The 230,686-nt window shown below is 37.6% G+C and carries 227 protein-coding genes, 3 tRNA genes, 2 riboswitches and 6 other annotated features (1 of these 238 cut by a window edge); of the genes, 41 read left to right on the plus strand and 189 right to left on the minus strand.

Annotation, left to right across the window (positions count from 1 at the left end):
- Positions 1-21 precede the first annotated feature (21 nt).
- From QUF99_RS22330 to QUF99_RS22345, 4 genes are all read right to left on the minus strand, one after another.
- Positions 22-303 carry a DUF3966 domain-containing protein gene (locus QUF99_RS22330; protein ID WP_289372986.1) on the minus strand — a complete coding sequence of 94 codons (282 nt, stop codon included), beginning with the start codon at positions 301-303 and terminating at the stop codon, positions 22-24.
- 79 nt (positions 304-382) lie between these two features.
- Positions 383-1,441 (minus strand): undecaprenyldiphospho-muramoylpentapeptide beta-N-acetylglucosaminyltransferase, encoded by a 1,059-nt coding sequence (locus QUF99_RS22335; protein ID WP_289372987.1) that lies wholly within the window; start codon positions 1,439-1,441, stop codon positions 383-385.
- 18 nt (positions 1,442-1,459) lie between these two features.
- Positions 1,460-4,858: a methionine synthase gene (gene metH, locus QUF99_RS22340; RefSeq protein WP_289372989.1), complete on the minus strand. Its 3,399-nt coding sequence runs from the start codon at positions 4,856-4,858 to the stop codon at positions 1,460-1,462.
- A complete protein-coding gene (locus QUF99_RS22345; protein ID WP_289372990.1) occupies positions 4,855-6,690 on the minus strand; it encodes a bifunctional homocysteine S-methyltransferase/methylenetetrahydrofolate reductase in 1,836 nt (611 codons plus the stop codon). The genes metH and QUF99_RS22345 overlap by 4 nt, the downstream gene beginning before the upstream one ends.
- A 69-nt stretch (positions 6,691-6,759) precedes the next feature.
- A riboswitch (SAM riboswitch) is annotated at positions 6,760-6,871 on the minus strand.
- A gap of 203 nt (positions 6,872-7,074) precedes the next feature.
- A riboswitch (SAM riboswitch) is annotated at positions 7,075-7,187 on the plus strand.
- Positions 7,188-7,367: 180 nt separating this feature from the next.
- Here QUF99_RS22345 and QUF99_RS22350 point away from each other — a divergent pair.
- The gene (locus tag QUF99_RS22350) at positions 7,368-8,480 is read left to right on the plus strand and encodes a methionine biosynthesis PLP-dependent protein (protein WP_289372992.1); all 1,113 of its coding nucleotides are present in this window, start codon (positions 7,368-7,370) and stop codon (positions 8,478-8,480) included.
- Positions 8,477-9,640: a cystathionine beta-lyase gene (metC, locus tag QUF99_RS22355; protein ID WP_289372994.1), complete on the plus strand. Its 1,164-nt coding sequence runs from the start codon at positions 8,477-8,479 to the stop codon at positions 9,638-9,640. The genes QUF99_RS22350 and metC overlap by 4 nt, the downstream gene beginning before the upstream one ends.
- A 72-nt stretch (positions 9,641-9,712) precedes the next feature.
- Here metC and QUF99_RS22360 read toward each other — a convergent pair whose 3' ends face one another.
- A complete protein-coding gene (locus tag QUF99_RS22360; protein ID WP_289372996.1) occupies positions 9,713-10,558 on the minus strand; it encodes an MBL fold metallo-hydrolase in 846 nt (281 codons plus the stop codon).
- 346 nt (positions 10,559-10,904) lie between these two features.
- Here QUF99_RS22360 and QUF99_RS22365 point away from each other — a divergent pair, with 346 nt between their 5' ends.
- The gene (locus QUF99_RS22365; RefSeq protein WP_286121940.1) at positions 10,905-11,195 is read left to right on the plus strand and encodes an ArsR/SmtB family transcription factor; all 291 of its coding nucleotides are present in this window, start codon (positions 10,905-10,907) and stop codon (positions 11,193-11,195) included.
- Between the two features lie 152 nt (positions 11,196-11,347).
- Here QUF99_RS22365 and QUF99_RS22370 read toward each other — a convergent pair whose 3' ends face one another.
- Complete coding sequence (locus QUF99_RS22370) at positions 11,348-12,457, minus strand: class I SAM-dependent methyltransferase (protein WP_289372998.1); 1,110 nt, start codon at positions 12,455-12,457, stop codon at positions 11,348-11,350.
- 13 nt (positions 12,458-12,470) lie between these two features.
- On the minus strand, positions 12,471-13,100 hold the full coding sequence (locus tag QUF99_RS22375; protein ID WP_289372999.1) for an MBL fold metallo-hydrolase: 630 nt from the start codon (positions 13,098-13,100) through the stop codon (positions 12,471-12,473).
- 168 nt (positions 13,101-13,268) lie between these two features.
- Between QUF99_RS22375 and QUF99_RS22380 the strand changes: the two genes are divergently transcribed.
- Complete coding sequence (locus QUF99_RS22380; protein WP_286121943.1) at positions 13,269-13,442, plus strand: DUF2759 domain-containing protein; 174 nt, start codon at positions 13,269-13,271, stop codon at positions 13,440-13,442.
- Positions 13,443-13,667: 225 nt separating this feature from the next.
- Here the strand turns inward: QUF99_RS22380 and QUF99_RS22385 are convergent, their stop codons facing one another.
- The 14 genes from QUF99_RS22385 to QUF99_RS22450 form a co-directional block, all read right to left on the minus strand.
- Positions 13,668-14,645: an ROK family glucokinase gene (locus tag QUF99_RS22385; protein WP_289373000.1), complete on the minus strand. Its 978-nt coding sequence runs from the start codon at positions 14,643-14,645 to the stop codon at positions 13,668-13,670.
- A 19-nt stretch (positions 14,646-14,664) separates the two neighbouring features.
- Complete coding sequence (locus QUF99_RS22390) at positions 14,665-14,865, minus strand: YqgQ family protein (RefSeq protein WP_289373001.1); 201 nt, start codon at positions 14,863-14,865, stop codon at positions 14,665-14,667.
- Positions 14,866-14,975: 110 nt separating this feature from the next.
- Complete coding sequence (locus QUF99_RS22395) at positions 14,976-15,545, minus strand: 5-formyltetrahydrofolate cyclo-ligase (protein ID WP_289373002.1); 570 nt, start codon at positions 15,543-15,545, stop codon at positions 14,976-14,978.
- Positions 15,546-15,747: 202 nt separating this feature from the next.
- Positions 15,748-15,897 carry a 50S ribosomal protein L33 gene (gene rpmG / locus QUF99_RS22400; protein WP_001265618.1) on the minus strand — a complete coding sequence of 50 codons (150 nt, stop codon included), beginning with the start codon at positions 15,895-15,897 and terminating at the stop codon, positions 15,748-15,750.
- Positions 15,898-15,967: 70 nt separating this feature from the next.
- On the minus strand, positions 15,968-18,322 hold the full coding sequence (locus QUF99_RS22405) for a sugar phosphate nucleotidyltransferase (protein ID WP_289373006.1): 2,355 nt from the start codon (positions 18,320-18,322) through the stop codon (positions 15,968-15,970).
- A 425-nt stretch (positions 18,323-18,747) separates the two neighbouring features.
- Positions 18,748-19,404 (minus strand): phosphate signaling complex protein PhoU, encoded by a 657-nt coding sequence (phoU, locus tag QUF99_RS22410; protein WP_289373008.1) that lies wholly within the window; start codon positions 19,402-19,404, stop codon positions 18,748-18,750.
- An 87-nt stretch (positions 19,405-19,491) separates the two neighbouring features.
- Positions 19,492-20,307, minus strand: a complete 816-nt coding sequence (pstB, locus tag QUF99_RS22415) for a phosphate ABC transporter ATP-binding protein (RefSeq protein WP_289373009.1) — start codon at positions 20,305-20,307, stop codon at positions 19,492-19,494.
- Between the two features lie 29 nt (positions 20,308-20,336).
- A complete protein-coding gene (gene pstA / locus QUF99_RS22420) occupies positions 20,337-21,203 on the minus strand; it encodes a phosphate ABC transporter permease PstA (protein WP_289373010.1) in 867 nt (288 codons plus the stop codon).
- Between the two features lies 1 nt (position 21,204).
- Positions 21,205-22,155 carry a phosphate ABC transporter permease subunit PstC gene (gene pstC / locus QUF99_RS22425; RefSeq protein ID WP_289373011.1) on the minus strand — a complete coding sequence of 317 codons (951 nt, stop codon included), beginning with the start codon at positions 22,153-22,155 and terminating at the stop codon, positions 21,205-21,207.
- A 27-nt stretch (positions 22,156-22,182) separates the two neighbouring features.
- Positions 22,183-23,100 carry a PstS family phosphate ABC transporter substrate-binding protein gene (locus QUF99_RS22430; protein WP_289373013.1) on the minus strand — a complete coding sequence of 306 codons (918 nt, stop codon included), beginning with the start codon at positions 23,098-23,100 and terminating at the stop codon, positions 22,183-22,185.
- Between the two features lie 339 nt (positions 23,101-23,439).
- A complete protein-coding gene (locus QUF99_RS22435) occupies positions 23,440-25,569 on the minus strand; it encodes a peptidoglycan D,D-transpeptidase FtsI family protein (protein WP_289373014.1) in 2,130 nt (709 codons plus the stop codon).
- 109 nt (positions 25,570-25,678) lie between these two features.
- Positions 25,679-26,956: an MFS transporter gene (locus QUF99_RS22440; protein ID WP_289373016.1), complete on the minus strand. Its 1,278-nt coding sequence runs from the start codon at positions 26,954-26,956 to the stop codon at positions 25,679-25,681.
- Between the two features lie 135 nt (positions 26,957-27,091).
- On the minus strand, positions 27,092-27,703 hold the full coding sequence (gene sodA / locus QUF99_RS22445) for a superoxide dismutase [Mn] (protein WP_289373017.1): 612 nt from the start codon (positions 27,701-27,703) through the stop codon (positions 27,092-27,094).
- Between the two features lie 227 nt (positions 27,704-27,930).
- A tRNA-Ile gene (locus QUF99_RS22450) sits at positions 27,931-28,004 on the minus strand.
- Between the two features lie 570 nt (positions 28,005-28,574).
- Between QUF99_RS22450 and QUF99_RS22455 the strand changes: the two genes are divergently transcribed.
- The 3 genes from QUF99_RS22455 to ispG all read left to right on the plus strand — a co-directional run bounded on the left by QUF99_RS22455 (position 28,575) and on the right by ispG (position 31,005).
- Positions 28,575-29,342, plus strand: coding sequence for a DUF1189 domain-containing protein (locus QUF99_RS22455; RefSeq protein ID WP_289373018.1), 768 nt, complete (start codon positions 28,575-28,577; stop codon positions 29,340-29,342).
- A 64-nt stretch (positions 29,343-29,406) separates the two neighbouring features.
- On the plus strand, positions 29,407-29,742 hold the full coding sequence (locus tag QUF99_RS22460; RefSeq protein ID WP_289373019.1) for a hypothetical protein: 336 nt from the start codon (positions 29,407-29,409) through the stop codon (positions 29,740-29,742).
- 165 nt (positions 29,743-29,907) lie between these two features.
- Entirely contained in the window at positions 29,908-31,005 is a 1,098-nt protein-coding gene (gene ispG / locus QUF99_RS22465) for a flavodoxin-dependent (E)-4-hydroxy-3-methylbut-2-enyl-diphosphate synthase (RefSeq protein WP_289374743.1), read from the plus strand.
- 35 nt (positions 31,006-31,040) lie between these two features.
- On the opposite strand, the gene QUF99_RS22470 is transcribed toward ispG, so the two are convergent.
- The 4 genes from QUF99_RS22470 to QUF99_RS22485 form a co-directional block, all read right to left on the minus strand.
- Complete coding sequence (locus QUF99_RS22470) at positions 31,041-31,454, minus strand: Fur family transcriptional regulator (protein ID WP_289373021.1); 414 nt, start codon at positions 31,452-31,454, stop codon at positions 31,041-31,043.
- Positions 31,455-31,467: 13 nt separating this feature from the next.
- On the minus strand, positions 31,468-32,301 hold the full coding sequence (locus QUF99_RS22475; protein ID WP_199666667.1) for a metal ABC transporter permease: 834 nt from the start codon (positions 32,299-32,301) through the stop codon (positions 31,468-31,470).
- Entirely contained in the window at positions 32,301-33,071 is a 771-nt protein-coding gene (locus QUF99_RS22480) for a metal ABC transporter ATP-binding protein (RefSeq protein WP_289373023.1), read from the minus strand. Before QUF99_RS22480 ends, QUF99_RS22475 begins: the two co-directional genes overlap by 1 nt.
- Before the next feature lie 333 nt (positions 33,072-33,404).
- The gene (locus tag QUF99_RS22485) at positions 33,405-34,283 is read right to left on the minus strand and encodes a YitT family protein (RefSeq protein ID WP_289373024.1); all 879 of its coding nucleotides are present in this window, start codon (positions 34,281-34,283) and stop codon (positions 33,405-33,407) included.
- Between the two features lie 150 nt (positions 34,284-34,433).
- On the opposite strand from QUF99_RS22485, the gene QUF99_RS22490 reads away from it, so the two are divergent.
- A complete protein-coding gene (locus QUF99_RS22490) occupies positions 34,434-34,688 on the plus strand; it encodes a DUF2624 domain-containing protein (RefSeq protein WP_289373025.1) in 255 nt (84 codons plus the stop codon).
- Between the two features lie 22 nt (positions 34,689-34,710).
- On the opposite strand, the gene QUF99_RS22495 is transcribed toward QUF99_RS22490, so the two are convergent.
- Both QUF99_RS22495 and QUF99_RS22500 read right to left on the minus strand, forming a co-directional pair.
- Complete coding sequence (locus tag QUF99_RS22495; protein ID WP_289373026.1) at positions 34,711-35,604, minus strand: deoxyribonuclease IV; 894 nt, start codon at positions 35,602-35,604, stop codon at positions 34,711-34,713.
- A gap of 188 nt (positions 35,605-35,792) precedes the next feature.
- On the minus strand, positions 35,793-37,103 hold the full coding sequence (locus tag QUF99_RS22500) for a DEAD/DEAH box helicase (protein WP_289373027.1): 1,311 nt from the start codon (positions 37,101-37,103) through the stop codon (positions 35,793-35,795).
- A gap of 181 nt (positions 37,104-37,284) precedes the next feature.
- Between QUF99_RS22500 and vrrA the strand changes: the two genes are divergently transcribed.
- Both vrrA and QUF99_RS22510 read left to right on the plus strand, forming a co-directional pair.
- The gene (vrrA, locus tag QUF99_RS22505) at positions 37,285-37,914 is read left to right on the plus strand and encodes a VrrA/YqfQ family protein (RefSeq protein ID WP_289373028.1); all 630 of its coding nucleotides are present in this window, start codon (positions 37,285-37,287) and stop codon (positions 37,912-37,914) included.
- A 92-nt stretch (positions 37,915-38,006) separates the two neighbouring features.
- A complete protein-coding gene (locus tag QUF99_RS22510) occupies positions 38,007-38,954 on the plus strand; it encodes a 4-hydroxy-3-methylbut-2-enyl diphosphate reductase (protein WP_289373029.1) in 948 nt (315 codons plus the stop codon).
- 35 nt (positions 38,955-38,989) lie between these two features.
- Here QUF99_RS22510 and QUF99_RS22515 read toward each other — a convergent pair whose 3' ends face one another.
- From QUF99_RS22515 to gpr, 34 genes are all read right to left on the minus strand, one after another.
- Positions 38,990-40,111, minus strand: coding sequence for a Nif3-like dinuclear metal center hexameric protein (locus QUF99_RS22515; RefSeq protein ID WP_289373031.1), 1,122 nt, complete (start codon positions 40,109-40,111; stop codon positions 38,990-38,992).
- On the minus strand, positions 40,108-40,815 hold the full coding sequence (locus QUF99_RS22520) for a tRNA (adenine(22)-N(1))-methyltransferase (protein ID WP_289373032.1): 708 nt from the start codon (positions 40,813-40,815) through the stop codon (positions 40,108-40,110). The genes QUF99_RS22515 and QUF99_RS22520 overlap by 4 nt, the downstream gene beginning before the upstream one ends.
- Positions 40,816-41,144: 329 nt before the next feature.
- A complete protein-coding gene (gene cccA / locus QUF99_RS22525) occupies positions 41,145-41,504 on the minus strand; it encodes a cytochrome c550 (protein ID WP_289373034.1) in 360 nt (119 codons plus the stop codon).
- Positions 41,505-41,889: 385 nt separating this feature from the next.
- Complete coding sequence (rpoD, locus tag QUF99_RS22530; protein ID WP_286121970.1) at positions 41,890-43,011, minus strand: RNA polymerase sigma factor RpoD; 1,122 nt, start codon at positions 43,009-43,011, stop codon at positions 41,890-41,892.
- A gap of 59 nt (positions 43,012-43,070) precedes the next feature.
- Entirely contained in the window at positions 43,071-44,867 is a 1,797-nt protein-coding gene (gene dnaG / locus QUF99_RS22535; RefSeq protein WP_289373035.1) for a DNA primase, read from the minus strand.
- Positions 44,868-44,905: 38 nt separating this feature from the next.
- Positions 44,906-45,220, minus strand: coding sequence for a DUF188 domain-containing protein (locus QUF99_RS22540; RefSeq protein ID WP_353958429.1), 315 nt, complete (start codon positions 45,218-45,220; stop codon positions 44,906-44,908).
- A complete protein-coding gene (locus tag QUF99_RS22545) occupies positions 45,221-45,364 on the minus strand; it encodes a hypothetical protein (RefSeq protein WP_289373036.1) in 144 nt (47 codons plus the stop codon).
- 255 nt (positions 45,365-45,619) lie between these two features.
- The gene (locus tag QUF99_RS22550) at positions 45,620-46,432 is read right to left on the minus strand and encodes a pyruvate, water dikinase regulatory protein (protein ID WP_289373037.1); all 813 of its coding nucleotides are present in this window, start codon (positions 46,430-46,432) and stop codon (positions 45,620-45,622) included.
- A 29-nt stretch (positions 46,433-46,461) separates the two neighbouring features.
- On the minus strand, positions 46,462-47,094 hold the full coding sequence (ccpN, locus tag QUF99_RS22555) for a transcriptional regulator CcpN (protein WP_286121974.1): 633 nt from the start codon (positions 47,092-47,094) through the stop codon (positions 46,462-46,464).
- A 107-nt stretch (positions 47,095-47,201) separates the two neighbouring features.
- On the minus strand, positions 47,202-47,948 hold the full coding sequence (recO, locus tag QUF99_RS22560) for a DNA repair protein RecO (protein WP_289373039.1): 747 nt from the start codon (positions 47,946-47,948) through the stop codon (positions 47,202-47,204).
- 33 nt (positions 47,949-47,981) lie between these two features.
- Positions 47,982-48,125 (minus strand): YqzL family protein, encoded by a 144-nt coding sequence (locus QUF99_RS22565; RefSeq protein WP_000883923.1) that lies wholly within the window; start codon positions 48,123-48,125, stop codon positions 47,982-47,984.
- Between the two features lie 212 nt (positions 48,126-48,337).
- The gene (gene era / locus QUF99_RS22570; protein ID WP_289373042.1) at positions 48,338-49,243 is read right to left on the minus strand and encodes a GTPase Era; all 906 of its coding nucleotides are present in this window, start codon (positions 49,241-49,243) and stop codon (positions 48,338-48,340) included.
- Positions 49,236-49,739, minus strand: a complete 504-nt coding sequence (locus QUF99_RS22575) for a cytidine deaminase (protein WP_289373043.1) — start codon at positions 49,737-49,739, stop codon at positions 49,236-49,238. Before QUF99_RS22575 ends, era begins: the two co-directional genes overlap by 8 nt.
- Positions 49,740-50,093 carry a diacylglycerol kinase family protein gene (locus QUF99_RS22580; protein ID WP_289373045.1) on the minus strand — a complete coding sequence of 118 codons (354 nt, stop codon included), beginning with the start codon at positions 50,091-50,093 and terminating at the stop codon, positions 49,740-49,742. It lies immediately after the preceding gene.
- Complete coding sequence (gene ybeY, locus QUF99_RS22585) at positions 50,090-50,560, minus strand: rRNA maturation RNase YbeY (protein ID WP_289373046.1); 471 nt, start codon at positions 50,558-50,560, stop codon at positions 50,090-50,092. Before ybeY ends, QUF99_RS22580 begins: the two co-directional genes overlap by 4 nt.
- On the minus strand, positions 50,557-52,701 hold the full coding sequence (locus QUF99_RS22590) for an HD family phosphohydrolase (protein WP_289373048.1): 2,145 nt from the start codon (positions 52,699-52,701) through the stop codon (positions 50,557-50,559). Before QUF99_RS22590 ends, ybeY begins: the two co-directional genes overlap by 4 nt.
- Before the next feature lie 254 nt (positions 52,702-52,955).
- Positions 52,956-53,915, minus strand: a complete 960-nt coding sequence (locus QUF99_RS22595; protein WP_289373050.1) for a PhoH family protein — start codon at positions 53,913-53,915, stop codon at positions 52,956-52,958.
- Between the two features lie 3 nt (positions 53,916-53,918).
- On the minus strand, positions 53,919-55,118 hold the full coding sequence (yqfD, locus tag QUF99_RS22600) for a sporulation protein YqfD (protein ID WP_289373051.1): 1,200 nt from the start codon (positions 55,116-55,118) through the stop codon (positions 53,919-53,921).
- Between the two features lie 439 nt (positions 55,119-55,557).
- A complete protein-coding gene (yqfC, locus tag QUF99_RS22605) occupies positions 55,558-55,851 on the minus strand; it encodes a sporulation protein YqfC (RefSeq protein WP_289373052.1) in 294 nt (97 codons plus the stop codon).
- A gap of 107 nt (positions 55,852-55,958) precedes the next feature.
- Entirely contained in the window at positions 55,959-56,402 is a 444-nt protein-coding gene (locus tag QUF99_RS22610) for a GatB/YqeY domain-containing protein (protein ID WP_289373053.1), read from the minus strand.
- Between the two features lie 15 nt (positions 56,403-56,417).
- Positions 56,418-56,591 (minus strand): 30S ribosomal protein S21, encoded by a 174-nt coding sequence (rpsU, locus tag QUF99_RS22615; protein ID WP_000048061.1) that lies wholly within the window; start codon positions 56,589-56,591, stop codon positions 56,418-56,420.
- 533 nt (positions 56,592-57,124) lie between these two features.
- Positions 57,125-57,790: a deoxyribose-phosphate aldolase gene (deoC, locus tag QUF99_RS22620; RefSeq protein ID WP_289373054.1), complete on the minus strand. Its 666-nt coding sequence runs from the start codon at positions 57,788-57,790 to the stop codon at positions 57,125-57,127.
- Between the two features lie 160 nt (positions 57,791-57,950).
- Complete coding sequence (gene mtaB / locus QUF99_RS22625; RefSeq protein WP_289373055.1) at positions 57,951-59,303, minus strand: tRNA (N(6)-L-threonylcarbamoyladenosine(37)-C(2))-methylthiotransferase MtaB; 1,353 nt, start codon at positions 59,301-59,303, stop codon at positions 57,951-57,953.
- Between the two features lie 6 nt (positions 59,304-59,309).
- Positions 59,310-60,059: a 16S rRNA (uracil(1498)-N(3))-methyltransferase gene (locus QUF99_RS22630; protein ID WP_289373056.1), complete on the minus strand. Its 750-nt coding sequence runs from the start codon at positions 60,057-60,059 to the stop codon at positions 59,310-59,312.
- A 147-nt stretch (positions 60,060-60,206) separates the two neighbouring features.
- Complete coding sequence (prmA, locus tag QUF99_RS22635) at positions 60,207-61,145, minus strand: 50S ribosomal protein L11 methyltransferase (protein ID WP_289373057.1); 939 nt, start codon at positions 61,143-61,145, stop codon at positions 60,207-60,209.
- Positions 61,146-61,173: 28 nt separating this feature from the next.
- Positions 61,174-62,280: a molecular chaperone DnaJ gene (dnaJ, locus tag QUF99_RS22640; RefSeq protein WP_289373058.1), complete on the minus strand. Its 1,107-nt coding sequence runs from the start codon at positions 62,278-62,280 to the stop codon at positions 61,174-61,176.
- Between the two features lie 220 nt (positions 62,281-62,500).
- Entirely contained in the window at positions 62,501-64,336 is a 1,836-nt protein-coding gene (gene dnaK / locus QUF99_RS22645) for a chaperone protein DnaK (protein ID WP_289373059.1), read from the minus strand.
- 25 nt (positions 64,337-64,361) lie between these two features.
- A complete protein-coding gene (gene grpE / locus QUF99_RS22650) occupies positions 64,362-64,931 on the minus strand; it encodes a nucleotide exchange factor GrpE (protein WP_289373060.1) in 570 nt (189 codons plus the stop codon).
- 109 nt (positions 64,932-65,040) lie between these two features.
- Positions 65,041-66,072 carry a heat-inducible transcriptional repressor HrcA gene (hrcA, locus tag QUF99_RS22655; protein WP_289373062.1) on the minus strand — a complete coding sequence of 344 codons (1,032 nt, stop codon included), beginning with the start codon at positions 66,070-66,072 and terminating at the stop codon, positions 65,041-65,043.
- Between the two features lie 248 nt (positions 66,073-66,320).
- Positions 66,321-67,460 carry a radical SAM family heme chaperone HemW gene (gene hemW, locus QUF99_RS22660; protein WP_289373064.1) on the minus strand — a complete coding sequence of 380 codons (1,140 nt, stop codon included), beginning with the start codon at positions 67,458-67,460 and terminating at the stop codon, positions 66,321-66,323.
- A 52-nt stretch (positions 67,461-67,512) separates the two neighbouring features.
- Complete coding sequence (locus QUF99_RS22665; RefSeq protein WP_289373065.1) at positions 67,513-67,881, minus strand: winged helix-turn-helix transcriptional regulator; 369 nt, start codon at positions 67,879-67,881, stop codon at positions 67,513-67,515.
- A 66-nt stretch (positions 67,882-67,947) separates the two neighbouring features.
- Positions 67,948-69,771 carry an elongation factor 4 gene (gene lepA / locus QUF99_RS22670; protein WP_289373066.1) on the minus strand — a complete coding sequence of 608 codons (1,824 nt, stop codon included), beginning with the start codon at positions 69,769-69,771 and terminating at the stop codon, positions 67,948-67,950.
- A gap of 200 nt (positions 69,772-69,971) precedes the next feature.
- Positions 69,972-70,400 (minus strand): DUF3679 domain-containing protein, encoded by a 429-nt coding sequence (locus QUF99_RS22675; protein WP_483298615.1) that lies wholly within the window; start codon positions 70,398-70,400, stop codon positions 69,972-69,974.
- Positions 70,345-71,448 (minus strand): GPR endopeptidase, encoded by a 1,104-nt coding sequence (gpr, locus tag QUF99_RS22680; RefSeq protein ID WP_289373067.1) that lies wholly within the window; start codon positions 71,446-71,448, stop codon positions 70,345-70,347. Before gpr ends, QUF99_RS22675 begins: the two co-directional genes overlap by 56 nt.
- A gap of 181 nt (positions 71,449-71,629) precedes the next feature.
- Here gpr and rpsT point away from each other — a divergent pair, with 181 nt between their 5' ends.
- Positions 71,630-71,887 (plus strand): 30S ribosomal protein S20, encoded by a 258-nt coding sequence (gene rpsT, locus QUF99_RS22685; RefSeq protein ID WP_286121997.1) that lies wholly within the window; start codon positions 71,630-71,632, stop codon positions 71,885-71,887.
- 467 nt (positions 71,888-72,354) lie between these two features.
- On the opposite strand, the gene holA is transcribed toward rpsT, so the two are convergent.
- A complete protein-coding gene (gene holA / locus QUF99_RS22690; RefSeq protein WP_289373068.1) occupies positions 72,355-73,368 on the minus strand; it encodes a DNA polymerase III subunit delta in 1,014 nt (337 codons plus the stop codon).
- A gap of 450 nt (positions 73,369-73,818) precedes the next feature.
- Between holA and QUF99_RS22695 the strand changes: the two genes are divergently transcribed.
- Positions 73,819-73,953 (plus strand): YqzM family protein, encoded by a 135-nt coding sequence (locus QUF99_RS22695; RefSeq protein ID WP_001001652.1) that lies wholly within the window; start codon positions 73,819-73,821, stop codon positions 73,951-73,953.
- A 116-nt stretch (positions 73,954-74,069) separates the two neighbouring features.
- Here QUF99_RS22695 and QUF99_RS22700 read toward each other — a convergent pair whose 3' ends face one another.
- The 3 genes from QUF99_RS22700 to QUF99_RS22710 all read right to left on the minus strand — a co-directional run bounded on the left by QUF99_RS22700 (position 74,070) and on the right by QUF99_RS22710 (position 78,119).
- Positions 74,070-76,373, minus strand: coding sequence for a DNA internalization-related competence protein ComEC/Rec2 (locus tag QUF99_RS22700; protein WP_289373070.1), 2,304 nt, complete (start codon positions 76,371-76,373; stop codon positions 74,070-74,072).
- Positions 76,374-76,740: 367 nt separating this feature from the next.
- Complete coding sequence (locus QUF99_RS22705; RefSeq protein WP_289373072.1) at positions 76,741-77,298, minus strand: ComE operon protein 2; 558 nt, start codon at positions 77,296-77,298, stop codon at positions 76,741-76,743.
- Between the two features lie 221 nt (positions 77,299-77,519).
- Positions 77,520-78,119 (minus strand): helix-hairpin-helix domain-containing protein, encoded by a 600-nt coding sequence (locus QUF99_RS22710; protein ID WP_289373074.1) that lies wholly within the window; start codon positions 78,117-78,119, stop codon positions 77,520-77,522.
- A 79-nt stretch (positions 78,120-78,198) separates the two neighbouring features.
- Here QUF99_RS22710 and comER point away from each other — a divergent pair, with 79 nt between their 5' ends.
- Entirely contained in the window at positions 78,199-79,026 is an 828-nt protein-coding gene (comER, locus tag QUF99_RS22715) for a late competence protein ComER (RefSeq protein WP_289373076.1), read from the plus strand.
- Positions 79,027-79,198: 172 nt separating this feature from the next.
- Here comER and QUF99_RS22720 read toward each other — a convergent pair whose 3' ends face one another.
- The 8 genes from QUF99_RS22720 to QUF99_RS22755 form a co-directional block, all read right to left on the minus strand.
- Complete coding sequence (locus QUF99_RS22720) at positions 79,199-79,948, minus strand: class I SAM-dependent DNA methyltransferase (protein ID WP_289373077.1); 750 nt, start codon at positions 79,946-79,948, stop codon at positions 79,199-79,201.
- Entirely contained in the window at positions 79,945-80,301 is a 357-nt protein-coding gene (rsfS, locus tag QUF99_RS22725; protein ID WP_286122004.1) for a ribosome silencing factor, read from the minus strand. Before rsfS ends, QUF99_RS22720 begins: the two co-directional genes overlap by 4 nt.
- On the minus strand, positions 80,298-80,867 hold the full coding sequence (yqeK, locus tag QUF99_RS22730; protein WP_289373079.1) for a bis(5'-nucleosyl)-tetraphosphatase (symmetrical) YqeK: 570 nt from the start codon (positions 80,865-80,867) through the stop codon (positions 80,298-80,300). The genes rsfS and yqeK overlap by 4 nt, the downstream gene beginning before the upstream one ends.
- Positions 80,857-81,426, minus strand: coding sequence for a nicotinate-nucleotide adenylyltransferase (locus tag QUF99_RS22735; protein WP_289373080.1), 570 nt, complete (start codon positions 81,424-81,426; stop codon positions 80,857-80,859). The genes yqeK and QUF99_RS22735 overlap by 11 nt, the downstream gene beginning before the upstream one ends.
- A gap of 207 nt (positions 81,427-81,633) precedes the next feature.
- Positions 81,634-81,924, minus strand: a complete 291-nt coding sequence (gene yhbY, locus QUF99_RS22740) for a ribosome assembly RNA-binding protein YhbY (RefSeq protein WP_286122007.1) — start codon at positions 81,922-81,924, stop codon at positions 81,634-81,636.
- 4 nt (positions 81,925-81,928) lie between these two features.
- Entirely contained in the window at positions 81,929-82,762 is an 834-nt protein-coding gene (gene aroE, locus QUF99_RS22745; protein WP_289373082.1) for a shikimate dehydrogenase, read from the minus strand.
- A 14-nt stretch (positions 82,763-82,776) separates the two neighbouring features.
- Positions 82,777-83,883 carry a ribosome biogenesis GTPase YqeH gene (yqeH, locus tag QUF99_RS22750; RefSeq protein ID WP_289373084.1) on the minus strand — a complete coding sequence of 369 codons (1,107 nt, stop codon included), beginning with the start codon at positions 83,881-83,883 and terminating at the stop codon, positions 82,777-82,779.
- A gap of 3 nt (positions 83,884-83,886) precedes the next feature.
- Entirely contained in the window at positions 83,887-84,399 is a 513-nt protein-coding gene (locus tag QUF99_RS22755) for a YqeG family HAD IIIA-type phosphatase (RefSeq protein ID WP_289373086.1), read from the minus strand.
- 362 nt (positions 84,400-84,761) lie between these two features.
- Between QUF99_RS22755 and sda the strand changes: the two genes are divergently transcribed.
- Positions 84,762-84,917, plus strand: a complete 156-nt coding sequence (sda, locus tag QUF99_RS22760; protein ID WP_286122011.1) for a sporulation histidine kinase inhibitor Sda — start codon at positions 84,762-84,764, stop codon at positions 84,915-84,917.
- 186 nt (positions 84,918-85,103) lie between these two features.
- On the opposite strand, the gene QUF99_RS22765 is transcribed toward sda, so the two are convergent.
- The 4 genes from QUF99_RS22765 to rpmG (QUF99_RS22780) form a co-directional block, all read right to left on the minus strand.
- Positions 85,104-85,901: a phosphatidylserine decarboxylase gene (locus QUF99_RS22765; RefSeq protein ID WP_289373088.1), complete on the minus strand. Its 798-nt coding sequence runs from the start codon at positions 85,899-85,901 to the stop codon at positions 85,104-85,106.
- A 360-nt stretch (positions 85,902-86,261) separates the two neighbouring features.
- On the minus strand, positions 86,262-86,975 hold the full coding sequence (sigK, locus tag QUF99_RS22770) for an RNA polymerase sporulation sigma factor SigK (protein WP_289373090.1): 714 nt from the start codon (positions 86,973-86,975) through the stop codon (positions 86,262-86,264).
- Positions 86,976-87,108: 133 nt separating this feature from the next.
- On the minus strand, positions 87,109-88,596 hold the full coding sequence (locus QUF99_RS22775) for a YcdB/YcdC domain-containing protein (protein WP_289373091.1): 1,488 nt from the start codon (positions 88,594-88,596) through the stop codon (positions 87,109-87,111).
- Between the two features lie 93 nt (positions 88,597-88,689).
- Positions 88,690-88,839 (minus strand): 50S ribosomal protein L33, encoded by a 150-nt coding sequence (gene rpmG, locus QUF99_RS22780; protein WP_001265617.1) that lies wholly within the window; start codon positions 88,837-88,839, stop codon positions 88,690-88,692.
- A 393-nt stretch (positions 88,840-89,232) separates the two neighbouring features.
- On the opposite strand from rpmG (QUF99_RS22780), the gene QUF99_RS22785 reads away from it, so the two are divergent.
- Positions 89,233-89,883 (plus strand): GTP pyrophosphokinase, encoded by a 651-nt coding sequence (locus QUF99_RS22785; RefSeq protein ID WP_289373092.1) that lies wholly within the window; start codon positions 89,233-89,235, stop codon positions 89,881-89,883.
- 33 nt (positions 89,884-89,916) lie between these two features.
- Here the strand turns inward: QUF99_RS22785 and QUF99_RS22790 are convergent, their stop codons facing one another.
- Positions 89,917-90,393, minus strand: coding sequence for a Cif family virulence factor (locus tag QUF99_RS22790; RefSeq protein ID WP_289373094.1), 477 nt, complete (start codon positions 90,391-90,393; stop codon positions 89,917-89,919).
- A 55-nt stretch (positions 90,394-90,448) separates the two neighbouring features.
- Positions 90,449-91,834 carry an alkaline phosphatase gene (locus tag QUF99_RS22795; protein ID WP_289373095.1) on the minus strand — a complete coding sequence of 462 codons (1,386 nt, stop codon included), beginning with the start codon at positions 91,832-91,834 and terminating at the stop codon, positions 90,449-90,451.
- A 293-nt stretch (positions 91,835-92,127) separates the two neighbouring features.
- Between QUF99_RS22795 and QUF99_RS22800 the strand changes: the two genes are divergently transcribed.
- Both QUF99_RS22800 and QUF99_RS22805 read left to right on the plus strand, forming a co-directional pair.
- The gene (locus tag QUF99_RS22800) at positions 92,128-92,967 is read left to right on the plus strand and encodes a GNAT family N-acetyltransferase (RefSeq protein WP_289373096.1); all 840 of its coding nucleotides are present in this window, start codon (positions 92,128-92,130) and stop codon (positions 92,965-92,967) included.
- A 15-nt stretch (positions 92,968-92,982) separates the two neighbouring features.
- Positions 92,983-93,864, plus strand: coding sequence for an alpha/beta fold hydrolase (locus QUF99_RS22805; RefSeq protein WP_289373098.1), 882 nt, complete (start codon positions 92,983-92,985; stop codon positions 93,862-93,864).
- A 42-nt stretch (positions 93,865-93,906) separates the two neighbouring features.
- Here the strand turns inward: QUF99_RS22805 and QUF99_RS22810 are convergent, their stop codons facing one another.
- Together QUF99_RS22810 and QUF99_RS22815 are read right to left on the minus strand one after the other, a co-directional pair.
- The gene (locus QUF99_RS22810) at positions 93,907-94,407 is read right to left on the minus strand and encodes a DoxX family protein (RefSeq protein WP_289373101.1); all 501 of its coding nucleotides are present in this window, start codon (positions 94,405-94,407) and stop codon (positions 93,907-93,909) included.
- Positions 94,408-94,680: 273 nt separating this feature from the next.
- Positions 94,681-95,256, minus strand: a complete 576-nt coding sequence (locus QUF99_RS22815) for a histidine phosphatase family protein (protein ID WP_289373102.1) — start codon at positions 95,254-95,256, stop codon at positions 94,681-94,683.
- A gap of 269 nt (positions 95,257-95,525) precedes the next feature.
- Between QUF99_RS22815 and QUF99_RS22820 the strand changes: the two genes are divergently transcribed.
- Positions 95,526-95,648, plus strand: a complete 123-nt coding sequence (locus tag QUF99_RS22820) for a DUF4023 domain-containing protein (protein WP_289373104.1) — start codon at positions 95,526-95,528, stop codon at positions 95,646-95,648.
- Between the two features lie 114 nt (positions 95,649-95,762).
- Here the strand turns inward: QUF99_RS22820 and QUF99_RS22825 are convergent, their stop codons facing one another.
- Entirely contained in the window at positions 95,763-96,998 is a 1,236-nt protein-coding gene (locus QUF99_RS22825; RefSeq protein ID WP_289373106.1) for a TolB family protein, read from the minus strand.
- Between the two features lie 391 nt (positions 96,999-97,389).
- Positions 97,390-97,619, plus strand: a binding site (T-box leader).
- 52 nt (positions 97,620-97,671) lie between these two features.
- Positions 97,672-97,900 (plus strand) — a binding site (T-box leader).
- A gap of 161 nt (positions 97,901-98,061) precedes the next feature.
- Between QUF99_RS22825 and QUF99_RS22830 the strand changes: the two genes are divergently transcribed.
- Both QUF99_RS22830 and QUF99_RS22835 read left to right on the plus strand, forming a co-directional pair.
- Positions 98,062-99,819, plus strand: coding sequence for an aromatic amino acid hydroxylase (locus QUF99_RS22830; RefSeq protein ID WP_289373107.1), 1,758 nt, complete (start codon positions 98,062-98,064; stop codon positions 99,817-99,819).
- Positions 99,797-100,111, plus strand: a complete 315-nt coding sequence (locus tag QUF99_RS22835; RefSeq protein WP_289374747.1) for a 4a-hydroxytetrahydrobiopterin dehydratase — start codon at positions 99,797-99,799, stop codon at positions 100,109-100,111. Before QUF99_RS22830 ends, QUF99_RS22835 begins: the two co-directional genes overlap by 23 nt.
- Before the next feature lie 302 nt (positions 100,112-100,413).
- On the opposite strand, the gene QUF99_RS22840 is transcribed toward QUF99_RS22835, so the two are convergent.
- Positions 100,414-100,818 carry a DoxX family protein gene (locus QUF99_RS22840; RefSeq protein WP_289373109.1) on the minus strand — a complete coding sequence of 135 codons (405 nt, stop codon included), beginning with the start codon at positions 100,816-100,818 and terminating at the stop codon, positions 100,414-100,416.
- A gap of 157 nt (positions 100,819-100,975) precedes the next feature.
- On the opposite strand from QUF99_RS22840, the gene QUF99_RS22845 reads away from it, so the two are divergent.
- Complete coding sequence (locus QUF99_RS22845; protein ID WP_289373110.1) at positions 100,976-101,521, plus strand: helix-turn-helix domain-containing protein; 546 nt, start codon at positions 100,976-100,978, stop codon at positions 101,519-101,521.
- A 150-nt stretch (positions 101,522-101,671) separates the two neighbouring features.
- Here QUF99_RS22845 and QUF99_RS22850 read toward each other — a convergent pair whose 3' ends face one another.
- Together QUF99_RS22850 and QUF99_RS22855 are read right to left on the minus strand one after the other, a co-directional pair.
- Positions 101,672-102,049, minus strand: a complete 378-nt coding sequence (locus QUF99_RS22850) for a hotdog family protein (protein WP_289373112.1) — start codon at positions 102,047-102,049, stop codon at positions 101,672-101,674.
- 212 nt (positions 102,050-102,261) lie between these two features.
- Positions 102,262-102,720: a GNAT family N-acetyltransferase gene (locus tag QUF99_RS22855; RefSeq protein ID WP_289373113.1), complete on the minus strand. Its 459-nt coding sequence runs from the start codon at positions 102,718-102,720 to the stop codon at positions 102,262-102,264.
- 368 nt (positions 102,721-103,088) lie between these two features.
- On the opposite strand from QUF99_RS22855, the gene QUF99_RS22860 reads away from it, so the two are divergent.
- Positions 103,089-103,328, plus strand: coding sequence for a CPBP family intramembrane glutamic endopeptidase (locus QUF99_RS22860; RefSeq protein WP_289373116.1), 240 nt, complete (start codon positions 103,089-103,091; stop codon positions 103,326-103,328).
- A 170-nt stretch (positions 103,329-103,498) separates the two neighbouring features.
- On the opposite strand, the gene QUF99_RS22865 is transcribed toward QUF99_RS22860, so the two are convergent.
- The 11 genes from QUF99_RS22865 to QUF99_RS22915 form a co-directional block, all read right to left on the minus strand.
- Complete coding sequence (locus QUF99_RS22865; protein WP_289373118.1) at positions 103,499-104,005, minus strand: GNAT family N-acetyltransferase; 507 nt, start codon at positions 104,003-104,005, stop codon at positions 103,499-103,501.
- Between the two features lie 226 nt (positions 104,006-104,231).
- Positions 104,232-104,627 (minus strand): ankyrin repeat domain-containing protein, encoded by a 396-nt coding sequence (locus QUF99_RS22870; protein WP_289373120.1) that lies wholly within the window; start codon positions 104,625-104,627, stop codon positions 104,232-104,234.
- The gene (locus QUF99_RS22875) at positions 104,594-105,412 is read right to left on the minus strand and encodes an ABC transporter ATP-binding protein (RefSeq protein ID WP_289373122.1); all 819 of its coding nucleotides are present in this window, start codon (positions 105,410-105,412) and stop codon (positions 104,594-104,596) included. Before QUF99_RS22875 ends, QUF99_RS22870 begins: the two co-directional genes overlap by 34 nt.
- Positions 105,399-106,427: a FecCD family ABC transporter permease gene (locus tag QUF99_RS22880; RefSeq protein WP_289373123.1), complete on the minus strand. Its 1,029-nt coding sequence runs from the start codon at positions 106,425-106,427 to the stop codon at positions 105,399-105,401. Before QUF99_RS22880 ends, QUF99_RS22875 begins: the two co-directional genes overlap by 14 nt.
- Positions 106,428-106,432: 5 nt before the next feature.
- Complete coding sequence (locus QUF99_RS22885) at positions 106,433-107,380, minus strand: helical backbone metal receptor (RefSeq protein ID WP_289373124.1); 948 nt, start codon at positions 107,378-107,380, stop codon at positions 106,433-106,435.
- A 168-nt stretch (positions 107,381-107,548) separates the two neighbouring features.
- Positions 107,549-107,776 (minus strand): YrhC family protein, encoded by a 228-nt coding sequence (locus QUF99_RS22890; protein ID WP_289373125.1) that lies wholly within the window; start codon positions 107,774-107,776, stop codon positions 107,549-107,551.
- Positions 107,777-107,902: 126 nt separating this feature from the next.
- Positions 107,903-110,506: a bifunctional acetaldehyde-CoA/alcohol dehydrogenase gene (gene adhE, locus QUF99_RS22895; RefSeq protein ID WP_289373126.1), complete on the minus strand. Its 2,604-nt coding sequence runs from the start codon at positions 110,504-110,506 to the stop codon at positions 107,903-107,905.
- Positions 110,507-111,028: 522 nt separating this feature from the next.
- The gene (locus QUF99_RS22900) at positions 111,029-112,162 is read right to left on the minus strand and encodes a bifunctional cystathionine gamma-lyase/homocysteine desulfhydrase (protein WP_289373127.1); all 1,134 of its coding nucleotides are present in this window, start codon (positions 112,160-112,162) and stop codon (positions 111,029-111,031) included.
- Positions 112,163-112,165: 3 nt separating this feature from the next.
- On the minus strand, positions 112,166-113,089 hold the full coding sequence (locus tag QUF99_RS22905; protein WP_289373129.1) for an O-acetylserine dependent cystathionine beta-synthase: 924 nt from the start codon (positions 113,087-113,089) through the stop codon (positions 112,166-112,168).
- Positions 113,090-113,171: 82 nt separating this feature from the next.
- The gene (gene mtnN / locus QUF99_RS22910) at positions 113,172-113,867 is read right to left on the minus strand and encodes a 5'-methylthioadenosine/S-adenosylhomocysteine nucleosidase (protein WP_289373131.1); all 696 of its coding nucleotides are present in this window, start codon (positions 113,865-113,867) and stop codon (positions 113,172-113,174) included.
- A gap of 14 nt (positions 113,868-113,881) precedes the next feature.
- The gene (locus QUF99_RS22915) at positions 113,882-114,520 is read right to left on the minus strand and encodes a class I SAM-dependent methyltransferase (RefSeq protein WP_289373133.1); all 639 of its coding nucleotides are present in this window, start codon (positions 114,518-114,520) and stop codon (positions 113,882-113,884) included.
- 135 nt (positions 114,521-114,655) lie between these two features.
- On the opposite strand from QUF99_RS22915, the gene QUF99_RS22920 reads away from it, so the two are divergent.
- Positions 114,656-114,871, plus strand: a complete 216-nt coding sequence (locus QUF99_RS22920; RefSeq protein ID WP_289373135.1) for a YrzA family protein — start codon at positions 114,656-114,658, stop codon at positions 114,869-114,871.
- 31 nt (positions 114,872-114,902) lie between these two features.
- On the opposite strand, the gene QUF99_RS22925 is transcribed toward QUF99_RS22920, so the two are convergent.
- The 14 genes from QUF99_RS22925 to QUF99_RS22990 form a co-directional block, all read right to left on the minus strand.
- Positions 114,903-115,556 carry a YrrS family protein gene (locus tag QUF99_RS22925; protein WP_289373138.1) on the minus strand — a complete coding sequence of 218 codons (654 nt, stop codon included), beginning with the start codon at positions 115,554-115,556 and terminating at the stop codon, positions 114,903-114,905.
- Positions 115,557-115,785: 229 nt separating this feature from the next.
- On the minus strand, positions 115,786-117,543 hold the full coding sequence (locus QUF99_RS22930) for a peptidoglycan D,D-transpeptidase FtsI family protein (RefSeq protein ID WP_289373139.1): 1,758 nt from the start codon (positions 117,541-117,543) through the stop codon (positions 115,786-115,788).
- Positions 117,544-117,646: 103 nt separating this feature from the next.
- Positions 117,647-118,354: a hypothetical protein gene (locus QUF99_RS22935; RefSeq protein ID WP_289373140.1), complete on the minus strand. Its 708-nt coding sequence runs from the start codon at positions 118,352-118,354 to the stop codon at positions 117,647-117,649.
- 255 nt (positions 118,355-118,609) lie between these two features.
- On the minus strand, positions 118,610-119,086 hold the full coding sequence (greA, locus tag QUF99_RS22940; RefSeq protein WP_289373141.1) for a transcription elongation factor GreA: 477 nt from the start codon (positions 119,084-119,086) through the stop codon (positions 118,610-118,612).
- A gap of 436 nt (positions 119,087-119,522) precedes the next feature.
- Positions 119,523-120,161, minus strand: a complete 639-nt coding sequence (gene udk, locus QUF99_RS22945; protein WP_289373142.1) for a uridine kinase — start codon at positions 120,159-120,161, stop codon at positions 119,523-119,525.
- 17 nt (positions 120,162-120,178) lie between these two features.
- Positions 120,179-121,459: a peptidase U32 family protein gene (locus QUF99_RS22950; RefSeq protein ID WP_289373143.1), complete on the minus strand. Its 1,281-nt coding sequence runs from the start codon at positions 121,457-121,459 to the stop codon at positions 120,179-120,181.
- 18 nt (positions 121,460-121,477) lie between these two features.
- Positions 121,478-122,407, minus strand: a complete 930-nt coding sequence (locus QUF99_RS22955) for a peptidase U32 family protein (protein WP_289373144.1) — start codon at positions 122,405-122,407, stop codon at positions 121,478-121,480.
- A 6-nt stretch (positions 122,408-122,413) separates the two neighbouring features.
- A complete protein-coding gene (locus QUF99_RS22960) occupies positions 122,414-123,055 on the minus strand; it encodes an O-methyltransferase (RefSeq protein ID WP_289373145.1) in 642 nt (213 codons plus the stop codon).
- Positions 123,056-123,269: 214 nt separating this feature from the next.
- Complete coding sequence (gene mltG / locus QUF99_RS22965; RefSeq protein WP_289373147.1) at positions 123,270-124,340, minus strand: endolytic transglycosylase MltG; 1,071 nt, start codon at positions 124,338-124,340, stop codon at positions 123,270-123,272.
- Positions 124,341-124,563: 223 nt separating this feature from the next.
- A complete protein-coding gene (locus tag QUF99_RS22970; RefSeq protein WP_033672679.1) occupies positions 124,564-124,848 on the minus strand; it encodes a DUF1292 domain-containing protein in 285 nt (94 codons plus the stop codon).
- Between the two features lie 12 nt (positions 124,849-124,860).
- Positions 124,861-125,274 carry a Holliday junction resolvase RuvX gene (ruvX, locus tag QUF99_RS22975; RefSeq protein WP_286122051.1) on the minus strand — a complete coding sequence of 138 codons (414 nt, stop codon included), beginning with the start codon at positions 125,272-125,274 and terminating at the stop codon, positions 124,861-124,863.
- A gap of 3 nt (positions 125,275-125,277) precedes the next feature.
- Positions 125,278-125,544, minus strand: a complete 267-nt coding sequence (locus tag QUF99_RS22980; RefSeq protein WP_033672681.1) for an IreB family regulatory phosphoprotein — start codon at positions 125,542-125,544, stop codon at positions 125,278-125,280.
- Positions 125,545-125,620: 76 nt separating this feature from the next.
- Complete coding sequence (gene alaS / locus QUF99_RS22985) at positions 125,621-128,263, minus strand: alanine--tRNA ligase (protein WP_289373150.1); 2,643 nt, start codon at positions 128,261-128,263, stop codon at positions 125,621-125,623.
- A gap of 54 nt (positions 128,264-128,317) precedes the next feature.
- Positions 128,318-128,535: a binding site (T-box leader), on the minus strand.
- A 37-nt stretch (positions 128,536-128,572) separates the two neighbouring features.
- Positions 128,573-129,649: an AI-2E family transporter gene (locus QUF99_RS22990; protein WP_289374749.1), complete on the minus strand. Its 1,077-nt coding sequence runs from the start codon at positions 129,647-129,649 to the stop codon at positions 128,573-128,575.
- Positions 129,650-129,816: 167 nt separating this feature from the next.
- On the opposite strand from QUF99_RS22990, the gene QUF99_RS22995 reads away from it, so the two are divergent.
- Entirely contained in the window at positions 129,817-130,029 is a 213-nt protein-coding gene (locus QUF99_RS22995; protein WP_289373152.1) for a hypothetical protein, read from the plus strand.
- A 78-nt stretch (positions 130,030-130,107) separates the two neighbouring features.
- Here QUF99_RS22995 and QUF99_RS23000 read toward each other — a convergent pair whose 3' ends face one another.
- The 7 genes from QUF99_RS23000 to cymR form a co-directional block, all read right to left on the minus strand.
- Positions 130,108-130,236, minus strand: a complete 129-nt coding sequence (locus QUF99_RS23000; protein ID WP_289373154.1) for a YrzQ family protein — start codon at positions 130,234-130,236, stop codon at positions 130,108-130,110.
- An 18-nt stretch (positions 130,237-130,254) separates the two neighbouring features.
- Entirely contained in the window at positions 130,255-130,443 is a 189-nt protein-coding gene (locus QUF99_RS23005) for a hypothetical protein (protein ID WP_286122056.1), read from the minus strand.
- Between the two features lie 405 nt (positions 130,444-130,848).
- Positions 130,849-133,185: an SF1B family DNA helicase RecD2 gene (recD2, locus tag QUF99_RS23010; RefSeq protein WP_289373157.1), complete on the minus strand. Its 2,337-nt coding sequence runs from the start codon at positions 133,183-133,185 to the stop codon at positions 130,849-130,851.
- Between the two features lie 168 nt (positions 133,186-133,353).
- Positions 133,354-134,010 carry a tetratricopeptide repeat protein gene (locus QUF99_RS23015; protein ID WP_289373160.1) on the minus strand — a complete coding sequence of 219 codons (657 nt, stop codon included), beginning with the start codon at positions 134,008-134,010 and terminating at the stop codon, positions 133,354-133,356.
- Between the two features lie 271 nt (positions 134,011-134,281).
- Complete coding sequence (gene mnmA / locus QUF99_RS23020; RefSeq protein ID WP_289373162.1) at positions 134,282-135,397, minus strand: tRNA 2-thiouridine(34) synthase MnmA; 1,116 nt, start codon at positions 135,395-135,397, stop codon at positions 134,282-134,284.
- A gap of 16 nt (positions 135,398-135,413) precedes the next feature.
- A complete protein-coding gene (locus QUF99_RS23025; RefSeq protein WP_289373163.1) occupies positions 135,414-136,559 on the minus strand; it encodes a cysteine desulfurase family protein in 1,146 nt (381 codons plus the stop codon).
- A gap of 35 nt (positions 136,560-136,594) precedes the next feature.
- Positions 136,595-137,011: a cysteine metabolism transcriptional regulator CymR gene (gene cymR / locus QUF99_RS23030; protein ID WP_286122059.1), complete on the minus strand. Its 417-nt coding sequence runs from the start codon at positions 137,009-137,011 to the stop codon at positions 136,595-136,597.
- 458 nt (positions 137,012-137,469) lie between these two features.
- Here cymR and QUF99_RS23035 point away from each other — a divergent pair, with 458 nt between their 5' ends.
- The 3 genes from QUF99_RS23035 to QUF99_RS23045 all read left to right on the plus strand — a co-directional run bounded on the left by QUF99_RS23035 (position 137,470) and on the right by QUF99_RS23045 (position 139,765).
- Positions 137,470-138,756, plus strand: coding sequence for a replication-associated recombination protein A (locus tag QUF99_RS23035; RefSeq protein WP_289373164.1), 1,287 nt, complete (start codon positions 137,470-137,472; stop codon positions 138,754-138,756).
- Between the two features lie 38 nt (positions 138,757-138,794).
- Entirely contained in the window at positions 138,795-139,436 is a 642-nt protein-coding gene (locus QUF99_RS23040) for an RsfA family transcriptional regulator (protein ID WP_289373166.1), read from the plus strand.
- Between the two features lie 107 nt (positions 139,437-139,543).
- Positions 139,544-139,765, plus strand: a complete 222-nt coding sequence (locus QUF99_RS23045) for a DUF3947 family protein (RefSeq protein WP_289373168.1) — start codon at positions 139,544-139,546, stop codon at positions 139,763-139,765.
- A 34-nt stretch (positions 139,766-139,799) separates the two neighbouring features.
- On the opposite strand, the gene QUF99_RS23050 is transcribed toward QUF99_RS23045, so the two are convergent.
- Positions 139,800-139,979, minus strand: coding sequence for a hypothetical protein (locus QUF99_RS23050; RefSeq protein ID WP_289373170.1), 180 nt, complete (start codon positions 139,977-139,979; stop codon positions 139,800-139,802).
- Positions 139,980-140,125: 146 nt separating this feature from the next.
- Positions 140,126-140,893, minus strand: coding sequence for a tRNA threonylcarbamoyladenosine dehydratase (locus QUF99_RS23055; RefSeq protein WP_289373171.1), 768 nt, complete (start codon positions 140,891-140,893; stop codon positions 140,126-140,128).
- 234 nt (positions 140,894-141,127) lie between these two features.
- Here QUF99_RS23055 and QUF99_RS23060 point away from each other — a divergent pair, with 234 nt between their 5' ends.
- Entirely contained in the window at positions 141,128-142,615 is a 1,488-nt protein-coding gene (locus QUF99_RS23060; RefSeq protein ID WP_483298640.1) for a peptide MFS transporter, read from the plus strand.
- A gap of 145 nt (positions 142,616-142,760) precedes the next feature.
- On the opposite strand, the gene aspS is transcribed toward QUF99_RS23060, so the two are convergent.
- The 10 genes from aspS to QUF99_RS23110 all read right to left on the minus strand — a co-directional run bounded on the left by aspS (position 142,761) and on the right by QUF99_RS23110 (position 156,412).
- Positions 142,761-144,536 (minus strand): aspartate--tRNA ligase, encoded by a 1,776-nt coding sequence (aspS, locus tag QUF99_RS23065; protein WP_289373174.1) that lies wholly within the window; start codon positions 144,534-144,536, stop codon positions 142,761-142,763.
- A gap of 12 nt (positions 144,537-144,548) precedes the next feature.
- Positions 144,549-145,820 carry a histidine--tRNA ligase gene (gene hisS / locus QUF99_RS23070; RefSeq protein ID WP_286122066.1) on the minus strand — a complete coding sequence of 424 codons (1,272 nt, stop codon included), beginning with the start codon at positions 145,818-145,820 and terminating at the stop codon, positions 144,549-144,551.
- 68 nt (positions 145,821-145,888) lie between these two features.
- Positions 145,889-146,118 (minus strand) — a binding site (T-box leader).
- A gap of 54 nt (positions 146,119-146,172) precedes the next feature.
- Entirely contained in the window at positions 146,173-146,349 is a 177-nt protein-coding gene (locus tag QUF99_RS23075) for a hypothetical protein (RefSeq protein ID WP_289373177.1), read from the minus strand.
- A 145-nt stretch (positions 146,350-146,494) separates the two neighbouring features.
- Positions 146,495-146,935, minus strand: a complete 441-nt coding sequence (dtd, locus tag QUF99_RS23080; RefSeq protein ID WP_289373179.1) for a D-aminoacyl-tRNA deacylase — start codon at positions 146,933-146,935, stop codon at positions 146,495-146,497.
- Positions 146,936-146,952: 17 nt separating this feature from the next.
- Positions 146,953-149,139 carry a GTP diphosphokinase gene (gene relA / locus QUF99_RS23085; RefSeq protein ID WP_289373182.1) on the minus strand — a complete coding sequence of 729 codons (2,187 nt, stop codon included), beginning with the start codon at positions 149,137-149,139 and terminating at the stop codon, positions 146,953-146,955.
- A 215-nt stretch (positions 149,140-149,354) separates the two neighbouring features.
- Positions 149,355-149,867, minus strand: coding sequence for an adenine phosphoribosyltransferase (locus tag QUF99_RS23090; RefSeq protein ID WP_289373183.1), 513 nt, complete (start codon positions 149,865-149,867; stop codon positions 149,355-149,357).
- 60 nt (positions 149,868-149,927) lie between these two features.
- Positions 149,928-152,255, minus strand: a complete 2,328-nt coding sequence (gene recJ, locus QUF99_RS23095; protein WP_289373185.1) for a single-stranded-DNA-specific exonuclease RecJ — start codon at positions 152,253-152,255, stop codon at positions 149,928-149,930.
- A gap of 153 nt (positions 152,256-152,408) precedes the next feature.
- Complete coding sequence (locus QUF99_RS23100) at positions 152,409-153,302, minus strand: cation diffusion facilitator family transporter (RefSeq protein ID WP_289373187.1); 894 nt, start codon at positions 153,300-153,302, stop codon at positions 152,409-152,411.
- Positions 153,303-153,419: 117 nt separating this feature from the next.
- Positions 153,420-155,684 (minus strand): protein translocase subunit SecDF, encoded by a 2,265-nt coding sequence (gene secDF, locus QUF99_RS23105; protein ID WP_289373188.1) that lies wholly within the window; start codon positions 155,682-155,684, stop codon positions 153,420-153,422.
- 443 nt (positions 155,685-156,127) lie between these two features.
- Positions 156,128-156,412, minus strand: a complete 285-nt coding sequence (locus QUF99_RS23110) for a post-transcriptional regulator (RefSeq protein ID WP_289374750.1) — start codon at positions 156,410-156,412, stop codon at positions 156,128-156,130.
- A 291-nt stretch (positions 156,413-156,703) separates the two neighbouring features.
- On the opposite strand from QUF99_RS23110, the gene spoVB reads away from it, so the two are divergent.
- A complete protein-coding gene (spoVB, locus tag QUF99_RS23115) occupies positions 156,704-158,263 on the plus strand; it encodes a stage V sporulation protein B (RefSeq protein ID WP_289373190.1) in 1,560 nt (519 codons plus the stop codon).
- Between the two features lie 205 nt (positions 158,264-158,468).
- Here the strand turns inward: spoVB and QUF99_RS23120 are convergent, their stop codons facing one another.
- Entirely contained in the window at positions 158,469-159,125 is a 657-nt protein-coding gene (locus QUF99_RS23120) for a DUF421 domain-containing protein (RefSeq protein WP_289373192.1), read from the minus strand.
- Positions 159,126-159,240: 115 nt separating this feature from the next.
- On the opposite strand from QUF99_RS23120, the gene QUF99_RS23125 reads away from it, so the two are divergent.
- Complete coding sequence (locus QUF99_RS23125) at positions 159,241-159,624, plus strand: TIGR04086 family membrane protein (RefSeq protein WP_289373193.1); 384 nt, start codon at positions 159,241-159,243, stop codon at positions 159,622-159,624.
- A gap of 32 nt (positions 159,625-159,656) precedes the next feature.
- Here QUF99_RS23125 and yajC read toward each other — a convergent pair whose 3' ends face one another.
- The 12 genes from yajC to nadB all read right to left on the minus strand — a co-directional run bounded on the left by yajC (position 159,657) and on the right by nadB (position 172,743).
- Positions 159,657-159,917, minus strand: a complete 261-nt coding sequence (gene yajC, locus QUF99_RS23130; protein WP_289373195.1) for a preprotein translocase subunit YajC — start codon at positions 159,915-159,917, stop codon at positions 159,657-159,659.
- 27 nt (positions 159,918-159,944) lie between these two features.
- Positions 159,945-161,084: a tRNA guanosine(34) transglycosylase Tgt gene (gene tgt, locus QUF99_RS23135; RefSeq protein WP_286122076.1), complete on the minus strand. Its 1,140-nt coding sequence runs from the start codon at positions 161,082-161,084 to the stop codon at positions 159,945-159,947.
- 14 nt (positions 161,085-161,098) lie between these two features.
- Positions 161,099-162,151 (minus strand): tRNA preQ1(34) S-adenosylmethionine ribosyltransferase-isomerase QueA, encoded by a 1,053-nt coding sequence (queA, locus tag QUF99_RS23140; RefSeq protein ID WP_289373198.1) that lies wholly within the window; start codon positions 162,149-162,151, stop codon positions 161,099-161,101.
- Between the two features lie 18 nt (positions 162,152-162,169).
- Complete coding sequence (locus QUF99_RS23145) at positions 162,170-162,370, minus strand: DUF2905 domain-containing protein (RefSeq protein WP_289373200.1); 201 nt, start codon at positions 162,368-162,370, stop codon at positions 162,170-162,172.
- Entirely contained in the window at positions 162,367-163,368 is a 1,002-nt protein-coding gene (gene ruvB, locus QUF99_RS23150; RefSeq protein ID WP_289373202.1) for a Holliday junction branch migration DNA helicase RuvB, read from the minus strand. The genes QUF99_RS23145 and ruvB overlap by 4 nt, the downstream gene beginning before the upstream one ends.
- Positions 163,369-163,373: 5 nt before the next feature.
- Positions 163,374-163,991 carry a Holliday junction DNA helicase RuvA gene (gene ruvA / locus QUF99_RS23155; protein ID WP_286122080.1) on the minus strand — a complete coding sequence of 206 codons (618 nt, stop codon included), beginning with the start codon at positions 163,989-163,991 and terminating at the stop codon, positions 163,374-163,376.
- Positions 163,992-164,185: 194 nt separating this feature from the next.
- Complete coding sequence (locus QUF99_RS23160) at positions 164,186-164,716, minus strand: BofC C-terminal domain-containing protein (protein ID WP_289373204.1); 531 nt, start codon at positions 164,714-164,716, stop codon at positions 164,186-164,188.
- Positions 164,717-165,995: 1,279 nt separating this feature from the next.
- Positions 165,996-166,706 carry a YhcN/YlaJ family sporulation lipoprotein gene (locus QUF99_RS23165; RefSeq protein ID WP_289373205.1) on the minus strand — a complete coding sequence of 237 codons (711 nt, stop codon included), beginning with the start codon at positions 166,704-166,706 and terminating at the stop codon, positions 165,996-165,998.
- Positions 166,707-166,848: 142 nt separating this feature from the next.
- Positions 166,849-168,837 (minus strand): SafA/ExsA family spore coat assembly protein, encoded by a 1,989-nt coding sequence (gene safA, locus QUF99_RS23170; RefSeq protein ID WP_289373206.1) that lies wholly within the window; start codon positions 168,835-168,837, stop codon positions 166,849-166,851.
- 389 nt (positions 168,838-169,226) lie between these two features.
- The gene (gene nadA / locus QUF99_RS23175; RefSeq protein ID WP_289373208.1) at positions 169,227-170,333 is read right to left on the minus strand and encodes a quinolinate synthase NadA; all 1,107 of its coding nucleotides are present in this window, start codon (positions 170,331-170,333) and stop codon (positions 169,227-169,229) included.
- A gap of 28 nt (positions 170,334-170,361) precedes the next feature.
- Positions 170,362-171,195 (minus strand): carboxylating nicotinate-nucleotide diphosphorylase, encoded by an 834-nt coding sequence (nadC, locus tag QUF99_RS23180; RefSeq protein WP_289373209.1) that lies wholly within the window; start codon positions 171,193-171,195, stop codon positions 170,362-170,364.
- Positions 171,196-171,216: 21 nt separating this feature from the next.
- On the minus strand, positions 171,217-172,743 hold the full coding sequence (gene nadB, locus QUF99_RS23185) for an L-aspartate oxidase (protein ID WP_289373211.1): 1,527 nt from the start codon (positions 172,741-172,743) through the stop codon (positions 171,217-171,219).
- Positions 172,744-172,991: 248 nt separating this feature from the next.
- Here nadB and QUF99_RS23190 point away from each other — a divergent pair, with 248 nt between their 5' ends.
- From QUF99_RS23190 to QUF99_RS23200, 3 genes are all read left to right on the plus strand, one after another.
- The gene (locus QUF99_RS23190; RefSeq protein ID WP_289374752.1) at positions 172,992-174,134 is read left to right on the plus strand and encodes an IscS subfamily cysteine desulfurase; all 1,143 of its coding nucleotides are present in this window, start codon (positions 172,992-172,994) and stop codon (positions 174,132-174,134) included.
- Positions 174,134-174,676 carry a transcription repressor NadR gene (locus QUF99_RS23195; protein WP_289373212.1) on the plus strand — a complete coding sequence of 181 codons (543 nt, stop codon included), beginning with the start codon at positions 174,134-174,136 and terminating at the stop codon, positions 174,674-174,676. The genes QUF99_RS23190 and QUF99_RS23195 overlap by 1 nt, the downstream gene beginning before the upstream one ends.
- A 90-nt stretch (positions 174,677-174,766) precedes the next feature.
- Positions 174,767-175,432: an MOSC domain-containing protein gene (locus QUF99_RS23200; protein WP_289373213.1), complete on the plus strand. Its 666-nt coding sequence runs from the start codon at positions 174,767-174,769 to the stop codon at positions 175,430-175,432.
- A gap of 172 nt (positions 175,433-175,604) precedes the next feature.
- Here the strand turns inward: QUF99_RS23200 and pheA are convergent, their stop codons facing one another.
- The 24 genes from pheA to QUF99_RS23320 form a co-directional block, all read right to left on the minus strand.
- Entirely contained in the window at positions 175,605-176,456 is an 852-nt protein-coding gene (pheA, locus tag QUF99_RS23205) for a prephenate dehydratase (RefSeq protein ID WP_289373214.1), read from the minus strand.
- 96 nt (positions 176,457-176,552) lie between these two features.
- Positions 176,553-178,466, minus strand: a complete 1,914-nt coding sequence (locus tag QUF99_RS23210) for an ABC transporter permease (RefSeq protein ID WP_289373215.1) — start codon at positions 178,464-178,466, stop codon at positions 176,553-176,555.
- A gap of 50 nt (positions 178,467-178,516) precedes the next feature.
- On the minus strand, positions 178,517-180,430 hold the full coding sequence (locus QUF99_RS23215) for an ABC transporter permease (protein WP_289373217.1): 1,914 nt from the start codon (positions 180,428-180,430) through the stop codon (positions 178,517-178,519).
- Positions 180,405-181,181 carry an ABC transporter ATP-binding protein gene (locus QUF99_RS23220; RefSeq protein ID WP_289373218.1) on the minus strand — a complete coding sequence of 259 codons (777 nt, stop codon included), beginning with the start codon at positions 181,179-181,181 and terminating at the stop codon, positions 180,405-180,407. The genes QUF99_RS23215 and QUF99_RS23220 overlap by 26 nt, the downstream gene beginning before the upstream one ends.
- A 93-nt stretch (positions 181,182-181,274) precedes the next feature.
- The gene (locus QUF99_RS23225) at positions 181,275-182,357 is read right to left on the minus strand and encodes a HAMP domain-containing histidine kinase (RefSeq protein ID WP_289373220.1); all 1,083 of its coding nucleotides are present in this window, start codon (positions 182,355-182,357) and stop codon (positions 181,275-181,277) included.
- Positions 182,347-183,054, minus strand: a complete 708-nt coding sequence (locus QUF99_RS23230) for a response regulator transcription factor (protein WP_289373221.1) — start codon at positions 183,052-183,054, stop codon at positions 182,347-182,349. Before QUF99_RS23230 ends, QUF99_RS23225 begins: the two co-directional genes overlap by 11 nt.
- A 191-nt stretch (positions 183,055-183,245) precedes the next feature.
- Positions 183,246-184,532 carry a GTPase ObgE gene (gene obgE / locus QUF99_RS23235; protein WP_289373222.1) on the minus strand — a complete coding sequence of 429 codons (1,287 nt, stop codon included), beginning with the start codon at positions 184,530-184,532 and terminating at the stop codon, positions 183,246-183,248.
- Positions 184,532-185,080 carry a Spo0B C-terminal domain-containing protein gene (locus tag QUF99_RS23240; RefSeq protein ID WP_289373223.1) on the minus strand — a complete coding sequence of 183 codons (549 nt, stop codon included), beginning with the start codon at positions 185,078-185,080 and terminating at the stop codon, positions 184,532-184,534. The genes obgE and QUF99_RS23240 overlap by 1 nt, the downstream gene beginning before the upstream one ends.
- 64 nt (positions 185,081-185,144) lie before the next feature.
- Positions 185,145-185,435 carry a 50S ribosomal protein L27 gene (gene rpmA, locus QUF99_RS23245; protein WP_286122099.1) on the minus strand — a complete coding sequence of 97 codons (291 nt, stop codon included), beginning with the start codon at positions 185,433-185,435 and terminating at the stop codon, positions 185,145-185,147.
- Between the two features lie 3 nt (positions 185,436-185,438).
- Positions 185,439-185,783, minus strand: coding sequence for a ribosomal-processing cysteine protease Prp (locus tag QUF99_RS23250; RefSeq protein ID WP_289373224.1), 345 nt, complete (start codon positions 185,781-185,783; stop codon positions 185,439-185,441).
- 11 nt (positions 185,784-185,794) lie between these two features.
- Positions 185,795-186,103 carry a 50S ribosomal protein L21 gene (gene rplU, locus QUF99_RS23255; protein WP_003200848.1) on the minus strand — a complete coding sequence of 103 codons (309 nt, stop codon included), beginning with the start codon at positions 186,101-186,103 and terminating at the stop codon, positions 185,795-185,797.
- A gap of 14 nt (positions 186,104-186,117) precedes the next feature.
- Positions 186,118-186,195 (minus strand) — a sequence feature (ribosomal protein L21 leader region).
- A 73-nt stretch (positions 186,196-186,268) separates the two neighbouring features.
- Positions 186,269-187,660 carry an Rne/Rng family ribonuclease gene (locus tag QUF99_RS23260; RefSeq protein WP_289373225.1) on the minus strand — a complete coding sequence of 464 codons (1,392 nt, stop codon included), beginning with the start codon at positions 187,658-187,660 and terminating at the stop codon, positions 186,269-186,271.
- Positions 187,661-187,721: 61 nt separating this feature from the next.
- On the minus strand, positions 187,722-188,582 hold the full coding sequence (locus QUF99_RS23265) for a M50 family metallopeptidase (RefSeq protein WP_289373226.1): 861 nt from the start codon (positions 188,580-188,582) through the stop codon (positions 187,722-187,724).
- A complete protein-coding gene (locus tag QUF99_RS23270; protein WP_289373228.1) occupies positions 188,575-189,318 on the minus strand; it encodes a M23 family metallopeptidase in 744 nt (247 codons plus the stop codon). Before QUF99_RS23270 ends, QUF99_RS23265 begins: the two co-directional genes overlap by 8 nt.
- Before the next feature lie 346 nt (positions 189,319-189,664).
- Positions 189,665-190,462 (minus strand): septum site-determining protein MinD, encoded by a 798-nt coding sequence (minD, locus tag QUF99_RS23275; RefSeq protein ID WP_289373229.1) that lies wholly within the window; start codon positions 190,460-190,462, stop codon positions 189,665-189,667.
- A gap of 2 nt (positions 190,463-190,464) precedes the next feature.
- The gene (gene minC / locus QUF99_RS23280; protein WP_289373231.1) at positions 190,465-191,151 is read right to left on the minus strand and encodes a septum site-determining protein MinC; all 687 of its coding nucleotides are present in this window, start codon (positions 191,149-191,151) and stop codon (positions 190,465-190,467) included.
- Between the two features lie 35 nt (positions 191,152-191,186).
- Positions 191,187-191,729 (minus strand): rod shape-determining protein MreD, encoded by a 543-nt coding sequence (mreD, locus tag QUF99_RS23285; RefSeq protein WP_289373232.1) that lies wholly within the window; start codon positions 191,727-191,729, stop codon positions 191,187-191,189.
- 13 nt (positions 191,730-191,742) lie between these two features.
- Positions 191,743-192,597, minus strand: a complete 855-nt coding sequence (gene mreC / locus QUF99_RS23290) for a rod shape-determining protein MreC (protein ID WP_289373233.1) — start codon at positions 192,595-192,597, stop codon at positions 191,743-191,745.
- A gap of 41 nt (positions 192,598-192,638) precedes the next feature.
- Positions 192,639-193,655, minus strand: a complete 1,017-nt coding sequence (gene mreB / locus QUF99_RS23295) for a cell shape-determining protein MreB (RefSeq protein ID WP_286122108.1) — start codon at positions 193,653-193,655, stop codon at positions 192,639-192,641.
- A 160-nt stretch (positions 193,656-193,815) separates the two neighbouring features.
- The gene (gene radC, locus QUF99_RS23300; RefSeq protein ID WP_289373234.1) at positions 193,816-194,493 is read right to left on the minus strand and encodes a RadC family protein; all 678 of its coding nucleotides are present in this window, start codon (positions 194,491-194,493) and stop codon (positions 193,816-193,818) included.
- A 47-nt stretch (positions 194,494-194,540) separates the two neighbouring features.
- On the minus strand, positions 194,541-195,116 hold the full coding sequence (locus QUF99_RS23305) for a Maf family protein (protein ID WP_289373236.1): 576 nt from the start codon (positions 195,114-195,116) through the stop codon (positions 194,541-194,543).
- Between the two features lie 189 nt (positions 195,117-195,305).
- Positions 195,306-196,268 carry a stage II sporulation protein B gene (locus tag QUF99_RS23310; protein WP_289373237.1) on the minus strand — a complete coding sequence of 321 codons (963 nt, stop codon included), beginning with the start codon at positions 196,266-196,268 and terminating at the stop codon, positions 195,306-195,308.
- 158 nt (positions 196,269-196,426) lie between these two features.
- Positions 196,427-197,734 (minus strand): bifunctional folylpolyglutamate synthase/dihydrofolate synthase, encoded by a 1,308-nt coding sequence (locus QUF99_RS23315; protein WP_289373238.1) that lies wholly within the window; start codon positions 197,732-197,734, stop codon positions 196,427-196,429.
- Between the two features lie 116 nt (positions 197,735-197,850).
- On the minus strand, positions 197,851-200,493 hold the full coding sequence (locus QUF99_RS23320; RefSeq protein WP_289373239.1) for a valine--tRNA ligase: 2,643 nt from the start codon (positions 200,491-200,493) through the stop codon (positions 197,851-197,853).
- A 37-nt stretch (positions 200,494-200,530) separates the two neighbouring features.
- Positions 200,531-200,762 (minus strand) — a binding site (T-box leader).
- A gap of 488 nt (positions 200,763-201,250) precedes the next feature.
- Here QUF99_RS23320 and QUF99_RS23325 point away from each other — a divergent pair.
- Positions 201,251-201,445 (plus strand): hypothetical protein, encoded by a 195-nt coding sequence (locus tag QUF99_RS23325; RefSeq protein ID WP_289373240.1) that lies wholly within the window; start codon positions 201,251-201,253, stop codon positions 201,443-201,445.
- A 26-nt stretch (positions 201,446-201,471) separates the two neighbouring features.
- Here QUF99_RS23325 and ysxE read toward each other — a convergent pair whose 3' ends face one another.
- From ysxE to hemA, 8 genes are all read right to left on the minus strand, one after another.
- Positions 201,472-202,500, minus strand: coding sequence for a spore coat protein YsxE (gene ysxE, locus QUF99_RS23330; protein ID WP_289373241.1), 1,029 nt, complete (start codon positions 202,498-202,500; stop codon positions 201,472-201,474).
- 178 nt (positions 202,501-202,678) lie between these two features.
- Complete coding sequence (spoVID, locus tag QUF99_RS23335; protein ID WP_353958412.1) at positions 202,679-203,671, minus strand: stage VI sporulation protein D; 993 nt, start codon at positions 203,669-203,671, stop codon at positions 202,679-202,681.
- A gap of 109 nt (positions 203,672-203,780) precedes the next feature.
- Positions 203,781-205,070: a glutamate-1-semialdehyde 2,1-aminomutase gene (gene hemL, locus QUF99_RS23340; RefSeq protein WP_289373242.1), complete on the minus strand. Its 1,290-nt coding sequence runs from the start codon at positions 205,068-205,070 to the stop codon at positions 203,781-203,783.
- Positions 205,070-206,059 carry a porphobilinogen synthase gene (gene hemB, locus QUF99_RS23345; protein WP_289373244.1) on the minus strand — a complete coding sequence of 330 codons (990 nt, stop codon included), beginning with the start codon at positions 206,057-206,059 and terminating at the stop codon, positions 205,070-205,072. Before hemB ends, hemL begins: the two co-directional genes overlap by 1 nt.
- Positions 206,060-206,089: 30 nt before the next feature.
- Positions 206,090-206,848 (minus strand): uroporphyrinogen-III synthase, encoded by a 759-nt coding sequence (gene hemD / locus QUF99_RS23350; protein ID WP_289373245.1) that lies wholly within the window; start codon positions 206,846-206,848, stop codon positions 206,090-206,092.
- Between the two features lie 2 nt (positions 206,849-206,850).
- Positions 206,851-207,780, minus strand: coding sequence for a hydroxymethylbilane synthase (gene hemC, locus QUF99_RS23355; protein ID WP_289373246.1), 930 nt, complete (start codon positions 207,778-207,780; stop codon positions 206,851-206,853).
- A 15-nt stretch (positions 207,781-207,795) separates the two neighbouring features.
- Positions 207,796-208,629, minus strand: a complete 834-nt coding sequence (locus tag QUF99_RS23360; RefSeq protein WP_289373247.1) for a cytochrome c biogenesis protein — start codon at positions 208,627-208,629, stop codon at positions 207,796-207,798.
- Positions 208,630-208,646: 17 nt separating this feature from the next.
- Positions 208,647-209,984: a glutamyl-tRNA reductase gene (hemA, locus tag QUF99_RS23365; RefSeq protein WP_289373249.1), complete on the minus strand. Its 1,338-nt coding sequence runs from the start codon at positions 209,982-209,984 to the stop codon at positions 208,647-208,649.
- A 495-nt stretch (positions 209,985-210,479) separates the two neighbouring features.
- Between hemA and QUF99_RS23370 the strand changes: the two genes are divergently transcribed.
- A complete protein-coding gene (locus QUF99_RS23370; RefSeq protein WP_289373250.1) occupies positions 210,480-210,932 on the plus strand; it encodes a MarR family winged helix-turn-helix transcriptional regulator in 453 nt (150 codons plus the stop codon).
- Positions 210,933-210,934: 2 nt separating this feature from the next.
- Positions 210,935-211,351 (plus strand): organic hydroperoxide resistance protein, encoded by a 417-nt coding sequence (locus tag QUF99_RS23375; protein WP_289373251.1) that lies wholly within the window; start codon positions 210,935-210,937, stop codon positions 211,349-211,351.
- A gap of 187 nt (positions 211,352-211,538) precedes the next feature.
- Here QUF99_RS23375 and ysxC read toward each other — a convergent pair whose 3' ends face one another.
- From ysxC to QUF99_RS23410, 7 genes are all read right to left on the minus strand, one after another.
- A complete protein-coding gene (gene ysxC, locus QUF99_RS23380) occupies positions 211,539-212,135 on the minus strand; it encodes a ribosome biogenesis GTP-binding protein YsxC (RefSeq protein WP_289373252.1) in 597 nt (198 codons plus the stop codon).
- Positions 212,132-214,462 carry an endopeptidase La gene (gene lon, locus QUF99_RS23385; RefSeq protein ID WP_289373253.1) on the minus strand — a complete coding sequence of 777 codons (2,331 nt, stop codon included), beginning with the start codon at positions 214,460-214,462 and terminating at the stop codon, positions 212,132-212,134. Before lon ends, ysxC begins: the two co-directional genes overlap by 4 nt.
- Before the next feature lie 240 nt (positions 214,463-214,702).
- On the minus strand, positions 214,703-216,373 hold the full coding sequence (gene lonB / locus QUF99_RS23390) for an ATP-dependent protease LonB (RefSeq protein ID WP_289373255.1): 1,671 nt from the start codon (positions 216,371-216,373) through the stop codon (positions 214,703-214,705).
- A 104-nt stretch (positions 216,374-216,477) separates the two neighbouring features.
- On the minus strand, positions 216,478-217,737 hold the full coding sequence (clpX, locus tag QUF99_RS23395; RefSeq protein ID WP_289373256.1) for an ATP-dependent protease ATP-binding subunit ClpX: 1,260 nt from the start codon (positions 217,735-217,737) through the stop codon (positions 216,478-216,480).
- A gap of 263 nt (positions 217,738-218,000) precedes the next feature.
- The gene (tig, locus tag QUF99_RS23400; RefSeq protein ID WP_289373258.1) at positions 218,001-219,284 is read right to left on the minus strand and encodes a trigger factor; all 1,284 of its coding nucleotides are present in this window, start codon (positions 219,282-219,284) and stop codon (positions 218,001-218,003) included.
- Between the two features lie 337 nt (positions 219,285-219,621).
- Positions 219,622-220,626: a hypothetical protein gene (locus tag QUF99_RS23405; RefSeq protein ID WP_289373260.1), complete on the minus strand. Its 1,005-nt coding sequence runs from the start codon at positions 220,624-220,626 to the stop codon at positions 219,622-219,624.
- Positions 220,627-220,822: 196 nt separating this feature from the next.
- Positions 220,823-221,071 (minus strand): hypothetical protein, encoded by a 249-nt coding sequence (locus tag QUF99_RS23410; protein WP_289374753.1) that lies wholly within the window; start codon positions 221,069-221,071, stop codon positions 220,823-220,825.
- A gap of 483 nt (positions 221,072-221,554) precedes the next feature.
- Here QUF99_RS23410 and QUF99_RS23415 point away from each other — a divergent pair, with 483 nt between their 5' ends.
- Together QUF99_RS23415 and QUF99_RS23420 are read left to right on the plus strand one after the other, a co-directional pair.
- Positions 221,555-222,169, plus strand: a complete 615-nt coding sequence (locus QUF99_RS23415; protein WP_289373262.1) for a PH domain-containing protein — start codon at positions 221,555-221,557, stop codon at positions 222,167-222,169.
- Between the two features lie 79 nt (positions 222,170-222,248).
- The gene (locus QUF99_RS23420) at positions 222,249-222,464 is read left to right on the plus strand and encodes a hypothetical protein (protein ID WP_289373264.1); all 216 of its coding nucleotides are present in this window, start codon (positions 222,249-222,251) and stop codon (positions 222,462-222,464) included.
- A gap of 37 nt (positions 222,465-222,501) precedes the next feature.
- Here the strand turns inward: QUF99_RS23420 and QUF99_RS23425 are convergent.
- The 8 genes from QUF99_RS23425 to gerE all read right to left on the minus strand — a co-directional run bounded on the left by QUF99_RS23425 (position 222,502) and on the right by gerE (position 227,224).
- Positions 222,502-222,575, minus strand: a tRNA-Arg gene (locus tag QUF99_RS23425).
- A 1-nt stretch (position 222,576) separates the two neighbouring features.
- Positions 222,577-222,650: transfer RNA gene (locus QUF99_RS23430), tRNA-Gly, on the minus strand.
- A 112-nt stretch (positions 222,651-222,762) separates the two neighbouring features.
- Positions 222,763-223,269: a metallophosphoesterase gene (locus tag QUF99_RS23435; RefSeq protein WP_289373265.1), complete on the minus strand. Its 507-nt coding sequence runs from the start codon at positions 223,267-223,269 to the stop codon at positions 222,763-222,765.
- A gap of 13 nt (positions 223,270-223,282) precedes the next feature.
- Positions 223,283-223,894 carry an XTP/dITP diphosphatase gene (locus QUF99_RS23440; RefSeq protein ID WP_289373267.1) on the minus strand — a complete coding sequence of 204 codons (612 nt, stop codon included), beginning with the start codon at positions 223,892-223,894 and terminating at the stop codon, positions 223,283-223,285.
- A gap of 12 nt (positions 223,895-223,906) precedes the next feature.
- Positions 223,907-224,644, minus strand: coding sequence for a ribonuclease PH (gene rph / locus QUF99_RS23445; RefSeq protein WP_289373269.1), 738 nt, complete (start codon positions 224,642-224,644; stop codon positions 223,907-223,909).
- A 129-nt stretch (positions 224,645-224,773) separates the two neighbouring features.
- Complete coding sequence (locus QUF99_RS23450) at positions 224,774-225,811, minus strand: GerMN domain-containing protein (RefSeq protein ID WP_289373271.1); 1,038 nt, start codon at positions 225,809-225,811, stop codon at positions 224,774-224,776.
- A 187-nt stretch (positions 225,812-225,998) separates the two neighbouring features.
- A complete protein-coding gene (gene racE, locus QUF99_RS23455; protein WP_289374754.1) occupies positions 225,999-226,799 on the minus strand; it encodes a glutamate racemase in 801 nt (266 codons plus the stop codon).
- A 200-nt stretch (positions 226,800-226,999) separates the two neighbouring features.
- The gene (gene gerE, locus QUF99_RS23460; RefSeq protein WP_000659494.1) at positions 227,000-227,224 is read right to left on the minus strand and encodes a spore germination transcription factor GerE; all 225 of its coding nucleotides are present in this window, start codon (positions 227,222-227,224) and stop codon (positions 227,000-227,002) included.
- A gap of 625 nt (positions 227,225-227,849) precedes the next feature.
- On the opposite strand from gerE, the gene QUF99_RS23465 reads away from it, so the two are divergent.
- The 3 genes from QUF99_RS23465 to QUF99_RS23475 all read left to right on the plus strand — a co-directional run.
- Positions 227,850-229,667 (plus strand): APC family permease, encoded by a 1,818-nt coding sequence (locus QUF99_RS23465; RefSeq protein ID WP_289373275.1) that lies wholly within the window; start codon positions 227,850-227,852, stop codon positions 229,665-229,667.
- A 221-nt stretch (positions 229,668-229,888) separates the two neighbouring features.
- Positions 229,889-230,074, plus strand: coding sequence for a PspC domain-containing protein (locus QUF99_RS23470; protein ID WP_289373276.1), 186 nt, complete (start codon positions 229,889-229,891; stop codon positions 230,072-230,074).
- Positions 230,075-230,144: 70 nt separating this feature from the next.
- A protein-coding gene (locus QUF99_RS23475; protein ID WP_289368445.1) for an IS3 family transposase occupies positions 230,145-230,686 on the plus strand; the annotation gives its coding sequence in 2 pieces (ribosomal slippage) (positions 230,145-230,601 and positions 230,601-230,686; 1,350 coding nt in all); it runs 807 nt beyond the window's last position.

Here is a 230,686-nt window from a genome sequence, read left to right on the forward strand (position 1 = left end):
GAGGATGATCTTTTACCACCTTCAAAGCTTATTAGCGTTTAATTGGTGGGTAGTTGAATGATTCTCTCTTATTTTTTGTTTTTTATCACTTTCATCGGCTAACATTTCTAACTCAGCTGTTATTTCCGATTTTTCTAGATTTCGTTCTTGTGAAAATTTTCTTGCAATGTAGATAATAACACTACCAACGTACAACACAAAACATACAATAAGAGCAGTATTTTCATAGAGGCTCAGCTCCAACACAGTCACTCCTAATCCATTCGTATTTTTACGCCTAAGTAACTGGAATCCCCCTGTCAAATCTTTGTTATTGTAACATAAATTTAGTAATCCTTCGAATCTTTTGTTCTACTAAAAAAAGACATGATTTTTTTCAAAATCATGTCTCTGTAATATATTTAATGATTGTTTGCACTGCTTCTTTTCCATTATACTTTTTCATGTCTTTTTTGTAATTTTCACGATTATGGTATAACTCTTCTATATGTTTCATAAGAGATGTAACTGTTACATCTTCTTCATATAAGACTGTTGCATAGCCTTGCTTTTCAAATGACTTTGCATTCAAAATTTGATCACCTCTACTTGAAGTCTTCGATAAAGGTATTAAGACCATTGGCTTTTGCAACGTTAGAAATTCAAAAATAGCATTTGATCCCGCACGTGAGATAACAAAATCTGTTGCTGCTAATAAATCAGGTAATTCTCCATGTACATATTCAAATTGTCTATACCCTTTCATATCATGCAACTGCTGATCCAGGTTTCCTTTTCCGCACAGATGAACAATTTGATAGTTTGCAAGAAGCTTTGACAATGCCTCACGGACAGCCTCATTAATCTTCTTTGCCCCTAGACTTCCTCCCATTACTGTAATAACAGGTTTTTGAGAATGGAACCCTAGAAAACGCAAACCTTTTTCACGATTCCCTTGCAGCACTTCTTCACGCACAGGTGATCCCGTATAAATGACTTTTTCTTTTGGCAAATGCTTCCCTGCTTCTTCAAACGTAACAAAAATCTTAGAAGCAAAACGCAGTGCAATTTTATTTGCAAGCCCAGGCGTCATATCTGATTCATGCAAGAAAACAGGCACACGGTTCAACCATCCACCAATTACCACCGGGACAGAAACAAAACCACCTTTTGAAAAAATAACATCAGGTTTTAGTTTTCGAATACGTACATACGCATCCATTACGCCCTTCATAACAAGAAAAGGATCTTTTATATTTTTCAAATCAAAATAACGGCGTAGCTTACCGCTTGCTATACCATAATACGGAATCCCTTCTTGTTCTATAATCGTTTTTTCAATCCCTTGATGAGAACCAATATAAGAAATTTCCCAATCCATCTTTTGTAAATGTGGTATAAGTGCTAAGTTTGGTGTCACATGTCCTGCTGAACCACCGCCTGTAAAGACTATCTTTTTCATACGTCTCCCCCTTCTACACTATAGTACACTAAAATATCGTGCTTCGGGGTGAGCAAATACCATCGCCGTTACGGATGCTTCCGGCTCCATCATAAATCCTTCTGTTAAGGTAATTCCAATCTCTTCTGGATGAATTAAGCGAAATAATTTTTCCTGATCAGCAAGCTCTGGACAGGCAGGATATCCGAAAGAAACACGAATTCCTTGATATTTTGTACGAAATCGTTCGTCCATCGTCATTGCCGGCGAATCTGGAATTCCCCAACGATCGCGAATTAACATATGTGTTTTTTCTGCTAGTCCTTCTGCTAATTCCAAGGCTAATGATTGAATCGCATGACTGCGTAAGTAATCTCCTTTCTCTTTCCACTCTTCAGCAATGTCACGAACTCCTTGCCCAACTGTGACAGATAAAAATGCGACATAATCCATTTCATCTCCAACTGGGCGCAAGTAATCTCCTAATGTACGGTACGGTGCTTTCCCTTGTCTTGGGAAAGTAAAATGTTCCAGTACACGAGTATGATCTTCCGGGTCATAAATGATAATATTTTGTCCATCACTTTGTGCAGGAAAGAATTGATATACCGCTCTTGGACGAAGCCAAGATTGACCTTCTTGTAATAATTCATCAATTAAATTATTTAATTCGTTTGCTCGTTTATCGCCTTCTTGTAACAATTTTTTTACACTTCCTTTTAAACCAAGGTGGTGTCCAATTAACATTTGTCGGTTTAAAAATGGTGCAAGATGCGAGACCGGAATATCGCGAAGTACGACTCTTTTTGTTGAGTCTGGTACCATCACTTGCGCCGACGGCAGTTTTTCAATCACAGCTGGTATTTCGACTTTTTTCTCCACTGGTTTCACAACATGAAGGTGACGTTCTTTTTTGTCTTGTTTCATTTTTTCTCGTTCTTCTTCTTTTTGTAATCGATTCATAAGATCCAATCCCGTCATTGCATCACTTGCATATAACACGAGACCATTGTAGGAAGGAGAAATACGATTATCTGTAAACTTTCTCGTCAATGCTGCACCACCTACTACAATGGGAATATCAATATCCGCAGCCTTTAAATCTTCAGCAGTTGTTACCATCTGTTGCGCTGATTTTACCAGTAAGCCCGACAGTCCGATAATATCTGGATTCTTTTCTTTTACCTCTTGAACAATGCGATCAGAACGAACATTAATGCCTAAGTTCACAATATCATAGCCATTATTAGATAAAATAATTTCCACGAGATTTTTACCAATATCATGCACATCACCTTTGACAGTCGCTAGCAATACTGTTCCCTTTTTTGCACTGTCACTCGATTCCATATAGGGCTCTAAATATCCCACAGCTGCCTTCATGCTTTCCGCACTTTGCAATACTTCGGCAACAATCAGCTCATTGTTATTAAACAAACGACCTACTTCATCCATCCCAGTCATAAGTGGCCCATTAATAATATCGAGCGGCTTTCTCCCTTCAGTGAGAGCAAGCTGTAAGTCTTCGTGTAACTCTTGCTTTGTTCCTTCTATAATATAATTTGCTAGTCGTTCATCAAGCGTTAGTTTCTCCTGTACAACGGTTTCTTTCTTCTTCGTATTGCGGTAAAAGTTTGTAAATTCTTCTAATGTTTCTTTCGTTGTTTCAAATAATAAGGCATCTGCCATTCCCTTTTCTTTTTCTGAAATCGAAGCATATCGCTCTAATTTTTCTGTATTCACAATAGCATAATCTAACCCAGCTTTTGTCGCATGATATAAAAAGACAGAGTTTAACACTTCACGGCCCGCTGGTGGCAAACCGAACGATATATTACTTACACCTAAAATGGTTAAACACTCAGGCAATGCTTCTTTAATGAGACGAATTCCTTCAATTGTCGCTGCCGCTGAACCGATATATTCTTCATCACCCGTTCCCACTGGAAAAACGAGGGCATCGAAAATAATATCTGATGGACGTATACCATATTTCGTCGTTAACAATTCATAGCTTCGTTTTGCAATTTCCAATTTTCTTTCTGCACTTACTGCCATTCCTTCTTCATCAATTGTTCCAACTACAATAGCAGCACCGTATTTTCGAATAAGTGGTGTAACCTTCTCAAAGCGCTCTTCTCCATCTTCCAAATTAATAGAGTTAATGACACCCTTACCTTGTATGTATGTAAGTGCTTTCTCCATTACATTTTCATCTGTTGAATCTATCATAATTGGAACCTTTAATACTTTCGTTACCTTTGCCAAAAAGTTTTCCATATCTTCTATTTCATCACGATCTGGATCAGCCATACAAATATCAATAATATGAGCATTTTTCTTTACTTGTGTTCTCGCTATTTCGGCCGCTTCTTCAAATTTCCCTTCTGCAACTAATCGTTTAAACTTTCTTGATCCAATAACGTTTGTTCTTTCGCCAACGAATAATGGCCGCATGGAATCATCATATTGCATTGCTTCAAGGCCACTAATTCCATGGCCTTTTCGCACATGATTCACGCGTGGCTGTAATGTTGCAAGTGAAGTTTTGATCGCCCGTATATGATCTGGCGTTGTTCCACAACACCCGCCGACAATATTTACCCAACCTTCTTCTGCAAATAATTTCACTTTTTCGGCAAGTGATTTTGGCGATTCATGATAATGTCCATCTTCATCCGGAAGACCTGCATTTGGATAACATGAAATGTGACACTCCGATAATTCAGAAAGAGAACGAATATGCTCTCGCATAAACTCTGGACCAGTTGCACAGTTCAAACCGACAGATAGCGGCTTCATATGCTCAATTGATAAATAAAATGCCTCAATCGTTTGACCTGCTAAAGTCGTTCCCATCGGTTCAATTGTTCCCGAAATCATAAGCGGCACCGTTTGTTTTGTTTCCGTAAAGGCTTGCTGGACTCCTAAACAAGCAGCCTTCACATTTCGCATATCTTGACTCGTTTCCACAAGCAATACATCCACACCGCCTCGCAATAACCCTCGCGCTTGTCTCGTATACGCTTCGATTAGCCCATCAAATGTCACGCCGCCTGTCACACTAATCGCTTTCGTTGTTGGCCCCATTGCACCAGCGACGTATACTTCCTTACCGCTCTCTATCACCGCTTGTTTTGCTAGCAACGCTGCTATTTCATTCAATTCTTCATCTAAATGAGATAATTCATAGTCACTTAATACAATATTGGTCGCTCCAAATGTATTTGTCTCAATGATATCCGCACCGGCTTCGATGTATTCTTTATGAATTTGTAAAATGACATCCGGGCGCGTTTTCACTAAATATTCATTACATCCCTCATATTCTTCTCCTCCGAAGTCTTCCGCTACTAAATCTGCTTGCTGAATCATCGTCCCCATCGCACCATCTAAAATTAAAATTTCCTGTTGTAATCTCTCTTGTATTGGTCTCATAGATTTATTCCTTCTTTCGCTTTTTGCTTCTCTCTTACATACCCAGTAAGCTGCTCTGTAATTTCATATTTTAAAAATGGTGTAATGAGATAAATACCGTTAAAGAATTTCATAGCAGCATCGATTAACTCTTGTGAAATACGGATTCCTTCTTCAATTGCTGCCTGCGATGTTTCATGACCATCCATTCTCGTTCTGATTTCTTCTGGGAGCGTGATTCCGGGAACTTCAAAATGTAAAAAATCAGCATTCCGCTTACTTACTAGTGGCATAATCCCAATAAAAATTGGTTGTTCTAAATGTTTTGTAGCTTCATATACTTCCTCAATTAATGCTGCATCGTAAATTGGCTGTGTTAAAAAATACTCTGCTCCCGCTGCAATTTTTCTCTCCATTCGTTTTACAGCGGCTTTCAAATGTCTCACATTTGGATTAAAAGCTCCTCCAACTGAGAATCGTGTAGCGGGACCAATCGACTTCCCTAAAATAGAACGTCCATCATTCATTTCTTTAATCATTTTAGTCAATTCAATGGAAGACAAATCATATACTGAAGTCGCTCCAGGGAAATCACCAACGCGTGCTGGATCACCTGTTAAAGCTAGTACTTCTTCCATACCTAACGCAGACAATCCAAGTAAATGAGACTGCAAACCAATTACATTATGATCCCGGCATGTTAAGTGTGTCAGCACGGGGATATTATGTTTCGTTAATAATGCGCCCATGGCCATATTAGAAATGCGCGGTGATGCTAAAGAATTATCCGCTAATGTAACAGCGTCTGCCCCAGCTCTTTTTAATGCTCTTGCTCCTTCAAAAAAGCGTTGTGTATCCAATGTTTTCGGTGGATCTAATTCAACGATAACCGTCGTTTGTTTCTTCGCTTTCTCGGCAAGCGTAACATGATTACCAGCGCGTTTCGTTTGCGTATGAATCACTTGTGGCCGCTGGACAACCTGCTTTTCTGTAACGGGTATTACATTTTCAAGAGCACGTTTCATCCCCTGGATATGCGCGGGTGTTGTTCCACAACACCCTCCCAACAAACGGATACCTTGCTCAATAAACTTTGGTGTCATCTCTTCAAAATACGCTGGACTGCCTTCATATACATAACGCCCTTCTACATAGTTTGGAAGACCTGCATTTGGATAAGCTGACAAATAACCGTTTTTCGGAATCGATATCATTTTGAAAGCTTCCGTCATATGAAGTGGCCCTAATTGACAGTTTAGCCCAACAACATTTGCCCCGTGATCTAGAAGCTGAGCCAATATTTCATTTACATCATTGCCGTTTTGTGTTGTACCAGCTTCATGAAGAGCAAGCTGTGCAATAATTGGAATGTTTGTTTGTTTCCGCAACACCTTAACAGCATGCAGCAATTCAAATTCATCATAAAATGTTTCTAATAACAGTCCATCAACCTCTCCCTCAAGCAAGGCACCCGCTTGCTCAAGTAGCATAAACTCACGTTCCATATCAGTCGTTGTAACCGCTCCAATATGTTTCATTCCACCAATTGTCCCTAAAATTGCATTTCTATCTGTCACTGCCGATTTTGCAAGTTTAACCGCTTCCTTATTAATTTTGACAACCTGATTCTCCAAACCATACATGCGCAGTTTAGCTTCATTTGCACCATACGTATTTGTTTGAATGATATCCGCGCCAGCAGCCACATATTGTTTGTGAATTGATATAATACGATCTGGATCAGAAAGATTTAACTCTTCAAAACTACTTTGCAAACCATGAGAATGTAACAATGTCCCGACTGCTCCATCACCGATAACAATTCCTTTTGACAATAAATCTAGTAATTTCACCTGTCTCCCTCTTTTCTATCAATATAAAAACCCCTCTTCGCCTTGAAGAGGGGGACATCATCAATCCTCCTCTTATCATGCAAAACAAGTTGTTTTGCAGGTATTAGCACCGTTTCAAACATTCTGTTTGAAGGTTGCTGGGTTTCACAGGGCCTTTTCCCTCCACCGCTCTCAATAAGAGTTCGTCTTTATTATTTAATTATGTTACTAAAAGGAAATACGTGTACCTTTTAACAATCTTTGTTAATTTTCTCATAAATTTAGCATGAGGGAAAATAAAAGTCAATAATACTAGATAGAAAATAAAAATTATTTAAAATAAAGTTGCAATTCACATAACTTTTATTGTAAAGTTAAAAACATAATAAAATTTCATACAAAATATTCTTATCTAGAGAGGTAGAGGGACTGGCCCGTTGACACCTCAGCAACCATTAACGCGATCGTTAATAAGGTGCTAATTCCAGCAAATTGTGAAAAGATTTGACAGATAAGAAGAAGACTATATTCGCATAAAAGCCTTCTTCTTAGAAGGCTTTTTTTATTTTATCACCACTAACGGGCAGTAATATCCCAGGGCGGATAAACTGCCCGATTGGTGGGGGCTAATAATCAGTGAGGAATAAAGCAAAGCTCCCACTGATGAAAGTTTCACTTTATATAAGGAGGAATTATACATGTCAACAATCGAAACAAAACTTGCCCAAATTGGAAATCGGAGTGAAAAAACAACTGGAACAGTTAATCCACCTGTTTACTTTTCAACTGCATATCGGCATGAAGGAATTGGAAAATCCACTGGCTTTGACTATTCAAGAACAGGAAATCCAACACGTCTTCTATTAGAGCATGCCATCACTGATTTAGAACAAGGCGATCAGGGGTATGCCTGTAGTTCCGGAATGGCAGCTGTTCTTCTCGTTCTTTCACTGTTCCGTTCTGGTGATGAGCTTATCGTATCAGAAGACTTATATGGAGGCACCTATCGTCTCTTTTCTGAACATGAAGACAAGTGGAATATTCGATGTAGATACGTAGATACGCAATCTATCGCGCAGATAGAACGAGCAATCTCTTCTCAGACAAAAGCTATTTTTATAGAAACACCAACAAATCCATTAATGCAAGTAACAGACATTGCTGCTGTTGCAGCTGTCGCAAAGCGACACGGTTTACTTCTAATCGTAGATAATACGTTTTATACGCCATATATACAACAACCACTAACAGAAGGTGCTGATATTGTATTGCACAGTGCAACGAAATATTTAGGTGGTCACAATGATGTTTTAAGCGGACTCGTAATTGCGAAAGGCAAATCTTTATGTGAAGAACTTGCTCACTATCACAATGCTTCCGGTGCTGTACTCAGTCCATTTGATTCTTGGCTACTCATTCGTGGCATGAAAACATTGGCACTTCGCATGAAACAACACGAGGAAAATGCGAAAAAACTCGTTTCTTATTTGAATAGTGAAGACGGTGTAACCGATGTTTTTTATCCAGGAAGAGGAGGTATGATTTCATTTCGCCTTCGCGATGAAAAGTGGATTGATCCATTCTTACAATCTTTATCTCTTATTACATTTGCAGAAAGTCTCGGCGGAGTCGAGAGTTTAATGACATATCCCGCGACGCAAACGCATGCTGATATACCAGAAGAAGTACGAACAGCACGTGGCGTGTGTAATCGCCTCCTTCGTTTTTCCGTCGGCATTGAAAATAGCGATGATTTAATTCGAGACTTACAACAAGCAATTAAACATGTAAAAGAAGGTGTTAGAATATGAGTTATTCACTAGATACACTCTTACTTCATAACCAATATAAACATGATTCACAAACAGGTGCTGTTAACGTTCCCATCTATAATACATCGACATTTCATCAATTTGATGTAGATACGTTTGGAAAATACGATTATAGTCGATCTGGTAATCCAACACGCGCTGCACTTGAAGACATCATTGCTTTATTAGAAGGTGGATCAAAAGGATTTGCCTTTTCATCTGGAATCGCAGCGATTTCTACGGCTTTTCTACTTCTATCACAAGGAGATCATGTTCTTATTTCAGAAGATGTATACGGAGGAACTTATCGCATTGTAACTGAGGTGCTCTCTCGCTATGGTGTTTCGCATACATTCATTGACATGACAAATATAGAAGAAGTGGAACGCAAAATTCAACCAAATACAAAAGTACTTTATGTTGAAACACCATCAAATCCATTATTAAAAGTGACTGATGTCCGCGCTATTTGTGAGCTAGCAAAATCCGCTGGGGCACTTACCTTTGTTGACAATACATTTTTAACGCCACTATTCCAAAGACCGCTTGAACTCGGAGCGGATATTGTACTCCATAGTGCAACAAAATTTATTGCCGGTCATAGTGATGTTACAGCTGGATTGGCCGTTGTAAAAGATGAAGAGCTTGCAAAAAAACTTAGTTTTTTACAAAATGCATTTGGCGCTATATTAGGGCCACAAGATTGTTCTCTTGTACTTCGTGGACTCAAAACATTGCATGTTCGGCTTGAACACTCTGCAGAAAATGCCAGCAAAATCGCACATTATTTACAACAGCATCCGAAAATACAAACCGTATATTACCCTGGTTTAGTATCTCATCCAGGATACGAAACGCAGCAAGCCCAAGCAACATCTGCCGGTGCTGTTCTATCCTTTACGCTGCAGTCTGAAGATGCCTTGCGACAACTTTTATCCCAAATTAAGCTTCCTGTATTTGCTGTTAGTTTAGGAGCCGTTGAATCCATCCTCTCCTATCCTGCAAAAATGTCACATGCAGCACTATCACAAGAAGCACGTGATGAACGAGGCATTTCTAATTCATTGCTTCGCTTATCAGTCGGTCTCGAAAATGTAAATGATTTAATTGCCGATTTTGAACATGCGCTTTCTTATATAGAAGAGCCTGTAAAAGCATAAGACCATTCTAATTAAATTCATTTGAACATAAGGATAAAACGCTAAAAAGAACCTACAAGGCTCAGGTTCTTTTTAGATTTCAATCTGCATTGTATCATATGCAAAAACAATATTGAAACCTTCTTTTTGAAGATCCGCCGCTATCTCTTGTAACTCATCATGACCAAGATTATCAACTTCCTCAATATGTGTAATAATCGTTTGTTTTGCTTGTAACTGTTTTGCAACCGCTAATGTATCTTCAAAAGTCGCCTCACGTATACTTTCAATAAAAGTACGATCTTTCAGGCGTTCTTTCGTTTTCCAACTAAATTCGACCATTCCCATTGGCAACACCGCCAAATCTAAATTTCCAATCAAATGTGTTGGGGGCTCCCATCTATATAATTCATCAGGTGCAATTAACACCTTTTTATCATTTTCTTCTAATAAAAATGCATACACATATTCTTCATATAGACGAAATGGTGTTACTTTTATCTTATTCTTTACGAAAGATTGTCCATCTTGTAATACGTTCAAATCAATCCATCCCTGTTGTTGCATAAACTGTAAATGATCCCATGAACCTAAAAATTGTTTCATATCTACCGCTACTTGCTCTGGTATATAAACCGTTGTTCCCCATGTTCTATTTATTTCAAACGCCATTGTTTCCCAAATTCTTCTTCCCATCGTGTGATCTGGATGCCAATGCGAATAAATACCTGCTTCTACTTTTTCAATATGAGAACGCTCTAATTGCAGGCGTATCTCCTCTGGTGTATCAATTAATAGACGGAGGTCATGAATAAACACACTTGGACCCATTCGGCTATAAGGGACACCTTTTTCCCGCGCTTCCTTACTTACTTTACTATAGCTCCCTGGTCTTGGTATCGGTACTGCTCCGCCTGTTCCTAAAAACTCTATTTTCATGCTATCCCTTCTTCCTATCCAGATTTATATTCTATAAAATAATAACAAATCCCTTTTTCTTATTATTTAAAAAATTTTGTATATTAATTTGAAAGAACGAAAAAATCATGATAAAATCGTGATATAAGTATAGCTATATCGTCTTACTTTCAAAACATATCTTTCCTTTTATTAAAAAAACGGCTTGTTACAAAACCTACAAATTTATCTAATTTATTTACATCATGGTCTCTTTTCTTACAGTTTCTTTACTTTAGAGCATTTTTTCTGCAACAACTATTTTCTTTTCTTTAGATTTTTGGTATGTATAGTATGGTATAACAGCCACATGGAGGTGGAAAAGAACATGTTAGAAACCTTTCAAAAGGAATTAGAAGTATATGAAAGCAATGCAGAACTATTGAAAGTTCTTGCTCATCCTGTTCGCTTATGTATTGTAAAAGGATTAATTGAACGTGGTCCAAGCAACGTTTCTACAATGTACACTGGCTTAAACATGCCACAATCCACAATTTCACAACATTTAGCAAAATTAAAAAGTGCTAAAATTGTTTCAAGTGAAAGAAAAGGATTGGAAATTTACTACAAAGTAGAAAATGAAACAATCATTCAACTTGTTCGTGTATTACTAGGTTAGGGGTAACCAAACAAAAAAGGGACGTATTCTATATTTTCCATCTCATATCTTTAATATAAATATATATCATGAGAGAAAATATACAATACTATATATCCTAAAGTCGTATCAAAAAACAAGACACAGCAAATTTCTGTGTCTTGTTTTTTTTACTATACATACAAATAACGATTCAAATTTAAATGTGGTATACCTTTTTTCTGCACAACAACATCAAAGGCGTCACTCATCCCACCTTGCAAAATCATGGAACGAATCGCTCGATTTTGTTTTTGTTTCTCAGAAAAAGGATCAAGGTCTTGATGATCCACTAGCTGTTCAAATATACCCGCTGCTAGTAAAAACTCTCTTTGCTTTGTATGCCATACTGTATGAAGGCCTCGCTCTTCTCCAATTTCTTTCAATTCATCCCAGTGAATATGTGTTGTTATATCCATCTCTCCTGGATATCGAAGTGGATTATGAACAAGCCTGTGCTTATAATATCCACGTAAGCTCCCCTGTCGGTGCGCAGGATGCATCCATTCTGCATTTGTATACCCATAATCAACCGTTATGAAAAGTCCTTCTGCGAGCCATTTTGTAATCCCTTGTATATAAAATTCCATAGCAACTGGCACTTCAAAGCGCTGTCCTTCATAGAGTTCTATATGATGCCTATGTAAATAACACCGTATTGCTTCATCTTTAAGCGGTCGTAGCACTTCCGTAAGCTCACCTTCATCATTATAAGTAACGCGCACTTCATACAAGTTGCTCCCTCGCTTCTCAATAACTTCAACAGGAAACGCATCAAACAATTCATTTGAAAAAACAATACCCGCAAAAGAATCTCCTAATTCCTCATAGGATGTATATTGTGAAACATGTTGAAATGAGGAAAGTTGACGTTTTTGTAGCTTTCTATGAAAGGGACTCACTTCAATAATGGAATAACGTAAGTTCGCAAACGTTTCCGGGGATAGTGATTGCCATTCCTGTAAAACATCATAGGCAAATTTCCCTGTTCCTCCACCAATTTCACAAAAGTGAGGAGGAACTTCCCCGTTTTCTACAAGCCGAATAAAAAAACGAGCGAACGTCTTCGCAAATACAGAAGAGACATTACTACTTGTAAAAAAATCCCCTTCTCTCCCGATCTTCTCACGTTCTTTCATATAATATCCGTGCTCAGCATCATATAATGCAAGGCTCATATATGTACAATATGAAATTGAGTAATCTATCTCCCTCTTCATCGCTCCTCTTAGAACGTGCTCCATCCTTCTGTACTCCTTATTGTAAAAATGGATTATTTTCTTTTTCAAAACCAATATTTGTTTCTGGACCATGTCCACATAATACTGCGGTATCATCAGGTAATACAAATAATTTTTCTTCAATACTTCCAATTAATTCGGCAAAACTACCACCCGGTAAATCTGTACGACCAATGCTCATTTGGAATAATACATCTCCTGAAAATACGGCATTTGCCTCTTTACAATAATATGAGATACTTCCTGGAGAATGCCCTGGTGTCTCAAACATTTCAAATGTAAAAGATCCAATTGTTAACGTTCCTTCTTCATCAATCATATGGTCAGCTGGCTTTGCTGTAATACTACGATTCATCATAAAGATTTGTGAACCATTTACAGCACCATCTCCTAACCAATCCGCTTCTACTTTGTGCACATATACCGGAATTTGAAAGGCATCTCGCACTGCATCGACCGCACCGATATGATCAAAATGAGCATGTGTTAACAACACAGCTAGCGGCTTTAATTGTTCTTCTTTCAAATACGTTACAAGTTTCTCACCCTCACTACCTGGGTCGAAAATAATACATTCTTTTTGTTCATTGCTTAAAATATATGCATTTGTTTGTAATGGGCCTAATGGCATTTGTATCCACTTCATTTTTTGATCTCCTCCAGTTGTTAAACTTACTTTTATGATACAACATTTCTTTCTCTTAGGAAAAGAAACGATGTTACCTCGACAATCTTTTGTAAAACATGTACAATTAAAATGAAGAAATATTACAAAAACTCAAACGAAAGAATGAGAGAGCAGAGGGGGATATGTATGGGTCTAGTTATCATTTTTGCGTTAGTCACTCTGTTAGCTGTCTTCGCTACTCTTAGAACGTTACGTGAAAAAAATATGCTGGCGGGTGGTTTTTCTGTCGCAACCGTACTTGTTTTCGGGTGGTTTACAATCATGACTGTCCTCGGTAATGGCTACCCACCAACTCATTAATTCACTTACAGTTCTACTATCCAACATGATTTTTCGCATAAAAAAAGGAAGGGTTCTCCCTTCCTTTTCTCATTATCCCGCTATTCGCGAGCAGTAATACCCCCACCTTAAAGTTCAGCAGACAGCAAAGAAGTTAGGTAGGGGATAAACTGCCCATAAAAGCCCGATTGGTCAGGGCTAATACGGAGTAGGGGGATAAAGTCCCCTACTGAGTAAAGTTTCACTTTATTTCGCTTCATACATATGTTTCTTTACAAGCCAAGCTCCGCCAATCACACCTGCATCGTTACCAAGTGTTGCAATTGCTAACTTCGTGCTCTTCACAGCACGTGAGAATGCATATTGCTCAAAATAACGTTGAATTGGTTGCAGTAATGCATCGCCTGCTTTCGATACGCCACCACCGATTACAATCTTTTCTGGGTTTAACGTACTAGAAAGGTTAGCTACTGCTAATCCTAAATAAGAAGCTACTTTTTCAACAACTTGAGCTGCTAAAGCATCACCTTGTCCAAGTGCTTCAAAAACATCTTTAGATGTGATACGTCCCTCTTCTTTTAGCATAGAGCGAAGTACACTTGCTTCTTCTGTCTCCTTTAATTTTTGCATGGCAACACGTACGATACCTGTTGCGGAAGATACTGTTTCTAAGCATCCAGATTTGCCGCAGTTACAAGGAAATGCATTTTCTGTCATCACTGTAATATGTCCGATTTCACCAGCAGCACCGCTTATACCGTGTACAATTTCACCATTTGTAATTACACCACCGCCAACACCTGTTCCAAGTGTCATACAAACAAGGTCTTTCGCTCCTTCGCCAGCACCTTTCCACATTTCACCAAGCGCCGCAAGGTTTGCATCATTATCAACAACAACAGGTAAACCTGTTTCTACTTCTAATAAGTCTTTTAACGGATAGTTTTTCCACCCTAAGTTAACCGCTTCATAAATTGTTCCAGAAGCTACATGCACAGGACCAGGAGCACCCATACCAATACCGATTAGCTTGCTTTTTAATTCTCCTAGTTCTTCTAACTTTTTATCAATTGCCTTCGCCACATCTAATGTAATATGTTTCCCTTGCTCACTCTTATTTGTTAGGATTTCCCACTTATGTAAAATTTCACCGTATACATTAATAAATGCTAATTTAATCGTTGTCCCACCGAGATCAACGCCAGCTAACCATTTTTCTTCCATTTCGCTAACCTACCTTTATCTATTTCTTGTTCATCTCTTTTTGAATCTCTTGCTTCAATAAAAATAAGGCTGTTTGATAGTCTCTTGGCTCAATCAGCTGTGATTGATTTAATTCACGAAGCTCATCTTGCATCAATTGTAAATCTGCAATTCGATCCCCTGTATAAATGATCGTTCCAAATTTTTTTAGTAATTGCTGAATATCATAAATAGATATCATGTCATCACCCTCTATATCCACTTATTATAGAAATATAATAAGAAAACGTTCACATATTTTATTATAATCAACAAGAAAAAGCCTCGTCAATTTTTATTTGTCTATACAAGTCAAAATTGAACAATTGTTTCTTTTTCTGTAATAATTTTTTGTACGACTTGATCAAATGGTTCCATTGGAATATTTTCGACAATTTGAAATCCGAAAGCCAATGATAGCGTTTTCCCTTTATAGTTTACAAGGTAACGATCATAATAGCCCCCACCGTATCCAATACGATCTCCTCGTCTTGTATAAGCAACCCCAGGCACAAAAAGAAGATCGATCTCTTGTGCTTCCACTTCTTCTGTTATAGAAGGTATCGGTTCGCGTAAATTCATATATACGGTTTCTAACTGTTCAAAGTCTGTAATCTGATAAAAGGTCATCGTTCTTGTCTTTCGATTGCACTTTGGGACAACAACCTTTTTCCCTTCTCGCCATGCCTTTTCAATCATTTCATATGTATTCACTTCGTGTTCCATTGAAAGAGTAATCCCAATTGTTTTTGCTTCTATCCATTCTTTTTGTTCATATAAAGAAGCCACAATTTGTTCTGATAAAGTTTTGTACTGTTCTTTCGGTAAAGAATTCATTTGTTTTAATATTTGTTTACGTAATCGTATTTTCTCCTCTTTCACACGATTCTCCCCCTATAAAGTGAAACTTTTATCAGTGGAGGTTTTCTTCATTCCTCACTGAGAATTAGCCCTCACCAATCAGGCTCTTATAGACAGTTAATCCTCCACCTAATTTTTTTGGTGCCTCATCAATTTTAGGTGGGGGTATTACTGCCCGTTAGTGCAAGATAAAAAAGAAACAGTAGGAAAATATTCCTACTGCTTACTTTGTTTCACGGTGTAACGTAGACTTCTTGTCACGCTTGCAATACTTTTTAAGCTCAAGACGCTCAGTGTTGTTACGTTTATTTTTCTTTGAGATATAGTTACGATCTCCGCATTCTGTACATGCTAGAGTAATATTTACACGCATTCTTATTTCCCTCCAGTCACTAATAACTTAAATCAGACTATACCATAATACCACTTTTAAAATAAAAATTCTACACCTTTTGATATTGTCTAATTTTTTCTATAAGAGTTTTCATATTTTCCTTTGCTATTACTGGGTTTCTCGCATGAGAATATACAAGAAATTTAGGTTGTTTTGTATCAGAAACTATATACGACCACTCTTTTTCTGTATATTTGAACTGTATTCCTTCTAATATTTCTACTTCTCTTTTTTCCATATCTTGCAATAACATTCCCATTACTTTCCCTTTTTCTTTCCACGCACACACAACTTCATCACATAATAAATATAGCGGCGAAGATTGCTCTAACATAACGGATACAGTTTTCCCTTGCCTTGCAATCAATTCAAATAATTTTCCGATGCGATATAAAATATCTTGCTGCCACCTTGTCTGAGACTCATTTTTCTCATTATGCATATAAAAAAGAAGATAACACTCCCCTAGTTTTAGTGATAATGGATATACACATTCGGCTGTCTCAAGTAATAAATCCGGTACATCTATTTCTTCACAATTTGTATTCCGGTAAATTTTACCTTGATTATCATATAATTCAAATGTACTTCCTTGTTCGTAAACCATGAGGGCCATATGAGCCCTGCTAGACTTCATTAGTAATTTAATGTGGTCTTTTTGTCCATCCGCATAAATCCACGTTATCGTGCAACCAAGTTTCTGCAAGAAAGATAACAGTAACGGCTGAAACATTTCATCCCGTTTATTGACGAGTAGGTGAAACTGTTGCTTTTGTATGCTAGCAATATCTAAATAAGAAGCTACTTTTTCAACATACTTTTCTAAACAAACATGCACCACTTCATTTCGTCCTATTTCTTTATTGTATACGTAATGAAATGACTCTGACATATACAAGTGCTCGATCTCTTTTTGCTGTTTATACGATAACCTCGTTCCTTGCCTCCCATACAGCTCTATCACAATTCCTTCCTCTTGCTCTTGACGAACAAAAACTCCTCCTGAGCATCCCAATTCGCTAATCGTATATCGAAAGGCCGAGTCGTTCATTTCTTGACACTCCATCGTATCCACGCCGACACTATGAATCGCATGTAAAAATAATTTTTTATAAGCATCTGCTGCTACATCCGTTTGACTCCCAACCAGTATACGCTCACCTTTCGAAAAAAGAGAACCATATGCCATTGCTACTTTCACAACGACTTGAGGTGTAATCTCTATATTACTCCTGCCTACTACACGACTTTTTTGTAACCAACCTGATGTATTCTCACGTTCAGTAATCCCAGATGAAGCAATAATAGAATGACTATCAATGACTTTATAGGGCCATACCTTTCCATTTTGTTTTATCACTGTATTTTTTCCAATCCGGCAACGATCCGCTATAACACTTTGCTCAAATAAAGTAACGTCTTCTTCAATAACTGTACTTTCTCCAACAGTCGTTTCCAACAACTCACAGCGTTTTCCTACATACGTATGCGAAAGTACAATACTTTTTTTAAGGTGCGTGTAATCTGCTATAATACTTTGCTTACCGATGATAGAATAAGGTTCAATAATAACGCCCGCTCCAATCGTTGCTCTTTCTCCAATAAAAGCAGGTCCGTGAATTTTCGTCCCCTTTTCAATCGTTACCTCTTCGCCCATCCACACCATTGGTAGCACTTCGGTATAAGAAATCGGCACTTGCACTTTCTTCGTAAGTAAATCAAATTGTGCTTGTCGATATTGTTCAAACGTACCGATGTCTAACCAATATCCTTGTGCTACATATCCAAACATCGCTTTTTTATTTTCTAATAAAGGAAATACATGATGACTAAAATCAAAAAATTGCTCCGGTGGAATGTAAGAAAAAATTTCGGGGTTCATAATATAAATTCCAGTATTTACAACATTTGAAATCACTTCATTCCAACTTGGCTTTTCAATGTATCGTACAATTTCATGTTGCTCGTTCATAACAACTAAGCCAAATGAAAGTGGATTTGGTACTTCCTTGACAAACATTGTAACCATTCGATTACTAGATTGATGAAATTCAATTCCCTCTAATAAATCAAAATCAGTTAATGCATCTCCGCTAATGACAACAAAAGGTTCATCTAAAAACTCCTCAGCTTGTTTGATACTTCCTGCCGTACCAAGCGGTGGAGAATCTTCAAAGTAATGCAACTTTACTCCCCATTTACTACCATCACCAAAATAATGTTGAATAGCGGTACTCATATACTGAACAGTAATCGCGATTTCTTTAATACCATGACATTTCAATAATTCAATGCTATATTCCATTACCGGCTTTTCGATTAACGGTAACATTGGTTTTGGAAGATTACATGTTAATGGTCTTAGACGCCTTCCTTTTCCTCCTGCTAAAATAACCCCCTTCATATACATTCATCCTCCACTTTTATAATGTTGAACGACTTTGTATAACATATGTATGTCACTTATGAAGAAATTAACTCTTTCGTTTTATTCTGTTACACCCTCAGAAAAGTAAACGCTTTCTTTTTTCGTCCCGACTGATCATTAGCCCTCATCAATCGGACTTTTACGAGCAGTTTATTCCTCACCTAGCTTCTTTGCTTCTTGCAGAACTTTGAGGGAGGATTACTGCACGTTAATGCGGGATAAATAACATATATTTAGTTGCTGTACTCATAAAAATCCGGTTCCCTCATCTAACAATTACCTTGCTATATCACACATTATCATACATCTTATCATCATAGATAGCAGGAGACAACGAGCTTTTTTTGTCATGTTTTGACTAAAAAAAGCAGGTGATAGAGCATCACCTGCTAGTCCCCCTGTTATTCGTTTAACAGATAATGTTTCCCTTTCACCAAATAGAAAACATTTTCAGCAATATTTGTAGTATGATCTGCTACTCGTTCCATGTAACGCGCAATAAAAGATAGCTGTGTAATTTGTGTAATCGCTTCAGGATGCTGTGGAACGGAAGATATAAATTCACGAATCGCTTTCCCGTATATTTCATCAACGAAATCATCCATTTCCGCAATTTTTTTAGCGTATGTTAAATTCTCTTCTTGATACGCTTTCAATGCCAAATCTAACATATCCGTTGCAATCGTATACATCTCTTCTATACTCTGCAGGCTAACAGATACATCTTTTTCTCCAAGTCGAATGGTTGATTTTGCAATATTTACCGCATGATCTGCAATCCGCTCTATATCCGTTGCTGTTTTAATCGAAATAAAAATTCTTCGTAAATCACTTGCAACAGGTTGCTGCTTTGTAATTAACATAAGTGCAAGATCATTAATCTCCTCTTCCAAATTATCCATACGATAGTCACCATCAATTACTTCAAGTGCTTTTTCTACATCTCTTGTACGAAGCCCTTCCATCGCAATAGAAAGTGCTTCTCTTGCCAATTCACCAAGTTCAATAACCTTTTGTTGCAATGTTTGTAAGTCGTAATGAAATTGTTCCCGTACCACGTTATTTCCTCCTTTAACTGTTAAAAGTAATAAATGCCCCTTAATAATAAGAGGGGCATTTTCTCTCATGTCATAGAAAGGACAGTATTAACCGAATCGTCCTGTAATGTAATCTTCTGTTCGTTTATCTGTTGGAGTTGTAAATAATTTATTCGTATCTGTATATTCAACAACCTCACCACTTAAGAAGAAAGCTGTTTTATCAGAAATACGTGCCGCTTGTTGCATATTATGCGTTACAATTACAATACTAAAATCTTTCTTTAACTCTTGGATCAATTCTTCAACCTTTAATGTAGAAATTGGATCTAACGCTGATGTCGGTTCATCCATTAAAATTACATCTGGTTCAATCGCTAAACAACGTGCAATACATAAACGTTGTTGTTGTCCACCAGACAAGCCATATGCATTATCATGTAATCGATCTTTTAATTCATCCCAAATCGCCGCACCACGTAAACTTTTTTCAACAATTTCATCAAGTGTTTTTTTATCACGAACACCATGAATTTTCGGCCCATATGCAACATTTTCATAGATGGATTTTGGAAATGGATTTGGTTTTTGGAATACCATTCCAACATGCGTACGTAGTTCTTCAACAGGATATGATTTTTCAAAAATATTTCGATCTCGATACTCAATTACTCCAGTTGTTCGAACAATCGGCACTAACTCTACCATACGGTTTAACGTTTTTAAATACGTTGATTTCCCACAACCACTTGGCCCAATGATTGCCGTTACTTCATTCTCATGAATACTTAAGTTCACATCTTTTAATGCATGATCTTCCCCATACCATAAGTTTAAATTTTTTGTATCAAATACAACATTCTTCGTTGCTGGTGTAACTTTCGCTTCATTTTTCACCTGTACATTTACTATCGTTGCTACCATTTTGAATTCCCCTTTCATCCACTTCCTGCTTACTTACGATTTCGTACCCATATGGCAACTGCATTCATGAAGAGCAACAATATTAATAAAACAATCATACCTGCTGCTGCTACGTGTTGAAATTCCTCTTGTGGTCTACTCATCCAATTAAAAATTTGAATTGGTAAAACAGTAAATTTATCAAACATATTAAGTGGGATATAATTTGCAAAAGCAAGTGCCCCAATAACAAGAAGCGGTGCAGCTTCTCCAATCGCCCTCGATAATGCCAAAATACAGCCCGTTAAAATCCCCGGCAAAGCAGTTGGTAACACAATGCGATACATCGTTTGCCATTTCGTTGCCCCTACTCCATACGAAGCCTCTAACAAGGAATGTGGCACCATACGAATTGCCTCTTGTCCCGCCACCACAACAGTCGGTAACACGAGCAGGCTCATTGTGAGCGCTGCCGCTAATATACTCTCACCTAACTGAAAACCATATACAAAAATGGTTAAACCAAGCAATCCAAACACAACAGATGGCACACCAGCCAGTGTTTGAATATTTAACTGTATGATCCTTGTCATTACAGATTGCTTCGCATAATGCTCTAAATAAAGAGCTGTCCCTACACCAAATAAAAAAGAAACCGGTATGACAATACTCATAAATAAAATTGTTCCTGCCAATGCAGCTGCAATACCAGATTGCTTCGGATTACGTGAAGCAAAGTTCATCAAAAATTCCAATGAAAGGTAACCCATACCCTTCTCAAAAATTTGATAAAGCAACAAGACCAATATGCAAATCGAAAATAACATTGCCATATAAAAAAGCGACTTATACATTCGATCTTTCCAAAAACGAGCTACCATATTTCTTTTTATTTTCTTATGATTTAACATTCCCATCTTATATCGTCCCCTTAAAGCGACGCATAATCTGCTGTGAAATCATATTCATAATTAGTGTAAACATAAGTAACGTCGCTCCTACAGCATACATGCTATAGTATGTGATCGTTCCATGAGGTGCATCTCCTAAACTCACTTGTACAATGTAAGCTGTTAACGTTTGAATGGAATGCGTCGGATCAAGCGATACATTCGGCGTTGAACCACCTGCAATCACAACGATCATCGTTTCTCCAATTGCACGTGAAGCTGCTAATACGATAGCTGCCATAATGCCCGTGAAAGCAGTTGGAAATATAATCTGTCGCACCGTTTCAAAACGAGTCGCTCCTAAAGCAAATGAACCTTCTCTTATCCCGCGTGGCACAGCCCTCATCGCATCTTCTGAAAGAGAAGCGATCGTTGGCACCATCATAAACCCAACGACGATACCGGGACTAATCGCATTGAAAAACTGTAAGTCTGGAATAATACGCTGTAAGCTAGGTGTTACAACCGTTAAAGCAAAAAAACCATATACAATTGTAGGAATGCCCGCTAATAGTTCCAACAATGACTTTAGTACTTTTCTTACAAAGTTTGAAGCATACTCATTTAAGAATATGGCACATCCCAATCCAATTGGAATGGCAACTGCCATAGCAATGGTTGTTACAAGTACCGTTCCACATATGAGTGGTAACACACCAAACTTTGGATCTTCAAAAAAAGGTAACCATTCTTTCTCTGTGAAAAACGAATAAATCGGTATTTCACGAAAAAACATGACTGTTTCATTCGCTAACGTAACAATAATTCCAATTGTTGTAACGATAGATATGCTAGCAATGATCTTTAATAGGAACGGAACCATTTGATTGATTCGCTGCGTTTTTTTTCTTTTGATTGTATTTCTTTCAATCAAATGTTGAACAGAAATTGTAATCTGACTCTTGTCATTACGAGCCAAAGATGAAAACCCCTTTCCATCTCAACGTTATCTTTGTATTTCTGTTAACATTCGCAGCTGTTCATTATATTTGTATTGCGGTAACTTTACATAACCAACTTCTTCAACAAGCCTTCCCCCATGTCGCATCATAAATGATACATAATCTGCCACACCATTCTTATTTCGAATAGAAGCATGATTTACATAAGCATATAATGACCTGGACAGCGGTTTATATGTCCCAAATTGAATGGTTTCTTTTGTTGGCAATACACCGTTTACTTTTATTGCTTTTACTTTATCTCGATTCGCCATATAGTACGCATATCCAACAAATGCAATTGCATTTTGATCGTGCATCACACCTTGAATGATTACATGATCGTCTTCAGATAAAGAAACCGTTTTTGCAAGACGATTGTTTTGCAAGACGGTACTTTGAAAATAATCATATGTGCCTGAATCTACACCTGGTGCGTAAAATTGTACCTTTTCATGGGGCCATTTCGGATGAATATGTGACCATCTTTTCGTTTTTCCATTTTCGCTCCATAACAGGCGTAACTCTTCTATCGTCATATTATCTGCCCATGTGTTCTGACGATTCACGATCATTGTGAGACCATCATAAGCAATTTCAAACGGTGTATACGAAATAGATTTTTCTTTCATGAATTTCTTTTCGGCTTGTTTCATCGAGCGTGAAGCATTATTAATATCCACTTCACCTTTTCCAAAACGATGAAACCCTCCTCCTGTCCCAGATATACCAATAGAAATTTTTACACGTGGCTCTTTCTTTGTATATTCTTCTGCTACTGCTTCCATAATGGGGAAAACGGTTGAGGATCCATCAATCTTCACTTCCCCCATTCCATCAGCCGCATATCCGCTAGGTATACAAGAAAAAATGAAACATGTTGATATCACCAGAACCTTTATATGTTTCCTCATGCATTTCACGTGTGTTTCCTCCTAGAAGTATCCTGAATAACAGGGTTACAAATATAAGAATAATGCCGAACTATTAATTCGGTTTTAATAATTTGTAAAAGTTTTGTAAAGTTCAACATAGCGTACTACAATAAAGTGAAACTTTGATCAATGGGGGTTCTTTATCCCCCACCTAACTTCTTTGCTTCTTGCTGAACTTTGAGGTGGAGGTATTACTAAACTTCTCATTTTCTATTTCAAAATCGCTGTGCTCACGCTATCGGCTTGTCCACCACTACTAAAATATATGCAAGAGATAAAAAAAAAGCACACTATCTTTTCAGATAGTGTGCCAAATTTATATATTTTTTACTCTTCTTCGTTCGCTTTTTTTCCTTTTTCTTCTTTTGGCGCTTCACCTGTTACTTCTTGTTTTTTCAAGTCGAAGTAGGCGTCTGTAATTTCACGACTAATTCTTTTATTAACTGGGTTTTGATCATTAGATAACCAAGGAACAACAACCGAGAAAGCAATTTCAGGATCTGATGCAGGAGCATATCCAACGAACGTTAAGTTCCAGGTGTTTGGTGATTGACCACCATTTCGCTCTCTAACAGTTTTATCTGGACCTGCATACGTAGCCTGCGCAGTTCCTGTTTTCCCAGCCGGATCATATGTCGCACCTGCAAAGCCACCATTACTGTAACCTGTACCATCATGTGTTTGCGTTACCATCTTAAATCCATCTTGAACTCGTTTAATGTAATCTGGGTTCATATCGATACGATTTAATATTTGCGGTTCCACAGACTGAACAACTTTGCCTATATCTTCTGGTTTCGTCGTTGGTTGGCGTACTTCTTTCAAAATTTGCGGCTTCATACGATATCCACCATTTGCAATTGTAGATACATATTGTGCTAATTGAAGCGGTGTATACGTATCATACTGTCCAATCGCTAAATCGAGCAATTTACCAGCTTGTCCATTCATACCTTTTACACCAGCTACTTCGTTAGGCAAATCGATTCCGGTTGGAACTCCTAAACCAAATTGACTAAAGTAATAACGCATTGTATCGAAATCCTTTTCTTTAACACTAAGCGTACCATTTGGAACATAAGATACGCCAGCCATACTCATAGCAATCTTAAACATATATACGTTAGAGGATCGCTGAAGAGCTGTTAAATCATTAATTGCACCAAATGTTTTCCATGATTTCTTCACCTGAGTACCTTTGAATTTAATCGGTTCATCGACAAGCACAGATCCCGGTTGAATCGCATCTGTTTGATAACCCGTTAACACAGTTGCCCCTTTTACTGTAGAACCCATTTCATATGAACTTGTCATCGTACCAAGTGCATAGTCTTTTATTTTCGTTTCTCCATCTTCATTGACAAACTGCTTTCCAGCCATCGATAATACTTCACCATTTTTCGGATTCATCATCACGACGAAAGCACGATCCATATAAGGAGCCGTTCCCATCGCTTTAGCTGCTTTCATTTCTTTTTCAATAATTTCTTCAACCTTTTTTTGAAGTTCCATATCAATCGTTAACGTTAAATTATTACCGCTTTGTCCTTTTGAAACATACGTTGTTTCGAGAATATTACCGTCTTTATCTGTAATATTTTTCACTTCTGCCTTCGTACCATGAAGCGTATCCTCATATTGCTGCTCAATATAACTTTTACCAACACGATCGTTACGATTATAGTCTCGAACAAGATAATAATCTAACCGTTCTCTTGGTAAACCTTCATCTGAGCTTGTTACACCACCCAGTACCGTGCGGAACATATCATTATACGGATAATTACGATCCCAATCGACCGTCGTATCTATGCCAGGTAGCGATGCTAAATTTTCACTAACGATTGCATACTCTTCTGGTGTTACATCTTTTTTAATAATTTGCGGCGTCATCGCATATCCGCTATCCATCTTGCTCTTAATCGCCAGTACTTCTAAATCTACAGGCGTTAATTCATTCAACTCTGTTTCTGTGACGCGATTACGTTGACGCTCTGCCATTTGTTTATCATCAATTTTTTTCTCTTTAAATTCAGCTTGATCTTTCGCTGTAATTTTTGCTTTTGCTTCCTTTTCATGTAAAGAAATCCAATAGTCTTTTTTATCACGCTCTGTTAATTTATCTGGCGCTGCTTCGATTAGCTTTGCAAGCTTTTTCGCTGTTTCTAAACGTTCTTCTGAAGTTGATCCCTTCATTCTTGTATACGTAATAGTACGAAGAGGAGTATTATCTACAACAGCACGACCGTATCTGTCAAAGATTTTCCCCCGTGGAACCGGGTTACTTACCGTTAAGTTTTCCTTTCGCTCAACCTCATTTTTATAATCTTCACCATGTACAATTTGTACCATTCCTAGCTTTACAATAATCGCTGAGAACATTAAAAACACACACAAAAACAACACGTTTAGCCTAAACGGAACGTGGGTCTTCTTTTTTTTCTTTTTCTTACTCATACGAACCCCCTCTACCAACAGCTATGTAATGTGAAAGGGACACCTTATTACAGGTGTCCTCACTACTGTTTTACATGTCCTTTTATTCTAGCATAAAATTGCAGAGAAGTTAACCTTCTCGTTCGGTATGATTTGGTGTTGTTTCAGGGGCTGGAATACTTGTTCCATTCCTTTTTTGATCCTCATATTTGACATTTCTAACTGCAAAATAAATGAGGAAATGTCCAACTCCGAGAATACATAATAAAACCGGTAAACTTTTCTCTGGCGGAAAAAATGATACTGCACATAAAAAACTTAAAACCGAGCATATTCTTCCTCCATTTAACCATAGTTCACGAACAACAATATACTCGACACGCCACTCTTTTACTTTCTTTGCTCTTCCAATCACATCGTATGTCATGGATCCATATGGAACGAGTAGAATTGGATAAGCAATTGCGATACATGCTGCGTAAATGAGCAATTTTACATATGTAACTTGAAAAATGACTAAAAATACAACGGCATATAAAATAATTCCGCCAAGCAAAATCGCTTTTTTTCTCCATTCCTTTTTTAGCATACGAGTAACCAAATAGTAGCATACAAACGATACAGCTGAATTAACTAAGCTATACTTTCCTAAAGCAAACTCACTTCCTGATGCTAAATAGACGTATACAGAAATAACAAAGATGAAAGTTCCTTCTCTTAAGCCTTGAAAAAAGTGAGCAAGTGTAATTCTCCCCCAGTTCTTATCGTGCTTTCGCTCCTTTAACACTTGAACAATTTCATAGCGCCCTTCACATTCTCTTTTTGATAAAAAAAAGCTTATGACAACGGCAATTGTAAATAAGGTTAACGAAAGAACAAACACAACGGTATAGCCACTCCACTTATCCATATGCGAAATCATATATCCCGCTGCAATCGGTCCAATCATTCCAGAAAAGGATGTCAGTAGACCGAGAAAACCATTAAAAAAATCACGTGTTTCAGGCTCAGTAATTTCAAATGTAAGCAAATTAAATGCAAGCCAATAAAAACCATATCCAATTCCAAGAAGACTGCCGATTAATAAAATATATTGCGAGGCATGTGTTCCAGTTAGTAAAACAACAATAAAAAAAGCGGCTAATGTTCCTACACCGATTCGCAGTAAAATTGCACGATCAATCCGCTTTGCCAATTTTCCTGCAAGGAGAAATGTTAACGGCTGCATTACAACACTTGCCAAATTGTACAATCCAATATTCAAATAGTTTTGTGTTTGCTTCCATAAATAAATGTTAACAAACGTATTGGATAAGGAAATCGCTAACGTGTATAATCCCCCCATAACAAGTAACAATACTAAATCACGATTCACCTCAACATCGCCAATTATATGTTTCCACTTCATAGCTAACTCTCCTTTACTTCATGTTCTATTCTTCCAAAGACGAACACAATTATGTAAAAGAAAGTAAACAAAAAAGCTAGGAGAAAATGCCTCCTAGCTTTTTTAACATTCGCTTTAAAAAATTATAAAGCGAAATTATTTAGCGTCTTGGTAACGTTTTTCAGCTGCGTTCCAGTCTACAACGTTCCAGAATGCACCGATGTAGTCAGGACGACGGTTTTGGTAATGTAAGTAGTAAGCATGTTCCCAAACATCTAAACCTACAACTGGAGTTTTACCTTCTGTTAAAGGTGAATCTTGGTTTGGTGTGCTAGTTACTTCTAATTCACCGTTATTTACTACAAGCCAAGCCCAACCAGAGCCGAAGCGAGTTGCGCCAGCTTTAGCGAATTCTGCTTTGAATGCATCAAAGCTACCAAATTTCGCTTCAATTGCAGATGCAAGTTCACCTACTGGTTGTCCACCACCGTTAGGTGATAAGATTGTCCAGAAGAAAGAGTGATTTGCATGTCCGCCACCATTGTTGCGTACTGCTGTACGAATTGCTTCAGGTACTTCGTTTAAATTTGTAACCAATTCTTCTATGCTTTTGCCAGCTAATTCTTCATGACCTTCTAATGCAGCGTTTAAGTTTGTTACGTAAGTATTGTGATGTTTTGTATGATGGATGTTCATCGTTTCTTTGTCGAAGTGAGGTTCTAGCGCATCATACGCATAAGGTAAATTTGGTAATTCATGTTTTGCCATTGTTACATTCCTCCCATTTATATGTATTGCCGAAAAATGACTTGGCATACAAATTCATTTTACCCCAATTATGATGGAGTGAAAACAAATTAAATCATGTTGCCTTGCTATCATTAACGTAGCAAATTTCCCATTTCTTTTCAAACAAAATGCTCACACATTTCATAAAAAAAGCTTCCTTCTACAAGGAAGCATATCACCTATGTCATAAAAATTTGAAATGGACATGGACCCTGTAGGACTCGAACCTACGACCGGACGGTTATGAGCCGTCTGCTCTAACCAGCTGAGCTAAGGGTCCAAGAAATATGAGCAGCGGAGATAATTAAACCTAAAGTCTCACCGCTCTAATCAGCTGCGTTACACCGCAACAACTCCACAGGTAGAACTCGAACCTACGACCAATCCCTGTTTAACAGCTAATAGCTCTACCACTAAGCTACTGCCAAGTATATGGATAAGAAATGTAAGATAAATTTACCATATAAAAAAGAAAAGTGTCAATCGTATTTTCACCTTTCACGAACGGACACTTGGAGCTAAGCTCCACATAAAGTGAAACTTTAGTCAGTGTGAGTATTACTACCTGCTAATGCGAGATAAAGTGAAACTTCCATCAGTGGGGGTTTTCTTCATCCCCCACTGATGGTTAGTTGAACCAATCGGGCTTTTACGGGCAGTTATCCCCACCTATCTTCCTTGCTTCTCTCTGAATCTTGAGGTGGGGGTCTTACTGCCCGTTAATGCGGGATAAATGAAAGTTCCACTGTATACCAAACACGATATAGCTTGTGATTCCTTAGATACGTAAGTTACAATGATTTTATACATTAGCGCATAGTACATAATACATAATTAAGGAAGTGAATGTATGTCCATATTTACACAACTATTTAAAAGCTTATATTCGCCAAAAGACATGGCGCTCTTTCGTTTTCAAAAAATCGGGAAAACGATTCTTTACATAATGCTACTGTGCTTGATCGCTACCGTACCACAGACTATATCAACCGGAAGTGCCATTCAAGATCTTTTTAATGTTGTGAATCGAGCGATTGAAAAAGATATTCCTGACTTTAAAGTTGTGAATGGTGAGCTACAAGCAGATATTGACAAGCCCATTGTAAAAGAAGATGGAAACTTCATTTTCGTATTTGATCCTAAAGCAACGGATACGAATGAATATACCAACCAACAAGGAATATTCATTTTGAAAGATAAGGTTGTGACTAATAATAATAACCAAACTCAAACTTATTCTTATGGCGAATTGGGAGGCACCACTTTTGAGAAAAAAGATGTTCAGGACATTGTTTCTGTTGTGGATAGTATCTATCCAATTCTTATATTCGTTATAGGAGCATTGATCTATCTCTTCCAATTATTCATATCTTTCCTTGGAGTTACATTATTAGCGTTTTTCGGCTCTGCGATGAGTGGTCAACGTAAATTATCTTATAAACAAACTTGGACATTAACTGCTTACAGCTATACAATTCCAACCGTCTTCTTTATGATTATGGACTTATTAAAAATAAATGTACCAGGAACATTCTTTCTTTACACTGCTGTTATTCTAACCGTCCTTTATTTAATAATCAAAGAAATACCAAAACCAAAAGAAAAAGCTGAACTATAAAAAATGCCATTTTGGCATTTTTTTTTTGGACAAGCATATATTTCTCAACAAAGGAGTGAGAAATATGAAGCGACTTGGTATGCTTTTATTTGTATTAGTTCTTGGTTACGTTTTTTATTATGATATAAAAATTGGTACCTTGCCGATGTTAAATACATACAAAAAAACAACTGCGGCTCAACCAGTAAAAAAAGAAACTTCAAAAAAAGAGATAGATACATCCTATAAAACAATTGAAGTAAAAACAGGTGATACCGTTTTATCAGTTACAGAAGCAATTAATAAGAAAAAAGTTCCTTCTATTGAAAAGGTAATCGATGATTTTAAACAGTTAAATAAAAATACGTCTGCTACCAAAATACAGATTGGGAAATCTTACAAATTTCCATTATATCAATGAACAATCACATAATCCTTGTCAATTGTATAAAGCCGCTGATACAATAGTAAAAGTGAAACCGAGCAATTGGGTTTTAATTGTCTTATATCACATACAATATACTCGATATTAGGCTGCAAAATAAGAAACTTCTTTTATAAGGAGAGCGATCTATTCGTGAATGAAATGACTCATCGTACAAAAACACGTCCTGTTAAAGTCGGCAATTTAACAATTGGCGGTAATAATGAATTAATTATACAAAGTATGACAACAACAAAAACGCATGATGTAGAAGCAACAGTTGCTGAAATTAAACGTTTAGAAGAAGCCGGTTGTCAAGTTGTCCGCGTGGCCGTTCCAGATGAACGCGCAGCAAATGCAATTGCTGATATTAAAAAACAAATTAATATCCCGCTTGTTGCTGATATTCACTTTGATTATCGCCTAGCATTAAAGGCAATTGAAGGCGGTATTGATAAAGTACGTATTAATCCAGGGAATATTGGACGCCGCCATAAAGTTGAAGCAGTTGTAAATGCAGCAAAAGAGCGCGGCATTCCAATTCGTATCGGCGTAAACGCTGGTTCATTAGAGCGTCACATTTTAGAAAAATATGGATACCCAACAGCTGATGGCATGGTGGAAAGTGCATTACATCACATTAAGATTTTAGAGGACTTAGATTTTCATGATATTATCGTATCAATGAAAGCATCCGATGTAAATTTAGCGATTGAAGCATATGAAAAAGCAGCACGTGCTTTCGATTACCCTCTGCACTTAGGCATTACAGAATCCGGAACACTATTTGCAGGAACAGTAAAGAGTGCCGCTGGTCTTGGGGCCATTTTAAGTAAAGGTATCGGGAACACACTACGCATTTCATTAAGCGCTGATCCCGTTGAAGAAGTAAAAGTAGCACGCGAACTATTAAAATCATTCGGCCTTGCATCTAATGCTGCTACACTGATTTCTTGCCCGACTTGCGGTCGTATTGAAATTGACCTTATTAGCATCGCAAATGAAGTCGAGGAATACATCTCCACACTTAAAGTACCAATTAAAGTTGCTGTACTTGGCTGCGCTGTAAACGGACCTGGTGAAGCTCGTGAAGCTGACATTGGTATCGCAGGCGCGCGCGGAGAAGGTCTATTATTCCGTAAAGGGAAAGTTGTTCGAAAAGTACCAGAAGAAACAATGGTAGAAGAACTGAAAAAAGAAATCGATGTCATCGCTGCAGAAATGGCTGCAAATCTTGAAAAAGAAAAACAAGAAAAATAATAAAAAGCTTGTCAGTTTAACAACTGACAAGCTTTTTATTTTGCACATTTCGGACAACGTCCATATATCTCAAACTTATGTCCTGTTACTTCATAACCCGTAAAGTCTTTATTCATAAACTCCATTGGACATGATGTAATTTCTTTCGTACCACCGCAATCTAAACAAATGAAGTGATGGTGATGTTCCATAACAGAACATGTAAAGCGAAAATGTTTCTCTCCCTTTAATTCCGTTTGCTCTAGCACACCAATTTCAGCAAATACCGTTAAATTACGATAGATTGTATCAAAACTTAGTCCTGGGTAATCATCCTTCATATGCTCTAAAACGTCTTTTGCGGTTAAATAACGATTATGAACCGCAAATAAACGTAACATTTCTTCCCTTTTTCCAGTGTGTTTATAGCCTTTTTCTTTCATAAGACGTAAAGCTTCAGTCAGATTCATAACTATCCCTACTTTATGCAGTTTTTTTCTTCTTCCATAAGATTGCACCGATTAAAATAAGAACCGCTAGCATAACAATTGTACCACCTGGAGCTAAATCAAGCTGATAAGAAGCAAACAGCCCACCTATCACGGAAATTTCACCAAATAAAATGGAAAAGAAAATTGTTTGTTTAAATCCTTTTGCGATGCGGATACTTGCGGCAACTGGTAACGTCATTAGGGATGATACGAGAAGAACCCCAACAACACGCATTGATACTGCAATGACAAGCGCAACTAAAATAATAAAAATAAAGTGAATCCATTTAGCACGAAGACCTGTTGATACAGCATATTCCTCGTCAAATGATAATAAAAATAACTCTTTATATAATAAAATAATTGTTGCAATAACTACGATTGCTACAATACCAATAAGAATTAAATCCGTGCTTGTTACAGCACTCACGCTACCAAATAAGTAACTAAATAAATCCGTATTAAATCCATTCGCAAGTGAAATAAAAACAACTCCGATTCCCATCCCTGCTGAAAGAATAATTGGAATCGCTAATTCTTGGTAATGCTTATATACAGTACGTAATTTTTCAATTAATAGTGCTCCGCCTATCGAAAAAATCATTCCCATATATAACGGATTTAAAAAACCACCTGTAAAAATCGTTTTTTCTAGTAACAAACTTGCGGCAATCCCTGATAATGTCACATGACTTAAAGCATCTGCAATCAGTGACATGCGACGAATGACAACAAATACACCGATTAACGGGGCAACAAGCCCTATTAAAATACCAGCGTATAAAGAATTGCGTAAAAAATCATATTGTAAAAAATCCTGTATCATTATATCCTCCCGTGATGCTCATGATCATGTTCTAAACGATGAACATGATGTCCATATAAAATCGACATTTCTGCATCTTCTAACTCTCGGAATTTCTCAACATTTCCATGGAAATGCAAATGCTGATTTAAACATGCAACATGCGTCACCTTCTCTGTTACAGCTCCCATATCGTGTGTAACCAGAATCAATGTGATACCTAGTTTTTTATTTAAATCTTCTAGTATCTCATAAAAGCTCTCTACACTCTTTACATCAATCCCCACTGTAGGCTCGTCCAAAATCAGTAATTCTGGATTACTTACAAGCGCGCGTGCAATAAACACACGTTGCTGTTGTCCACCGGAAAGCTCTCCGATGTTACGATTTTGAAATTCACTCATTCCTACATCTGCGATTGCCTTTGTAACCTTTTCTTTATCTTCTTTCTTCAAGAAACGAAATAGGCCTTTTTTTGAAACAAGCCCCATTGAAACAACTTCAAAGACAGTTGCTGGAAAACCAGAGTTAAAGCTGTTAGCCTTTTGTGAAACATAGCCAATTTTATTCCACTCTTTAAACTTCTTGCTATCAATACCAAATAACCGAATACTCCCTTTCTTCGGCTTCAAAACACCTAATATACACTTTAATAGGGTCGATTTACCAGATCCATTCGGTCCAACCAAACCTAAAAAAGCTCCCTTAGGAACTTGCAAATTAATATCTTCTAACACATTTCGATCTTCATACCGAAATGTCAATCCTTCAATTTCTAATATATTATTCATAGCATCTCACCTATTTTAATTCAGAATGATTCCGATTTACTTCTATTTGAATTATAGTATAGCTTACCACGAGTTGTAAACCAATCTGCCCTAAAATTTATTCTTTATTTTAAGAAAATGTTCAAAAACTCCGGTAAAGATAGCTGTCGTATTTCTTTGTTACGTCGCCACTCCGGTACTCATGTAGTTCACTCTACACTCCGTATCCTCCTGGCTTCCGTGCCTCGAACTACTCGGCTCTCTTTATCCTCCTTTTTGAACAAGCACTTTAAGCAACCTTATTATTATAACAAAAAGCAGAGAAAATCTCTCTGCTTTTTGAACACGTACTTTTTAGTGAATTGCTGATTTAAATTTCCCACCATTTGTCTCTTGTGTATTCATAATCGTAATAAAGGCATTTTCATCAATTTCATGAACAATTGTCTTTAATTTTGTTACCTCAAGACGCGTAACAACTGCATAAATAACTTCTTTCTCGTTGTCCGTATAACCACCTTTAGCAACAAGCTTTGTTGTCCCACGACCAAGGCGATGTAAAATGGCATTCGATACGTCTTCATAATGGTCCGATACAATCATGACTGCTTTTGTCTCATCTAATCCTTGAATGACGGTATCAATTGTTTTAAATGCGATATAGTACGTCATAACGGAATACATTGCTTGTTCGACGCCAAATACAAAAGCTGCCCAAGCAAAAATAAATAAGTTCACAAACATAACAAATTCGCCAACAGAAAACGGTAATTTTTTTGTTAATAAAATCCCCATAATTTCTGTTCCATCTAATGAACCACCATGGCGAATGACAATCCCTACACCAATTCCTAAAATAAGACCGCCAAAAACAGTTGCTAATATAGGTTCTGTCGTAAAAGGTTTAACTGAATGGAGTGTCGTCTCAATAAAAGCTAAAGCGACAATTGCAAAAGCTGAGGATAACATAAACGTCTTACCGATTTGTTTATAACCAGAATACATAAACGGTATATTGAGGATTACAACCAACGTAGAAAAACTTAACCACCATATGTTAGGTGTAAGATAATCTAATATGAGGGAAATACCGATAATACCACCATCAATAATTTTATTTGGCATTAAAAATAGTTCAATTGCTACCGCTGCACATGTTGCTCCAAAGACAATCATAATTAAACGATACATAAGATGAATAATACTTTCTTTTCGATGTTGTTTCTGCGACATAAGCCCTCCTTATAGTTCCTTTATGTAATTTTGTTCTCTCATTATAACATATTCTTCTTTTCTCTATGAAAAAAACAACTGTACCGTGAATATATACAAGCTATCTATACATATATTTCGATATAAGAGCGACTGAAGGAGGGCTACATAATGAACCTCATCAAGCACATTGTAAACAAAAAGCTAAATCATATTTCAACACAGGAATTATTAAAATATAGCAAAGAATATGAAGTTCCCATTACAACGGAACAAGCAGATCGAATCGTCATTTTAATGAAAGGAAAAAATATTAATATTTATGATACCCAGGAAAGATTGGAACTTTTAAAGAAAATCGCAAAAGTAACTTCTCCCGCTACTGCTCAGCAAGTAAACATTTTATTTCAGCAGCTATTAAAATAAGGAGGGGATCCCCCCTCCTTTACTACCCTTTAATCTTCTCAAGAAGACTTTCATCAAATGTACCACTCTTCAGCATTTCAATTTCGAACTTATATGGTGGTTTTTTATCTTTCTTATCTTCACCGACATACGGTGTTTCAAGAATTTTCGGTACATGCTGTAATTGCGGATGATGCACAATATGATGCAGTGCTTTATAACCGATATGACCGAAACCAATATTTTCATGCCGGTCTTTTCCCGCACCACGTACATTTTTACTATCATTAATATGCAATACTTGCAAGCGATCAATCCCAACGATTTTATCAAATTCATTTAACACGCCATCAAAATCGTTAACAATATCATAACCTGCATCGTGCGTATGACACGTATCAAAACATACAGACAGCTTTTCATTATATTTTACACCATCGATAATTTTCGCAATTTCCTCAAAGTTACGTCCACATTCCGTTCCTTTTCCAGCCATTGTTTCTAGCGCGATATTCACCGTTTGTTCTGGCGTTATTACTTCATTTAGCCCTTTAATAATTTGTTGAATACCAGCTTCAGCACCTGCGCCAACGTGAGCACCTGGATGTAGTACAATTTGCTTCGCTACTCCTAATGCTGACGTTCTTTCAATCTCCATACGAAGAAAATCGACGCCTAATTGGAATGTTTCAGGTTTTGTTGTATTCCCAACATTAATAATATACGGTGCATGGACAATAATTTCCTCAATACCATACAACTCCATATGTTTACGTCCTGCTTCTATATTTAAGTCTTCAATTGGTTTTCTTCTCGTATTTTGCGGTGCACCTGTATAAATCATAAATGTTGTAGCACCGTATGAAACAGCCTCTTCACTGGCTGCTAATAACATCTTCTTCCCGCTCATGGAAACATGAGACCCAATCTTCAACATATAATCACCTCTTCAATATGCAATAGCTATAATAATAGCATAAGTTGTAGAACTATGTAGTGAATTGTTCGCTCACAAAAAGAAATAAACCAGCAGTAAATTTCCCCACCGATGGCTAGAATCAAGCCAGTTCTTACAAGCTGAGATTCCACTTCCCCCATATAAGATAAAAAAGATAAGGAATGCCCTTATCTTTTTTTATTACTATACTTGTTCTTCACTTTTTCACGTTCAGTCGCAAGTTTTCTCTTATAGTTAGGCTTTACTTTTTTCGGTTTCTTAACAACTTTTGTTGCCATAACATCTAGTTCATTATTTGGTTTTTTACGACTTTTACGACGACGACGTTCACCTAAATCTACCCATTCATCTCCGCGTAAGTCTACATGATTAAATGTGATATTACGTTGTTTTTCTAAACTGTCTAACGCTTCTTCATTTGCTGGCTCATAAATAGTCGCTGCAATGCCAGAATATCCTGCACGAGCTGTTCTTCCTACACGGTGAACAAAGAAATCTAGATCGGATGGAAGTTCATAGTTAATGACATGGCTAATCCCTTCAATATCGATACCACGTGCTGCTAAATCTGTAGCAACAATGTATTGAAACTCTAAGTCCCGAACTTGTTTCATCATTTTTCTACGATCACGTGGCGATAAATCTCCATGAATTCGTCCGACTTTTAATCCACGCTCTGCTAATCCGTCTGCAACTTCGTCAGCCTTCTTCTTCGTATTTGTAAAGATGATTGCTAAATACGGCTTATATTGAAGCAACATATTTTTCACTAATTCAATCTTGTTACGATGTCTAGAAGGAATTAAATAATGTTCAATATTCCCTGCTGCAACTTGCTTTGGATTAATATGAATATGCTCTGGATTTTCCATATACTTCTTCATAAAAGGCTTTAATTTTTGCGGAATTGTCGCAGAGAAGACAAGCATTTGTAAATTTTTTGGCATGCGAGCTGCAATTTTATCTACATCTTGAATGAATCCCATATCAAGCATCAAATCTGCTTCATCGACAATAATAGCAAAAGCCGTATGCACAAATAGCGCCTTTTCTTCTACTAAATCTTTAATACGCCCTGGTGTTCCAACAACAACATGCGGTTGCTTTTTAAGCTTTTCGATAGATCGTTGTTTGTCCGTTCCTCCGATAAGGCAACGTGCTGTAATCAGTTGGTCTTCTGCACAAAACTTCGTAAGCTTTACAATCTCTTGATAAATTTGTTGTGCTAGCTCACGAGTAGGAGCTGTAATGACAAGCTGTACTTCATCTCGACTTGCATCGATTCGATTTAAAGTTGGAAGTAAGTATGCATGTGTTTTCCCAGAACCCGTTTGGGACTGCCCGATTACACTCGCACCTTTTTTTACAACCGGAAAAATTTTCTGTTGAATTCCTGTCGGCTCCGAAAAGCGTAGTTCACGAATTGCATCTATTAAAAATGGTTGAAAATTATATTGTGTAAATGTTTGTACTGTCATAAGTTCCACCTTCTTTCTTAAATTTCTACTGCGCGCACAAATCAGTCAAGTCTCCATTATATCGAAGTCTAATAGTAAAATCCATCTTTAGTTTAGGTTTTCCATCCAAAAACTAACCTTCTTTCTTTTCACTGCATACTGTATGTGTATATACCTAACTGAAGAAAGGAGGATTTCTCGTATGTATCCGAAATCCCCTATACAACAAATGTATGTACAGCAGCGCCAACAGCACTATACACCATACCCAATACCCAATTTACCTCCTATGATGCAAAAAAAGAAAGGCTTTCTCTCAAAGCTATTCCAAAAAAAAGATCCCACCCATCCGTATATGCAAATGGTCCCGCCCTATCGACAAATGGAGCAACAACCAGCGATGCACTATCAACAAAACCAACCACACATGCAACATCAGCAGCAAATGATGCCCCCGCAAATGAACGCACCAAATGAAATGCGTGGTCCAGCAGAAGTCGCATCTGGTGCTGGTGGCATCGGTGGCTTCTTTTCTAACTTGCTTTCCAATCCTACCGGTATGTTAAATAACGTCGAGAAAGCTGTCCAAGTAGCCCAATCAGTCGGTCCTGTCGTCGAACAATACGGTCCTATCGTTCGCAGTATACCAAGCATCGTAAAAATTCTCACTTCCAGAAAAGGTGCTACCGAAGAACAAACGGAAGAAGTGGAAGTGATAACTACACCACCCCCTCGTAAAAAAAAGAAAATGGTAATGAAACCAGTTGCTGAAAAAGAACATCCAGAAGAGAATATCCCACTTCCGACACCTAAGCCTAGACTATATGTCTAACAACAATCCTTTGTTTTCTGTCCGCTCCTCCTTTATAATGTAATGGACTATGCACAAAAGGATTCCTTGTTTAGAAGGAGAGGATTACTCATATGAAGATTGTTAAAATTTCCCCTCGTGGTTATTGCTACGGTGTTGTAGATGCAATGGTCATTGCACGCAACGCGGCACTAGATAAAACATTACCTAGACCTATTTATATTTTAGGCATGATCGTTCACAACAAACATGTAACAGATGCATTTGAAGAAGATGGCATCATTACGTTAGACGGTCCAAGTCGACTAGAGATTTTAGATCAAATCGATTCCGGCACGGTCATTTTCACCGCACATGGTGTTTCTCCAGAAGTAAAACAGCGTGCAAAAGAAAAAGGCTTAACAACAATCGACGCAACGTGTCCAGATGTGACAAAAACACATGACCTAATTGAAGCAAAGAAAGCAGAAGGCTACCATGTGATTTATATTGGAAAAAAAGGGCATCCAGAGCCAGAAGGCGCAGTTGGAATCGCTCCTGATATCGTTCATCTCATTGAAAGAGCAGCTGATTTGGAGACACTAGAAATTCCAACTGACAAAATTTTAGTTACCAACCAAACAACGATGAGTCAATGGGACGTTCAGCACCTTATGGAGGACATCCAAGCAAAATTTCCAACCGCTGAATTTCATAAAGAAATTTGTTTAGCAACGCAAGTACGTCAAGAAGCAGTCGCGAAACAAGCGGATGTTGCTGACCTAACAATCGTTGTTGGTGATCCAAAAAGTAACAACTCGAACCGACTCGCTCAAGTATCACAAGAAATTGCTGGTACAAAAGCATACCGCGTTGCGGATGTAAGTGAAATTCAGTTAGAGTGGCTACAGGGTATCGAAAATGTCGCGATTACAGCAGGTGCTTCTACACCAACGCCAATTACAAAAGAAGTAATTGCCTTTTTAGAACAGTACGATCCAATGAATCCAGCTACGTGGGAACGCAAACGAAACGTACCGCTTCAAAAAATCTTGCCACGTGTAAAAGTAAAAAAACAATAAAAAAATCCGTTGCTATTTACATAGCAACGGATTTTTTATACAAATGTAAACGGATCTGTATGTAATCTGGAAGCATGAATTTGCACAGCAAACTTTTTCTCATTTGCTTTTTGTTGCAATTGTTTTTGTACACCTTGTTTCATAACTTTTTCAACGTTATGGCCCGGATCAACAATATTTAGTCCAAGCATCATCGCATCATGTGCAACATGATAATACATATCGCCCGTTACATACACGTCGGCTCCTTTCATTTTCGCTTGATTGATGTACTTATTCCCATCACCACCAAGCACCGCTACTTTTCGTACTTTATCATCTAATGCCCCGACAACTCGTGCACCTTTTACATCAAGTGAATGTTTCACATGCTCCGCAAACTGCTGTAGGCTCATTTCCTCTTGTAAATATCCAATCTTACCAAGCCCTAATGTCTCACCTTTATTATCAAGCGGATACATATCATACGCAACCTCTTCATACGGATGAGCAGCTAACATCGCTTTCACCACTCTTCGTTGTAAGGACGCTGGAATAATCGTCTCAATCCGAACTTCTTCCACACGTTCTAAGCGTCCTACCTCGCCGATATACGGGTTTGTTCCTTCTTTGGGTATGAAAGTTCCTGTACCTTCACTATTAAACGTACAATGGCTATAATTGCCGATATGGCCCGCTCCAGCGTCACCAAGAGCCGTGCGTACAGCATCTACATGCGTTACTGGAACAAACACAACAATTTTTTTCATTTCTTCTGCATATGTTGGAACAAGCACTTCTGTACGTTGTAGCCCTAACGCTTCGGCAAGTAAATCGTTAACGCCACCTTTTGCCACGTCCACATTTGTATGCGCTGCATAAACAGCGATGTCATGTTTAATGCATGTTTCAATGATTCTTCCATACGCTTTGTCTGTATGAATTGCTTTTAGTGGATTGAAAATAAGCGGATGATGGGCAATGATTACATTTGCTTCTTTGTTAATCGCTTCCTCTACAACTTCTTCTGTTACATCAAGGGCGATGAGCACATTCCGGACAGGTTTATTTAATGCACCAATCTGCAAACCTATTTTATCGCCTTCCATTGCTAAATGCTTCGGATACATCCCTTCAAATAAAGAAATAATTTCATGACCATTTGGAATTTTACTCATGATAAGACCTCCTCTATCATTTTCATTTTCGTTAATACTTCTTCACGTTTTACTTTCGTATCTTCTGATGCTGTCGCACGCTCTAATTGCTTGATAATATTTTGGAAATTTTTCAGTTCACTTTCCCATTTCTCTACAAATGTATCGCTCTTTTCTTTCATTAAAAAGGGGCCGATAAATAAGTTGGCTTGTTTGTTTTCATGATAAGGGGCTAGTGGGTCACCTTTTTCTCCAACTACAATCTCATAAATCTTATCGTCTTCTTTTATAATTTTTTCATGAATAAGCTCCCAACCATTTTCAACAAACCATTCACGAATGTGATGTGCAGCAATATTTGGTTGTAAAATTAACCGTGTCACACCGTTTAGCTTTTCTTTTCCATTTTCTAAAATGTCACGAATTAATGCTCCGCCCATACCAGCGATTGTAATGACATCTACTTCTCCCGGTGTAATAACTGCTAAACCATTTCCTTTACGAACATCCACTTTCTCTTGTAAGCCACACTCCGCTACCGTGGCCTGTGCAGAACGAAATGGTCCATCTACCACTTCTCCTGCCACTGCCTTTGTAGCAATGTTATTTATAATCGTATAGCACGGTAAATAAGCATGATCTGAACCAATATCCGCGATCGTAGATCCAACTGGAATCTCCCGTACCACTTCTTCTAGTCTTTTTGAAAGCTTTACTTCATTCATTTATTTCCATTACTCCTTCTCTTGTCAGTCTTTCTCCATGATAATGAATTAACAGTAGTTGTTGCAAGTAAAGAAACAAAATTTCAATTCCTTTATAAGTGCATATTTAAAAAGGAAGATAAAGAGAGCCGAGCAGTTCGAGGCATAGAAACCAGGAAGATACGGATTGTAGATTGTACTACATGAGTACCGGGGTGGCGACGTAACGAAGAAATAGGGCAGCTACCTTTACCGGACTTTTTGAACATCCTCTATAAGTAATCGTATTTTAGAAAGAAAAGAAAAACAAGCCCTTTGCTTATAAGCAAAGAGCTTCTATGTATAAACCTTTATTTTTTCTTCGCTAACCAATCTGCCACTTTAGAAGCTTGATCTGCTGGAATTAAGTTTGCAGGCATATTTCCTTTTCCTTTTGAAATTACTTCTTTAATCTCATCCTTTGAAAGTTTCCCACCAACTTTTTGTAAGTTCGGTCCAACTGCCCCTTGCAACTGATCCCCATGGCAGCTCGTACAGTTTTGCTTAACAATATCTTCCGGTTTTGATGCCGCTTGTGTTGTTTTTCCCCCATTATTTTTCGCATCAGCTAGCTCTTTTGATTTATTCAATCCCTGAAACGAAAAGACAAACATAATGACAATACCTAGCGCAGCAATGAGAGCAAATGGAATCAACGGATTACGTTTCATATTTCTTCTCCCCCCTCTATACCCCCTAATAATTAGATGATTCAGTTATTTCTATTGTACTTGAAAACGCTCTATCAGAAAAGACAAAACTGTCAGTTGTTTCAAATATTACATAAATTCCGTTTATTGATTCTTACTATTTTATCACATATTATTTTGATAAATCTCAACGTTTCTCATCATATTTTTTTCTTTTCTACATATATTTTTGTATAGAATAAACGAAATTACTCGAAAAATCGAAAAATGAGCATTTGCAAATCAAAAGACAATTCTGTAAAATAAATTACAAGAATTGTAATCGCTACTGATAGCTAAATTTTAACAAAAATTAACAAAATAAAAAAGTTTACTTCACAATTGTGAAGTAAACTTGAAAAGAAACCTATTCTAAGAAATCCTTTAGACGCTTACTACGGCTTGGATGTCTTAGTTTACGAAGCGCTTTTGCTTCAATTTGACGAATACGTTCTCTCGTTACGCCGAATACTTTCCCAACTTCTTCAAGCGTACGAGTTCGTCCATCATCTAAACCGAAACGAAGACGAAGAACATTTTCTTCACGATCTGTTAGTGTGTCTAACACATCTTCTAACTGCTCTTTTAGCAATTCATACGCTGCATGGTCCGCAGGTGATGTTGCTTCTTGGTCTTCAATAAAATCGCCTAAATGTGAATCATCCTCTTCACCAATTGGTGTTTCAAGAGAAACTGGCTCTTGTGCAATTTTTAAGATTTCGCGTACTTTTTCTGGCGCAAGGTCCATTTCTTCTCCGATTTCTTCTGGAGATGGTTCACGTCCTAAATCTTGTAACAATTGACGCTGTACACGGATTAATTTATTAATTGTTTCAACCATATGAACTGGAATACGAATTGTTCTTGCTTGGTCTGCAATGGCACGTGTAATTGCTTGACGAATCCACCAAGTCGCATACGTACTGAATTTAAAGCCTTTACGATAATCAAACTTTTCAACAGCTTTTATTAGACCCATATTTCCTTCTTGAATCAAGTCTAAGAACAGCATGCCACGGCCTACATATCGTTTAGCAATACTTACAACAAGACGTAAATTCGCTTCTGCAAGACGGCGTTTTGCTTCTTCGTCGCCTTCTTCAATACGTGTTGCAAGTCGAATTTCTTCTTCTGCAGACAGTAAGTCGACGCGACCAATTTCTTTTAAATACATGCGAACAGGGTCATTAATTTTCACACCTGGCGGCACACTTAAATCATTTAAATCGAATTCTTCTTCTGTCTTTGTTATCTGGTGAGTATTAGGACCTTCTTCGTTGTCACCAACTAGATCAATCCCTTGTTCACCTAAATATTCATAATATTCATCCATTTGGTCGGATTCAATTTCAAATCCATTCATGCGTTCTGCAATCTCTTCATATGTAAGAACGCCACGTTTTTTTCCGAGCTCAGTGAGTTGTTCTTTCACTTGCTCAAGGGTCATATCAGTTTCAATTTGTTTAGAACGAGCTGGTTTATCAGCCATTTGTTCCCCTCCTTACGCGAGATACAAACATTCATTATAATAAAATTTTATACAAAAAGCTATCTTCTTGCTTTCTGATTTTGTAAATACGCTGCATAAAATTTAGCAGCTTCCACTGGATCTGCTTTTTCCATTTGCTTTAATACAAAGATGGTTTCCATCTTCTTAAGTTTTTGCTTGTGGCGCCGCAGCGCTTCTAAATGACCTTGTAATACTTCATCTGCATATTCTGGATTAATAAATTCATCCGTTGAAATATTGGTTATAATATTTTTCAATTTCTCATCAGAGAGCCAGCTCAAAAAATTACCGACTGAAGGTTCATTTCCCTTTTCATAATATGCGTATAGTTCATATAAAATCCCTTTATGTTCTTCCGTATGGAAATCTTCTATATAAGGTTCAATACGGAAAGCAACATCTGCACTTTGCAACATATGGTAAATGAGCTCTCTTTCCGCTCTTTCAAAACCTGAAAACTTTGGTTTAGCATGAACAATTTGAGGAGGCTTAGAAATTTGCTTCGTTTGTTTTTGCTGTATCTTTTGTTCTTTGCGATATTGGTGTAATTGACCTAAAAGTGTTTCCATTGAGTAAGCAAACTCTTGCGATAATGATTTTAAATATGACTCTGCTTGCATGGCATCTTGTAATAACGCCAACTCTTTTAAAACACTTTTTACATAAGCTTCTTTACCAGACTCATCTTGCAAATTTTTCCCTAAACGAAGGTAATTTATTTTGAATCCTACAAAGCTTATACTAGCTTTTACAAGATTTTCAAAAGCTGCTGTTCCATATTGTTGTACGTATTCATCAGGATCAACCTTATCTGGCAATGAGACAACCTTTATTTGACAACCAACTTGTGATAACAATTGCCCTGCTTTCATCGTCGCTTCTCGTCCTGCTTTATCACCATCATAGCAAAGAACAACAGTTTCAACATTGCGTCGCAGAAGTTTCGCCTGTTCTTCTGTTAGAGCTGTTCCCATTGTTGCAACGGATTCTTCAACACCACTTTTTACAGCAGCTAATACGTCCGCATAACCTTCAAATAAAACAACTTGTCCTCGTTTTCTGATGAATGGCCGGGCTTGGTGGAAATTGTACAGCAACTTACTTTTATAGAAAATAGGTGTTTCTGGGCTATTTAAATACTTTGGGGTATCATCCCCTAACGCCCTTCCACTAAACGCTGCTACTTTCCCTTGTAAGGTGTGAATCGGAAATATAATTCTTCCTCGAAAACGGTCATGATGACTACCATCTTTTTCACTCCGCACAAGCAATCCAGCTTGTTCCATGGTCGATAGCGAAAATCCTCTTTTTTGTAATATTTTCGCCGCTGCGTCCCAAGCAGGAGATGCATAACCAATTTCAAACTTTGCAATCATCTCTTTTGTAATACCTCGATCTAGCAAATAAGCAAGAGCTTGATTTCCCTCTTCTGTATTTACTAAAAGATGGTGATAGTATTTTTTCAAAAGTTCATGCGCCTGTAACATAATGACGCTATCATCAGATATATTTTCTTGCTGTTCTTGCCCTGACGTATAGTCGACAACTGGAATATTATTTCTTTCTCCAAGCTTTTGTACGGCCTCTATAAAAGAGAGTCCTTCCATCTTCATGAGAAACGAAAAAACATTTCCTCCTTCTCCACATCCAAAACAATGAAAAATTTGCTTGTCAGATGAAACAGAAAATGAAGGTGAGTTCTCGCCATGAAATGGACAAAGCCCAAAATAATTGCGCCCTTGCTTTCTGAGTTGAACATATTCACCAATCACTTCCACAATATCAGATGATGTCCGAATCTGTTCAACAACTTCTTCGGGAATTCTGTTCCCCATAACTCCATCTCCGTGTCGTATTTTGTATTCGATACAAATTAAAGAATTCCTTTATAATTCGACAATATTTTTTCTGAATTTGTTAAAAAACATTGCCGGTCATGCTTAGAAAATGATTTTGGACCTTTTGTATAGGTCCCTTGTCTACGTAATTTCGCAGATACATATCGACTATATAAAATCGTATCCATTTGCTCATCTGTCACAAATGTGCCTCGCGGAGATAATACATATACTCCTTTTTTCACCAGAAGACCAGCAAGCCCCATATCCTGTGTGATCACGAGATCTGTAGCTTTAGCGAGTTTATAGATATGAAAATCTACCTCATCTCGCTCAGAATCTACATAGATCTAATTACCTTGCTGTTTGCTCGACCGATGGGCATAGGATGCGACAAACAAAATTTCGACATGAAATTTTGTTCCAACTTGCACAATTTCATCCTTCACAGGACATGCATCTGCATCAACTAAAATTTTACTGATGTTTTGCATATTTCTGTATTCTACATCCCTTCTGTGAATCCTTCCATAATGTGCGTTTTCTTGATTAGATTTTTGTCGATTTTACGTAAATGAGATCTTTCCCGTAAATCCTATCCCTAGTTTATTCTGAAAAATTAAAGTCTAAACGTAAAATATACGTTTTTATCACAATTTTTTATTATAATATATTTCCCTCAACTTCGCTACATATCCTTTAAAAAATTATTATGAGCGAAAAAAGCACATTCACCTTTGGTAAATGTGCTAAAACATTTTTTGGTTTTGCACTGCATTCACAATAATATTCGCCGTTTCCTCAATCGCCTTATTTGAAACATCAATTACTTGACAGTTTATTTTGCCTACCACTCGCTCAAAGTGATCAATTTCTTCTTGAATACGATTAATATTAGCATAAGTTGCTCCATCACTCAGACCAAGCGACTTTAATCGTTCTTTTCGAATATGATTTAACTTATCCGGTGTAATTTTTAAACCGAAACATTTTTCTTTTGCAACGCGGAATAATTCTTCTGGAGGATCCACTTCTGGTACAAGCGGTACGTTTGCAACTTTTAATCTCTTATTATGAGCAAGATATTGCGAAAGCGGTGTTTTTGATGTGCGTGATACACCAATCAAAACGATATCTGCTTTAAGAATTCCACGCGCATCTCTACCATCGTCATATTTGACAGCAAACTCAATTGCTTCGATCTTTTTGAAGTATTCTTCGTCTAATCTTCGGACAACACCCGGTTCATATCTTGGGATTTGACCTGTGATTGCTTCAATTTGATCAATAAGAGGCCCTATAATATCATAAGCCTCTACGCCTTCTTTCACTGCTTCTGCTAACAAATACTGACGCATTTCAGGCTTTACTAACGTAAAGCAAATAAGCGCTCGATTACTTTTAGCAATCGAAATAACCTCTTTTAATGTCCCTGTATCTTCTACATACGGTACACGTCTAATATCAGGAGCAAATGGAAACTGGCCCATTGCAGCTCGAACAACTAAATCAGCCGTCTCTCCCACAGAGTCAGATACGACATATACGATCTTATTCTTCATTACATTACCTCACTTTAAACAAATTACACTTATTCATTATTTACTAAATTTACAAACGCACCCGTAATATTTGTTTTTGTAATTCGACCGACAACTTCTAAACCTTGTTTCGTGTCTTTTACAACTGGTACAGCATCAATCTGTCTTTCTATTAATTCCATTGCTATATCATATAGACTATCTTCCCGATGACACATCGCAATATTTGGCATCCTTGTCATGATAATATTAACCGGCAACGATGTTAAATCCTGCTTTCCTAAGCTTGCTCGTAATAAGTCTTTACGAGAAACTACACCGACTAAAAACGTAGCTTGATCTACAACAAACAAAGTACCCACATCTTCTAAAAACATGGTACAAATCGCATCGTATACTGAAACATTTTTATCAATAACGACTGGCCTAGATTGATAATCTTGCACCTTAATTTTTTTGACAGCTTCTGATAATAGCTGCCCTCCGGTTTTTCCTGTATAAAAATAACCGACACGTGGACGTGCTTCTAAATAGCCAGCCATCGTTAAAATAGCTAAGTCGGGCCGAAGCGTCGCTCGTGTTAAATTTAATTGCGCGGCGATTGCCTCCCCAGTAATAGGACCGTGATCTTTTACAATCTGAACGATATGTTCTTGCCGTTTATTCAGTTCTATGATAATCACCACCTTCAATACAAAACGAAAAAAGTTATACTATCTCTTAAATATTATATACTAAATATGCTTTTCGAAAAAGAAAGTATGTAAAAAGGACCCGTTTATGGTCCTCATTATATTTGAAATTTATCAAGTTGCTCCAGAAAACGCCTTGTTTTCAAATAAATTCCACAATATTCATCATAATATGTATTTAATACTGTACGCATTTGCCGTTTTGTTTCATCTTTTACTGACACATTACCAAGTCGAGCTAAATCAAAATGATAAAAAAGGCGCAGTAATTTATGAACAGCCTCCCCAACCGGAATGCGATATGGATCTTGTTCAGCATGATGCTTACACAGAAAACCGCCTTCTCGAACGGAGAAGGCGACAAAATCTGCTTCTTGATGACAAATAGCACATGTATCAAAATAGGGTTGCATACCTAATACCGGAAGCATTTTCGTTTGATAAATTAACGCTAAAACTTCAGGATCGACACCCTCACACATGTAATGCAGTGATTGATATAGCATCTCAAATAAATATGGGTTATGCTTTTTATCTTCCGTTGCTTTATCAGTCAACTCAACAATAAATGATGCATACGCAGTTAAAAATATATCTTCACGAATTTCTTTCATGGATGAAATTATTTCACCTTGTTGCAAAGTCCCGAGTCCAGACCCCATTTGAATTAGAAAGTAACCATGAGTCATAAGTTGCGAAATAGACGCTAGCCTACTTTTTGGTTTTTTCGCACCTCTCGCCATTGCACTTACTTTTCCAAGCTCACGAGAGAATATCGTGACAATTTTATTTGTTTCTCCGTAATCTGTGGTCCGGATGATAATCCCTTCAATCTTTTGAAACATGTTCATCACCATCCAAGGTTTGAACAAAACGGGTCAAGAAATTGGAGAGTCTAGATGCGCTAGCTCCTCGTCATGTTGATCCATTTCATCATTTACGTCTTTTTCCATTTCCTTCAAAAGCAAATACGTTTCAATGCTTCCTGTCTTGGAGAAAAATTTCCAGGTAAAATCTAGCATAAGAATCCACCTTTCTCAGTAAGCGTAGCATATAAACCAATTTCTTTTGTTGTTATTAAAATGACCCATTTTGTCCATTTTCATGTGAGAAAAATTTTTCTAATTATTAGTCCTCACCAATCGGGCAGTTAATCCCCCACCTAAATGCTTTGGTTACTCATCAGTTTGAGGTTAAGGTATTACTGCCCGCTAGTGCGGGATAAAGCTCTTTATTAATATTCATCTTCACGGAAACCAAGATCGCGAAGATGGGACATTTTATTACGCCAATCTTTTTGCACTTTTACCCATACCTCTAAAAATACTTTTGAACCGAGAAGTGCTTCGATATCAAAACGAGCTCTCTTCCCAACTTCTTTCAGCATCTTTCCTTGCTTCCCGATAATAATTCCTTTTTGTGATGGACGCTCTACAATAATTGTCGCGTTTACATAAACCGCTCCGCCTTCACGCTTTTGAATCGCATCGATAACAACCGCTACCGAGTGAGGTACTTCCTCACGTGTTAAATGCAGCACTTTTTCACGAATAAGCTCCGCAATAATAAATCGTTCCGGATGGTCCGTCACTTGGTTTTCTGGATAGTATTGCGGTCCTTCCGGTAAATATTTTTTAATTGCTCCAATTAACGCTTCAATATTGTTACCATCTAACGCTGAAATCGGTACAATTTCTGCAAAATCATACAGCTTACGATATTGATCAATTAATTCTAGCAATTTTTCCGGATGAACTTGGTCAATTTTGTTGATCACTAAAAATACAGGTTGCTTTGTTTCTTGTAATTTTTCAATGATAAACTCTTCACCACGACCAAACCCTTCAGCTGCATTGACCATAAATAAAACAATGTCAACTTCTTTTAATGTCGTTTGAGCCATCTTCACCATAAAGTCGCCTAGCTTATGCTGTGGCTTATGTATTCCTGGCGTATCAATAAAGATTACCTGCGAATCATTTTCTGTATACACACCTTGAATTTTATTACGTGTTGTTTGTGGTTTGTCACTCATAATCGCAATTTTTTGACCGATAATACGGTTTAAAAATGTTGATTTCCCTACATTGGGTCTTCCGATAATGGAGACAAAACCTGATTTATAACCTTTTCTATTCATGTAAATCCTCCGCTTTAAATGCTCCTGGTAACAATTCTCCGACTGTCGTCTCTTCCATGTCACCATTTAAATTTGATAAGTATACTTTCGTATCTTGTTTACATAATTCTACCATAACTTGACGGCACGCTCCACAAGGAGGTACCGGACGTTTTGTATCCGCTACAACCGCGATTGCTGCAAATGCTGTATCTCCTTCAGAAACCGCTTTAAATAAAGCTGTTCTTTCTGCACAGTTACATAATCCGTATGACGCATTTTCAACATTACACCCACGGTATACTTTTCCCTCTTCTGTTAATAAAGCAGCCCCAACTTGAAACTTAGAATACGGTACATATGCCTGTTTCCGTGCTTCGATTGCTTCTTGAATTAATTCTTTATTGTTCATACTCTCGCATCCTTTCCGTTCACGATGTGAAAAGTTAAATTGAAAACTTCCATCAGTGGCGATTTTAACACCCTCCCAAAGCGTTATAAAGGCTTTGGAATGCAACTATACCATATAAGGTAAAAAGATAATAGCACCAATTATAACGGCTATAACCGCAAATAATAACACTGCACCAGCAGCAACATCCTTAGCAATTTTAGCAAGCGGTTTAAAATCCTCTGTAGCTAAATCGACTGTTTTTTCAATCGCCGTATTCATCATTTCCAAACACATTACAATTCCAATCACAATTAATAATATAAGCCACTCTAGTGTCGTAACATGGAAATAAAAGCCGCAGCATATAACAATAACTGCGGCCAAACAATGAATTTGCATATTTCGCTCATGACGAAGGCAAAAGAATATACCCGCTATGGCATACCCAAAACTATTTATAAGTTTCCCTTTTTTCATCTACCTAATCCAAAAGCCTGTAAAATTTCTTTTTGCTTTCCGAACATTATCTTTTCATCTTCCTCCGTCATATGGTCGTATCCAAGTAAATGCAGAAATCCATGCAACGCTAAAAATCCTAGCTCACGATCAAAGGAATGTCCATATTCTTCAGCTTGCTCTTTCGTTCTTGGAATCGAAATAATAAGATCCCCTAGCATACGGGGCATTTCCACACCGACAATTTCCATTTCACCTTCACCCATATCTTCCATCGCAAAGGAAATAACGTCTGTTGGTTGGTCTTTATCGCGATAGTCACGATTGATTTCTTGAATGCGTTCATTATCAACAAATGTAACAGAAAGCTCTGTTCCATCTTCTATATTTTCCATTTGTGCAGCTTTCTCTAGCAATTGCCCAATCATGTTCACATATTCTTCTTTTACTTCTTCTGTTTCATCAAAAAAATCAATTAATAAACTCATTCTGTCACCTTTTCTTCCGGCAGTTCCGGATACTTAATACGAGAATGGAAAATTCCATTTAACGTTTCACATAATGTTTTCCCAACAATTTGTAATTCTTTAAATGTCAAATTACATTCACTAAATTGTCCATCCTGCAAACGATCTTTAATAATACTTTGAACCAAATTATTAATCTGCTCCGGTGTCGGTCCATTCATAGAACGCACTGCTGCTTCTACACTATCCGCAACCCCAACGATAGCTGATTCTTTTGATGTCGCTTTTGAACCTGGATAACGGAACATTGCTTCGGTATATTTTTCTTTGTCTTCTTTTATTGCTTTATAGTAGAAATATTTCAGTAATGTCGTCCCATGATGTTGCCCTGCAATATCGATAATTTCTTGCGGGATATGATGTTCTTCTAGCATTTTTACTCCATTTGTAACGTGAGCGATAATAATGTCTCTACTCGTTTCAGGATCCAAATTATCATGCGGATTCTCAATGCCCATTTGATTCTCAATAAAGAAACGCGGCTGCAACGTTTTACCAATATCATGATAGTATGCACCAACACGCGCTAACACACCATTTGCACCAACAGCCTCACAAGCCGCTTCAGAAAGGTTGGCAACCATTACACTATGATGATATGTTCCTGGTGCTTCTAATAAAATTTTACGAAGGAGTGGATGGTTTGGACTGGAAAGCTCCATCAGCTTCATACTCGAAACAATTCCAAGACCACTCTCTAAATATGGTAAAATTCCCATGGCCAAAATGGATGAGATAATTCCGGAAGCAGCAGCCATTAATAATTGTGATCCAATTTCAAGAGGCGAAAAATTACCATTACGTATTAGCAATAACGCAGCCAACACAACTACGTTTAAAACAGACACAAGTATACCTGCTTGTAAAATCATTGTGCGTCGATTTTTTTCTCGCAAAAAGATACTAACAGATAAAGAGCTTAGCAAAACATAGATCCCAACATTGTAATTCAGCGTACTCGTTACGCCTTCGTTAAACAAGATACTACCGCACACTGAGAAAATCACACTCGTTATGAAAACAAAGCGATCACCAATCATTAGCTTGACAAGTATCGTCCCCATTGCAACCGGAACAATATAAGCGATACCAGCGTATTCTAATTTTTGAAACAAACTAATAATCTTCATCAATACAACTGTAATGGCTACAATTGTTGTATAGGCTAAAATATATGGTTTTTCTTCTCTTTTTAATTTTAAAAACGATTCAAACTGCTTATGCGTGAAGAATAAGAGTACACCAATAAAGAGTGCTAATCCTACAAATGGTTGGAATGTATTCCCTTGTTCAAGTAGCCCCACTAATTTCAACTGATCATACACTTCTCTTGTAATTGTGTCGCCTTCCTTCACAAGGATTTGCCCTTGAAGAATATAAACTGGTGCAACTGCGTCTTCCGCTAATTTTTTCTGTTCTTTTGTAGAAGTTGAATCATAGAAATAATTTGCTGTAATTGCATATTTCCCAAACACATTAAGCGCTTCTTTTAAATCGCTACTCACATTAACATTGCGTATTTCAGTAACAAATCGCTCTCTCGCATCATTTTCTTCATCCATTTTAATATGCGAAGTCATTATACTATTAATTGCTGTTACCGCTGCATCCCTTGCCAATGTCAACTGATCCGGTTCTGCATTCACAAAATTTAATAATACCGAATCTGACAAGCTTTTTGTTAAATCCGTAGGCAATTTCTTTTTCAACTTTTCTAATCGGTCCGCAGCAGAAATCTTTTTCTGTTCATCAGGACCAGTAGCCTTTATATCAGCATCTACTTCTTTTATCGCATCAAATACAGAATTTACAATATCGACTTTATTTTGCTTGTAATCACTTCGATATGTATATTGATCCTCAACCTTTTGAGCTGCTTCTCTCTTCTTCTTTTCCGTCGTTACTTTATCTTCAATTTTGACAGGAGAGTGGATTGTTTTTTTTGAAATAGATAGCATTTTAACATCTAGTTGTTCTGGTTTTACATTGTTCATCAGTGCAAAAAACAACACTGCCCCTAATAAAATGTAAGAAATCCAGCTTAGTTTTTTCGAATGTTGTATATTACGAAACCACTTAAAAATTTCTTGAGACCTTGACATGATTGCAATACCTTCTCCTCTCCAGACATAAAGTGAAACTTCCTTCAGTATAAATTTTCTCCATGTCCTACCGCAGGTTAGCCCTCACCAATCGAACTCATAGATACAGTTATCCCCTACCATACCTCTTTGAGCGGGAGCTTTACTACCCGTTAGTGTAGGGACCATTCTTTAATGATAGTAAAAAACAAGCTATTCGCCAACCTTTTCATTTATCTCTAACATACAAAAAGAAATGATCCTTTCAAATAGGATCATTCCATTTTATCATATGCCTCGATAATACGCTGCACAAGCGGATGCCTTACAACATCGGATTGTTCCAATTTAACAAACGAAAGACCTGACACGCCAGATAATACAGTTACCGCAACTGACAATCCAGACTTTACACCTTTTGGTAAGTCGACCTGCGATGGGTCCCCCGTAACAACCATTTTCGAACTAAAACCTAAACGAGTTAAAAACATTTTAATTTGGGCCCCAGTTGTATTTTGTGCCTCATCTAAAATAACGAAAGAATCATCTAGAGTCCGGCCCCTCATATATGCAAGTGGAGCTATTTCTATTGTACCTCTTTCCATCATTCGCTGCGTGTATTCTTGCCCAAGAATATCATGAAGCGCATCATAAAGCGGACGTAGGTATGGATCTACTTTTTCTTTTAAATCACCTGGTAAAAAACCTAAACTTTCTCCAGCTTCTACAGCAGGTCTTGTTAAAATAATTTTTTTGACATAGCCTTGTTTTAACGCACGCACAGCCATTACTACAGCTAAATACGTCTTCCCTGTACCAGCAGGGCCTATTCCAAATACAATATCATTCTTCTTCATCGCATGAATGTATTGCCTTTGTCCCATCGTTTTTACACGAATCGATCTGCCCTTTGCTGTTTTAAAAATTTCCTCTTCGTATAATTCTTCAAAATGAGCTATTTTTCCTTGCCGCCCAAGTTGAATTGCATATACTACATCCCGTTCAGAGATTGATACACCTTTACGAATAACAGCAAGGAGTTGCTGTAATATCCCTTCAACAAGGATCACAGCTTCATCCGTTCCAGATACACGAACAGATTCACCTCGGGTTACAATAGTTACAGCAAGTTCTCGTTCCATTACTTTTAAATTTGCATCGTTTACTCCAAACAGAGCAATTGCTTCATTATGGTTCTCTACTTGTTGATTCATTTCTACTAATCGTTCTACCATTAGTCATTCTCCTTGAATGTCGGATTCAGATATCGGTTGTGGTTCTGCGATATTTTCAATCACTGTATAATGTAATGCTACTCTTAGATGACCTGCCTCAACTTCTTTATGCAAAATCTTGTCACTTACAATCATAGCATGTTCATCCAATTTTTTCTTTAGTTCTTTTTCCCCCATCTCTTTCGCTTCTCGCATCGCTTGTTTTTCTGTATATTCACGGTTCACTTCTTCCTCTTCGCGCACAATTTCCTTCTCGTAGGCAACAGGGAGTGTAAAACCAAAAAGTTTTACATCATGCTTCACTTTTTCAGTTTGAGACCGCTTATACTTATCATGCTGAAATCCCCATATTTTTATTTTAGCACTCCCAAACCGAATATAATGTTCATTATATGAATTTCCTGTATACACTTGAAATGTTGTGTTCAAAGGAACTGTCACTTCAGACTTGTACCAAGTTTCTCCAAATACAATCCCTTTTGCAGAAACAATTGTTGGATTATCACTATTTCCGTACACCCCTGATACAAGAAGTTGTCCTTTTTGTACATAATCATTTTTCATTACAACCGATTTCCCTATTTCCACAAATGTTTTTGTGATCACTGCCTCTTTTTTTGCAACTAAATTTTGCGGTTTCTGTTCTTTTTCCTTCTCTGGTTCATTTTTTTCAACTATTTTAAAGTGATACGTTGTCCCTTTTATCTCTAGCCCAGCCCATGTAATTGCATTAATATTATCCGTCAAATGACGCTGAACATCTTCTACACTAGGCATTTGAAATTGCAGCCTGCCTTTTTTCACTCCCATTTTGTCCAATTCTTTCATGAGAATATATTCTGTTTCCGGCTTCGCCCCTGTAATTTCAATTTTCCATACCATATTCGATAACACTATCACACCGAAAAAAAATATGAGAAAACCAATCAAAAAGCCGCTATTCCGCAGCAAACGTTTATTCCAAAAAGGGAATCCGTAACGACCAATAAAATATAACTTACATTCATTTTTTCGATAAATTGGTCTCAGCCGCTTCACATCACGAAGTAACATACAAAATACCAATGTATCTTCCGCAGCCTTCTTCACATCCCACACAAGCAAGTTTCTGCGCACACACTCATTAATAAAGCGTTCCGCTCCCCTGCCTTCAATCCGCACTTTTACATACCCAAGCCATCGTGTAAACCATTGATTTTTCATCGCTCGCCCCCACTATTTTTCTAGAGAAGGTACAGAATCTATTCAACGCTTACCTGCACCCTCTTCACTTTCCCATACTCAAATAAAGTGAAACTTTAATCAGTGGGAGGGCTTCATCCCCACTGATTATTAGCCCTGACCAATCGGGCTTTTACGAGCAGTTTATTCCCCACCTAACTTCTTTGCCTTTTACCGAACTTTAAGGTGGGATATTACTGCCCACGAATAGCGGGATGACTAGTAAGAAGCAAAACAAGAAGAAAAACACACTAGCCGCATGCGCTCATTTCATTCAAATCTCCCCAACTCTTACAGGTAGTAAGCCCTACCTCAAAATGCAGAGGAAACAACGAAGTTAGAAGGAGAATAGCTTCTAATTGATGAAAACTAACAACAAATTTAGGATGAATCGGCACCTACTACTTCTGGATGTTTCACTTTATTTATCTGTCTTCTCATTTTCTAAAAACGTCACTTGTTCAATTATCCCTTCTAGTAAAAGCTCTTCCGGCAGAATCGTTTTTATAACAAATGACTGTCCTTTAATTAATAGTTGCCCATGCTTTAATAACAACCGGACTTCTCTATCTGTAAATACTAATAACCCTCGATGATTTTCTATATAAATATGTACTTGCCCGACAAGGGTAATACGAGGTAGATCCATTAGTACATCCACTGGTAGGTCTATCTGCTTTGTAAGCCAATTTTTCATTTGTAATAATTTCTTCATCTCCAAGACCCCCCTCTCATCCCATATGTATGAAAAAAGAACTTGTAATATCACGTCCAAACAGAAAAAAGCATAAAAAAGCGTCTCATTTCTCATGAGACGCTTTTTTATGCTAATAGCTGTGAAACAAGCTTATTTACTAGTGATCCGTCTGCTTTTCCTTTTACTTTCGGCATAACAGCACTCATCACTTTACCCATATCAGCTTTAGAAGCAGCACCAACTTCAGAAATAGCCTGCTTGATTACGCTTGCTAATTCTTCTTCCGTTAGTTGCTCTGGCAAATACGTGTCTAAAATCTGAATTTCACTTTTCAGTTTATCAACAAGGTCTTCACGACCAGCATTTTTAAATTCAAGGAGGGAGTCCTTACACTGTTTTACATGACGAGTTAAAACTGTTAATTCCTCTTCTTCAGTAAGAGGGTGTTGCAGTTTAATACTTTCATTTTGCAAAGCAGCCTTAACCATACGAATGACGGTTAATTTTTCTTTTTGTTTACTCTTCATCGCTTGTTTCATATCATCGTTTAAACGACCGAGAAGACTCATAATTTACACCCTCTCTTAGAACTTACGCTTTCTTGCCGCTTCAGATTTCTTCTTACGTTTTACACTTGGTTTTTCATAAAACTCGCGTTTTCTTGCTTCAGCAAGTGTACCAGTTTTAGAAACCGATCTTTTAAAACGGCGAAGTGCATCCTCCAAAGACTCGTTTTTACGAACGACTGTTTTTGACATTCTCTTTCCCTCCCTCCGAAACATCACACTTACATACTAAATTCAGCATGCAAAAAGAAACACTTCTTCAGCATGTCTTTTACGATTATAATACATTTTGTCACTTCAGGTCAACTATTTGACAGAATAAAAGAAGAGCAAGTGCTCTTCTTTTATCAAAATACATACATGTAAAAGATGAAAATCTATTACAATGTAACTTAACCTGATTTTGCACGAATATCCAATTTCTTATACAAAAACAAAAAGCTCTCTATACGAAAGAGCTTTCGACTTCAAAATCAAATAATCACTTTCACATGATCCAGGTTCCTCACGTCCAAAAACTTTCAACACAAGAAGGCAAAGAACGCCTTCTGCGCGAAAGAACCTTTGCCAGTCGGGTCTAAACAGGGCACTTCCGTTTTTAAACTTATCCAGTTCCAGCTGCTAGAATCTCCAGTCATTTCGCCCCCTCAGTCGAGGCAAAAAGCGCCTCTCTGTCGGGTGCTCCAATGCCCTCCGATTCTGAACGAGCCGCTTCCACTTTTATTTTAATAATCAGTTGTTGCTGTTTTTCCGCTTACAAGTGCTACGCCTGCACTTGTACCGATGCGCGAGGCACCTGCTTCTACCATCGCATCCATGTCTTGTCCATTACGTACGCCGCCAGATGCTTTTACACCGATTTTTGGTCCAACCGTTTTTCTCATTAGTGCTACATCTTCTACCGTTGCACCGCCTGTTGAGAAGCCAGTTGATGTTTTTACAAAGTCTACGCCCGCTTTTACAGAAAGTTCACAAGCACGAACTTTCTCTTCTTCTGTTAATAGACATGTTTCAATAATTATTTTTACAAGCGCTTTTCCCTTTGCAGCTTCTACAACTGCGCGAACATCACGCTCTACTAACTCATCATTTTTATCTTTTAATGCACCAATGTTAACTACCATATCAACTTCCGTTGCACCTTTTGCAATTGCATCTTTTGTTTCAAATGCTTTTGTTTCTGGTGTACTTGCTCCAAGTGGGAAACCAATTACTGTACAAACTTTTACATCTGTACCCTTTAATATTTCAGCTGCTGTTTCAACCCAAGTAGGATTTACACATACAGAAGCGAAGTCATGTTGCTTCGCCTCTTCACACAGCGTAATAATTGCTGCTTTTTTTGTATCTGGCTTTAATAATGTGTGGTCAATTAATTTTGCATAGTTCATTCTTAATATACCCCTTTCTCCACTAACAAGCTTTTACACCTGTCAGTTGTCTGACAACTGTAACCGCTAGCATTATATCATAAAAAATTGTGATTTCATATCTTAACTTCTCCATCAAAGAAAAAAGCATGCAAACCCTTTTCATTTGCATGCTTTTTCATTACGCACTTGCCGATTCTTTTTTATTTGTATCTTCAAGAACGCGAACAAATTGTGCTTCATTATATGGATAACCAGCCTTTGTAATTTTCACTTTTACTAATTGACCAATTAATTCTTCAGATCCTTCAAAGACAACTTTTAAATAGTTATCTGTATACCCTACATATAATCCTTCACGATCTGCTTCTTTAAATGGCTCTTCTGGAATAATCTCAAGGACCTCTCCTTCAAATCGAGAAGCATATTCTTTCGCTAACTGATTAGATAATTCAATTAAGCGGTGTACACGATCATTTTTTACATCTTCAGGAACTTGATCATCCATACGTGCTGCTGGTGTTCCAGTACGTTTTGAATAAGGGAAAACGTGAAGTTCAGAGAAACGATTTTCTTTAATGAAATTATATGTTTCCATAAACTCTTCTTCTGTTTCACCAGGGAAACCAACGATTACATCTGATGTAATTGCTAAGCCCGGTAACACCTCTTTCAATCGATCTAAGCGCTCTTGGAAAAACTCCATCGTATATTTACGTCGCATACGTTTTAATACCGTGTTAGATCCAGATTGCAACGGAATATGCAAATGACGTACAACTGTTTTAGAATCATTTAACACTTGAATCACTTCATCTGAAATTTGGCTCGCTTCGATTGAAGAAATACGCAGACGTTTTAAACCGTTCACCTGCGCTTCCATATCTCGAAGTAATCCAGCTAGGTTATAATCTTTCATATCTTCTCCGTATCCACCTGTATGAATCCCTGTTAAGACAATCTCTTTATAACCAGCATCTACCAATTGCTGCGCTTGGTGGATTACTTCTTTACCATCACGAGAACGCATTAAACCACGCGCCCAAGGAATGATACAAAACGTACAGAAATTATTGCAACCTTCTTGTATTTTTAAAGATGCACGTGTACGGTCAGTGAAGTATGGTACATCAAGTTCTTCGTATACACGCGTTTTCATAATATTACGGACAGCATTGATTGGCTGACGTTCTTTACGAAACTCTTCGATATACCCTAGCATTTTTTCACGATCTTGTGTACCAACAACGATATCCACACCTGGAATCGCCATAATTTCCGCTGGAGATGTTTGTGCATAACAACCTGTTACACAAATAACCGCATCTGGATTTTGACGTACAGCACGTCTGATTACTTGGCGACTTTTTTTATCTCCAGTATTTGTTACTGTACATGTATTAATTACATACACATCAGCTTTCTTTTCATATTCAGTCCGCTCATAACCACCTTGTTTAAACAGTTGCCAAATTGCTTCTGTTTCATAGTGGTTTACTTTACAACCTAACGTGTGAAACGCAACAGTTGCCATCGATAATCACCCCATTAATTCAAAATGATACGAAGCGGCACTTAACGCGTAAAGCGGTGCCGTTTCTGTTCGTAAAATCCTTGGTCCTAAACTACATGCTACAAATGTATGTTCACGCAGCGCAGAAATCTCTTCCTCTGATAAACCACCCTCTGGGCCAAATACAAGCAATAGTTTTTGGCCAGGCTCAAGTTTCGCTAAAGCTTGCGCAAAGTTAGATTTTTCACCTTGTTTTGCCTCTTCTTCATACGCAACAAGACAAACATCATAATCATTACTCATCGCAAGAAGCTGTTTAAATGATACGGGAGCATATACATCCGGAATTTCACTTCGATGTGATTGTTCTGCTGCTTCTTTCACAATTTTTTTCAAACGCTCAACTTTTTTATCTGCTTTTTTTGCATCCCATTTTACAATAGAACGAGATGCTTGAAATGGTAAGAATGCAGCTGCTCCAAGCTCAGTTCCTTTTTGAAAAATTAGCTCAAGCTTGTCTCCTTTTGGCAGTCCACTTGCAATCGTCACGAACACCGGAAGTTCGCTTGACATCTCTATCCATTCTACAATAGCCGTATCCACAAATTCACTGGTAATTTCAGCAATTGTACATCTTGCTGTTTTCCCGTTAACACAGCAATAAACGTAGTCTCCTGCTGACATGCGCATCACTCTGGCAATATGATGTACATCATCACCTACAATACGAATGCTTGCATCATTTACATGTTTCTCTTCTACAAAATAACGTTGCATCTCATCACCTTAGTAGGGTTTCGTTCCTTTCGTAAGTATTCACTTACGAAAGGAACGAAACGTTATCATTTTAACATAACAAACGGCAAGTCCCTCACTACACAAAGCGAGAGACTCTTCCGTTCATTATAAAATAAACACTATATATTACGCGTTACGTGCAATGATTGCTACCCAATCTTCCACTCTTAATACTTCTTCGATTGTGAAACCTGCTTGTTCTAACGCTTCCGTTATAACCTTTTCCTTCATCTCAATAATGCCGGATGTAATGAAAAACCCACCTGGCTTCACAACTTTTGCTGCATCTTCTGGGAAGAGAAGAATAATCTCCGCAAGTAAGTTTGCTACAATTAAATCAACAGGACCTTCAATACCTTCCAGTAAACTATTTTGTCCAACTGTTACAGTATCTTCCGTGTGATTTAAACGCACATTTACCTGCGCACTTTCTACTGCAACTGGATCTAAATCATATGCCTGAATAGATGATGCACCTAGTTTTGCAGCCGCAATACTTAATACACCAGAACCTGTTCCAACATCAATTACTGTATCTCCAGGCCTAACTGTCTTCTCTAACGCACGAATACACATTGTCGTTGTCGGATGCGTTCCTGTACCAAACGCCATACCTGGATCTAATTCAATAATTTTTTCTTCTGCTGAAGAAGGTGTATATTCTTCCCAAGTTGGTACGATTGTGAATGTATCAGAAATTTTAACTGGGTGATAATATTTTTTCCAAGCAGTAGCCCAATCTTCTTCATCTACTTCATTAACAGATATGTGTCCTGTACCGATTTCGATGTCGTAAGAAGGAAGTGCATCAATAGATGATTTTACACTTGCAACTGTTTCATGTAAAGAATCCGTTTGTGGGAAATATGCTTTTATCAAAACGCCTTCTTCCGGATATTCAGCTGGATTAAGCGCATAAATTTCACCATATTGTTGTTTACGCTCTTTTGTTAATTCTGCCGGATCTTCAATTGCTACACCACTTGCTCCTGCTTCGTGTAAAATATGAGAGACTGCTTCCACTGCTTCCTCTGTTGTATGAATACTAATTTCTGACCATTTCACAATTTACCAACTCCATTTTTTATTTCCATTATTCCCCTTTAAAAGCTCGTTTAAGCTTTCTAAATAGGCTATCATCTTGATCTTCTTGACCAGCAAATTCACGCAGTAGTTCTTTTTGCTGTGATGTTAATTTCGTTGGTACGACAACACGAACCACTACATACTGATCACCTTGACCGTATCCGCGCACATTTGGAGCTCCTTTTCCTTTTAAGCGGAATTCTGTTCCTGTTTGTGTTCCTGCCGGAATTTTTAATTTCACTTTTCCATGAACAGTCGGAACTTCCACTTCAGCACCAAGTGCTACTTGTGCAAACGTTAATGGCATTTCACATATAATATGATCACCATCACGCTGGAAGAATTCATGATCTCGTACATGAACTACAACATATAAATCCCCAGCCGGTCCGCCGTTCACACCAGCTTCACCTTTACCAGTCACACGAATTTGTTGACCATTATCAATACCTGCTGGAATTTTAACGTTAATTTTTTTACGCTTACGTACTTTTCCAGAACCATGACATGTCGTACATTTCTCTTTAATAATTTGCCCTGCTCCTGAACAATGTTTACAAGCTTGACGATTTACAATACGACCGAAAGGCGTATTTTGTTCTACACTCACTTGCCCTGTTCCTGAACAATGCTTACATGTATCTTTTGAAGTTCCTGGTTTCGCTCCGCTACCATGACATGTATCACAAGGATCTTCCGCCGGAATTTCAATATCGAATTCCTTACCAAAAATGGCTTCATCAAAGTTTAAAGAAACTTGATATTGTAAGTCTGCTCCTTGACGCGGTGCATTTGGATCACGGCGTCTACCGCCACCGCCGCCGAAGAATGAGCTAAAGATGTCTTCGAAACCGAAGCCACCACCAAAGTCGCCACCGCCGCCAAAGCCTTGATTTGGATCAACATGACCGAATTGATCGTACTGCGCACGTTTTGAATCATCACTTAATACCTCGTACGCTTCTTGTACTTCTTTGAATCTTTCAATTGCATTTTCTTCTTTACTTACATCTGGGTGATATTTCTTCGCCAAACGACGATATGCTTTTTTAATCTCATCTTTTGAAGCACCCTTGCTAATGCCTAGTACTTCATAGTAATCTCGTTTACTCATAAATTTGCAACCCCCGAATCCTTTCACATAAACGTAATTTTAACACCGAAAGAAAGTGCTTTGCAACACCGTTTCCTCACTTACAGTCTGCAAAAAGAAAAACATTAGACTCTCACGCGAAAGACTTCGCATACACCAAGTACTTTATTCGTGAAAAAAGCCAAAGCCAAGGCACGCTTGACTTTGACTTTTTGTCATCTTACTTATTTTCTTTTACTTATTACTTGTCTTCTTTTACTTCTTCAAACTCAGCATCGACTACATTGTCATTTTTTGCGCCCGCATTGCCTTGTGCGCCTTCTGCTTGCTGTGCTCCTGCAGCAGCTTGAGCTTGCTCATATAATTTTACAGTTAATTGTTGTACGATTTCTTGAAGTGCATCTTTTTTCGTACGGATTTCATCAAGATCATTTTTCTCGATTGCCGCTTGTAATGCATCTTTTGCTTCTGTTGCTTTCGCTACTTCAGCTGCATCAACTTTACCTTCTAAATCTTTTACAACTTTATCTGTTTGGAAAACAAGTTGATCAGCTTCATTGCGAAGCTCAACTTCTTCTTTACGTTTTTGGTCAGCATCAGCATTTGTTTCTGCTTCTTTTACCATGCGATCTACTTCTTCATCAGAAAGACCTGAAGAAGATTGAATTGTAATTGTTTGTTCTTTACTTGTTCCTAAATCTTTTGCACGTACGTTTACGATACCGTTCGCATCAATATCGAATGTTACTTCAATTTGCGGGATACCACGTGGTGCTGGTGGAAGGTCTGTTAATTGGAAACGACCTAACGTTTTGTTATCTGCTGACATTGGACGCTCGCCTTGCAATACGTGAATGTCTACCGCAGGTTGGTTATCAGCAGCAGTTGAGAATACTTGTGACTTACTTGTTGGGATTGTTGTGTTACGTTCGATTAATTTTGTGAACACGCCACCCATTGTTTCAATACCTAATGAAAGTGGAGTCACGTCTAATAATAGAACGCCTTTTACATCACCAGTAAGTACGCCGCCCTGTACTGCAGCACCTAACGCTACAACTTCATCAGGGTTTACACCTTTATATGGTTCTTTACCAGTTTCACGTTTAATTGCTTCTTGTACAGCTGGGATACGAGTAGAACCACCAACAAGAATAACTTTATCTAATTCGCTTGGAGCAAATCCAGCGTCTTTTAACGCACGACGAGTTGGTTCTAATGTTCTTTCAACAAGGTTAGCTGAAAGTTCTTCGAATTTCGCTCTTGTTAAAGTTAATTCTAAGTGTAATGGACCAGCAGCTCCAGCACTAATGAATGGTAATGAAATTTGTGTTTGTGTTACACCTGAAAGATCTTTTTTCGCTTTTTCAGCTGCATCTTTCAAACGTTGAAGTGCCATTTTATCTTGGCTTAAATCAATGTTGTTTTCCTTTTTGAACTCAGCTACTAAATGGTCAATGATAACTTGGTCAAAGTCGTCACCACCAAGACGGTTGTCACCAGCAGTTGAAATAACTTCAAATGTTCCATCTGCTAACTCAAGGATAGATACGTCAAATGTACCGCCACCTAAGTCATATACTAAAACTTTTTGTTCTTCGTCTTGTTTTTCTAGACCGTAAGCAAGCGCTGCTGCTGTTGGTTCATTAATAATACGTTCTACTTCTAAACCAGCGATACGGCCCGCATCTTTCGTCGCTTGACGCTCTGCATCGTTGAAGTATGCTGGTACAGTAATAACTGCTTTCGTTACTGTTTCACCTAAATATGCTTCAGCAGAAGCTTTTAAGTTTTGTAAAATAATCGCAGAAATTTCTTGAGGTGTATATTCTTTACCTTCAACTTCTACTTTGTAGTCTGTACCCATATGACGTTTAACAGACATGATTGTATTTGGGTTCGTAATTGCTTGACGCTTCGCAACTTCCCCAACTTGACGTTCTTCATTTTTGAAAGCTACAACAGAAGGAGTTGTACGATTACCTTCTGGGTTTGGGATAACCTTTGGTTCTCCACCTTCCATAACAGCTACACAAGAGTTTGTTGTACCTAAGTCAATACCGATAATTTTACTCATGGCGAAACCTCCTACATTTATGTAATTATTGATTTACTTTTACCATTGATGGGCGAATCACACGATCTTTTAACTTGTAACCTTTTTGGAATTCTTCTACGACCGCGTTTGATTCGAATGCACTGTCTTCTACTTGCATAACAGCTTGATGTTCGTGCGGATCAAACGGTTTTCCAACCGCTTCAATCGCCTCAACACCTTCTTTTGTCAGCGCTTCTAACAATTGACGATATACCATGTCCATTCCTTGTAATAAGGACTTCATCTGCTCATCATTTGCTTCCACTTGCATTGCTCTTTCAAAGTTATCAAGAGCTGGTAAAATATCTGACACAAGACTTTGTGATCTATATTTTTCAGCCGCTTGCTTATCAAGTTGAACGCGGCGCTTATAGTTTTCAAAATCAGCTTGTAAACGAAGCGTGCGACCTTCCGTTTCCGTCAGTTTCGCTTGCAGTTCATCTACTCTTTCTTGTAAAAGAGCAGCTTCACTTTTTTCTTCTACTACAGTTTCTTCACTGTTTTCTGTTGTAACAGCTTCTTCTGTTTGTGCTTCTTTTACTTCTTCTACCACTTGTTCATTACGCTCTTCCACAAATTTCACCTCCTTAAAAAGCACAGGACCCGCACAAAACGCGCGAATCCGAGCACAATTTGTATACTTACACACCAACAGTGAAAAAATGCACTGCCAGTAGTTTTTATTATTTTGATTTATAAAATCCATTTAAACCATCTGTAAATTGTCTTGTAAACAATTGTAACAAACTAATCACGCGAGAGTATTGCATTCTCGTTGGTCCTAGAATTGCAATCGTTCCAAGCTGTTCCTCTCCAATGGAGTACGTTGCAGAAATCAAGCTGCAATCTTCCATAGCTGTCGAAGAATTTTCACGGCCAATTTTCACTTGAATGCCCACTTGCTTGTTGCGCAAAATATCATAAAATTCAGCTTCATTGTCAATCATTGTTAGCAAGGAGCGCATTTTTTGAATGTCGTGAAACTCCGGCTGTGAAAGCATATTTGCTTTTCCACCAAAATATATTTTTTCCGACAAAGGAACTTGAAATGTACCATCCAACATTTTCATAGCACTATCATAATTGTGGACATATTGACGCAGAACCATCACAATTTCTTTAAAGATTTTGTTATGCAATTCTGCCATCGGTACACCAGATAGCTTATCATTTAAAATGTTAACCATTTTTTCTAAATCTGATAAATCAACAGATTCCGGAACGGTAATCGTTTTACTTTGCACATGTCCTGTGTCAGTGACAATAATTGCGACCGCTGTTTGATGACCCAGTGGAACAATTTGTACATTTTTTAACTTATTTGTACTCACTTTTGGCCCAAGAACAATCGCCGTATAATTCGTAAGTTCTGATAAAATTTGAGCGGATTGCTGTGCAATTTTTTCCGCTTCAAAAATTCTTTCAGCAAACAGGTCTTTAATCTGTACAATATCTTCACTCGGTACATGTTGCGGTGCTAAAAGATGATCCACATAAAATCGATACCCTTTCTCGGAAGGGACACGTCCAGAAGAACTGTGTGTCTTTTCAATAAACCCAAGTTCTTCTAAATCAGCCATTTCATTTCGAATAGTAGCTGAACTAAATGTAATTTCTTCTTTCTTAGCCAACGTTCTTGATCCAACAGGTTGCGCTGATCCGATAAAGTCATCGATAATCGTCTGTAAAATTAAGAGCTGACGTTCCGTAAGCATCTCATCATCACCTCTGTTAGCACTCTTTGTCTTCGAGTGCTAAATCTATTAATAACTTACCAAAATTGACATTCAATTGTCAACGGAAACGTCATGAAATAAAGTGAAACTTTTAGCAGAGGTGATTTTCCCACCGCTAATTAGTTGAACCAATCGAGCTCTAACAGACGGTTCCCCTCGCTTCACTTCTTTGTACCGTCCGTTAGAGCAGGGGAAATGAAACTTTTTACCAATCGCTTTATACCAAGTTAATCCATTAAAAATGATTGAAACACTTCATTCCCGAGTAGCTTTCCTTTTCTTGTTAGGGAGACGTGTGTATTTGCTTCCTCAAGCAATCCATGTTTTTTATTATCGAGCAACTGCTTCCCAAATATTTCATTCATCTCTACGCCAAATTTCTTCATAAATTCTAACTTAGAAACTCCTGCTGTTTTTCGCAATCCTAAAAATAACTCTTCTTCCATTTGTTCTTTTCTTGTTACTTCATGGATATCTAAATACGGGAATCCTGTCTCATCAATTTTGGAGAAGTATTGTTTCAACGGTCCAACATTTTGAATCCGTTGACCATTTACGTAACTATGGGCTCCAGCTCCAAAACCATAATACGCTTCATTATTCCAGTATGTGAGATTATGTCTACTTTCATAGCCTTCTATTGAAAAATTACTAATCTCATACTGTTTATAACCATGTTTCTCCATTTCGTCCATCACAATTTCATACATTTTTGCTTCGTGATCTTCTCCTGGAAGTCTCAATTTCCCTTTATTCATTAAGTTATAAAAGACCGTTTTCGGTTCAACAATAAGGGAATACGCAGAGAAATGTTGTACACCAAGTGTGAATGCAATTTCCAACGTTTCTTTTACATCTTCTATCGTTTGTGTTGGCAGTGCATATATTAAATCGACATTAATATTTGTAAAACCAACTTCCTGCGCTTCATGAATCGCTAAGAATGCATCTTCCTTCGTGTGTCCGCGCCCAATTTTCTGTAACAATTCATCTCGGAAAGTTTGAACACCAAAACTAATCCGATTTACACCGCCATCCAGTAGAAGATTTAATTTCTCTTTTGGTAAATCTCCCGGATTTGCTTCAAAAGTTATTTCACAATTCGGCGCAAATGGACGTAAACGACGATTAATAATAGCAAGTAGTTTTTCTGTCTGTTCCATATTTAGTGCCGTTGGCGTTCCACCGCCAACAAAAATCGTCTTCATGTTCTCAAATGGTACTTTTTCGACTGTATTTATAATTTCTTTCTCTAAGTATTGTAAATATTTATCAACCGGCTGACGTTCAATAAATACTTTGTTAAAATCACAATAGTGACAAATATGCTGGCAAAATGGGATATGAATATATGCAGCTTGTATCAAACTATGCTCCTACCTTTCTAAAAAAAACCACACTTCAGAGGCTTATTTACTTCTATAACCCTGTGCGAATTTGTTCCATTCGCATTTTCCCCCAATCATACATCATTTCAACGATTGGTAAAAGTGTCATGCCTAGGTCCGTCATAGAGTATTCTACGCGCGGAGGTACTTCCGGGTACACAGCACGATTAATAATTCCATCTTCTATTAATTCTTTCAATTGATTGGACAATACTTTATGTGAAATATTTGGAAACAAACGTTGTAACTCACTAAAACGATGGGATCCCTCTACTCCTAAATGCCACAAAATCACAACCTTCCACTTTCCACTAATAATAGAAAGCGTCAATTCCTTCTCACAATTAAAATCACCATTTTGAATTTTATCTTGAATTTCTTTTCGAATGTTCTCAGACATCGACAGTCTCCTAACTTTCAGCATACTAACAAAAAGAAGCCGTACAAACGGCTTCTTTTTGTTTTATTAATTATCATCCATTTTCAATACAGCCATAAATGCTTCTTGTGGTACTTCTACAGAACCAACAGACTTCATACGTTTTTTACCTTCTTTTTGCTTATCAAGAAGTTTACGTTTACGAGAAATGTCACCACCGTAACATTTTGCAAGTACGTTTTTACGCATCGCTTTAATTGTAGAACGCGCTACAACTTTGTTCCCAATCGTCGCTTGAATAGGTACTTCAAACTGTTGCCTTGGAATTAACTCTTTTAACTTTTCTACGATTACTTTACCACGGTCATATGCAGAATCACGATGCACAATGAAAGATAAAGCATCCACATTTTCGTTATTTAATAAAATATCCATCTTCACAAGTTTAGACGGTTTATAGCCGATTAACTCGTAGTCAAATGATGCATAACCTTTCGTATTAGACTTCAATTGATCAAAGAAGTCGTATACGATTTCAGAAAGTGGAATTTCATATGTCAACGTAACACGTGTTTCATCTAAGTATTGCATATCAAAGAATGTACCACGTTTCCCTTGGCAAATTTCCATTACAGCTCCAACGTAATCGTTCGGAACCATAACAGTCGCTTTTACAAATGGTTCTTCCACACGATCGATTGTTTGAGGATCCGGCATATTAGATGGGTTATCTACAATCATCTCGTCTCCATTTGTTAAATGCACTTTGTAAATAACGCTTGGTGCAGTTGTAATTAAATCAATTTTAAATTCACGCTCAATACGTTCTTGAATAATTTCCATGTGAAGTAATCCTAAGAATCCACAGCGGAAACCAAATCCAAGTGCTTGAGATGTTTCTGGTTCAAACTCAAGAGCAGAATCGTTTAATTCTAGCTTTTCTAACGCATCACGTAAATCATTATAACGTGCAGAATCGATTGGATATAAACCACAGAATACCATCGGGTTTAATTTACGATAACCTGGTAACGCTTCTGCAGCTGGACGTTTTGCATGTGTAATTGTATCACCAACACGCGTATCGCCTACGTTTTTAATAGATGCTGCTAAGAATCCTACATCACCTACTGTTAACTCCTCGCGTTGCGTTGTTTTCGGTGTGAATACGCCTACTTCCGTTACTTCAAATTCTTTACCAGTCGCCATCATACGTACTTTATCGCCAACTTTTACTGTACCGTTTACAACACGGATGTAAGCAATCACACCACGGTATGGGTCATATAAAGAGTCGAAAATCATACATTGCAACGGTTCTTCAGAGTCCCCTGCTGGAGCTGGTACTTTTTCAACGATTTGCTCTAAAATCTCTTCGATTCCGATACCAGCTTTCGCTGAAGCAAGTACAGCTTCTGATGCATCTAAACCAATTACGTCTTCTACTTCTTGACGTACGCGCTCTGGATCTGCACTTGGTAAATCAATTTTATTAATAACCGGTAAAATTTCTAACTCGTTATCAAGTGCTAAATATACGTTTGCTAACGTTTGCGCTTCAATCCCTTGCGCTGCATCGACAACAAGAATCGCACCTTCACAAGCCGCTAAACTACGAGATACCTCGTATGTAAAATCGACGTGTCCTGGTGTATCAATAAGGTGAAGGATATACTCTTCGCCGTCTTTCGCTTTATACGTTAATTGAACTGCATTTAATTTAATTGTAATTCCACGCTCGCGCTCTAAATCCATAGAGTCAAGTAATTGAGCTTTCATTTCGCGCTGTGTTAACGCGTTTGTTTTCTCCAAAATACGATCTGCCAACGTTGATTTTCCGTGATCAATGTGAGCAATGATAGAGAAGTTACGAATTTTGGACTGCCTTTTTGCTCTTTCTTCTTTATTCATCTATGTTCTCAACTCCTAATAGTCTCGCCAATATACACTAGCACTGATTATATCAATACAACAGCAAAGATTCAATGAAAACTCGTGCCATGTGAAAGACAAATCATCCTGTTTTTATCATATGCAAGTAAAGTATAAGAGACAAATCTTTTTCCAACAGAAAAACGGTTGTCTTACAATTAAGATAAGACAACCGTTTTTTATTCTTCAAATTGGTAAAAAATCTCTTTTATCTTTCCAATTATTGTGTCTGTGCTAAACCGAGCAATATTTTGAGTGAATGATGCAAGTCCTCTCCCAAATCCTTCTATAACATTAAAGCTCTTCAGACCTTCCAGCTGCTTTTGCTTTTCAATAGCCGAAAACACCCCTCCTAAAATCTCTGTCTCAACGCTTCCATTCGCTGTTCCTGTCATGTGAGCAATTTGTTCATACGTTGGATTACGATAACCCTTCATACTTTTTAAACCATAGTTCGTGATTCCCATACCAACGAACATGACAAAAAGAAAGAGAATGACAATACTCATACACCGGAGCGTAAATCGACTCAAATTTGTTCGCTCCTTTTCGTCAATGCGTGTATGCTCCTGTATTATCTTGATCGACCTGATGATGCAGCGCCGCATTTAAACCGCTCGCGATTACATTTGCCATATCTTCAATAAATGCATCCACTTCTTTTGGTGTCACCATTAAATTATGACCAAGTGGGGCTAATACTTCATATATCAATTTTCGCTTTTCTTCGTCTTCTAACGTGCCTACTGCTCCTAAAAACATATTTCGGCTTTTTTCATCCGGCATATCTTCTTCCGTTAATTTCTTCTTTTCTCCAAATGTAAAACCAGCTGGTAATAAAGAACGAGACGGCTTGTCTCCTACTTTCAGTTCACGTCCAAAATGCTTTAAAATAAAATCAATTGTATCACTCGTAATCGAAACCGCATCAACAACTGTCGGAACACCAATTGCGATAACGGGGATACCAAGCGTTTCTTTACTCAACTCTTTTCGTTTATTACCCACGCCAGACCCTGGATGAATACCTGTATCTGAAATTTGTATCGTACTATTTACGCGTTCAATGGAACGTGCAGCAAGGGCGTCAATTGCAATCACAAAATCCGGCTTTGTTTTTTCAATGATGCCGTAAATGACATCACTTGTTTCAATACCTGTAATCCCCATCACACCTGGTCGAATCGCACTGACGGGCCGAAACCCTTCTTCTACACTTTCAGGCTGTAACTTAAATAAATGGCGCGTCACAAGCACATTCTCTACAACGATCGGTCCCAGCGCATCCGGTGTTACATTCCAGTTCCCTAATCCAACAATTAAACAGCTTGCTTCCTTGTTAATTCCAATTTCTTCTAATAAATAAGAAAACTCTTTCGCAAAAATACGTTCCACTTTTTTCTGCAATTCTGTATCTTGTTGACGAATCCCTTGCACTTCAAGCGTTAAATAATTTCCAGGTTTCTTGCCCATTGATTCAGAAGCACTCTCATCAATGATTACTTTTGTAATGATAATTCCTTCTTCTTCTCGCTCTTTTACAATAACGCCTTGAATTCCCGTTTGTTCTTGCTGACGTTCTTGTAACATTTGATGCGCCTCTACTGCAAGGTCTGTCCTAACAGCATATTTACTTAAATCCAATGGTTCTTTCATCGTATCTCCTCCGCGATTAATAGTAAATATCGTTAGATTTCCCAAAATTATATACAGTCATTCTTTCCCTTACATGAAATTTCATTGATCTCACTATTGCAATTATCTTCTCCGTTTGATAGAATATCACTTGTTCTATGTAAGTATCGAGTCACTCGATCGCACCAGGGAGGTGAAAAGTATGGCAAACATTAAATCTGCTATCAAACGCGCTAAACTTAGCGAAGAGCGTCGTTCACATAACGCTTCTATCAAATCTGACATGCGTTCTGCTGTTAAAACTGTAGAAGCTTTAGTTACTAATAACGATCTTGAAACAGCTAAAGAAGCTTTCAAAACTGCTTCTAAAAAACTTGACAAAGCAGCTCGTAAAGGTCTTATCCACCAAAACGTTGCTTCTCGTCAAAAATCTCGCTTAGCGAAAAAAGTAAACGCGTAAGGCGTTTAAAAACGATCCATTTGGGTCGTTTTTTTATTTATCCCGTATTAACAGTCAGTAATATCCCCACCTTAAATTTCGGCAGGAAGCAAAGAAGTTAGGTGAGGGATAATGATCAGCAGGGAATGAAGAAAACTCCATTGTATTCCCCTCTCTTATTTACACCAATCTGTTCCATGGCATAGAAAAAAGTCCACACAACGAATGGCATGAACTTTTTTTATTTTATCCAGCTATGGCAGCTAGAATCTCCGGCCATTTCACACTCTTGATCGAAGCCAAGAGCGCTTCTCGGTCGAGTGCTCCAATGACCTGCGATTCTGAGCGAACTGCCTCCGCTTTTATTTTATCCAGCTATGGCAGCTAGAATCTCCGGCCATTTCACACTCTTGATCGAAGCCAAGAGCGCTTCTCGGTCGAGTGCTCCAATGACCTGCGATTCTGAGCGAACTGCCTCCGCTTTTATTTTATCCATTTTGATTTAAACGCATTAAGAAAAATTCTAAAACAAGTTTCTTGTCCATTTTCCCCGTCTTCATACTATAATCTGCTTCAGCTAACTCAAAAATCACTTTTTTCAATTCTTCAAATGAGAAGAATTTCGTTTGATTCATCGCTAATTTCACTCGGTACGGATGGACACCAATATGTGAGGCAATTTGATTTTGTCCATATCCGCGCTGTTGCAATTCTTTCACTTGATACAATAAGCGAAATTGACTTACCAATAATGCCAATAGTTTAATCGGCTCCTCTTGCTGCGTAAACAATCCGTCTAAAATTTGCATAGCACCAGCAATATCTTTTTTTACTACTTTTTCTGTTAAAGCAAATACGTTTTGTTCGACTGATTTTGGCACAAGCTCTGCCACGAGTTTTGTCGTAATTTCACCGCCCATACCAACATAAAGGGTCAACTTATCCATTTCCTTCGACAGCATCGTTACGTTGCCCCCTACAAGCTCTAAAAGTAAACTAACGGCTGCTTCCTCTATATGAACATGCACTTCGTCTGCACGGGCTACAATCCATTTACGGACATCCTGTACTTGCATCGCATTTGCTTCCACTACATCAGCTGTTTTCTTTAATAATTTCGTGATTTTTTTGCGTTCATCTAGCTTTTCATATGGAGCGACAAATACAACAATTGAAAAGGGAGATGGTTCAGCAATATACTCCTCTAAAATCTTTATATTTTGTTCTAATTTTTCTTTTTGTGATGTTAAAAATAACGGAGACTTTATAAGTATTATTTTGCGCTCTCCAAAAAAAGGAAGCGTTCGTGCATCCTCTATCACGTCTTCTAAGTACGCTTCTTCTAAATCGTACGTTACAACATTAAACTCTCGATCCTCTTCAGCCAATGCTTCAGATGTTACAAGCTTTATCGTTTCATTTATAAAATACGCTTCTGTTCCATATAATAAGTACAATGGTGCAAACTGCTTTTTTTTAATTTTCTTATGTATATCACTCATACTTTTCCTACTCCCTAACTCAACAATATATCTTTATACTAATGCGGTATCTTTCGTTTTACAAGTAAGTACAAAGGAACAGGCGCTGTTACCTGCCCCTTTATCTATATAAAACGCCACTCAATAAGCCCCGGGAATCTTATTGATGAGCGGTGACCACCTTACTTGTATTATTTACAGTAGTTGTATAAGTATAAATGCCAACTGTTAACACACTTGGAAGTTAACTATTATTTTGCTAATAAGTCGAGAAATGTATCTTCCATCATTGTAGATTTTTTTATCTATACGGATCGTTAGTGAAATAAATGAAATTTCGGTTCACTATTCGTACGGAATGCATTCCTTTTTTTCAAATGAATATGTTCTATATTATCTTCATATGGAAATTGTAGATTTTTTTCTGACAATATTTTATACTAAAATGGAATGTTGGGGGAGGGATTCTAAATGAATGAATTTGAACAAAACGTTCAAAGCAAACGCAATGACGCTATTGATTCAGGGGTAGGTTTTATCGTTTCATTTGGTTTTTTCGCAACACTTTTTATTATTGCTACAATTATTAAATTTATTGGTTCTTAAAGTGCGTGTTCAAAAAGGAGGATACGGAGTGTAGATTGCGCTACATGAGTACCGGACTTTTTGAACTTCATCTTAAAGGTTGCTAATAGCAGCCTTCTTTTTTACTATGCTTCATCCTATGTCAATTTACTGTGAAACGTTCCCCGTTCTCCTTGAAAAATATATACAATAGCCCCTTGCTCATCGGTTCGCCATACATCAATGCCCCTTTCCACAAGACGCTCTAAAACTTCCTGATGCGGATGACCATAGCGATTCCGATCTCCTACCGAAATAATCGCTTTTTGCGGCTGAATATGATCTAAAAAAACGGATGACGATGATGTTTTACTCCCATGATGACCCACCTTTAAAATATCAGCTTGTAACTGTGGATACTGCTCTATGAAATTTTTTTCTCCTTTTTCCTCTAAATCCCCTGTAAACAGCCATGTGAATCCACCTAATTTGGCCTGTAACACAATCGATGTATCATTATCTCCCTTCTCTCGTCCTTCTGGTAATAAAACAGAGAACAATGCTCCGCCCTCTCGCCAACTTTCCCCTTTCCCTACAATTTTCGTCCGTATATGCTTTTGCTTGGCAAACCGCTTCAATTCCTTCTCTAGCGGTGTTTCTGCTATCTTCGTTCCAAATACAATCTCTTCCACAGCGATAGACTGTACTAACTCTTTTGCTGCTCCCATATGATCAGCATCCCCATGCGTTACAATTAGCTTATCAATCTTTCTAACACCTTCTTTTTGTAAAAACGGAAGGAGTATATCATGTCCAACAGAAAACTCATGCTTTTTCTTTTGCCATTTTTCTTTTTTTATCGGAAGGGTTCCCCCTGTATCAATGAGATAGACCCCCTTTTCATACGGCAAACGGATCAAAATCGCATCTCCTTGTCCAACATCAATAAAAGTAACACTTCCACTGGCACGAAAATAAGAAGAGATGTAATGACATATACTGATACAGAGAAAAAGACTCACAAAGAGAAGCCGAAATTTCTTCCCAATCAATCCTTCCCAAAAAATGAATACACAAATAATACTAAAACAATATACAGCCACAAGGAACGGAGGGGGTTGCCCAAAAATAAGACGGATAAACGGGAGGGTTTCACAATACTGAAGAACATCATTTGAAAACGTTAAACACACTGATAATCCATGCGCAATCCATGTAGATACAGAGGGGACAACTAACATACAAACAAGAATAACAAGGCAACAAGGCAACACAAAACAAGATAAGAACGGGACATATATCATATTGAGAAGAACACTGTATGGGGAAAAATAACCGAAATGATATAATAAAATAGGAGTACTAGCAAGCTGTGAAATAACCGAAAGATAGATTGCATTTCGAATGAGGCCATTTTCACGATGTAAAAGCCGACTCGCTGAAAGTAATAGTGCAAAACTACCAACAAACGAAAATTGAAATCCAATATCAAATAACACATAAGGGTTATATAAAAACATCAGCATAGCCGTTATACTAAGGGCATCTAAGCTTGAAACACGAACAGAATGCATCAATGTAGCTAATAACATTACCCCCGTTACAGAGGCTCGTACGACAGATGGAGAAGCCCCTGCTAAAAACATATACAAAGGAATACAAACAATGAGGCAAATCGTGGTCATTTCCCGTGTCATTCCGATTCGCAGTAAAATAAAATACCCAATTGCAATTAGCAGCACAATATGCGAACCTGAAATCGCCAAAAGATGGATAAGACCAAATTGTTGATATTGTTCTTCTACTTCAAATGACATCAGTTGCCGATCTCCAAATACTAAAGCATTCATAAACGCTCCAGTTTGTCCGGGGAACATTTCTTCAACCGATGAAACCGCGCTTTGCCGCATTGAAAATATCCACTGCATAAACGTTGAAGATTCTTGCACACAATTTGAAATCGCTCCCGCCTCAAATAAAAAATGAATCTGTTGCTTGTATAAATAATCACGATAGTCAAACCCATAAAAATTCCGTGCCTGCGGTGGTTCCTTTAATTTCCCATTGAACGTACAGCTCATGCCAATCCGCAACTGCTTCAAGCTTTCTTTTTGTTCATACGACTGTATTTTATAAAAGAGTTGCAACGTATCTCTATCACTTACCTCTATTTGAAAAGAAAGTCGATCACCGTTTATCAGAGGGGATGTTTGAATAACACCTTTTACAGTTTCACTGTTTAAAGATTGTCGAGGATGGTTTTTCCTTTCTATATATGAAACGTAGAAAGAACTAACTATATATGTGAGGATACATATAAGGAGGACTTGACGAGAATTTCGATATATACAAAACAGGATATAACAGCCAAACAAACTCATATACAACATTGAAAATGAGGAACAGGCTGTTGCAATCCCTATAGCAAACGAAATTGCAACATACCCCCATTGTCCACGCAACTCATACTCCCCCCTTACAGAAGATGTTTAGAAAGTCCGGTAAAGATAGCTATCGCATTTCTTCGTTACGTCACCACTCCGGTACTCATGTATATAAATCCATTTTGATTTTTCGACATATAAGCCGCGGCTATGGATAACAAAAGGTGACCTGCACTCGTTTTCTCTCTTTGTTTTCACTATGTCTGGGCAGGAAAAGGATCTGACCGCTTCTATGCATGGCCGGATGCTCTCTTTCACCTAAAAAGAAGGGTTTTATGTCGGTTTTTTAATTTGTATTTATATAGTTCAATCTACACTCTGTATCCTTCCGGCTTCCGCGCCTCGAGCTACTCGGCTCTCTTTATCCTCCTTTTTGAACAAGCACTTACAGCATACCCTTTGCTTTAGCGAATACTTGTTGTAATTCATCCATTGTAAGATCATCTTTCTCTAAAGATGCAAAAAGTTCTTTTACTTGTATAATACGTTGTTGCTGTTCTAACGTTGTAATATCATATTCAAGCGGGACATGCTTCACTTCTACATTTGCTTGCTGGAATAATTCAACAGCATACGGATGGTTTTTATAGTCTTGCGCATAATACACAGCCGTAATACCACTTTGAATAATCGCTTTACAGCATTGCAAACAAGGAAAATGCGTGACATAAATTTCTGCACCTTCTGTTTTTGCACCAAATTTAGCACATTGCAACAGCGCATTCATCTCCGCATGAATGGTACGGACGCAATGATTATCAATGACATAACAACCATCGTCTATACAATGCACACCACCTGTAATTGAACCATTATATCCACCTGCAATAATTCGCTTATCACGAACAATTGTCGCCCCTACCGCAAGCCTTGTACATGTGCTACGCAGTGATAACAAATGGCTTTGCGTCATAAAATATTGATCCCAAGAAATTCGTTCCATATCTTCACCTACTTTTCCATCTACTTATAAAGGAAGTTCAAAAAGTCCGGTAAAGATAGCTGTCGCATTTCTTCGCTACATCGTCACTCCGGTACTCATGTAGTCCAATCTACACTCCGTATCCTCCGGGCTTCCGCACCTCAAACTACTCGGCTCTCTTTATCCTCCTTTTTGAACACGTACTTGTAGTGTAGCGAAAGAGGAAAAAGTTCGTCAATCTTTTATGGAATAATTATTTGATCTTTTATTTTTTCAAGAGACTTTTCTCCGATTCCATCCACTTCCAATAAATCTTCTACTTTTTGAAACGGCCCACGCTGCTCACGATATTTCATAATATTTTCTGCTTTTCGAGGTCCAATACCCGGTATTTTTTCAAGCTGCTCTTTTGATGCAGCATTAATTTGAATTTTCTCCTCTTGTTGTGAAGACGGACTAGTTCCCTGTACCTGATCTCCTTTTTTCGGAACATAAAGTAGCATTTGATCTTGAACGACCTGCGCTAAGTTCACCTTTGCTACATCTGCTTCTGGTAAAAAACCTCCTGCTTTTTCAATGCTATCCTTTACACGTGCTCCAGTTTGCAACTCATATACGCCTTCACGGTGCACAGCTCCTTTTATATCAATCATAATTGTTTTTTTCTGTTGTTTTGACTCTTCTAATTTCAATTTACTTTTCTTCTCTTCAGCCTTCTCATTTGTTTCCAGTTTTACGACTTGCTGCTTAGGTTGGTGCTTTGTCTGCCATATAAATAATAAAAAAACTACTCCGATAGCCCCTAATAAAGCAAACCACTTCTTTTGAAAATTCATCATCATTTTATACCTCCAATTCATAATTTCACAACATGATTCATATTGTTTAGGAGAAAGATGTTACGAAGGAGGGGATGAAACATTGAACATAGGAATCATAGGGACAGGGAACATGGGGAACATACTCATCGATGCATGCTTGGAAACCCGTGCTGTCAAGCCTTCGTGCCTTACTATTATTAATCGTACGCTCGCAAAAGCATATCATATAAAAGAAAAATATCCTTCTATTCATATAGCAAAGACGATACAAGAAGTAATTGAGCGTTCACAACTTATTTTCATTTGTGTAAAGCCTTTAGATATATATCCGATTTTGACAAAACACGCCGCTCATTTTACAAATGAAAAATGCCTTGTTTCTATTACAAGTCCAATATCAGCTTCTCAATTAGAAAAGATTGTACCGTGTCACGTAGCACGTATTATTCCAAGCATCACCAACCGAGCGTTCTCTGGTGCTTCACTTTTTACATTTGGAAAAAACTGTTCAAACGAATGGGAACAAAAGTTGCTTCGTTTATTTAAAAATATTTCCACCCCTATTGTGATTCGAGAGGATATCACACGAGTTTCATCTGATATCGCAAGCTGTGGACCTGCATTCTTCAGCTATTTATTACAATGTTTCATCGATTCTGCTGTAGACAAAACCAATATTACCCATGAAGAAGCAACTACTTTAGCAAGTGAGATGATTATTGGGATGGGGAAACTACTAGAAAAAGGAATTTTCACATTACCAACTCTGCAAGAGAAAGTATGCGTAAAAGGCGGTATTACCGGAGAAGGGATTCGCATTTTAGAAGATCACGTTGGAGATATGTTTGAGAAGTTATTCGAGCGGACACATGAAAAATACGATGAAGATATAGCAAAGGTCGAAAAGCAATTTAATAAGCACACGTAAATAATACGCCATGATTATACAAAATCCTCTTATTGATTCTTATCTTTTTTCACAGTACATTTCGTTTTAACATTTTTTTATATTTTACATGCATCTTTTTCAACTCTTTCTATACGTAAATTGACATATTCCACTCTAAACAAAAAAGCAACCAAATTGGTTGCTTTTTTGTTTAGCCGTTCTTTTTCGCCATAAAAAAGATTCGTTCTGTTTGTTCTGTTACTTCCGTGCGTTCAAAATCACCCGTTACACGAAGCACTGTAAATCCAACTTCTTCAAGCCATTTCGTCAGCAATTCAACAGAATATGCACGTTGCATATGAAATTCATCAAAACGATGATACACTCCCGCCTCTTGATCCTGCACAAAAAATGTAAGATCATGTTCAACACTATTTGGCTCTTCACCAGGGAAACAATTCCAAATAAGAGCAACTTCTTCACCATTCACTGTATATGTTTCATTTTGAAACACATGATGAATTTTATAAAATGAGTGTACATCAAACAAAAACAAACCATCTTTTCGCAAATGATGAAACACACGTCTAAACGCTTCTTGCACATCTTCCTCTTGCAATAAATAATTTAATGAATCACAAAAAATCGTCACACAATCAAACTCACCCGGAACATCCAGTTCACGCATATCTTGTTGATAAAAGGGAATAAAGTGCCCTTCTTCCCCAAGCTTTTGTTGTGCAACTGTTAACATTTCTTCCGAAAGATCAACGCCAATGACGTCATAACCTTCCTTGACAAGTGGAAGCGTTACATTCCCGGTTCCGCAAGCTACATCAAGAATTTTCACGTCTTTCATCCTTGCCTGCCGTAAGCTTTCCTCAGTGAATTCTACCCATTTATCATAGGGAACATCGTTCATGAGCTCGTCATATAGCAAAGCAAATTGCTCGTATCTCATTGGCTTAACTCTTTTGTAATATCTTCACGTGGTACATCGCCCCATAGACGTTCTAAATTATAGTGATTACGCTCATCCTTATGGAATACATGCGCCACTACATCACCAAGGTCTACTAAAACCCAGCGTGCTTCATCGAAACCTTCCATACGTTGCACATCAATTTCAAACTCATGTGCTTTCGCTTTAATTTCACGAGCAATCGCTTGTACCTGTTTATCTGAATTCCCATGGCAAATAATGAAATAATCCGCAATCGGCGAAATACCTTGCATATTTAATACAACCATATCTTCTGCTTTTTTATCATCAGCTGCTTGTGCTGCCAATACTAATAGTTCTTTATCTTTCATTCAGTAATTTCCTCCTTTAGGGCCGCATTGTATGTTTGAAATGTTAACGGATAAATGGTTTGATCCTTTTCCATTAAAAATTGAATCGTGCGCTTTAATGCAAATAATAATGCTTTATTTATATCTTCACGCGCCAATTTACGTGCTTCTTCAACACCTGGAAATTTACGACCCGGTTCAATATAATCCGCCACATAAATAACTTTATCAAGCATCGTCATACTTTCATGACCGCTTGTATGATATGTAATGGCTTGTAAAATTTCATGATCTGTAATACCGACTTCTTTTTCTACTAAGTATGCCCCAACCGGAGCATGCCATAACTCTTTATTAAACTGAAGTAAATCTTTTGGCAATTCTTCTCGTTTAATAATGTCTTCCATTTCTTGAATCGGTCTACATTTTGCATAATCATGAAAAATAGCAGCCATCTCTGCTTTTTTCTCATTAACACCATATAGCTTCGCAAGTTCAATTGCAGTTTCCATTACGCCAATTGTGTGAATATAACGCTTTTCATGCATTTGTTGTTTCACAATTTCAAGTGCTTGCTTACGATCCATACAACCCATTCCTCTCAATATATGCCTGTACTTGTTTCGGAAGCAAATACTTGCACGTTTTCTTCTTCACAAATCTTTCACGTAAAAGCGAAGAAGAAACGGCAAATTCCGGAATCTCTATTGTGACAATTTGATAAGGCGTATGCAATGTATAACCCGGTCTCGCAACCCCAACAAATGTTACGAGCTGGAGTAATGCATCGATGTTATACCATTTTGGTAAATACTCCACCATATCTCCGCCAATAATGAAATAAAACTGTATGTCCGAATGCTTCTCAGTCAATTGTAACATAGTGTCATACGTATAGGATGGGCCCTCACGGTTCAGCTCTTCTAAACAAACGGAGAAATGATCCTCTTGTTCAATTGCTAACTCTAACATGTTCAATCGATTTTCTACACTTGTAATACTGCGCCCCTGTTTATGAGGCGGAATTTGATTTGGTAAAAACCAAACTTCATCAAGCTGCAATGCATCGTATACCTCATTTGCAATCAACAAATGTCCATGATGCGGCGGATCGAATGTACCGCCAATGATTCCAACCTTTTTCAAAGGAAACTCCCCCTTCTACCTCGCATTAACAGGCAGTAAGACCCCACCTCAAAATTCAAGATATATAGGGGATAACTGCATGTTAAAGCCCGATTGGTTCAACTAATCATCAGGGCATCCCCTGATGAAAGTTTCACTTTATCCCGCACGTAACGGGCATGGATTGTGGAAACGATCTATACACATTCAATCCGGAAAACTTTCCCTTTATGGAAGTTTGATTTGTTTGTTTTCTCTTGACTCTTTGTATAAAACAATTGTGCCTCCAATTACTTGTACAATTTCTGCTCTTGCCCCTTGCGCAAGTTCTTCTGCAACTTCATGACGATCAAATTCACAGTTTTGTAGTACACTCACTTTGAATAGCTCACGAACTTCTAATGCTTCTCCAATTTGTTTTACCATATTTTCATTTACGCCGCCTTTTCCTACTTGAAAAATCGGTGTTAAGTGATGTGCCTTCGCACGTAAAAATCGTTTTTGTTTTCCTGTTAACATATATTTAGCCTCCAAGCTTTTTCGTTACTAGTTGTTTCATTCGTTCAATGTCTGGTAAGCGTCCTGTCCACATTTCAAACGCCAGTGCTCCTTGATAAACAAACATATCAATTCCATTTTGTACAATTGCCCCCTGCGCTCTAGCATCTTGCAGTAACTTTGTCTCTAACGGATTATAAATAATATCCGAAACAATTGCTCCTTGTTTGAGAGAACCAATTTGCAGAGGGGTATTTTTTACATGTGGATGCATACCTACCGTCGTTGTATGAATGATAATATCATAATTCACTTGCTCTTGTGTTGCTTGCTCTAAAGAAAGAGCATGCGACCCAATATTCGTTTGACATCCAGCAATAAGCTGGGCTGCCTTTTCCACTGTACGATTCGCAATATCAATTTCTTTTACACCTGCATCTATAAGTGAAAAATAGATAGCACGGCATGCGCCTCCTGCACCAAGTAATAAAATACGTTTTTGGTGCAAGGGCTCTTTACTAATAGATTGTAATGAACGTACATAGCCGATTCCATCTGTATTATAGCCGATTAATTTTCCGTCTTTATGGAGCACTGTATTAACAGCACCAATTTGCCCTGCTAACGGATCAATGTTATCCAAGTACTCCATGATAGAAACTTTATGCGGAGTTGTTACATTAAAGCCCGAAACTCCTAATGCCTTCAACCCTTTCACCGCTTCTGCCAACGCATTCTCTTCTACGCGAAACGCGTGATAATGAGCATCTATACCGCAATATTGAAACGCATCGTTATGCATGAACGGTGATAATGAATGTCCGATTGGATTTCCAATTACGCCATATAATTGTTTCATAAGCTCTCTCCAGTTTAAATTAAAGATTTACGTAATGAAACACTAACTCCTTTTGGTACATGCGCTACAATTTTCGCTCCTGGCTCGTTCACAGTAACCCAGCCTAATCCAGAAAATACAACATCTGTTTTCGGCTCACGAATATTAAATTCGTATTTCACAAGCCCAGGCATGTTTTCTAGTTCTTCTGGAGTTGGTGGATTTAATAATTCTCCAGCATGTTTTTCATATAGTTCATCTGCTTTTTCAAGCTTCGTACGATGAATTGGTAGACGGTTTGATACGTGGCAAGTGAATGCACGGCGACCACCACTTATATAATCAAACCTTGCTAATCCGCCGAAGAATAATGTTTGCTCTTCGTTTAATTGGAACACCATCGGTTTAATTTCTTTCGTTGGTGTAATAAGCTTTAAGCTTTCTTTTCCAACGTAATGTGCCATTTGATGATGATTAATAATACCCGGTGTATCAAATAAAGAAGATGTCTCATCTAATGGAATATCAATTAAATCTAGCGTTGTCCCAGGGAAATGAGAAGTTGTAATCACATTTTCTGTTTCCTCACTAAATTCTTTGATCATACGATTAATAAATGTAGATTTCCCAACATTTGTACAACCGACAACGTACACATCTTTTCCATCACGATACTGTTCAATCGCATCAGCAAGTTCGCGAATACCCAATCCTTTTTCTGCACTAATTAAAAAAACATCTTCTGGTTTCAATCCAAGTTGTTTTGCACTATAGCGCATCCAATGTCTTACTTTATCGGACTTTACCGATTTTGGAATTAAATCTGCCTTATTTCCGACAAGCAACACTTTGTTGTTCCCTACAAAACGATGTAATCCTGGTAACCAGCTACCATTAAAATCAAAAATATCTACAATTTTAACAACGAGTGCATCCGATTGTCCGATACCATTTAAAATGCGTAAGAAGTCGTCATCTGTTAAAGACACATCTTGAATTTCATTATAGTGCTTTAAGCGAAAACAACGCTGACAAATGACTTGTTCTTTCTCTAAAGACGAAGCCGGTGCATAGCCTACTTCATTTTTATTTTCTGTTTGAATTTCTATACCGCAGCCAATACATTTAATTGTTTCAGTCAAACTTTATTCCTCCCAGTGAATTAAACCTTTTTTCTTCATATTTCTCATAATTCTTCGTTCAATTTTCCGATTAAAACGTGTGACTAGCCCATCTGTTTGTGCAACTGGTACAACTAAAATCGTGTACAAACCAACTCGATTGCCGCCAAGTACATCCGTTAACAGTTGGTCTCCGATTACAACAACCTCATCCGCCTGTAAATTCATCTCTTGAATTGCTCGTTTAAAAGCACGAACAAGCGGTTTACGGGCACTATGAATAAAAGGAATACCGAGTGGATCTGCAAAGTCTTTTACACGTTGCTCGTTATTGTTCGAAACAACAGTCACTTGAATGCCCTGCTCTTTCATTTCCAAAAACCATTGTTTCAACTGTGGTGTTGCATCGGGACGATTCCATTCAATTAAAGTGTTATCTAAGTCAGTAATAATCCCTTTTATCCCGCGTTCTTTTAAGTCTTCTGGTTGAATATGATATACGTTTTTCACGTATTCATTTGGTAAAAATAGTTTCAATTTCTTTCACCTCTTTGAGGAGTTTTATAAAGTGAAACTTCCATTTCGAGAGCGATTTTCTCTCAAAATGGTTAGTTTCACCAATCGGGCTCTTACAGGCAGCTATTCTTCTCGAGCCTTTCAACACTACTGCCTGTTAGAGCAGGGAAAAATTTTTCGACAACATTTTTCGATAGCTTGCTTGTGGATAAAATTGTACACATTTTCCACACTCATTTATCAGTTAATTATGAATTTATTAACAATTCATACACATCTTATCCACGACACTGTGTGGATAACCACCTGTTTGTGACAACAAAAGATTTTTGATACAGTAGATGCAACAAAGAACCTATCCTTTTCGCAGGAGGTGGCTCACCTTGAAGGCAAAACATATGGAACAGTTATCTACGGAATTACTCACTGAGTCTTATTATAAAGCAAAAGAACTAAAATTAAATCCCGACTTCATTTTACTTATAAAACAAGAAATTATTCGGCGATCATTAGAGGACAAGCTTGTTAAATCGTCTTAAGTACATATAGATTACTGCTTCACTTGTAAAAAGAGCCATCTCTGAGATGGCTCTTTTATAAAGTGAAACTTCCATCTGTGGGAGCTCTTCATCAACCACGGATGGTTAGTTGAACCAACCGGGTACTTATGGGCAGTTATCTCCCACCTAACTTCTTTGATTCTTCATAAGCTGGCGGTAGGAATTTTACTGCCCGTTAGTATGGGATAATCGAGTTGCGATTTTTTCACCAACACGAACTTCTTGTCCACTCGTTAGTGTTGAATCAGCTTCAATCATCTCTTTTTCAAACAGTAATACAACTGTTGATCCAAATGTAAAGTATGCCATTTCTTCACCTTTTTGAACAGTACTTCTCTCATGAAGAAGCTCGATACTGTTTACAAACATAGCGCCTACCTTCACAAGAGCCATATGTTTCCCTTTACTATCTACCTCAGTTACAGAACGATAATTCTTTGACAACGGTTCTTTTCCATATTTCATGCCTGCTTCATTAACAGGATATGATTTTCTACCAAGTACAAAGCGCTCTGTCACAGTACCCGAAAGCGGACTATGAATGCGATGATAATGACTGGGGCTTAAATAAATAACCATGTATGTACCACCTGCATATCGCTTTGCTCGGCTCTCATTACCTAGCATATCCACAATAGAATAACGCTTGCCTTTAATATCGAATGTTTTCGTCTCTTCAATCGGCCCATAGTCAGCAAAAACGCCATCAACAGGACTTACAATACTAGATACATCTGCATCAATGAATCGTTTTCCCTCTTTTAACTTACGCGTAAATAATTCATGCAGTGTTCGATACTCTTTTAAATCCTTCTCCATCTCATCTTGCTGAAGTTGAAATACTTTTGCATAGGATGAAATGATAATCGAACTCAAACGAGACTGTGCAAATTTGCGCAGTACATAAGAAGTAAAACGTCCATTGGTAAGTTCAATCATGAATCGATATAACGTACGTCGCAAACCGCGAACCCTCCTAATAAGCCTTAATCTAACACTTAAGCTTAGTTTCCCCTTCTTTTCTTTCTATATCATAAAGTGAAACTTCCATAAGTGGATGTTCTCCCCACCTATGGTTAGCTGAGCCAATCGGGCTTCTTAAGACTAAATGAATTCCAATTAGCCTTCTTAAATTCTTTAGCACCTTTTAATATTACAGATAGAGCCCATCATTTTCAACAGTGAACAGACATTTCTTATAGGAGTTTCTTATTTATCTTGCATTAACAAGCCGTAATACCCCCACGACTCATGCAAATTTTGCTTTATTTTATTCAAAAAAGAAAAACGGCTGCAATCCAATCGCAACCGTACGACTCATTCCTATGACTTTCCCTTCTTTTCCTTCTCTGCTCGCACGAATTCATGAAACATTTTCATCAATGCCCGCTTCTCAATTCGGGAGACATAACTTCTTGAAATACCAAGTTCTTTTGCAATTTCCCGTTGTGTTTTTTCCTTATCAAGACCAAGGCCAAATCGATTTACAATCACATCTTTCTCTCGCTCATCTAAAATATCTATATACTCTTTAATCTTTTCCAGTTCCATACTGAGCTGAATCATATCAATTACATCTTCTGCTTCAGATTTTAAAATATCTATCAAAGATATTTCATTTCCTTCCTTGTCCTGTCCAATCGGGTCATGAAGTGATACGTCTTTTTTTGTTTTCTTTAACACACGCAGATGCATTAAAATTTCATTTTCAATACAGCGAGCTGCATATGTTGCCAATTTCGTCCCTTTCCCTGGAGAATAGCTTTCAATTGCTTTAATCAGCCCAATCGTTCCAATAGAAATTAAATCTTCCGAATCTTCGCCTGTGTTTTCAAACTTTTTAACAATATGCGCTACAAGTCTTAAATTGTGTTCAATTAAAAGATTCCTCGCATGTGCATCTCCTTGCCCCATAAGTTCTAAATACTTTTTTTCATCATCTGGTGATAACGGCTGTGGAAATGCATTATTTTTGACATAAGAAACAAATACAAACACTTCGCGAATCATGTATCCAATTGCGGCGAACAGACTCAAACTCTTCACCTCCGCAAAAATAATGGTCTTTACTATATGTATGTGGGCGTGTGATTGTTTGTGTCTGTACCTACCTAAGAATAACGATACACTAAAAAAATTCTTACGTCATAACCGCAAGAATTTTTTACGACTAATCCCGTTTACTCCAAATCGCCTCTCCAGTATGCGCGTCAATGTACCGCATTTCCCGTCTCATAAAATAATCGATAGAATAAGCTTCACTTCTCTCTGTTGTCGTTTGCTTATAAATAAGCTCATACTTGGATTGATTATCATCACCAGTATCAAACCACTCCAACTCTACACGAAGTGCATTTTGATATGTTTCTAACGCTTGTTCTTTTCTTACTTTTGCATTGGTTTCATAAACAAGCAGCTCTTCTATCACACTTGGAGACACACCGCTATACATCGTAACATCACCAGTTCCCGCATCTATATGAATCATGACTAATTCACTATTAATCTGAATTCCATTTATATACAAATCAAAGTGAAACCTACCTGAGCTATCCTCTTCATCATAATTGTCCCAAAGACGAAGATATTGTTCAGCATTTGGAATGACTTGTCCTAAAAACTGAAGTGCTTTTTCTAAACATTGTTCTCGCGTTAATGTTTCTTTTCCCTCTTCTTGTCCATGACTAAAATAGTGGAGCAATACATTTGTCTTTTTGTCGATTCTGACCATAACAGGATTTCCATATCGTAATATAAGTAAATGCTTTTTAGAAAAAACATCTAATGAATATTCATTATCTTCCTGTTCACCTTGCAGTGATTCTTTAGGAGCAAACACCATCTTTTTCTCTGTATCAGAATCTTCTTCAGACACTTTCACAAGACCTCTCTCTTCCAATGCAAGTAAACTATATATATCTGTTTCTGGGGTTTGCTTATACTTCGGCGCACTTACTGCAATCGTAGGAGCTGATTCATAATGGCTCTTATCATGTTTGTCCTTTCCTGTACACGCATCAATAAAAGCAATTGATGGTACCGGTTCATAAACCAGTCGGTATCCGCTTGCTTCTTTTCCACTCTCATATTCATATAATTCAGGAAGTAGGTGTGCAAACACCAGTCTCATATCTTGTCTCTTTTTCAATTGCTGCACTACTATTTCTTTTTCTACAATTGACGCTGGCCACACTGGCTTTTCTTTCACTCCATGGTTACGAAACTTTATAATTCTTCCATATGGATGGATACGCACTTTACAACCTGTATGCGGTAAAGAATAACCATTCACTTCTTGAGAATAATGGACCTCTTGCTTTCCACGCCATTCTTTCACATAAACCACTGTATAGGCTTCATATGACTGCGGAATATATTGCTTTATAAATGAATCAGCTATTTCTTTTGCTTTTTTTGCACGCATTACTTCATCACTGTTTTGAAAAAATTCTTCATCATCTATATCTAACTCAATCAACTCACCTGTATATCTATTTAAGCAAATACGTATTTGTTTCTCATTGTTATCTTGATGTTCCCAAAATAATAAATGAAAGGGTTCATTTACTGTTTTATCATCTACGACAAGATTATATTCATTCGAAATTTCGATGATATGGGCGACTTGCCTTTTTCGTTCTTCATTCGTTTTATTCATTAAACACTCTCCCTTCTTTTCACGCTGTAAATTATACCATATTTTCCCATGAGAAATTACAAAAAGACAGCTAGAACAATCTAGCTGTTTTACTTACTTCGTTTCACGATGCAGTGTTACTCGCTTTAATCGTGGACAATATTTTTTTAGTTCAATCCGCTCTGGGTTATTTCGTTTATTCTTCTTCGAAATATAATTGCGATCGCCGCACTCTGTACAGGCTAATGTAATATTTACACGCATATTTTCATCTCCCACTTATAACTCCCGCAAATAAAACGTAATGATTGCGATTTATTTATTAAATGCTATGATTCGATTTGTCAATGACACTATAAAAATACATCTTACCTCTCCATTTCAAGATGTACTTACTAGTAATCATTCTAAAAAGACAAAAAGCTGAAACAATTAGTTCATACGAAGTACACATCAATCTATTAATATTGAAGTGTACATAGTAACCTTACTAACAATTCACTTTATTGATATATGAACGCTATTTGTAAAGGAGGCGAAAAAAATGAAAACAAGCTATCGTTTTATGATCTCATCATTTGCAGCATGTGCTTACATGGTTTGGTATTTAGTGTGAAAAACAACCTGATTTGTAAATCTGAAAAGGTGTGTATATAAATGGAATATAATCAATCAACCGTTAACTATTGGAAAGCATTTGTATTACCTTATACATTTGCCCTAGAAGAGTTAAAAACAAAATTCGAAATTATGAACCGGGAAGCTCAATTTTTAGAAGACTATAACCCGTTTGAACATATAAAAACAAGATTAAAACAACCTGACAGTATTATAAAAAAGCTTGAGCGAAAGAATTTAGCACCAACGATTAAGAACGCTCAAACTCATTTACAAGATATTATTGGTATTCGTATTACATGTTGCTTTGTAGAAGATATTTACTACTTAAAGCAAGTAATCGAAAATCGTGAGGATATGGAAATTGTAGAGGTAAAAGACTACATTGCAAATCCAAAGCAAAATGGTTATAAAAGCCTGCATATGATTATTAAGTACCCATTAGCATTAAATTCAGGTACAAAAGACGTCTTTGCTGAAATTCAATTACGTACACTTGCTATGGACTTTTGGGCAAGCTTAGAGCATAAACTCTATTACAAATATGAAGGAAATATTCCCGATTATTTAAAGAGTGAACTTCATGATGCAGCAATAAAAGCGGAAGAGCTTGATAATAAAATGGCTACAATCCGTCAAGATATCGATGAGATTGAAGCTTGTTCACAACAAATTTTATTACCACTATAAAAAGAAAGGTTCTCTTTATACGAGAACCTTTCTTCATTTCTTTTCTATCACACGAACCTCTTCTATTTTCCAATTCTCATCTTCTTTTCCGAGTGCATAACGTACCTTTTTCTGAAGAGATTCACCATTTCTTGTTTCTTTTTCTTCCGTTTCAGCTACAACATAACTCTCCTTAACATTTTTCACCTGTATATTATTTAACTCAACTTTTCTATTTTCTCTCTGAAATTCGGCTTCTTTTTGCGTTCGCAAATCTTCAGCACCTACAATTTTTGTCGAGAACAATGCCATATGTTGTTCAAAGTTTTTTTCATTTGTCGTTTGGATAAATGTCTCAATGACTGTTCGAATCGCTTGTTCGTCTTCTTTTGTTACATTTATCTTAGCTTCTTGGTGTGCTATTACTTTGTTATTTATATCCTTCTCTTGACTTTCTTGTTCCGACTGACATCCTACTAGTAATAACCCAAATGCAGCGAAAACACCTAGTTTCTTAATGAATTGTTGCATCATACATCCCTCCAAAAAGAAAAAGCGAGGCAAACCGCCTCGCTTTCTTTCACTATTAGCGTCTACCTTTATTAGGGTCACCGCCACCAACAATATCAAAGACACGTTTTGCTAAGTTTGTATTTTCTTGAACACCAGAGAATAAGTACTTACCTGGTCCAAATGCATATACATTCACATCTTCACCGGTATGTCCTCCTGTTGTCCAACCTGTGAATGAACGTTTATTAAAGATTTCTTCAATTGCATTATCAATTTTTGTTACATCTTTTGATGGAGCGATGTCATTTACAGATTTAATTTCTTCTGGTGTTAATTGTAAATCAATGTATTTTTTCAATGTTTCTTCTACATTTGCACCTTTTGCAATTTCATTTGCCATAAAGTCTGGTGTACGTTTTGCAGCTTTTAGTGCATTTGCATTAAAGTTATATTCACCGTTTACACCAAGAGAGAATCCACCTGTAGCATGGTCAGCTGTAGCAACAACTAATGTATGCTTGTCTTTTTTCGCAAATTCAATTGCTGCTTTAAACGCTTTTTCAAAGTCTTCCATTTCACTCATAGCGCCAACGACATCGTTATCATGTCCAGCCCAGTCAATTTGGCTACCTTCAACCATTAAGAAGAATCCTTTGTCATTTTTATTTAAACGATCGATTGCTACATTTGTCATTTCTTCTAATGAAGGTGTTTTTTCAGTACGGTCAATCATTTTATCTAAGCCACCTGGTGCAAATAACCCAAGAATTTGATCATTTTTATCATTTAATAATTGCTCACGATCTGTTACATAGCTATAACCAGATTTCTTAAATTCTTCTGTAAGGTTGCGATCTTTTCTCACAAAGTTATTTACACCACCGCCGAGAAGAACATCTACTTTATGCTTTCCGTTAATTTTTTCATCAAAGTAGTCATTTGCAATAGCATCCATATTTTTACGACTAATATCATGAGCACCGAAAGCCGCTGGTGTTGCATGTGTAATTTCCGAGGTTGCAACTAAACCTGTTGATTTCCCTTTCTCTTTCGCCTGCTCTAGGACTGTTTTTACTTCTGTCTTGTCATTATCAACCGCAATTGCCGCATTATATGTTTTTATTCCTGCTGACATCGCCGTTGCTGCAGAAGCGGAATCCGTAATATTTTGGTGTTCATCTTCCGGATACGTTAGTTGTGTCCCAACAAGATGCTTATCAAATTCTGTTTTTTCCATTTCAAACGTTTTTGGATTGTCTTTCATATAGCGATGAGCAGTCATATACGAAGGTCCCATGCCATCCCCAATTAAAACAATTACGTTCTTAATTTTTGCATTGTTTTCTGTTCCGTCTGCCTTAATCACATCTGAACGTGTAACGCCCCACGTTACTACCGAAGTAAGTGCTAACGATGTAACAACTGCAAATGGCCATGCTTTCTTCATGAACTTTTTCACTTTTAACGTCCCCCTAATAGATTATTAAGTTTCCACTACCCAATTTAAAGGAAAACTATTAAGGAAAAGTTTGTTATATGTAAATCTTTTGTTAAGTTATGTAAATTTTCGTTATAATTTGTATATTCTTGTCTTATGGCATCAAGTTCGATCCCCTTTACAAAATATACGTCAAAGGATGTGGATTTCGATGAATTAAAAACAGCGACTTTACATTCTAGCTATTAATATCCGAATATTTACTTTTTTCATGATAAAATATTTTTAATAAGTTAGAAATGTGGTGATTCTATATGGAGATACAACAACTAAATAAATCTAATATTCCTGATCTACTTTCCCTTTGCAAGGCTGTAGGATGGTTACAGCATGAATCATTTATGAAAACACAATTTGAAATGTATCTTTCAGTAGGAACGCTATTTGGGTGTATACATAATAAAACGCTAATTGCCGCTGGCGGGGTATTTCCTTTTGAGTCTGGTTTTTCATCTATCGGTATGTTAATCGTTCATCCTAACTTTCAGAAACAAGGACTTGGCCGTATGTTATTGGATACTTGCACACAAATAGCACCAGCTTCACTTCCTATTATGCTCATCGCAACAGACGTTGGCGTACCTTTATATCAATCAAATGGTTTTACGACAACCACAACGATCCATCGCTTTGAAAAACTTGTTACACATACACCTATAAATACTTCTCATTTGAAACAAGTTCATCTACATGATCTTGAATCTCTCATTAAACTCGATCAAATAGCAACCGGTGCACACCGCTCGCACCTCTATTCGCTATTACTAAATAGAGCAACATTCGCATTCAAAATAGAAAGAAACGATAGAATAGAAGCTTTCGCATTATGCATTCAAAAAGGCGATACACTCTGCGTAACACCTCTTATCGCCAATCATGAAGAAGATGCTATACATGTATTACAAACGATTTGCAAAACCTGGAACGGAACAATTCGTATTGATATTCCGCATTCACAATTTACATTTCGTGAATACCTTCAAACAGAAAATTTCCAGGAAACACTTCTTTCACCTCTTATGATAAAAAATGGAAGTCGTCTTTCTGGAAATCGTAATATATTGTTTGCTATGATGGATACAGCGGTATGTTAGAAAGGGGACACCTATTTGAACCGGCTTAAATATTTTATGGTGAGTTGCCTTACTCTTACATTATTAGTGGGATGCAGTGCAACAGAAAAACCAGCAGAACAAGTGAAACAAGTAAAAGATACAATTGCAACCAGATTGACTACAGATGAAAAAATGATCGAAATAGATGGACAAACCATTTACTTTAAACAAATCGGTAAAAAAAAGCCACCGTTACTTATGCTTCATGGGTTTGGCGGATCATCCAACGGCTTTCGTGATATTTATTCAGAGTTAGCAAAAGATCATACGATTATTTCCGTTGATGTTTTAGGATTTGGACGCTCTTCCAAACCGATGGATTTTCCATATTCTTTTCCCAATCACGCAAACTTATATTATAAATTAATGAAAAAACTAGGCTATAATACATTTTCAATACTTGGTCACTCCATGGGAGGAGAAATTTCTCTTAATTTAACATACTTATATCCAGATGCAGTTACCCATCTCATTTTAACGGATGCTACAGGGGCCGGATCACTAACGAATAGAAAAGGATCACCTAAGCCACAGTTATCAAATGATTTACATACTGTTTCTTCTATTACGGATTATGATGAAAGCAAAGTAAAATTTAAGCGTGATGATACAGAGCATTATGCACAAATGAAAATGTGGCCCAGACGTCTTAAGATTAATGCGAGTGAAATCAAACTTCCAACCTTAATTATTTGGGGTAGAAATGACGATAGTGTTTCATGGAAAGAAGGAGAGTCCTACCACCAGTTCTTAAAAAACAGCAGCTTCCATATTATAGAAAAGGGCTATCACGCTCCATTTCGGCAAGAACCGAAAGAATTTATGGGATATGTAAAAGAATTCTTTGAAAAAGATCCGATTCAAACAACGAAGTAACAAAAACGGGTACCTCACCTTTTGAGATACCCGTTTTATATCTTAAGCAGCTTGCTTTTGTCGTTTTTGACTTTTCGATCCTAATAATTTTGGTACAATCCAGCCATCAATTCCAAGTTTTCCTGCATTCATACCAGCAACAAGAATGAACATAGACAAGATTACCATTTGTGGATTCACACCTAGAGACCCACTAAACATATAGGAAAAGTTCATTACAAGACCAAAAAATACAGCTGTTTTTGTTAAACAACCTACAATTAAACCTATTCCGACTAAAATTTCTCCCCATGTTACGAGTGTGTTAAACAAATCAACATTCGGAATTGCAAAATCTTGTAAAAATGATGCCCACCAAGATTGTACTGCTGGTTGTGCTCCTTTTGATTTTTCAATTGCTCCTTGTAAATACCCTGTTGCATCAAATCCAGTTCCTTTTAGTTTACCAATCCCCGCCATCAACCACGTATATCCAAGATAAATACGTAAGACCGCTAATACAACCGAAACTGCTTTGTTTTCTCTCAAAAATTGAATAACCATATAGTCCTCCTAGGATTGTAATCAAGTTAGTTACAGTATTATAATAACATTAGTTACTAATTTTCCATTCGTTAATTATGAATATTTCATGACAATTACATAGAATGTTTTAAACTAATAATTTTATAGTTACTTTCATTATCCCGTAAAAACTTGAACATATCATACCACAATTGAAAATGATTTTCACTAATATTTTTGTAAAAAATTTGTGTAGTCAATATGAAACGCGCTTACTAATGCAATATTCAACTTAACTCCTCTTCACTATTGCTATAATTCTATTTCGTATATTCCCGTCTCTTCTAAAAAATCCTCTCTCGTTAATACTTGCTTCTTCACATGCTGCCTATATGCTGTGATCGTCCCATCATGAGAAACGATACAAATTCTTTCAGCATGTAGCGTATAACACCACTTTATGAAATAATCAGCTCTATTACGAAACTCATTCTCCGAAATTGTATTGATTCCATTGGTCCATAACAATTTATTTTTACTTTCTTCTACCGAAAAATGTGGAAAGGAATTTTGAATCTTTCTTTGACTAAACATACGGTCACAGGGTAATGTTCCCGTGCCTTCACGATATGGAAAAATACGAGGAGAAATAAGAGGATGGGTTAATTTGCGACAAGATACTTGCTCGCTCCATATCGTCGCAGTCTGCAATGTTCGAAGTGTTGGACTGGCTATCACTATATCTGTGTCTTGCAGTGGTAAACTTCTTTGAAGCAATCCTGCTTGTTTTCCCCCTTTTTTCGTTAAAGATGGGTGCTCTACTTGCAAGCTCGTAGGTAAACCTTTTGTATGCTCTCCTTCACCGTGTCTTACAAAAATAAGTTTCATAGATAAGGTCCTTTCTCCTATCTTTCTTTTGCTACATATCCTCTTATACTTCTTTGTATGTCTGTTTCTTCCTTCGAACATCTTCTTTTTCAATTTGAATTTTTTGTAATTTCTTTGCTTACTACCTAAAACTAAAAAGGATTTATCATTTATTTAACAAATACAGTAAATGATATAAATATTGAATCGTGCTTTATTTTAACTCATGATTTTCCTCTGAAATGGTTATAGTAACAAAGGATAAAAAGATAATTGAGGAGGATACATCCATGAGCAACTCAAATGATTTTTTAGAAACGTTACACGAGAAACAAGAGAAAGATGAAAAAAACAGACAACACCAAGGTAAAGGAAATCCAGGCAAAAAAAAGCCAAATAAAACACACAAATAAAGTGCCATCGTAGTAAGGAAAAACACCCCTTGTTTCCAAATTGGATACAAAGAGGTGTTTTTCTTTAAGTACAAAAGTGTTTTATCTCTAAGGATAAAGAACTAGAATTCCTATCTATTCTTGTATAGAAACAACATCTTCCCAATCAAATTTCTCATAATACCCCACTGGTACATCTATATTTTCAATCCATTTCTTCGCTTTCGATCCATCCCCATTCGCAACCCACATATCCGCTTGTTTACGATCAGAACGCATCCATGTCAGCTGATTTTCACGTTTTATATAGAGCGGATTGTAATCTCCATATTTTTTTGGAGGAGTTGTAATTTGACGCTGTCGATTTGTTTGAATATTTACTTGGTATAAAGAAGGTAATGACCTTTTTTCTTGTTCGTTTGACCATTCCATTTCCTTCGCCCTTGAAAGCGTAATCAGTTCATTACTATTCCATGTAAAATCCCAATCGACATACCCTTTTGGAGTGAAGGTATCTTGCTGAAGAACAGGTAACTCTTTTACTTTCAAATGTTTATTTTCTATCGCAAATCTTCCACTTCCCTCTATGTAAGCTAGTACATTTTTCAATGGATTCCATTGAAACCATTTCTTATTTAGCAGCATTTCATCTACCATTTCAAAGCGACTTCCATCTGCTTTCAAAAGACAAAGTGTATTACTATCCGTAGACCATGAAGCAGTTGGAACCGCTAAAAATGCAATCCATTTCTGATTTTGAGACCACTTAAATCCGCTTGCAACATAACCTAGAAAAGAATCATGTTCGCTCGGCAATGAGTACAGGTGCTTCATTTTATGTGGATCCATCTCAGCATCAACTTGTACTTCATATAGCTGCGCTCCTGTCCATCCTGTCGGAAGTAAATGAGCAGTAGAGGACACAAGAAATTTCTTCCCATCTGGATACCATGCATAATCTCCCACACCTGACGATACATTTTCAAAGGTTGCATTGTTTTTTTCTGTATCAAATGTGTTTAATGTGCTGGTAAATTCAAATGCAATTGTATTTTCTTCCGGTGACCATTGGTAGTTTGTTGCTTCCTCTTGAAATGGGATAATCTTTTTCCCATCAGCCACTCGGTACAACTCGAGCCGCTGTTTTTCTTCCCCTTTAGCATATGCAATCCATTTTCCATCATGTGACCATTTGGGTTTTGTTATATACTCCACTTTTGTGATTTGTTGTTCTTTCCCACCTATCTTTATCCAAAGGTCATGATTACGAATAAAAGCGACTTTAAGTTGCTTACTCTCCGCAGTGCCAATTGATATCATAAGAAAAAATAAAAATACAGATACGCAGCAACTCGCCATAATTTTTTTCACTGTATAATCCCACCCTGTTCATTTTTCATAGCATTCCTCGAATCAAATCCAACATATACGAATTTCATTAAAATCCAACAAAATATCATTTTGATTTACGATATTCCCCAAGAAATTTTTAAAATAGTTTAAATCCCGAGAGGATTACACGGAATCTTGTCGAATTTATGATTCAACCAGCATCCTTTTTGTTTTTTCTGAAACAAATACGAGAAAATTAGCGATACATTTTGAGACAGTTGGTACATGATAGTAGGCGAGTTTCGACGAAAAAACTACATCAGCGTTACCGCATAATAATCCCCCCACTAATAAAAGTTTCACTTTCACTGTTGACAACTTTCAATTAATAGTTTTATAATACAAAACATAGTTTAGTTGAACGAATTATAAACAAGCTTTGAAGGAATCATAGTAGCGACTTATATCCCTGTCTCAGAGAACTGATGGTTGGTGCGAATCAGTACATATACAAGCGTGAATTACAATTCTGGAGCTTCTTTCCCGTAGTGCCGTACTGGCATGAAGAGAAAGACGGATCTTTCCGTTATCTTAAAGTGAGTGGTAAACAATTTTTCTGTTTACAAGTAGGGTGGTACCGCGATTTCTATCGTCCCTATCGGAAAATCCGATAGGGGCTTTTTTGCGTCCTCCCCTTTTAAACAATTTCATATATTACGCGTTGAAAGAATCACAGTAGTAACTTATATCCCTGTTTTAGAGAGCTGATGGTTGGTGCGAATCAGTACATATACAAGTGCGAATTACAATTCTGGAGCTTCTTTTTCGTAGTGCCGTACTGGCATGAAGGAAAAGACGGATTTTTTTCCGTTATCATAAGTGAGAAGTAAGCACATGATTGCTTACAAGTAGGGTGGTACCGCGATTTTTTCGCCCCTATCGGATTTTCCGATAGGGGCTTTTTCTATTTCTCACAAAAGAAAATATTAAATAATTCCGAATCTTATGATAAAATTTTATAAGCGCTTACAATTGTTGAAAGGGGGTGATTTATGTCATACGGAACATAATAATTTTTACAGATAAAAAGGAGGATGTCTTAATGACAAAGAAAACAGAAATCCCATCACATTTAAAACCATTTGTATCCACGCAGCATTACGATCAATACACACCAATTAACCATGCTGTTTGGCGTTACATTATGAGACAAAATCATAGCTTTTTAAAAGATGTTGCGCATCCAGCCTATGTAAACGGACTACAATCATCTGGTATTAATATAGATGCAATTCCAAAGGTTGAAGAAATGAATGAATGCCTAGCTCCAAGCGGCTGGGGCGCAGTAACAATTGACGGACTTATTCCTGGCGTAGCATTTTTTGATTTCCAAGGACATGGTTTATTACCGATTGCAACAGATATTCGTAAAGTAGAAAACATCGAGTATACACCAGCACCCGATATCGTTCATGAAGCAGCTGGCCATGCGCCGATTTTGCTTGATTCTACATATGCAAAATATGTAAAACGATTTGGACAAATTGGAGCGAAAGCATTCTCAACAAAAGAGGAACACGATGCTTTTGAAGCTGTACGTACGTTAACAATTGTGAAAGAAAGTCCTACTTCTACACCTGAAGAAGTGGCAGCTGCTGAAAACGAAGTAATCGAAAAGCAAAAACTTGTTTCTGGCTTATCAGAAGCAGAACAAATTTCTCGTCTCTTCTGGTGGACAGTAGAATACGGATTAATTGGAGATATAGATAACCCGAAAATTTACGGTGCTGGTCTTCTTTCCTCCGTTGGTGAAAGCAAACATTGCTTAACAGACGCTGTAGAAAAAGTTCCATTCTCAATCGAAGCTTGTACAAAAACAACTTATGATGTTACAAAGATGCAACCTCAGCTATTTGTATGCAATTCATTTGAAGAGTTAACAGAGGCACTTGAAAACTTCTCTGAAACAATGGCTTTCAAGACGGGTGGTACAGAAGGATTAGAAAAAGCCATTCGCTCTGAAAACACTGCAACTGCTGAACTAAGTAGTGGATTACAAATTACAGGTACATTTGCAGAAACAATTCAAAATGATGCGGGTGAAGTGATTTACATGAAAACAAATACACCAACAGCATTAGCACTAAATAATAAACAATTACCGAATCATTCTACAGCTGTACATCAAGATGGCTTTGGTACGCCAGTTGGATTGTTAGAAAATAATATCGCATTAGAAGCTTGTACAGATGCAGAGTTACAATCATTAGGTATTATCATTGGTAATACGATTGAACTTTCCTTTGCAAGTGACGTACACGTAAAAGGTACTGTAACGGACATTGTGAAAAACGAAGAAAAAGTGGCAATTATTTCATTTACAGATTGCACAGTCACTTGGAAAGATCGTTTATTATTTGATGCTTCATGGGGCGCATTTGATATGGCGGTTGGTTCAAAAATCACTTCCGTATTCCCTGGTGCAGCAGATGCAGCCGCATTCTTCCCAATGGATGAAGAAGTAGAAGAAAAACCAGCACCACTTACATTAACTGAGCTTGATCGTATGTATCAAACGGTTCGTGATATTCGAAACGAAGAAGTATTACAAGATTCACATGTAGAACAGCTAGTAGCAATTCAACAAGTTCTGAATCAGTTCTACGAAAAAGAATGGTTGCTTCGTCTTGAAATTTTAGAATTACTTTTAGAGCATAACAAAGGACATGAAACATCTGCTGCATTATTACAACAGCTCTCAAATTTCACAGAAAATGAATCTGTAAAACGTCTAATTAACAACGGTCTTTCTTTACTTCCAATAAAGGATGTGAAAAATAATGCAACGACTAACAGATGAAGAAGTTCAAGAGGAATTAATGAAGTTGGATAAATGGACAGTGAAAGATGAAAAATGGATTGAAAGAAAATATATGTTTTCCGACTACTTAAAAGGTGTCGAATTTGTCTCTGAAGCCGCCAAACTATCAGAAGAACATAATCACCACCCATTTATCCTTATCCAGTATAAAGCAGTTATTATTACTTTGTCATCATGGAATGCAAAAGGCTTAACAAAACTTGATTTTGAGCTTGCAAAACAATTTAATGAACTCTTTTTACAAAATGAAAAAGCGATTGTAAGAAAATGAAAAATAAAAGGGAAGCCTAAACATAGGCTTCCCTTTCTCTTCCGATAAAGTGAAACTTTAATCAGTGGGGGGGGGGCTCTTCATCCCCCACTGATTATTAGCCTTCACCAATCGGACTTTTATGGACAGTTTATCCCCCACCTAATCTTCTTGACTTCCTGCCGAATTTTGAAGTGGGGGTATTACTGCCCGCAAATAGCGGGATAAATGAAATACAATAACCGAATGGGTTTCCCATTTGTAATACCCATCTTTGTGTGTAGCAATTGTGCCAATATATTTTAAGCTTTCACACATTTATGTTAGTCTTTTTTCAATACAGTTGCTTTTAAGAAATTATCTACAAAGCCGTCAGCTTTTGCAACAAATAAGTAAAGACCCATTGCTAATAATGCAAGTTCTAACTCAAATCCAGGATTCTTTCCATCTCCTAGTAAACCAGCTGACCATTTCACTTTTACAATTGCTCCAACCATAACTACTGCAAATAATAATCCAATATATCTTACACCTAAACCGACAATTAATAATAGACCACCAACTAGTTCCATTGTTGCTACGCCGTATGCAAGACCACCTGGTAAGCCAATACTTGTAAACCATCCTGCAATATTGTCAATTCCCGATTGGAATTTTGTTAAACCGTGCATGAAGAACGTTACCCCTAACACGATACGAATAATTAAGTTACCAATATGTTGATTCATTTCTTTCTCTCCTTTATAGTTTTGTTATATAAAACTTTTATTCACATTAAGAAACATACAATAAATTTTTTTATTCGTCAATTCATTTTTCTTGAGAAAAAATGAACAATATTTGCTATGATACAAATAGTTGTTTACAAAAAGGAGCTTGATTAGTATGAATATCGGTTCTTCAATACGTGAAATTCGTCAGCGTAGAGGCATAACAATTGCTCAAATTTGTGAAGGAACAGGACTTTCTAAAGGTTTTATGAGCCAGGTCGAGAATAATAAGACATCCCCATCCATCTCAACTTTAGAAACAATTGCTAATTTCTTAAACGTTCCCCTCCCTTATTTGTTACTTGAGCAAAAAGATCGCCTGAAAATTATAAAAAAAGAAGAACGAAAATACAGTGTGTATGGAAAAGACCAGCAGAAAATTGAGCACGTTGCTGAACAAGGGGGTCTTCGTTTATCATTAGTAGAAATCCCTGTCGGTTTCCCTAAAGAAAACACACCAAATGCTCACGAAGGCGAAGAATGCCATCTTGTTTTACGAGGAAAATTAGAAGTGCAGCACGGAGAAGATATTGTAATTGTGGGAGAAGGAGACTCATTTTCTTGGAATGCATGTGTTCCACATATTGTACGTAATATTGGTGAAGAATCCGCATTATTACTCATCTCTAGCCACGCAGAAAATCGGAAACGTGTATACTAAAAAGCATTGCAAACATATTGTTTGCAATGCTTTTTTTATTTTGCACAAACGTTACATTATATGTAAACAATATAAAGTGAAACTTTAATCAGCCCGCAAATAGCCGGATAAAAATCCTGTTTTGAAAAAATATCAAAAAAGGTTCAACAATTACTCACGTATAATTCCATGACTTGTTCCTACTAATACCTCTTTCCCCTTTTGATTCCGATAAACCGACTGTATAGCTACTTTTTTATATCCCTCCATTTGTTCAACACTTGTAAGGGTTAACTCACAAGTAATTGTATCCCCTGTAAAAACCGGCCTAATAAACTCACTTCCTAGCTCTCTTGCTATGTAATGTAAATCTCCGCCAATTTTCGTTCCTATACTTGCAGTTAATAAACCATGCACCATTAAGCGTCCTTGCTCATCATGTTCCATATGGTGTCTTCCTTTATCACCTGTGAGATGAGCAAATTCGAGCACCTCTTCTTCTGTAAAAGTTCTTTCATACTTAAACATATCCCCTACTTTTATATTCATGTTATCCCCCTCTTTAATTTCTGAATTTTCTTTACAATTTTACCATACCGAAAAAATAAAATGAATCATAATTCATTTTATTTTCTAGTTATTCTCTCTTTCGCAACTCACTACTTCTTTTTATACAGTAAACATATCATCCTTATATAAGCGGAAAAGGGCTTGCCAACACTGGCAACCCCTTTTTATAGTCTCTTTCATATCAATTACAGTTATCGATGCCCCTCTTTTTTTGCTTCATTATAACCGTAATAAGCACACGTCCCATTTTGCGATAAATCTCGCACCTCAAAACCACAACTCCGATAAAAATCAAAGTTATTAGCAGATGTATGAGCAAACCAATCTCCGTGAGGAAGCTTCTGCATGCAAAGGGCAACAAGTTTTTTTCCTAGTCCTTTTCCTCTATATTCACACTTCACAACTAAATCTACTATATTAGCAACCATGACTTGATCAGAAATCACTCGTACCATTGCAATCATTTCTTCCTCATCCCAAATCGTAAAAGCCCATGTTGAATTTTCAAATGCGATGGTAAATTTTTCGCTTTGCCAAGACGGAATTGGCTGGTTGCTCCAGCCTGCATCTTCAAATAAACTTTTAATTGCATACGCTGGTACACCTGTTGTTCCTTCGCGAATAATAAGACCATTATGATAAATATACATCTAATTCCCCCTTTATTGTTATATAACATTCTTCAGTAGTTAAATATTACCCTTTCCTAAAGGGAAAAAAAGATGGAGAAACCTTTATTACTGCTTTCTTTTACAATGCTCATGATTGCTGTACAAACTAATAGTGGATTACTCTATTATTCGGAACTGGATTTTCCCTCTATTTATTTGCAATGAACCATGTTTCCTTTTCTTCAAGAGAACTAACAATTGTTGTTAAACGTCTTTGTTTACTTCTAGTTTTTATACCAATTTTCATAGATGGTCTCCTACGTAAGCAGCCACACTCTCTCTATTGGAATCGACCATACTGGAACAATACCCTTTCTATGCCATTCATCTGGAGCGGACCTCATAGAGTGAAAATTCGCGTGTTTCTCATCATCGCAATTTCTATCAACATTATCACATTTATACCTTTCCTATTTCAAAAAGGACTTCCTTATATGCAACATATTTTGTTATTTGCTTTATTGTTTTCAATAATCAATGGTGTGTTAGAAGAATGCATTCGGCGAGGGATATTACTGCATCATTTTACAAATCATTTTGGTGAAAGATGGGCTGTTTTTCTGACAAGCCTTGGCTTTGGACTATAGCATTACTCTTTAGGTTTTCCTTGGAATATTTGCACTGCATTCATTTTAGCTGGTGTGTTTTATGGAGGAATTGTTGTAAAGTCAAATAGTATCATTCCAGCTATTATATGGCATGTAGTTCTAAATATATTAATGGTATGTAGTGGACTTATTCTTTAAAAGAGCAGGCTTTAGCCTGTTTTTTTTATTGCATATACAAGTACATCTATGCCATGGAACGATGCTGTTTTTTCATAACTCATCCCTGTTTTTCTAGCAACAAAAATTGAAGATGGATGATCGGGATTAATAAGAGAAATAAGCTTATTTAGCCTTAATGCTTGAAAGCCATAATCTCGAAAAGCTGTCGCCGCTTCCTTTGCATAACCTTTTCCCCAGTACTCTGGAAGCAACCAATAACCAATTTCGATTTCTTCTTTTCCATCTACTTGTTGCCTGACAAGTCCGGCATGACCAATCGGTGTACTTGTATCTTTTTCGATCATGAGAAATAAACCTAGACCGTTTTTATAATTAGGAAAAACCCAGCTTTCAAGACTTTTTTTGCATTGTGTATATGTTTTAGGGGTCCCAGTCCCAATGTAACGCATAACTTTCTCGTTTCCCCATAAAGAAGCGTAAAAATCTAAATCATCCATTGTATATTTACGAAATTGTAACCGGTCTGTATGAAACATCGTCTCCCCCCTTATGGAAATTATAAACAAAAAAAGAACAGTAGTCATTTACAAAGTTGTAAATAACTACTGCATCCATATCATAACTAGTATAAAGAAAACTACAATGAGGGGGGTGTAGGATTTTCACAAGTATACTAGATTATTTATCCCGTTCTAACGGGCGGTAAATCTTCCACTTTGAAAAGTGGAAGATTTACCGCACATAAGAACCTAACATCTGCGGCTATTTATAACTCATTAAATAATTAAAAACGTGCTGTGCTTCTTCCCCACCCATTCTTGCATGCTGAATAAGCGGAATCCCATGTGGACCACGTATATGCATTGCTTCTGGTTGTACATCTAAAATAGCTTGGACAACTTCAAGTTTCCCAAGCATGGCCGCTGCAAAAATGTCCATACGTGCCCCCTTCTCTAATAAATAGGTTGCAATGTCTTTGCGCCCAACATGTGCTGCTGCACCTAAAGCACTTTCCCAGTCATCACCACCCCAATTATAAGAAGCATGGAGTAAGCTTGGGTATTCCGCTAAAAGATCTTGTAATTTTTCAAAATTCCCATGAGCTGCCATAACAAATTCTCTTACTAATTCAGTGGTAATACAATGTTCTGCTTGCATCGCTCTTCTCCTTTTTCACAAATTCGTTTCGGAGTAAAGAATGGTTTTTCGCTTCCTTGAAAAATGTCGACCTCAATTCCGAATACTTGCTGAAACATTTGGTGACACAACACGCATTCTGGTACCCCGTCATATTGAATTTTCCCTTGCTTTAACACCAGTAAACGATCACTATACTGAGCTGCTTGATTAATATCATGAAGAACCATCACAATCGTCATCCCAAATTCTTCATTTAACCGCTTCACGAGTTCCATCACTTCCAACTGATGGACAATATCTAAAAAGGTTGTCGGTTCATCTAGCAAGAGGACATTTGTGCGCTGTGCCAATGTCATAGCAATCCAGGCACGCTGCCGCTCTCCACCCGATAAAGAATGTAAGAGACGATGTTCATATCCTTCTAACTTCGTTACGCCCAATGCCCATTCCACAATATCTTCATCTTCTTTTCCAAAACGACTATTCCATGATTTATGAGGCTGCCTTCCAAACTCTACTAATTCTCGAACTGTTAAATCTAGCTGATGATCATGCATTTGTGGTAACATCGCTAACTTCTTTGCAACATCTGCACTTTTTATCGCATGTATGTTTTTTCCATCCAAAATAATTTCACCAATTCCGGGATCAAGTAATCTCGCTACTAAACGTAATAGTGTAGACTTCCCTGAGCCGTTTGGGCCAATTAAACTAACGATTTCACCGGCTTTAATATGTACATTAATATTTTGAATTTGAAATCGCTCTGAATGTGCATAAGACACCTCTTTAACGGAAAGCACTTTGTTTTCCTCCCCTCTGGATTAAATATAAGAAGAACGGACCACCTAAGAAGGAAAGTAAAATTCCAACAGGCAATTCAATTGGGTCAAACCAGCTCCGAGCTATTGCATCTGCAAAGACAAGTAATACCCCACCACCTAAACAAGATAACGGTAGCAAATACCGATAATCATTTCCGACTAGTAGACGTAACATGTGAGGAACAACGAGTCCGACAAAACCAATCAAACCGGAAACACTAACAGCAATACCAGCTAATAGTGTACTTACAACAATTAAAAAGAAACGACTACGTTCTACATTATGCCCGAGCAATTTTGCCATCTCATCTCCAAGCATAAGAACGCGAATATGTTTAATGCCTATGAAAGCTAAGACAAGAGCGAAAATTGCATAATAAACAATCATATTAAAATGTGCCCAGCTTACACCACCAATTCCACCTGCTAGCCACGGCAGTACGGATTGTACTTTATCACTATGTAATAACATTAACGCTGACGTTGCAGCACCAATTAAAGCGTTAATAGAAACACCGACTAGCACAATGCGAGATGGTGGTGCGCCTTTTTGCCAAGATAGAGCATAAATCACCATTGCTGTTATAAAGGCTCCTAAAAATGCTCCAAGTGGAAGAAACGCCATATGCTGTGGAAATAAAATCATAATAACAATGGCAACAAGTCCTGCTCCTGATGAAACGCCAATAATACCTGGATCAGCAAGTGGATTACGCATGACTCCTTGCAGCAAAGAGCCCGATGCCGCTAAACACATGCCAACTACAAATCCAACAAGCACACGAGGAATACGTAAATCCCATACAATTCGGTGTACAGTTGAATTTTCATCTTGTATTCCTGTTACAATGTCTTGTAATGAAAAGGATAAACTCCCTGCAATAAGTCCATAAAAGAGGGCAAGAGCGGTCAGAGAAACTAAAGTGACCGTTAATATCCATCTTTTCTTTGCAAAAGGATGCGTCTTTTCTTTTACTACTGCATTACTTTGCATGCCCATCATTTCCTTACAGCTTGTATACTTTTATACATAAAATCCATTGCCTCAGTTACCTTTGTTCCTGGATTTGAACCAAATAAATCAGGTGGTAAAATGACAACGCGGTTTTGTTTTACTGCTTCTAAGTTTTTCCACGCTTCATTTTTCATCATTTCCCCTTCAAATGCTTTTTTCACACCTGCAGGATCACCATGTGTAATTAAGAAAATAATATCTGGATTTGCTTCGATAATACGTTCTACACTTAGCTGTGCATATTGCGGATACTCTTTCATTTTTGGGAATTCAGCAGCAATATTTTTCCCGCCCGTTTTCTCTAGAATGTCACCTGATAACGAATTTGGTAATGCTGCTAAATATGTACCTGGTGCTCCGTATACTAGCAATGCTTTTGCATCGCTCTTTTTCTCATATTTTTTCATTTGATCTGTAATGTTTTGATTTAACTCTTTTGCTTTTCCTTCTTTTTGCATTATCGTTCCATACATATCAATACTCCTCTGAATATCTTTTACAGAATTTGCTGAGGAAATCATTACTTTTGTTCCTTGCCCCTCAACTATTGGGATATTTTTTTGAAATCCATTATTCGCTACAAGAAGGTCCGGCTTCAAACTAGCAATTTGTTCAAAGTTTGGCTGATGGGCGTTCCCTATCACTTGTGCACTCTTTACCTCATCAGAAAGTGCTAATTTTGTATCTGGACGACCTATAATTTTACCACCTAATGCATGAATGATGTCCATATCGCCTACACTCAGTGTGGCAAAACTTTGCGGTACCTTATTAAAGACTACTTTTCTGTCTGAGAAATCTGTAATCTCGATTTGCTTTTTTCCTTTTTCTGTTTTTGTTGCAGATGCTTTTTCGTTGTCCTTTGCACTGCAACCAATTAACAAGAAAAAAATAGAAACAATCGCTGTAAACAGCGTTATATATTTTTTCATTTCCCCACCCCTAATTGATAATGACAATCACTAACTACTACTCCACTTTAATTGATAAAGATTATCATTGTCAATATGAAGCGCATACATTTTTAATAAAAATATACAAAAAATAAAAAACACTACTACAAGATACACTCTTTTCGTAGCGTTTTTTACCTATCATGCTTACTCATATTCGCTCTCCTCTAACTGGTCACGTACTTCTTTTGCACGTTTAAAAAAGTAAAATGAGCCTCCTAAAAATGCACCGATCACACCCATCATCGCAAAAAGTTGCATTGTTTCTCTTTCCCCATTCGGAAGCAATAAACCAATCATTAAAAATGCACCAACTGCGAGAAGAACTTGCCCGAAGCGAATATAATCTGCTATTTTCTGCTGTATTTCTTTCATACTTATATCACTCCTCTTTTTAACTGTATCATATTCTAATAGTTTCGTAGGCATGCAAATACAGCCAATGAGGGAGAAGATTCCCATCAAAAAAGAGCCGTTTCTAGCACGGCTCTTTCTCATGCGTTACACACCTTGATAGGCTTGTATATACACTTCTTTTAATTCTGAAATAAGTGGTAATTTCGGATTTGCAGTTGTACATTGATCTTCAAATGCGCGTTCAGCCAACGTACCAACAACTGCTTCAAATGTTTCTTGCTCTACACCTTGTCCAGCAATACTCATATTAATATTTAATTCTTTTCCCAGTGCAATAATGGCTTGTACTAATGATTCCACGCCTTCTGTCACTGTGCTTGCTGGAAGTCCAATCATTCTTGCGATATGAGCGTAACGCTCGTCTGCAACAAAGTACTCATATTTTGGGAACAATGCATGCTTTCTCGGTTTAATTGCATTATAGCGGATTACATGCGGCATTAGGATTGCGTTGGCACGACCATGCGGGATATGAAATTCCGGTCCAATTTTATGTGCCAAGCTATGGTTAATGCCAAGAAATGCATTAGCAAACGCCATTCCTGCAATTGCTGAAGCGTTATGCATTTTCTCACGTGCCTCTTCATCATTTCCATCTTTGTATGCTCTTGGTAAATATTTAAATACGAGATCAATCGCTTTTAACGCCAAACCATCTGTATAATCATTTGCCATAATAGACACGTACGCTTCAATCGCATGTGTTAACACATCCATTCCAGTGTCTGCTGTTACATGCGGTGGTACCGTCATTACAAATTGCGGGTCAACAATTGCCACGTCTGGTGTTAGTTCATAATCTGCAAGCGGATATTTTATATTGTTCTTTTTATCTGTAATAACCGCAAATGGAGTTACTTCTGAACCTGTTCCTGATGTGGTTGGAATCGCAACAAATTGCGCTTTATTTCCAAGTTTCGGATATTTACATGTACGCTTTCTTATATCTAAAAATTTTTGCTTTATCCCAAAGAATGTTGTTTCTGGATGCTCATAGAATAGCCACATTCCTTTTGCTGCATCCATTGCCGATCCACCGCCAAGAGCAATAATAACGTCCGGTTTAAAACTTCGCATCATGTCTGCCCCTTTAAATACGGTTTCATCTGATGGATCTGGCTCTACTTCAAAGAACACCTCTACTTTTACATCATTCATATGTTGACGTAAATAATGCGTTACTGTATCCACATAGCCATGCTCTACCATGCCAGGGTCTGTTACAATGAATGCTCTCGAAATATTCGGCATATTTGCTAAATACCCTGTTGCATGTTTTTCAAAATAAATTTTGGGCGGCAGTTTAAACCACTGCATATTCTTTTTTCTGCTTGCAAGTCTTTTTATATTTAATAAATGTGTTGCCGTCACGTTTTGAGAAACAGAGTTCTTCCCATATGATCCGCATCCGAGTGTAAGCGATGGAATAAACGCATTATATATATCACCGATTCCACCTTGTGCTGACGGAGCATTTACGATTAGTCGGCATGCTTTCATACGTAAACCAAATTGTTTTTGCACTTCTTTATTTGCAGAATGAATTACTGCCGAATGCCCTAAACCACCAAGGTTTAGCATTCCTTCACAATATTTAAATCCTTCTTCTAATGAATTCGCTTTTACACAAGCTAATACTGGGCTAAGCTTTTCACGAGATAGCGGATATGCTGCACCGACTCCTTTAATTTCAGCTACGAGCATTTTTGTGTCTTCCGGTACAGTAATCCCCACTAATGCGGCAATATAATGTGCTGATTTTCCAACAATATCACTATTTACTGCACATGTATTCTCATTAATAACAAGCTTCTCTAATTTTTTTCGTTCGTCTTCTGTTACAAAATAACAATTGTTTCCTATCATTTCTTGCTTCACATCATCATAGATTTCTTTATCTACAATAATTGCTTGTTCAGAAGCACAAATCATACCGTTATCAAATGTTTTGGATAAAATTAAATCATTTACAGCACGCTTCACATGTGCCGATTTTTCCATATAACATGGAACGTTACCTGGTCCTACTCCTAAAGCTGGTTTACCGGTAGAATACGCTGATTTCACCATACCTGCGCCTCCCGTTGCCAGAACAAGCGCTACACCTTCATGATTCATTAATTGCTTCGTTGCCTCAACAGAAGGTTTTTCAATCCATTGAATACAGTTCTCTGGCGCACCTGCCTTCACTGCCGCATCACGTAACGTTTTAGCTGCTGCAATCGAACAGTTTTGTGCAGAAGGATGAAATGCGAAAATAATTGGGTTTCTTGTTTTCATTGAGATTAACGCTTTAAACATCGTAGTCGAAGTTGGATTCGTTACTGGTGTTACCCCAGCAACTACACCGACTGGTTCTGCGATTTCTATTATTTCTTCATGAGGATCCTCACGAATAATTCCTACCGTTTTATCTTTTTTCATACTATGCCAAATATATTCAGTTGCAAAAATATTTTTGATGCATTTGTCTTCATAAACACCACGGCCCGTTTCTTCAACAGCCATTTTCGCAAGTGGCATATGCTGATCTACACCCGCAAGTGCCATTTCATGTACAATGTTGTCAATTTGCTCTTGCGTAAACGTCTCTAATGCTTGTAAAGCTGCTTGACCGTTCTTTACTAACGTATCAATCATTTCTGTTACTTCTTGCATTTCATTTACAACTTTCTCTTTGACTACCATGTAAATTCCTCCTATTCTGCTATAAGGCCACAAAAAGTCCCTCAGGGTCTTAATACGTCCCTAACAACTAAAAAAAAATAGAATTACTTTTCCTACATGAATCCCACTATTTGTGAAACTATTCACATATTTGTATGTGAAGCACCTCGTTTCATGATTTTACTATACACGAAATATTTTTATTTGTGTGTGTCTGTTTTGTGAAGTATTTCACAAACTTTAAAGTAGAATAATGGAAAAAGCACCGCTCCATTCTGAACTGCACCCCAATTGTTAGACATAGTCTAACAATTGGAGGTGCAGTTCACCATTCAGCAGTGCTTTTTCTATATAAATCCATTTTAATTTTTCGACATATAAGCCGCGGCTATGGATAACAAAAGGTGACCTGCACTCGTTTTCTCTCTTTGTTTTCACTATGTCTGGGCAGGAAAAGGATCTGACCGCTTCTATGCATAGCCGGATGCTCTCTCCCACCTAAAAAGAAGGGTTCTATGTCATTTTTTAATTTGTATTTATATGTTAAGCTAACGCTTGTGCTAAATCTTCAATCAAGTCTTCTCCGTCTTCAATACCGACAGAAATACGAATCAATGTATCTGTTATACCGAGCTCTTTACGACGATCTGCAGGAATGGATGCATGCGTCATTTGAGATGGAATCGAAATTAAACTTTCTACCGCTCCTAAACTTTCAGCAAGTGTAAAGTACTGTAATTTCTCAAGTACCGTGTTTAACGTTTCTTCACTGTCCACATCGAATGAGATAATTGCACCAAATCCGTTTGCTTGTTCTGTTGCAAGCGCATGATTTTGATGTGCTTCAAGCCCTGGATAATATACTTTGTTTACTTTTGGATGATTGTTTAAAAACTCAGCAATTGCACGTGCATTTGCCTCATGTTCTTCCATACGTACCCCTAATGTTTTTAAGCCACGTAGTAATAAAAAGCTGTCTTGTGGCCCAAGAATACCACCTGTTGAATTTTGTACGAAATGAAGATCCTCTGCTAGTTGTGCGCTGTTTACAACGACTAATCCAGCAACAACATCACTATGCCCACCTAAATATTTTGTCGCACTATGAAGTACAATATCTGCCCCTAAAGAAATTGGTGACTGCCAATATGGCGTCATGAATGTGTTATCAATAATTGTTAATAAACCTTTTTCTTTTGCAAATGCTGAAATTTGTTTAATATCTGTAATTTTTAATAGTGGATTTGTTGGGGTTTCAACATAAATTGCTTTTGTATTTGGACGAACTGCTTCCGCTACTTCTTCTAAGTTTGTCGTATTTACAAATGTATGTTCAATACCAAAGCGATTCAATACTTTCGTTATGACACGATATGTTCCGCCATATACATCATCTGTTAAAATGACATGGTCTCCTTTAGAGAACAACATGATAACTGCTGTAATTGCAGCCATTCCTGATCCAAAGGCAAATCCTGCATGACCGTTTTCTAGCACTGCAATCATTTCTTCAAGTGCTGAACGTGTTGGATTCCCTGTACGTGAATATTCATATCCTTTATGTTTACCGACCGCTTCTTGTTTGTACGTACTCGTTTGATAAATTGGTACATTTACAGATCCAGTTGAAGGTTCTCCTATACGAATACCATGAATTAATTTTGTTTTTGCTCTCATTTTTTATTCCCATCCTTTGTATATATGTTTACTTAAATAACGTTCACTGCTATCTGGAAAAATGGTCACGATATTTGTACCTGGTTTTGCTTTTTCCGCTTCTAATAAACTGGCATGAAACGCGGATCCTGAAGAACTACCTATAAGAAGCCCTTCCTTCTGAGCCAACTGTTTTACACGCGAAAATGCATCTCGATCAGAAATTGTATGAATTTCATCAAAATAGGATGTTTTTAAAAATGGCGGTATAAATTCAAGACCAATTCCTTCTGTTTCGTGTGAACCAGCTTCACCACCGTTTAAAATAGATCCCTCAGGTTCTACAATAACCGTCTTAATCGCACTATTTTGTTCTTTTAAATAAGATGCAGTCCCCATAAATGTTCCACCTGTGCCAGCACCTGCTACAAATATATGAATATCTCCATTCAACGCTTCCCATAATTCTGGACCTAGCGTCTTATAGTAAGCCCGTGGGTTTGCTTCATTTGCAAACTGACTTGGCGAATATGAATTAGGGATCTCTTTTCTCAATTCCTCTGCTTTAGCAATTGCGCCTGTCATTCCTTTTACAGTTGGTGTATGCACAATTGTTGCACCGAGTGCTTTCATCAGCTCTTGCTTTTCAATACTAAACTTTTCTGGGACACAAACGATAACATGTAAATCATGCTCTAATGCCGCAAGTGCCAGTCCAATTCCAGTATTTCCTGCTGTCGGCTCAATGATGGTGCCACCTGGTTTGACAAGCCCTTTCGAGAGTGCATCTTCAATCAATTCTCTTCCTAAGCGATCCTTCACACTTCCGCCTGGATTATAAAATTCAAGCTTAGCAAATAATCGAACGCCCTCTGGAAGTGAAAAACGAGTAATTTCTACGATCGGCGTATTTCCGATTAGTTCATGAACTCCACGATACACCTTCATCGTGTTCTCCCCCTTACTTACCAATAAAGAAAAGGCAACTGTATGTATTTTCTTTATATCAGACAGTTGCCTTTTTGTTACATTACTTTAACTCTTCTAATACTTTTACAATGAAGTTTGTGGAATGAAGCGCTGCTTGATCTAAAAATTGATCAAAAGAAACATCTGATTCTTTACCAGCAATATCCGAAAGTGCGCGAATAATTACAAATGGCACTTTATACTGGTAGCATACTTGTGCAACTGCCGCCGCTTCCATTTCAACTGCATAAAGATTTTCAAATTTCTCACGGATTGCAGCAACGCGGTTTGGATCGCTCATGAATGAATCGCCTGTTGCAATCATGCCTTTCACAACTTGAATCTTTTCTTCGGCCTGCATGCATTTTTCTGCTAATGCAACTAGTTCTTCATCTGCCGTAAACCCTGCTGGCATTCCTGGCACTTGACCATATTCATAATCAAATGCAGTTACATCAACATCATGATGACGTACTTCAGTTGAGATGACAACATCTCCAACGTTTAAAGACTGGTGGAAACCACCAGCTGAACCTGTATTAATCACTTTTTCAGGCTGATAGCGTTCTAATAAAATTGTCGTTGACATAGCTGCATTCACTTTACCAATACCAGACTTCAGCAAGATTACTTCATGTCCCGCTAATGTTCCTTTCGTAAATTCACAGCCTGCAACCGTTTCTGTTTCTGCATGTTCTAGTTTATCACGTAAAATACGTACTTCTTCTTCCATTGCTCCAATTACAGCAATTCTCAATCTAATCCCTCTTCCTATTGCTTAGTTGCCTCCATCACCCATACGAAATGATTTCGTCTGTTAAATGTTACATGAAAGCCATTGTTTTCAAAAATAGATTGCATGATCGGAATACGTGTATAGTATTCTGTTTGCAAATCGTTTGCTAACTGGTCAAACCCTCTTTGCTTTGCGGCTTCAACAGTTTTATCATACGCTTCTTGATCTGCAAATATTGTATCAGCAAACACTATTTTACCACCTTTATTTAGCAATTGACTATATTTCATAATTGCTACGTCTTTTTCTTCATCTGTTAGATGATGAAATGCATAGGTGCTCACAATTGTATCAATAGAATTTGGAACATCAAAATTGAGAAAATCTCCTTCTGTAATTGAAAATTCTTTCGGAAGCTTTTCTTTTGCAATCGTACGCATTTCACGCGACGGCTCTATACCGTAAACGGTGCGCCCAGCAAGTAATAGTTTGTTTGTTAAATTGCCGGTACCAACACCAAATTCTAATACCTTTCCAAATGATTTGTTTACTACATCCTCTAAAATCTCCTCATAATGGGCGAAAACTTCTTTATATTGTATATCTTCGCCTTGTACGAATGAATCGTACGTATGAGCCCATTCGTCAAATAAACCATTAAATTCTGTACCCATATGAATTCCCCTTTTTCTTATCGGTTTTATCAGTATGATATGCTCTCTTTACAAAAATGTCAATTGAAATGCAAATGGTATTTCCTTCTTTTCTTTGTTACACTTAACTAGATTATGCAGAAAGGGGCGATTTTCGTGTCATTTACCTTTGAAATGTTGGAAGATAAAGTAGAATTTTTCGAAGCATCAGACTTAGTTTCTTTAGAAAAAAAAATTAATGAACAAATCGACAATAACAAAGCACTCATGCTGGAAGTTCATCATATTTCTCATCAAATGGTAGTCGATTCTGATAGCAAAAGACCCTATTATAGTGCAGTTGTTCATTTCAAATTAAAAAAAATGCGCTAAAAAAGAGAGAGGTTGTAATAACCTCTCTCTTTTAGTTTAGAGTTTGAACAAGTGTTGGCTTCCAACCCTCATTTTCTACCCAATCAATATTTACATAATATTTTTTACCAGTTTGTTTATCTTGTACATTACCATATGCTTTTTGCTGACCGTTATTACCAATACGGTGAATGACCAATTGTTCTACTGGAACCTCAATTGCAGAGGAAATTGCTTGTTTCATCTCATTCCAATCTGCTGTTCCTTGTTGAAATGTCATTGCTGGTGATGCACCTTGTTCTGTACCGATCGGCTTCCATGAAGGCTTCGTATACGCTTCCGTTGCTTTTGGTTGTGTTTTTTCAGCCGCTACTTTTTCATTTGCCTTTGCTTCTTCTTCAGCTTTTTTCTTCTCTTCTTCAGCCTTTTTCTTTTCTTCCTCTTCTTTCTTCTGCTTTTCTAATTTCGCCTGTTTTTCTGACTTAGCTTCTTCTTTGTTTTCTGTTTTCGCAGCTTCTTTAGTTTTCGTTGTTTGCTGCGATACTTTCTTGTCTGGAGAAGACGCTTGCTCTGGTGCATCAGAAGTAAACATTAACTGATATGCTACAACAATTACTGTTAATAATACGATAGCAATTGCGATATTTAAAACACCGTTTTGACGACGTTTTTGTTGTTTCTTTTGGAATCTAGATCCTCCTGCCATTCTTCAAACCTCCATGCAGTTTTTTCTACTTGCTATTGTAACATTAAATGCAAGAAGGTTGAACTATTACCGCGATATTTTCACGAAATGAAAACATTTAGTAGCATTTATTTCCTTTAGCATATTGTAGATGCCCTATTTCAAATAATAACAATGAAAGAAATGAAGTGGAGAATAACTGTCAGCTTGCACTCGATTATACAGGGATACAGGCCTAATGATGGCAATATTACTTCATGTCTTTCTCCCACTGAGCAATATCTTGTACAAATTCTTTGAAAATTGCCGTTACAATATTTTGTTCACTATTTGTTTCTATATCGACAACAACTAAAGCATATCGCGGGTTTTCATACGGAAAATAACCAGCAAACCAGCGATTTACCCGGTTTTCTTTCCCTGTTTGTGCCGTTCCGGACTTTCCAGCAACTGATAACGGCAATGATTGAAAAGAATTTCCCGTTCCATGCTCCATCGTTACAACTTTTCTCAATAATTCTTGTACTTTTTTCACTGTATGATATGGAACTCTTTTTCCTGCTAATGTATGATCTTCAAAACGATATAAAGTTGTTCCATTTTTATACCGAATTTCTTTGACCGCTTTTATTTCTTTCTTCTCCCCACCCCTTGCAATAGTCGCCATCATGTTTGCAATAGCCAATGGCGATAATCGTACATCTTTTTGACCAATTGCCGTTTGAGCAATTGCTTTTTGACTTCTGCTATTCTCTTTATCCTTCCAAACTACCGATTCCTTTTCTTCTGCTAATTGTTTAAATAAAGAAGTATGAAAGACCGTTCCCTTCCAACCAACCGTTTTACCTGCCCCTAGAGCCTCTGTATAGGTCTCTATTACTTCTTTATCCCTTTTCATCAATTCATTACCAAGCACAGCAAATGCTCGATTACAGCTTCTTGCAAAGCTCTCTGTAAAGGTTCGCTTCCCCATCATTATTTCTGCTTTATTCTCTCCATATGGATCCGTATCACAATCGAACGTACGATGAGGATGAACAAGATCATAATCAATTGCTGCAGCTGCAATAACGGTTTTAAACACAGAACCTGGGAAATGCGGTGTAAGCATTTGATTTTCCATCCTTTGTTTATATGCCTGGTTGCCATTCATCTGCACAGAGGGTTTACTCACCATTGCTACTATCTCATTCGTTTTTACATCAAGCAGTAGCAGCCCCCCTTTTTTTAATTTGTATTTCTGTACAACCTCTTCAGCCTTTTTTTGCAACGTCCTCTCTATCGTCGTTTGGACTGTCACTGGATAAAACGGATTAGCAGGAGAGGTATATTTAACCCGCTTTCCAAAAATCGGTTCTCCCTGTCGATCCACATGATATAGTAACTTTGCTTCCCCATCTGCAACTAAAAACTCATCAAATGATTGCTGTAATCCAGAAATACCAATAGGAGTTTGGCTAGATAACTTTTTTAATTTCTCATATCGTTTTTTAAATTCCTTCTCATTTTCCCCAACTACACCGATAAGGTGCTCTGCTTCTGAGGTTCGTTGCATTCTTACTTCGGTTGCTACCATACCTAACATATCAGTGCTGTTCACCTTTTCCATTTGTTCTTTTGTTAATTGAAACAGTCGATTACCTCTTTGAAATATAAATGGCTTACTTCTACCTTCCATTTGCGCTCTAATATCTTGTCTAGACACACCAATGATATGCGCTACTTTCTCTAACATGTCATTTTTTATTTGTAAAAATGGGAAAATAATTAAAGCTGGATATCTTTCTTCGCCAAGTTCCTCTCCATTTCGATCAATAAAATGCCCCCGTCCATCATCTACTATTACCGACTGTGTCCGCTGAGCAACACTTTTTTCAAGTAAATTGATATTCCTATCAGTAAATGACTCAGTAGCTATAAGCTGTATTTGCGCTAGCCTACCAAGTAATACAAGCATCACACACGTAAAACAGAGTAAAGTGATTATAATTCTCCGCTTCATTTTCATAACAAAACACCTCGTCTATTTCAGTTTAGACGAGGTGTTATTCTTTTTATACAAACCGAAATATGATTAGAGTTTGTATTACTCTTGTATTATTGATTATTGATTATTGATTTTGTGGCTGCTTTAGAAATTTTTTAAGAATTGACCTATAGCTCTCTTCATCTATTCCTGAATTTTTTGCAACCTCAATTGAAGTAGTTGTTACTTGAGCCGCTGCTTTTAAATAATCCGGTTGTAAAGCCTGCATTTCACTTCTTTTTTCTTTCGCGTTTTCAACCGTTACAGAATCAATACATGCAATCATATTGTCTACTATCTTTAAATATTCATTTTCTGCGTCAATTAACTTTTGAATTTCATCTTTATTACTTACTTTAGATTGTTTTAAGTAAGTATACGCTTCATTCACTTCATCTTTGAACAGTTTATCATTATTCTTCGCCTGTTCTTGTAACATATTCTTCATATCATCTATTGCCTTCTGATCCATTGTATCCCGTAACAGATATTCTGGATTACCAATCGCATAATCGTACTTAATCGTCACATCCTGAAATATTTGCATTACAATAGCTAATTGGTACTCTAGATCAAAATCCTCGAATTTCTTTTTATCCTTATTCTTATCTAATTCTGCTTTTTCCTTTGTATTCGTTGTACTTTCTGAAGGCGAAGTTGTTGCTTCGTCCTTTTTCTCTTCTTGTTTCGATTTCGATTCGTTTGATGCACTTGTTGTCTCACTAGATCCACATGCTACTAATCCTGTCATCATTGCGCTACAAATAAGTACTACAAATAATTTCTTTTTCATAAATAGTCCCTCTCTCTTATCCCCTTTTAAAATCCCTTCCCATTTCAAAATATGGAAATTCCCCAATTATGATATCAAAATTAAAGATCCTACATTATCATATTTTGTCGAATAAAGAAAAAATATGATAATGTAGGATAATTTTCTTCCTCTCTCTCATGCATCTGGTCATTCAAAATAGTGAGAACGTGGGCTTAATAAGAAGGATAAACAAATAAAAAAGTTCCTTCATACGAATATGAAGGAACCTTTTTATTATTTTACAGAGACGATCTCAACTTGCATTTCTCCGCCTGGTGTTTGAATCGCTACCTTTTCACCAATTTGCTTACCAAGTAAGCTTTTTGCGATTGGAGAATCATTAGAAATTTTACCTTCAAATGGATCTGCTTCCGCACTACCAACGATTGTATAAGCTTCTTCTTCCCCACCTGGTAATTCTTTAAAAATAACTGTTTTACCTAATGTTACGACTGTCGAAACTTCACCGTTATCTTCGATGATAACTGCGTTACGAATCATATTTTCCAGCTGTGTAATGCGACCTTCTACGAATGCCTGCTCATCTTTCGCTGCATCGTACTCAGAGTTCTCAGAAAGGTCACCGAAGCTACGCGCAATTTTAATACGCTCTACAACTTCTTTACGTCTTACTGTTTTTAATTGTTCAACTTCATGCTCTAACTTTTGTTTCCCCTCAAGTGTCATAGGGTATGTTTTTTCTGTTGCCATGTTTTCCACTCCTTTTATATACCAATCCCCTGAAAAAAAGAGGAGTTCAATATGAAAACTCCTCCGCCTTATCATATAGCGGAGGTTTCTAGCGCAATGACACTAGTGGAGTTGTCACATACAACCCCGTATTTTCCCAATTCTTCCTTACCCCGCTATTTGCGGGCAGTAAAACTCCCACCTCAAACTCCAAAGGAAAGCGAGGAAGACAGGTGGAGGATAACTGCCCGTAAAAGCCCGATTGGTGAAGGCTAACCACCAATGGGGGATGAAGAAACTCCCTCATTGGTGGAAGTTTCACTTTATATAAAGAAGATATGTATGGAAAGTTGATATAAATATGCCCTCACCTACAGAAAGGTGAGGTTGGCATGTTTCATTGTATTCGATAGGAAGGGAAAAAATCCCTTCCTATCGTATATCTTTTACTATGCTATTACAAATTCACTTTTTGTTCAAGAATTGTTGCAATTTTTGTAACCATAATATCGATAGCAACATGATTTTGTCCACCTTCTGGGATAATAATATCCGCGAATTTCTTCGAAGGCTCAATGAATTGATTATGCATTGGACGCACAACATTTACATATTGTTCAATAACGGAATCCATTGTACGGCCGCGTTCTTTAATGTCTCGCTGCATACGACGTAAAATACGAAGGTCAGCATCTGTATCAACAAATAATTTAATGTCCATTAAATCACAAAGACGTTCATCTTCTAAAATAAGAATACCTTCTAAAATAATTACATCTTTCGGCTCAACTGGAATAATTTCTTCCGAACGTGTATGCAATGTATAGTCGTACACAGGCTTTGCAATTGGCTCATATGCAAGCAATTGATTTAAATGCTCAATTAACAAATCATTATCAAATGCTAATGGGTGATCATAATTTGTTTTTAAACGCTCTTCCATTGGTAAATGATCTTGATTTTTATAATAATAATCTTGTTCTAAAATTAAAATCGAATGACCATGAAAATGATCAAAAATTGCTTTTGTTACACTTGTTTTACCAGATCCTGAACCACCAGCAATTCCAATTACAACAGGCTTGTTCGTCCCCATTCAACTACCACTCTTTCTTATTGAAGTATGCTTTTTCGCATCATGTTGTTCACATACACTGGTTGATCCACTTTGAATTTCACGATCTGCAGCGGATGTCTTGCTGCATCTAATTCGTTTCCATCCTCATCCCAAATTTTTTCCACCGTCTGTGTAAAGTTTTCTATTTCTGGTCCAAAGAACTCGACTTCATGACCTGGTTTGAAGTAGTTACGCTGCTCTAACGTTACAATGCCTGTTTCTTCATTATAATCTAACACTAAACCAGCGAAATCATACGTTGTTTTCTTACTATGATTTCCATACATTTGTTCTTGATACCCAGGAACTCCCTCAAAGAATGCAGGAGCTGTATCACGATTTGCACATTTATCAAGCTCGTCTAACCATTCTTGTTTAAACTCAAAGTTATCAGGATCCGCGCAATACGTATCAATTACTTTGCGATATACAGTTGCTACCGTTGCTACGTAATGAATGGATTTCATACGGCCTTCAACTTTTAAGCTGTCAATTCCAATCTCGATCATTTTCGGAATCGAAAGAATTAGATTTAAATCTTTTGGACTCATTGCAAAATGTGCATCGCCTTCTTGGAATAAAGGAAGTTCTTCTGCCTCTTTATGTTGTGATACTGTTTGAACTAAGTCATAATCCCAACGACAAGACTGACAACAACCACCACGGTTAGAGTCACGTGCTGTCATATGGTTACTTAATGTACATCTTCCAGAATACGCAATACACATTGCACCATGGACGAATGCTTCAATTTCAACATCAACGTTTTCTTTAATTTCCTTCATTTCTTCATAGCCTACTTCACGAGCCAATACAAGACGATGTAAGCCTTCTTCTTTCCAATACTGCGCTGCTTTCCAGTTGGATAGTGATTGCTGTGTACTTAAATGCACTTCAACAGAAGGTGCTACACGTTTACACGTCTCAATAATAAGCGGGTCCGCAACGATAATACCCGTTACACCAGCTTTTTCAATCCCTCTTAAATAGTCTTCTAGCCCATCCATATTTTCATTATGAGCAAAGATATTTGTTGTTACATATATTTTCGCGTCATATTTCTTTGCAAATTCAACGCCTTCTGCCATTTCTTCTAACGTAAAGTTACCTGCATTTGAACGAAGACCAAATTCTTGTCCACCTAAATATACAGCATCTGCACCGTAATGGATAGCTACTTTTAATTTTTCTAAATTACCCGCAGGGATTAACAGTTCAGGTTTTTTCACAATAACGCGTTTTCCATCGATTACACGTGAAATTTCTTTTACAGTCATTTCCTACATCCTCCTCGTTTAGTAAACCGTTTCTTTAAAGAAGAATCCTGTATCTAACGGACGATTTACTGGTTGAATTTCTTCTATTTCTTTATATAAATCGTCTTTCATGTCATAATACGCATCGCGATCTTCTACACATAAATCAATGGCCTTACGATATTTCTTTGTCACTTCAATAATATATTCGGAACTTTTCAGCACACCGTCAATTTTCAAGCTATCAATTTCAGCATCGATTAGTTCATCTAACTCATCAATGAAACAAATATCATTCGGACTCATAATATGAGTCCCATTTTCATCCTCATAAATTGGATATTTATTATTACGTTCTGGATCATGTAAAAACATATTCTCTTCATGCTTTTTCTTTTCAATTTCCAGACTACGATCTTGATACTCAAAGTAGTTTCCTACTAATGAACGCTTCGATTGGAACATGCATGTCATACCGTGAATTTGTACTTCTAGCTCCACTTCAGCATTTTCTTTTAATTCAACAATTTCATCTAAGCTTAATTCACGTGCAAGCACAGCACGTTTTGCACCTTTTCGGCCCCAGTAGTTACATGTGAACCAGTTTGTTGCTGTCGTTTCTGTATTCCAGTGCATTTGCATATTCGGTGCTACTTCACGCACAGTCATTAACACAGCTGGATCTCCAAATACAACTGCATCTACATGCACTTCTTGTAAAAATGCAATATAATCTTTTAAGGCTTCCACTTTCTCATTATGGAACATAGCGTTCATTGCTACATATACCTTCATATCATTCTCATGCGCAATGTGTACCGCTTGCTTCACATCTTCACGAGAGAACTCCCCTGCTAAACGTAAACCAAACTTTTGCTCACCGATCACCACTACATTTGCTCCTGCTTTTGCAAGAGGTTCAATGTCCACCAACGCTCTTGGCGTTACTAACAATTCAGGTTTTTTCATAATGCGTCACCCTCTCTTTTTACTTACTGCTACTCCATCACCAATTGGGAAAATAGTTGTATCATATCCGTCATGGTTCATAAGCCATTCGTTATACGTCTTAATACGACGAATCAAACCACGCGTACGTCTATTTTCAATCTTCTCTTTTGTCGTTACAAGCCCATGATACATGACGTTATCTGAAATAATAACACCACCCGGATTTAATAACGGCTCATATAAATCAAAAAAGCGACGATATTGTCCTTTTGCTGCATCAATAAAAATAACATCAAATGTTCCATGAGTTTTCACTTGTTCACCCGTTTCTAACGCATCTCCATAAATAACTGAGATACGTTCTTTTACAGGAGAACGATTTATATATTCAAGTGCTTTTTCATATCGATCTACATTCCGCTCTACTGTTACAATGCGAGAATTTGGAATAGCTTGCATCATACGAATACTGGAATAACCAATGGCCGTCCCAAGCTCTAGTATGCTTTTCGGACCAATTAATCGTAAAAATTGCAACATAAATTCCATTCCCAGACGATCCATAATCGGCACATGATTTTCACTTGCATAATGTTCCATTTCAAGAATAAGTTCATCTTTCGGATCAATAAATGATAGTAAGTATTCGTTAACTGCATCCTCCATAAATGGTCCTCCTTATTTACATGGAGAAGTGCCTCTATGACGCGTCAAGCCTTGCCTCTTCACACATAGAATGCAATAAAAATACAAGCCCGCTCACCCTTAGCTTGTACGTCCCGTTTTGATATTAAAAACGATTCTTCTGCCAGTTTTTAACCCGATACATTCTATCACAAAAAAGAGGGATATGCGAATCTTTTCGCTTCCCCTCCCATTTTCATTTCTTTTGTGTAATATATTTTTGTTTTAATGCATTATGCTCTTCTAACGTTTTTGCATAATATACTTCACCACTTGGTGCAGCTAAGAAATAATAATAGTCTGTTTTTTCAGGTTCTAATGCCGCTTGTACAGAATTTTCACCCGAATTGGCAATTGGCCCAACTGGTAACCCTTTTACAACATATGTATTATATGGAGAATTCACTTTTAAATCCTCATATACTACACGCTCTTTATGTTTTCCGAGCGCATATAACACCGTCGGATCTGTTTGCAATGGCATTCCTTTTACTAAACGATTATAAAATACACTGGATATTTTTTGTCGGTCCGTGTAACCTGTCGCCTCTTCCTCAATTAAAGAAGATAACGTTAATAATTGATGAACATCCCATTGTTTTTTTTTCATTTTTTGTTCATTTTTAACAATTAACTTATTTGTTTTTTCAAGCATCGGCGTCACAATTTCTTCTAAAGTCATCTCTTTTTTATAATAAGAATACGTTGCCGGATATAAATAACCTTCTAACGGATATTTAATATTGGTATCGAAAATTTTGTTCGTTAATAATACCGGATATTTTTGCTGCAACTTTTGTACAAATGCCTTATCGTTTAATTGGCGAACAACATCGTCTTTATTCCAATTCAGTTCCTTTGCAATGATCTCTGCAATTTCAACAACTTGTGCGCCTTCTTTAATCGTTAATTTATAAGCAACCGGACGGTGCACATTTCCAGATGACATTTCTCCCATTACTTCATCCACATTCATAGATGGATGTAACAAGTATGTACCAGCTTGTAAATTTCTGGATTTAGCTTTTGCATAAAAGCTAAATACTGTCCCGTTCTTCACAATCCCTTTTTCTTCAAGAATTTCTCCAATTTTACTTGTAGATGATCCTTTCGGAATCTCTACTTCAATTTCTTTTTTATTTCCAATATCAAACGGTTTTAATGCTGATGAAATATAAGCATAGATAGAACCGCAGACTACGAGTAGCGCAATAATTACGATTAAAAACCCTCTTCTGCGCTTCTTCTTTCCTTGATTAGCTACCAAAATTCTTTCCTCCTTATTCAATTGTAGACCGTATATACGTACTCTATACAACAACCTACAAAATCACAGCAACTACATCTATACCTGATAGACGGTTTTCTGTTTTTTCTACAATCCGTCTTATTATACTATAAATAATTACGCCTTTTCGACAATAAATCTGTCATGGTGTGTTTAAATACAAAAAAAATGAACTGCATTCGCAGTCCATCTTTTCGTAAAATTATTCTTGGCCTTCTTCTTCTTCAGCAAGCGTGTTAAACATTTCTTGTACCATTTCCCACTCTTCTTCAGATTCGATTGGAAGTAATGTTCCACCAGATTCTTCTTCATTTTGCTCAAAAGCCATTGCATCATAAATTTGCTCGCCATCTTCGTCAACTTCACCGATTGGAGAGAAGACTACATAAGATTTTTTGCCAAATTTTTCAGCATCAAAAGTGAAAATAATTTCACATAAATGTTCGTTACCTTTTTCGTCAACAATTGTAATTTGATTTTCTTCCATTTTGGTCACCTCTTATTTACTATCTAAGTATCCTTGTAAAATCACGACAGCTGCCATCTTATCAATGACCTGCTTTCGTTTTTTCCGGCTAACATCAGCCGAAATGAGTAGACGTTCCGCTGCCATTGTTGACAGACGCTCGTCCCACATTACAATTTCTAATTGTAACAGCTCATGTAGGTTTTCTGCAAATTGCTGACAAGCTTCGCCACGTGGACCAATCGTACCATTCATATTCTTTGGCAATCCCACTACTATCTTGTCCACATTGTACTGTTTTACTAACTCAGTAATCCGATCAAAACCAAACTGACCTCGTTCTTCATTAATTTTAATCGTTTCCAAGCCTTGCGCTGTCCAGCCCATTTCATCACTGACTGCAACACCGACTGTTTTTGTACCAACATCTAAACCTAATATACGCATAAATTACTCCTCACGATGATGTTTCAAGTAGGACTTCACAAGTTCTTCAATTAATTCATCACGTTCTAGCTTACGAATAATATTGCGTGCATCTTTATGACGAGGTATGTATGCTGGGTCTCCACTTAATAAATAACCGACAATTTGGTTGATCGGATTATATCCTTTTTCTTGAAGTGCATCATACACAGTTAAAAGTACATCATTCACATGGACACTCTGTTTTTCATCTTGGAAGTTAAACTTCATTGTTTTATCAAAACCGTCCATTTCAAGCACCTCACTTTAGTAGTAAGTATAGGGAGAAGAACTTCTCCTCTCCCTACCATTGTACACTACTCTCTCTTTATTTTGAAACAGATTTAACGTACTCTTCTACAAATGCTAGTGCATCATCAACTTGCGCTGGGTTTTTACCACCAGCTTGTGCCATATCAGGACGGCCACCGCCACCGCCGCCACAGCGAGATGCTACTTCTTTGACAAGTTTACCAGCATGGTAACCTTTTTCAATTAAGTCTTTCGTTACACCAGCAAGAATATTCACTTTATCATCATTTACAGCTGCTAATACAACAACTGCAGACTCTAATTTAGTTTTCAAGTCATCCATCATTGTGCGTAAGTTATTCATGTCTGCAACATTTACTTTCGTTGCGAGTACATTAATACCATCTACTGTTAGAACTGTATCTGTTAAGTTTCCAGCTTCGATATTGCTTAGTTTTGCTGCCAGAGATTCATTCTCTTTTTGAAGCTGTTTCACTTCAGCAAATAGACCGTCTACTCTTGTTAAAATATCTTTCGGATTTGTTTTCATTTTGTTTGCTGCTTCTTTTAATAAACCAACTTGCTCATTCATTAGTTCGTATGCAGCTTTTCCTGTTACTGCCTCAATACGGCGTGTTCCAGCTCCAATACCAGACTCAGCAACAATTTTGAAAATCCCGATAGAAGATGTGTTATCAACGTGACAACCACCGCAAAGCTCTAAGCTGTAATCGCCTACTCGTACGACGCGAACAACATCACCATATTTTTCACCAAATAGTGCCATTGCACCCATTTCTTTTGCTTCTGCAATTGCTTTTTGAGAAATTTCAACAGCAATGCTTTCCCATATTTTTTCGTTTACGATACGCTCAATTTTTTCAAGTTCGTCAGGTTGTACTTGACCAAAGTGAGAGAAGTCAAAGCGTAAACGTTCTGTCGTTACAAGAGAACCTGCCTGGTTTACATGCGTGCCAAGTGTATCTTTTAACGCTTGGTGCAGAAGGTGAGTTGCTGTATGGTTTTTCACAACGCCACTACGATTTTGCGTATCGATAATAGCTTTTACCGCTGCATCTTTCGTTAATGTTCCTTCTTCCACAGCAACTTTGTGTAAGTTTTGACCATTTGGTGCTTTTTGTACGTCTTTCACAAGTACTTTCACACCGTCTGCAAGAAGGTAACCACGGTCTGCAATTTGTCCGCCGCTCTCAGCATAGAATGGTGTTACATCTAACATTAATTGTCCTTCTTCACCCGCTTGTAAGCTGTCTGTGTACTCACCATTTTTCACAAGTGCAATGACATTACTCTCTGTTGCTACCGTGCCATAACCAACGAATTCGCTCGCTACTTTAATCTCACCAAGTACCCCACCTTGCACTTGCATGGAATCTACATCTTGACGAGCAGCACGTGCACGTTCACGTTGTTTTTCCATCTCTGTTTCAAATCCTGCATGGTCAACTGTCATCTCAGCTTCTTCTGCATATTCTTCTGTTAATTCAATCGGGAAACCGTATGTGTCGTATAAACGGAATGCATCTGCTCCAGAAATCACAGTTGAATTCTCTTCTTTTGCTTTTGCAATTACTTCTGCTAAAATTGCTTCGCCATCATGAAGTGTTTCGTGGAAACGTTCTTCTTCATTTTTCACAACGCGTGCAATGAAATCTTTCTTTTCAAGAACTTCTGGATAGAAATCTTTCATTACTTCTCCAACTACTGGTACTAACTCATACATAAATGGACGGTTAATGTTTAATTTCTTCGCATAACGTACAGCACGGCGTAATAAACGACGTAATACATACCCGCGACCTTCGTTAGAAGGAAGAGCACCATCACCAACAGCAAACGTCACAGTACGGATATGGTCAGCGATTACTTTAAATGCCATATCTTTTTCTACATCGCCACCTCGATATTTCTCACCAGAAATCGATTCTGTTGCACCGATCATTGGCATAAATAGGTCTGTGTCAAAGTTTGTTGGCACGTCTTGAACGATAGATGTCATACGCTCTAGACCCATACCTGTATCAATGTTTTTCTTTGGAAGCGGTGTATATGTACCGTCAGGGTTATGGTTAAATTGTGAGAACACAAGGTTCCATACTTCTAAGTAACGCTCGTTTTCTCCGCCCGGGAATAATTCTGGGTCGCTTGGATCATTTCCGTAAGCTTCTCCGCGATCGTAGAAAATTTCTGTATTCGGTCCACTTGGGCCTTCCCCGATATCCCAGAAGTTTTCTTCTAAACGAATAATACGTTCTTTCGGTACTTCCATCTTCTCGTTCCAAATTTGGAACGCTTCTTCATCTTCTGGATGAATCGTTACGGATAGTAGTTCTTTATCAAAGCCAATCCATTTGTCACTCGTTAAAAATTCCCAAGCCCATGTGATTGCCTCTTCTTTAAAATAGTCACCAATTGAGAAGTTGCCTAACATTTCAAAGAAAGTATGGTGACGAGCCGTTTTCCCTACATTTTCAATATCGTTTGTACGAATTGATTTTTGTGCATTTGTAATACGTGGGTTTTGCGGAATAACACGACCGTCAAAATATTTTTTCAGTGTCGCTACACCACTGTTAATCCATAAAAGAGATGGATCCTCATGTGGAACTAATGATGCGCTTGGTTCAATTGCATGTCCTTTTTCTTGGAAAAAGTCTAAAAACATTTGACGAATTTGTGCTCCTGTTAACTGTTTCATCTATATTTCCTCCTTTAAGAAATTCCATAAAAAACAAAAAACTCTCGTCCCTATAGAAGGGACGAGAGTTAACTCGCGATACCACCCTAATTACGAACCGAGCTATACATTCTCGATTCATCACCTCATGGTGCCGTAACGTGGCAAAACGGCAGGGATTAGCTGCTCTCAGGACTAGCGTTCTGTCACCCTTCATTTAAAGCTTCTCTCAGCCTATGGAAGCCTCTCTCTAAAAATGGGCTGTAACATACTCTTTCCGTCATCAATTTATACTATATGCAAAAATTGTAGCGAATCCGTTTCCATTTGTCAATGTTTCCAAAGCGGCTTTATATGAACGACAATTGTCCGAACTACCGCTAAAATAGGGACTGATAGTAAAAGCCCCACGATTCCCCCTATCTCCCCTCCAACAAGGAGAGCAAGCATAATAACAACAGGGTGCATACGCAATGACTTTCCAACAATGTAAGGAGATAAAATATTGCTTTCAACAAATTGCAAAATCGCCAGGGCAATGCCAGCCTTAATCAACAGGTTTGTTGATACCGTCGCGGCAATCATTAACGTTGGAATCGCTCCCAGAATGGGTCCAAAGTACGGGATAATATCAGTTACACCAATAATAATGCCAAGTAACAGTGGATATTTCATACCAATAAACCAAAATGAAAGAGCAGACATTCCCCCTAATACTAAGCAAACGAATAACTGGCCGCGAATATAATTCCCAAGTGACTTATCAATTTCTTTTGCCAATAGCTGGCCATCACTCCGCCATTTACTAGGAACTAACTTCCAAAAGATATGATAAAATTCCTCATAATCTTTCAGTATGTAAAATACAATGAACGGAATTAAGAAAATAAGAAGAAGCGAATCAAGAACACCACGTGCTGTGCTCATCACTTTATTTAACAGCGCTTGAATTTTCATTTCAATACCAACAAATATTTGTTTTACTTTTTCATGAATAAACGCCGGAAAATTTTCCGTCTGTTCTGAAACCCCATCGAGCCACGAATCATACATTTTCATAAATTGCGGAAATTGCTCATTGATTCCTTGCAGTTGCGCAATCACAATTGGTGTCCCTTTATAAATTCCATAACCAAGTCCACCAAAGAAAAGAAGATAGATAAGCAAGATAGCAATTGTGCGCGGCATCCCTTTTCTATGTAACTTTTCAATTAAAGGATGCAGCAAATAGGCAATAAAACAGGCAATAAAAAATGGGGTAATCGCTACTTTAAACACAAATAAAACGGGTCCCCACAGCGGTTTAATTTTTAAAAAAACAAACAAACAAAGAAATAATAATAACAACAAACCTAATCGATAAATCCAAATAATTTTAAGATTCTTCAACAGAAAAACCTCCTCTATCCTTATTGTGAAAAGAAATAGAGCAGGTTATGTGTAAAAATTTAAAAAACCTCACCGTACTAAAATATTTTCATACAGACCATACTGTTTATGAGAAGCATACATATACTTAACATGATAAGGACAACCACTTGGACGATATAGAAAATAAAGTGAGGAGGAACAAAATGGTTTGGTTCATGCTAAGTCTTTCAGCACTTTGTATGATATTAGAATGGATTTGTATCGGATTTGGTATTTGGAAGGGATTCTTTATTCAATCTTCACGAAAAGAACGTGCCAAACAACTTTGGTACTATGGAGTATTAGGACTTGGCTGCTATGGACTTTCTCATCTTTTCTCTGAAATTGGACTCTTTTATCTCTATACAGCCACGTAAAAAACTCCCAAAAATAAGGGAGTTTTTTATTTTAACAAGGCATCCCCCACTAATGAAGGTTTCACTCTACCTTAATAATTATAAATAGGACTTAATCATTTTACGTGCTCTTTTCACATTTCGCTTTGAAAAAACATCTTGTTTACGTGCATATTGATATGCCGCAGCTCCAATACCTAATGCGATTAATGATGACCGTATATTCAAGGTAAATCCCCCTTTTGATTATCCGATTGTCCGTTCATTCTCATCAAATAAATCATCAAGAGAACTGAGCGAACCATCTTCTTCCACTTGATGCGTATGGATTTTCCCCTTTAAAACCGATAATTCAATAAAGCAGTTCCAGCAATAAAATTGGTTGACACCTATTTTTCCAATGTCTTTTCCTTTGCAATTTGGACAACTGAACATATGGCGTTCATCTCCTTACAACTCCCGTATTCTATTCGCCATTATGTCCAAACTGCATTCATTTATACATGCTAAAGAACCGCATTACACTTTCCTCGCACTAGTTCTAAAAAGCAATTTCTACTAACGATAAGAACTCAATTAGCGAGCGGCAACCATAGCTATCTATATAAATACAAATTAAAAAACCGACATAGACCCCTTCTTTTTGGGTGGGAGAGAGCATCCAACCATGCATAGAAGCGGTCAGATCCTTTTCCTGCCCCATGCCAAGTGAAAACAAAGAAGAAAACCAGTGCAGGTCACCTTTTGTTATCCATAGCCGCGGCTTATATGTCGAAAAATCAAAATGGATTTATACAGAGGTCTCCGCAAATGAAAGTTTCACTATATAATTTCACCTCGCTACATAAAATCATACGGTGAAATGTTTTCCACATCCATTTCCTCACCATCTATCGTCTCCACTTGCACTTGCCCTTGCGTTCCTTGCAAACGATCGCACAGCGTCGTTTGTCGAAGCGCATCATCTAGACGATTCACACCAGATCGAAAGGCAGGTTCTTCCCCGCAAATAATTAAAAACTTTTTGCTTCTTGTAATGCCCGTATAGATTAAATTACGGCGAAGCATACGATAATAGCTCTTTACAATCGGCATGATAACAATTGGGAATTCACTTCCCTGTGATTTATGAATGGAACAGCAATACGCGTGAGTAATTTGGTTTAAATCCGGCTTTATATACGTCACTTCAATGCCATCAAACGAAACGACCACCATATCTTGCTGCTCTACATTTTCTTTCGCATAAAACACCGAGACAATTTCTCCTATATCACCGTTAAACACCTGGCTTTCCGGTTGATTCACAAGCTGCAGTACTTTATCTCCCACGCGGTATACGACATCACCGTAGGCAATTTCTCTGCTTTTTTCTTTCTTCGGGTTAAACACTTCTTGCAATGCTTCGTTTAACACATTAATACCAGCTGGCCCCCGATACATCGGAGCCAACACTTGTACATCACGCGCACTGAAGCCCTTTACTTTTGCATTTTCACACACTTGCTTTACAACCTCAACAATTTGAGCCCCTGTGCATCCAATAAACGAGCGATCTTTTTTATTTTGCGTCATATCAGGTGGTAATGTTCCCTTTTTTATCGCATGAGCAAGCTGAATAACAGATGAACCTTCTGCTTGGCGATATATTTCTGTCAGCTTCACTGTCGGAATCACACCTGCTTCTAATAAATCCTTTAGTACTTGTCCAGGTCCAACCGATGGCAGCTGATCTTCATCACCTACGACAATGACTTGAATCGTAGATGGCAATGATTTGAACAACTGATTCGCAAGCCAAATATCAACCATAGAAAACTCATCAATAATAAGTAGTTTCCCTTGCACTGGATCATTCTCATTACGTTGAAACGAACCTTCCGGTGTCCAGCCGAGCAAACGATGAATCGTACAAGCTGGAAGCCCGGTTGACTCACTCATCCGTTTTGCTGCTCGTCCTGTCGGCGCTGTTAACAGAATAGGAAACGGATTATCATCACTATAATCTTTCGGATTTAAAGATAGTCCGTGAAGAGATGCATACATCTCAACAATCCCTTTAATAACCGTTGTCTTTCCTGTTCCTGGTCCACCTGTTAACAGCATCATCGGTTTATGAAGAGCCGTTTGAATCGCCTCTTGCTGAAGCGGGGCGTACTGTACGCTTAGTTGCTCTTCAATTTTACCTAATGTCAATAATAGCTCCGCTTCCGGAAACGAGGGCGTCTCTTCTTGATCCATCAAACGATGAATTGATGTCACAACACCTTTTTCGGAATAAAATAACGAAGCTAAATAAATCCGCTCGTCTTCCACGATCACCTTACCTTCGCCTTGCATCATTTCAATGCATTGCAGTATATCTTCTTCCGTAACCGCTGCATCTTGATTATTTAAAAGTTCAATTGTCTCTCGAACGAGCTGCCCTTTTTCCATAAATACATGACCTTCTTGCAGAGAAACATGCTCTAGTGTATAGAAACAACCTGCACGTACACGGTCACTATGATTACCGGACTTTCCAAGTGCCCTTCCGATATCATCTGCTCTTCCAAAACCAATGCCATCTACTTCTTCAATTAACTGGTACGGATTATTACGAATGACTTCTAGCGTCATCTCTTTATATGTTTGATAAATTTTAATAGACAGCTTCGTTCCGAAACCATAGCTGTTTAAAAAGCTCATCACCTTTTCAAGGCCTTGGTGCTCGATGATTGTATCGTATATTTCTTGTGCTTTTTGCTTATTTACAACGCCTTCTAACGCGGCCGGATCATCCATAATTTTTGAAATGGCATGTTCTCCAAGATGATCCACAATCTTTTCGGCTGTTCTTTTCCCAATCCCTTTAAATAAATCGCTGGCTAAGTATTGCACCATTCCTGTTTTTGTTTGGGGTAACTCTTTTTTAAACGTTTCAACTTGATATTGTTTTCCGTACTTTGGGTGATCTTTAAAGTGACCTGTTAACGTAAACACTTCATCTTCGTGCATACGAGGAAAGTGGCCGTTTATCATCACTTTTTTTTCGTCGTATGTTTCATTCGTTTCAATTATTTTCATACTGACAACGGAATAGAGGTTTTCTTCGTTATGAAAAATGGTGTGAAGAACTTGTGCTTTTATAAATTTCTGCTCTTCCTCAAACAAATCCATTGCATGTTGATTTCCCATCTTTCCTCTCCTTTCCGGTTTATCCCGCTCTAACGGGCAGTAAAACCCCCACCTCAAAATCTAGAGGAAACAAAAAAGTTAGATGGGGGATAACTGTCCATTAAAATCAAATTCATTCAAATCACAATCAGTGAGAGATGAAGAAGCTCCCACTAATCGAAGTTTCATTTATACCTCTTGCTCTAACAAACGAATCCCATTACCTGCTAAAAAGTGATCCGGTTGAATCAAGGTAGCCTTCTTAAACAGCGCTAGTGCTTTCTCATTATTTTCTTCAAACACATACGCTACACCTAAATTGTAGTACGCATCTGCATGTTCTTCGTCCATCTGTAATACCTTTTCAAAGTAAGGTTTTGCTTCTTGAATATGCTCTAGTCTTGCAAAACATAATCCACATTGGAATAAGGCTTCAACATCCGTCTCATCTAGTTCAACCGCTCTTTGTAAAAACGGCAGAGCAAGGCGATCGTTTCCAAGCTCTACGTAGGTAATCCCTAGCATAAATGTAACGTCCGCCGTATGCAGCCCAACTTGCATTGCTTGTTCAAATACTTCTTTTGCTTCTGCAAATTTTTCTTGCTGATAATATACATTTCCTAATCCATAATAGGCAGCAGCGGACTTTTCATCTAATTCAATCGCACGTTTATAAAATACAATTGCACGCTCACTGTCTCCAAGTACATCTAATAAATTTGCAAAGTTTACATATCCAAGTGCATCTTTTGGATTTTCCTCAATTGCTTCTGTAAAATTTTTAGCTGCTTCTTCCCAATTTCCTTCTTGCATATATTGAATGCCTATTTCAAGCTTATTTGACATATTCTTCACCTCTATACGAATTATAACAAAGAATCTATTTTCACAGCGAACAAAAATTCGCGTTTACTAAAAAGAAACCTCTGACCGGTACGAGGCAGAGGTTTTTTCTTTCTTATCGTGTATGTTCAAAAAGAAGGATAAAGAGAGCCGAGCAGTTCGAGGTACGGAAGCCAGGAGGATACGGAGTGTAGCTCGAATTACATGAGTACCGGACTGGCAACGTAACGAAGAAATAGGGCGGCTATCTTTACCGGACTTTTTGAACTTCCTCTTATCCTAAATAATCAAGTTTCTTACCATTACTGTATACTTCATCAATCGTTGCACCGCCTAAGCATTCATCTCCATCATAGAAGACAACTGCTTGTCCTGGTGTAATGGCACGAATTGATTCATCGCAAAGAATACGAATTGTATTCTCGTCAACAATTTGAACTGTTACATCATTATCCGCTTGACGATAGCGGAATTTCGCTGTGCACTTAAATTCTTTTTCTTTTGGCTCATTGCTTACCCAGCTTACATTCGTAGCAAATACTTCGTCACCATATAACAGCTCATTATGGAACCCTTGGTCTACATATAAAATGTTTTCTTTCAAGTTTTTTCCAATAGCGAACCATGGATCACCATTGCCACCAATGCCAAGACCATGACGTTGGCCAATTGTATAGTACATTAAACCGTCATGTTTTCCTTTTACTTCACCAGATAATGTTTGCATCACGCCTGGTTGTGCTGGTAAGTAATTACTTAAAAAGTCTTTAAAGTTTCGCTCACCAATAAAGCAAATACCTGTGCTATCTTTTTTCGTCGCTGTTGCTAAACCAGCTTCTTTCGCCATTTCACGAATTTGCGGCTTCTTTAACTCACCAAGCGGGAACATTGTTTTTGATAATTGCTCTTGACTCAGCTGATTTAAGAAATAAGTTTGGTCTTTATTATCATCAACGCCGCGTAGCATTTTATATTCGCCATCCATATAAGCGACACGTGCATAATGTCCTGTTGCTACATAGTCTGCACCAAGCGCAATCGCATGCTCTAAAAATGCTTTAAATTTAATTTCTTTATTACACATTACATCTGGATTAGGAGTACGCCCAGCTCTGTACTCATCTAAAAAGTACGTAAATACTTTATCCCAATATTGCTTCTCAAAGTTTACTGCATAATAAGGAATGCCGATTTGATTACATACTTGAATGACATCATTATAGTCTTCCGTCGCAGTACATACACCATTCTCGTCTGTGTCATCCCAGTTTTTCATAAAAATTCCGATTACATCATAGCCTTGCTCTTTTAACAGTAGCGCTGCTACAGATGAATCGACGCCACCGGACATCCCGATGACAACGCGTGTTTCGTGAGGTAGTTTGTTCATCATGTCACCTCCCATGCTAGTTTTGTGTTAATCGCTTCACGATTTTCACTATTTCGTACGCTGCTTTTTGGACTTGCTCTTTCGTATTACCAAAGCCAAAGCTAAAACGTACGGATGAACGTATTTGATCGGACTGCTTTCCAAACATCGCTACCAGTACGTGTGATGGATCAACAGAACCAGCTGTACAAGCAGAACCACTTGACGCTGCAATTCCTGCTAAATCTAAGTTCACAAGAAACGGTTCTATATCCATTCCTGAAAAACTAACGTTAAACACATGTGGTAAGTGATGTTCTAAGCTTCCGTTTACCTCAAAAGTAATGTCTTCTTGTTTAAAGACAGATACCATTATATCTTTAAATTCTTCATATTGGGCACTTTTTTGCTCACGCGTTTGTTCCGCTAATAAAATCGCCTGTTGCAACCCAACAATACTTGGTACATTCTCCGTGCCAGCCCGGCGTTTTCTCTCTTGCTCTCCGCCTGTCAATAGCGGCCCAAATTTCACTTGCCCTCCAGCGTATAAAAAACCAACACCTTTTGGACCATTAATTTTATGTGCAGAGATTGATAATAAGTCGATGCCAAGCTCTTTCACATCAATTGTTGTTAAACCATATGCTTGTACCGCATCTGTATGAAAATAGGCATCGTGTTCTTTCAATAGAGCCCCGATTTCCGCAATTGGTTGAACAGTACCAACTTCATTGTTCCCAAACATAACCGAAACAAGAATCGTTTCGGCTTTTAATGCTTCTTTTACATCTTGGATACGAACACGACCTGTTGCATCAACCGGCAAATAGGTTACTTCAAAACCTTCTTGCTCTAACACATTACATGTATGCAAAATCGCATGATGCTCAATCGCTGTCGTAATAATATGATTTCCTTTGCTACGGTTTGCACGAGCTACACCTAATAGTGCTAAATTGTCAGCTTCTGTACCACCGCTTGTAAAAATAATTTCATTGGGATTTGCATGAATGCTACGTGCACATGTACGTCTTGCTTCATCAACCGCATGACGAGTTTGACGTCCATAAAAATGAATACTAGACGGATTACCAAATGTTTCTGTCATAAATGGAATCATCTTTTCGACTACTTCTGGGTGAGTCGGAGATGTCGCAGCATGATCTAAGTAAATGCGTTCCATCATATCTCCTTCTTTCCAAATCGTTTCACAAGGAATTAAATGTAAAACATATAACCCCCATGGTTTTCTTCCTCATAACGCACTAAGTCTTCTAATGTCGTACTATCTAATACTTCTTGCACCGCATCACGAACGCGCATCCAAAGCTGACGCTGTGCTGGTTCTTCTTCATCTAGCACTTCAACAACGCTAATTGGGCCTTCTAATACCCGAATGACATCTCCAGCTGTAATGTTTACTGGTTGATCAGATAATACGTAGCCACCGTATGCACCGCGTGTACTTTTCACAAGACGAGCGTTACGCAAGGGAGAAATTAATTGCTCTAAGTAATGCTCAGATAAATCATGTGCCTGAGCAATTGATTTTAATGAAATTGGGCCTTCGCCAAATTTTTTTGCAAGATCAATCATAATTGTTAAACCGTAACGGCCTTTTGTTGAAATTTTCATCTATTCCGCACCTCTTTTCAAAATTTCACTTCTATTGGTCAGTTATTCTTTTATTCGTAAGAAAAACACGATTTAAAAATCAAAATCCTATGAAATTATAGCATAATATAGTATTATAAGAAATTTCAACTTGTGTATTCAAAATGATAACATAAAGTGAAACTTTAATCAGCAGGAAGCTTCATCCCCCGCTGATTATTAGCCCTCACCAATCGGGCTTTTATGAGCAGTTTATCCCCCACCTAACGTCTTTTCTTTTATTGAATTTTGAGGTGGGGATATTACTGCCCGTTAATACGGGAAAAAAACACATTGAAAAACTCGGGAATTATTACAATAAATAGAAAAATGAAAAAAATCATCTTGTAATCACTTTCATACAGCTGTGCTGAATTTCATTTCCCCCCTAAAAAAATGATAACATAGAAACAGACTATAAACTAAGGGAGACGGTCATAATGAAACAACCACTTGCACATCGGATGCGGCCGACAAATATTACAGAAGTGATCGGACAAACGCATTTAGTTGGAGAAGGGAAAATTTTATGGCGAATGGTACAAGCGAACCATTTCCAATCTATGATTTTATACGGCCCTCCGGGTACAGGAAAAACATCGATTGCTAGTGCAATTGCTGGCAGTACCGGAACACCGTTTCGTCTATTAAATGCTGTTACTCATAATAAAAAGGATATGGAAGTAGTCGTGCAAGAAGCAAAAATGCATCGTCATCTCGTCTTAATATTAGATGAAGTCCATCGCCTAGATAAAGCAAAACAAGATTTTCTATTACCACATTTAGAAAGCGGCCTTCTCACATTAATCGGAGCCACAACAAGTAATCCGTTTCATGCGATTAACTCTGCCATTCGAAGCCGATGTCAAATCTTTGAACTGCATGCGTTAACAGGGAATGATATTTTAATTGGTTTACAACGAGCACTAGACAACAAAGAAAAAGGGCTCGGTGAGTATGATGTAACTGTTACAGCCAATGCATTGCAGCACTTTGCAAATGCTTCAGGAGGAGATATGCGTTCTGCTTATAATGCACTTGAGCTCGCTGTCTTATCTAGCTTTACAACAGATGACCAGGCAGCCAACATCACGCTAGAAATTGCGGAAGAATGCTTACAGAAGAAAAGCTTCGTTCATGATAAAGGGGGCGATGCTCATTATGACGTCATATCTGCTTTCCAAAAATCAGTGCGCGGAAGTGATGTCAACGCCGCACTTCATTATTTAGCAAGACTCATTGAAGCTGGTGATTTACAGAGCATTGGCAGACGCCTTCTTATTATGGCATATGAAGATATTGGACTCGCGAATCCACAAGCAGGACAACGAACACTAGCTGCCATTGAATCAGCGGAACGCGTCGGCTTCCCGGAAGCTCGTATTCCACTTGCAAATGCTGTCATTGAACTTTGTTTGTCACCAAAATCAAATTCAGCTTATAAAGCTCTCGATGCAGCACTGCACGACTTACGAAATGGACAAACTGGTGATGTTCCGAGTCATTTAAAAGATAACCACTATAAAGGTGCAGAAACACTCGGTAGAGGAATTGGATACTTATATCCACATGATTATCCAAACGGCTGGGTAGAGCAGCAATACTTACCTGATAAAATTAAAAACAGACAATACTATAAACCAAAAAAAACAGGGAAGTTCGAACAAGCACTCTCCTCTGTCTATGAAAAATTGCAAAGTTCGCATAAAAGTAATTCAAAAGGGTAATATAAGCGAAAACGACATGATATATGGAGGTTTCGCTTATGAAAACACGCCAAGATGCATGGACGGGAGAAGAAGATCTCCTTTTAGCAGAAACCGTTTTACGTCACATTCGCAAAGGCAGTACACAGTTAAAAGCATTCGATGAAGTTGGCGATGAATTAAATCGCACTTCTGCCGCCTGCGGTTTCCGCTGGAATGCAGAAGTTAGGCAAAATTACGAAGAAGCTGTACAAATTGCAAAAAAACAAAGAAAAGAGTTCAAACGTTCTCTTGCAAATGAAGAGACACAACAGCTATTAAAACCAGAGCCGAAGAAACACGTCGTAATTGATGCTGAGTTTTCAGAAGGACTTATAACGAAGCAACCTTCACTTACAATGCAAGATGTTGTCTCATTTCTGCAAAACCTGGAACAAAGCAGTCCCCATCTAGCAAAGTTACAAACTGAAAATGAAACATTGCACCTACAACTCACAACATTACAAAAGACAAATACGGAATTGGAAACAAAACTTGCAGCACTTACGAAACAACAACAAGCTGTGCAAGAAGATTATGAAATACTCGTTAGAATTATGGATCGCGCTCGGAAACTTGTTCTGCTAGATGGCCACGAGGAACAGATTGCACCTATTTTTAAGATGGATCAGAACGGAAATTTAGATATTATCTCACAATAAATAAGACTACTTCCTCTTCAGGTAATGAAATAAAACACCTGGTTCAGTACATAGACATAACATGTAAAAGGTAATTCAACTATTATAAAAAAGTGAGATGAATCATTGTGATAAATCATTACTTTAACAACGAAAGGCAAGTTGGTTCAGCCATCACACTAGCTGGGGCACAAGAGACACTTCATGCAGTTTATCATGCAGTGCAATCTATGCCGTACTATCACCATCCCATCGTACAATACTATCATCATCCTATGCATTTCATACATCAAGATATATATCCAGCTGATTTCTCAACAATTCCATTTGGCTCAATCTACTATTTATGAGGGAAGCCTACCGCTTTCCTTTCATAAGCCTTTATTATGTATTATTGTCACTGAACCGAATCATTCCTAAAAAAACAGAGGGATAACGACTTACAAAAAACGTCATTATCCCTGATTTCTCTAACACCCAATAATCTTCATATTGATTACATGCGGAAAGCAATAATAGACAAGCAAACAATATGAAACGTACAACAGATCGTGTAAACTTCATTCCACCACCTCTTTCGCAAAAAAATTGTTGATATTTATATAAATATCAACAATTTTTAGATTAATAGTAAATAGCTTTCAACAACTCGGTTATACAATCACAAAAAAGCGTATGTCCCCCTAATGGAACATACGCTTTTTTATCTTTCACTCTTGTCCAACACGTTTTACTTCTACGTGTTTCAAACGTTCACGCACAACGTAACTTGCCATAATTAAACCAGCCACAGATGGAACGAACGCATTTGAGGAAGGTGGTAATTTCGCTTTACGAATTTTTGCATTTTCGTCTGGAACAATTTCTTTACGAACTTCTTCACGAATAACGATTGGGTTTTCATCTGAGAAAACAACCTTTACACCTTTTTTAATGCCTTCTTTACGAAGCTTCGTACGAATAACTTTCGCAATTGGATCTGTATGTGTTTTCGAGATATCCGCAATGCGGAAACGAGTTGGGTCCATTTTATTTGCTGCACCCATACTTGAAATCATTTTAATTTTTCTACGTAAACATTGTTTAATTAAATGAATTTTGAATGTAATTGTATCAGATGCGTCAACTACGAAGTCTAAACCGTATTTAAAGAAATCTTCATATGTTTCATCTGTATAAAACATTTCTAATGTGATGACTTCACAGTCTGGGTTAATATCGGCAATACGCTCTTTCATTAATTCTACTTTTGAACGGCCAACAGTAGAAATTAATGCATGGATTTGGCGATTGACGTTTGTAATATCAACAACGTCTTTATCAACTAACACAAGGCGTCCTACACCAGAACGTGCTAAAGCTTCTGCTGCAAATGAGCCTACGCCGCCAATTCCTAGAATACCAACTGTACTATTTTTTAATATTTCAAGCCCTTCTTTTCCGAAGGCTAATTCATTACGTGAAAATTGATGTAACATTCAGCTCTACACTCCTATTACAAAAATGGTCTACCATGTATTCTAGCGTTTTTCCGACTATTTGTATAGAAAAAGTTATAGAATTCCTAAAAATACATATTCCAAAAACATAACAAAGGAATCCGAATCGTTCAATGACTAGATGAAGTAAACTTAAAAATTTGTTTTAAAATCAAAACCCTTAAGTTATACTGAAATAATATCTAAATATATTAAGGAGATAACATTATGGATTTGAAAGAAAAAAACGAAATTATTGAGAGTCTTCCACAAAAAGGTTTTTTTGGACATCCTAAAGGTTTATTTACTTTATTCTTTACGGAATTTTGGGAAAGATTTTCTTATTATGGAATGAGGGCCATATTACTTTACTATATGTATTATTCCATTGCAAAAGGCGGATTAGGGATTGATCAAGCTACTGCCACCTCGATTATGGCGATTTATGGATCCCTATTATATATGTCCAGTATTATTGGTGGTTGGGTCTCTGATCGTCTACTTGGTTCAAGTAAAACTGTTTTTTGGGGCGGCATTTTAATTATGGTTGGTCACCTTATTCTATCACTGCCAGGTAGTATTACTACTTTATTTATTTCGATGATATTTTTAATACTTGGAACAGGATTATTAAAACCAAACATCTCTAGTATTGTTGGAAATTTATATAGTGAATCAGACACACGTCGAGACTCCGGGTTTAGCATTTTCTATATGGGCATTAATCTAGGTGCTCTTGTAGCTCCTCTTGTTGTTGGTACATTAGGTCAACAATATAATTTCCATCTTGGTTTTGGAATTGCGGCAGTTGGTATGATGGTAGGCTTATCAATATTCGTGTTTACGAAAAAGAAGACTCTTGGTTTAGCTGGTACACAAATCCCAAACCCTTTAACAAGTATTGAACGAAAGAAAACACTTAAACAATTTAGCATAAGTATACTTGTTATAATATTCTTATGTGCTGTTACAATACCCACTGGGTTATTAACTATTAATCGTTTTACTTTTTTAATAAGTATTTTAGGAATTATTATTCCTATTTGCTACTTCATTTATATGTATCGTAGTCCAAAAACTACAAAAATTGAACGCTCTCGCCTTCTTGCTTATATACCGTTATTTATTGCAGCTACAATGTTTTGGGCTATACAAGAGCAGGGTGCAATTATTTTAGCTACTTATGCCGATCAGCGGACCCAGTTACAATTTGCTGGATTCAAAATACAATCTGCCTGGTTTCAATCATTGAGTCCTATATTTATAGTAATACTGGCACCATTATTTGCATGGGTTTGGGTAAAACTTAATACACGCCAACCTTCTACTACAAATAAATTTGCTATCGGATTACTTTTTGCTGGATTATCATTCTTGATTATGATTATTCCTGCTTATATTAACGGTACAGATTCTCTAGTAAGTCCTATCTGGTTAGTTCTTAGCTTTTTGTTAATAGTAATTGGAGAAGTTTGTTTATCACCTGCAGGATTATCAATAACAACAAAATTAGCTCCAGCTGCGTTTTCAGCACAAACAATAAGTTTATGGTTTTTATCTACTGCATCCGCACAAGCTATAAATGCACAGGTTGTAAAATTATACAATCCTGCAACAGAAATCATTTACTTTGGAGTTATTGGAGCTATATCTATCGTATTAAGTATAACATTATTTATGCTATCAACAAAAATTCAAAGCTTCATGAAAGGGCTCCACTAATATTCATTTGATCAAAACGAAAAGCTGGTATTGCACCAGCTTTTTCATTTTTACCTTTGTAAACTTACAATATACAATGAAATTTAAGAACACTACCCTAAAAAAAATCCTAGATGGCTTTAGTATAACCATCTAGGATTCGTTCTTACTTCTCTTCTTTTACGTTTAATTGTAAATATAGCTCTTCAAGCTGCGCTTCTGCAACTGGGCTTGGAGCATCTGTTAATAAGCAGCTTGCGCTTGCTGTTTTCGGGAATGCAATTGTATCGCGAAGGTTTGTACGACCTGCAAGTAACATAACGAGACGATCTAAACCTAATGCAATTCCGCCATGTGGTGGTGTACCATATTCAAATGCTTCTAATAAGAAACCGAACTGCTCCTGTGCTTCTTCTTGTGAGAAACCAAGTGCTTTGAACATTTTTTCTTGTACATCACGCTCGTAAATACGAAGTGATCCACCACCAAGCTCATAACCATTTAGTACAAGGTCATATGCTTGTGCACGTGCTTTTTCTGGTGCTGTTTCTAACAGCTCGACATCTTCACGGAATGGCATTGTGAATGGGTGATGCGCTGCGAAGTAACGATCAGCATCTTCATCGTACTCAAGAAGTGGCCAATCTGTTACCCATAGGAAGTTAAACTTACTTTCATCAATTAGCTCAAGTTCTTTACCTAGGCGTAAACGAAGTGCGCCTAAGCTATCTGCAACAACGCTTTTCTTATCAGCAACGAATAATAATAAATCACCAGCAGTTGCTTCTAATGTGCTCATTAGTACGCTTGCATCTTCTTCACCGAAGAATTTCGCAATCGGTCCCTTTAAGCCATCTTCTTCAACTTTTAACCAAGCTAAACCTTTTGCTCCATATACTTTTACAAATTCAGTTAATGCATCGATATCTTTACGAGAATATTTGCTCGCTGCACCTTTTGCATTGATTGCTTTTACTTGTCCACCAGTTTCTACAGCGCTTGTAAACACTTTAAAGCCACAACCTGCTGCAAATTCAGATAGGTCAGTAAGTTCCATTGCAAAACGCGTATCTGGCTTATCAGAACCATATCGAGCCATTGCATCACTATATTTCATACGTGGGAATGGTGCTTTAACCTCCACACCCTTCGCTTCTTTCATTACTTTCGTCATCATGCGTTCCATCATCTCTAAGATCTCATCTTGTGTTAAGAATGATGCCTCGATGTCGATTTGTGTGAATTCTGGTTGACGATCCGCACGTAAATCTTCATCACGGAAACAACGTGCTACTTGATAATAACGTTCAAATCCGCCGACCATAAGAAGCTGTTTAAATAGCTGCGGAGATTGCGGAAGCGCATAAAATTCGCCTTCATGTACACGACTTGGTACTAAATAGTCGCGTGCTCCTTCTGGCGTGCTTTTCGTTAAGATTGGCGTCTCTACTTCTAAGAACTCTTCTGTATCCAAGAAATTACGAATTGTTTTTGTTACATCGTGACGCATTTTAAATGTGTTGTACATCACAGGACGGCGCAAATCTAAGTAACGATATTTCAAACGAACATCTTCTGATGCATCTGTATCATCTGCAATGATAATCGGCGTTGTTTTCGCTGCATTTAATACATTTACTTTCGTTGCTTGTACTTCAATGCGTCCAGTTGCCATATTTTCATTAATTGCACCTTGGCCACGCTCAACAACTGTTCCTTCTACGTGCAACACATATTCGCTACGAATTGTTTCTGCTACTTCTAGTGCTTCTTTTGATGTTTCTGGGTTAAATACAACTTGCACAATACCTGTACGGTCACGTAAATCGATGAAAATTAATCCACCTAAGTCACGACGCTTTTGTACCCAACCTTTTAATTGAACAGTTTGTCCAACTGCTTCTACTGTTACTTTTCCGCATGCATGCGTTCTTTCAGCCATTGTTCGTTCCTCCTATATTAATTTCTCTGCTACGTATGAAGCGAATACATCTAATGCGACTTCTTCTTGCTCACCTGTTGCCATATTCTTTAAGTTAATGATGCCTTTATCAAGCTCATCTTCCCCTAATACAGCTACAAATTTCGCATTTAAACGATCTGCTGATTTAAATTGTGCTTTCATTTTGCGATCTAAATAATCTTTTTCAACTGATAATCCAGCTTTACGAAGATCGAATGCAACTTTCGCAGCGTGATCCTTTGCTTTTTCTCCAAGCGCTACAACATAACAATCAATGTTATGTTCAATTGGTAATTCAATGTTTTCAGCTTTCAACGCCATAATTAAACGTTCAATACTCATTGCAAAACCGATACCTGGCATTTCTGGTCCACCGATTTCTTGTACAAGTCCGTTGTATCGACCGCCACCACTTAATGTCGTAATCGCACCGAATCCTTCTGCTTCACTCATAATTTCAAACACAGTGTGCTGATAGTAATCTAAACCACGTACTAGATTTGGATCTTTTTCAAATGGAACATCCATCATTGTTAATAGCTCTTGTACTTTTTCATAGTATGCTGTTGATTCTTCATTTAAATATTCTGTAATAGACGGCGCTGTGCTCATTAATTCATGATTGCGATCCTTCTTACAATCTAAAATGCGAAGTGGGTTCTTCTCTAAACGAGACTGGCAATCAGAACAGAACTCACCGATGCGAGGTTCAAAGTGAGCGATTAATGCCTCACGGTGTGCTTGACGACTCGCAGAATCACCTAAGCTGTTTAGTACAACTTTAATATTTTTTAAGCCCATGCCGCGGTAAAATTCTACAGCAAGCGCAATAACTTCCGCATCGATTGCTGGATCATTACTACCGATTGCTTCGATACCAAATTGTACGAATTGACGATAGCGACCCGCTTGTGGTCTTTCATAACGGAACATTTGACCGATATAATATAATTTCGTTGGCTGTGTTGCATCACCATACATTTTATTTTCAACGTAAGAACGCACAACAGGTGCTGTTCCTTCTGGACGCAGTGTTAAGCTACGCTCTCCACGATCTTGGAATGAGTACATTTCTTTTTGTACGATATCTGTTGTATCACCAACACCACGTAAAAATAGTTCTGTGTGTTCGAAAATTGGTGTGCGAATTTCTTTATAATTGTAACGACGACAAATTTCGCGTGCTTGCCCTTCAATATACTGCCATAACTCAACCGTTCCTGGAAGAATATCTTGCGTTCCGCGTGGGATTTGAATAGACATATTCAGTTCCTCCTCAAATAGTTATAATTTTATTGCAAATAAAAAACTCCCGTCTCTACTGAATACACAGTAGGGACGAGAGTATTATACCCGTGGTGCCACCCTAATTGAAGCACGTATGCTTCCACTTTTTTAATAACGCTTAAATTGCGTTCACCCTCTACTAAGCTTATTGCTGTTCAAAGTGAAACCTACAGAGTGTCATTCGATCAGTCATCATATAGAAATGTTTTCAGCCCCGGACATTTCTTCTCTTTTCATGTGTCTCTCATCTACTCTTCTCTATCATCGGTTCTATTCATATGTAAATATAGAATTACTATACGTTTGTTCAGGGCGATTGTCAAGTCTCTTAGGACCGTTCAATCTGCCTCTTTAACCGCTTTACATCTTGTAATGAAATACCAAATTCAGAAGCAAGCTCAAGTGATGTATTATTCTGCTCTTTTGCAATAAACTCATGGAAATTTACATTAAATAATTGATTTGCTCCGTCCGTAACAGAGTGCCCCTTTTCATTCATACGCATACGTATATCCCTCACATTCAATAATGGACTTCTTATTGACAGTGTTCCATATTGATGAACAGGTTATACAAAAATCAAAAAGGAAAAGAGCTAATAAATAAAATCCTATTCAAGCAGAATTTTGTATTAGCTCCTTCAATCACCATTATTTACTTTCCAAAACTAAGGTCACCGGACCATCATTAATTAAAGAAACATCCATCATTGCTCCGAATTGCCCTGTTTCCACATGCAATCCTTGCTTACGAAGTTCTCCATTAAAGAAATCATATAACGTCTCTGCATAGTCAGGTTTAGCAGCATCCATAAAGTTAGGACGTCTTCCTTTACGACAATCTCCATACAATGTAAATTGTGAAACGGAAAGAACTTGTCCATTCATATCTAGCACAGAATGATTCATTTTCCCGCTTTCATCTTCAAAAATACGTAAGTTTGCAACCTTCTCAGCGATGTACGTTGCATCCTTCTCTGTATCCTCATGTGTAATGCCTACTAATAATGTTAAACCGAACGGAATTTGTCCTACAATCTCACCATCTACTGTAACAGACGCTTCCTTTGATCGTTGCAAGACAACTTTCATATCGTATACACTCCTTATTAATGCATCATGCGGCGTACCGCATAGATTTCCGGAACTCGTTTAATACGTTCTACAACTTTTTTCAAATGATGTAGATTGCGAATAGAAATGGACATATTAATTGTCGCCATTTTATTGCGATCACTTCTACCTGAAACAGCCGAAATATATGTTTTCGTTTCAGTTACAGCTTGCAAGACCTCATTTAATAAGCCACGACGGTCATATCCAGAAATTTCAATATCAACATTATATTCAATTTCTTTTTCTGAATTACCTTCCCACTCTACTTCTAATAGACGCTCTTGCGCTTCTTCCGTATGCACATTGACACAATCGCTACGGTGAATCGATACACCTCGACCTTTCGTAATATATCCGATAATATCATCACCTGGAACCGGGTTACAGCATTTAGATAAACGGATTAACAAATTGTCCGCTCCACTCACTTTCACACCTGAATCCCACTTCCGAATTTTCATCGGCTTACGAACTTCTTTTACTTCAACAATGTCTTGTTCTTCTTCACGCTGTTTGCGGAACTTGTCCGTTAACCTTGTTACGATTTGAGCGGCAGTAATTCCGTTGTATCCAACTGCAGCAAACATATCTTCTTCATTGGCGAAATTATACTTTTCAGCCACTCGTTTTAAATTATCAGGTGCCAGTATTTCTTTCATCTCATACTCTAAGCTTCGTACCTCTTTTTCAACAAGCTCGCGACCTTTTTCAATATTCTCGTCTCGGCGTTGCTTTTTGAAAAATTGACGGATTTTATTTTTTGCATGAGATGTTTGAGCAAGTTTTACCCAATCCTGGCTTGGCCCATATGAATGTTTAGACGTTAAAATTTCAATGATGTCACCTGTTTTTAATTTATAATCCAGCGTCACCATTTTGCTATTTACTTTTGCACCAATTGTCTTGTTCCCAATTTCAGAATGGACACGGTAAGCAAAATCAATTGGAACTGAACCGAGCGGCAATTCCATTACGTCCCCTTTTGGTGTGAAAACAAACACCATATCAGAGAATAAATCAATTTTTAGTGATTCCATAAACTCTTCGGCATTAGAAGCCTCATTTTGCCATTCTAATATTTGACGGAACCACGTTAATTTTTTCTCAAGTGTCCCCGTTGCTTCGGCAACTTTTCCTTCTTTATACGCCCAGTGTGCAGCAATCCCATACTCCGCAATTTCATGCATTTCTTTCGTTCGAATCTGCACTTCAAGCGGATCACCTTTTGGTCCGATCACAGTTGTATGCAAAGATTGATACAGATTCGCTTTCGGCATTGCAATATAATCTTTGAAACGACCTGGCATTGGCTTCCAACACGTATGGATAATACCTAACACCGCATAACAATCTTTAATACTATTTACTACAACACGAACAGCTAACAAATCATAAATTTCATTGAATTGTTTATTTTGGAGTGCCATTTTACGATAAATGCTATAAATGTGTTTTGGTCGTCCTGAAATATCTGGTTGAATCGCCACTTCTTTTAACTTATCGCGAATTCCTGTCATCACTTCTTCTAAATATTCTTCACGCTCTGCACGCTTACGCTTCATCAAATTGACAATGCGATAATATTGCTGCGGATTCAAATAGCGAAGTGCTGTATCCTCTAGCTCCCATTTAATTGTATTAATTCCGAGTCTATGAGCTAAAGGAGCAAAAATTTCTAAAGTTTCATTTGCAATACGACGCTGTTTTTCTTGCGGCAAATGCTTAAGCGTACGCATGTTATGAAGACGATCAGCTAATTTAATTAAAATAACCCGAATATCTTGAGCCATTGCGATAAACATTTTGCGATGGTTCTCTGCTTGCTGCTGTTCATGAGATTTATATTTAATTTTCCCAAGCTTTGTAACCCCATCAACAAGCATTGCAATTTCTTTGCTAAATTCCCGTTCAATATCTTCTAATGTAATCTCGGTATCTTCTACTACATCATGCAAAAAACCTGCTGATACTGTAGATGGATCCATGTGTAAATCAACTAAAATACCTGCAACTTGAATCGGATGAATAATGTATGGTTCGCCCGATTTTCTATATTGCTCACTATGCGCCTCACGTGCATATTCATAGGCACGTGCTACTAGTTCAATATCATCGTCCGCTAAATAATGTCCCGCTTTCTCGAGTACCTGTTCAGCTGTTAGTACTTGCTCATTTGCCATCGAATCACCTTTTATTGAAAATTAGTCCTCTTTTTTTTACTCATTAGAATAATTTTTATTCTATCATTATAACCTAATGATTGTGAATTGTGAAAAGGAAAAGATTTTACAGATATTTCACTATACCTTTTTGTACAATGATACAAAAGTACCCGCTCCTCTCAATGAGATTCACGGGTACTTTTTCTATCGCCCTAGTTTTACCTATATAATAATTAGTATTTTTCTAATACTAATACATCGTAACCGTCTAACATTTTACGACCATCTAAGTAAGTAAGTTCTACTAAGAATGCAATTCCTGCCACAACGCCGCCAAGCTCTTCCACTAACTTAATTGTCGCTTCAATTGTTCCACCTGTCGCTAATAAGTCATCTGTAATTAATACACGTTGACCCGGCTTAATCGCATCTTTATGGATTGTTAAAACATCTTTTCCGTATTCTTTACCGTAGTCTACAGTAATGACTTCACGCGGCAATTTCCCTAATTTACGAACTGGTGCAAAGCCTACTTCTAATGCGTAAGAAACTGGACAACCAATAATAAAACCACGTGCTTCTGGTCCTACTACAACGTCGATGTCTTTGTCTTTCGCATAAGCAACGATTGCATCTGTTGCTGCTTTGTATGCTTTCCCATCATTCATTAAAGGTGTGATGTCTTTAAACACAATACCTTTTTTCGGATAATCCGGTACAATTGCAATATGTTGCTTAAAATCCATATTTTATGAATCCTCCTCAAATATAAAAGGTCTGTAAATACAAATCCTTTGCCTTAACTATTATATTTCTTTATGATTACGAATCGTTTCAAACCATGTATATAATTGTTGATACGTGCTATAAACCAATTCTTTTTCTAATTGCAGTTGGTTCATTTTCTCACGATATGTGTTCGATTCAATTAAATCACGCTTTTTCATTTCTTCTGCTATAAAAATAACACCGTCTTTTATTGTAACAAATTCTAACTCAAAAAACACCTGTGTCATGAAATTTACTGTATCTTTTGACCAACCTTTATGACGACATAGTTGTTCACCATGTTGTCGCAGGGAAAATGGTGCTTTTTGGTGTAAAAAGGAATAATACCATTTAAAGTGTTCCCTTGTTGGAATTGTACTAAATAAATGATTATTCTCTTGATAAAATAGTGTATAAATACGCGCTGGGAACCCAGCCATAAATAGCTTACTAAGTTCTTCAGTTGTAGGTGGTAAATCTAGCAATACAACATATCGATCTTCTAGCTCCGTCACTTCAGAAGCATGCTGAAGTTGTTCCTTATACATTTCTAAAGAAAACTTGTTCAATACTTCTTCAGAAAAATATATCATTGTTACTCTTTCAAGTGAAAGTTCCGCTATATTCGCTTCTACATTACGCATGCTACGCCAATCAAATAATTGCCAAGCATCTACAGCAATATCCTGAACCATAAGCTGCGGCTTTCGGAAATTATTCCATTCATTAATCGACGCTTCTCCCACAACAGATACACGGGCAACTGGAGAAATTTCTTTCGCATAAGCACCAAACCCAAAGCCAATTGTATCTAGCGTTGCTTGTCCATCACGAAGCGCCATTTTCAAATGGGAGCCATCAGAACCAATAGCACGAATACTTTCAAGTTCCGCATCCTGCACTGCAATACGAGGCTTCGGATTCCCAACGCCAAACGGTGCGAGTTTTTGCATTTCTTCAATTGCAGAAAGTGTTACATCCTCTACTTTACAAATTGCATCAACAGTTGTAATCGGAATGAAATCTTCTGCCGTTAAAATAGCCTCTGCTTGTTCATTCAAACGGCGACGTAGTTCCTCTACATCATGCATATGAAGCGTCATCCCTGCCGCCATCGGATGTCCACCAAAATGAGGCAATAACTCTCTACAGTCCGATAAGTTAGCAAACAAATCAAAGCCAGCAATACTTCGAGCAGATCCTTTTGCTGTTTGTTTCTCTGGATCGATATTCAAAATAATTGTTGGACGATAAAAACGCTCTACCAATTTAGAAGCAACAATTCCAATTACACCTGGATTCCATCCTTCTTTTGCCAACACTAATACTTTATTCTTTTCTGGCGGATAGTTGTTTTCTACTTCAGCAATTGCTTCTTCCGTAATTTGCTTCACAATATCTTTTCGAAGCTTATTTAGTTCGTCAATCTCAGCGGCTAATTCTTTCGCTTCTTCTGGATCTTCGGATAGAAGGAGGTGAACTGCTGGAGCTGCATCTTCTAAGCGACCGACCGCATTAATACGCGGCGCCAGTGAGAATCCAATACTTTCTTCAGTAATCTCATTTTGCGAAACATTTCCTACTTTAAATAACGCTTGTAAGCCAACTCGTTTTGTTGCTCTCATTTGTTTCAACCCACGCTGCACGAGCAATCGATTTTCGCCGTGAAGCGATACTAAATCCGCTACTGTACCAATGACAGCAATTTCTAATAAATGTTCTGGTACACGGCCCAGTAATGCATGCGCTACTTTGAATGCAACACCAACACCTGCTAAATAATGAAACGGATACACACCACCCTCTAGCTTCGGATGGATAATCGCCAATGCTTCAGGAAGCTCTGGCGGTGGCTCGTGATGATCCGTAATAATTAGATCAACGCCAAGGTCTTTCGCTACCTGTGCTTCATGAACAGCTGCAATTCCTGTATCGACAGTAATGATCAGCGAGAATCCAGCACCATGTGCCCAGCGAAATGCCGCTTCATTCGGTCCATACCCTTCTGTAAATCGGTTTGGAATATAAAACTCAACATCTGCTCCCAGTTCTTGAAGAGCGAGAAACAAGACGGTCGTACTACTCACACCGTCCGCATCATAATCACCAAAAATTAAAATTTGTTCACCGTTCTGAATCGCTTGTTGCACGCGTTCTACCGTACGGTCCATACCTTCAAGTAAAAATGGATCATGAAACTCTTGCTTTTCTGTATTTAAAAAGTCCATAATCTTTTCTTCTGTATCTAAACCTCTATTGAGGAATAACGAGGTAACAAGAGGGGTCAATTGAAGCTTACTCGCTAATTGACTCACAATCTCCTCGTTATAATGTTTTTCTTTCCAACGCGTCTTCGCTTGTAACACGAAATCACCCCTTAACCCGTCCATTATACTAGACAGATTAAGGGGTGACAATTCCTTTCATTCTCGTTGGTTAAACCAAGCGGACCCTTCAGCACAAACAGTTGCTCCTTTAATTCATCAACCACCTTACTGCCCCTTTGAAGAGTATCCATATCAATTAGGAGAATACGGGTTAATATGAACAAAAACATTTTGTACATTGTCTTGCTTCATTAACGTTTCTTTCACACGTTTACCAATGCCATGTCCTTCTTCAACTGTTATATAGGGGTCAACAGACACTTTAATATCTACAATGACATAGTGGCCATGTTCTCTTGCATATAACGAACCAATTTTTTTCACACCTTCTACTTGCAAGACTGACTCTTTTAGCGGAATAACATCTTCCTCATGAAGCACGTGATCAAGTGTTGTATGAATTGCTTCTTTCCCAATACTCCACGCCATCTTAACAACAAGAAGCGAAACAAATAATCCCGCAACTGGATCGGCATATACAAGCCACTCTAAACCAATTTTATCCCCGATAATCGCTGCAACAATTCCAATTAAAGCTGCGATAGAAGAAAATACATCCGAACGATGCTCATATGCATTTGCAATAATCGCATCACTATTTATCCTTTTTCCCAATCGATACTTATACCGAAACATGCCTTCTTTTACAACGATCGAAAGAAGAACAGCAATCACTGTAATTAAGCGTGGCGGTTCAAGTACTTGCGAAAAAGCTTTTATAGAAGAGATTGCAATTTGAATCCCAACAATAAATAAAAGGACCGCTACAATAATTGCAGAAATCGATTCCGCTTTTCCATGACCATACGGATGATCTTCATCAGGTGGTTGCTTTGCTGCACGTAATCCAAATAAAACAGCTAATGAGCCAATTACATCTGATCCAGAATGAACCGCATCAGCAAGAAGCGCCTTACTATTGCCAATATATCCAATGACAGCCTTTACAATCGCTAGCACAATATTACCGACAATTCCAACAAGTGCCCCAAACTCTGCCTGTTTAAAACGTTCATCTTTTTCCATAAACAAAATCCTTCTTTCATCAATATACCTTTTTGTTTTCACTTTATTGTATCCGTAAACGCAAAAGAGATGCCTCCAAAGAGGCATCATCTTTTTTCACATGCTCTGTTCTAAGTTTTACACTTGTGGTTCAGATACTTCATTGTCTACTTTTTTCTTGCCTTTACCTTTTTTCAATCGGCGATTTTCAAACATTAGCCAAAGTTGAGAAGCAACGAAGACAGAAGAGTACGTACCTACAACCAATCCAACCATTAATGCAACTGAGAAGTTTCGAAGCGATTCACTACCAAAAATAAGCAGTGCAATAACAGGGAACAGCACTGTTAGAACAGTATTAATAGAACGACCTATTGTTTGACGAATACTTGAGTTTACGATTTCTTCTAAATCTTTCAAATCACGAATTCGTTTTTTCTGTTTATATAGCTCACGGTTTCGGTCAAACGTAACGATAGAGTCATTGATGGAATAACCGATGATCGTTAATACCGCAGCGATAAACGTTAAGTCTACTTCCAATTGGAAGATACTGAACACAACAATCATAACGAACGCATCATGCAACAATGCTATTACCGCAGATAACGCATATGTGAAACGGAAACGAATACTCACATATAAAATGATAACCGCTGAGGCAATCATAACCGCGAGAAATGCATTTTGTGCAATTTCTTTCCCGATTGTTGGAGAAACTGTACTTACATTCGGATCTGTACCATATTTATCGTGGAAGAATGTTTTTGTTTTTGCAATTTCATCTTTCGATAAAACACCTATTGTACGAACAGCAAATCCTTTATTGTCGCCTCCAGTTGGTACAATATCTTCTTTTTTTACATCAATTTTCAGCTCATGCAAATCTTTTTGCACTTGTGAAACACTAATCGCTTGGTTTGATTGTAAGTCGATACGTGTACCACTTGCAAAGTCAATTCCAAGGTTCATTTTGAAAATTGGTAGTATGATTGCTCCCGCAATGACAACTACAATTGAGAATAAGAAGAACTTGTGACCAATATTTACAAAGTTAATACGATCAAATTTCGTTGGTGCATGTTCTACACCTTTTGACAACGGCGTAATTTCTTTCTGTTTCACACCAAAATAAGAAAGTTTCTTATCGAAGTAACGGCTTTTCACAAGTAATCCAAGTAGGAAGCGAGTACCGAATACATTTGTAATGAAACCAACTAAAATACTTACAATTAAACTTGTCGCGAACCCTTTTACAGAGCTTGTACCATAAACGAATAACACACCAGCTGCTGCAATTGTTGTAACGTTCGCATCTAAAATCGTTGTCAACGAACGTTGATTACCAGCACGATACGCTGACATCATCGACTTACCGATTCGTAATTCTTCCTTTAATCGCTCGTATGTAATGATATTCGCGTCAACCGCGATACCAACCCCGAGCACTAAGGCCGCAATACCTGGTAATGTAAGGACAGCGTGCATCCAGTTAAAGATAAGCAATGTAACGAAAATGTATAAGCCTAACATGATAACCGCCACAAGTCCTGGTAAGCGGTAGAATACAAGCATAAATAAGAAGATAATAGCAATCCCGATTGCACTTGCAAAAATCGTTTGCTTCAATGCTTGTTCACCAAATTTTGCTCCAACAGATGTAGAATACATTTCTTTTAAATCAACAGGAAGTGCACCAGCATTTAATAAAGATGAAAGCTGTTTTGCACTTTCAACAGTGAAGTTTCCACCTACGATAGATACTTCGGCTTGGTTAAATACTTGATTTACTGTTGCTGCTGATAAAAATTTCGGATTTGGTTTTGCAGACTCTGCTTTATAAGAATCTTTGCCTTCTTCAAAATCAAGCCAAATCACCATTAAGTTTGTTGGTGGTGGCATTTTAGATATTTTTTCAGTTACTGCACGGAATTTATCAGCGCTTTTTAATGTAAGTCCAACACTTGCTCGGCCTTGTTCATCAAACGTTTGCTTCGCTCCGCCACCTTTTAAATCTGTTCCATCCATGAGAAGGTTATCATCTACATCACGGAATGTTAATTTCGCTTGCGTAGATAAAATTTCACGTGCTTTTTGCTGATCTTTTACACCAGCAAGCTGTACACGAATTCGATCTTTCCCTTCGATTTGAATGTTTGGCTCACTTACACCAAGGACATTGACACGATTCTCAAGAGCACCTACTGTACTTACAAGTGCATCATGATCGATTTTATCTCCCTTTTTCGCTGGTTTTACTTCATACAAGATTTCAAAGCCACCGCGAAGGTCTAGTCCGAGACTAATTCCTTTTGTTATGTTTTTTCCAGTCGCACCGATAATTCCACCGATTAATAATACGATGAGAAAAAAGGCGACGATTCTAGTGCTACGCTTTGCCATATGTACCTTGTTCCTGCTACTAAATTCATAAACAAATATTACAATTCATTTACGCTAGACAATTTCCTGTTTCATGAATCCGATCTTGCCACTTACACGCAACCATCGTTCGTTTTGCTCTGCAGGTATTCTTTCACACATACACGTTATCTAACAAAAATTACCATGTATGTTTGTCTAGTTAGTAGACTTCCTTTCTGTAGATTTTTAACATCCTCTTTGCTAGCTTACTTCTAGCAATATAGGCAACCTCTCAGTTCTACATGACACCTACGCCGCTTACACAATGTATGGACGTACCATCACAACCTATATTGTTTCCTACAAACCATTATAATTTCGACTTTCTACCTCCTTTACGTAAAATCTCTGACATAATACATTCCTCTTTATCAATACCTATCATTATACTGCAAAAGGAAGAACAAACCAATTACAGCCGATTATTTATTTTCATATTCTTCAAATGACCAAAGCGGCGCTTGATACGCCTCCACTGTTAAATATGTCATATACTCATTTATTGTTAACGTTAACACATCATTCACAAGTTCATATAATCTAACATCATTACTTACTTTTTTCCATTTTCGGTTTTTTAAGCATGTCCAAACGTCTTCAATCGTCACTCGGTCATAACCAAACAGTTGAAATTCCTCTACTTTGCTTTCTAAAACGACCTGTAACTGTTCGCGATAGGCTTCAATTAAATCCTCTTTTCCAACCACTACCATCACATCTCCTTCTTATTTTCAGCACCAAAAGTCGCTTTTATCCCGCTCTAACTGGCAGCAATATCCCTACATCAAAATGATGAGGTGGCAAAGAAGTTAGGTCGGGAATAACTGCCCCTAAGAGTCCAATTTGTGAGGACTTTCCATTAGTGGGGATGCTGCCCCACTGATAGAAGTTTCACTCTTTATATGCTTCTCATCTTAAATGCTTGTCATTCTTGTCTCGTAAGTGCATATAAATTATTGTAAATCATTCCATTGATTTTGAGAAGGTAGGAGAAGACCATGACGAGACAAAGCTTTTTACGAGGGGCATTTATTTTAATGTTAGCTGGTTTTATTACAAAAATTCTCGGATTTATAAATCGAATTGTAATGGCACGTATTTTAGGAGAAGAAGGCGTCGGTCTCTATATGATGGCTGTCCCCACCTTTATTTTAGCAATTACGTTAACACAAATTGGACTTCCTGTTGCTATTGCGAAGTTTGTCGCGGAAGCAGAAGCAGTAAATGATAAACAAAAAATAAAGAGAATACTAACCGTTTCATTAGCTGTAACGTCTGTAATTAGCATCATCTTAACCGTTGGGATTATGCTCCTTACCCCGATTTTAGCAGAAACATTATTAACTGACAAAAGAACCTATTATCCATTAATAGCAATATTACCTGTTGTCCCTGTCATTGCTGTTTCATCTGTCCTACGGGGATATTTCCAAGGAAAACAAAATATGAAACCAAGTGCGTATGCACAAGTACTAGAACAAATTGTCCGCATTACGATTATCGCAGTATGTATTCGGTTATTTTTACCTTACGGCGTTGAATATGCCGCTGCAGGAGCTATGCTATCAGCCGTACTCGGTGAAGTCGCTTCTTTATTATTTCTACTAACCTTATTCCAGCGTGAAAAACATATTTCCATACGCTCTGGGTTTGTCGGAACTATAAAACAAAGTAAACACACCTTCCATTCACTCATGGAAATCGCGCTTCCTACTACAGGTAGTCGCTTAATCGGATCGATCTCTTATTTTTTCGAACCAATTGTCGTCATGCAAAGCTTAGCAATTGCTGGTGTTGCCGCCTCAGTCGCTACGCAGCAGTATGGAATATTAAACGGCTATGCTTTTCCACTTTTATCATTGCCAGCTTTTATTACATATGCTCTTTCTACAGCACTCGTGCCATCCATTAGTGAAGCAATGGCAAAAAAACAATACCGATTAGTCGAGCATCGCTTGCAACAAGCATTGCGCATTTCCCTTATTACAGGCGGCTGGTCAGTCGTCATTCTCTATGTATTCGCTTCACCTATTTTAACGCTTATGTATGGTTCAGATAGCGCAACTCTCTTTATTCAATTACTTGCACCTTGCTTTTTATTTCACTATTTTCAAAGTCCTCTTACATCCGTTTTGCAAGCTTTAAATTTAGCACGCGCCGCGATGATGAACACATTTGTCGGGGCCATCGTTAAACTACTCGTCATTTTCGTACTTGCTTCAAGACCAGAGTTTCAAATGATGGGAGTTGCTCTCGCTATTGCTGTTAACATTGTCATTGTCACATTACTGCACTACGCAACAGTCTTAAAAAAAATTACATTCACGATTTATATAAAAGATTATATATATGGGTTGATCGCCATTATTATCGCAGGAGCTTTCGGATTTTATATCCATAAATATATTATTTTTGCACCTTCACTCAGTATACAAACATTATGGGAAATTACATTAACTACAATACTTTATATCCTTCTCTTACTTGTTTTTAAACTCATTCGTAAAGAAGAATTACGACGCTTTCCTATTCTTCGTAAACTTTCATTTTTAAAATAATGTTATCAAGTGAAACTTTGATCAGTGGGGGTTCTTCATTCCCTACTGATTATTAGCCCTCACCAATCGAGCTTTTATGAGCAATTTATCCTCTACCTAACTTCTTTGCTTTTAGCAGAACTTTGAGGTGAGGGTTTTACTAAAAGTGAATAGCGGGATAACCTTACGAACAAAAAACTTGTCGTTTCTAAAAAACGGCAGGCTTTCATTTTTCTTCTACATCAACAAAAAACTGTCCATTTTGAAAACTACAATACAAAATGACATTGACATCGTTATACCCCAAATTCTTTAATTTCTCTAAAAGCCACTCATCCGTATGTTCAATCATTTGTAAATGTTTATGTTGAATCTCACCATCAATAATAAGCGGCAATGAAAAAATCGGTGTATCATTTTTACTTTTCTTACTCTTTTGCTTTTGAAAGATAGATAATTTTCCAGACGGTTCTAAAATTGCATACTCTACATCTCTTACATCACCGACCCCTTGTTCACGTAACTGCATCAGTAAATCATCTATGTTGTAACGTTGCTTTCGCATTTGTTTCTCGTCAATCTTCCCCGCATTTACCATAATAGCCGGTTCTCCTTCTATAAGATGACGAATGCCCTGATTTTTCAAAGAAACGATTGATAAAACAATTTGAACAGACATAAGCAATACCATAGGAACAAGCTGATGCCAAAGAGGTTTATCTGTATTTTCAATCGCAACCACAGCCATTTCTCCAAGCATAATAAAGACAACTAAATCTAATACACTCAGTTCTCCAATTTCACGTTTTCCCATAAAGCGAAAGATAATTAAAATCACAACGTATAACAATAGAGTTCTTCCTATTATCGCAAGCCATTCCATCACCTAATCTCCTTTTCCATACAATTTTCTATTCAATAGGATTCCCTTCAAAAAAGAAACTAGTCTAACTTATACGAAATGAAAATATGCTTGTATTAAAAAGGAGGAATGCGTGGTGGATGGAACGAAAAAATTATCTGCAGCCATTGGATTTGGTATCGTCACTTTATTGATACTGGCTTGTGTTGCTAGTATGTTAATTGCTCTATTACTGAAATTCACAAATATTAATGAAGGTACATTGAACATTACCCTTTTTGTACTTGCGATTCTTTCGACTTTCGTTGCCGGGTTTATTGCTGGAATAAAAGCACACGGAAAAGGATGGCTTGTAGGATTGACAACGGGACTTACATTTACTATCCTTGTCTTTCTCGTCAATTATTTAGGTTTTTCACACGCTTTATCCAATTCACAGCTTCTCTATCAACTTGCATTAATGGGAGCAAGTACAATTGGAGGCATATTTGGTGTAAATCTCGGAAAACGCGCTGATTAAAAAAAGCCCTGCATATGCAGGGCTTTTTTTTATTACTTCTTCGCAATTTCGCGAATTGCATTGCGATCAAATGTAAGGTGTGATCCACCAGCTTTAATCACAATCATAGTATCATCCACAGATTCAATTGTACCGTGTAATCCACCAATTGTAACGATTGCATCACCTTTTTGTAAGTTACTTTGCATTTGTGCTACTGCCTTTTGACGCTTTTGTTGTGGGCGAATTAATAAGAAGTAAAAAATCGCAAACATCGCAACAATCATGACAATATTCATCATACCTGGATTCATGTTTTGTTCCTCCTTTAATTATATGTATTAGAAGTTTTTAGCATTCGGTTTATTAAAGCCATATTGTTCAAAGAACTCATCACGGAAATCACCAAGACGGTCTTCACGAATGGCTTGTCTCACCTGCTCCATTAATTTTAACAGAAAATGCAGGTTGTGATAAGACGTTAAACGAATTCCGAACGTTTCGTCACATTTCATTAAGTGACGAATGTACGCACGAGAATAGTTTTTACATGTGTAACAATCACAATTTGGATCAAGTGGACCAAAGTCTCTTGCAAACTTCGCATTTTTCACAACTAAACGACCTTCACTTGTCATGCATGTACCATTTCGCGCAATACGAGTTGGTAATACGCAATCAAACATATCAATCCCGCGAATCGCACCATCAATTAATGAGTCGGGAGAACCAACACCCATTAAATAACGTGGTTTGTTGTCTGGAAGAAGCGGCGTTGTAAATTCAAGCACACGATTCATAATGTCTTTCGGTTCTCCAACGGATAAACCACCCACTGCATAACCTGGGAAATCCATTGAAACAAGATCACGTGCACTTTGACGACGCAGTTCTTCAAACTCTCCGCCCTGTACAATGCCGAATAAACCTTGGTCCTGTGGACGTTGATGTGCTTTTAGACAACGTTCTGCCCAGCGACTCGTACGTTCTACAGATTTTTTCATATATTCGAAAGTTGCTGGGAACGGTGGACATTCATCAAACGCCATCATAATATCAGATCCAAGTGCATTTTGAATATCCATCGCCTTTTCTGGTGATAGGAATAGCTTGTCTCCGTTTAAATGATTACGGAAATGAACGCCTTCTTCTTCAATGCGGCGGAAATCACTTAAACTAAATACTTGGAAACCGCCAGAATCTGTTAAAATCGCACGATCCCAGTTCATAAATTTATGTAAGCCGCCTGCCTCGCGTATAATTTCATGACCTGGACGAAGCCATAAATGATACGTATTACTTAAAATAATACCCGCATCCATCGCTTTTAACTCTTCTGGTGACATTGTTTTAACTGTCGCAAGTGTTCCAACTGGCATAAAGGTTGGTGTGTCAAATGAACCGTGCGGTGTATGGACGCGACCTAAGCGGGCACCCGTTTGTTTACATGTTTTAATGAATTCATAACGAATTGCTGTCATATATTTACTCCTTTTTATTTGTTTCCTACTTTAGAATGAGATGCAACGAACATCGCATCACCGAAGCTAAAGAAACGGTATTTCTCTTTTACTGCTTCATTATAAGCATGAAGGACGCTATCTCTGTTTGCAAATGCACTCACAAGCATAATTAATGTTGACTTTGGTAAATGAAAGTTTGTAATTAAACCGTCAATTGCTTTAAATTCATAACCTGGATACATAAAGATATCGGTCCATCCAGAAGCAGCACAAAGCTTTCCATCATGATCCGTTACGATCGTTTCAAGCGTACGCGTTGACGTTGTCCCAACCGTTATAATGCGCCCACCTTTTTCTTTAACGCGGTTTAATAGGCTTGCTGTTTCTTCTGACACATGATAATACTCTGCATGCATATGATGCTCTTCAATTATATCAGCAGAAACAGGACGGAATGTACCAAGGCCAACATGAAGCGTAATAAATGCTAAATGAACGCCTTGTTTCTTCAATTTTTCTAACAGTTCTTCTGTGAAATGAAGTCCAGCTGTAGGTGCCGCTGCAGAACCAATTTCCTTCGCATATACCGTTTGATAACGGTCACGGTCTTCAAGAGTCTCTTTAATGTACGGAGGAAGTGGCATTTCCCCAAGCTCATCTAAAATCTCATAAAAAATACCATCATATGAAAACTCAAGCTGACGACCACCTTGATCAGCTGTTCCAATACAAGTTGCTTTTAGCCTTCCTTCGCCAAAAGAAATCACTGTTCCTTCTTTTACACGTTTCGCTGGTTTGACAAGTGTCTCCCACTGGTCTCCCTCTTCTTGTTTTAATAAAAGAACCTCAATGTGTGCACCTGTATCTTCTTTCACACCGTGCAAACGAGCAGGCATAACTTTCGTTTCATTTAGCACGAGGCAATCACCTTCATGTAAATAAGAAAAGATGTCAGTGAAATGCTTATGCTCAATCTCACCTGTTTCACGATCTAACACCATTAATCTTGATGTTTCGCGTTGTTCAAGCGGCGTTTGTGCAATAAGTTCTTCTGGTAAATGAAAATCAAACAGATTAATATCCATAACTATGTTCACCTATTTCTATTTAAATCGATTTATTATATACATAACAAAAGATAATGCAATACTTATCACAATACATGTAATGATAGGAAAATAAAAGGTAACGCTCCCCTTTTTTACAAAAATATCGCCTGGAAGCCTTCCTACGAACTTCCAAGCTAACCCAACAATAATAAGAAGGACACCAGCTGTTATAAGCAATTTGGGCATATCCGTCATACTTGCGGCATTTCCATTCCAAAATGTTTATATGCAAGTGGTGTGACGATGCGTCCTCTTGGTGTTCGTTGTAAGAAACCTATTTGTAATAAATATGGTTCATACACATCTTCAATGGTATGAGACTCTTCCCCAATTGTTGCAGAAACTGTTTCTAATCCAACTGGACCACCACGGAACTTTTCAATGATTCCAAGCAATAATTTATGGTCAATATGATCAAGGCCAAGTTTATCTACTTGCAGTAATTCTAATGCCATTTGCGTAATTTCCATTGCAATCGTTCCATCGCTTCGAACTTGTGCAAAATCACGAACACGTCGAAGTAACCTATTTGCAATACGAGGTGTACCTCGTGCTCTTCTAGCAATTTCTAAAGCGGCCAAAGAATCAATTTCAACTTCAAACACTTCTGCTGTACGCTCTACGATTGCCGAAAGCTGATCAACTGTATAATACTCTAATCGTGACAACACCCCAAAACGATCGCGAAGTGGTGCGGATAACGCACCTGCACGCGTTGTTGCTCCAACCAACGTAAACGGAGGTAAATCTAGCCGAACAGAACGTGCGCTTGGGCCTTTTCCAATCACAATATCAAGACAGAAATCCTCCATCGCTGGATATAACACTTCTTCAATTGAGCGATGCAAACGATGAATTTCATCAATAAATAATACATCGCCAGGTTGAAGCGCCGTTAATACTGCCGCTAAATCCCCTGGTCGTTCAATTGCCGGACCTGACGTTGTGCGCATATTAACGCCCATTTCGTTCGCAATAATATTTGCTAATGTCGTTTTCCCGAGTCCTGGTGGCCCATATAACAGAACATGATCTAACGTTTCTTCACGCATTTTCGCCGCTTCAATAAATACTTCTAAATTGTGTTTTGCCTTATCTTGGCCAATATATTGACGCAACGTTTGTGGCCGTAACGAATATTCTAAGTCCACATCTTCATATGCAGATTCTCCTGAGAGGAGACGTTCGTCCATTCTACTCACCTCTTACCATTTAGTAAAAGACTAAGTGCCTTTTTAATATATTGATCCGTCGTAAGTGATTCTTTTAACAATTCTGGTACAACACGGGAAACTTCTCGTTCTGCGTAACCAAGTGCGCGCAGTGCTTCCAAAGCCTCATCCAGCTCAGCGGATGATCCTTTCTTCTCATCAAAACGCTCTTCATCTGAGAATAAATCAACAAAAGCATCCGGTACAACATCTGCTAATTTGCCCTTTAAGTCTAAAATCATTTGACGTGCTGTTTTCTTTCCGACACCCGGGAATTTCACTAAGAATTTTTCATCCTCATGTTCAATTGCTTGGACAACCTGTCCTGTTTGACCTGAGGCTAAAATTGCTAGTGCACCCTTTGGTCCAATCCCCGATACACCTAAAAGTTTTGTAAATAATAAACGCTCTTCACGTGTCTTAAATCCGTAAAGGGCCATTATATCTTCTCTCACATAATGATATGTATATACACGAATTTCTTGCTTACTTCTTTGGAATACATACGGATTTGGCGTGAAAATTTGATAGCCAATTCCATTATGGTCAAGAACGACATATTCTGGTCCTACATGTTCCACATAACCTGTAATATATTCATACAAAATACGATCTCTCCCTCTCAAATCATGTATTCCATTTTAACATACTTAATGATAGAAAAGCGAGAATACCCCCAACGAATGTTCTCTATTCTATTTATAATATTCCTTGTTGTTCTTCTAAAAAAAGAAGCACAATCGAAAGAACGGCCGAAAACAAAAGTAAGCAAACTATTTGATGAAGAGAAAACAGCAGCTCATCTCGAGCTGCTGTTTTTACTACTTTGCACTGCATACTGCTTCATCTCTTCAATTGTTTTCACAAACCGTTCTTTCGATTTTATACGAATTCCTCGTTTTAGTTGTTCACGCTCATAGCTTTCTAACTTTTTCATATCAATTTGAAAAAACGATTGAATCGCATTATCACTCTTCGGTACACCGTTGAATATTTGCAAAATCCCATTTTTTGAAACACCAAAATATCCGCTTGTTTTTAACAATGGTGAAATATCATCCATCCTCTTTTGTAATACAATCTGCACGTCATCTCGATCAACAAGCTGCCACTCTCTATACTCCTGAAGAAACTTCTCTAAGTTCACTACCTTTTCAGTGAAAATCTCCTCACTTACTTCTCCATCTAAATACACACGCTCTAACATAATCGTAATTTGAGGTTCCTTTTGCGTTACATCCTGCACTATCGCCGCAGTTGTAACGCTTGATCCATGATACAAACAAAACATAGCAATCATCACTTGAACTGCAACCATCATGAACTTCATTTCCGCTCACCTCTTCTAGGTAAAATAAAACTTCCATTTACAGTTTTTCCGGAAATAGATGTTTTATCCATGCGAAAGGCGGAGGCGGCTCGTTCAGAATCATAGGACGTTGGAACTCTCAAACGAGAAGTACTTTTTGCTTCGACCGTGAGCGTGAAACGACCGGAGGTTCTAGCCCGCTGGAGCTGGACATAAAAAAGGCAGGTAAAGTTGAACCTTTACCTGCCTTTTTTATATATTTTTATATAATAAGAAAGACGCCTGCATAGCAGGCGTCTTGATGCGTTTACGGCGAGAAACCGGGCGACCACATTCGCGCGTTTAGCACTTAAGCATATCTCTCGTCTTACGTAAATTAGCTCATCGCTTTGCTAATATAACATTAATATGAAAGGAAAGCAAGATAATCATAGAAATATTTTATATCCTTTTACTTCCGGTTCTCAAATAGCACTCTATTAGTATCATTCTCGAAAACAACTAAATGATATTTTAGCTTTTGACACTCCCACGGCTAAAGCCGCAAGCTGACTAACGTCAGTGGAATTCTTGCTACCAAAGGCGAAGTCCATTTCTGGTATCGCTGACGTGCAAGATTGCGGTGTGTCATCACCACTCCCATGACAGACCGTACAGATTTTTGGGTTCTCCATTATGTTTTAACGTCTTGTTCTTGACGACACATATTGTTTTACACACGAAATGAAATTGATTCGTGCAACCTCATACAATATTCGTTTTTCAGAGAACATGATCGTTTTAGAGTCTTTTGCATGACTATAAATAAATTTTAACATGTTTTGCGATGCAAAATCGATAATTCCATCCCATGCCTAAAGGCGGACTAAAGTCCTGCAGGGGCTTTCTCGTATCGCAAAATATGTAACATGATTCATTCAAATATCAAATTCTTTTTATATTTCTTAGTTCCCTATTCCGTTACTTACTTTATAAAGAAAAAACATTCACTTATTATATTTTTTTATAATCTCCTGCTTTGAATCATCATTATTTTTCTAAATCATCGCCAGTTAGTTCATTCAATGGCTGTGGAATTATCATAATTTCTACTTGTAGAAATATAATTTAATTTTATTTTAACATTTTTATATTTTCGACCCCCCCATTTTTTTACAATATCTGCTGCCCACAATTCAATCACTTCTAACATCGTTCTCCATAATCCATACAAGTAATCCTTTACAATTAAATATACTACTCAAAAACATTTATTATGTGTATGTAAAAAGAGGAAGGGTTAACCCTCCCTCTTTTTTTGTTATCGCACTGTACCAGTAAGGCTAGCACGAATGTCTCGGAACATATCCGTTATGTCACGATTTAAATTGTTTGTAACTGTTCCATTACGTAAACGTGTGCTCATCGTATCAACACGTTCAAACATGTCATTTTTTACAGTTACATAAACATTTCTGTTTTTCACATCATTGGCAACAGCTTGACGAATTTCATTTGCCATTGCTTGTTCATCTGTCACTGTATTACGTGGTTTTACCGCAATTACAACGTCATTTCCGTACACAACAGTTGAAACACGATCCACATTATTCATACGCTTTACGCGATTTGTGATTGCTTCAGCTGTTTTTCCGTCATTGTTGATATACGAATTGTTCATCGTAATGTTACGAGTTGGATGTGGATTTGCAATTTGGCCGTTGTAATTTACATCACGGTAATAATTATATCCAACGTCATTACGACGATCGCGAATATCCTGATTAATTCTTGAATACTTCACGTTTCCGTAATTATCTGTTCTGTTGTCGTTACGGTATGTCACATAATCGGTATAACGATCTGTACGCGTCACATCATTTCTATACGGATGCGTACCATACGATGTACGCTCATAATTGTAAGCCGCATTACGATCATCCATCGCACTTTTATTTTTAGTCGTACCACATGCAGCTAACGCACTGGTAACTAACAAAGAAGCAGTAATAATTTTGATTTTTTTGTTCAATACAAAAACCCCCCTTGTTAGGATGAACTTCTCTCTCGAAAAGCTCCCTCTTATCATGAGTAACAAAGGAGGTTTTTACACTGTCAATATTTCACTGAAAACCTTTTCGTATTATTTCCTGATATTCAAAAGAATTCTCTTTTTATTCATCATCTTCTGTAGGCGGTGTTCCAAAAATAGCTGGTGGTTCTGGCTGATAATACATCGCACCAGGCTGCGGTGTATATGCAACTTGCGGTGGTTGCTGATATGGAGAGGCCGGATAATATGGTATACCAGGCTGCGGGCTATATAACGCCCTTTCCCCATCACATCCGCAATCTTCTTCTGCTGGTATTATTGGCGGGGCATTATTCTCCATCGGCATTATATTTGGCATGGAGGTATATTGCATATCGTGCATTGGCATTTGTTGCGGCATCATCGGCACGCCTTGCGTGTAAGGCATTTGATAATATGGATTTTGCTGATGTTGATATGGCATTTGATAATATGGATATGGTTGTGGCATCATCGGCGGTTGATACGACATAGGCATTTGATTGTGCCCCATCATTGGCATTATATTTGGCATTTGGTTACTATCCATCATTGGCATTATATTTGGCATTTGGTTACTATCCATCATTGGCATTATGTTTGGCATTTGGTTACTATCCATCATTGGCATTATATTTGGCATTTGGTTACTATCCATCATTGGCATTATATTTGGCATTTGGTTACTATCCATCATTGGCATTATATTTGGCATTTGGTTACTATCCATCATTGGCATTATATTTGGCATTTGGTTACTATCCATCATTGGCATTATATTTGGCATTTGGTTACTATCCATCATTGGCATTATATTTGGCATTTGGTTACTATCCATCATTGGCATTATATTTGGCATTTGGTTACTATCCATCATTGGCATTATATTTGGCATTTGGTTACTATCCATCATTGGCATTATATTTGGCATTTGGTTACTATCCATCATTGGCATTATATTTGGCATTTGGTTACTATCCATCATTGGCATTATATTTGGCATTTGATTGTTATCCATCATTGGCATTATATTTGGCATTTGATTGTTATCCATCATTGGCATTATATTTGGCATTTGATCGTTATCCATCATTGGCATTATATTTGGCATTTGATCGTTATCCATCATTGGCATTATATTTGGTGGTTGGTTATTATCCATCATTGGCATTATATTTGGTGGTGTTATTTGCGGGATAACAAGATTTTCTTTTGTTACATCCGGTGAAATTATATTACTCACGTTCTCTTTTTGCACTTGCGGTGAAACAACATTACTCACGTTCTCTTTTTGCACTTGTGGTGAAACAACATTACTCACGTTTTCTTTTTGCACTTGTGGTGAAACAACATTACTTACGTTCTCCTTTTGCACTTGTGGTGAAATCACATTGCTCACGTTCTCTTTTTTTGTTTGTGGTGAAATCATATTGTTAGGCTTCATCTTATGAATTTGCGGTGCAAGTAACTCGCTTCCTTTTTTTAATACATCTGAAATTTTATATTCTTTTGCAGGTTTAATGGGCGGTTGTGGCGGCTGTGGTAATATGTTCACTGAGAACTTTCCATGTTCTTTTTGTGCAGGCTTTTCTACCTTTTGTACAACTGGTGGCTTTTCTATAACAGCCGGTTTTTCTACAGCGGGCAGTTTTTCTACAGGTTTTTCCTTTTGTACAGGTACTTCTTTTTGTATTGGTTTTTCTTTCTGCACTTCTTTTTGCGGCTTTACTTGCACTTCTTTTTGCGGCTTTACTTGCACTTCCTTTTGTGTCTGCTGCATAGCAGGTTGTTCTGTAATTGGAGCAGGTTGATACGTTATTTCTTCTTCCTCTTCTATCGAAAGCGGTGTAGGCGTCGCTGCAAACTCTTTTTGTTGTACTTCTTTTACATATTCTTTTGGAGGGACTGAGCCAGCGCCCGGATTCTTTTTCATATGAACACTGCTGGATGGTACTTTAATTTTCATACCCGGCATGATGAGATCTGGATTACTAAGCTGTTTATTCGCTTGTTTTAATGTTTCAAAATCCACTCCGTACTTTTTCGCAATTTTCCAAAGGGTATCCCCTTTTTGCACGATATGAATTTTCAAATTTTCCCCCTCCTGTATAACTTATCTATAAATAGATGCAGTTTAAGATAAAACTTCCCTATCAGGAACATATTTTTCCCCTATATGGTTAATCAAACCATTCAGACTCTTACCATTCGAAAAATAACGAATGCTTCATAAATGCGGGATAAATACAATGATTTCTTCAACACAATGTATGCTCCTAATCGCCCGATTATGTACAAATAAAAAAAGCGACGAGAATCCGCCGCTTTTATCCCGCTATTCGCGGGCAGTAATACCCTCACCTCAAAATTCGGCAGGAAGTCAAGAAGTTAGGTGGGGGATAAACTGCCCGTAAAAGCCCGATTGGTGAGGGCTAATGATCAGTGGGGATGAAGAAAACCCCCACTGATCAAAGTTTCACTTTATGCACGCTCCAACATACGATTCAATGCGAGCACTGCTTCTTTTGTGATTCGCTTATCCACTTGAATGACATTTACTTCTTCTCCTTGTTCTATCTTTTCTAACGCCCACAATAAATGAGGTAAGTCAATACGATTCATCGTTAAACAAGGACACATAAATGGGTTTAATGAAATAATTTCTTTATCGGGATGCTGCTTAATAATACGATTTACTAAATTCATCTCTGTACCAATCGCCCATTTACTTCCAGACGGTGCTTTTTCAATCATTTCAATGATATATTTTGTTGATCCTGTATAATCAGAAGCTTCTACAACCTCATAACAACATTCTGGATGAACAATAATATTCATATTGGGCTGATTTTTTCTCACACTTTCAATATTTTTTACAGTGAAATTTTGATGAACAGAACAATGCCCTTTCCATAAAATCACTTTAACATCTTCTATATCCCCATCATACTCTAATGAATCCGTATGCGGATCCCAAACAGCCATTTTGTCTAATGGAATCCCAAGATCATATGCTGTATTTCTCCCTAAGTGCTGATCTGGTAAGAACACAAGACGTTCTTTCTGTGTAAATGCCCAGGATACCATTTTTTGGGCATTTGAAGATGTTACAGTCGCACCACCGTTCCGACCACAAAATGCTTTAATTGCGGCTGTAGAATTGACATATGTAAGTGGAATCATCGTATCTCCAAATAATTGCTGGAGTTCTTTCCAAGCTCGTTCCGTTTGTTCAATATCGGCCATATCGGCCATGGAACACCCAGCACGCATATCTGGTAAAATGACGACTTGCTTATCTGTCGTTAACATATCTGCTGTTTCAGCCATAAAATGCACGCCGCAAAACACAATATATTTTGCGGCTTTATTGCCAGCTGCCACCTGTGCGAGTTGTAAGGAATCTCCCGCAGCATCTGAAAATTGAACGACCTCATCTTTTTGATAATGATGTCCTGGAATAAATAGCGCTGTTCCTAACCTTTCTTTAATTTCACGAACGCGTTCTTCCATTTCTTTCACTGACATCGTTTGATAACACTCTGGTAATATCGTTTCGATTGGCTCTACTTTCTCTAAAATATTCATCTGTAATCTCCCCCTCTTGCCGCCCTCTTTATACTTCAATGTTAAAACTAATGTCTAATGCCTTCACTGAATGTGTTAATAGTCCCAATGAAATGTAATCTACCCCTGTTTGACCATATTTCGCTAAATTTTCAATTGTAATCCCGCCCGAAGCTTCCGTGACAATTGCACTTGGCACAAGCTTAGAAAATGCGCGAACTTCTTCTGGCGTACGATTATCAAACATGATAATATCTGCTCCTGCTAAAACGGCTTCCCGTACTTGTTCTTCTGTCTCCGTTTCCACCTCGACTTTCACCATATGACCAAGCTTTTCTTTGACAGATGTCACCGCTTTTGTAATGGATCCAGCAAAAGCAATATGGTTATCTTTAATCATGACACCATCATATAATCCGAAGCGATGGTTATACCCACCACCACAAACAACTGCATATTTATCAAACATACGCAGTCCTGGCATCGTTTTTCTCGTATCACAAATACGCGTATGATCACTTTGAAGCGCCTCCACTGCACTACGGGTCATCGTCGCCACACCGCTCATGCGTTGAATAATATTCAATATTACGCGCTCTGCTGTTAATAAAGAAGCAATCGGCCCTTGTACAGTCGCTAAAATTTCTCCCTTTTCTACCGCATCCCCATCTTTTTTATGCAAAGTAACTTTAGTACTGTCATCTAGTAATCGAAATCCTTGTTCAATTACCGTAGTTCCCGCAAATACACCTGTATCTTTTACAAGAAATGTTCCCCTGGCTTGCAGATTTTCTGGAAAAATAAGTTGAGATGTGACATCACGTTCACCAATATCTTCTAAAAAAAATCGATTCAATGCTTCTTTTACCTTTAACGCATTCATAAAACCCCTCTTTTCCCCTCGTTACACAAGTTCTGGTTTTCTCTTAGCAATAATAATTTCCTTCGTTACTTTATTTCTTGCCGGATAATCATCACGATAATGACCACCTATGCTCTCTTTTCTTTGTAATGCTGCCTCCGTAATAAACTGGCAAACCGTTAACATATTGATAATTGTTATTTCTTCATTTGTAAGGGTGCTATATGGTAGCTGAATGTTCTGAACACTATACTGCCGAAACCATTGTTTTGCATACGATAATCCCTCTTCTGTCCGTACAATTCCTACATATTTCATCATGTGTGCCTGTATCTCTTGTTTCGTCGGAAATTTATGGAATCGGGACGTTCCCTTTATTTCTTCTTTTTTGTTTACATTTCCTAACGCTGGATGAGTTAAAATATGTTTTCCAATTCGCTTTCCAAATACGAGCCCTTCTAGCAATGAATTACTTGCTAATCGGTTCGCACCGTGAACACCGTTACACGCTACTTCACCAACAGCATATAAATGAGAAATTGACGTTTCCCCGTCACAATTTGTTTTAATGCCCCCCATATGAAAATGAGCACCCGGTACAACCGGGATCATTTTTTTGTTCAAATCCACGCCATGTTGCTGACATAATGTCGATACAGTTGGAAAACGGTCTTCAAAGTTTTGAATCGAAGAAATATCCAAGTATACACTTTCACCAACTAGTAATTGTTCATGAATGGCACGAGCAACAATATCACGCGGTGCAAGGTCGCACTGCGGATGGATTCCCATCATAAAGCGCTCTCTTTTCCCATTTAAAAGGACAGCCCCTTCTCCCCGTACCGCTTCTGAAACAAGTCCACAGCAACGTCCACCTACATGTAACATCGTTGGATGAAATTGTATAAATTCTAAATCGACAAGTTCCCCACCAGCTCGGTAAACCATCGCTAAACCATCGCCCGTAATTGTCTCGTCGTTAGATGTAAACGCATAAACTCCCCCTACACCGCCTGTAGCTAACACAATATGGTCAGCATAATAACGTTGTATGCTCCCTTCACTATCACGTGTCAAAACACCACAGCATATTTCATTTTCTATAATTAAATCGAGCACCATCTCTTGCTCCACTACTGTGACGTATGGAGCTACTTCCCCAATGAGATGCTCTAATAAATTTCTTCCTGTTGCATCGCCTCCTGCATGTAGAATGCGTCGTTTTCGATGCGCGCCTTCTTTGCCAAGATGAAGCCCTTGTTCATCTTCATCAAATCGCATACCGTTTGCAATTAGTTTACGAACTTCCTTCGACCCTTCTTCTACCAAATAACGAACAGATTCTTCATTATTATAGTCACACCCTGCCGCAAGCGTATCTTCGTAATGATCATTCGCATTGTCATATGTAGCAACAGCTGCTGCAATCCCGCCTTGCGCTAAATGTGTATTATTATTTCGTTTCGTTTTTTTTGTGATAATCATCACATTCTTTTCGTGACAAATCTCTCTCGCAGCACTGAGTGCTGCAACACCGCTTCCGATAATTAAGACATCTGCACTCGGCATTATCATTGCCCCCTAGTTTACATTTAACAACTGTCTTGACACCTATATTTACATAGTTTTAAAATAATGACAAGAGTTTTTTTAAAACTAAAAATTTCAATCAGTAGGATTTCCTTCCTACTAATTGTTAGCACTGATTCATTGAGATTTAACAAGAAGTGTCCCCTCCTCAATTCCTTTTGCCAAGGAGTCCTGACCGTTAGAGCAGGACAAAAATGAATGTAACTCTAGCAAAGAGAGGATTATGCATTATGATATATCTTGACTATGCAGCGACAACACCAATGAGCAAAGAAGCGATTGAAACATATACGAAAGCAGCTCAGCAGTACTTTGGTAATGAACAAAGTTTACATGATATTGGAGGAACAGCTTCGTCTTTACTAGAAGTGTGCCGGCAATCGTTTGCACCTATGATTGGAGGAAAAGAACAAGGGGTTTTTTTTACAAGCGGAGGTTCAGAGTCCAATTATCTCGCAATCCAATCACTTTTAAATGCAAAAAACGGAAAGCACATTATTACAACATCAATGGAACACGCATCCATTCGAAACTACTTTCAGTTACTGAAAAACCAAGGATATGTAATTACGGAAATTCCCGTCGATTCAAAGGGACTCCTTAATCTTCAGGCTTTAGAAGAAGCAATTACAAAAGATACTGTTTTAGCAAGCATTCAGCACGGAAACTCTGAAATTGGAACCGTTCAGCCCATCGCAGAAATTGGGGCATTGCTAAAAAAACATCATATTTTATTTCATACAGATTGTGTACAAACATTTGGCAAACTTCCAATTGATATAGAAACGATGCAAATTGATAGCATTTCTGTTTCCGCACATAAGATTTATGGGCCAAAAGGTGTTGGAGTTTGCTATATAAATCCACAAGTTCGCTGGGGACAAGTGTTTCCCGGCACATCTCATGAAAAGGGCTTTCGACCGGGTACAGTCAACGTTCCAGGCATCGCTTCTTTTCTTACAGCGGCACAACATATGTTAGATCATCGTGAAGAAGAACGCACACGTTTCCAACAGCTCAGAACCTATTTTATCGAACAATTGCAGACTATTTCACCGAAAATTCAAGTGGAAGGTCATTCTGCTTCTTGTTTACCCCACATTATTGGGGTTACAATAAAAGGAATAGAAGGTCAGTACACAATGTTAGAATGCAATCGCCATGGCATTGCCATTTCAACAGGAAGTGCTTGTCAAGTTGGTAAACAAGAACCTTCAAAAACAATGCTTGCAATTGGAAAAACGTATGAAGAGGCAAAACAATACGTCCGCTTTTCATTTGGACGTCACACAACGATGGACCAAATTGATACAACCATTCATGCACTAAACACAATTGGAAATCAATTTTATAGAGGTGTTAAATCATAATGAGGCAAAATGATCAAAAAAAGATTTTAGGAGAAGAAAGAAGGCAACTCATTTTACAATGGCTCCTTGCTGCAGATGAACCGTTATCTGGGAATGAATTATCTAAGAAAACGAATGTCAGCAGGCAAATAATTGTGCAAGATATCTCTTTACTAAAAGCGCGAAATGAACCAATTATCGCAACTGCACAAGGGTACTTATATTTAAAACCGCAGGCAAAGCAAAATACATTTGAACGTGTCATCGTCTGCCAGCATAAACCAGAAGAAGTCCGCCAAGAACTAACAACGCTTGTCGATCACGGGGTTACAATTAAAGATGTGAAAATAGAACATCCTGTATACGGCGACTTAACAGCTTCTATTATGGTTGGCAACCGCTTTGATGTCGAACAATATTTAAAAAAGATTGAAGATACAAAAGCGGTCTACTTATCACAATTAACTGAGGGCATTCACTTACATACAATTGAAGCTGATTCTACTGCAAAATTAAACGCTGCTTGCGAAGCGCTAGACCGGGCTGGGTTTCTCGTTTATTAATCAGAAGCACAGAGGATTAACAGATTCTCTGTGCTTTTGTATATCATTAGCATGATATACTATGGAAAACAATTATAAAGGAGCGAATATATGGGAATTGAACTCGTTCATTTTAGCATCGGCAAACCAAAACAAATGCAATATGGAGAAGAAAAAGAAATGACGACGGGAATCTGTAAACAGCTTACCGAAGAAGCATTTCTATCAAAAGATGGCTTTCGTGGAGATGGCGTAGCTGATTTACGATTTCACGGTGGTCCAGATCGTGCCGTTTGTGTATATCCACATGAACATTACGCATTATGGGAACAAGAATTCCAAACAACTCTACCTTCCTCCACATTTGGCGAAAACATTACTGTTACGAATATGTTAGAGCATGATGTTTTCATTGGAGATACCTATCAATTAGGCGATGCCATTATTCAAGTGACACAAGGAAGAGTACCATGCAGTACCATTTCCAAAAGACTTAGCATCCCTGGCATTTTACCTCGCATTGTGGAAACAGGTTACACTGGCTATTTATGCCGTGTTCTTCAAGAGGGAATCGTTCGAAAAGACTCACAGATTCAACTGCTAGAGCGTCATCCAAATCAAGTTTCTATTCTATTTTCTAACGAAGTGTATTTTCATAGAAGAAAAGATAAAGAGAGTATTGAAAAGATTCTTGCCGTTCCGGAACTAGCAGAAGTTTGGTATGAGCAATTAACAGACCGTCTTACAAAATTAACGGGAAATAAAGTAAAGCTTTAATCAGTGGGGATCTTCTTCATCACCTCTAATGATTAGCCTTCGCTAATCGGGATTTTACGGGCAGTTATCCCTCACCTATCTTCTTTGTTTTCTCTGAATCTTGAGGTGAGGGTATTACTGCCCGTTAATGTGGGATAAAAAACCCCATCGCACATGCAATGGGGTTTTTACGTTATAGCCAATATGACGAATAGCTTCCCAGTACCGTAACAGAAAAACCAAGTGCCTCCAGCTCCATTGTTACCCCCGGCAGTAGCACATCATCATACGTCTTGTCGACATCAATTAAGAAAAAGTAATTGCCAAGCCCCGTTTTCATAGGACGGGATTCAATTTTTGATAAATTTAACTTTCTCCATGCAAAAGCCGATAATACTTGATAAAGTGCTCCGGCATAATCAGCAGGTAACGTTACCATGAGCGTCGTTTTCTCTCCACGGTTCTCCCCATTTTTGGGTAATAGCGCCCGCTGTTTTTTATGTAACACAAGGAAACGCGTATGATTGTTTTTATGCGTATGAATATTATGCTGCACAATCGCTAAATCATATTTCTCTGCAGCTGCTTCATTCGCAATTGCCGCTATTTTCTCTTCTGGATGCTCTTTCACATACTGCGCTGCTGCACTTGTCGATGTCATATCGCGAACCGTTACACCCTTTAATTTTTCATTTAAAAACTTATGGCACTGCGCAATCGCATGTGGATGAGAATGCACAGCGTATACTTCATTCCAAACCTTTTCATAATTTGGATGAACGAGCAAATGCTGCTGAATAGGTACTGTAATTTCTCCTACAATGAAAAGCGGCTGTTCATGCACAAGATAATCAACCGTAATATTAACCGATCCTTCAATTGCATTTTCTAGTGGTACAACTGCGAAATCAACATTCCCATTTGCTGCTGCATCCATACAATCAGGAATAGTCCGATATGGAACATGGGCTGCTTTCGGAAAAAAACGACTCACCGCCATATTTGTAAATGTTGCTTCTGGTCCTAAATAGCCAACTCGAATCATCGTCTTTTCCCCTCTTTTTCGTTTTCTTACTGTTATACCATAAATATTTGTATTCTTCTATGTAAATTTTGAATATTATAAAAAGACTAGCATCTGCTAATCTATATGTTTCATATATTCTTTTTGGGCGAAGAAGAAATAGATGGTGCATGCTACAAGATAAAACATAATCACAAAACATACTTTTTGAAATGAACCCTCTATAAAGATTGTTCTATGGTACGTATATAAAGCAACCGCACTATGCATGCTTCCTACTAAAATAGGAGAAAAAAACAATATACCTAATTGCCAACGAGTAATTTTATATGCTTCTCTTTTTGTCATGCCAATCTTTTGTAATGCATGATACTGTTTTCGATCATATGCAATATCATGAAACCATTTAAAGTAAACAATGCTACATGAAGTAAGGAAGAATAGTATACTAATAAACGAACCAATAAATAAAGTAATGTCTCCGCCTTCTTTCATCTTCACATACAGTTCCATATTATTTCGAAATGCACCGCTACTATTCTGCTTAATATGTTTTCGTAAATCTTCGTTTAATTTCTCTGTATTTTCTATATTACCTAACGTATAACCATGATATACATATTTTTCAGAATCGGAAATTTGACCCGCTAGATTCATAAAATCTTTGTCATTCATAATAAAAAACATTCCATTTATTTGAGAACTATGATTATTAAATAGCGTGCCGCCTTTCTGTCCATTGAATTTATAATCTATCGTTTGTCCTAACACATGCAAACTGATCTTTTTATTATCATACAATGCTGGTCCATCATACTTATCATAATAAACAAGTGTAACAGTTTCTATTTTCGGATGAAACGTCTTCTGCCCCTGCTCTCTCGCTTCTTTGTTATACTCACTCGCACCTATTATAGTTGCCGGTGTATCTTCCCTATTATTAGACTGAAATGTTGCTGGTAAACCTACAAAAGTTGTATAGCGAAATTTATGAATTCCATATTTACGGAACAAATTCTCAACTGTCCCTTTCTCCATTATTTCACTTGAATGGACACCTTTTTCTACATATGAAAAAGCGTGTGCTCCACCTCCGCGCCACATTTCCTGCATGCTTGAAAAGTACAAGTACACTGCACCGGTTGCTGTTACGACAACGGTTGTTGCCATTGATAAAAGAAAGAAAAAGCGCCCATTTTCCTTCATTCTATGAAATAATTGATTCACTATAAATAGATAAGGGTATCTATACATAATCTTTTTACTACTTTTTATCATTTGTAATATTTGAATAATCCCATGTGTAAACGAAAAGTATGTGCCAAAGGATACCAAAATGACAACCGGAATGAAATAGATAGCAATCGTCATCATCGTCGCTTGTGACGCTAAGCCATAGCCTATACCTAAACAAATAAAACCTAGCAAACAAAGCCACTTTGAATTTTTTGATTCACTTTTCTCCGTACGAAATTCCTTTAATAAACGAATTACTTTTATATTCCATATACGTAGTGCACTAATGAAAGATAAAACAAAAAATATGATACAATATGTACCAACTGTTATCATGACAGCTCTTATATCAAAAATAAGAGGTAGTTCCTGAGGAAATTTAAGTAACATACCAAATATCATAAAGAAAAGCTTTAAAAATACCATTCCAATACCTACACCAAAAACATTAGCAAGAAGTCCCATCACCATTTGTTCCGCCATAATCATACCGATCAAATTAGACATTGTTGCTCCCATTAACATGTATAACCCTAATTCTTTCTTGCGTGTTTGTATGAAAATGGAGTTCGAATACAAAATAAATAAAATAAAAAAGCAAATAACAATTATATTGCATACAATAAGTCCCCATTGTACATTCTGATACCACATATTACGTTGCATATAGGGGTGGAAAATCACGGCCATATATATATAAGAGGCAAATATAGCAAAACAACTACTTAAGAAAAATACTTTATAACTGCGCCAATTACCTCTTATATTTTGCATTGCCAATTGTCGAACATTCATCTTCATCCCCCTCTGTAACCTGTTACACATGTAAAAAGCTAGAGGTTTCCCTAGCTTTTTACGTGTTTTAAATATCCTCTTTGCGCGATTGCAAAGTAGACTGCCGAAGCTAAAATGTATGCCCCGATAATAATCGCACCTGATTTCCATAAATCTAAATAAAGCATTTTCCCTAATGTATGAAGAGCAAATCCGCTATGCACAGTACCAATAAGAATTGGGATAAAGAAGATTGCTCCCATCTGACGAATTGCAATTTTATGAATCTCTTTATCAGTCATACCAATTCGTTTTAACGATTTGAATTGAATGCGATCTTGTTCTTTATCATTAAACCATTTAAAGTATGTCATGCTGCAAGCAAAGAAGAAGAAGAGTACTGTTACAAAGAAACCAATGAACATCGTGATCGCACCTTGTTCTTTTATAGCTTTATAAGTAAGAATAGAATTATGAAATTTCTCCTGCTGTTCTGGTGCAATTTGCTTTTTCAAATCTAATACAAGATTCTCTGTTTCTTTCCAGTTTTCAATATAGTATCCATAATATTTCGTCTTTTCAGCATCTGGTACAGCCGCCGCGTATTTCGCGTAATCTTCTTCCGTCACAATAAATAAGCTATCATCATTAAATACCGAGTCTGTATATGGTTTATTTAACTTTAATTTTTCTGGTTGATTTTGAACCGTAAACTCAAATGATTTATTAAAATCTAACTGTACAAAATCTTTCACCATATCAATCATTACCATTGTACCGCTACCCGCTTTATTATGAATCTCTTCTTTCTTTTGCTTACGCGCTTCTTTATTAAATTCTTTCTCTGACATAATGAGCATTCCCAATTCTCGTTCATTATTCATCCATCTCATTTTATACTTTGCTGGGATGCTAATAACAGTAACTTTCCGTGCATCTTCAAATCCGTGCTGCTCCATTAATTTTTGAGCACTTTTCTCATCAAGAACCTCATGAGAATTCACACCTTTTTCCACATATGAAATAGCATGTGGACTTTGAGCTACTGTTTTATAACTCATATCTTCAAAGAATACATACAACGTACCAATTGCTGAAGAAACAATCGCTGTAATAATAGAGATAACAAAGAGAAAACGTGCATTATCTTTCATTTTATAAATTAAATTACTTAGCACAAACATATTCGGATACTTATAAAATGATTTTTTTCGTCTTTGTAATGCTTTTAATACTACGGTGCTACCTTGTGTAAATAACAAATATGTTCCGGCAATTGTTAGCCCGACAATTGGCAAGAAATACATAATAAAAGTCATAATTGTAACTTGAAAACAAAGTACATACGCTACAATAATACATAATACACCGACGACACATAACCATGTAAATGCAAAAGGCTCTACTTTTTGCTTTCTTGCATCTCGTAGTAAATCAATAATTTGTAAGCGTGCAATCGTCCAGATTCCAAATAATGATAAAAGGAAAAAGAGAATAAAATACACACCCGCTGTTATTAATACTGCTTTCCCATTCCATACAAGTGGCAATGTTTTATCAATGCCAAGTAGTACGCTAAGCGCCTGAAAGAAAAGTTTAGAACAGAGCATACCAAGTGCAATTCCCACTATAATAGATATCACACCAAGCATCATTTGCTCTAATATAATCATGCGACCAAGTTGACCTTTCGTGCCACCTATTAACGTTAATAAACCAAATTCTTTTTTTCTCGCTCGTAAAAATGTTGTATTAGAATACAAAATAAATAGTGCTGAGAAAATAACGACGATATAGTTGATTCCCTCTAAGCCTTTAGCAATCATTGCTTTTCCACCAATACTCCCATCCACCACATCTGGATGATAAATAAAGGAAGCATACATGAAGAAAACTAAAATTGATAAACAACTACTAATAAGAAACGCTTTATAATTACGCCAATTTCCTTTTACATTATTAAGCGCGAGCTGGCGAAAGTTCATGGTATTCTCCTCCTAGCATCGCAAGTACGTCTAAAATTTCTTGGAAAAAGGCTTGTTTTGTTTTTCCTTTATGAATTTCCGAGAAAATTTCTCCATCGCGGATAAAGAGAATACGCTCACAATAGCTAGCGGCTACCGGATCATGCGTTACCATTGCAATCGTTACTTTTTTCTGCTCATGTAAATCTTGCAGTGCACCCATTAGTGATTTTGCTGACTTAGAATCTAGATTTCCTGTCGGCTCATCCGCTAAGATTAATGTAGGTTCATGAATAATTGCACGCGCAGCTGCGGCACGTTGTTGCTGTCCACCTGATACTTCATATACTTTTTTATTTAGAATTTCTTCAATGTTTAAGAACTTCGCGATTTCAAGCACCTTTGTATCAATTTCCTTCACAGGACGGTTTGCCATGACAAGAGGCAAAATAATATTTTCTTTAATAGATAATGTATCTAGCAAGTTAAAATCTTGGAAGATAAATCCCAAATGCGTACGACGAAACGCTGCTAATTTTGCGGCACGCATTTGACTAATTTCTTCACCGTTCACATAAACATGACCAGATGTTTGTTTATCAATCGTTGCTAATAAATTGAGAAGCGTTGTTTTCCCGCTCCCTGAAGGCCCCATAATTCCTACAAATTCGCCTTCTTCAATTTTGAAATTTATATCATGTAAAGCGGTCGTTGCCACTGAACCTTTTGATTGATATACCTTCGTTAAACCTTTTACTTCAAGAACACTCATTTCTAATCCCCCTATGCGTTTTCTTCTTACATTTACTATAAAAAAAATAAGAAAAAGAAACGAGTGATTTTCCTTACAAAACCCGTTGTTATCTTACAATTTTGTCATTTTTCTCATTAATGTATGATATTCTTCGTCTTTTGCAAATTGGAATGTAAATGTTGTGCCTTCTCCCTCAGTTGATTGCACCTGAATTCCATGATGAAGATTATCACAAATTTCCTTTGTAATGTATAATCCCATACCTGTTGCTTCTCTTGTTTTCCGTCCGTTCGTTCCTGTAAAGAACGGTTCAAAAACCCGTTTGATGTCTTGTTTTGGAATACCAATTCCGTTATCACTAATATGTAATAAGACTTTCTGTTCCTTTTCCTCTATCTGAAACTGAATTTCTTTTTTATCAGCTTGAGAGATTTTTGTATACTTTATTGCATTCATAACAATTTGATTGATTGCAATACTAAGCCACTTTCGATCAGACGCTATCATACATGCCTCTTCTGAAAACATAACTTTCGGATATACAGAACATTGGATAAAGGCTTTTCGATGTTGATTAATAACTTCTCGAACAACATCTACTACATTTACTACCTCTATTTTATAATCTTTCGCAAACTGTTCTAGCCTCGCCATATGTAATGCTAAATCTAAACCATGTAAAATCCGATTATTTTCTTCTCGAATACTTTCAATTGTTCCTCTTGCCTCTCGATGCATTTGTCCTAATTTTTGCAATAGCAATTCAATGACAGAAATCGGTGTTTTCATTTGATGAATCCATTGGTTCATAAAAATGATTTGCTGTTGCTCTTTTGCAGACTGCTCATGTACTTGATTCATATATTGTTGTCTTAGCAATGTAAATGCTTCAACAATTGTTTCTTGTTCAGACGTATAGGAAGCATCAATAAGTAAAGAATCATGCAATGTGTGCCCTTCAGCAATATATTGTTCTATTCTGTTTAAAAACACACTTCGTTTTCGATAATCATAAATAAGATACACGATAAATACTACAGTCGCCAATAAGAAACCGTACAACCATGTACTCCACTGTATCGACTGTTTCTCTAAAAGCTCTTGTAGCTGTAACATAAATCCAAACAAACAAAGACTCGCAATATACGAAACGATTAAAGCGAAACGATCAATAAGATAACTCTTAAGCTTCATGCCCATCTCCCCACTCTGTAAGAAGTGCGTATCCATACCCTCTCTTTGTTACAATTGCATCTGTAATCCCAAGTTCCTCTAGCTTCTTTCGTACTCGCTTTACATTCACCGTTAATGTATTATCATCAACAAAAGCTACTTCATCCCATAACGCCTCTAATAACTCTTCTCGTGTTACGTATTGATTTGCCTGTTTCATTAAACATTCTAATAAATAAAATTCGTTCTTGGTCAGCTCGATTTGTTTTCCTTGCCACTCTACTGTATGTTGTGATGGAAATAACAACAATCCACTTACACCAAAGCAGTCGCTTTCTGCGGACCCCGCATATTCCCCATATCCGCGTCGCAGTGCGCTCTTCACTTTAGCCATCACAATATCTAAATGGAATGGCTTTGTAATATAATCATCCCCACCATTTTCGATTGCCATCACTTGATCCATTTCGCCCGTTCGTGCTGAAACAAAAATAATTGGTGCGTTCGAAACAGTCCGAATTTGACGACACCAGTAAAACCCATCAAAGTACGGTAAATTAATATCCAGTAAGACTAAATGTGGATTTATTTTTACAAATTCATCTTTTATATGGCGTAAATCTTCCACACGAAACGATTGATACCCATATTTCCCTAAATGCTCTTCTAAAATGTGAGCAATCTTTTCATCGTCTTCTACAATTAATATTTTATACATAAAACCCCACCCTTTTCTTCTTGCTGTAGAGTGCAACTTTCATCAGCCAGGATTCCTGCTTTCACAGCCAGTTACCTCACAACTTATTTCTTTGATTTTTCTGAAACTTAAAACGGGAGTTATTACCTGTGAACGATGGATATATTCACTTCTTTCTCTATTATAAAAAAAACTGCCGTATTTTGGCAGTCTTAATCAATAAATTCAAATTGATATTCAAGAATTTTTACAATGTCACCGTCTTGTGCACCGCGAGCACGAAGTTCTTCATCAATACCCATTCCGCGCATTTGACGAGCAAATCGGCGTATAGATTCATCACGAGTGAAGTCTGTCATCTTGAACGTTTTCTCAATATCATAACCAGAAATAACAAACGTACCATCACTTTCACGTGTAATTTCAAATTTAGAGCCTTCAGACTCATATTTGTACATTACGCTTGCTTCAGATTCGTCTGCAACTTCATGTATTGGGAATTCTGGTGTTGTTTCTAATAGATTTGCTACTTCGAATAGTAAATCACGAACACCCTGCCTTGTTACTGCAGAAATTGGGAAGATTTTAACTTCATCGCCCACTTTTTCTTTAAACGCTTGTAAGTTTTCTTCTGCATCTGGCATATCCATTTTGTTTGCAACAACAACTTGTGGACGCTCTGTTAAACGCAGATTGTACTCTTTTAATTCGCCATTAATTGTTACGTAATCCTCATACGGATCACGACCTTCTAAACCAGACATATCAATTACATGCACGATAACACGTGTACGCTCAATATGACGTAAGAATTGATGTCCAAGCCCAACACCAGCATGTGCTCCTTCAATTAGTCCTGGAAGATCAGCCATAACGAAACTACGATTATCACCTGTTTCAACAACACCAAGGTTTGGAACAATTGTTGTAAAATGATATTCTGCAATTTTCGGACGTGCTGATGATACAACAGATAATAATGTTGATTTACCAACACTTGGGAAGCCAACAAGTCCAACATCAGCTAACACTTTCAATTCTAACGTTACATCACGCTCTTGACCTGGTTCCCCGTTCTCAGCGATTTCCGGAGCTGGGTTTGTTGGTGTCGCAAAACGTGAGTTACCACGACCACCACGGCCACCTTTTGCGATAACTGCTGATTGTTCATGCGTTACTAAATCCGCAAGAATTTGACCAGTAGCTTCATCTTTTACAACTGTACCTGGCGGAACCTTTACAATTAAATCTTCAGATTTTCGGCCATGTTGACCTTTACTCATTCCATGTTGACCGCGATCTGCCTTAAAATGACGCTGATAGCGGAAGTCCATTAATGTACGTAATCCTTCGTCTACAACGAAAACAACATCTGCACCTTTACCACCGTCGCCACCTGCTGGGCCACCTTTTGGAACATACTTCTCACGACGGTACGCAACCATTCCGTTTCCACCGTCGCCGCCTTTTACATATATCTTGACCTGATCTACAAACATTATCTCACCACACTTTTTTCGATTAGTTGTAATATAATTGAGATTTCTTCATCTCGTACTGTATAAGAAATGGAACACCATTCATCATCTTGATTTGCAAGCCACGTTTGTAGTTCTTCTACATCTGTTAGCTTACCACGAAAATCAAAAAAGAAACGAGCATCCTGCGCGTTACATTCAATTGTGATACAAACATAATTTTCGACATAAACGTCTAAACTATGCTGGAGTATTGAGAAAAATTGATTCGTCCATGTACAAACTACCTCATCTAGATGAGATAAGTTATGTACTTTCCCTAATACTTCGTATTCCAATAAGCACGGTTGCTGTTTCCAATTATATGTTAAAATCCATTCTGAAAACATAGGCATCGACAGCCCAATCAGATTAGATTCTTGTCTCGCTTCTTGGACAAAACGATCGATGAGTCCATGAATCTCTTCTGCTTTTCCAAGCGAAAGGTTTCCTTTAATCATCTGCATACGATTGAGCCAATCATGTCTCGAATGACGCAGCGCATCTATAATTGTCCATTTTTCCTTCATCCAGATACCCCTTAATATAGAAAAACTCTAACCTGCACTCAGGTTAGAGTTTTCCGTGAGTTTCTTATGCTTCTTGAGCAACAGGATATACGCTCACTTGTTTGCGGTCACGGCCAAGACGCTCGAAGCGTACTACGCCGTCAACTTTCGCGAATAAAGTGTCATCGCCACCACGACCAACGTTAACACCTGGATAAATTTTTGTACCGCGTTGACGGTAAAGAATTGAACCACCTGATACCATTTGACCATCTGCGCGTTTAGCACCAAGACGTTTTGACTGAGAGTCACGACCGTTCTTTGTACTACCTACACCTTTCTTAGATGCGAAAAACTGAAGATCTAATCTTAACATACGTTACACCTCCTGCACTTTTTCTATTAATCGGATATATTTTCCGTAATCAAGTTCAATCGTCTTAAGCGAAACAACCATGCCTTCTAAAAGTAACTGTGCTTTTTCTCCTGTAGAAGCATCTAAATCATTAGGAACTTCATACGTTAGGAATCCGCCATTACTTCCGAGTTCAATGGTTGCCTGCACATTACAAAGTACTTCCACTGCATTTATAGATCCAAACACAACCGCCGTTGTCGCAGAACAGACAAGGTCTTGTCCATGCGGTGCAAAGTTGGCATGTCCGGTCATTTTAAATGATTGGATACTTCCTAATTTCGTGCGACATATCGTAACTTTAATCATATCGACCAGAATTAAGCGTTGATTGCTTCAATCACAAGCTTAGTGTAAGGTTGACGATGACCTTGTTTTTTACGATTGTTCTTTTTCGCTTTGTATTTGAAAACGATGATTTTCTTAGCGCGACCTTGTTTTTCAACTTTCGCAGTAACTGTTGCACCTTCTACAACTGGGCTACCAACTTTCACGTTTTCGCCACCAACGAAAAGAACTTTGTCAAAAGTAACAGTTTCACCAGCTTCAGCATCTAATTTTTCAATGTAGATTTCTTGACCAGCTTCAACTTTAATTTGTTTTCCACCTGTTTCGATAATTGCGTACATACTTGCACCTCCTCATAATTACTAAGACTCGCCAAAACGAGGTAGACATAGCATGTCTTTTTAGAACCTGTCCTGTGCGGTTGTAGCATATAGCAGTTTAGGTGCTATAAACTATAACATAAAGATGTTATCATGAAACATTGGCGGTTGTCAATAAATGTTCTGCTAACTATTTTTCCGTTCCATAATTTCTTGTTTTGTTCCAAAACGGACGATAGAATATTTCGCAGATTTCTCATCTATGAAATGAATCTGAAATGGTATGTTTTTTTGCAATCCTTTATGTAAAAAGGTTTTTTGTACATCCGCATGCGCTGCGATTAAAACCGCCTCATCATCCATACCACTATATGCAATGAGCTCTCTTTCCAGTTCATATGCAATTGTTTCATAAGAAGCCACATAGCCGGTCGTTTGACAACGAGAACAGTCTTCTAATAATACATCACGAAGCGAATGTTTTTTGCGCTTACGTGTCATTTCTAAAATACCTAGTTCCGTAAAACCAAGCACTCTCGTATATGTACTATCCTTCTGCAAAGATGCCATCAAAGCTTCTCTAACTTTTTCCTTATCCGCCTGCTTCTTCATATTAATAAAATCAATTAAAATCATACCACCAATATCCCGCAAACGTAATTGACGAGCAATTTCTTTTGCAGCTATTTCATTTGTGCGCAACACCGTATCTTGTAAATTCTGTTTTCCCGTAAATTTACCAGTATTCACATCGATGACAGTCATCGTTTCCATTTGTTCAATGAGTAAATAGGATCCATTTGGTAGCCATACTATTTTTTGCAGTGCTTTTTCAATAACGCGATCTACACCATATCGACTAAACAAGGAGGACTTTTCCTTGTATAGCGACACTTTTTCTTTTCCTACCTTGTCTTCTAACTCCTTTAGCACACTGTGTGCATCTACGATTACTTTTGAAATTTTTTCAATTGGAATTTCTTGAAACACTCGATCTAAAAATGTTGCTGGACGATGAAGTAACAGTGGTGCCTTTCCTTGTTTTTCCTTCTTTTTTAGTTCCTCAAATAGCTGCTGAAAATGATTCATCTCAGCCTGTATTTCATCGATAGGGCCTCGTTCACATGCTGAGCGAAAAATATATCCTCCCCCACCATCCACTTGAATCTCAAGCAATTGTTGTCGTTTCTTGGTCTGTTTTATTTTCCGGGAAACTGCACACATTTCGTCATAAGGCATATAAACGACATATTTTCCGGTGAATTCTATGTTTGCTGTTAGTTTCGGACCTTTTGTATCAATTGCTTCTTTCACAACTTGTACAAGCAATGCTTGGCCTTCGTGCACCCGGTATGATGCTGGGACATCATCATAAGAGAGATATGCTTGTTTCTCTAAGCCAATATTTACGAAAGCAGCATTCATTCCAGCAATGGTCCGAATCACACGGCCAACAAAAATATGTCCTACAATTTCTTGCTCTTCATTTCTTTTCCATAGAAGTTCAACAATCTCTTGTTCTTCTTCTACAGCAACTCGTTTTTCCGAACCGATGTAGTTGATGTATAACGTCTTCAAGATGTCTTCCTCACTTTTTCTTTTTTCTTTACAATATAAAAGGTTAGTGCCATCGTCAACACTAACCAATCAACTCTTCTACAGATGAAGTTGTTCGCTTTTCAGTAAAGTACGCGTAAAGTAGCTCATTTTCATCTAATGTATAGTGCTCTTTATCTTTTCCACGGACGACAATAGAATGTTTGTATCCTCTACGAAACTGTGTAAAAATAGTAAATAACCGATCTTCCGTTGTCACCTCAATCGGAGCAATCTTTTCAATACCTCGTTTGTTTCCATAATAACGTTCTAGCAAAAAACGCATAAATGCATAATGACGTTTCTTCCACTCCTGGTATAGAGAAATAACTAAAAACAGAAGTAACATCCACATCATAATATTATTACTATTCCAAAACAGTTGCCATCCTAGTATCACGCTAAAAAAAACACATGATAGTTTCATCATTTTTTCATGTGCTTGTAAATAAGGAAGGTGCTGAGATAAAACATTGAGGAGAATCTTTCCTCCGTCTAAAGGCCAAATCGGCAGTAAATTAAAACATAAAATAATTAAGTTATTCCATACAAAAAAATGATAAAGTTCTTCACCCACCCATCCTGCCGTATACAATACATAGGCTAACCCTACCATCCATACATGTTGAATGGGACCTGCTATCACAACAATTAGCTCTTCTTTCAACGGTTTATTCCCATGTTCCTCAAGCTCTGCTACCCCGCCAAATGGCAAGAGCTGTATTTGCTTAATACGCCATTTATAATGGGCAGCAGCGAACGCATGCCCTAACTCATGCAGAAAGACAATACAAAACAAAATAAGTAACTCTTTAAAACGTGCCGTAAAAATCCCGATTGCTATAATACCCCAAAATAAAGGATGTATCGTAATTTTTGACAATACTTCGTTATATTTACTCAAATGAAATCACCTGAATTGGATCGATAAATTTTTCATTCTTTTTTATTGCGAAATAAAATTTTCCATTCTTTTCATTTGTGCTGGTAGCAACCGTTCCAACCTTTTGTTTCTTCTCTACGTAATCATATAGTTTCACAGATGTCTCACCTAGATTTCCATACCAAGATTCCGTACCATCTGCATGTTGAATTTCAACAGTGTTTCCAAACTCTTCTTTCTTCCCAGCAAAAATTACAATGCCTTCATTTACTGATTCAACCATTGCATTCGCAGCTGTTTGTACAAATACCCCTTGCCCGTTCGTTTGAAAACTTTGCATCACTTTTCCGGAAGCTGGGACTGCATAATCCTTTTGCTTCACTATCTGCTTCTTTTCACTTGAAGGTAAGAAGGCAAGTGGCTTTCCAAATTGTCCTTCATACCATTTTGACACAGCAGCAAATTGAAACTCTTCTTCCATGACTTGCTTTATAACTGTTCGTGCCCCATCAAAAGAGGAAGGTGCGTTTTTAAATAAAATGGCTACGGCGAGAACGAAAATTGCTGCTAGTAAAAACTTAAATAAAAATACATCCTTGCGAAATAGCGGATGTACCTCTTTTTCACCTTCTTCAATCAGTAATGTTTCCCCCTCGTAATCCCCTTGGAAAAAATATTGTTCTTCCTCCGTTCGCTCTTGCTCTTCTTTTCTCTTCGCAATCCGCTTTCGAATCTCATCTACACGTCTATTCTTCATCCTGTCCCCTTCCTTTTCCCTCCTCCTATAAAAGAGGGAAATAAAGTGAAACTTTTCTCAGTGGATGGTTTTCTTCATCTTCCACTGAGAATTAGCCCTCACCAATCTGGCTCTGATGGACAGTTTATCCCCACCTAACTTCTTTGCTTCCTGCAGAACTTTGAGATGAGGGTATTACTGACCGTTAGAGCAGGGTAAAGTGAAACTTTCAGCAGTGCAGTAAAGGCTCTTCCTTCCCACTTATCGTCAGTTGAACTTTATATGGTTTGTACATATGTATGAGTTGTCTAACCAAGATATTCATGAGAAGAAAAAAGAAAGCACTTCGCATACATGCGAAGTGCTTTTAACGAATTCCGAAGAATTTTTTCATTTTTGTAAGGACAGATTGTCTTTCCTGTTCAAACGCCTGTAACGGTACAGATTCACCTAACAGACGTCTTGCAATATTACGGTAAGCTAGGGCTGCTTTGCCACTCGGCTGCAATGCTACAGGTTCTCCTGTATTTGTAGCGCGAATAACTGCATCATCATCTTCGACAACACCTAGTAACTCAACTGAAAGTGTACGTACAATTTCATCTACATCCAGCATATCCTGTTCATGTAGCATATGACTACGTACACGATTTATAACAAGTTTTGGTGGTTCAATATCTTCTTTTTCTAAAAGTCCAATAACGCGATCTGCATCACGCATAGAAGATACTTCAGGTGTCGTTACAACAATTGCTTTATCCGCACCTGCTACCGCATTTTTAAATCCCCGCTCAATACCGGCAGGACAATCAATTAATATGTAATCATAATCTTGACGTAATTGTTGTATTAACTCATCCATTTGTTCAGGTGTTACCGCTGATTTATCACTCGTTTGTGCTGCAGGTAATAAATAGAGCTCATCAAAGCGCTTATCTTTAATAAGAGCCTGATGTAAACGACAACGCCCTTCGACGACATCAACAAGATCAAATACAATACGATTTTCCAGCCCCATTACTACGTCTAAGTTTCTTAGGCCAATATCCGTATCAATTAAACATACTTTGTTTCCGGATAATGCTAAGGCTGTACCAATGTTTGCAGACGTTGTAGTTTTTCCTACTCCGCCTTTTCCAGATGTAATTACTATTGCCTCTCCCACAGCTATACAATTCCCCTTTCTAACTTTGTTAAATTAGGTCTAAGATGAGTGAGAAGTTGAAGGCGATCGACAACAATGTGATTGTTCTCATCAATATACGCACATTCTGCCGGGTCTGCTCCGTCTTCTTTCTCTTCCGGAGCCCGCATCGTCACATCACTAATTCGAAGTTGCATTGGATTCATCACCGATGCCGCAATAACGGCCTCTGCATCCCCATAATATCCTGCATGTGCAATACCTCGTAATGCTCCGACGACAAAAATATTTCCTCCAGCGATAACCGTTCCGCCTGGATTAACATCTCCAATTAATAATAAATTTCCTTTTACATGCAACACTTGACCTGAGCGAACAATTTTGGAAACAGGGACAATTTCCGTTTCTTCTTTCCACGCTACAGCTTCTGCTTTCGTTATAACATCACTCTCAATCGAATCAACAACAAGATTTTTTTTATTACGAACTAAAGTACGAAGCTCTTCCTGTTGTACTTCTGTCAAATAGCGATTGCCAACTTTGGCATGCACTTCGATTAAGGAGCGTCCATCGCCATCGTAATAATGAGTTGAAAGTTTTTCATCCAGTTCTTGCAGTAATTCCGAAAATGCACAGCAATCATCAAGGTGCAGTGTCAGTCCATCTTTTGTCCCTTTTATCGTTACATTTTGTTGCTTTTTTTCTTCCACTAAAGTTCACCCCACCGATTCAATTCGACATAAAGTCAGAAAATCCTTTTTTCTTTTTCCTCCGTGGCTTTTGAAAGACGCACAAGATATCGTCTCAGTGGGAAACAAAATAGCAATAAGAAAATTCCATTTAGCAATAACGTAGCAAGGAGACGATCAGAGAAAAAGATATGCGTTGGTACATGAATACGACCTAATAACGTTAAAAATCCATATACATAATACTCTAATGCTGCAATACTCGCGAACACGATAAAAGAAACAATGAATAAATTCAATTGTAAAACTCTCATCGCATTGTAAACGAGATACGCTAAAATTGGATAAGCAAATATATATACACCAACAAGTTCCGTATATACAGTATCAAATAAAAAACCGAATAACAGCCCATAGTAAATACCTTGCAATGGGCTAAAATAAACGGTAATAAAACATAGTACAATCATAAAAAAATGCGGCGATGCAATACTGCCCTTCCAAAACAATTCTGTTGGAACCACAGTAGAAAACATATTTTCAAATAAAAATACGAAAAGAAGCAGGAGAGGAAGAATTGTCCTTTTTAAAATAGTCATCTCTTCTCCCTCCTTATTGTTCTAACACTGCTGACGGCATAACTCTCTTTGTAACCATAATATGGTCTACGTCATTTAAATCCGCTGCAGGTTTTACGTAAGCTGTTTGTGTTAATCCATATGGATCTGGTGCAACATCTACAATTTTCCCAATTACTAATCCTTTCGGGAAAATATCACTTAATCCAGACGTCACAACCGTTTGATCTTTTTCTACTTTTACGTCAGATGGAATTTTTGTGAAAATAAGCGTTTGTTTTTCCTTGTCGTATCCTTCTATTAATCCAAAAATACGCTCTTGTCCTTCCACGACAGCAGAAATACGATTTGTTCGATTCATTGAACTCAATAATTCTACTGTTGATGTAAATTGAGAAACACTTTTTACCCTTCCGACTAGTCCTTTTGAAGTCATAACAGCCATATCCTTTTGGATTCCTTGCTGTGCTCCTCTATCAATTCCGATTAAGTCATACCATTTATCTGGATTGCGTGCGATGACAGTTGCTTGAATCGGCTTATAGTCGCGAAGAGAATCTTTTTTACCAATTGTTTCACGTAGATTTGCATTATCTTTTTCTAAATCTTTTACTTTTACGGATAACTCCGCATACTTATCTAATTTTTCTTTTAGTGTTTTATTTTCTTCATACGTGCGCTTTACATCTTCTACATTCTCAAAGAATCCGGCAACATAATTCGCTGGCTTTTGGAATACACGCTCTACAACACCGACAGTATCTTTTACAAACTGCTCTGGCCATGTTAAACTTTTCCGTTCTTTCAATGAGATTCCAATCAATGCCACGAGAAGAATAATACTAACTAACAAAACAATTAATCTTTTGTTTAAGAAAAACTGTGGCACGTTCACACCCTCTTAATTTCATTGGTTTTTATTTTGAAATATTATCGAGCATTTTTGAAAAGATCGATATTATCTAACGCTTTACCTGTTCCAATCGCTACACAATCCAATGGATTTTCTGCAACAAGAACTGGCATTTTCGTTTCATCACTAATTACTTTGTCCAAGTTACGAAGTAATGCACCACCACCTGTTAATACAATTCCACGGTCCATAATATCCGCTGCCAATTCAGGTGGCGTTTTTTCTAATGTATTCTTAACAGATTCTACGATTGCATCTACTGTATCTTTTAATGCTTCTGCAATTTCTTCAGGTTTAATTAAAACTGTTTTTGGTAAACCACTTACTAAATCACGGCCGCGAATCTCCATTGGTTCAATACCTTCTGGCTCGCCAGCAGAACCTATTTCTAATTTTAATGCTTCCGCTGTTCTTTCCCCAATCATTAAGTTGTAACCTTTTTTAATGTATTGAATAATTGAATCATCCATATCATCACCAGCAACACGAACAGATTGACTTGTTACAATCCCGCCTAAAGAGATAATTGCAACTTCTGTTGTACCGCCACCGATATCGACAACCATACTTCCCGTTGGTTCCCAAACAGGTAAGTTTGCACCAATTGCTGCTGCAAACGGTTCTTCAATTGGATATGCATCACGTGCGCCTGCTTGGCGAGTTGCATCAATCACTGCACGTCTTTCTACAGCAGTAATACCTGATGGTACACATACCATTACATAAGGTTTACGAGAGAAAAATCCATTTGATTTTTGTGCTTGTTGAATATAGTATTTCATCATTACTGCTGTTGTTTCATAATCAGCAATTACACCATCTTTCATCGGGCGAAGAGCCACTACGTTTCCTGGTGTACGACCAATCATTTGTTTCGCATCGCCACCAACTGCAACGATTTGTTTCGTATCCGTTTGCAATGCTACAACGGAAGGTTCACGTAGAACCACACCTTTTCCTTTCACGTATACAAGCGTATTCGCTGTTCCTAAATCTATCCCAAGATCACGAGTAAAACCACCAAATCCAAACATGTCATATATCTTCCTTTCTCATTTTCACGGACTCATTTTCTTACTTTATATTTATAATAAAACAGTACGTTTTTTATATTTTCTATCCTGCATTGTAGACAAATGTCTACAAAAAACTCATAAAACACATTATAAAACAAAATAAGTAAAAAGAATAGTCTTAAATATGACCTTTTTCTTTTAAACTCACGAATTTATGGTCGCCAATAATAATATGATCCAGGACTTCAATCCCAATAATCCTCCCGCATTCTACTAATCGTTTTGTCACTTCAATATCTTCACGGCTCGGCGCTGGATCTCCTGAAGGATGGTTATGAAGACATATAATAGAGGCCGCTGCACGGCGAAAAGCTTCCTTGAACACCTCACGTGGATGTACAATTGAGGCATTTAGACTCCCGATAAAAACTGTTTGACGATGTACCACTTGATTTTTTGTATTTAAATACAAACAAACGAAATGCTCTTGTTGTAAAAAACGCATCTCTTCCATCATGTAACTTGCACAATCTTCTGGACTACGAATGCTATATCTATTTTGATACTCTAAACGTACCATTCTTCTTCCGAGTTCAAAAGCAGCAATAAGCTGAGATGCCTTCGCTAATCCTACACCATGAAGACTTGTCATCTCTTCTATTGTAGCATCTTTTAACATTCGTAATCCGTCAAAATGATGCAAAATTCGACCCGCTAATGTTAGAACTGATTCGTCTTTGGAACCAGTTCTAAGTAAAACAGCGAGAAGTTCTCTATTCGACAAACTGTCTGCTCCGTCTAGCAATATACGCTCCCGTGGCTGTTCCTCTTTCAAAACATCACGAATGCCGTTCATATTGTCACTCCTTTACAAATTTTTCGCAAAGAAAACCCATGCAACTGTTACGCATGGGGCGCATCGCTATCGAATTGTTTTAATTCACGAACGAGACGCGCGATTGGCAAACCAACTACACTATAGTAATCGCCTTGCATATGATGAACAAAAACTGCTCCCTTTCCTTGAATACCGTAGCTTCCAGCTTTATCAAGGGGCTCTTTCGTTCTGATATACGCATCGATTTCCTCTTCTGTTAGATCCCAAAATGTTACTTCAGTACGCTCATAAAAAGTTGTTGTTTTTTCCTTTGAAACAAGTGCAACACCTGTATATACTTCATGTGTTTTTCCTGATAACAGCTGCAACATTTCTTTTGCTTCAGCCTCATCAGCAGGTTTTCCAAGAATACGTGACTCGTATGTAACGATTGTATCCGCTCCTAATACAATGCTATCTCCATATGTTTCTGCTACAGCTGATGCCTTTTGCAATGCAAGAGACATTACGATATCAGCAGGCGATGAATACGCACCAATTGCTTCTTCTACTTCACTCACAACAATTTCAAAAGATATATCTACAAGTTCAAGTAGCTCCTTACGACGAGGGGACCCAGAAGCTAAAATAAGATTTTTCATATGTTCTCCTTTTCATTTTTAAAATTAACAGGAAAATACAACTTAATCGTATCAAATGAATATCTTCCCCACAAATTTTAAAAATATCATTTTCTTTTTCATAAAGTGAAATTTTTATCACTCCTAGTAAAGTACAAAAGAGAAGAAAGAAGTACCGTACACTTCTTTCTTCTTCGGTTTATTATCCTATTATTTCACTTTTTGCGAAACCATTTTTTCATAAGAAAGCAAGCTATCAATGACAACTTGATTTAATTTCGCTATCGTCTCCTTATCATTTTTCTCTTCTTTTATCGTCTGCACGGCCACCGATGCATACGTATATAGTTTTTTTATATCCTCTCGTTTGATAGCATCGCCCTCTTTTTTAATCGCCTTCCATTCATTTTCAATCGCCGCCATTTCTTTTTGATTCCCTTTACTCCCAACTTGTACATCAGACGTATATTTCACAAAATGTGCGTATATGGACTGTAACTTTACAAGCAATGAACCGTATTCTTTATCCTTCTTTAACAATGCCTGATCCGTAATTTCCCATTTCTTTTTCACAACCGATATACCGTCTTGCTTATATTGTGCCATTAATTTATCTACGGATGCCTCATCACTTGCAATTCCAACTACAAGTGAATATTTATCATCAGTTGGTTTCATAGCTGCAGCATTCCCATTCTTTTTCCATTCTTCAAGCGATGCCTGTCCTTTTTCTTGTGTAGAATACAAGCCACCCTGGACGAAATACAACGTGAGGGGTGCTAAGGCAGCAGCACTTCCTGCATTTGGCTTTACTTCTTCTTTTTTCTCTGCATCTACTGGCTCTTTTTGCCCTGTTCCACTATTCTTTTCTGTACTTGTTACCGTTGCCACCGATTCTCCACCTGATTTTTGTCCTGTTAAAAGATGTAGCATTCCCATGCCAAAAAATGTACCAATTACTATAGCAGTCGCAACTGTTACGATAATTGCACTGCTCCATTTCTTTTTATATTTTTTCACTGAAGATAATTTTGTTTTTTGAAATGGTACCACATTATGTGGTGGCGCACCGTCTACTAGCATCCAGTCAAACTCTTCTTTTTCCTTCTTCTCTTCATACTTTGCTTCCGTTCCATTTACCTTAATTGAGATTTTTCGTGATTGCTTGTCCATAGCTCCACTCCTTACCTCTTATCGTTGTCCGCATCGTATCATATTTATTTCAAAAAAAACCGAGTTATTTGTCACTGGGATTCGTCAAATTGTCCCATATAGTTATCTTATATGTATGCATTCGTCTTCATTTGTAGAACAAAAAAACTAGACAGCACCTACTGTCTAGTTCTTTCACGTATGTATTTACGAACTTCTGAAATAAAATAAAGTGAGCCCGTTATAATGAAAACATCATTTTCTTGAAGTGCTCTCATCTTCGTATCAATTGCTTCTTGCCAATTCTCAAAGACTTCTTTCGATTCCTTATGCGAATAAGCTGCAAGTTGTTCAGCAGAAATAGCACGATCAAATGTAAATGTTGTAAAGATCAGTTCATCCGCAATCGTTTCTAACTCTCCAACCATTTTGTCTAACTGTTTATCACCAAGTGCTGTAAATAAAACAACGACCTTTTTATGCTTGTAATGAGCACGAACTGTTTCAACAAGACTCGTAATTCCTTCTGGGTTATGAGCACCATCAATAATCACATCTGGATTGTTCTGCAACTGTTCAAAGCGACCAATCCAATACGTCTTACTTAACCCCGTTCGAATATGCTCTTCTTCAATCAAAAATGATTGATATGTCCTAATATACATAATCGCCATAAGGGCGAGTGCTGCATTACGAACTTGATGGCTTCCTTTCATCGCAATGCGAACTTCTTCATACGAAGAAAACGGGCAAGAAAATGCAAAATTCTCTCCGTCTTCATCAGAACGTTGATGCACCACTGTAAACTGCTGCCCAAGTTCATAGAGTTTCGCCTTTTTTTCCTTTGCAACTTCTTGAATAACCTGTAATGCTTCTTGCTCTTGAACTCCCGTTATAACAGGGACACCAGACTTAATAATCCCCGCCTTTTCATAGGCGATTTCCGCTAACGTATCTCCTAAAATATGCATATGATCATGACCGATATTTGTAATAACAGTAAGTACGGGATGAACGACATTTGTAGAATCAAAGCGACCACCAAGTCCTGTCTCAAACAAGACGATGTCACAGAAATTCACTTTACCAAAGTAACATATCGCCATCGCTGTAATAATTTCAAATTCTGTCGCTTCTCCTAAATCTGTCTCATCTAACTTTTCAACAACGGGTTTCACCATGTTTACTAGTTTTGTAATTTCCGCATCAGTAATAGGCATGCCGTTAATGCCAATGCGTTCATTAAACGTTTCAATATACGGAGAAGTAAACGTCCCAACTTTATAATCTGCTGCCTCAAACATGTAACGCATATATGTTAAAGTTGAACCTTTTCCATTTGTTCCGGCAAGATGAACACATTTTATATGGCGTTCTGGATTTCCAAGTTCCTCTAGCATCCACTGCATTCTTTCTAATCCTGGTTTAATACCAAATTTTAATCGGCTATGTATCCAGCCTATCGCTTCTTCGTATGTATGTACCACGCGTGCCATTCCCCTTTCAAATCGACAAAAAAAGAATAAGGGCAATAGGTTGCCCTTATTCTATTATACGCAAATAAAAGAGACTCACCAATATGGCGAGTCTCTTTGGAACGATTTTATTTTTGAAGATCAACTAGACGTTGGCGAACTGCTTCGCGTTTTTCTAAGTAATCTTGCTCTTTCGCGCGCTCTCCCTCAATAACTGCCGCTGGAGCTTTTGCTACGAAACCTTGGTTTGCAAGTTTCTTCTGTACGCGTTCTACTTCTTTATCAAACTTCTCAAGTTCTTTTTCAAGACGTGCTTTCTCTTCGTCAAGATTGATAAGATCAGCTAACGGTAAGAATAACTCTGCACCTGATACGATTGCAGTCATCGCTTTTTCTGGAGCTTGTAAATCCGTTTGAATTGTTAATTCGCTTGGATTACAGAAACGCTCAATGTAAGAGCTGTTTTTCGTAAGCTGCGCAAGTACCGCTTCGTCTTTTGCTTTAATTTGCATTTGAACTTTTTTGCTCATTGGTGTATTTACTTCAGCACGGATATTACGAACAGAGCGAATGATATCAACAAGAAGGTGCATTTCTGCCGCTGCTTCTTTGTCTTGTAAATCTTCGCGAACTGTTGGCCATGCTGCTACTGTAATAGATTCACCTTCATGAGGTAAGTGTTGCCAAATTTTCTCTGTTACGAATGGCATGAATGGGTGTAATAAACGCATCGTTTGATCAAGTACATACGCTAAAATAGAACGAGTTGTTTTCTTCGTTGCTTCATCTTCACCGTATAATGGAAGCTTGGCCATCTCAATATACCAGTCACAGAAATCATCCCAAATGAAGTTGTATAATGCACGACCAACCTCACCAAATTCATATTTATCCATGTTACGCGTTACACTTTCAATTGTTTCATTTAAGCGAGTTAAAATCCACTTATCTGCAACTGATTTTTCACCAGTTAAATCGATGTCTTCGTACTTCATGTCATCCATATTCATTAATACGAAGCGTGATGCGTTCCAAATTTTATTGATGAAGTTCCAAGTAGATTCTACTTTCTCCATGCTGAAGCGTAAATCTTGACCTGGCGCACCTCCTGTTGATAAGAAGAAGCGCATTGCATCTGAACCGTATTTTTCAATAACATCCATTGGATCAACACCGTTACCAAGAGACTTACTCATTTTACGCCCTTGCTCGTCACGAACAAGACCGTGAATTAATACGTCTTTAAATGGACGCTCTCCTGTAAACTCTAAACCTTGGAAAATCATACGAGATACCCAGAAGAAGATAATATCATAACCAGTTATAAGAACGTCTGTTGAATAGTAACGCTTGAAATCTGCTGCCTCTTCATTTGGCCAACCAAGTGTTGAGAACGGCCATAGCGCTGAGCTGAACCATGTATCAAGTACGTCATTATCTTGATTCCAGTTTTCGATATCTGCTGGTGCTTCTGTACCTACGTATACTTCACCAGTTTCTTTATGATACCAAGCTGGGATGCGGTGTCCCCACCATAATTGACGAGAAATACACCAGTCATGAATATTTTCCATCCAGCGTAAGTATGTGTTCTCGAAACGATCTGGTACGAACGTTACTTTTTCTTCTTTTTGTTGTAATGCAACTGCCTTTTCTGCAAGTGGTGCCATTTTTACGAACCATTGTGTTGATAAATAAGGCTCAACAACTGCTCCGCTACGTTCACTATGACCAACCGCATGCATGTGAGGCTCGATTTCTACTAATACGCCTGCTTCTTGCAAGTCTTTTACTAATTGCTTACGGCATTCGAAACGATCCATACCGTTATACTTACCAGCTTTTTCATTCATTGAGCCATCTTCGTTCATTACTAGAATACGTGGTAAGTCATGGCGGTTACCTACTTCAAAGTCATTCGGGTCATGAGCTGGTGTGATTTTTACAACACCTGTACCGAAATCTTTTTCTACGTACTCATCAGCAATAATCGGAATTTCACGGCCTACGATTGGAAGCGTAACTGTTTTTCCGATTAAATGTTTGTAGCGATCATCTTCTGGATGAACTGCTACCGCTGTATCACCAAGCATTGTTTCTGGACGAGTTGTCGCAAGGCGAATGTGACCAGAACCGTCTGTTAATGGATAGTTCATATGGTAGAACGCACCTTGAACATCTTTATGAATTACTTCAATATCTGAAAGTGCAGTACGTGTTGCTGGGTCCCAGTTAATAATATATTCTCCGCGGTAAATTAAACCTTTTTCGTATAATTGAACGAATACTTTATTAACTGCATCAGATAAACCTTCATCTAATGTAAAGCGCTCACGAGAGTAATCTAATCCTAAACCAACTTTCCCCCATTGCTGACGAATGTGAGAAGCATATTCTTCTTTCCATTCCCATGCTTTTTCAAGGAATTTCTCACGGCCAAGATCGTAACGTGAAATACCTTCTTCACGAAGCTTCCCTTCTACTTTCGCTTGTGTTGCAATACCAGCATGGTCCATTCCTGGAAGGTATAATACATCGTAACCTTGCATACGCTTTGTACGCGTTAAAATATCTTGAAGTGTTGTATCCCAAGCATGACCTAAGTGCAGCTTACCCGTTACGTTTGGAGGTGGAATTACAATTGTATACGGCTGTTTTTCCGCATCTCCTTTTGCTTCGAAATATTTGCCATCAAGCCACCATTTATAAAGGCCTTCTTCAACGGACATATGATCATATTTAGTCGGTAAATTCTTTTCCGTGTTTGACATTATTTTCCCTCCTTAAAATAAAAAATGCCCCTCATCCAAAAAGGACGAGGGACATCGTGGTACCACCTTTATTTACAAACAAATTCAATATTTGCTTATACTCTTGAGTTGATAACGGACAGATCCGTCTTTTCCTAATGAGAATGATTCCGTTCAGAAAAGATGCTCCAGGGCTACCTTCTAACATAACTATCTAGAGAATTTCACAGCTAATAATTCTCCTCTCTGCAGACGTTTAATGTTATACTCTTCCCCTTCAACGCATTTATATAATTGTTATTTATTATATACAATAGTGTAAAAAACGAAACCACATTCGTCAAGATAAAAATGATTTTTATCAAACGCCTATATAAATGCAAATTAAAAAACCGACATAAAACCCTTCTTTTTAGGTGGGAGAGAGCATCCGGCCATGCATAGAAGCGGTCAGATCCTTTTCCTGCCCAGACATAGTGAAAACAAAGAGAGAAAACGAGTGCAGGTCACCTTTTGTTATCCATAGCCGCGGCTTATATGTCGAAAAATCAAAATGAATTTATATACGATTATTAGATTCAATATTTTCTTATTTTCGCACCTCTTGTAATTATCAATGAACTTAACCAAGTTTTTTGTAACATATGTAAAAAAATGAAAAAAGTGCAGCACAAGCACCTTGGGTACTTACCCTGCATACTGTAATAGTGCCTTCACCTTTCACATATGATAAAAAAATTGATGTGCAGCGCAAAGTTTTCTGTACGGGGGAATGATTATGCGACGATACCGACGCAGCTACAATTTTTCAGCCCCTTCATGGGTTAGAAATTTACAAACAATGTTTTCTGATTTTGCAATTCCACTCACCATTTTCCAAGGGATTCGTACTTTACTATTTCCTACTTTTTTAGACTTTATCATCCTTATTATTTTGGTTGTAGCGACAGTTCGCTTACATTTTCAGCCGTAATCTCAGGGCTCTTGAGACTACGGCTATTATTCATTTCCTTGTTGCTGCGTGGCTTGTAACTGCGAAACAAAATATTCTATATTACTTACCAGCCAATGTGTTTGTTGTAACATTTTCACGCCATGTAGTTCATTTTTGTCATTGCGGTTATTTTTTGTATTTGTATAGGAATGGATTTGCTGAATAAACGGGGATGGATACGCCAAATAAGCAAACATAAGTAACTGCTCCTCTTTCGTAAACGGAAAATATTTTTGGTACACTTGATACCATTCATAGCGGTCATTTCTCGCAATCGGATACGTGTTAAGCGAGCGGGAGTAAAAACGGACAAGGTCTTGAACTGGCGTTGCAAATTGCGACCGTTCCAAACTAATAAAATAACCATTTCGTTCATGATCAAATAAAAAATGATTCATCGATACATTTCCATGTATAAAAGAAACTCTTGTTTTTTCTTTCTCTTTCATCGCTTCATGCCACTCTGTTAACTGTTTCGTTGCAAATTCACGTGCACGGAGTACATGATGGAAATACGTACAATATTGTAATTCAAACGGAGACATATACCATTTTGCTTCAGACTCTACAAGGAATTTCTCCAACAAATTCCCATCTTGCTCCCAGCGATCGGATACATTCGTATAATGCTTCTCTAGCGCTTCTTCCGTATATGTTTCCTCTTTCACCGTTCTTTGATGAAGCGTTGCTAGTGTCTGAAACATTTTATGATATTGATCATTTTCCTCTCCATTTCCCTCAGCCCGCTGTAGCCAAGGCATTAAATAATAATTATATGTCCCATCACTCAAAATATGTCTGCCATCTACAGCATGGTAAATCGGTGCATAATGTGTAAACCCCTTTTCACGTAAAAATTGAACATGATACATTAAATTATTTCGTTCTAAACGCTGAGTCGGTAATTTTTTCAATGCATATGGACCTTGATTCGTATAAATTTTTATGACATTCCCGTGCTCTTCCATATGTTCAGGAGCCAATTGATATCGCTGTAATATTGGTGAATAACGATCTCGCAATTCCATATCCATACAATTGATCCTTTCTCATTCAAAAACGCAAAGTGAAATTCTTTTCATTTCACCCCGTTTGGGCGTTTTTTCTTTCAAGGCAATATTCCCCTACCAAGCTTCTTCTATGCTAAGACAGGGGGGTTACTGGCTGTTAGATTGGGATAAAAGAAAAGAGGTGAGGAAGAAAATTCTTCACTCACTTTGTCTTTGCTTTTGACACAGGTACATATATAATTTGCCCTGCTGTTAAATAGATATCATCTGTTTGATTAGCACGGTGTAAATGCTGAACAGAAGTATCATAACGCTCTGCCACTGATTCAATCGTATCTCCTTCTTGGACGAAATATATACGCAATTTCGTAAACTCTTCTTCCGGTTCTTTCGTAAATAATTTTGTTAAATATAATGCATTTTCATCCCGCTGGGAATAAGACATTTCCACTTGTTCTTCCTGTTGCGACTCCTTTTTCTCTTTCTTTATATGTTTTCGTCCAAATAATTCAAACTGAGGTGTGATTTCTTTCGATTCTTCTTCCCGTTCTTGTTCATCCTCATGTTCTTCAAATTTCTCTTCTTCCTCTTCTAATTCCTGTTCTTTACGTACCTCAAGTTGGAACGGTTCAAAAGCATAATCTTCCCACTCATCATCTTTTGTGTGTGCCGTTACTTCTTCAATTTCTTCAATTTTTTCAACTTCTTCAGTTTCTTCAGCTCTTTCAACTTCCACAACCTCTATTACTTCTTCCTGTATTCTCTCTTCATCACATAAACCTGAGATTGATATATCAGCTAATAGTTGCAAACATCCGTTTTCCTTTAATTCATAATCGAATTCATCAATTGAAACATATAATTCTTCAAGCTGTTTCACACGATTTTTCGGAATAGAAATTTCTAACGGAAAAGAGTGTACAAGCTCATTTACACCATCTTCTCGTGTTTCTACATAATCAATTGATTTCGCTGGAGAAAGATCTCGCAGCGAAAACGCTGTCTCATCTTGTTTTGCAACATATTCTCCCGTTAAATCCAACTGTCCTCTTACAATTACTTCATAATCAAGCTCTTCTATTACAACGTCTGGATCTAATGAAATTGACAGAAGTTCTTCGACTTCCTGTCCCTTTTGGAACCAAACCGATTCTTTTAATGAAAACCGCAATGAAGTATGCTGATCTGCTGCCACCTCTGTTTCCCCCTCTCAAACTATATGTCATTACAGGTTTATGTGTATGAGAGTAACTTTATGAATAAAAAAATCGCTCACCTTATGGAGAGCGACTTTTATAACCTGATTATGCTTTTAATTTTGACATCGCAATTTCTGCTGCTGCAATCGTTGCTTCGATATCAGCATCACTATGTGCCGTCGATAAGAACAATCCTTCAAATTGGGAAGGTGGTAAAAACACACCTTGTTCTACCATTTCACGATAATATGCCGCAAAGAATTCTAAGTTTGAAGATTTTGCTGTCTCGTAATTAATGACTGTTTCATTTGTAAAGAAAATACCAATCATAGAACCCGCACGGTTAATGTGATGTGGAATGCCGTGCTTTTCAGCCGCTTTACGCAATCCGTTTTCTAACATTTCCGCTTTACGTTCAAACTCTTGATAGCAATCTGGTGTTAATTGCACAAGCGTTTCATAACCCGCTGTCATTGCAAGAGGGTTACCAGATAATGTACCTGCTTGGTAAATCGGTCCGCTCGGTGCAACTTGGCGCATAATTTCCGCTTTACCACCGTATGCTCCGACCGGTAAACCACCACCGATTACTTTTCCTAGACAAGTTAAGTCAGGTGTTACGCCGTAATATCCTTGTCCACAGTTGTAAGCAACGCGGAATCCTGTCATAACTTCATCAAAAATAAGCAATGCGCCATTTTGTTCTGTCACTTCACGAAGCCCTTCTAAAAATCCAGGAAGCGGCGGTACAACCCCCATATTTCCTGCTACTGGCTCTACGATAACACAAGCAATATCATCACCAAATTGTTCGAAAGCATATTTTACACTTTCTAAATCGTTATAAGCTACTGTAATTGTGTTTTTCGCTACACCCTCTGGTACACCTGGGCTATCTGGTAAACCAAGCGTTGCAACACCTGAACCCGCTTTAATTAATAATGAGTCACCATGACCATGATAACAACCGATAAATTTCAAAATTTTATTACGTCCTGTATACCCACGTGCTAAACGGAGTGCACTCATTGTTGCTTCCGTGCCTGAGTTTACCATACGTACAATTTCAATAGATGGCACACGCTCGATAACAAGTTGTGCTAATTTATTTTCAATTTCTGTTGGCGCACCAAAGCTCGTCCCTTTTTCAGCAACAGCTTTTAATGATTCCACAACACGCTCATTGGCATGTCCATGAATTAATGGTCCCCATGATAATACGTAATCGATGTATTCATTCCCATCGATATCGTACACTTTAGAGCCTTTTCCACGCTCCATAAACAGCGGATTCATACCGACAGACTTAAAAGCACGAACCGGGCTATTTACACCACCAGGCATTAAATCTTGCGCCGTTTCAAATGCTTCAATGGATTTATCAAACTTTTTCATTATTGTGCACCTCCTTCTTGTAACCATCTTGCTGCATCTTTCGCGTGATATGTAATGATTAAATCTGCTCCTGCACGCTTCATGCTTAATAATTTCTCAAGTACGATCTCTTTTTCGTTAATCCAACCACTTTGCGCCGCTGCTTTAATCATAGAATATTCTCCACTCACATTATAAGCAACAATCGGTAAATTGAAATTATTTTTCACATCACGAATAATATCTAAATAAGAAAGAGCTGGTTTTACAATTAAGAAGTCCGCCCCTTCCATTACATCTGATTCAGCTTCACGGAGGGCTTCCATGCGGTTTGCTGGATCCATTTGGTACGTTTTACGATCCCCAAACTGCGGAGCACCATGAGCTGCATCGCGGAATGGACCGTAAAATGCTGATGAGTATTTCACAGCATATGACATAACTGGTACGTGCGCAAAGCCATTTTCATCTAATGCATGGCGAATTGCTGCTACAAAGCCGTCCATCATGTTAGATGGGGCAATAATATCTGCTCCTGCTTTCGCTTGGCTTACTGCTGTTTTTGCAAGAACCTCTAACGATTCATCATTTAAAATGATTCCGTCTTCAATAACGCCGCAATGTCCATGGCTTGTATATTGACATAAACATGTATCGGCAACTACTACTAACTCTGGGAATTGCTCTTTAATTTGCTTAATCGCACGTTGTACAATGCCGTGCTCACAATATGCTGAAGATCCAACTTCATCTTTTTCAGCAGGTAGACCAAATACGATAACAGAACGAATACCTAAATCTACAACTTCTTGCATTTCAGCTTGCAGAAGATCTAAAGAAATTTGATATACATCTGGCATAGAAGAAACTTCGTTACGAACATTCTCGCCTTCTAGTACAAAAATAGGATAAATAAAATCTTCTGTATGTAAAAATGTTTCACGTACAAGCGCACGCATACTTCCGCTTTGTCTTAAACGACGATGACGATTAAATTGTAAAGAACTCATAGATTTCTATCCCCATTCTTTTTATTTAGATTATACATTTAAATTCGGGTTGGAAATGCATTGTATTAACGATTCCACAGTGTATTCTTCCGGAACGATGACAGATGCAAAATAACGCCTTGCCTCTTGCTCTGTTATCGGCCCTATACAAGCAATTGTACATTTTTTTATCCATTCTCTCCAGTTTGTGCCCTCAAGTAATTTCACAAAGCTTACAACGGTAGAAGGGCTCGTAAATGTAACGATATCTACCTTACCTAATTCTAGAGCTGCAATGAGATCTTGCTGCTTCCCATCATTTGTTTTAGTTTCATATACGACAAACTCTTCTAAAAGCACTCCAAATCCCCGGAGTTTATTCGGAATAACATCTCTAGCTAAATTCCCTTTTGGAAATAAAATGCGTTCTGTCCCGTTTAATTCTCTTACAAATTCTTCTGCAAAAGCTTCAGCAACAAACGCTGTTGGAACAAAATGAACCTGATAGCCTCTTTTTTCTAATTCCTGTTTCGTTTTCACACCTACTGCAGCAATACGCACAGTAGATGGCACCCTCTTACACAAACCATCTAAAAAAAAGCTCACACCATTTTTACTCGTAAAAATAATCCAGTCATACAAGTGCAGGTGCTGAGATACACCTTGAAAATTCCACCGAGATACGCCTTCCATATGCAAAAGCGGAATCTCCAATGGAATTCCGCTCTCTTTTGTCACCGCTGCACTCATTTGTCTTGCTTGATGCTGAGCACGTGTAATCAGTACTGTTTTACCAGCAAGAGCATTCATATTTAATGTTGCTCCTTGTTCGCAGCGAGAATGAGCTCTTTTGCTCCTTGCTTAATCAAACGATCCGCTGCTTCTAATCCAACTTGCTCTGGATCAACACCTGCGACTGTTTCTTTTAACAAAACAGAACCATCCACAGAACCGACAAGAGCCGTTAACTCAATCTCATTATTATCCTGAAGCGTTGCATATCCGGCAATTGGTACTTGGCATCCACCTTCAAGCTTATGAAGAAATACACGTTCTGCTGCAACAGTTCGTTCTGTTACACCGTCACTCATATGTGCTAGTAATTGTAATAATTCTTCATCATCTTCGCGACATTCAATTGCCAAAGCTCCTTGCCCTACAGCTGGTACGCATAGTTTCTCATTTAAGTGCTCTGTAATCACATCATCCGCCCAGCCCATTCTCGTTAATCCAGCTGTCGCTAAAATGATTGCATCATAGTCTTCTTCTTTTAATTTACGTAATCTCGTGTCGATATTGCCACGAATCCACTTTACTTGTAAATCTGGTCTAGCAGCTAATAACTGTGCACTGCGTCTTAAACTACTTGTACCAAGGATTGCACCTTCTGCTAAATCTTCGAATGATTCCCCGTTTTTTGAAATAAACGCATCACGCGGATCTACACGCTTTGGTATACATCCAATTGTCAATCCTTCTGGAAGTACAGCTGGCATATCTTTCATACTATGTACGGCCATATCGATTTCTTTTGTAATTAGCGCATGCTCAATTTCTTTTACAAACAAACCTTTTCCGCCTACTTTTGAAAGTGTTACATCTAAAATCACATCGCCTTTTGTAACAATTTCTTTCACTTCAAATTCATATGGTAAACCAAGCGCTTTTAACTGATCAATAAACCAATTTGTTTGCGTTAATGCTAGCTTACTCTTTCTTGAACCTACAATAATTTTGCGCATAATTTTCTCTCCTCATTATAAATACCAAAAATGAAAATTGGACAAACTGCTTAATAGAAAAATATTAATTAACATAACGAGAAATGCCCCAATGTTCCAGCTGATAATCTTCTTACCTTGCAATGTGTCTGATCCACGTAAATATAGACCTGCACAATATACAAACAAAACAACAAAAGATCCGATTACTTTCGTGTCATACCAATGAAAATTCTCTAATTTTGCATATCCCCATATACAGCCAAGCAAAATAGCTAACAAGAAAAAAGGAACGGAAAATAAATTCAAACCGTATGACATCGACTCAAGCTTCGGTAAGTTTCCAAGCCGTCTCAATCTTGCATTCCACTTCTTTTGTTTTAATAAGCGATATTGCAGCAAGTACATAATGGAAAAAATAAACGACACCGTAAATGTCGCATAAGAAATAATCGCCATACCTACATGCACATATACGAGTTCTGACACTAATTGATGAGCTAACACTGGCGACATTTTTCCAAGCGGAGTAAAAATAGAAAAAGCGCTTACGCCAAAAGCAATGACATTTGTAAAAAATACTAAAAAGTCAATGCGCATAACTCGATTGATTACTAATGACATTGTAATCAATAACCACACATAAAAATAAATTCCCGACAATAAAGTTAAAATCGAATTCGTTTCTGATTCTGTCGCCCGAAGTAACATGAAAACGGATTGCAATATCCATACAATAGAAAGTAACCAAAAGGCAATTCGGTTCGCCTTTCGGTTACTTTGGAAATAATCTATGAAATATAAACTAATGCTACAAGCATATAAAATAATTGCGATATGATAAATAATACTATTATTTAAAAAACTCATCCGATCATCCTTCCGGGTTATAAAGATGGAACGGATGCTGTCCACACTCGTTTTTGTCCCGACTTTTCTATATGTTCCACGATTTCTTCTTGTACCTCTAAATCAAAAATTTTTGCGAATAAAGCAAGCTTTTCTGTAGCTCCCTCTTCTGCTGCCAACTCTTTTGCTACTAAAATTGGCTCTTTCAGCATTTGGTTAATAATACTTTTCGTATGCTTGCTAATCACTTTTCTCTCACGATCACTAAGTGTTGGAATTTTCCGTTCAAGACTTTGCATCGTATCACTTTGAATTGCTAACGCTTTATCACGAAGAGCTGAAATTAACGGCACGACGCCTAGTGTATTTAACCATGCTTTAAATATGACGATTTCCTCTTCAATCATAAGCTGAATTTTCTCTGCCTCTTTCAAGCGTTCGGCACGATTAGCTTCTACTACACCTTGTAAATCATCAATATCATATAAGAAGGTACCTTCTAGCTCATCAATCGCTGGATCAATATCACGTGGAACAGCAATGTCAACCATAAATAGTGGACGACCACAACGCATGCGCTCCACTCGTGCCATCATTTCTTTCGTGATGACATAATCGGTAGCTCCTGTTGAACTAATTAAAATATCCGCTTCCAAGAGCGCACATTGCAACTCACTTAATGGTTTCGCATGACCCATATACTTCTCAGCCATCACTTTAGCTTTCGTAAAAGTACGGTTCATAACCGTCACTTTGCGAGCGCCGCTTCCATATAAGTTTTGCAGTGCAAGTTCACCCATTTTACCAGCACCTAGAATTAAAACATGACAATCTGTTAAATCACCAAAAATTTTCTTTGCAAGTTCAACAGCTGCATAGCTAACAGACATCGCATTTTCGCCAATTGTTGTCTCTGAGTGAGCACGCTTTGCTAACGTGATCACTTGTTTAAACAATTCGTTAAAGATCGTGCCTGTGACTTTTACATCTTGTGATTGCAAGAAACTGTCACGAATTTGTCCTAAAATTTGTGTTTCACCAACCACCATTGAATCTAGTCCACATGTTACACGGAATAAATGTTCAGTGGCACCGTCCTGTTCAAAAATAGACAAGTACGGAGAAATCTCTTCTATCTCAAGCTGAAACCAGTCAGCTAAAAATTTCTTAATGTAATATCGTCCCGTGTGTAATTGATCGACAACAGCATAAATCTCAGTGCGATTGCACGTTGATACAATGACATTTTCTAACACGCTCTTTTGGTTTTGTAATGTTGTCATTGCCTGCTCTAACTCTGCTGCCTGAAATGTTAGTTTCTCACGAAATTCTACAGGGGCTGTTCGATAATTTACACCAACAACAAGAATATGCACGCAGCATGTCCCCCTTCACCGTTTTTTCACCTTATCTACTATCATAATACAACTTTCCTGTTATGAATCTGACAATCGTGTGAACATCATGCAAATTTTTTATTGATTCAACAATCATTAATGAAAAAATAAGAATTCATTCACCAATGGAAGGTTCACTTTATAATCATTATAAAATAATAACTCTATTTGTACGTTACCAAAAAAATTTGTCAGAATCAAGTGATGGAAACTATTCCATAAGAATAGAAAGATTATCTTTTCCTATCTTCGTTCATAATGAAGAAAAATATGTATGTTTGTTCCAAAATAGCACAATTGTTTTTATTTCATACAAGTAATCATTGTCCCCACTTCAAGTTCCTAAGAATGAAAAAGATTGGAAATCAAGTTTCTCACTGACAGTTCGTTGCAATGTATTTGACATTCTATTTCTTTTTCGGTATATTGATTTTACAAAATTAAATTGTGCACAACTTAAAAGGAGAGGTGCTCATGAAAGATAATCCTTTACATCTTGATAATCAACTTTGCTTTTCTATTTATGCTTGTTCGAGAGAAGTAACGCGTTTTTATCGCCCTCACTTAGAAAAAATGAACATTACGTATCCGCAGTATATTACTTTACTAGTCTTATGGGAGCAAGATAGATTAACCGTAAAAGAAATTGGCGAACGTCTATTTTTAGACTCCGGTACATTAACGCCCATGCTAAAACGTATGGAAGCATTGCAGTTAGTGAAACGCGTTCGTTCGACAGAAGATGAACGAAAAGTATGCATTGAACTAACTGAACAAGGACACGCGTTAAAAGACAAAGCATGTTCATTGCCGAAAACGATGGCTACAAATTTAGGAATTACAGAACAAGAGTATCAATCCTTATTAATTCAATTAAATAAATTAATTGAAACAATGAAAACAATCAATGATGGAAAAGGGGAATAAGCATGGAAAAATTATATACAGCAACAGTAACTGCAACAGGTGGTAGAAATGGAAAAGTAGTTTCAGAAGACGGCATACTAAACCTTGATGTAAAAATGCCAAAAGCATTAGGCGGTATGGGCGGAGAAGCAACAAACCCAGAACAATTATTTGCAGCTGGTTATGCAGCTTGCTTCGATAGCGCCCTGCAACTTGTTATTCGCACAAAACGTGTAAAAGTAGAAAGCACAGAAGTGAAAGCTCATGTTTCAATTGGTAAAGATACTGATGGTGGTTTTGGCTTATCTGCTGTGCTTGATGTACATGTAGGGGGCGTTTCTCATGAGGAGGCACAGCAACTAGTAGAAGCAGCACACGGCGTATGTCCGTATTCAAAAGCAACAAGAGGGAATATTGAAGTTACATTAAACGTACTTTAAGAAGATGTTCAAAAAGTCCGGTAAAGATAGCTGCCCTATTTCTTCGTTGCGTCGCCACTCCGGTACTCATGTAGTTCAACCTACATTCCGTATCCTCGTGGCCTCCGTGCCTCGAACTGCTCGGCTCTCTTTATCCTCCTTTTTGAACACGTACTTTAAGACAAAAAAAACGCGTGACGAATCATCGTCACGCGTTTTTTGTTTTTGTAAACTTATGAATGGCTTTCCATGCTTCATCTTTCCCAAGTCCTGTTTCTGATGAAAATAGTACAACTTCATCACCCTGTTCAATATCAAGCGTTTCCTTCACAACCTTCAAATGTTTTTGCCATTTTCCTTTTGGAATTTTATCAGCTTTTGTTGCAATAATGATAGTTGGAATTTCATAATGCTTTAAGAAATCGTACATCATTACATCGTCTTTTGTTGGTGAATGACGTAAGTCAACTACTAATACAGCCGCATCCAACTGTTCACGCGTTGTAAAATATGTTTCAATCATTCTTCCCCATGCCGCTCGCTCTGTTTTCGATACTTTCGCATATCCATAGCCTGGCACGTCGACAAAATGCATCATTTCATTAATTAGGAAAAAGTTTAATGTTTGCGTTTTTCCTGGTTTTGAAGAAATACGCACTAACTTTTTGCGATTTAAAATTTTATTAATAAAGGAAGACTTTCCAACATTAGAACGACCAGCTAATGCAATTTCTGGTAAGTCCACATCTGGATATTGCTCTGGTTTTACAGCACTAATTACAATATCTGCTTTTGTTACTTTCATTTTTCCACTCCTACTAATGCGTGCTCCAATACTTCATCTAAATGAGACACAAGCACAAACGTAAGATTTTCTTTTACGCTTTCTGGAATATCATCTAAATCTTTTTCATTTTCTGCCGGCAAGATAATTTTCGTTAAGCCCGCGCGGTGAGCACTTAATGTTTTTTCTTTTAAACCGCCAATTGGTAATACACGGCCACGAAGCGTAATTTCACCCGTCATACCAACTTCTTTGCTTACAGGAATGCCTGTCAGCGCTGAAATAAGTGCCGTTGCAATCGTAATACCAGCTGATGGACCATCTTTTGGAACTGCTCCTTCTGGAACATGAATATGAATATCATGTTTTTCATGGAAATCTGGCTCGATATGAAGTTCTTCTGCACGAGATCGAATGTAACTAAATGCAGCCTGTGCGGATTCTTTCATAACATCTCCAAGTTTCCCTGTTAAGATCAATTTCCCTTTTCCTGGCATGGTAGACACTTCAATCGCAAGTGTATCACCGCCAACTGCTGTGTATGCTAAACCAGTTGCCATTCCAACTTGGTCTCTCGTTTCGGCTTGTCCATAACGGAATATATGTTTACCAAGTAGCTCGGTAATATTTTTTTCTGTTACAATAATACGTTTACGCTCTTCTGATACAATGATTTTTGCTGCTTTACGACAAATCTTTGCAAGTTGACGCTCTAACGTACGAACACCCGCTTCGCGTGTATAGTAACGAATAATTTCTAAGAGCGCTTCATCACGTACCTGTAGATTACCTTTTCGTAAACCATGCTCTTCCAATTGTTTCGGAAGTAAATGTTCACGAGCAATATGCACTTTTTCAATCTCTGTATAGCCAGCAATCGAAATCACTTCCATACGATCAAGAAGCGGTCCTGGAATGCTCGCAAGCGTATTTGCAGTTGCCACAAACATCACTTTCGATAAATCATATGGCTCTTCGATGTAGTGATCGCTAAAGTTATAATTTTGCTCTGGATCTAACACCTCTAACAATGCAGAAGATGGATCACCACGGAAATCATTAGACATTTTATCAATCTCATCTAATAAAAAGACTGGATTGATTGTTTTTGCTTTTTTCATTCCTTGAATGATACGACCTGGCATTGCCCCAACATATGTACGACGGTGACCACGAATTTCAGATTCATCACGAACACCACCAAGTGAGACACGGACAAAATTACGGTTTAACGATGTTGCAATAGAACGAGCTAACGATGTTTTCCCCACTCCAGGAGGGCCAACTAAACAAAGAATTGGTCCTTTTAAGGAATTCGTTAGTTTTTGCACAGCTAAATATTCTAGCACACGTTCTTTTACCTTTTCAAGTCCGTAATGGTCTCTATTTAAAATCGTTTCAGAACGAGCAAGATCGATCATATCTTCTGTTGCCTCTGTCCACGGGAGAACTAATAACCAATCAATATAATTGCGTATAACACCACTCTCTGCAGAACTTACTGGCAACTTCTCATAACGATCTAATTCCTTTAAAGCTGCTTGCTTCGTTTCTTCCGGCATTCCTGCCTCTTCGATCTTGCCACGAAGTTCTTCGACTTCGCCACCTTTACCTTCTTTATCCCCAAGCTCTGTTTGAATCGCCTTCATTTGTTCGCGCAAGAAGTATTCTTTTTGCGTACGTTCCATCGAACGTTTTACTTTTTGCCCGATTTTCTTTTCTAAACTAAGCAGTTCTTGCTCATCTTGGATAATTGAAATAAGTGTATGTAATCTTTCTTTTACTGATACAATTTCTAAAACTTCCTGCTTTTGTTTCGTCTTAATTGGTAAATGAGAAGAAACTAAATCAGCCAAACGCCCTGGTTCCTCTACATCCGCTACTGTTGCAAACGTTTCATTAGACACCTTTTTAGAAACCTTAATATATTGCTCGAAGTGTTCAAGCAACGTGCGCATAAGGGCCTTTTCTTCTAAGTCGCCTTCTTCTTCTTCTGTAACTGTCCGAATGGAAACATGTACCATGTTTTCTTCTTCAAGAAACTCAACTACTTCTGCTCTATGTAAACCTTCTACAAGGACACGCAGCGTTCCGTTTGGCAATTTCAACATCTGCTTTACTTTTGCTACCGTACCCACACTATATATGTCGTCTTCTTTCGGATCATCGATATTCATTTCTTTTTGCATTGCTAAAAAGATAATATTTTCATCCATTGCTGCCTGCTCTAGTGCTTGTATCGATTTATCACGTCCTACATCAAGATGCAAAACCATCGTTGGATATACGAGAACGCCTCTTAATGGTAGGAGGGGCACAATTCTTTCATTTGTATTCATACTAGACATAGTAGCACCTCCATAATAAATTAAACTCTCTGTTCAACTATTTTATATTACAATACCCCTTGATGCAATTGCAGAGATTTCTACAGCTGAAAAATTCCCATTTTTTTCTTTACCCACAAAAGAAAAAGGGACTTCGCTTAAGCATACAAACTTAAACGAAGTCTAGCAAATATTTCCTCGCTCTAACGGACAGTAGTTTAGTGTCCCTATTCGTGTAAACTGCCCGTATGAACCTTCACTTTACATTGATTGTGCATCACCTTTATCAACAGAAAAACGTACCTCTCCTTCATGATGCAATTCTTCTTGTACAAATGTTAGCGCAAATACTTCCTTGACCTTTCGAACAGGAATAATTTCGATACCTTTAATCGTATATAAAAACGGCTGCATATTTTCAGCAGGGATGAGGACCTTCTTCGCTCCAGCTTTTTTCGCCGCTTTCACTTTCGCATATACGCCACCAACTGGTTTTACTTCACCATGAATGCTTATTTCACCTGTCATCGCTACTTCATTATTTACATACATACGATGAATGGCAGAGTACACACCAGTCGCAATCGCAATTCCTGCAGATGGTCCATCAATTGGAACACCACCTGGGAAATTAATATGTATATCGTACCCTTCCGGTAACAAGTCCAGGGAACGAAGTACTGTCACAACATTATCAACAGAACCTTTCGCCATACTTTTACGACGAATCGATTTCGTTTGACTACCAATGCTCTCTTCTTCCACAATACCGGTAACATTTACGGTACCTTCATCTCTAGCTGGAATAGCTGTTACTTCGATTTCTAGTAGCGTTCCTGTATTAGGACCATATACCGCAAGGCCATTTACAAGACCAATCTTTGGAATCGGATAAATCCGTTTTTCGTATTTTGGAGTGAGCTGACTAGAATGAAGCACCCATTCAATATCTTCATCTTTAATAAAAGAGCGCTCTTCATTAATTGCCATCCCTGCAGAAATTTGTACAAGATTAATGGCTTCCCTTCCATTACGGGCATACATCCCAATCATTTCAACACCTTGTTCTCCAAGTTCCATCTCCACTTTTTCTGCTGCGTTTTTAGCTACTTCCTGAATTTCTTCTGTATCAAGTTCACGGAAGAAAACTTCTAAGCAACGCGAGCGAATGGCAGGAGGAATTTCATCTGGAGAACGAGTTGTTGCTCCAACAAGGCGAAAATCTGCCGGTAAGCCTTTTTGAAAAATATCATGTATGTAAGTCGGAATCATTGAATTTTCTTCACTGTAGTATGCACTCTCCAAAAACACTTTGCGATCTTCTAATACTTTTAACATTTTATTCATCTGAATTGGATGCAATTCACCGATTTCGTCAATAAACAAAATGCCGCCATGTGCATCTGTCACCGCACCTTTTTTCGGCTGTGGGATCCCTGCTTGACCCATTGCACCTGCACCTTGATAAATTGGATCGTGAACCGAACCGATTAGTGGATCAGCAATGCCACGCTCATCAAAACGAGCGGTTGTTGCATCAAGTTCAATAAATGTTGCGTTTATACGGAATGGGGACTTTGGATTTTTCTTTGCCTCTTCTAACACGAGTCGTGCCGCCGCTGTTTTTCCTACTCCAGGAGGACCATATATAATGACATGCTGTGGATTTGGTCCACAAAGCGCAGCCTTTAACGACCTGATCCCATCCTCTTGCCCGACAATATCTGAAAAAGCTGTAGGGCGCACCTTTTCAGCAAGCGGTTCTGTCAAAGAAATTTCACGCATTTTACGAAGTTGTTCTAATTCTTTTTTCGATTCTCTATCAATTGAAACTTTTTGTGTTCGCTGGTTTCGGAGCAAATGCCAAAAATATAATCCGACAATTACGCCAAAAACAAGTTGAACGAGTAAAAATATATTTGTCCAGCTCATCTTCATTTCCTCCCGCTGTGTTTTACCTATCAGTATCCCCTGGGAGGAATAGAGCTAAACATAATAAGAAACAGCAATTATAAAAATTGCTGTTTCTTTCTACATTATGCAGATGTTTTTGTATCAAGTACAGTACCATCCTGAAGCACTAATTTCGGCGGTTCATTGTCTGCTACTGTTTCTTTTGAAAGAATACACTTCTCAATATCTTGACGAGATGGAAGTTCAAACATTACCTCTAGCATTAAGCCTTCAATAATGGAGCGAAGCCCACGTGCTCCTGTTTTACGTTCAATTGCTTTTTTCGCAATTTCAACCAGTGCACCTTCTTCAAATTCCAACTCTACATCGTCAAGCTCCAATAATTTTTGGAATTGCTTCACAAGTGCATTTTTCGGTTTTGTCAAAATGTCAACAAGTGCACCTTCATCAAGCGGTTCTAAGTTTGCAATAACTGGAATACGCCCAATAAATTCTGGAATTAAACCAAATCTTAAAAGGTCTTCTGGCAATACATGAGATAACACATGCTTTTCATTTACATCAGCAATTTTCTTCTCTGCGCCAAAACCAATTACTTTTTCACCAAGGCGACGTTTAATAATTGGCTCAATGCCATCAAACGCACCACCGCAAATGAATAAAATGTTTGTTGTATCAATTTGAATAAATTCTTGGTGTGGGTGCTTACGACCACCTTGAGGTGGAACGCTTGCTACTGTACCTTCTAAAATTTTCAGAAGTGCCTGTTGCACACCTTCACCAGATACATCACGCGTAATTGACGGATTTTCTGACTTACGTGCTACTTTGTCAATTTCGTCAATATAAATGATTCCCTTTTCAGCTTTTTCTACATCGTAATCAGCAGCTTGAATCAGTTTTAGTAAGATGTTTTCTACATCTTCACCTACGTATCCAGCTTCTGTTAAAGATGTTGCGTCCGCAATTGCAAATGGAACATTTAAAATACGCGCTAATGTTTGTGCCAATAGTGTTTTACCACTACCTGTTGGCCCGATAAGTGCGATATTACTTTTTGCCAATTCTACATCATCAATTTTACTATTAGAATTGATGCGTTTGTAATGATTATATACCGCCACCGCTAATGCTTTTTTCGCTTGATCTTGTCCGATTACATATTCATCTAAGATTTCACGAATTTCTACTGGTTTTGGTACATCTTTGAATTCTACTTCTTCATCCTTTGCAAGCTCCTCTTGTACAATTTCTGTACAAAGCTCTATACACTCATCACAAATGTAGACACCTGGACCAGCAACAAGCTTTCGAACTTGCGTTTGCGTTTTACCGCAGAAAGAACATTTTAATTGCCCTTTTTCATCATTAAATTTAAACATATTTTCACACCCCTTACAAAGTGCTAACATCTTGCCCTCGTATGTACACGATACATGTATCGTATGTAGATACATATTATGTCACTACGCAGCAAGAAATACAAATAATATGACTAGTTATGTACAAATAAAAACTTTTTTAAAACTTTTGAAATATGTATATTCGACTTTTGAAGGATCTTTTCCTTCTTCATCGAAAATTTTTATAAATATATTTATATTTATAAAACAAGGCACGATCAAAATCGTGCCTTGTTATTTTATTATGCAGCTTTGCTGTTATCTACTAAGAAATCTACAGCTTTGCGAACTTTAAGGTCTTCAGATAAACCTTCTAAGCTTCCAAGAGCTTGGATGATAGCATCAACTGGCATATTGTACATTGCAGCCATTTTTTCAGCCTCTTCAGTTACTTCTGCTTCTGTAACTTCGATGTTTTCAGCTTCAATGATTGCTTCAAGAACAAGATTGATTGTTACACGTTTTTGTGCATCTTCTTTCATTTGTTCTTTTAATTTGTCAGCGTCAGTACCAGTGAATTGGTAGTAAAGCTCTAAGTTCATGCCTTGTTGGCTTAAACGTTGTTCAAATTCACGAACCATACGATCTAACTCAGTGTCGATCATAGCTTCTGGAATTTCAATTTCTGCATTAGCAGCAGCTTTTTCTACTACTTCGTCGCGAACTTTATGTTCAGCTTCATGCTTTTTGCTTTCTTCTAAGTTTGTACGAATTTTTGCTTTTAACTCATCAAGAGTTGCTACTTCTTCGTCTGCATCTTTAGCGAACTCGTCATCTAAAGCAGGAAGTTCTTTTGATTTAATTTCATGAATTGTTACTTTAAATGTTGCTGGTTTACCAGCAAGTTCAGCTGCATGATACTCTTCTGGGAATGATACTTCAACTTCTTTTTCTTCGCCAGCTTTTAGACCAATTAATTGCTCTTCAAAACCTGGGATGAATGTGTTAGAACCGATTTCTAAAGAGTAGTTTTCGCCTTTTCCGCCTTCAAATGCTTCGCCATCAACGAAACCTTCGAAGTCGATTACAGCTGTATTGCCGTTTTCAGCAGTGCCTTCTTCTTTAACAACAAGCTCAGCTTGACGCTCTTGTAAAGATTTTAATTCGTTTTCTACATCTTCGTCAGTTACAGTTGTTTCAACTTTTTCTACTGCTAAGCCTTTGTACTCACCTAATTTTACTTCAGGTTTTACAGTAACTTTTGCAGTAAAGATTAAGTTTTCACCTTTTTCGAACTTCTCGATGTCGATTTCAGGATGAGCAACTGGGAAGATACCAGCTTCATCGATTGCTTCTCCGTATGCTTTTGGCAAGATGATGTCTAAAGCATCTTGGTATAAAGATTCAATACCAAAGCGTTGTTCGAATAACGGACGAGGCATTTTTCCTTTACGGAAACCTGGTACGTTAATTGTTTTTACAACTTTTTTGAACGCAGCGTCGATAGAGTTGTTTACTTCTTTAGCATCAACCTCGATTGTTAAAACGCCTACGTTACCTTCTAATTTTTCCCATTTTGCAGCCATTTATTCTTTCCCTCCAACTATAATAATGTATGCACATACCTCTAAAGATTGAGGTTTTTATTGTTTCTTTTTAGAAACAATAAACGCATTGAAAAGCTGATTTATTCAGCTTTGTTATCCTTTAGCAAAAGCCTTTAGATAAATAATTCTCAATCTACTATTTGTCTATAAGACAAATACGGTATATTTTGTTCGAGAATAATATGAAACATATTAAGTAAGAGAATCACGCTTCGCTTCTCTTCTCTTACAAAAAGGCAGAATTCAGCCTTTTGCAACCCTTACATTATAACATAGAATATTCTCGTTTCAATAACTGAACCATTCTTTTTCATAATTATACGGGTAAATACCCTTCTCTCTCAATACGTAAAAACCATTGATAGGCAATATGAAATTCTTCAATGGTAATGTTATACTCCATCATAAGTTCTTTTTCATCAATCATCATACCGAGGCGCTTTCTTCCAATTCTCTCTAAAACAGCCGCCCACACTTCTACTTTATCAGTCAATAACGGAAACGGAAAAATACTTGTTTGCATTTCTCCCCAATATGTAACGATTGTTTCAAACATTGTTGGATTTTCACTTTCAATTCTAGCAGATAATGTATGTAAAACTTGATTGGTAAATTCCTCATTCCGATGTAAATGAGTTGGAATAACCGTTATTTTATCCCCAAATTTTTCTACTTCTATCTCTTCTTCTACTTTATTTTCCACTAATATGTATATAATAGAAGTTTTCAAATATGGATGTTTTGTTTCATCCAATAGAAATTCACGTAAAACCGGCAACGCTGTCTCTAAATGCCTCGGTAAAAGGTTATTAATCGTTCGCAATTGCTGTCCAAAACTTTCAGAATGCAATGCTTGTAAAAATTCTTCTTGATCAAACAAAGAATCCTGTTCTATTTGTATAGAACCCTCATCATTTAGCATATTTTCTGCAAACAGAGCAAGCTGGGCTAATTTTTCTCTTTTTTCTACTGTTATTTCCTTTGTTTGCAAAACAGCCTCAACAGTTTCAATCACACCTTCATAATCATTTGTTTGTACTAAAATTGTCACGTATGTTTCAAGAATATCTCCGAATAAAGCTGTTCCGGTGTCAAGCAACTTCTCACATCGTTCTTTCGACTCTTCCATTCGCTTTAATTCTAATAAACAAATAACTGAAGCTAGTTCTGTTTGTTCCGTTCCGGCATTATACTGACTCAATATGTCAAAGCATCGTAATGCTTCTTCAAACTTCCGCTCCCGCAGCGCAATAAATCCTTCGTCAATATAACGCTCTGACAACTGTGGAAACAATACGACCGTATTTTCTTTTTTATCCATACGTCCGCCTCTTTTTCTAGATTTTAAACATGTTCAAAGTAAATATAACAAATGAACGCAGAGAAAACAACATTCAGGATATACTTGTTTGAAATATAGAAATATTTAATTTATATGATAAAAAAGGGTATTATCAAACAACAAACTTCTATTTATACAAAAAATCCTCAGCAAGTGATGCAGAGGATTTTTTCCATCAATGGAAAGCGCTTATAATTGCAGGATATACAAAAAGGCTAATAATTTGGAGAACAATAATTGTAACAACAATCATGCTAAAAAAGAAGATTGGCTTACTTCGCTTCATAAGAAACATAATAATAAGCATAATGCAGACAAGTAAGCTCATAAAGAATAAACTTGTGGTTGAACTTAATATCCCAGTTGGAACAAATAATACTAGTATGACACTACAGAACCCGATAATTCCAAATAACCATTCCATCCCATTTAACCATGCCCTTTCTCCCACATTACAAATCCTATTTATCCCGCATTAACGGGCAGTAATACCCCCACCTCAAAATTCAGCGGAGGCAAAGAAGTTAGGTGGGGGATAAACTGCCCGTAAAAGCCCGATTGGTTCAACTAATTATCAGTGGGGGATGAAGAAAACCCCCACTGATTAAAGTTTCACTTTATGCGACTAAATGTTTTACAACATCAATTACATCTGTTAATTTTTCATATGCAACAACTCCAAAAGCTACTGTTAAAGCTGTTACCACTAATCCTTTCATCTTTTCTTCCTCCCCGTTTCATCTTTGTTACTCTCAATTATAAAGAATTGACCAATTGTTACCATCGAACTTCCTTACATCTACCTTACAGAATTGTAAGATTTCAAAATTATTATTAAATATGATTTTTAAACATGTTAAAATATTTCTATGCAATTCAGAATTCAAAAATAGAGGGGATGATATATATGTTTAAAAAAGTAGCTGCTGATGTTCTTGGATTAAGCGATGTAGGTTCCGTTATTACACCAAAGGATTATGATAAAGTTGATGCTGATGATTATGTGATGCATGAAGACGGGGAAAAAATTTATTTTCTCATTAAATCAAAATCGGATGAATATTGCTTTACAAACAAAGGTTTAATTCACTTAGATGGAACGAGCGCAGCAAGTAAAAAACGCACACTTCGCCGCTATAGTTATAGCAGATATAAAATTACAAATGTAGCGTTAGAAACCGCTGGAACGATTGATTTAGATGTCGAAATAAAATTTCATATGGGCGATGAATATTATTCAATCGATGTTCATAAAAAGCACATTGAAGAGTTAAAAGACCTATATAAAGCCCTTCTAAAAATCGAGGAAATTTCACACGAAAACGAAATTACATTGCAGTATGCACATAAAAGTTTAGATATGGCTTCTTCTACATTCAGCCGCATTACAAATGCTCAGCTCAATTTAGCTGAACAATTTAAAGAAATCAATCAAACTGCTTTTAATTGGCTTGTTGATACGAAAAAGCAATACAATGTAAAAGATTTCGGATTTGTGTTCGAGAAATTTATTAACAATTAATCTGAAATAAGAGACAAAAGGTAAAGAATCTTCCTTACAGTTCTTTACCTTTTTCTATGAATTTATGGAGGCTAATGAAATGAAACTCATCATTCCTTTGACTTTTTATCTACTTGCAATAATAACATTCTATGCGTTTGGTTATAGTTTTCATATCGATCGGCTTACGTTCCGAAGTACGAGCTATTTTTCTAGCGGTACTTTGCAATACGCTTCTCAATCTATCCTGCCGTTCGTATTAGCACTACCAATTTATTGGATTGCACCAAAGCAGATACAACCTGTAAACAAATAAAAAACCTTGTTATCAAAAGATAACAAGGTTTTTTTAGCGTCCCAGGAGAGATTCGAACTCCCGACCGACGGCTTAGAAGGCCGTTGCTCTATCCTGCTGAGCTACTGGGACATGGAGCGGGTGAAGAGAATCGAACTCTCGACCAGAGCTTGGAAGGCTCTTGTTTTACCACTAAACTACACCCGCATAATTTTGTTTGTATTTCGTAATCACGTCTTATCGACATTCCTTATTATATTCGGACATCCGAATGAAGTCAACACTTTTTCAAACTTTTTTTCAAAGAGGATAAAATTCTTTATCCTCTTTGAAAAGTTTTTTGTGCCACAACTTTTCCTTCTAATGTCTCAAAGCGAATTTCAATTTCCTTTGCATTCACTTCTAACAGGGCAAATGTTTTTTCGTTTCGTGAGCGTGGGAGCAAAACACTTCCAGGATTGATGAACAAAATATCATCAATAATTTCAGCTCCTAGTATATGAGAATGTCCAAAACATACAATATTCGCTTCCGCTTCTTTTGCTCGATATAACAATGTTTGCAGTGTTATTTTAATATTGTATCGATGTCCATGTGTAAGCAAGAACCGTAATTCATTTACATCAGTAATGATTTCATCTTCAAATCCATTGTAAAAATCACAATTTCCTTTTACAACTTCAAACCCTTGCAAAGCTGGATGCTCTGGTTTCAACTCTGAATCGCCGCAATGAATCATGACATCTATATTTCCCGCATACGTTTCTTTTAATTGCTGTAGCTCTTTCGTAGAACCGTGACTATCGCTTACAATTAACGCTCTCATCGGTCTCTCTCCCTTATTCTTCTCCTAAAAACCATACCGGGATTTTTTCTTCTAACTTACGAAGGGCACGGCCACGATGACTAATTTCATTTTTTTCATCAGAAGATAACTCAGCCATCGTACGTTTGTATTCTTCTACATAAAAAATCGGATCGTAACCAAAGCCATTTTCACCACGAGCCTGTTCTAAGATCTTACCCTCACATGTTCCGTTTACAATAACAGGTTCTTTATCGTCTTCTGGAAAAGCAACCGCTAAGGCGCAATAAAAACGAGCTGTACGTTTCTCCATCAAAACGCCTTCTAATTTTGTTAATACTTTTTGTATATTCGCCTGATCATCTTTTGGTTCACCAGCGTAACGTGCAGAGCGCACACCTGGATTCCCATTTAAAGCATCTATAATGAGACCAGAATCATCAGCAATAACAATTGCATTTAATTGCTTACATAAACTATCCGCTTTTAAAATTGCATTTTCTTCAAATGTTTCACCAGTTTCCTCAGCTTCCTCAATATGAGGAAAATCATGAAGAGATTTTACTTCTAGATCAAATCTCTCAAATAACTCGGCAAATTCACGTACTTTCCCAATATTTTTCGTTGCTACAACGACTTGTTTCATACTTCTTCACCTCTACTCTATGTGAGTTACGATGTCACCTAATGCTTCTTTTTGAATTTCAACAAGCTGTAAAATACCTTGCTCGGCTGCATCTAACAATTCATTTAATTCAGCTCGGCTAAATGTTGCTTCTTCTCCAGTTCCTTGTACTTCAACAAACTGTCCTTTTCCCGTCATAATGACGTTCATATCAACATCAGCTTTGGAATCTTCCGCATAGTTTAAATCTAATACAACACCTTGTTCTTCAACAATTCCAACCGATGTTGCAGCCAAATAGTCTTTTACCGGAATTTTAGATACTTTTCCCGCCGCTAATAACTTTTCAAACGCTAATACCATTGCAACATAAGCGCCTGTAATCGAGGCTGTTCGCGTTCCACCATCTGCTTGAATGACATCACAATCAATCCAAACCGTTCTTTCGCCAAGCGCTTCCAAGTCAACAACAGCACGCAATGCTCGTCCAATTAAACGTTGAATCTCCATTGTACGTCCTGTCACTTTCCCTTTACTAGACTCACGAATCGTACGCTGTTCTGTCGCACGTGGAATCATCGCATATTCCGCCGTTACCCAACCTTTTCCTTCGCCTCTCATAAATGGCGGCACACGTTCTTCAATCGTTGCTGAACAAATTACTTTTGTATCGCCAACTTCAATGAGAACAGAACCTTCTGGATGTTTTAAATAATTTGTATGAAGATGTACATGGCGTAAATCTGCTGCTTGTCTACCATCTACTCGCATAAAATAACCCCCTCGTAATTGCTACTTGTTAGTATAGCCCATTTTAAATTTATGTTATGTATAACAATAGAAGAAGGGGAACAAAAAGCAATTCCCCTTTCTTACATAAGTATATCAAATTATTTACGATTAAAAACTACCTGTATTCACGTTTTGTGGACGAGCAACCGGCTTTGTTAGTTTCTGTCCCTTTTCTGTAACAAGATTTGCTTTCCCATTCACTTCAACTGAGACATTTTTTACACCTTGTTTTTCCGTTAAAGATAGAACGAGGGATTGTAATACGTAATTTGAAATCATATTTTTTTCTTTATTTGCATATATATTTTCATTAAAGTTCAATGTGACCTTTCCATCTTGTAATTTCGGCTCACTTACTAGTTTCACATCAGCATTAAAATCATTTCCTAACGATGCTTTAGACGGTCCTTTCACAAGCTCTTTAACAACTGTTGCTACTTCATTTTCTGTCCCTTCTGCCACACGTCGTGTTACAGGTACATAGTACATTTGCTTATTGCTTTGCGCTAAGAAATATAGTGTTACCGGCTTTGTATTTGTAACATCTGTCACTTGCTCATCATCGAAGTTAATACCATCCGCACGGCTAACTCCTTCACCAATTGGCGTACCATTTACAGGCATTGCCTCTAAATTTTTACCGTTCATTTGAAACTTGACTTGCTTAATATCTTTAAACTGCGTTAGTGTCCACGTTACCGCTTCAACAATTTGACGTTCTTCTTCTTTTTTATAATTTTTAATTTCCTTTGAAAAATCAACAACCGCTGTACCATCTTTTTTCACATCTACTGTCATGTTTGTATTGGCTGGAATAACAGCCCTGAAACCATTTGGCAACATATTTGTCACCGGACCATCCTTCACAAGATATTCCAATGTTTGTTTCACAACAGCATTCCCTTTCGGAACAGGTAATTCTGCCGTCTGCGGCACAACATAACCATTTTTATCAACGAGATATAAATCATATTTCTTTGTTTGCCCTTGCTTTGCAGTTTCTTTCTTCTCACCGTCTGTATATGTGACCTTTTTCGGTGGATCAATTTGTTCCGTTTCCTTTTCCTTATTAAACAAACCGCATCCTGTTAATAAAGCTGCGCTTACTGTAACACAAACAAGCCATTTCAAAGTGGATTTAGGCATACCATTTCCCCCTAAACTCTAAGTTTGTAGTATATGTATACGAGCTTTTTATAGTTTTAGAACAAGCAATGTCAACTTCTCTTCTCAGTGATTTTTTAAACATAATAAAAAAACTCCTGACTTTATTCAGGAGTTTTTACATCTGGTTATTACTCTATAAATTCATTTACTTTATCACTAGAAAACATTACAAACTAATATGCTTTACATTTTCAATTGGTTGTCCGAACCATTTAGAAGCAATTTCTTTAAACAAATCTATTTTTCCCGTTGTTAAGAAAAGATGATCACTTTGTTCTTCACCTTCATTTAACATTTTACTATGGTATAAAATCGTGCTCACTTCACGAGCCGTCTCATCACCAGAACTAATTAATTGCACTTTATCTCCCATTACTCGCTTAATAACTGGACCTAAAATTGGATAATGTGTACACCCTAAAATAAGTGTATCGATTTCAGTTGTTTTTAGTGGTTGCAACGTCTCTCTCACGACTTCATACGCCATTTCACTCTCAAAGTTTCCACTTTCTACAAGCTCAACAAATGGAGGACATGCTAAACTCTCGACCATGACACGATTATTAATTGACTTTAGCGCATCTTCATATGCACCACTTTTTACCGTCCCAATCGTCCCAATAATGCCAACATGGTACGTATTCGTCACTTTTAAAGCAGTACGTGAACCTGGATGAATAACGCCCACTACTGGAATCGGCAATTTCTTTTGCATCTCTTCCAGTACAACTGCTGTTGCAGTATTACAAGCAATCACTAGCATCTTAATATCAAGTGCCAATAAATGCTCCGTCATCTCCCATGTAAATTGACGCACTTCCTCGCGAGAACGTGGACCATACGGACAACGTGCTGTATCTCCTAAATATATAATTCGCTCTTTTGGCAGCTGACGAATTAACTCTTTCGCTACTGTTAATCCTCCTACTCCCGAATCAATGACACCAATCGCTCTATTCAAAACAATCACCTATTTTCTCATTCATAATCTTATTTTGGACATCATTATATCTTACATACTTTAATCCTATTAGATTAAAGCACCTATTTTAATAGATTTTTCACATATGTACCAGCATAGACCAGGACTTTTTTATTTTGCTCCTTTTCTGCGCAATTTGCAAGACAGAAAAATAGCCGATCTTTTATAAAAGATCGGCTCATCTATTATAGTTCGAGTTCTCCCATACGAAGAAGCTCGACAACCGCTTGTGAACGTCCCTTAACCCCTAGCTTTTGCATTGCATTTGATATATGGTTACGTACGGTCTTTTCACTAATAAAAAGTTCACTTGCAATTTCTTTCGTTGTTTTATCTTGAACCAGCAATTCAAATACTTCTCTTTCTCTCTTTGTGAGTAATGGTTTAGATTGATATGCTTTTTCCTTCAACTGGTATAACCCTCCTTGCTTAAGCTAGAGCTGTCCGTGTGTAAGTTGGGTGTTTATTTAGTCAAGATATTGTATGAACAGAATGTGCAGGTGGTGAATGAAAATAGGCTAAATTTCATACGTTATTTAAGATCTGTTTACATTTCAAAACCAGCAAAAACGTATCACTAAATAAAGACTCCCATTTATTACATATTTCCTTGCTAAATATTAGACCTTAATACGTTCATAATAAAGTGAAACTTTAATCAGTGGGGGTTTTCTTCATCCCCCACCTAACTTCTTTGCTTTTTGCTGAACTTTGAGGTGGGGGGTATTACTGCCCGTTAATGCGGAATAAATATAGCTATTCATCTCATATCACTCTTCCTCTTCTACGATGGATACAAAACCAACTTCATTCACAATAGACATCTATCGAAATACGACTGCAAGACCCTTCCGATGTTCGTAAGTATTTACTTCCATCAATAAGGGTCTTCTTTTCTTTCTCCCCTTACAGCACTCCATTTATTACCTCATGTTTTTTAGAAAGATTCATTCTAAAGACGTCCATACTATCAAATAGAAATGTATCCGTAAAACAACAAGCTTTGTATAAAATTTATATGTGGGTGGGGTCATTATGTTTTCAGCATTTAAACGATTTTTAATCGGCAGGCCACTAAAATCAACGGCACTCGGAGAACAAAAGTTAAACAAATTAAAGGCACTCGCTATCCTTTCTTCTGACGCTCTTTCTTCTGTGGCCTACGGAACAGAACAAATTTTAATTGTTCTTGCAGCATTTGGAGCCATTGCCTTTTGGTACTCGATTCCCATTGCAATCGGGGTTCTCATTTTATTAACAGCACTCATTTTATCGTACCGACAAATTATTTATTCTTATCCCCACGGAGGCGGTGCTTATATTGTTTCGAGAACAAATTTAGGCACAAACGCCGGACTCATCGCCGGAGGATCACTGCTCGTTGACTACATTCTTACCGTAGCAGTAAGTGTTTCAGCTGGAACGGATGCCATTACATCCGCCTTTCCGGCTCTGCATTCGTACACAGTTCCTATCGCTGTAGTACTTGTCCTGTTCATTACCATTTTGAATTTGAGAGGCGTGACAGAATCCGCTTCGATTTTAGCATATCCTGTCTATCTCTTTGCGTTCGCACTTGTTGTTTTAATTATTGTAGGTATTTTTAAAATCACTACCGGACAAGCTCCCGCCAATTTGCATACACCGATTGGGACTGTCGTACCTGGCATTACGCTGTTCTTCTTATTAAAAGCATTCTCATCTGGATGTTCTGCCTTAACAGGAGTAGAAGCAATTTCGAATGCAATTCCAAACTTTAAAGAACCAGCTGCGAAAAACGCAGCAAAAACATTAGTTATAATGGGTACGATTCTAGCCGTTTTATTTACCGGCATTACCTTTTTAGCCTACTGGTACGGAATTGCTCCAAAACATAATGAGACTGTTGTTTCTCAAATCGCTTCTGATATATTTGGAAGAAATTTTGTATATTACTTTATTCAAGGAACAACTGCGCTTATTTTAGTGTTAGCTGCCAATACAGGCTTCTCAGCATTTCCGCTTTTAGCATTTAATTTAGCATCAGATAAATACATGCCGCGTATGTATTTAATGCGTGGGGATCGTTTAGGATATTCAAATGGCATTATCACATTAGGTATCAGTTCTATCCTTTTAATCATTGCGTTTCAAGGTAAAACCGAGCAATTAATTCCGTTATATGCAGTCGGTGTATTCATTCCTTTCACTTTGTCACAAACAGGCATGATTATAAAATGGCTCAGAGAAAAGCCACAAGGATGGGTACCAAAATTACTAACAAACTTATTAGGCGCTCTCATCTCGTTAACCGTACTTCTCATTTTTTTCATTACAAAATTTACGCACGTATGGTCCGTTCTTATCTTCCTACCGATCATTGTTTTCATATTCCATCGTATTCATAATCATTATGTTGCGGTAGGCGAACAGCTTCGCATCAATGAAATCACAGAAAAAATGACTGGCAATGTCGTAATTGTGCCTATTGCTGGCATTACAAAAGTAGTGGAACAATCCATCAATTATGCAGAGACGATTGGTGACCAGGTTATCGCCGTTTATGTAGCTTTCGATAAAGAAAGTGAAATGCAGATGCAGGAAAAATGGAAGGAATGGAAACCGCATGTTCGTCTTGTTACATCCATTTCCTCTTACCGAAGTTTAATGCGGCCCATCGCAAAATTAATCACCATTATTCAGCATAAAGCACAAGAAAAAAATTATTTCGTTACTGTACTGATTCCGCAGTTCATTACAAAAAAGAGCTGGCATAACGTTTTACACAATCAATCCAGCGTATTACTCCGCGTATATCTTTTGTATAAGAAAAATGTCATTGTCACTACAGTCCCCTATCGATTTCGAAAATAACAAACATGAAAATATGCACCTAAAAAGAAAAGTGTTCTACTACTTCTTTTTAGGTGCATATTGATTTAAATATCTCTCTTACAAAACTGTAATCTTTCCTCAAAAAAATGTAATATAATTCGATAGTTTCCGCACTTTTTTCCATGTAAGATAAAAATATAAGATATCACCGATACATAGAAATAGACAACATGGTGATTAAACAAGGAGAGGATTCCATCGTGGACAAAAAGTTACGTAAATCAGAAGTAGATAAGGTATTGTTTGGTGTATGCGGTGGTTTAGGAGAATACTTTGGTATAAGCACAAGTATGATTCGTATTCTGTGGGTAATTGCAATTCTATTTTTCGGAACAGGCTTTTTAGCTTATTTTATTTGTATGCTGCTTATGCCTCGTTCGTACTAAAAAAGCACCTGTGCCATGAACTGCACCCCAATTGTTAGACACGACTAACAATTGGAGGTGCAATTTTTTTATGACGAAATACTCTTTAGAAGTCAAATTATCTTCAGTTACCGCTTATCTTAACGGCATAGAATCCTTTAAAGATATAGCTCAAAAACATAGTGTAGATATGACGATGTTAAAAAAATGGGTAGCTAAGTTTCGAAAACATGGATTGGCAGGTCTTCAAAAGACATATACAAATTACTCTGTTGAGTTTAAAATGGACGTACTTAAATTTATAAACGAGATGGGAGCGTCCATCGCAGAAGCCACTACGGTATTTAATATTCCTACTTCTAGCACTGTGTGGAAGTGGAAACATTTATTTGAAACACAAGGGATTGACGCTCTTCAACCAAAGGAAAAGGGGCGTCCACCTATGAAAAAGAAGCCAGAGAACAATCAACAAGTAGAAGGATCAGAAGAAGCATTAAAAGCGGAAATTGAGAGATTACGTATGGAGAATGCGTATTTAAAAAAGTTACATGCCTTAATTCAAGAAAAGGAAAAGTCACAGAACAAGACAAAGCGCAAATAATTTATGAGTTGAGGCACGAATTTAAAGTCATT

Origin of the sequence: Bacillus sp. DX4.1 (assembly GCF_030348195.1) — a bacterium.
Taxonomy (GTDB): domain Bacteria; phylum Bacillota; class Bacilli; order Bacillales; family Bacillaceae_G; genus Bacillus_A.

What these genes read in the sequence shown, in the direction of transcription:
- QUF99_RS22335 (WP_289372987.1), bottom strand. Translation starts at nt 1,441, where the DNA reads ATGAAAAAGATAGTCTTTACAGGCGGTGGTTCAGCAGGACATGTGACA.
- metH (WP_289372989.1), bottom strand. Translation starts at nt 4,858, where the DNA reads ATGAGACCAATACAAGAGAGATTACAACAGGAAATTTTAATTTTAGAT.
- QUF99_RS22350 (WP_289372992.1), top strand. Translation starts at nt 7,368, where the DNA reads ATGTCAACAATCGAAACAAAACTTGCCCAAATTGGAAATCGGAGTGAA.
- metC (WP_289372994.1), top strand. Translation starts at nt 8,477, where the DNA reads ATGAGTTATTCACTAGATACACTCTTACTTCATAACCAATATAAACAT.
- QUF99_RS22360 (WP_289372996.1), bottom strand. Translation starts at nt 10,558, where the DNA reads ATGAAAATAGAGTTTTTAGGAACAGGCGGAGCAGTACCGATACCAAGA.
- QUF99_RS22365 (WP_286121940.1), top strand. Translation starts at nt 10,905, where the DNA reads ATGTTAGAAACCTTTCAAAAGGAATTAGAAGTATATGAAAGCAATGCA.
- QUF99_RS22370 (WP_289372998.1), bottom strand. Translation starts at nt 12,457, where the DNA reads ATGGAGCACGTTCTAAGAGGAGCGATGAAGAGGGAGATAGATTACTCA.
- QUF99_RS22375 (WP_289372999.1), bottom strand. Translation starts at nt 13,100, where the DNA reads ATGAAGTGGATACAAATGCCATTAGGCCCATTACAAACAAATGCATAT.
- QUF99_RS22380 (WP_286121943.1), top strand. Translation starts at nt 13,269, where the DNA reads ATGGGTCTAGTTATCATTTTTGCGTTAGTCACTCTGTTAGCTGTCTTC.
- QUF99_RS22385 (WP_289373000.1), bottom strand. Translation starts at nt 14,645, where the DNA reads ATGGAAGAAAAATGGTTAGCTGGCGTTGATCTCGGTGGGACAACGATT.
- QUF99_RS22390 (WP_289373001.1), bottom strand. Translation starts at nt 14,865, where the DNA reads ATGATATCTATTTATGATATTCAGCAATTACTAAAAAAATTTGGAACG.
- rpmG (WP_001265618.1), bottom strand. Translation starts at nt 15,897, where the DNA reads ATGCGTGTAAATATTACTCTAGCATGTACAGAATGCGGAGATCGTAAC.
- QUF99_RS22405 (WP_289373006.1), bottom strand. Translation starts at nt 18,322, where the DNA reads ATGAAGGGGGTTATTTTAGCAGGAGGAAAAGGAAGGCGTCTAAGACCA.
- pstB (WP_289373009.1), bottom strand. Translation starts at nt 20,307, where the DNA reads ATGGTAGCAACGATAGTAAATGTACAGGTGAAAAATGAAGCGAAAGTT.
- pstA (WP_289373010.1), bottom strand. Translation starts at nt 21,203, where the DNA reads ATGGGAATGTTAAATCATAAGAAAATAAAAAGAAATATGGTAGCTCGT.
- QUF99_RS22435 (WP_289373014.1), bottom strand. Translation starts at nt 25,569, where the DNA reads ATGAGTAAGAAAAAGAAAAAAAAGAAGACCCACGTTCCGTTTAGGCTA.
- QUF99_RS22440 (WP_289373016.1), bottom strand. Translation starts at nt 26,956, where the DNA reads ATGAAGTGGAAACATATAATTGGCGATGTTGAGGTGAATCGTGATTTA.
- sodA (WP_289373017.1), bottom strand. Translation starts at nt 27,703, where the DNA reads ATGGCAAAACATGAATTACCAAATTTACCTTATGCGTATGATGCGCTA.
- QUF99_RS22455 (WP_289373018.1), top strand. Translation starts at nt 28,575, where the DNA reads ATGTCCATATTTACACAACTATTTAAAAGCTTATATTCGCCAAAAGAC.
- QUF99_RS22460 (WP_289373019.1), top strand. Translation starts at nt 29,407, where the DNA reads ATGAAGCGACTTGGTATGCTTTTATTTGTATTAGTTCTTGGTTACGTT.
- ispG (WP_289374743.1), top strand. Translation starts at nt 29,908, where the DNA reads ATGACTCATCGTACAAAAACACGTCCTGTTAAAGTCGGCAATTTAACA.
- QUF99_RS22470 (WP_289373021.1), bottom strand. Translation starts at nt 31,454, where the DNA reads ATGAATCTGACTGAAGCTTTACGTCTTATGAAAGAAAAAGGCTATAAA.
- QUF99_RS22475 (WP_199666667.1), bottom strand. Translation starts at nt 32,301, where the DNA reads ATGATACAGGATTTTTTACAATATGATTTTTTACGCAATTCTTTATAC.
- QUF99_RS22480 (WP_289373023.1), bottom strand. Translation starts at nt 33,071, where the DNA reads ATGAATAATATATTAGAAATTGAAGGATTGACATTTCGGTATGAAGAT.
- QUF99_RS22485 (WP_289373024.1), bottom strand. Translation starts at nt 34,283, where the DNA reads ATGTCGCAGAAACAACATCGAAAAGAAAGTATTATTCATCTTATGTAT.
- QUF99_RS22490 (WP_289373025.1), top strand. Translation starts at nt 34,434, where the DNA reads ATGAACCTCATCAAGCACATTGTAAACAAAAAGCTAAATCATATTTCA.
- QUF99_RS22495 (WP_289373026.1), bottom strand. Translation starts at nt 35,604, where the DNA reads ATGTTGAAGATTGGGTCTCATGTTTCCATGAGCGGGAAGAAGATGTTA.
- QUF99_RS22500 (WP_289373027.1), bottom strand. Translation starts at nt 37,103, where the DNA reads ATGACAGTACAAACATTTACACAATATAATTTTCAACCATTTTTAATA.
- vrrA (WP_289373028.1), top strand. Translation starts at nt 37,285, where the DNA reads ATGTATCCGAAATCCCCTATACAACAAATGTATGTACAGCAGCGCCAA.
- QUF99_RS22510 (WP_289373029.1), top strand. Translation starts at nt 38,007, where the DNA reads ATGAAGATTGTTAAAATTTCCCCTCGTGGTTATTGCTACGGTGTTGTA.
- QUF99_RS22515 (WP_289373031.1), bottom strand. Translation starts at nt 40,111, where the DNA reads ATGAGTAAAATTCCAAATGGTCATGAAATTATTTCTTTATTTGAAGGG.
- QUF99_RS22520 (WP_289373032.1), bottom strand. Translation starts at nt 40,815, where the DNA reads ATGAATGAAGTAAAGCTTTCAAAAAGACTAGAAGAAGTGGTACGGGAG.
- cccA (WP_289373034.1), bottom strand. Translation starts at nt 41,504, where the DNA reads ATGAAACGTAATCCGTTGATTCCATTTGCTCTCATTGCTGCGCTAGGT.
- rpoD (WP_286121970.1), bottom strand. Translation starts at nt 43,011, where the DNA reads ATGGCTGATAAACCAGCTCGTTCTAAACAAATTGAAACTGATATGACC.
- dnaG (WP_289373035.1), bottom strand. Translation starts at nt 44,867, where the DNA reads ATGGGGAACAGAATTCCCGAAGAAGTTGTTGAACAGATTCGGACATCA.
- QUF99_RS22545 (WP_289373036.1), bottom strand. Translation starts at nt 45,364, where the DNA reads ATGCAAAACATCAGTAAAATTTTAGTTGATGCAGATGCATGTCCTGTG.
- QUF99_RS22550 (WP_289373037.1), bottom strand. Translation starts at nt 46,432, where the DNA reads ATGAAGAATAAGATCGTATATGTCGTATCTGACTCTGTGGGAGAGACG.
- recO (WP_289373039.1), bottom strand. Translation starts at nt 47,948, where the DNA reads ATGTTTCAAAAGATTGAAGGGATTATCATCCGGACCACAGATTACGGA.
- QUF99_RS22565 (WP_000883923.1), bottom strand. Translation starts at nt 48,125, where the DNA reads ATGCTAGATTTTACCTGGAAATTTTTCTCCAAGACAGGAAGCATTGAA.
- era (WP_289373042.1), bottom strand. Translation starts at nt 49,243, where the DNA reads ATGAATAGAAAAGGTTATAAATCAGGTTTTGTCTCCATTATCGGAAGA.
- QUF99_RS22580 (WP_289373045.1), bottom strand. Translation starts at nt 50,093, where the DNA reads ATGAAAAAAGGGAAACTTATAAATAGTTTTGGGTATGCCATAGCGGGT.
- ybeY (WP_289373046.1), bottom strand. Translation starts at nt 50,560, where the DNA reads ATGAGTTTATTAATTGATTTTTTTGATGAAACAGAAGAAGTAAAAGAA.
- QUF99_RS22590 (WP_289373048.1), bottom strand. Translation starts at nt 52,701, where the DNA reads ATGTCAAGGTCTCAAGAAATTTTTAAGTGGTTTCGTAATATACAACAT.
- QUF99_RS22595 (WP_289373050.1), bottom strand. Translation starts at nt 53,915, where the DNA reads ATGGTAGAACGATTAGTAGAAATGAATCAACAAGTAGAGAACCATAAT.
- yqfD (WP_289373051.1), bottom strand. Translation starts at nt 55,118, where the DNA reads ATGAAAAATCAATGGTTTACACGATGGCTTGGGTATGTAAAAGTGCGG.
- yqfC (WP_289373052.1), bottom strand. Translation starts at nt 55,851, where the DNA reads ATGAAGAAATTATTACAAATGAAAAATTGGCTTACAAAGCAGATAGAC.
- QUF99_RS22610 (WP_289373053.1), bottom strand. Translation starts at nt 56,402, where the DNA reads ATGAGTCTTCTCGGTCGTTTAAACGATGATATGAAACAAGCGATGAAG.
- rpsU (WP_000048061.1), bottom strand. Translation starts at nt 56,591, where the DNA reads ATGTCAAAAACAGTCGTTCGTAAAAACGAGTCTTTGGAGGATGCACTT.
- deoC (WP_289373054.1), bottom strand. Translation starts at nt 57,790, where the DNA reads ATGAACTATGCAAAATTAATTGACCACACATTATTAAAGCCAGATACA.
- mtaB (WP_289373055.1), bottom strand. Translation starts at nt 59,303, where the DNA reads ATGGCAACTGTTGCGTTTCACACGTTAGGTTGTAAAGTAAACCACTAT.
- QUF99_RS22630 (WP_289373056.1), bottom strand. Translation starts at nt 60,059, where the DNA reads ATGCAACGTTATTTTGTAGAAGAGAAACATGTAAATGATGCAAGCATT.
- dnaJ (WP_289373058.1), bottom strand. Translation starts at nt 62,280, where the DNA reads ATGAGTAAACGAGATTACTATGAAGTACTAGGCATTAGCAAGGGTGCT.
- dnaK (WP_289373059.1), bottom strand. Translation starts at nt 64,336, where the DNA reads ATGAGTAAAATTATCGGTATTGACTTAGGTACAACAAACTCTTGTGTA.
- hrcA (WP_289373062.1), bottom strand. Translation starts at nt 66,072, where the DNA reads ATGCTTACGGAACGTCAGCTCTTAATTTTACAGACGATTATCGATGAC.
- QUF99_RS22665 (WP_289373065.1), bottom strand. Translation starts at nt 67,881, where the DNA reads ATGTCTGAGAACATTCGAAAAGAAATTCAAGATAAAATTCAAAATGGT.
- lepA (WP_289373066.1), bottom strand. Translation starts at nt 69,771, where the DNA reads ATGAATAAAGAAGAAAGAGCAAAAAGGCAGTCCAAAATTCGTAACTTC.
- QUF99_RS22675 (WP_483298615.1), bottom strand. Translation starts at nt 70,400, where the DNA reads ATGCGGCGCTGCATCATCAGGTCGATCAAGATAATACAGGAGCATACA.
- gpr (WP_289373067.1), bottom strand. Translation starts at nt 71,448, where the DNA reads ATGAAAGAACCATTGGATTTAAGTAAATATGCTGTTAGGACAGACCTT.
- rpsT (WP_286121997.1), top strand. Translation starts at nt 71,630, where the DNA reads ATGGCAAACATTAAATCTGCTATCAAACGCGCTAAACTTAGCGAAGAG.
- holA (WP_289373068.1), bottom strand. Translation starts at nt 73,368, where the DNA reads ATGAGTGATATACATAAGAAAATTAAAAAAAAGCAGTTTGCACCATTG.
- QUF99_RS22695 (WP_001001652.1), top strand. Translation starts at nt 73,819, where the DNA reads ATGAATGAATTTGAACAAAACGTTCAAAGCAAACGCAATGACGCTATT.
- QUF99_RS22705 (WP_289373072.1), bottom strand. Translation starts at nt 77,298, where the DNA reads ATGGAACGAATTTCTTGGGATCAATATTTTATGACGCAAAGCCATTTG.
- QUF99_RS22710 (WP_289373074.1), bottom strand. Translation starts at nt 78,119, where the DNA reads ATGATGATGAATTTTCAAAAGAAGTGGTTTGCTTTATTAGGGGCTATC.
- QUF99_RS22720 (WP_289373077.1), bottom strand. Translation starts at nt 79,948, where the DNA reads ATGAGATACGAGCAATTTGCTTTGCTATATGACGAGCTCATGAACGAT.
- rsfS (WP_286122004.1), bottom strand. Translation starts at nt 80,301, where the DNA reads ATGAAAGATAAAGAACTATTAGTATTGGCAGCACAAGCAGCTGATGAT.
- yqeK (WP_289373079.1), bottom strand. Translation starts at nt 80,867, where the DNA reads ATGGATCGTAAGCAAGCACTTGAAATTGTGAAACAACAAATGCATGAA.
- yhbY (WP_286122007.1), bottom strand. Translation starts at nt 81,924, where the DNA reads ATGTTAACAGGAAAACAAAAACGATTTTTACGTGCGAAGGCACATCAC.
- aroE (WP_289373082.1), bottom strand. Translation starts at nt 82,762, where the DNA reads ATGAAACAATTATATGGCGTAATTGGAAATCCAATCGGACATTCATTA.
- QUF99_RS22775 (WP_289373091.1), bottom strand. Translation starts at nt 88,596, where the DNA reads ATGAATAAAACGAATGAAGAACGAAAAAGGCAAGTCGCCCATATCATC.
- rpmG (WP_001265617.1), bottom strand. Translation starts at nt 88,839, where the DNA reads ATGCGTGTAAATATTACATTAGCCTGTACAGAGTGCGGCGATCGCAAT.
- QUF99_RS22785 (WP_289373092.1), top strand. Translation starts at nt 89,233, where the DNA reads ATGGAATATAATCAATCAACCGTTAACTATTGGAAAGCATTTGTATTA.
- QUF99_RS22790 (WP_289373094.1), bottom strand. Translation starts at nt 90,393, where the DNA reads ATGCAACAATTCATTAAGAAACTAGGTGTTTTCGCTGCATTTGGGTTA.
- QUF99_RS22800 (WP_289373096.1), top strand. Translation starts at nt 92,128, where the DNA reads ATGGAGATACAACAACTAAATAAATCTAATATTCCTGATCTACTTTCC.
- QUF99_RS22810 (WP_289373101.1), bottom strand. Translation starts at nt 94,407, where the DNA reads ATGGTTATTCAATTTTTGAGAGAAAACAAAGCAGTTTCGGTTGTATTA.
- QUF99_RS22815 (WP_289373102.1), bottom strand. Translation starts at nt 95,256, where the DNA reads ATGAAACTTATTTTTGTAAGACACGGTGAAGGAGAGCATACAAAAGGT.
- QUF99_RS22820 (WP_289373104.1), top strand. Translation starts at nt 95,526, where the DNA reads ATGAGCAACTCAAATGATTTTTTAGAAACGTTACACGAGAAACAAGAG.
- QUF99_RS22830 (WP_289373107.1), top strand. Translation starts at nt 98,062, where the DNA reads ATGACAAAGAAAACAGAAATCCCATCACATTTAAAACCATTTGTATCC.
- QUF99_RS22840 (WP_289373109.1), bottom strand. Translation starts at nt 100,818, where the DNA reads ATGAATCAACATATTGGTAACTTAATTATTCGTATCGTGTTAGGGGTA.
- QUF99_RS22845 (WP_289373110.1), top strand. Translation starts at nt 100,976, where the DNA reads ATGAATATCGGTTCTTCAATACGTGAAATTCGTCAGCGTAGAGGCATA.
- QUF99_RS22850 (WP_289373112.1), bottom strand. Translation starts at nt 102,049, where the DNA reads ATGAATATAAAAGTAGGGGATATGTTTAAGTATGAAAGAACTTTTACA.
- QUF99_RS22855 (WP_289373113.1), bottom strand. Translation starts at nt 102,720, where the DNA reads ATGTATATTTATCATAATGGTCTTATTATTCGCGAAGGAACAACAGGT.
- QUF99_RS22865 (WP_289373118.1), bottom strand. Translation starts at nt 104,005, where the DNA reads ATGTTTCATACAGACCGGTTACAATTTCGTAAATATACAATGGATGAT.
- QUF99_RS22870 (WP_289373120.1), bottom strand. Translation starts at nt 104,627, where the DNA reads ATGCAAGCAGAACATTGTATTACCACTGAATTAGTAAGAGAATTTGTT.
- QUF99_RS22880 (WP_289373123.1), bottom strand. Translation starts at nt 106,427, where the DNA reads ATGCAAAGTAATGCAGTAGTAAAAGAAAAGACGCATCCTTTTGCAAAG.
- QUF99_RS22885 (WP_289373124.1), bottom strand. Translation starts at nt 107,380, where the DNA reads ATGAAAAAATATATAACGCTGTTTACAGCGATTGTTTCTATTTTTTTC.
- QUF99_RS22890 (WP_289373125.1), bottom strand. Translation starts at nt 107,776, where the DNA reads ATGAAAGAAATACAGCAGAAAATAGCAGATTATATTCGCTTCGGGCAA.
- adhE (WP_289373126.1), bottom strand. Translation starts at nt 110,506, where the DNA reads ATGGTAGTCAAAGAGAAAGTTGTAAATGAAATGCAAGAAGTAACAGAA.
- QUF99_RS22900 (WP_289373127.1), bottom strand. Translation starts at nt 112,162, where the DNA reads ATGAGAGCAAAAACAAAATTAATTCATGGTATTCGTATAGGAGAACCT.
- QUF99_RS22905 (WP_289373129.1), bottom strand. Translation starts at nt 113,089, where the DNA reads ATGAAGGTGTATCGTGGAGTTCATGAACTAATCGGAAATACGCCGATC.
- QUF99_RS22915 (WP_289373133.1), bottom strand. Translation starts at nt 114,520, where the DNA reads ATGGGTACAGAATTTAATGGTTTATTTGACGAATGGGCTCATACGTAC.
- QUF99_RS22925 (WP_289373138.1), bottom strand. Translation starts at nt 115,556, where the DNA reads ATGGCAGGAGGATCTAGATTCCAAAAGAAACAACAAAAACGTCGTCAA.
- QUF99_RS22930 (WP_289373139.1), bottom strand. Translation starts at nt 117,543, where the DNA reads ATGAAAATGAAGCGGAGAATTATAATCACTTTACTCTGTTTTACGTGT.
- QUF99_RS22935 (WP_289373140.1), bottom strand. Translation starts at nt 118,354, where the DNA reads ATGAAAAAGAAATTATTTGTAGTACTTATTTGTAGCGCAATGATGACA.
- greA (WP_289373141.1), bottom strand. Translation starts at nt 119,086, where the DNA reads ATGGCAACAGAAAAAACATACCCTATGACACTTGAGGGGAAACAAAAG.
- udk (WP_289373142.1), bottom strand. Translation starts at nt 120,161, where the DNA reads ATGGGGACGAACAAGCCTGTTGTAATTGGAATTGCTGGTGGTTCAGGA.
- QUF99_RS22950 (WP_289373143.1), bottom strand. Translation starts at nt 121,459, where the DNA reads ATGACTGTAAAAGAAATTTCACGTGTAATCGATGGAAAACGCGTTATT.
- QUF99_RS22955 (WP_289373144.1), bottom strand. Translation starts at nt 122,407, where the DNA reads ATGAAAAAACCTGAATTGTTAGTAACGCCAAGAGCGTTGGTGGACATT.
- QUF99_RS22960 (WP_289373145.1), bottom strand. Translation starts at nt 123,055, where the DNA reads ATGGAGGATGCAGTTAACGAATACTTACTATCATTTATTGATCCGAAA.
- QUF99_RS22970 (WP_033672679.1), bottom strand. Translation starts at nt 124,848, where the DNA reads ATGGAAGAAAATCAAATTACAATTGTTGACGAAAAAGGTAACGAACAT.
- ruvX (WP_286122051.1), bottom strand. Translation starts at nt 125,274, where the DNA reads ATGCGTATATTAGGTTTAGATGTTGGTACAAAAACAGTCGGTGTTGCA.
- QUF99_RS22980 (WP_033672681.1), bottom strand. Translation starts at nt 125,544, where the DNA reads ATGGACGGTTTTGATAAAACAATGAAGTTTAACTTCCAAGATGAAAAA.
- alaS (WP_289373150.1), bottom strand. Translation starts at nt 128,263, where the DNA reads ATGAAACAGTTAACAGGAGCACAAATTCGTCAAATGTTTTTAGACTTT.
- QUF99_RS22995 (WP_289373152.1), top strand. Translation starts at nt 129,817, where the DNA reads ATGGTTTGGTTCATGCTAAGTCTTTCAGCACTTTGTATGATATTAGAA.
- QUF99_RS23005 (WP_286122056.1), bottom strand. Translation starts at nt 130,443, where the DNA reads ATGTTCAGTTGTCCAAATTGCAAAGGAAAAGACATTGGAAAAATAGGT.
- recD2 (WP_289373157.1), bottom strand. Translation starts at nt 133,185, where the DNA reads ATGGGAAATCAACATGCAATGGATTTGTTTGAGGAAGAGCAGAAATTT.
- QUF99_RS23015 (WP_289373160.1), bottom strand. Translation starts at nt 134,010, where the DNA reads ATGTCAAATAAGCTTGAAATAGGCATTCAATATATGCAAGAAGGAAAT.
- mnmA (WP_289373162.1), bottom strand. Translation starts at nt 135,397, where the DNA reads ATGAACAAACTACCTCACGAAACACGCGTTGTCATCGGGATGTCCGGT.
- QUF99_RS23025 (WP_289373163.1), bottom strand. Translation starts at nt 136,559, where the DNA reads ATGGAACGCATTTACTTAGATCATGCTGCGACATCTCCGACTCACCCA.
- cymR (WP_286122059.1), bottom strand. Translation starts at nt 137,011, where the DNA reads ATGAAAATTTCAACAAAAGGCCGTTACGGTTTAACAATTATGATTGAT.
- QUF99_RS23035 (WP_289373164.1), top strand. Translation starts at nt 137,470, where the DNA reads ATGAAACAACCACTTGCACATCGGATGCGGCCGACAAATATTACAGAA.
- QUF99_RS23040 (WP_289373166.1), top strand. Translation starts at nt 138,795, where the DNA reads ATGAAAACACGCCAAGATGCATGGACGGGAGAAGAAGATCTCCTTTTA.
- QUF99_RS23050 (WP_289373170.1), bottom strand. Translation starts at nt 139,979, where the DNA reads ATGAAGTTTACACGATCTGTTGTACGTTTCATATTGTTTGCTTGTCTA.
- QUF99_RS23055 (WP_289373171.1), bottom strand. Translation starts at nt 140,893, where the DNA reads ATGTTACATCAATTTTCACGTAATGAATTAGCCTTCGGAAAAGAAGGG.
- aspS (WP_289373174.1), bottom strand. Translation starts at nt 144,536, where the DNA reads ATGGCTGAAAGAACGCATGCATGCGGAAAAGTAACAGTAGAAGCAGTT.
- hisS (WP_286122066.1), bottom strand. Translation starts at nt 145,820, where the DNA reads ATGTCTATTCAAATCCCACGCGGAACGCAAGATATTCTTCCAGGAACG.
- QUF99_RS23075 (WP_289373177.1), bottom strand. Translation starts at nt 146,349, where the DNA reads ATGCGTATGAATGAAAAGGGGCACTCTGTTACGGACGGAGCAAATCAA.
- dtd (WP_289373179.1), bottom strand. Translation starts at nt 146,935, where the DNA reads ATGAAAGTTGTCTTGCAACGATCAAAGGAAGCGTCTGTTACAGTAGAT.
- relA (WP_289373182.1), bottom strand. Translation starts at nt 149,139, where the DNA reads ATGGCAAATGAGCAAGTACTAACAGCTGAACAGGTACTCGAGAAAGCG.
- QUF99_RS23090 (WP_289373183.1), bottom strand. Translation starts at nt 149,867, where the DNA reads ATGGATTTTAAGCAACATATTGCAATTGTACCGGATTATCCGAAAAAA.
- QUF99_RS23100 (WP_289373187.1), bottom strand. Translation starts at nt 153,302, where the DNA reads ATGGAAAAAGATGAACGTTTTAAACAGGCAGAGTTTGGGGCACTTGTT.
- secDF (WP_289373188.1), bottom strand. Translation starts at nt 155,684, where the DNA reads ATGGCAAAGCGTAGCACTAGAATCGTCGCCTTTTTTCTCATCGTATTA.
- spoVB (WP_289373190.1), top strand. Translation starts at nt 156,704, where the DNA reads ATGACGAGACAAAGCTTTTTACGAGGGGCATTTATTTTAATGTTAGCT.
- QUF99_RS23120 (WP_289373192.1), bottom strand. Translation starts at nt 159,125, where the DNA reads ATGGAATGGCTTGCGATAATAGGAAGAACTCTATTGTTATACGTTGTG.
- yajC (WP_289373195.1), bottom strand. Translation starts at nt 159,917, where the DNA reads ATGAATCCAGGTATGATGAATATTGTCATGATTGTTGCGATGTTTGCG.
- tgt (WP_286122076.1), bottom strand. Translation starts at nt 161,084, where the DNA reads ATGACAGCAATTCGTTATGAATTCATTAAAACATGTAAACAAACGGGT.
- queA (WP_289373198.1), bottom strand. Translation starts at nt 162,151, where the DNA reads ATGGATATTAATCTGTTTGATTTTCATTTACCAGAAGAACTTATTGCA.
- QUF99_RS23145 (WP_289373200.1), bottom strand. Translation starts at nt 162,370, where the DNA reads ATGACGGATATGCCCAAATTGCTTATAACAGCTGGTGTCCTTCTTATT.
- ruvB (WP_289373202.1), bottom strand. Translation starts at nt 163,368, where the DNA reads ATGGACGAACGTCTCCTCTCAGGAGAATCTGCATATGAAGATGTGGAC.
- QUF99_RS23160 (WP_289373204.1), bottom strand. Translation starts at nt 164,716, where the DNA reads ATGAAGTTCATGATGGTTGCAGTTCAAGTGATGATTGCTATGTTTTGT.
- nadA (WP_289373208.1), bottom strand. Translation starts at nt 170,333, where the DNA reads ATGAATATTTTAGAGAAAGTAGAGCCAATCGAAACGATATTACCAGAG.
- nadC (WP_289373209.1), bottom strand. Translation starts at nt 171,195, where the DNA reads ATGAATGCGTTAAAGGTAAAAGAAGCATTGAATCGATTTTTTTTAGAA.
- nadB (WP_289373211.1), bottom strand. Translation starts at nt 172,743, where the DNA reads ATGCCGAGTGCAGATGTCTTAATTATCGGAAGCGGTGTTGCAGCACTC.
- QUF99_RS23195 (WP_289373212.1), top strand. Translation starts at nt 174,134, where the DNA reads ATGAGGCAAAATGATCAAAAAAAGATTTTAGGAGAAGAAAGAAGGCAA.
- QUF99_RS23200 (WP_289373213.1), top strand. Translation starts at nt 174,767, where the DNA reads ATGGGAATTGAACTCGTTCATTTTAGCATCGGCAAACCAAAACAAATG.
- pheA (WP_289373214.1), bottom strand. Translation starts at nt 176,456, where the DNA reads ATGATTCGAGTTGGCTATTTAGGACCAGAAGCAACATTTACAAATATG.
- QUF99_RS23210 (WP_289373215.1), bottom strand. Translation starts at nt 178,466, where the DNA reads ATGAATGTTCGACAATTGGCAATGCAAAATATAAGAGGTAATTGGCGC.
- QUF99_RS23215 (WP_289373217.1), bottom strand. Translation starts at nt 180,430, where the DNA reads ATGAACTTTCGCCAGCTCGCGCTTAATAATGTAAAAGGAAATTGGCGT.
- QUF99_RS23220 (WP_289373218.1), bottom strand. Translation starts at nt 181,181, where the DNA reads ATGAGTGTTCTTGAAGTAAAAGGTTTAACGAAGGTATATCAATCAAAA.
- QUF99_RS23225 (WP_289373220.1), bottom strand. Translation starts at nt 182,357, where the DNA reads ATGAAGCTTAAGAGTTATCTTATTGATCGTTTCGCTTTAATCGTTTCG.
- QUF99_RS23230 (WP_289373221.1), bottom strand. Translation starts at nt 183,054, where the DNA reads ATGTATAAAATATTAATTGTAGAAGACGATGAAAAGATTGCTCACATT.
- obgE (WP_289373222.1), bottom strand. Translation starts at nt 184,532, where the DNA reads ATGTTTGTAGATCAGGTCAAGATATATGTAAAAGGCGGCGACGGTGGA.
- QUF99_RS23240 (WP_289373223.1), bottom strand. Translation starts at nt 185,080, where the DNA reads ATGAAGGAAAAATGGACAATTATAGATGCGCTGCGTCATTCGAGACAT.
- rpmA (WP_286122099.1), bottom strand. Translation starts at nt 185,435, where the DNA reads ATGTTAAGATTAGATCTTCAGTTTTTCGCATCTAAGAAAGGTGTAGGT.
- QUF99_RS23250 (WP_289373224.1), bottom strand. Translation starts at nt 185,783, where the DNA reads ATGATTAAAGTTACGATATGTCGCACGAAATTAGGAAGTATCCAATCA.
- rplU (WP_003200848.1), bottom strand. Translation starts at nt 186,103, where the DNA reads ATGTACGCAATTATCGAAACAGGTGGAAAACAAATTAAAGTTGAAGCT.
- QUF99_RS23270 (WP_289373228.1), bottom strand. Translation starts at nt 189,318, where the DNA reads ATGAAGAATAGACGTGTAGATGAGATTCGAAAGCGGATTGCGAAGAGA.
- mreD (WP_289373232.1), bottom strand. Translation starts at nt 191,729, where the DNA reads ATGACTATTTTAAAAAGGACAATTCTTCCTCTCCTGCTTCTTTTCGTA.
- mreB (WP_286122108.1), bottom strand. Translation starts at nt 193,655, where the DNA reads ATGTTTGGATTTGGTGGTTTTACTCGTGATCTTGGGATAGATTTAGGA.
- radC (WP_289373234.1), bottom strand. Translation starts at nt 194,493, where the DNA reads ATGAACGGCATTCGTGATGTTTTGAAAGAGGAACAGCCACGGGAGCGT.
- QUF99_RS23305 (WP_289373236.1), bottom strand. Translation starts at nt 195,116, where the DNA reads ATGAAAAATCTTATTTTAGCTTCTGGGTCCCCTCGTCGTAAGGAGCTA.
- QUF99_RS23310 (WP_289373237.1), bottom strand. Translation starts at nt 196,268, where the DNA reads ATGGACAAGCAATCACGAAAAATCTCAATTAAGGTAAATGGAACGGAA.
- QUF99_RS23320 (WP_289373239.1), bottom strand. Translation starts at nt 200,493, where the DNA reads ATGTCAAACACGGAAAAGAATTTACCGACTAAATATGATCATATGTCC.
- QUF99_RS23325 (WP_289373240.1), top strand. Translation starts at nt 201,251, where the DNA reads ATGCGACGATACCGACGCAGCTACAATTTTTCAGCCCCTTCATGGGTT.
- ysxE (WP_289373241.1), bottom strand. Translation starts at nt 202,500, where the DNA reads ATGGATATGGAATTGCGAGATCGTTATTCACCAATATTACAGCGATAT.
- hemL (WP_289373242.1), bottom strand. Translation starts at nt 205,070, where the DNA reads ATGAAAAAGTTTGATAAATCCATTGAAGCATTTGAAACGGCGCAAGAT.
- hemB (WP_289373244.1), bottom strand. Translation starts at nt 206,059, where the DNA reads ATGAGTTCTTTACAATTTAATCGTCATCGTCGTTTAAGACAAAGCGGA.
- hemD (WP_289373245.1), bottom strand. Translation starts at nt 206,848, where the DNA reads ATGAATGCTCTTGCTGGTAAAACAGTACTGATTACACGTGCTCAGCAT.
- hemC (WP_289373246.1), bottom strand. Translation starts at nt 207,780, where the DNA reads ATGCGCAAAATTATTGTAGGTTCAAGAAAGAGTAAGCTAGCATTAACG.
- QUF99_RS23360 (WP_289373247.1), bottom strand. Translation starts at nt 208,629, where the DNA reads ATGAGTTTTTTAAATAATAGTATTATTTATCATATCGCAATTATTTTA.
- QUF99_RS23370 (WP_289373250.1), top strand. Translation starts at nt 210,480, where the DNA reads ATGAAAGATAATCCTTTACATCTTGATAATCAACTTTGCTTTTCTATT.
- QUF99_RS23375 (WP_289373251.1), top strand. Translation starts at nt 210,935, where the DNA reads ATGGAAAAATTATATACAGCAACAGTAACTGCAACAGGTGGTAGAAAT.
- ysxC (WP_289373252.1), bottom strand. Translation starts at nt 212,135, where the DNA reads ATGAAAGTAACAAAAGCAGATATTGTAATTAGTGCTGTAAAACCAGAG.
- lon (WP_289373253.1), bottom strand. Translation starts at nt 214,462, where the DNA reads ATGTCTAGTATGAATACAAATGAAAGAATTGTGCCCCTCCTACCATTA.
- lonB (WP_289373255.1), bottom strand. Translation starts at nt 216,373, where the DNA reads ATGAGCTGGACAAATATATTTTTACTCGTTCAACTTGTTTTTGGCGTA.
- clpX (WP_289373256.1), bottom strand. Translation starts at nt 217,737, where the DNA reads ATGTTTAAATTTAATGATGAAAAAGGGCAATTAAAATGTTCTTTCTGC.
- tig (WP_289373258.1), bottom strand. Translation starts at nt 219,284, where the DNA reads ATGGCTGCAAAATGGGAAAAATTAGAAGGTAACGTAGGCGTTTTAACA.
- QUF99_RS23405 (WP_289373260.1), bottom strand. Translation starts at nt 220,626, where the DNA reads ATGGATAAAAAAGAAAATACGGTCGTATTGTTTCCACAGTTGTCAGAG.
- QUF99_RS23410 (WP_289374753.1), bottom strand. Translation starts at nt 221,071, where the DNA reads ATGGAATGGTTATTTGGAATTATCGGGTTCTGTAGTGTCATACTAGTA.
- QUF99_RS23415 (WP_289373262.1), top strand. Translation starts at nt 221,555, where the DNA reads ATGTTTAAAAAAGTAGCTGCTGATGTTCTTGGATTAAGCGATGTAGGT.
- QUF99_RS23420 (WP_289373264.1), top strand. Translation starts at nt 222,249, where the DNA reads ATGAAACTCATCATTCCTTTGACTTTTTATCTACTTGCAATAATAACA.
- QUF99_RS23435 (WP_289373265.1), bottom strand. Translation starts at nt 223,269, where the DNA reads ATGAGAGCGTTAATTGTAAGCGATAGTCACGGTTCTACGAAAGAGCTA.
- QUF99_RS23440 (WP_289373267.1), bottom strand. Translation starts at nt 223,894, where the DNA reads ATGAAACAAGTCGTTGTAGCAACGAAAAATATTGGGAAAGTACGTGAA.
- rph (WP_289373269.1), bottom strand. Translation starts at nt 224,644, where the DNA reads ATGCGAGTAGATGGTAGACAAGCAGCAGATTTACGCCATGTACATCTT.
- QUF99_RS23450 (WP_289373271.1), bottom strand. Translation starts at nt 225,811, where the DNA reads ATGCCTAAATCCACTTTGAAATGGCTTGTTTGTGTTACAGTAAGCGCA.
- QUF99_RS23465 (WP_289373275.1), top strand. Translation starts at nt 227,850, where the DNA reads ATGTTTTCAGCATTTAAACGATTTTTAATCGGCAGGCCACTAAAATCA.